198 protein-coding genes, 3 tRNA genes, 1 other RNA gene and 2 pseudogenes (2 of these 204 running past the window's edge) are annotated in these 225,013 nt (G+C 68.1%); 101 read left to right on the top strand and 103 right to left on the bottom strand.

Annotation, left to right across the window (positions count from 1 at the left end):
* The 3 genes from AC1DSA_RS08535 to ffs form a co-directional block, all read right to left on the bottom strand.
* On the bottom strand, positions 1-352 hold the start of the coding sequence (locus AC1DSA_RS08535; protein WP_477888014.1) for a hypothetical protein. Its footprint begins 590 nt before the window's first position; 352 of the gene's 942 nt are visible here — the first part of the coding sequence; it begins with the start codon at positions 350-352; its stop codon lies off the left edge, out of view.
* A 191-nt stretch (positions 353-543) separates the two neighbouring features.
* Complete coding sequence (locus tag AC1DSA_RS08530; protein ID WP_477888012.1) at positions 544-1,689, bottom strand: acyltransferase family protein; 1,146 nt, start codon at positions 1,687-1,689, stop codon at positions 544-546.
* A gap of 258 nt (positions 1,690-1,947) precedes the next feature.
* Positions 1,948-2,044, bottom strand: an RNA gene (ffs, locus tag AC1DSA_RS08525) — signal recognition particle sRNA small type.
* Between the two features lie 62 nt (positions 2,045-2,106).
* Between ffs and dnaX the strand changes: the two genes are divergently transcribed.
* The 7 genes from dnaX to AC1DSA_RS08490 all read left to right on the top strand — a co-directional run bounded on the left by dnaX (position 2,107) and on the right by AC1DSA_RS08490 (position 8,233).
* Positions 2,107-3,945 carry a DNA polymerase III subunit gamma/tau gene (gene dnaX / locus AC1DSA_RS08520; protein WP_477888010.1) on the top strand — a complete coding sequence of 613 codons (1,839 nt, stop codon included), beginning with the start codon at positions 2,107-2,109 and terminating at the stop codon, positions 3,943-3,945.
* A gap of 10 nt (positions 3,946-3,955) precedes the next feature.
* Positions 3,956-4,279 carry a YbaB/EbfC family nucleoid-associated protein gene (locus tag AC1DSA_RS08515; protein ID WP_477888008.1) on the top strand — a complete coding sequence of 108 codons (324 nt, stop codon included), beginning with the start codon at positions 3,956-3,958 and terminating at the stop codon, positions 4,277-4,279.
* A 4-nt stretch (positions 4,280-4,283) separates the two neighbouring features.
* Positions 4,284-4,877, top strand: coding sequence for a recombination mediator RecR (recR, locus tag AC1DSA_RS08510; protein WP_477888006.1), 594 nt, complete (start codon positions 4,284-4,286; stop codon positions 4,875-4,877).
* Positions 4,874-5,293, top strand: a complete 420-nt coding sequence (locus AC1DSA_RS08505; protein WP_477888004.1) for an MAPEG family protein — start codon at positions 4,874-4,876, stop codon at positions 5,291-5,293. The genes recR and AC1DSA_RS08505 overlap by 4 nt, the downstream gene beginning before the upstream one ends.
* Positions 5,294-5,455: 162 nt before the next feature.
* Positions 5,456-6,502: an ABC transporter substrate-binding protein gene (locus tag AC1DSA_RS08500; protein ID WP_477888002.1), complete on the top strand. Its 1,047-nt coding sequence runs from the start codon at positions 5,456-5,458 to the stop codon at positions 6,500-6,502.
* A gap of 8 nt (positions 6,503-6,510) precedes the next feature.
* On the top strand, positions 6,511-7,398 hold the full coding sequence (locus AC1DSA_RS08495) for an ABC transporter ATP-binding protein (RefSeq protein WP_477888000.1): 888 nt from the start codon (positions 6,511-6,513) through the stop codon (positions 7,396-7,398).
* Between the two features lies 1 nt (position 7,399).
* Positions 7,400-8,233 (top strand): ABC transporter permease, encoded by an 834-nt coding sequence (locus AC1DSA_RS08490; protein ID WP_477887998.1) that lies wholly within the window; start codon positions 7,400-7,402, stop codon positions 8,231-8,233.
* Between the two features lie 66 nt (positions 8,234-8,299).
* Here AC1DSA_RS08490 and AC1DSA_RS08485 read toward each other — a convergent pair whose 3' ends face one another.
* From AC1DSA_RS08485 to gloB, 4 genes are all read right to left on the bottom strand, one after another.
* Positions 8,300-8,710: a thrombospondin type 3 repeat-containing protein gene (locus tag AC1DSA_RS08485; protein WP_477887996.1), complete on the bottom strand. Its 411-nt coding sequence runs from the start codon at positions 8,708-8,710 to the stop codon at positions 8,300-8,302.
* Positions 8,711-8,868: 158 nt separating this feature from the next.
* Positions 8,869-9,327: a YXWGXW repeat-containing protein gene (locus AC1DSA_RS08480; RefSeq protein WP_477887994.1), complete on the bottom strand. Its 459-nt coding sequence runs from the start codon at positions 9,325-9,327 to the stop codon at positions 8,869-8,871.
* Positions 9,328-9,479: 152 nt separating this feature from the next.
* Positions 9,480-10,997 (bottom strand): transglycosylase SLT domain-containing protein, encoded by a 1,518-nt coding sequence (locus AC1DSA_RS08475; RefSeq protein ID WP_477887992.1) that lies wholly within the window; start codon positions 10,995-10,997, stop codon positions 9,480-9,482.
* The gene (gloB, locus tag AC1DSA_RS08470) at positions 10,994-11,770 is read right to left on the bottom strand and encodes a hydroxyacylglutathione hydrolase (protein ID WP_477887990.1); all 777 of its coding nucleotides are present in this window, start codon (positions 11,768-11,770) and stop codon (positions 10,994-10,996) included. The genes AC1DSA_RS08475 and gloB overlap by 4 nt, the downstream gene beginning before the upstream one ends.
* Between gloB and AC1DSA_RS08465 the strand changes: the two genes are divergently transcribed.
* The 6 genes from AC1DSA_RS08465 (at position 11,769) to AC1DSA_RS08440 (ending at position 19,064) form a co-directional block, all read left to right on the top strand.
* Positions 11,769-12,557 (top strand): class I SAM-dependent methyltransferase, encoded by a 789-nt coding sequence (locus AC1DSA_RS08465; protein ID WP_477887988.1) that lies wholly within the window; start codon positions 11,769-11,771, stop codon positions 12,555-12,557. The genes gloB and AC1DSA_RS08465 overlap by 2 nt on opposite strands.
* Entirely contained in the window at positions 12,554-13,000 is a 447-nt protein-coding gene (gene rnhA / locus AC1DSA_RS08460) for a ribonuclease HI (protein WP_477887986.1), read from the top strand. Before AC1DSA_RS08465 ends, rnhA begins: the two co-directional genes overlap by 4 nt.
* 165 nt (positions 13,001-13,165) lie before the next feature.
* Positions 13,166-14,497, top strand: coding sequence for an efflux RND transporter periplasmic adaptor subunit (locus AC1DSA_RS08455; RefSeq protein ID WP_477887984.1), 1,332 nt, complete (start codon positions 13,166-13,168; stop codon positions 14,495-14,497).
* 18 nt (positions 14,498-14,515) lie between these two features.
* Positions 14,516-17,653: an efflux RND transporter permease subunit gene (locus tag AC1DSA_RS08450; protein ID WP_477887982.1), complete on the top strand. Its 3,138-nt coding sequence runs from the start codon at positions 14,516-14,518 to the stop codon at positions 17,651-17,653.
* Between the two features lie 54 nt (positions 17,654-17,707).
* Positions 17,708-17,977, top strand: coding sequence for a MoaD/ThiS family protein (locus AC1DSA_RS08445; RefSeq protein WP_477887980.1), 270 nt, complete (start codon positions 17,708-17,710; stop codon positions 17,975-17,977).
* Position 17,978: 1 nt separating this feature from the next.
* Complete coding sequence (locus tag AC1DSA_RS08440; RefSeq protein ID WP_477887978.1) at positions 17,979-19,064, top strand: WD40/YVTN/BNR-like repeat-containing protein; 1,086 nt, start codon at positions 17,979-17,981, stop codon at positions 19,062-19,064.
* Here AC1DSA_RS08440 and moeA read toward each other — a convergent pair.
* The 3 genes from moeA to moaA all read right to left on the bottom strand — a co-directional run bounded on the left by moeA (position 19,061) and on the right by moaA (position 22,147).
* Complete coding sequence (moeA, locus tag AC1DSA_RS08435; RefSeq protein ID WP_477887976.1) at positions 19,061-20,329, bottom strand: molybdopterin molybdotransferase MoeA; 1,269 nt, start codon at positions 20,327-20,329, stop codon at positions 19,061-19,063. The two genes, AC1DSA_RS08440 and moeA, sit on opposite strands and share 4 nt — an antisense overlap.
* Complete coding sequence (mobA, locus tag AC1DSA_RS08430) at positions 20,326-20,940, bottom strand: molybdenum cofactor guanylyltransferase MobA (RefSeq protein ID WP_477887975.1); 615 nt, start codon at positions 20,938-20,940, stop codon at positions 20,326-20,328. Before mobA ends, moeA begins: the two co-directional genes overlap by 4 nt.
* Before the next feature lie 91 nt (positions 20,941-21,031).
* Positions 21,032-22,147 carry a GTP 3',8-cyclase MoaA gene (moaA, locus tag AC1DSA_RS08425; protein ID WP_477887973.1) on the bottom strand — a complete coding sequence of 372 codons (1,116 nt, stop codon included), beginning with the start codon at positions 22,145-22,147 and terminating at the stop codon, positions 21,032-21,034.
* Positions 22,148-22,382: 235 nt separating this feature from the next.
* Here moaA and AC1DSA_RS08420 point away from each other — a divergent pair, with 235 nt between their 5' ends.
* The 3 genes from AC1DSA_RS08420 to AC1DSA_RS08410 are packed head-to-tail and all read left to right on the top strand — an operon-like array spanning position 22,383 to position 24,920.
* The gene (locus tag AC1DSA_RS08420) at positions 22,383-23,132 is read left to right on the top strand and encodes a hypothetical protein (RefSeq protein WP_477887971.1); all 750 of its coding nucleotides are present in this window, start codon (positions 22,383-22,385) and stop codon (positions 23,130-23,132) included.
* Positions 23,119-24,300: a M48 family metalloprotease gene (locus AC1DSA_RS08415; RefSeq protein ID WP_477887969.1), complete on the top strand. Its 1,182-nt coding sequence runs from the start codon at positions 23,119-23,121 to the stop codon at positions 24,298-24,300. Before AC1DSA_RS08420 ends, AC1DSA_RS08415 begins: the two co-directional genes overlap by 14 nt.
* Positions 24,300-24,920: a hypothetical protein gene (locus AC1DSA_RS08410; protein WP_477887967.1), complete on the top strand. Its 621-nt coding sequence runs from the start codon at positions 24,300-24,302 to the stop codon at positions 24,918-24,920. The genes AC1DSA_RS08415 and AC1DSA_RS08410 overlap by 1 nt, the downstream gene beginning before the upstream one ends.
* A gap of 54 nt (positions 24,921-24,974) precedes the next feature.
* Here the strand turns inward: AC1DSA_RS08410 and AC1DSA_RS08405 are convergent, their stop codons facing one another.
* Together AC1DSA_RS08405 and AC1DSA_RS08400 are read right to left on the bottom strand one after the other, a co-directional pair.
* Entirely contained in the window at positions 24,975-26,408 is a 1,434-nt protein-coding gene (locus tag AC1DSA_RS08405; protein ID WP_477887965.1) for an aldehyde dehydrogenase family protein, read from the bottom strand.
* A 23-nt stretch (positions 26,409-26,431) separates the two neighbouring features.
* Positions 26,432-27,248, bottom strand: a pseudogene (locus AC1DSA_RS08400) (metal-dependent hydrolase).
* Between the two features lie 56 nt (positions 27,249-27,304).
* On the opposite strand from AC1DSA_RS08400, the gene AC1DSA_RS08395 reads away from it, so the two are divergent.
* Positions 27,305-27,877 (top strand): TetR/AcrR family transcriptional regulator, encoded by a 573-nt coding sequence (locus AC1DSA_RS08395; protein ID WP_477887963.1) that lies wholly within the window; start codon positions 27,305-27,307, stop codon positions 27,875-27,877.
* A gap of 45 nt (positions 27,878-27,922) precedes the next feature.
* On the opposite strand, the gene AC1DSA_RS08390 is transcribed toward AC1DSA_RS08395, so the two are convergent.
* A complete protein-coding gene (locus tag AC1DSA_RS08390) occupies positions 27,923-29,989 on the bottom strand; it encodes a sodium-translocating pyrophosphatase (protein ID WP_477887961.1) in 2,067 nt (688 codons plus the stop codon).
* A 226-nt stretch (positions 29,990-30,215) separates the two neighbouring features.
* Here AC1DSA_RS08390 and ppa point away from each other — a divergent pair, with 226 nt between their 5' ends.
* Positions 30,216-30,755 (top strand): inorganic diphosphatase, encoded by a 540-nt coding sequence (gene ppa / locus AC1DSA_RS08385; RefSeq protein WP_477887959.1) that lies wholly within the window; start codon positions 30,216-30,218, stop codon positions 30,753-30,755.
* Positions 30,756-30,797: 42 nt separating this feature from the next.
* On the opposite strand, the gene AC1DSA_RS08380 is transcribed toward ppa, so the two are convergent.
* A complete protein-coding gene (locus tag AC1DSA_RS08380; protein WP_477887957.1) occupies positions 30,798-31,952 on the bottom strand; it encodes a GNAT family N-acetyltransferase in 1,155 nt (384 codons plus the stop codon).
* Between AC1DSA_RS08380 and AC1DSA_RS08375 the strand changes: the two genes are divergently transcribed.
* On the top strand, positions 31,951-33,615 hold the full coding sequence (locus AC1DSA_RS08375) for an NAD+ synthase (protein ID WP_477887955.1): 1,665 nt from the start codon (positions 31,951-31,953) through the stop codon (positions 33,613-33,615). The two genes, AC1DSA_RS08380 and AC1DSA_RS08375, sit on opposite strands and share 2 nt — an antisense overlap.
* A 162-nt stretch (positions 33,616-33,777) precedes the next feature.
* Positions 33,778-34,116, top strand: coding sequence for a P-II family nitrogen regulator (locus AC1DSA_RS08370; protein WP_477887953.1), 339 nt, complete (start codon positions 33,778-33,780; stop codon positions 34,114-34,116).
* A 57-nt stretch (positions 34,117-34,173) separates the two neighbouring features.
* Here AC1DSA_RS08370 and AC1DSA_RS08365 read toward each other — a convergent pair whose 3' ends face one another.
* Genes AC1DSA_RS08365 through AC1DSA_RS08340 form a run of 6 tightly spaced genes read right to left on the bottom strand, consistent with a single transcriptional unit; the run spans position 34,174 to position 37,384 of the window.
* Entirely contained in the window at positions 34,174-34,761 is a 588-nt protein-coding gene (locus AC1DSA_RS08365; protein ID WP_477887951.1) for an LOG family protein, read from the bottom strand.
* The gene (locus AC1DSA_RS08360) at positions 34,758-35,165 is read right to left on the bottom strand and encodes a diacylglycerol kinase (RefSeq protein ID WP_477887949.1); all 408 of its coding nucleotides are present in this window, start codon (positions 35,163-35,165) and stop codon (positions 34,758-34,760) included. Before AC1DSA_RS08360 ends, AC1DSA_RS08365 begins: the two co-directional genes overlap by 4 nt.
* 15 nt (positions 35,166-35,180) lie before the next feature.
* Positions 35,181-35,678, bottom strand: a complete 498-nt coding sequence (locus tag AC1DSA_RS08355; protein WP_477887947.1) for an RDD family protein — start codon at positions 35,676-35,678, stop codon at positions 35,181-35,183.
* Complete coding sequence (locus AC1DSA_RS08350; protein ID WP_477887945.1) at positions 35,675-36,388, bottom strand: DUF3106 domain-containing protein; 714 nt, start codon at positions 36,386-36,388, stop codon at positions 35,675-35,677. The genes AC1DSA_RS08355 and AC1DSA_RS08350 overlap by 4 nt, the downstream gene beginning before the upstream one ends.
* Before the next feature lie 10 nt (positions 36,389-36,398).
* Positions 36,399-36,821, bottom strand: a complete 423-nt coding sequence (locus tag AC1DSA_RS08345) for a DUF3619 family protein (protein ID WP_477887943.1) — start codon at positions 36,819-36,821, stop codon at positions 36,399-36,401.
* Positions 36,818-37,384, bottom strand: coding sequence for an RNA polymerase sigma factor (locus tag AC1DSA_RS08340; protein WP_477887941.1), 567 nt, complete (start codon positions 37,382-37,384; stop codon positions 36,818-36,820). Before AC1DSA_RS08340 ends, AC1DSA_RS08345 begins: the two co-directional genes overlap by 4 nt.
* A 272-nt stretch (positions 37,385-37,656) precedes the next feature.
* Here AC1DSA_RS08340 and AC1DSA_RS08335 point away from each other — a divergent pair, with 272 nt between their 5' ends.
* From AC1DSA_RS08335 to pbpG, 7 genes are all read left to right on the top strand, one after another.
* A complete protein-coding gene (locus tag AC1DSA_RS08335; RefSeq protein ID WP_477887939.1) occupies positions 37,657-39,432 on the top strand; it encodes an acetolactate synthase 3 catalytic subunit in 1,776 nt (591 codons plus the stop codon).
* Positions 39,433-39,535: 103 nt separating this feature from the next.
* Positions 39,536-40,027: an acetolactate synthase small subunit gene (ilvN, locus tag AC1DSA_RS08330; protein ID WP_477887937.1), complete on the top strand. Its 492-nt coding sequence runs from the start codon at positions 39,536-39,538 to the stop codon at positions 40,025-40,027.
* A gap of 45 nt (positions 40,028-40,072) precedes the next feature.
* Entirely contained in the window at positions 40,073-41,089 is a 1,017-nt protein-coding gene (gene ilvC / locus AC1DSA_RS08325; protein WP_477887935.1) for a ketol-acid reductoisomerase, read from the top strand.
* An 81-nt stretch (positions 41,090-41,170) separates the two neighbouring features.
* Positions 41,171-41,983: a CDP-diacylglycerol--serine O-phosphatidyltransferase gene (gene pssA, locus AC1DSA_RS08320; RefSeq protein ID WP_477887933.1), complete on the top strand. Its 813-nt coding sequence runs from the start codon at positions 41,171-41,173 to the stop codon at positions 41,981-41,983.
* A gap of 203 nt (positions 41,984-42,186) precedes the next feature.
* Positions 42,187-43,878 carry a 2-isopropylmalate synthase gene (leuA, locus tag AC1DSA_RS08315; RefSeq protein WP_477888046.1) on the top strand — a complete coding sequence of 564 codons (1,692 nt, stop codon included), beginning with the start codon at positions 42,187-42,189 and terminating at the stop codon, positions 43,876-43,878.
* Positions 43,866-45,413 carry a 2-isopropylmalate synthase gene (locus AC1DSA_RS08310; RefSeq protein ID WP_477887931.1) on the top strand — a complete coding sequence of 516 codons (1,548 nt, stop codon included), beginning with the start codon at positions 43,866-43,868 and terminating at the stop codon, positions 45,411-45,413. Before leuA ends, AC1DSA_RS08310 begins: the two co-directional genes overlap by 13 nt.
* A gap of 161 nt (positions 45,414-45,574) precedes the next feature.
* Positions 45,575-46,618 carry a D-alanyl-D-alanine endopeptidase gene (gene pbpG / locus AC1DSA_RS08305; protein ID WP_477887929.1) on the top strand — a complete coding sequence of 348 codons (1,044 nt, stop codon included), beginning with the start codon at positions 45,575-45,577 and terminating at the stop codon, positions 46,616-46,618.
* A 67-nt stretch (positions 46,619-46,685) separates the two neighbouring features.
* On the opposite strand, the gene AC1DSA_RS08300 is transcribed toward pbpG, so the two are convergent.
* From AC1DSA_RS08300 to aat, 3 genes are all read right to left on the bottom strand, one after another.
* Complete coding sequence (locus AC1DSA_RS08300; RefSeq protein WP_477887927.1) at positions 46,686-47,483, bottom strand: IclR family transcriptional regulator; 798 nt, start codon at positions 47,481-47,483, stop codon at positions 46,686-46,688.
* A gap of 64 nt (positions 47,484-47,547) precedes the next feature.
* The gene (locus AC1DSA_RS08295) at positions 47,548-48,294 is read right to left on the bottom strand and encodes an arginyltransferase (RefSeq protein WP_477887925.1); all 747 of its coding nucleotides are present in this window, start codon (positions 48,292-48,294) and stop codon (positions 47,548-47,550) included.
* Positions 48,291-49,046 (bottom strand): leucyl/phenylalanyl-tRNA--protein transferase, encoded by a 756-nt coding sequence (gene aat / locus AC1DSA_RS08290; protein WP_477887923.1) that lies wholly within the window; start codon positions 49,044-49,046, stop codon positions 48,291-48,293. The genes AC1DSA_RS08295 and aat overlap by 4 nt, the downstream gene beginning before the upstream one ends.
* 526 nt (positions 49,047-49,572) lie before the next feature.
* Here aat and AC1DSA_RS08285 point away from each other — a divergent pair.
* Both AC1DSA_RS08285 and AC1DSA_RS08280 read left to right on the top strand, forming a co-directional pair.
* Positions 49,573-49,779 (top strand): hypothetical protein, encoded by a 207-nt coding sequence (locus tag AC1DSA_RS08285; protein ID WP_477887921.1) that lies wholly within the window; start codon positions 49,573-49,575, stop codon positions 49,777-49,779.
* Between the two features lie 121 nt (positions 49,780-49,900).
* Complete coding sequence (locus AC1DSA_RS08280; RefSeq protein ID WP_477887920.1) at positions 49,901-51,115, top strand: ABC transporter substrate-binding protein; 1,215 nt, start codon at positions 49,901-49,903, stop codon at positions 51,113-51,115.
* 1,383 nt (positions 51,116-52,498) lie between these two features.
* On the opposite strand, the gene AC1DSA_RS08275 is transcribed toward AC1DSA_RS08280, so the two are convergent.
* From AC1DSA_RS08275 to AC1DSA_RS08240, 8 genes are all read right to left on the bottom strand, one after another.
* Positions 52,499-52,574, bottom strand: a tRNA-Asn gene (locus AC1DSA_RS08275).
* Positions 52,575-52,641: 67 nt separating this feature from the next.
* Positions 52,642-53,757 carry an NAD(P)/FAD-dependent oxidoreductase gene (locus tag AC1DSA_RS08270; protein WP_477887918.1) on the bottom strand — a complete coding sequence of 372 codons (1,116 nt, stop codon included), beginning with the start codon at positions 53,755-53,757 and terminating at the stop codon, positions 52,642-52,644.
* A 6-nt stretch (positions 53,758-53,763) separates the two neighbouring features.
* A complete protein-coding gene (gene fdxA / locus AC1DSA_RS08265) occupies positions 53,764-54,093 on the bottom strand; it encodes a ferredoxin FdxA (RefSeq protein WP_477887916.1) in 330 nt (109 codons plus the stop codon).
* A 94-nt stretch (positions 54,094-54,187) separates the two neighbouring features.
* Complete coding sequence (locus tag AC1DSA_RS08260) at positions 54,188-55,465, bottom strand: sulfate adenylyltransferase subunit 1 (RefSeq protein ID WP_477887914.1); 1,278 nt, start codon at positions 55,463-55,465, stop codon at positions 54,188-54,190.
* A complete protein-coding gene (cysD, locus tag AC1DSA_RS08255) occupies positions 55,465-56,397 on the bottom strand; it encodes a sulfate adenylyltransferase subunit CysD (protein ID WP_477887912.1) in 933 nt (310 codons plus the stop codon). The genes AC1DSA_RS08260 and cysD overlap by 1 nt, the downstream gene beginning before the upstream one ends.
* Positions 56,394-57,134, bottom strand: a complete 741-nt coding sequence (locus tag AC1DSA_RS08250) for a phosphoadenylyl-sulfate reductase (protein WP_477887910.1) — start codon at positions 57,132-57,134, stop codon at positions 56,394-56,396. The genes cysD and AC1DSA_RS08250 overlap by 4 nt, the downstream gene beginning before the upstream one ends.
* A 1-nt stretch (position 57,135) precedes the next feature.
* Positions 57,136-57,513, bottom strand: a complete 378-nt coding sequence (locus AC1DSA_RS08245) for a DUF934 domain-containing protein (RefSeq protein WP_477887908.1) — start codon at positions 57,511-57,513, stop codon at positions 57,136-57,138.
* Positions 57,510-59,336, bottom strand: coding sequence for a nitrite/sulfite reductase (locus AC1DSA_RS08240; protein ID WP_477887906.1), 1,827 nt, complete (start codon positions 59,334-59,336; stop codon positions 57,510-57,512). Before AC1DSA_RS08240 ends, AC1DSA_RS08245 begins: the two co-directional genes overlap by 4 nt.
* 106 nt (positions 59,337-59,442) lie before the next feature.
* Between AC1DSA_RS08240 and AC1DSA_RS08235 the strand changes: the two genes are divergently transcribed.
* Positions 59,443-60,288, top strand: coding sequence for a response regulator (locus AC1DSA_RS08235; protein WP_477887904.1), 846 nt, complete (start codon positions 59,443-59,445; stop codon positions 60,286-60,288).
* On the opposite strand, the gene mnmC is transcribed toward AC1DSA_RS08235, so the two are convergent.
* Positions 60,257-62,095, bottom strand: coding sequence for a bifunctional tRNA (5-methylaminomethyl-2-thiouridine)(34)-methyltransferase MnmC2/FAD-dependent 5-carboxymethylaminomethyl-2-thiouridine(34) oxidoreductase MnmC1 (gene mnmC, locus AC1DSA_RS08230; RefSeq protein ID WP_477887902.1), 1,839 nt, complete (start codon positions 62,093-62,095; stop codon positions 60,257-60,259). The two genes, AC1DSA_RS08235 and mnmC, sit on opposite strands and share 32 nt — an antisense overlap.
* A gap of 4 nt (positions 62,096-62,099) precedes the next feature.
* Positions 62,100-62,372: an oxidative damage protection protein gene (locus tag AC1DSA_RS08225; RefSeq protein ID WP_477887900.1), complete on the bottom strand. Its 273-nt coding sequence runs from the start codon at positions 62,370-62,372 to the stop codon at positions 62,100-62,102.
* Between the two features lie 122 nt (positions 62,373-62,494).
* On the opposite strand from AC1DSA_RS08225, the gene AC1DSA_RS08220 reads away from it, so the two are divergent.
* A complete protein-coding gene (locus tag AC1DSA_RS08220; protein ID WP_477887899.1) occupies positions 62,495-63,529 on the top strand; it encodes a sulfate ABC transporter substrate-binding protein in 1,035 nt (344 codons plus the stop codon).
* 94 nt (positions 63,530-63,623) lie between these two features.
* Here AC1DSA_RS08220 and AC1DSA_RS08215 read toward each other — a convergent pair whose 3' ends face one another.
* Positions 63,624-64,274, bottom strand: a complete 651-nt coding sequence (locus AC1DSA_RS08215) for an FMN-dependent NADH-azoreductase (protein ID WP_477887897.1) — start codon at positions 64,272-64,274, stop codon at positions 63,624-63,626.
* Between the two features lie 116 nt (positions 64,275-64,390).
* Between AC1DSA_RS08215 and AC1DSA_RS08210 the strand changes: the two genes are divergently transcribed.
* Positions 64,391-65,308, top strand: coding sequence for a LysR substrate-binding domain-containing protein (locus AC1DSA_RS08210; RefSeq protein ID WP_477887895.1), 918 nt, complete (start codon positions 64,391-64,393; stop codon positions 65,306-65,308).
* On the opposite strand, the gene glgA is transcribed toward AC1DSA_RS08210, so the two are convergent.
* The 13 genes from glgA to AC1DSA_RS08145 form a co-directional block, all read right to left on the bottom strand.
* Positions 65,292-66,785, bottom strand: a complete 1,494-nt coding sequence (gene glgA, locus AC1DSA_RS08205) for a glycogen synthase GlgA (protein WP_477887893.1) — start codon at positions 66,783-66,785, stop codon at positions 65,292-65,294. The two genes, AC1DSA_RS08210 and glgA, sit on opposite strands and share 17 nt — an antisense overlap.
* Entirely contained in the window at positions 66,782-71,854 is a 5,073-nt protein-coding gene (locus tag AC1DSA_RS08200) for a malto-oligosyltrehalose synthase (protein ID WP_477887891.1), read from the bottom strand. Before AC1DSA_RS08200 ends, glgA begins: the two co-directional genes overlap by 4 nt.
* Before the next feature lie 13 nt (positions 71,855-71,867).
* Entirely contained in the window at positions 71,868-73,697 is a 1,830-nt protein-coding gene (treZ, locus tag AC1DSA_RS08195) for a malto-oligosyltrehalose trehalohydrolase (RefSeq protein ID WP_477887889.1), read from the bottom strand.
* Positions 73,694-75,874, bottom strand: coding sequence for a glycogen debranching protein GlgX (gene glgX / locus AC1DSA_RS08190; RefSeq protein ID WP_477887887.1), 2,181 nt, complete (start codon positions 75,872-75,874; stop codon positions 73,694-73,696). Before glgX ends, treZ begins: the two co-directional genes overlap by 4 nt.
* Entirely contained in the window at positions 75,871-77,166 is a 1,296-nt protein-coding gene (locus AC1DSA_RS08185; RefSeq protein ID WP_477887885.1) for a glucose-1-phosphate adenylyltransferase, read from the bottom strand. Before AC1DSA_RS08185 ends, glgX begins: the two co-directional genes overlap by 4 nt.
* Positions 77,153-79,105 carry a 1,4-alpha-glucan branching protein GlgB gene (gene glgB, locus AC1DSA_RS08180; RefSeq protein WP_477887883.1) on the bottom strand — a complete coding sequence of 651 codons (1,953 nt, stop codon included), beginning with the start codon at positions 79,103-79,105 and terminating at the stop codon, positions 77,153-77,155. The genes AC1DSA_RS08185 and glgB overlap by 14 nt, the downstream gene beginning before the upstream one ends.
* Positions 79,106-79,267: 162 nt before the next feature.
* Complete coding sequence (locus AC1DSA_RS08175) at positions 79,268-79,981, bottom strand: ABC transporter ATP-binding protein (protein ID WP_477887882.1); 714 nt, start codon at positions 79,979-79,981, stop codon at positions 79,268-79,270.
* Positions 79,974-80,726, bottom strand: a complete 753-nt coding sequence (locus tag AC1DSA_RS08170; protein WP_477887880.1) for an ABC transporter ATP-binding protein — start codon at positions 80,724-80,726, stop codon at positions 79,974-79,976. The genes AC1DSA_RS08175 and AC1DSA_RS08170 overlap by 8 nt, the downstream gene beginning before the upstream one ends.
* A complete protein-coding gene (locus AC1DSA_RS08165; protein ID WP_477887878.1) occupies positions 80,719-81,717 on the bottom strand; it encodes a branched-chain amino acid ABC transporter permease in 999 nt (332 codons plus the stop codon). Before AC1DSA_RS08165 ends, AC1DSA_RS08170 begins: the two co-directional genes overlap by 8 nt.
* Positions 81,718-81,745: 28 nt before the next feature.
* Positions 81,746-82,609: a branched-chain amino acid ABC transporter permease gene (locus AC1DSA_RS08160; RefSeq protein ID WP_477887876.1), complete on the bottom strand. Its 864-nt coding sequence runs from the start codon at positions 82,607-82,609 to the stop codon at positions 81,746-81,748.
* A gap of 117 nt (positions 82,610-82,726) precedes the next feature.
* Positions 82,727-83,914, bottom strand: coding sequence for an ABC transporter substrate-binding protein (locus AC1DSA_RS08155; protein WP_477887874.1), 1,188 nt, complete (start codon positions 83,912-83,914; stop codon positions 82,727-82,729).
* A 113-nt stretch (positions 83,915-84,027) separates the two neighbouring features.
* A complete protein-coding gene (locus AC1DSA_RS08150) occupies positions 84,028-85,599 on the bottom strand; it encodes a benzoate-CoA ligase family protein (protein WP_477887872.1) in 1,572 nt (523 codons plus the stop codon).
* Positions 85,600-85,738: 139 nt separating this feature from the next.
* Positions 85,739-86,221 carry a flavodoxin domain-containing protein gene (locus tag AC1DSA_RS08145; protein ID WP_477887870.1) on the bottom strand — a complete coding sequence of 161 codons (483 nt, stop codon included), beginning with the start codon at positions 86,219-86,221 and terminating at the stop codon, positions 85,739-85,741.
* A gap of 97 nt (positions 86,222-86,318) precedes the next feature.
* On the opposite strand from AC1DSA_RS08145, the gene AC1DSA_RS08140 reads away from it, so the two are divergent.
* From AC1DSA_RS08140 to boxB, 3 genes are all read left to right on the top strand, one after another.
* A complete protein-coding gene (locus AC1DSA_RS08140) occupies positions 86,319-87,239 on the top strand; it encodes a helix-turn-helix transcriptional regulator (RefSeq protein ID WP_477887868.1) in 921 nt (306 codons plus the stop codon).
* Positions 87,240-87,244: 5 nt separating this feature from the next.
* Positions 87,245-88,939, top strand: a complete 1,695-nt coding sequence (boxC, locus tag AC1DSA_RS08135; RefSeq protein ID WP_477887866.1) for a 2,3-epoxybenzoyl-CoA dihydrolase — start codon at positions 87,245-87,247, stop codon at positions 88,937-88,939.
* 111 nt (positions 88,940-89,050) lie between these two features.
* Positions 89,051-90,475, top strand: a complete 1,425-nt coding sequence (boxB, locus tag AC1DSA_RS08130; protein ID WP_477887864.1) for a benzoyl-CoA 2,3-epoxidase subunit BoxB — start codon at positions 89,051-89,053, stop codon at positions 90,473-90,475.
* On the opposite strand, the gene AC1DSA_RS08125 is transcribed toward boxB, so the two are convergent.
* Entirely contained in the window at positions 90,476-91,933 is a 1,458-nt protein-coding gene (locus AC1DSA_RS08125; RefSeq protein WP_477887862.1) for a TRAP transporter large permease subunit, read from the bottom strand.
* Positions 91,926-92,363 (bottom strand): C4-dicarboxylate ABC transporter substrate-binding protein, encoded by a 438-nt coding sequence (locus tag AC1DSA_RS08120; RefSeq protein WP_477887860.1) that lies wholly within the window; start codon positions 92,361-92,363, stop codon positions 91,926-91,928. The genes AC1DSA_RS08125 and AC1DSA_RS08120 overlap by 8 nt, the downstream gene beginning before the upstream one ends.
* A 102-nt stretch (positions 92,364-92,465) precedes the next feature.
* Between AC1DSA_RS08120 and AC1DSA_RS08115 the strand changes: the two genes are divergently transcribed.
* The 3 genes from AC1DSA_RS08115 to AC1DSA_RS08105 all read left to right on the top strand — a co-directional run bounded on the left by AC1DSA_RS08115 (position 92,466) and on the right by AC1DSA_RS08105 (position 94,249).
* Positions 92,466-92,542, top strand: a tRNA-Pro gene (locus AC1DSA_RS08115).
* Between the two features lie 261 nt (positions 92,543-92,803).
* Complete coding sequence (locus tag AC1DSA_RS08110; RefSeq protein WP_477887858.1) at positions 92,804-94,195, top strand: hypothetical protein; 1,392 nt, start codon at positions 92,804-92,806, stop codon at positions 94,193-94,195.
* Positions 94,173-94,249 (top strand) — tRNA-Arg (locus tag AC1DSA_RS08105). The genes AC1DSA_RS08110 and AC1DSA_RS08105 overlap by 23 nt, the downstream gene beginning before the upstream one ends.
* A 111-nt stretch (positions 94,250-94,360) precedes the next feature.
* Here AC1DSA_RS08105 and AC1DSA_RS08100 read toward each other — a convergent pair.
* The 7 genes from AC1DSA_RS08100 to AC1DSA_RS08070 form a co-directional block, all read right to left on the bottom strand.
* Complete coding sequence (locus tag AC1DSA_RS08100) at positions 94,361-94,648, bottom strand: hypothetical protein (RefSeq protein ID WP_477887856.1); 288 nt, start codon at positions 94,646-94,648, stop codon at positions 94,361-94,363.
* A 74-nt stretch (positions 94,649-94,722) separates the two neighbouring features.
* The gene (locus tag AC1DSA_RS08095) at positions 94,723-95,355 is read right to left on the bottom strand and encodes a response regulator transcription factor (protein WP_477887854.1); all 633 of its coding nucleotides are present in this window, start codon (positions 95,353-95,355) and stop codon (positions 94,723-94,725) included.
* A gap of 154 nt (positions 95,356-95,509) precedes the next feature.
* A complete protein-coding gene (locus AC1DSA_RS08090) occupies positions 95,510-95,794 on the bottom strand; it encodes a hypothetical protein (protein ID WP_477887853.1) in 285 nt (94 codons plus the stop codon).
* Positions 95,795-97,630 carry a TolC family outer membrane protein gene (locus tag AC1DSA_RS08085; protein ID WP_477887851.1) on the bottom strand — a complete coding sequence of 612 codons (1,836 nt, stop codon included), beginning with the start codon at positions 97,628-97,630 and terminating at the stop codon, positions 95,795-95,797.
* Positions 97,631-97,642: 12 nt separating this feature from the next.
* Positions 97,643-101,809 (bottom strand): retention module-containing protein, encoded by a 4,167-nt coding sequence (locus AC1DSA_RS08080; RefSeq protein ID WP_477887849.1) that lies wholly within the window; start codon positions 101,807-101,809, stop codon positions 97,643-97,645.
* A 69-nt stretch (positions 101,810-101,878) separates the two neighbouring features.
* On the bottom strand, positions 101,879-103,270 hold the full coding sequence (locus AC1DSA_RS08075; RefSeq protein ID WP_477887847.1) for an HlyD family type I secretion periplasmic adaptor subunit: 1,392 nt from the start codon (positions 103,268-103,270) through the stop codon (positions 101,879-101,881).
* Entirely contained in the window at positions 103,270-105,429 is a 2,160-nt protein-coding gene (locus AC1DSA_RS08070) for a type I secretion system permease/ATPase (protein ID WP_477887845.1), read from the bottom strand. Before AC1DSA_RS08070 ends, AC1DSA_RS08075 begins: the two co-directional genes overlap by 1 nt.
* A 250-nt stretch (positions 105,430-105,679) precedes the next feature.
* Between AC1DSA_RS08070 and AC1DSA_RS08065 the strand changes: the two genes are divergently transcribed.
* The 5 genes from AC1DSA_RS08065 (at position 105,680) to AC1DSA_RS08045 (ending at position 109,252) form a co-directional block, all read left to right on the top strand.
* Entirely contained in the window at positions 105,680-106,501 is an 822-nt protein-coding gene (locus tag AC1DSA_RS08065) for a transglutaminase-like cysteine peptidase (protein ID WP_477887843.1), read from the top strand.
* A gap of 179 nt (positions 106,502-106,680) precedes the next feature.
* Positions 106,681-106,998, top strand: coding sequence for a hypothetical protein (locus tag AC1DSA_RS08060; RefSeq protein WP_477887841.1), 318 nt, complete (start codon positions 106,681-106,683; stop codon positions 106,996-106,998).
* 101 nt (positions 106,999-107,099) lie between these two features.
* Complete coding sequence (locus AC1DSA_RS08055) at positions 107,100-107,903, top strand: hypothetical protein (protein WP_477887839.1); 804 nt, start codon at positions 107,100-107,102, stop codon at positions 107,901-107,903.
* Positions 107,904-108,203: 300 nt separating this feature from the next.
* Positions 108,204-108,725: a hypothetical protein gene (locus AC1DSA_RS08050; RefSeq protein WP_477887838.1), complete on the top strand. Its 522-nt coding sequence runs from the start codon at positions 108,204-108,206 to the stop codon at positions 108,723-108,725.
* Positions 108,726-108,958: 233 nt separating this feature from the next.
* Positions 108,959-109,252 (top strand): hypothetical protein, encoded by a 294-nt coding sequence (locus AC1DSA_RS08045; RefSeq protein ID WP_477887836.1) that lies wholly within the window; start codon positions 108,959-108,961, stop codon positions 109,250-109,252.
* A 51-nt stretch (positions 109,253-109,303) separates the two neighbouring features.
* Here the strand turns inward: AC1DSA_RS08045 and AC1DSA_RS08040 are convergent, their stop codons facing one another.
* A complete protein-coding gene (locus AC1DSA_RS08040; RefSeq protein WP_477887834.1) occupies positions 109,304-109,699 on the bottom strand; it encodes a response regulator in 396 nt (131 codons plus the stop codon).
* A gap of 177 nt (positions 109,700-109,876) precedes the next feature.
* Positions 109,877-111,031: an alpha/beta hydrolase gene (locus AC1DSA_RS08035; RefSeq protein WP_477887832.1), complete on the bottom strand. Its 1,155-nt coding sequence runs from the start codon at positions 111,029-111,031 to the stop codon at positions 109,877-109,879.
* Between the two features lie 214 nt (positions 111,032-111,245).
* Here AC1DSA_RS08035 and AC1DSA_RS08030 point away from each other — a divergent pair, with 214 nt between their 5' ends.
* Genes AC1DSA_RS08030 through rffA form a run of 11 tightly spaced genes read left to right on the top strand, consistent with a single transcriptional unit; the run spans position 111,246 to position 120,718 of the window.
* Positions 111,246-111,941, top strand: coding sequence for a WbqC family protein (locus AC1DSA_RS08030; protein WP_477887830.1), 696 nt, complete (start codon positions 111,246-111,248; stop codon positions 111,939-111,941).
* The gene (locus tag AC1DSA_RS08025; RefSeq protein WP_477887828.1) at positions 111,938-112,879 is read left to right on the top strand and encodes a glycosyltransferase family 2 protein; all 942 of its coding nucleotides are present in this window, start codon (positions 111,938-111,940) and stop codon (positions 112,877-112,879) included. Before AC1DSA_RS08030 ends, AC1DSA_RS08025 begins: the two co-directional genes overlap by 4 nt.
* Positions 112,876-113,691 (top strand): phytanoyl-CoA dioxygenase family protein, encoded by an 816-nt coding sequence (locus tag AC1DSA_RS08020; protein WP_477887826.1) that lies wholly within the window; start codon positions 112,876-112,878, stop codon positions 113,689-113,691. Before AC1DSA_RS08025 ends, AC1DSA_RS08020 begins: the two co-directional genes overlap by 4 nt.
* Complete coding sequence (locus AC1DSA_RS08015) at positions 113,688-114,473, top strand: class I SAM-dependent methyltransferase (protein ID WP_477887824.1); 786 nt, start codon at positions 113,688-113,690, stop codon at positions 114,471-114,473. Before AC1DSA_RS08020 ends, AC1DSA_RS08015 begins: the two co-directional genes overlap by 4 nt.
* The gene (locus AC1DSA_RS08010; RefSeq protein ID WP_477887822.1) at positions 114,470-115,105 is read left to right on the top strand and encodes a class I SAM-dependent methyltransferase; all 636 of its coding nucleotides are present in this window, start codon (positions 114,470-114,472) and stop codon (positions 115,103-115,105) included. Before AC1DSA_RS08015 ends, AC1DSA_RS08010 begins: the two co-directional genes overlap by 4 nt.
* Complete coding sequence (locus AC1DSA_RS08005) at positions 115,102-115,764, top strand: acetyltransferase (RefSeq protein ID WP_477887820.1); 663 nt, start codon at positions 115,102-115,104, stop codon at positions 115,762-115,764. The genes AC1DSA_RS08010 and AC1DSA_RS08005 overlap by 4 nt, the downstream gene beginning before the upstream one ends.
* Positions 115,761-116,681: a glycoside hydrolase family protein gene (locus tag AC1DSA_RS08000; protein WP_477887819.1), complete on the top strand. Its 921-nt coding sequence runs from the start codon at positions 115,761-115,763 to the stop codon at positions 116,679-116,681. The genes AC1DSA_RS08005 and AC1DSA_RS08000 overlap by 4 nt, the downstream gene beginning before the upstream one ends.
* A 34-nt stretch (positions 116,682-116,715) precedes the next feature.
* On the top strand, positions 116,716-117,087 hold the full coding sequence (locus tag AC1DSA_RS07995) for a GtrA family protein (RefSeq protein ID WP_477887817.1): 372 nt from the start codon (positions 116,716-116,718) through the stop codon (positions 117,085-117,087).
* A 7-nt stretch (positions 117,088-117,094) separates the two neighbouring features.
* Complete coding sequence (locus AC1DSA_RS07990; protein ID WP_477887815.1) at positions 117,095-117,994, top strand: methyltransferase domain-containing protein; 900 nt, start codon at positions 117,095-117,097, stop codon at positions 117,992-117,994.
* Positions 117,981-119,555, top strand: a complete 1,575-nt coding sequence (locus tag AC1DSA_RS07985) for a hypothetical protein (protein WP_477887813.1) — start codon at positions 117,981-117,983, stop codon at positions 119,553-119,555. The genes AC1DSA_RS07990 and AC1DSA_RS07985 overlap by 14 nt, the downstream gene beginning before the upstream one ends.
* Positions 119,556-119,560: 5 nt before the next feature.
* Positions 119,561-120,718, top strand: a complete 1,158-nt coding sequence (rffA, locus tag AC1DSA_RS07980; RefSeq protein ID WP_477887811.1) for a dTDP-4-amino-4,6-dideoxygalactose transaminase — start codon at positions 119,561-119,563, stop codon at positions 120,716-120,718.
* A 16-nt stretch (positions 120,719-120,734) separates the two neighbouring features.
* On the opposite strand, the gene AC1DSA_RS07975 is transcribed toward rffA, so the two are convergent.
* Positions 120,735-121,694, bottom strand: a complete 960-nt coding sequence (locus tag AC1DSA_RS07975) for a recombination-associated protein RdgC (RefSeq protein ID WP_477887809.1) — start codon at positions 121,692-121,694, stop codon at positions 120,735-120,737.
* Positions 121,695-121,769: 75 nt separating this feature from the next.
* Between AC1DSA_RS07975 and AC1DSA_RS07970 the strand changes: the two genes are divergently transcribed.
* Entirely contained in the window at positions 121,770-123,176 is a 1,407-nt protein-coding gene (locus tag AC1DSA_RS07970) for an MFS transporter (RefSeq protein ID WP_477887807.1), read from the top strand.
* Between the two features lie 3 nt (positions 123,177-123,179).
* Here AC1DSA_RS07970 and AC1DSA_RS07965 read toward each other — a convergent pair whose 3' ends face one another.
* Positions 123,180-123,878, bottom strand: coding sequence for a glutathione binding-like protein (locus AC1DSA_RS07965; RefSeq protein ID WP_477887805.1), 699 nt, complete (start codon positions 123,876-123,878; stop codon positions 123,180-123,182).
* Between the two features lie 57 nt (positions 123,879-123,935).
* Here AC1DSA_RS07965 and AC1DSA_RS07960 point away from each other — a divergent pair, with 57 nt between their 5' ends.
* Positions 123,936-124,619 carry a hypothetical protein gene (locus tag AC1DSA_RS07960; RefSeq protein ID WP_477887803.1) on the top strand — a complete coding sequence of 228 codons (684 nt, stop codon included), beginning with the start codon at positions 123,936-123,938 and terminating at the stop codon, positions 124,617-124,619.
* A 34-nt stretch (positions 124,620-124,653) separates the two neighbouring features.
* Here the strand turns inward: AC1DSA_RS07960 and AC1DSA_RS07955 are convergent, their stop codons facing one another.
* From AC1DSA_RS07955 to AC1DSA_RS07925, 7 genes are all read right to left on the bottom strand, one after another.
* Positions 124,654-125,928, bottom strand: coding sequence for an acyl-CoA dehydrogenase family protein (locus tag AC1DSA_RS07955; protein WP_477887801.1), 1,275 nt, complete (start codon positions 125,926-125,928; stop codon positions 124,654-124,656).
* Positions 125,929-125,955: 27 nt separating this feature from the next.
* Positions 125,956-127,059 (bottom strand): phosphotransferase family protein, encoded by a 1,104-nt coding sequence (locus AC1DSA_RS07950; protein WP_477887799.1) that lies wholly within the window; start codon positions 127,057-127,059, stop codon positions 125,956-125,958.
* Positions 127,056-127,781 carry a Crp/Fnr family transcriptional regulator gene (locus AC1DSA_RS07945; protein ID WP_477887797.1) on the bottom strand — a complete coding sequence of 242 codons (726 nt, stop codon included), beginning with the start codon at positions 127,779-127,781 and terminating at the stop codon, positions 127,056-127,058. Before AC1DSA_RS07945 ends, AC1DSA_RS07950 begins: the two co-directional genes overlap by 4 nt.
* Before the next feature lie 53 nt (positions 127,782-127,834).
* Entirely contained in the window at positions 127,835-128,614 is a 780-nt protein-coding gene (locus AC1DSA_RS07940) for an oxepin-CoA hydrolase, alternative type (protein ID WP_477887795.1), read from the bottom strand.
* A gap of 1 nt (position 128,615) precedes the next feature.
* Positions 128,616-130,136: a 3-hydroxyacyl-CoA dehydrogenase gene (locus AC1DSA_RS07935; protein ID WP_477887793.1), complete on the bottom strand. Its 1,521-nt coding sequence runs from the start codon at positions 130,134-130,136 to the stop codon at positions 128,616-128,618.
* 27 nt (positions 130,137-130,163) lie between these two features.
* Positions 130,164-131,309, bottom strand: a complete 1,146-nt coding sequence (locus tag AC1DSA_RS07930; protein WP_477888044.1) for an MFS transporter — start codon at positions 131,307-131,309, stop codon at positions 130,164-130,166.
* 92 nt (positions 131,310-131,401) lie between these two features.
* Positions 131,402-132,409 (bottom strand): D-2-hydroxyacid dehydrogenase family protein, encoded by a 1,008-nt coding sequence (locus AC1DSA_RS07925; protein ID WP_477887791.1) that lies wholly within the window; start codon positions 132,407-132,409, stop codon positions 131,402-131,404.
* A gap of 94 nt (positions 132,410-132,503) precedes the next feature.
* Here AC1DSA_RS07925 and AC1DSA_RS07920 point away from each other — a divergent pair, with 94 nt between their 5' ends.
* Positions 132,504-133,019: a DUF1993 domain-containing protein gene (locus tag AC1DSA_RS07920; protein WP_477887789.1), complete on the top strand. Its 516-nt coding sequence runs from the start codon at positions 132,504-132,506 to the stop codon at positions 133,017-133,019.
* On the opposite strand, the gene AC1DSA_RS07915 is transcribed toward AC1DSA_RS07920, so the two are convergent.
* Both AC1DSA_RS07915 and lexA read right to left on the bottom strand, forming a co-directional pair.
* Entirely contained in the window at positions 133,000-133,290 is a 291-nt protein-coding gene (locus AC1DSA_RS07915) for a hypothetical protein (protein WP_477887787.1), read from the bottom strand. The two genes, AC1DSA_RS07920 and AC1DSA_RS07915, sit on opposite strands and share 20 nt — an antisense overlap.
* A 110-nt stretch (positions 133,291-133,400) precedes the next feature.
* The gene (gene lexA / locus AC1DSA_RS07910) at positions 133,401-134,075 is read right to left on the bottom strand and encodes a transcriptional repressor LexA (RefSeq protein ID WP_477887785.1); all 675 of its coding nucleotides are present in this window, start codon (positions 134,073-134,075) and stop codon (positions 133,401-133,403) included.
* Positions 134,076-134,142: 67 nt separating this feature from the next.
* Between lexA and AC1DSA_RS07905 the strand changes: the two genes are divergently transcribed.
* Positions 134,143-135,078 carry an asparaginase gene (locus tag AC1DSA_RS07905; RefSeq protein ID WP_477887783.1) on the top strand — a complete coding sequence of 312 codons (936 nt, stop codon included), beginning with the start codon at positions 134,143-134,145 and terminating at the stop codon, positions 135,076-135,078.
* On the opposite strand, the gene adk is transcribed toward AC1DSA_RS07905, so the two are convergent.
* The 6 genes from adk to AC1DSA_RS07875 all read right to left on the bottom strand — a co-directional run bounded on the left by adk (position 135,075) and on the right by AC1DSA_RS07875 (position 138,877).
* A complete protein-coding gene (gene adk, locus AC1DSA_RS07900; RefSeq protein WP_477887781.1) occupies positions 135,075-135,734 on the bottom strand; it encodes an adenylate kinase in 660 nt (219 codons plus the stop codon). The two genes, AC1DSA_RS07905 and adk, sit on opposite strands and share 4 nt — an antisense overlap.
* Positions 135,735-135,879: 145 nt before the next feature.
* The gene (gene kdsB / locus AC1DSA_RS07895; RefSeq protein ID WP_477887779.1) at positions 135,880-136,638 is read right to left on the bottom strand and encodes a 3-deoxy-manno-octulosonate cytidylyltransferase; all 759 of its coding nucleotides are present in this window, start codon (positions 136,636-136,638) and stop codon (positions 135,880-135,882) included.
* An 8-nt stretch (positions 136,639-136,646) separates the two neighbouring features.
* Complete coding sequence (locus tag AC1DSA_RS07890; protein WP_477887778.1) at positions 136,647-136,853, bottom strand: Trm112 family protein; 207 nt, start codon at positions 136,851-136,853, stop codon at positions 136,647-136,649.
* Complete coding sequence (gene lpxK, locus AC1DSA_RS07885; RefSeq protein WP_477887776.1) at positions 136,792-137,823, bottom strand: tetraacyldisaccharide 4'-kinase; 1,032 nt, start codon at positions 137,821-137,823, stop codon at positions 136,792-136,794. Before lpxK ends, AC1DSA_RS07890 begins: the two co-directional genes overlap by 62 nt.
* Positions 137,820-138,248, bottom strand: a complete 429-nt coding sequence (locus AC1DSA_RS07880; protein WP_477887774.1) for an ExbD/TolR family protein — start codon at positions 138,246-138,248, stop codon at positions 137,820-137,822. The genes lpxK and AC1DSA_RS07880 overlap by 4 nt, the downstream gene beginning before the upstream one ends.
* The gene (locus AC1DSA_RS07875) at positions 138,245-138,877 is read right to left on the bottom strand and encodes a MotA/TolQ/ExbB proton channel family protein (RefSeq protein ID WP_477887772.1); all 633 of its coding nucleotides are present in this window, start codon (positions 138,875-138,877) and stop codon (positions 138,245-138,247) included. The genes AC1DSA_RS07880 and AC1DSA_RS07875 overlap by 4 nt, the downstream gene beginning before the upstream one ends.
* 368 nt (positions 138,878-139,245) lie before the next feature.
* Between AC1DSA_RS07875 and xseA the strand changes: the two genes are divergently transcribed.
* Complete coding sequence (xseA, locus tag AC1DSA_RS07870) at positions 139,246-140,553, top strand: exodeoxyribonuclease VII large subunit (RefSeq protein WP_477888042.1); 1,308 nt, start codon at positions 139,246-139,248, stop codon at positions 140,551-140,553.
* Positions 140,554-140,588: 35 nt separating this feature from the next.
* Positions 140,589-141,170 carry a superoxide dismutase gene (locus AC1DSA_RS07865; protein WP_477887770.1) on the top strand — a complete coding sequence of 194 codons (582 nt, stop codon included), beginning with the start codon at positions 140,589-140,591 and terminating at the stop codon, positions 141,168-141,170.
* 62 nt (positions 141,171-141,232) lie between these two features.
* Here the strand turns inward: AC1DSA_RS07865 and AC1DSA_RS07860 are convergent, their stop codons facing one another.
* From AC1DSA_RS07860 to AC1DSA_RS07850, 3 genes are all read right to left on the bottom strand, one after another.
* The gene (locus AC1DSA_RS07860; RefSeq protein ID WP_477887768.1) at positions 141,233-141,670 is read right to left on the bottom strand and encodes a DUF192 domain-containing protein; all 438 of its coding nucleotides are present in this window, start codon (positions 141,668-141,670) and stop codon (positions 141,233-141,235) included.
* Between the two features lie 69 nt (positions 141,671-141,739).
* Positions 141,740-141,988, bottom strand: coding sequence for a hypothetical protein (locus AC1DSA_RS07855; protein ID WP_477887766.1), 249 nt, complete (start codon positions 141,986-141,988; stop codon positions 141,740-141,742).
* 188 nt (positions 141,989-142,176) lie between these two features.
* The gene (locus tag AC1DSA_RS07850) at positions 142,177-142,482 is read right to left on the bottom strand and encodes a hypothetical protein (RefSeq protein WP_477887764.1); all 306 of its coding nucleotides are present in this window, start codon (positions 142,480-142,482) and stop codon (positions 142,177-142,179) included.
* A gap of 206 nt (positions 142,483-142,688) precedes the next feature.
* On the opposite strand from AC1DSA_RS07850, the gene icd reads away from it, so the two are divergent.
* The 9 genes from icd to AC1DSA_RS07805 all read left to right on the top strand — a co-directional run bounded on the left by icd (position 142,689) and on the right by AC1DSA_RS07805 (position 154,695).
* The gene (gene icd / locus AC1DSA_RS07845) at positions 142,689-143,942 is read left to right on the top strand and encodes an NADP-dependent isocitrate dehydrogenase (protein ID WP_477887762.1); all 1,254 of its coding nucleotides are present in this window, start codon (positions 142,689-142,691) and stop codon (positions 143,940-143,942) included.
* Positions 143,943-144,420: 478 nt separating this feature from the next.
* On the top strand, positions 144,421-146,715 hold the full coding sequence (locus AC1DSA_RS07840) for an NADP-dependent isocitrate dehydrogenase (RefSeq protein WP_477887760.1): 2,295 nt from the start codon (positions 144,421-144,423) through the stop codon (positions 146,713-146,715).
* Between the two features lie 20 nt (positions 146,716-146,735).
* Positions 146,736-149,279, top strand: a complete 2,544-nt coding sequence (locus AC1DSA_RS07835; protein WP_477887758.1) for a cation-translocating P-type ATPase — start codon at positions 146,736-146,738, stop codon at positions 149,277-149,279.
* Between the two features lie 79 nt (positions 149,280-149,358).
* Entirely contained in the window at positions 149,359-150,408 is a 1,050-nt protein-coding gene (ubiU, locus tag AC1DSA_RS07830; protein WP_477887756.1) for a ubiquinone anaerobic biosynthesis protein UbiU, read from the top strand.
* Positions 150,409-150,413: 5 nt separating this feature from the next.
* On the top strand, positions 150,414-151,310 hold the full coding sequence (gene ubiV / locus AC1DSA_RS07825) for a ubiquinone anaerobic biosynthesis protein UbiV (RefSeq protein WP_477887755.1): 897 nt from the start codon (positions 150,414-150,416) through the stop codon (positions 151,308-151,310).
* Positions 151,307-151,804: a ubiquinone anaerobic biosynthesis accessory factor UbiT gene (gene ubiT / locus AC1DSA_RS07820; protein ID WP_477887753.1), complete on the top strand. Its 498-nt coding sequence runs from the start codon at positions 151,307-151,309 to the stop codon at positions 151,802-151,804. The genes ubiV and ubiT overlap by 4 nt, the downstream gene beginning before the upstream one ends.
* Positions 151,795-152,391, top strand: coding sequence for a UbiX family flavin prenyltransferase (locus tag AC1DSA_RS07815; RefSeq protein WP_477887751.1), 597 nt, complete (start codon positions 151,795-151,797; stop codon positions 152,389-152,391). The genes ubiT and AC1DSA_RS07815 overlap by 10 nt, the downstream gene beginning before the upstream one ends.
* 1 nt (position 152,392) lies before the next feature.
* A complete protein-coding gene (gene ubiD / locus AC1DSA_RS07810; protein ID WP_477887749.1) occupies positions 152,393-153,877 on the top strand; it encodes a 4-hydroxy-3-polyprenylbenzoate decarboxylase in 1,485 nt (494 codons plus the stop codon).
* A 95-nt stretch (positions 153,878-153,972) separates the two neighbouring features.
* Positions 153,973-154,695: a glycine zipper 2TM domain-containing protein gene (locus AC1DSA_RS07805; protein ID WP_477887747.1), complete on the top strand. Its 723-nt coding sequence runs from the start codon at positions 153,973-153,975 to the stop codon at positions 154,693-154,695.
* A 203-nt stretch (positions 154,696-154,898) separates the two neighbouring features.
* Here AC1DSA_RS07805 and AC1DSA_RS07800 read toward each other — a convergent pair.
* Positions 154,899-155,096 (bottom strand): annotated as a pseudogene (locus tag AC1DSA_RS07800) (cold-shock protein); the annotation flags it as partial.
* 243 nt (positions 155,097-155,339) lie between these two features.
* On the opposite strand from AC1DSA_RS07800, the gene clpS reads away from it, so the two are divergent.
* The 4 genes from clpS (at position 155,340) to AC1DSA_RS07780 (ending at position 160,748) form a co-directional block, all read left to right on the top strand.
* Positions 155,340-155,699, top strand: coding sequence for an ATP-dependent Clp protease adapter ClpS (gene clpS / locus AC1DSA_RS07795; protein WP_477887745.1), 360 nt, complete (start codon positions 155,340-155,342; stop codon positions 155,697-155,699).
* 57 nt (positions 155,700-155,756) lie between these two features.
* On the top strand, positions 155,757-158,102 hold the full coding sequence (clpA, locus tag AC1DSA_RS07790; RefSeq protein ID WP_477887744.1) for an ATP-dependent Clp protease ATP-binding subunit ClpA: 2,346 nt from the start codon (positions 155,757-155,759) through the stop codon (positions 158,100-158,102).
* A 103-nt stretch (positions 158,103-158,205) separates the two neighbouring features.
* Positions 158,206-159,591: a DUF1800 domain-containing protein gene (locus tag AC1DSA_RS07785; protein WP_477887743.1), complete on the top strand. Its 1,386-nt coding sequence runs from the start codon at positions 158,206-158,208 to the stop codon at positions 159,589-159,591.
* 2 nt (positions 159,592-159,593) lie between these two features.
* On the top strand, positions 159,594-160,748 hold the full coding sequence (locus tag AC1DSA_RS07780; protein WP_477887742.1) for a DUF1501 domain-containing protein: 1,155 nt from the start codon (positions 159,594-159,596) through the stop codon (positions 160,746-160,748).
* On the opposite strand, the gene AC1DSA_RS07775 is transcribed toward AC1DSA_RS07780, so the two are convergent.
* The 5 genes from AC1DSA_RS07775 to AC1DSA_RS07755 all read right to left on the bottom strand — a co-directional run bounded on the left by AC1DSA_RS07775 (position 160,745) and on the right by AC1DSA_RS07755 (position 165,822).
* Positions 160,745-161,506 (bottom strand): TSUP family transporter, encoded by a 762-nt coding sequence (locus AC1DSA_RS07775; RefSeq protein WP_477887741.1) that lies wholly within the window; start codon positions 161,504-161,506, stop codon positions 160,745-160,747. The two genes, AC1DSA_RS07780 and AC1DSA_RS07775, sit on opposite strands and share 4 nt — an antisense overlap.
* On the bottom strand, positions 161,503-161,967 hold the full coding sequence (locus tag AC1DSA_RS07770) for an EVE domain-containing protein (protein WP_477887740.1): 465 nt from the start codon (positions 161,965-161,967) through the stop codon (positions 161,503-161,505). The genes AC1DSA_RS07775 and AC1DSA_RS07770 overlap by 4 nt, the downstream gene beginning before the upstream one ends.
* Positions 161,968-162,010: 43 nt before the next feature.
* Positions 162,011-163,423, bottom strand: a complete 1,413-nt coding sequence (locus tag AC1DSA_RS07765; protein WP_477887738.1) for a cytochrome P450 — start codon at positions 163,421-163,423, stop codon at positions 162,011-162,013.
* A 105-nt stretch (positions 163,424-163,528) separates the two neighbouring features.
* Positions 163,529-164,806, bottom strand: a complete 1,278-nt coding sequence (gene eno, locus AC1DSA_RS07760) for a phosphopyruvate hydratase (protein ID WP_477887736.1) — start codon at positions 164,804-164,806, stop codon at positions 163,529-163,531.
* Positions 164,803-165,822, bottom strand: coding sequence for a phosphotransferase family protein (locus tag AC1DSA_RS07755; protein WP_477887734.1), 1,020 nt, complete (start codon positions 165,820-165,822; stop codon positions 164,803-164,805). The genes eno and AC1DSA_RS07755 overlap by 4 nt, the downstream gene beginning before the upstream one ends.
* 91 nt (positions 165,823-165,913) lie before the next feature.
* On the opposite strand from AC1DSA_RS07755, the gene AC1DSA_RS07750 reads away from it, so the two are divergent.
* From AC1DSA_RS07750 to AC1DSA_RS07740, 3 genes are all read left to right on the top strand, one after another.
* The gene (locus AC1DSA_RS07750) at positions 165,914-166,810 is read left to right on the top strand and encodes a ketopantoate reductase family protein (protein WP_477888040.1); all 897 of its coding nucleotides are present in this window, start codon (positions 165,914-165,916) and stop codon (positions 166,808-166,810) included.
* Between the two features lie 116 nt (positions 166,811-166,926).
* The gene (locus tag AC1DSA_RS07745) at positions 166,927-167,808 is read left to right on the top strand and encodes an isocitrate lyase/PEP mutase family protein (RefSeq protein ID WP_477887732.1); all 882 of its coding nucleotides are present in this window, start codon (positions 166,927-166,929) and stop codon (positions 167,806-167,808) included.
* A 26-nt stretch (positions 167,809-167,834) separates the two neighbouring features.
* Positions 167,835-168,848, top strand: a complete 1,014-nt coding sequence (locus AC1DSA_RS07740) for a Bug family tripartite tricarboxylate transporter substrate binding protein (RefSeq protein ID WP_477887730.1) — start codon at positions 167,835-167,837, stop codon at positions 168,846-168,848.
* A 4-nt stretch (positions 168,849-168,852) separates the two neighbouring features.
* Here the strand turns inward: AC1DSA_RS07740 and AC1DSA_RS07735 are convergent, their stop codons facing one another.
* Entirely contained in the window at positions 168,853-169,611 is a 759-nt protein-coding gene (locus tag AC1DSA_RS07735; RefSeq protein ID WP_477887728.1) for an HAD family hydrolase, read from the bottom strand.
* Between the two features lie 203 nt (positions 169,612-169,814).
* Between AC1DSA_RS07735 and AC1DSA_RS07730 the strand changes: the two genes are divergently transcribed.
* The 4 genes from AC1DSA_RS07730 to AC1DSA_RS07715 all read left to right on the top strand — a co-directional run bounded on the left by AC1DSA_RS07730 (position 169,815) and on the right by AC1DSA_RS07715 (position 174,814).
* Entirely contained in the window at positions 169,815-172,466 is a 2,652-nt protein-coding gene (locus tag AC1DSA_RS07730) for a glycoside hydrolase family 19 protein (protein ID WP_477887726.1), read from the top strand.
* A gap of 179 nt (positions 172,467-172,645) precedes the next feature.
* Complete coding sequence (locus AC1DSA_RS07725; protein ID WP_477887724.1) at positions 172,646-173,137, top strand: hemerythrin domain-containing protein; 492 nt, start codon at positions 172,646-172,648, stop codon at positions 173,135-173,137.
* Positions 173,134-174,273 (top strand): glutathione-independent formaldehyde dehydrogenase, encoded by a 1,140-nt coding sequence (locus AC1DSA_RS07720; RefSeq protein ID WP_477887722.1) that lies wholly within the window; start codon positions 173,134-173,136, stop codon positions 174,271-174,273. Before AC1DSA_RS07725 ends, AC1DSA_RS07720 begins: the two co-directional genes overlap by 4 nt.
* 187 nt (positions 174,274-174,460) lie before the next feature.
* Entirely contained in the window at positions 174,461-174,814 is a 354-nt protein-coding gene (locus AC1DSA_RS07715; protein ID WP_477887720.1) for a collagen-like protein, read from the top strand.
* Between the two features lie 111 nt (positions 174,815-174,925).
* Here AC1DSA_RS07715 and AC1DSA_RS07710 read toward each other — a convergent pair whose 3' ends face one another.
* A complete protein-coding gene (locus tag AC1DSA_RS07710) occupies positions 174,926-175,177 on the bottom strand; it encodes a hypothetical protein (protein ID WP_477887718.1) in 252 nt (83 codons plus the stop codon).
* Between the two features lie 269 nt (positions 175,178-175,446).
* Between AC1DSA_RS07710 and AC1DSA_RS07705 the strand changes: the two genes are divergently transcribed.
* The 5 genes from AC1DSA_RS07705 to AC1DSA_RS07685 all read left to right on the top strand — a co-directional run bounded on the left by AC1DSA_RS07705 (position 175,447) and on the right by AC1DSA_RS07685 (position 182,784).
* Positions 175,447-177,108 (top strand): hypothetical protein, encoded by a 1,662-nt coding sequence (locus AC1DSA_RS07705; RefSeq protein ID WP_477887716.1) that lies wholly within the window; start codon positions 175,447-175,449, stop codon positions 177,106-177,108.
* A gap of 103 nt (positions 177,109-177,211) precedes the next feature.
* Positions 177,212-178,882, top strand: a complete 1,671-nt coding sequence (locus tag AC1DSA_RS07700; protein ID WP_477887714.1) for a hypothetical protein — start codon at positions 177,212-177,214, stop codon at positions 178,880-178,882.
* A gap of 183 nt (positions 178,883-179,065) precedes the next feature.
* Entirely contained in the window at positions 179,066-180,835 is a 1,770-nt protein-coding gene (locus tag AC1DSA_RS07695; RefSeq protein WP_477888038.1) for a DEAD/DEAH box helicase, read from the top strand.
* Between the two features lie 180 nt (positions 180,836-181,015).
* Positions 181,016-182,347, top strand: coding sequence for a DUF3696 domain-containing protein (locus tag AC1DSA_RS07690; RefSeq protein WP_477887712.1), 1,332 nt, complete (start codon positions 181,016-181,018; stop codon positions 182,345-182,347).
* Positions 182,344-182,784, top strand: a complete 441-nt coding sequence (locus tag AC1DSA_RS07685) for a hypothetical protein (RefSeq protein ID WP_477887710.1) — start codon at positions 182,344-182,346, stop codon at positions 182,782-182,784. Before AC1DSA_RS07690 ends, AC1DSA_RS07685 begins: the two co-directional genes overlap by 4 nt.
* Before the next feature lie 78 nt (positions 182,785-182,862).
* Here the strand turns inward: AC1DSA_RS07685 and AC1DSA_RS07680 are convergent, their stop codons facing one another.
* Positions 182,863-185,490 (bottom strand): ATP-binding protein, encoded by a 2,628-nt coding sequence (locus tag AC1DSA_RS07680; RefSeq protein ID WP_477887708.1) that lies wholly within the window; start codon positions 185,488-185,490, stop codon positions 182,863-182,865.
* A 194-nt stretch (positions 185,491-185,684) separates the two neighbouring features.
* On the opposite strand from AC1DSA_RS07680, the gene AC1DSA_RS07675 reads away from it, so the two are divergent.
* On the top strand, positions 185,685-187,031 hold the full coding sequence (locus AC1DSA_RS07675) for a hypothetical protein (protein ID WP_477887706.1): 1,347 nt from the start codon (positions 185,685-185,687) through the stop codon (positions 187,029-187,031).
* 43 nt (positions 187,032-187,074) lie between these two features.
* Here the strand turns inward: AC1DSA_RS07675 and AC1DSA_RS07670 are convergent, their stop codons facing one another.
* Positions 187,075-188,442, bottom strand: coding sequence for a class II 3-deoxy-7-phosphoheptulonate synthase (locus AC1DSA_RS07670; protein WP_477887704.1), 1,368 nt, complete (start codon positions 188,440-188,442; stop codon positions 187,075-187,077).
* Between the two features lie 309 nt (positions 188,443-188,751).
* Here AC1DSA_RS07670 and AC1DSA_RS07665 point away from each other — a divergent pair, with 309 nt between their 5' ends.
* The 11 genes from AC1DSA_RS07665 to lpdA all read left to right on the top strand — a co-directional run bounded on the left by AC1DSA_RS07665 (position 188,752) and on the right by lpdA (position 202,444).
* Positions 188,752-189,138, top strand: a complete 387-nt coding sequence (locus AC1DSA_RS07665; RefSeq protein ID WP_477887702.1) for a ComEA family DNA-binding protein — start codon at positions 188,752-188,754, stop codon at positions 189,136-189,138.
* Between the two features lie 212 nt (positions 189,139-189,350).
* Positions 189,351-191,954, top strand: a complete 2,604-nt coding sequence (locus AC1DSA_RS07660) for an OmcA/MtrC family decaheme c-type cytochrome (protein WP_477887700.1) — start codon at positions 189,351-189,353, stop codon at positions 191,952-191,954.
* A gap of 107 nt (positions 191,955-192,061) precedes the next feature.
* Complete coding sequence (locus AC1DSA_RS07655; protein WP_477887698.1) at positions 192,062-192,649, top strand: YdeI/OmpD-associated family protein; 588 nt, start codon at positions 192,062-192,064, stop codon at positions 192,647-192,649.
* A gap of 235 nt (positions 192,650-192,884) precedes the next feature.
* A complete protein-coding gene (locus tag AC1DSA_RS07650) occupies positions 192,885-193,868 on the top strand; it encodes a TAXI family TRAP transporter solute-binding subunit (protein WP_477887696.1) in 984 nt (327 codons plus the stop codon).
* Between the two features lie 23 nt (positions 193,869-193,891).
* On the top strand, positions 193,892-194,869 hold the full coding sequence (locus tag AC1DSA_RS07645) for a Bug family tripartite tricarboxylate transporter substrate binding protein (RefSeq protein ID WP_477887694.1): 978 nt from the start codon (positions 193,892-193,894) through the stop codon (positions 194,867-194,869).
* Between the two features lie 409 nt (positions 194,870-195,278).
* Positions 195,279-195,767: a lipocalin-like domain-containing protein gene (locus AC1DSA_RS07640; RefSeq protein ID WP_477887692.1), complete on the top strand. Its 489-nt coding sequence runs from the start codon at positions 195,279-195,281 to the stop codon at positions 195,765-195,767.
* Between the two features lie 112 nt (positions 195,768-195,879).
* A complete protein-coding gene (locus tag AC1DSA_RS07635; protein ID WP_477887690.1) occupies positions 195,880-197,217 on the top strand; it encodes a serine hydrolase in 1,338 nt (445 codons plus the stop codon).
* A gap of 206 nt (positions 197,218-197,423) precedes the next feature.
* Entirely contained in the window at positions 197,424-198,659 is a 1,236-nt protein-coding gene (locus AC1DSA_RS07630; protein WP_477887688.1) for a thiamine pyrophosphate-dependent enzyme, read from the top strand.
* A gap of 1 nt (position 198,660) precedes the next feature.
* Positions 198,661-199,722, top strand: a complete 1,062-nt coding sequence (locus AC1DSA_RS07625; RefSeq protein ID WP_477887686.1) for an alpha-ketoacid dehydrogenase subunit beta — start codon at positions 198,661-198,663, stop codon at positions 199,720-199,722.
* Positions 199,723-199,725: 3 nt separating this feature from the next.
* Positions 199,726-201,045 (top strand): dihydrolipoamide acetyltransferase family protein, encoded by a 1,320-nt coding sequence (locus AC1DSA_RS07620; RefSeq protein WP_477887684.1) that lies wholly within the window; start codon positions 199,726-199,728, stop codon positions 201,043-201,045.
* Positions 201,046-201,049: 4 nt separating this feature from the next.
* Entirely contained in the window at positions 201,050-202,444 is a 1,395-nt protein-coding gene (gene lpdA / locus AC1DSA_RS07615; RefSeq protein ID WP_477887682.1) for a dihydrolipoyl dehydrogenase, read from the top strand.
* A gap of 4 nt (positions 202,445-202,448) precedes the next feature.
* Here the strand turns inward: lpdA and AC1DSA_RS07610 are convergent, their stop codons facing one another.
* Both AC1DSA_RS07610 and AC1DSA_RS07605 read right to left on the bottom strand, forming a co-directional pair.
* Positions 202,449-204,389, bottom strand: a complete 1,941-nt coding sequence (locus tag AC1DSA_RS07610) for a M1 family metallopeptidase (protein ID WP_477887680.1) — start codon at positions 204,387-204,389, stop codon at positions 202,449-202,451.
* Positions 204,390-204,477: 88 nt separating this feature from the next.
* Positions 204,478-206,499: an AsmA family protein gene (locus AC1DSA_RS07605; RefSeq protein ID WP_477887678.1), complete on the bottom strand. Its 2,022-nt coding sequence runs from the start codon at positions 206,497-206,499 to the stop codon at positions 204,478-204,480.
* Between the two features lie 260 nt (positions 206,500-206,759).
* Here AC1DSA_RS07605 and AC1DSA_RS07600 point away from each other — a divergent pair, with 260 nt between their 5' ends.
* Both AC1DSA_RS07600 and AC1DSA_RS07595 read left to right on the top strand, forming a co-directional pair.
* The gene (locus AC1DSA_RS07600; RefSeq protein WP_477887676.1) at positions 206,760-207,416 is read left to right on the top strand and encodes an SOUL family heme-binding protein; all 657 of its coding nucleotides are present in this window, start codon (positions 206,760-206,762) and stop codon (positions 207,414-207,416) included.
* An 85-nt stretch (positions 207,417-207,501) separates the two neighbouring features.
* Positions 207,502-207,702 (top strand): hypothetical protein, encoded by a 201-nt coding sequence (locus AC1DSA_RS07595; protein WP_477887674.1) that lies wholly within the window; start codon positions 207,502-207,504, stop codon positions 207,700-207,702.
* Positions 207,703-207,769: 67 nt separating this feature from the next.
* Here AC1DSA_RS07595 and AC1DSA_RS07590 read toward each other — a convergent pair whose 3' ends face one another.
* From AC1DSA_RS07590 to AC1DSA_RS07530, 13 genes are all read right to left on the bottom strand, one after another.
* Complete coding sequence (locus AC1DSA_RS07590) at positions 207,770-209,425, bottom strand: FAD-dependent oxidoreductase (RefSeq protein WP_477887672.1); 1,656 nt, start codon at positions 209,423-209,425, stop codon at positions 207,770-207,772.
* A gap of 144 nt (positions 209,426-209,569) precedes the next feature.
* Positions 209,570-210,865: an amidohydrolase family protein gene (locus AC1DSA_RS07585; protein WP_477887670.1), complete on the bottom strand. Its 1,296-nt coding sequence runs from the start codon at positions 210,863-210,865 to the stop codon at positions 209,570-209,572.
* Between the two features lie 17 nt (positions 210,866-210,882).
* On the bottom strand, positions 210,883-211,410 hold the full coding sequence (locus AC1DSA_RS07580; protein WP_477887668.1) for a DsrE family protein: 528 nt from the start codon (positions 211,408-211,410) through the stop codon (positions 210,883-210,885).
* A gap of 54 nt (positions 211,411-211,464) precedes the next feature.
* Positions 211,465-212,388, bottom strand: a complete 924-nt coding sequence (locus tag AC1DSA_RS07575) for an ABC transporter permease (RefSeq protein WP_477887666.1) — start codon at positions 212,386-212,388, stop codon at positions 211,465-211,467.
* Positions 212,388-213,449, bottom strand: coding sequence for an ABC transporter permease (locus tag AC1DSA_RS07570; RefSeq protein WP_477887664.1), 1,062 nt, complete (start codon positions 213,447-213,449; stop codon positions 212,388-212,390). The genes AC1DSA_RS07575 and AC1DSA_RS07570 overlap by 1 nt, the downstream gene beginning before the upstream one ends.
* Positions 213,446-215,002 (bottom strand): ABC transporter ATP-binding protein, encoded by a 1,557-nt coding sequence (locus AC1DSA_RS07565; RefSeq protein WP_477888036.1) that lies wholly within the window; start codon positions 215,000-215,002, stop codon positions 213,446-213,448. The genes AC1DSA_RS07570 and AC1DSA_RS07565 overlap by 4 nt, the downstream gene beginning before the upstream one ends.
* 23 nt (positions 215,003-215,025) lie before the next feature.
* Positions 215,026-216,018, bottom strand: coding sequence for a BMP family protein (locus tag AC1DSA_RS07560; RefSeq protein ID WP_477887662.1), 993 nt, complete (start codon positions 216,016-216,018; stop codon positions 215,026-215,028).
* 62 nt (positions 216,019-216,080) lie between these two features.
* The gene (locus AC1DSA_RS07555) at positions 216,081-217,190 is read right to left on the bottom strand and encodes a HupE/UreJ family protein (protein ID WP_477887660.1); all 1,110 of its coding nucleotides are present in this window, start codon (positions 217,188-217,190) and stop codon (positions 216,081-216,083) included.
* Between the two features lie 134 nt (positions 217,191-217,324).
* Complete coding sequence (locus tag AC1DSA_RS07550; RefSeq protein WP_477887658.1) at positions 217,325-218,506, bottom strand: hypothetical protein; 1,182 nt, start codon at positions 218,504-218,506, stop codon at positions 217,325-217,327.
* Positions 218,507-218,516: 10 nt separating this feature from the next.
* Entirely contained in the window at positions 218,517-219,161 is a 645-nt protein-coding gene (upp, locus tag AC1DSA_RS07545) for a uracil phosphoribosyltransferase (RefSeq protein ID WP_477887656.1), read from the bottom strand.
* Between the two features lie 44 nt (positions 219,162-219,205).
* Positions 219,206-220,474 carry a URC4/urg3 family protein gene (locus tag AC1DSA_RS07540; protein WP_477887654.1) on the bottom strand — a complete coding sequence of 423 codons (1,269 nt, stop codon included), beginning with the start codon at positions 220,472-220,474 and terminating at the stop codon, positions 219,206-219,208.
* Entirely contained in the window at positions 220,471-221,718 is a 1,248-nt protein-coding gene (locus tag AC1DSA_RS07535) for a GTP cyclohydrolase II (protein ID WP_477887652.1), read from the bottom strand. The genes AC1DSA_RS07540 and AC1DSA_RS07535 overlap by 4 nt, the downstream gene beginning before the upstream one ends.
* A gap of 221 nt (positions 221,719-221,939) precedes the next feature.
* Positions 221,940-223,460, bottom strand: a complete 1,521-nt coding sequence (locus AC1DSA_RS07530) for a helicase HerA-like C-terminal domain-containing protein (protein WP_477887650.1) — start codon at positions 223,458-223,460, stop codon at positions 221,940-221,942.
* Between the two features lie 61 nt (positions 223,461-223,521).
* On the opposite strand from AC1DSA_RS07530, the gene AC1DSA_RS07525 reads away from it, so the two are divergent.
* Positions 223,522-224,247, top strand: a complete 726-nt coding sequence (locus AC1DSA_RS07525; RefSeq protein ID WP_477887648.1) for a YebC/PmpR family DNA-binding transcriptional regulator — start codon at positions 223,522-223,524, stop codon at positions 224,245-224,247.
* Positions 224,244-225,013, top strand: the 5' portion of a protein-coding gene (gene purD / locus AC1DSA_RS07520) for a phosphoribosylamine--glycine ligase (protein WP_477887646.1). It continues 514 nt past the right edge of the window; 770 of the gene's 1,284 nt are visible here — the first part of the coding sequence; the start codon lies at positions 224,244-224,246; the stop codon falls past the right edge of the window. Before AC1DSA_RS07525 ends, purD begins: the two co-directional genes overlap by 4 nt.

Here is a 225,013-nt window from a genome sequence, read left to right as displayed (position 1 = left end):
GTTGCACCGTGTCGCCAGTGGTGATGGGCAGGAAATTCTGTGGGTTCCGCGTGAGCGTCAGGGACCCGCCACCGCGGCACAGGCGCTCGTTCGTTGTCAGGATGGTGGTGGCGAAGAGCAGCACGTTGCTGGCGCGCGCCAGTGACAGGTTCGTCGCGCTGTCCAGGGCGTCGGCCGCAACCGCCGCCGCGTTCGCGCTGGTTATCGAAAACGGGCCCGGTGCCGATCCACCTGTGCCGCCGCTCGGACTGCCGCCGCCCCCGCATGCCGCGAGCAGCACGAAGGAGACGCAGCAAAGTGCAGTGCAGGTCCGCCGCGCGGCAGCACGCGGCGAGGAAGCGGCCGTGGTCATGAAGTCCTCCTGTCGATCGCTCTGGTCTGGCTCGACACTAGGACCAAGGGCGGGAGGAACGATTGCGGCACGTCAAACTGCGTGCGGTGAAGAACCGATGTTTCGGGGCGGCGCGACGTGTGCGGCTCGTGCAACGGCCCGGTCCCGGTTTGGCAATCCGATGCGAGTAACCAGCAGAGATTGCCATGTGCTTACCCAGCCATGGCAACGGCACGGTCTCGAGGGCCAAATTTGTTGAGCAATCTATCGCCGAGGGAAATCATGGGCCGCTCGACGAGGCGGTAGGTGATGGTAGAGAGCAGGACAGTTGTTGCGACCAAGAACGGGAAGAAGCCGCAGAAGAACGCAAATCCGTGAGGGGAGGATTTCAGGCCAAGCGGATCGATTACAGAGGCGGCCAGCGCCATCAGGCTACCGAGAATGGCGAAATGCCAGAGATAGGCGCTGAAGCTCACCATTCCCAAGTACCGAATCGGAGCATTGACCAGCCATTTTGCCGTCCCCTGTGCAAGGCAAAAAGCGAATACACCAAAGCACAGGCCATAGCACGTATAGGTGCTGACCATCACGCCGAATATCCGTAGTGGCTCGGGATACAGCGCCAGGCCCATCATTGCGACGAACGCTCCGATGAGCAGCAGCCTCAAGCTCCAAGCGGGCAAGATGCCTTTCACGTCGCGAAGAAGAAAGAAGACCAAGAAGCCGGCAGCGAATACCGGCAATTGGCTCGGCAGCCAGAGGTTCAGGAAGTTTGAGATCAAGTCATCCGAGATGCCCGGCCACAAGGCGAAACGCTCGACCCATAAAGCCTGGAGCGCTTTGTCTGCCAAGACGATTGCCAGGATCAATCCGATGGCCGCCGAAATCCATCCTCGAATGAAAAAAATCATCAGAGGAAATGCCAGGTAGAAGGTCATTTCGACCGCAATCGACCATCCGCCGTGAACCACGCTGTTGATGTATTCGGGGTGCCAGCCATTCATGAACAGGCTGCTCAATATGACGTGCTTGGCTTCAATTCCGTTCGGGGCAAAATACCGCGGGCCGAATCCGTCAAGCCACACAAAGAAGGCAGTCCCGATCCAGAACATCGGCGCAATACGAAACAACCGGCGGACATAGAACCGCCACGCTCCGTCGTTTCGCGACGTCCACGACATTGCCAAAGTGAGGGCGCTGGCAACGAAGAACAGTTGAACGCCCCTTGCGCCTTGATCAACGAGCGTTCGTGACGGCCCGGTCCATTCCACAGCGGCTTGAGATGCATGGACGGCCATGACCAGCAAGATTGCGTAGCCGCGTAATGCGTCGATGTATGCGTAGTGCGATGTTTTCATCTGACGGACTTGATGATTCAAGGCGGCTGTCATCCCACGCGGAACCCGGGGAGGGCGAGGTGAGCATTCCAATGGGAAGCGGCAAGCGGCCGACTGATGGTTCCCCCGTTGCCCCGCAGGCGAACGGGCCTTCCAGTCTTGCCCTGTCGCTTCTGCGCTGAAGCTCGCTGCAACTTGCCACAGCCAGGTGATGGCGCACGGGCACACAACTTCTCCAGAGCGAACAGGTTCTTGTCGCTACAGAGATCTGGGTATTAAGTTGACGAGCCTTACCCCCGGCACTGGCTCCACAGTTAGGGCTGCTTGGTTCCCCACCTGACCCGGTTGGCCGCTTCACCATGCGGGGAGGCCCGTCAGGGTGCATTGTAGGCGACCCGCAGGGCCGAGCTGCGTCGCGGGCCACTTAGAATCGCGCGGATGTCGTATCTCGTGCTCGCCCGGAAGTACCGGCCCCGTACCTTCAGCCAGATGGTGGGCCAGGAGCACGTGGTGCAGGCGCTGACGAACGCGCTGGAGCAGCAGCGGCTGCACCACGCCTACCTGTTCACCGGCACGCGGGGAGTGGGCAAGACCACCGTCTCGCGCATCCTCGCCAAGTCGCTGAACTGCCAGGGTGCGGACGGCCAGGGCGGGATCACCGCCGCGCCCTGCGGCGTTTGCCAGGCCTGCACGGACATCGACGCCGGCCGGTTTGTCGACTACACCGAGCTCGACGCCGCCTCCAATCGCGGGGTCGACGAGGTGCAGTCCCTGCTGGAACAGGCGGTGTACAAGCCGGTGCAGGGCCGCTTCAAGGTCTTCATGATCGACGAAGTGCACATGCTCACGGGCCACGCCTTCAACGCGATGCTGAAGACGCTGGAAGAGCCGCCGGAATACCTCAAGTTCGTGCTGGCCACCACCGATCCCCAGAAGGTGCCGGTGACGGTGCTCTCGCGCTGCCTGCAGTTCAACCTGCGGCCGATGGCGCCCGAGACGGTGCAGGAGCACCTCGCGCGCGTGCTGGAAGCCGAAGGCGTTCCGGCCGAGGCCCAGGCGCTGCGCCTGCTGGCCCGCTCGGCGCGCGGGTCCATGCGGGACGCGCTGTCCCTGACTGACCAGGCGATTGCGTTCGGCGCCGGCCAGCTGCAGGAAGCCTCCGTGCGCCTGATGCTGGGCAGCGTGGACCGCAGCCACGTGTTCCGGCTGGTCGAGGCGCTGGCCCAGAGTGACGGCAGGACGGTCGTCGAGACGTCGGAGGCGCTGCGCGTGCACGGACTCTCGGCCGCTGCCGCCCTGGAGGAAATGAGCATGGTGCTGCAGCGCATGGCCGTGCTGCAGGCGGTGCCCGACCCGGGCGTTGCCGCCGACGAGGAGGCAGCGACCATCGCGCGCCTTGCGGCGCTGATGCCGGCGGACGAGACGCAGCTCCTCTACAGCATCTGCCTCCATGGCCGCCAGGAACTGGGGCTCGCGCCCGACGAATACGCGGCGCTGACCATGGTCCTGCTGCGGCTGCTGGCCTTCAAGCCTTCCGCTCAAAAAAAAACTCTGAATGAAGCCGTCGCTGCCGCGCCGCGAGCGGCCGTGCCTGCGCAACCTCAGGGTCCGGCCTCGGCGGCCAGCGTGGCTGGTCCCGTGCCTCAGCAGCCTGCGGCTGTTGCCGTCCAGCCCGCGCCCGGAGTTCAGTCCAACGCGATCACGCCGGCGCAGCCACGTCCGGTGGCCCCGCCCGGCCACGTGCTGCCCGTGGTCGAGCCACGCCAGGCGCCGCCGCGCCCCGGCGCGCAGCCGCGCGGCGCCAGCGACGTCATGGGCGTACCGGTGCGGGTGCCGCCCGATCCGGTGCGCGAGGCAAGCTCCGCCGTTCCCACGGTGGTGGCCACTCCGGAGGGTGACTTCTGGCAGGCGACCGTCCAGCAGCTCGTCGAGCGCGAGGCGATCACCGCGCTCGTGCGCGAGCTGGCGCTGCAGGCGCAGCTGGTCGCCCGCGACGAGGGCCACTGGATGCTGCGGGTGGAGCGTGAATCGCTGAACCAGCCCGCGAGCCGGGAGCGCCTGCGCGGTGCCCTGCAGGCGGCCGGCCATGCCGTGGAGCTGTCGGTCGAGGTCGGCGCGATCACGGACAGCCCGGCGCGCCGCAATGCTGTCGCGGCCGCGCAGCGGCAGCAGGAAGCCGAACAGATCATCCTGAACGATCCGTTCGTCCAGCAGATGCAGCGGGACTTTGGGGCGAAAATCGTCCCCGGCAGCATCAAACCCATCGCAAAACACTAGAGAGACCACCATGTTCAACAAGGGACAGCTGGCCGGCCTGATGAAGCAGGCGCAGGCAATGCAGGACAACCTGAAGAAGGCACAGGAAGAGCTGGCCCTCATCGAGGTGAGCGGAGAATCCGGCGCCGGCCTCGTGAAGGTCGTGATGACCTGCAAGCACGACGTCAAGCGCGTCACCATCGACCCGAGCCTGCTCGCGGAAGACAAGGACATGCTCGAGGACCTCGTCGCCGCGGCGTTCAATGCCGCCGTGCGCAAGGCCGAGGAAACCTCGCAGGAGAAGATGGGCAAGCTGACCGCGGGCCTTCCCCCCGGCATGAAGCTGCCCTTCTAAGCGCTTGGCGGAACCTTCCCTTCAGGCGTTGATCGAGGCGCTCCGGCGCCTCCCTGGCGTGGGCGTGAAATCCGCCTCGCGCATGGCTTTCCACCTGCTGCAGCACGATCGCGAGGGCGCGCACCTGATCGCGCGCGCACTGGAACAGGCGGCCACGAACGTGCGCCACTGCAGCGAGTGCCACACCTTCACGCAGGACGAGGTCTGCGCCACCTGCCGCAGTCCGATGCGCGACCGCAGCAAGCTGTGCGTCGTCGAGACGCCGGCGGACCAGGCCGCGCTGGAGCGCACGCAGGCCTACAACGGCCTGTACTTCGTGCTGATGGGAAGACTCAGCCCGCTGGATGGCATCGGTCCCAAGGACATCGGACTGGAGAAGCTGTTCGGGCGCGCCACCAACGGCGAGGTCCAGGAGGTCATCCTCGCCACCAATTTCACGGCGGAAGGCGAGGCGACCGCGCACGTGATCGGCGAAGCATTGAAGCAAAGGGGCCTGAAGGTCACGCGCCTCGCGCGCGGCGTGCCGGCAGGCAGCGAACTCGAATATGTCGATTTGGGAACCATCGCGCACGCGCTGGTGGACAGGAGGACGAAATGAGCTTGAACTACGCCCGCTTCACGGTGGCGTACTGGTGCGTGCTGATCGCGGCGCTGCTGCCGTTTGCCTGCGCCTACCTCGCGAAGTACAAGGGCTTCGGCAAGTCGCGCAGCAAGGGCGGCTTCGACAACGTGGAACCGCGCGCCTGGCTCGCCGGCCAGCAGGGATTCAGCGCGCGCGCCAACGCCGCGCAGGCCAATACCTTCGAAGCGCTGCCGTTCTTCATCGGCGCGGTGATCATCGCCCACCAGCTCGGCGCACCCCAGGCGCGGGTGGACATCCTGGCGGTGCTCTTCGTCACGCTGCGCATCATCTACGTCGCCATGTACGTTGCCGGACTGGCGACGGCGCGCTCGGCGATCTGGGGGCTCGCCCTGCTGGCGAACATCGCGATCTTCCTGAGCGGCTGGCGCTGATGCATCGGCTGCCCCGGGGAAACCGCAGCAGCGAATTCCCTCACCCGCGGCAGTAGCCCCTTCACGTTACGTGAAAACCCGCACGGGGATCGTCCCGATGCGGCGATGCAGCACGGCGCCTAACCTTTCCTCATTCCCAGAAGAAGACAAGAGAGAGGTTGCATGTCGAGCCCATCACTGAACCGGCGGCGTTTCACGCTGCTGGCGGCCGCAGGTGCCGCTGCAGTCGCGGCGCCCTCCCTGCGCGCGCAGGGCAAGCCCGAGAAGAGCAAGGTGTCCATCGCCGTGGGGGGCAAGTCGGCGTTCTACTACCTGCCGCTGACCATCTCCGAACAGCTTGGCTACTTCAAGGCCGAAGGACTCGATGTCGAGATCTCGGACTTCGCGGGCGGTGCCAAGGCGCTCCAGGCGTTGGTGGGCGGGTCGGCCGACGTGGTGAGTGGTGCTTACGAGCACACCATCAACATGCAGTCGAAGAACCAGATGATCCAGTCGATCGTCCTGATGGGCCGCGCTCCGCAGATCGCGATGGGCGTGTCCACGAAGGCGATGCCCGGCTTCAAGGGAGTCGCCGACCTGCGCGGCAAGAGGATCGGCGTGTCGGCGCCGGGGTCCTCCACCAACATGGTCGCCAACCTCGTGCTCTCGCGCGCCGGCGTCAAGGCGAACGAAGTGAGCTACGTCGGCGTGGGCACCGCAGCGGGCGCGCTGACGGCGCTGCGTTCCGGCCAGATCGACGCCATCAGCAACACCGATCCGGTGATGACGATGCTGGAGCAGAAGGGCGACGTGCGCATCGTCACCGACACGCGCACGCTCAAGGGCACGCAGGACGTCTTCGGCGGGCCGATGCCCGCAGCGTGCTTCTACACGCACTCGGAGTTCGTGCGCAGCCATCCCAACACCTGCCAGGCCCTGGCCAACGCCATCGTGCACGGGCTCAAGTGGCTGCAGACGGCGGGTCCCAGCGACATCATCAAGACCGTGCCGGAAAGCTACCTGCTGGGCGACCGCGCCTTGTACCTCGCGTCCTTCAACAAGGTGCGCGAGGCCATTGCGCTGGACGGCCTGCTTCCGGAGGAGGGCAGCAAGACGGCGCTCAAGGCCCTGGCGAGCTTCGAGCCCTCGGTGAAGCCGGAGAAGATCGACCTCGGGAAGACCTTCACCAACGACTTCGCGCGGCGGGCCAAAGAGAAGTTCAAGGCCTGACGCTTCCGGTGCACGCCCTCGAGCTCCGGGACATCACCGTCACCTTCCGTTCGCGCGAGCAGAGCGAGTCGCGCTACACCGCCGTGGCGCAGACCACGCTGCACGTCGGCGCGGGCGAGTTCGTCTCCGTCGTCGGGCCCACGGGCTGCGGCAAGTCGACGCTGCTGAACGTGGGGGCCGGGCTGCTGGAACCTTCCGGCGGCGAAGTGCTGGTGTTCGGCGAAAGATTGCAGGGGATCAACCGCCGCGCCGGCTACATGTTCCAGGCCGACGCGCTGATGCCGTGGCGCAGCGCGCTCGACAACGTGATGGTGGGGCTGCAGTACCGCGGCGTTACGGATGCGCAGGCGCGCGCCGAGGCCGACGCCTGGCTCGCGCGGGTGGGCCTTTCCGGCTTCGGTGACCGCTATCCGCACCAGCTCTCCGGCGGCATGCGCAAGCGCACGGCGCTCGCGCAGACCCTCGCACTGGACCCCGACATCATCCTGATGGACGAACCCTTCAGTGCCCTGGACGTGCAGACACGGCAACTGATGGAAAACGAGGTGCTGGACCTGTGGGCGGGCGGCGAGGGTCGCCGGGACGCGACCGCCGCCGGCGCGGGTCTGCCCGCGGTGCCTGGACGCGAACCCGGTCCGCCAGGCCGGCGCAAGGCGGTTCTCTTCATCACGCACGACCTGGACGAGGCGATCGCCATGAGCGACCGGGTGATCGTGCTGTCCGCCGGACCGGCGACTCGCCCCATCGGCGAGTTCACGGTCGACCTGCCGCGGCCGCGCGACGTCGCCGAGGTCCGAAGCGACCCGCGCTTCGTGGCATTGCATTCCCGCATCTGGTCGGTGCTGCGCGAAGAAGTGCTCAAGGGCTACGCGCAGCAACTGGTGAAGGCGGATTGAGATGTCCCTGCGTCCGGGCGAACGCAACCTGCGCGCATGGCAGATCGGCGTCCTGGTGCTGGTGCTGCTGGCGTGGCATGTCCTGTCGCGCAACGACCAGACGGCCTTCTTCCTGGGCGAGCCGATCAAGGTGGCTGGGCGCATCTGGTCCTGGTTCGTGCCGGTGGCGGTGGCGCCGAACGCGCTGTTCGACGAAGGATTGCCGGGGCGGGCGGACATCTACATCCACCTGGGCGTCACGCTGCTGGAGACGGTGCTGGCGTTCGCCATCGGCACCGTGCTGGGTCTCGTCGTCGGGTTGTGGCTCGCGCTCGCCCCCACCGCCAGTGCGATCCTCGACCCCTACATCAAGGCGTTCAACTCCATGCCGCGGGTGATCCTGGCCCCCATCTTCGCGCTCTGGTTCGGACTCGGCATCTGGAGCAAGGTGGCGCTCGCGGTCACCCTGGTGTTCTTCATCGTGTTCTTCAACGTCTACCAGGGCGTGCGGGAAGTGAGCCCGGTCGTGCTCGCCAACGCGCGCATGCTCGGTGCCAGCCGCAAGCAGTTGCTGCGCACCGTGTACCTTCCCAGCGCCACCAGCTGGGTGTTCTCCAGCCTGCATACCTCGGTGGGCCTCGCCTTCGTGGGTGCGGTGGTGGGCGAATACCTGGGATCGGCGCGCGGCGTCGGCTACCTGATCCTCCAGGCGGAGGGAACCTTCGACGTCAACACTGTGTTCGCCGGCATCGTCGTGCTCACCGCGTTCGCGCTGGGGCTGGATTCGCTGGTGGGGCGCATCGAGCGGCGCCTGATGAAGTGGCAGCCGCGCCAGGGCGAAACGGAAAAGCTGTAGTCCCAAGACGAAACGGGGGGCCGCATGGCTCCCCGTCAGGTTCGCAGGGCTTTCCCCCGCGATCGCTCAGGAGCGGCGCGGATTGTTCGGGAAGCGATCATGGCGGTTCAGGACGCCGTCGCCGTCCATGTCACCGCGTGGCCCGGTGCGAGCCACGTGCGCGATCCGGTCCGGACGGCTCGGGTGCGGGTCGCGGGCGTTGGGGATGCCGTCGCCGTCGCGATCACGGTCGCTGCGGTCGGCGATGCCATCGTGGTCCATGTCATGCGCATGGCGCGCCACGTAGGTCCGGTTGAACACGTTCGGGTTCGGGTCGCTGCGGTTCGCGATGCCGTCGCCGTCGCGGTCGCCGTCCACGCGGTTCTGGATGCCGTCGCGATCCAGGTCACCGCGCGGGTTCAGCGTCCGGGCCTGGGCAGCAGCACCGAAGGCGAGCAGGGAAGCCGCCAGAGCGGCGAGAACAGTCTTGTTGTTCATGGGGATGCACCTCTGAAGTGAAAGTGCCTCCACTGTGCAGCCGGGCTGGACTCGGAGCCATCGGAGTGATCCTGTGAAGTGCGTCGTCCCAGTCCCTCGCCGAAAGTGCACATAAGAAAGGGGCCCGGCGGGGCCCCTTTTCATCGCGCGACGTTGCCTCAGCTGCGGCGGGCGTCGTACGGGAACGCGTCGCGCCGATTCGGCACGCCGTCGCCGTCGATGTCGCGGTCGTACTGGTTCGCGATGCCATCGCGGTCGAAGTCCCCATTGGGACCCATGCGGGCCTCACGGCGCGCCTGGCGCTCCGCGGCGTGACGTTCCCAGTTGTTGCCCACCAGGTACCAGCTGCCGTCCGCGCGCTGCACCCAGCGCGGCTCGCGGTACTCGTAGCCGGAGCGGTCGCGCATCCAGTTGCCTTCGATCCACGCGTATTCACCGCCACGCCACTCGTAGTGGCCCGGCGCCCAGACCCAGCCCGGACGAGCGGCAGGGGCGACTTCATGGCGCGGAGGCGGGGGGGCGGTCGACACGACGGCGCTGTACTGCGCCTGAGCGGCCGCTCCGAATCCCATGAGGGCCGCGGCGAACGCGGCGTCGAGAAGAGGCTTGTTGTGCATGGTCATTGCTCCTTTGGAACGAATGAACCACTGTCGCGCCTTCCGCCAGGAAGGGCCATCAGCCCGGGGCGGCAGACATCGTGGGAGTGCTCCTGCACGGCCTCCGGATGGCAACAGCCGGACACGGTGGCTTCACAACCACCCCGATTGGCTCAGCGCTTCTTCGCCTTGGCGGGGGCCTTCTTCGCGGTCTTGGCCGGGGTGCCGGTGGACACCTGCTTCACGTTCTTCGACGTCACGCGCACCTGCGCGCGGGCGACGTTGCGCACCGGCAGGTGCAGGACAACTTGCTGGCCGGCACGGAAGGACGCCGATGTCCCCACGTCGTTCCATTCGGCCACCTGCGCCGCGCTGAGCTTGTAGCGCGCGGCGATGCTGGCCACGGTGTCGCGCTTGCCCGCCTTGACCACCGTGCGGCGCGTCACGGCCTCCGGTGCGAGGCTCAGCTGTCCGTTGTCGGCCAGGTGGCTCGTCACGTCGCCTTGCGTGCTGCCCTTGCGCGGAACGATCAGCACCGAGCCGGCCTTGATCAACATCCGCGGGGGGATGCTGTTCACCGTGCGCAGTTCGTTCTCGTTCATGCCGACGCGCCGGGCCGCTTCGCTCGCGGTCATGGTGCTGGGCGCGCTCCAGGCCGTCCACGTGGCGAACTTGCCCTGGTCGTAGGCCTCGAAGTTGCGCTTGAAGACCGTCGCGTTGTCCCAGGGCAGCAGGATCTGCGGCGTGCCCGCCGCGAGGATCACGGGCCGGCTCAATTGCGGATTGAGCGCCTTGAAGTCGTCCAGCTGCACGTCGGCGAGTCGTGCCGCGAGCTCCACGTCCATGTCGCGGGTGAGCACGACGGACTGGAAGTACGGGTGGTTGTTGATCAGGGGCAGGTCGGCGCGGAACTGGTCCGGATTGGCGACGATGTTCTTCACCGCCTGCAGCTTCGGCACGTAGTTGCGCGTCTCGTTCGGCATGACGATCTCGGTGTACGAGGTGCCCCGGCCCGCGCGCTGGTTGCGCGCGATGGCGCGGCTCACGTTGCCTTCGCCCCAGTTGTAGGCGGCGAGCGCCAGGTGCCAATCCCCGAACATGCCATAGAGCTTCTGCAGGTAGTCCAGGGCAGCCCGGGTGGACGCCAGCACGTCGCGGCGGTCATCGCGGAAGACGTTCTGCTTCAGGTCGAAGTCCTTGCCCGTGGCGGGCATGAACTGCCACATGCCGGCCGCGCGCGCGCTGGACACTGCCTGCGGATTGAACGCGCTTTCGACGAAGGGCAGCAGCGCCAGTTCGGTGGGCATGTTGCGCCGCTCGAGTTCCTCGACGATGTGGAACAGGTACTTGCGCGACCGGTCCGTCATGCGCTGGATGTAATCCGGGCGCGACGCGTACCACTGCTCCTGCTGCCGCACGAGGTCGTTGTCCAGCGCCGGCATGGCATAGCCCCGGCGGATGCGCGACCACAGGTCGGGCGGCGGTTCCAGGGCGGTGACGGACTGCGAGCTGAGTTCGGAAGGCTCGATCGCCGAGAGCGGGCCCTGGGGGATCACGGCGGGACCGGGATCCCTGGCCTGGCTCCTGGGCGGCTCGCGACTTTCGACGCCGGCCTCGCCGGACGGGCCGGTGGTGGCGCAGCCGGCCAGGGCCAGGACGGTGGTCAGGGCGAGCAGCTTGTACTTCTTCATCGGAACTCGTTCTTCCATTGGCGCAGGGCCGCGAACACCGCGACCGGGTCTGCCGGGTCCGCCGCGGGGTCGCGACCCCGTGCGGCCTGCGCCACCGCCGGCTGGCGCGTGCGCAAGAAGGGATTGACACTGTTCTCCAACGCGATGGTGGAGGGCAGCGTGGGCTCGCCGAGCGAGCGCCTTTGCTCGCATTGTTGCCGGTAATGGATCAGCTGTGCATTGCCGGGTTCCACCGAAGTGGCAAATTTCAGGTTTCCGAGGGTGTATTCGTGCGTACAGCACACGCGGGTCGGTCCCGGCAGGGCCGCCAGCTTGTCCAGCGAATCCAGCATCTGCGCCGGCGTCCCCTCGAACAGCCGCCCGCACCCGCCCGAAAACAGCGTGTCGCCGCAGAAAAGGAGCGGCGTGCCTTCCACATCGCTGCAGTAATAGGCAATGTGGCCGGCGGTGTGCCCAGGCACGTCGAACACATGGAACCGCAGGCCCAGCACGTTCACCTCGTCGCCTTCGGCCAGGTGCGTGTAGGGCGGGGGGATCCGCTCGCGGGCCGGACCGAAGACGGGCGCACCGGTGGCCTCGCGCAACGCGTCGACGCCACCGATGTGATCCGGATGGTGATGGGTGACTAGAATCGCCGTCAGTTGCAGGCCCTGTTCGGCGAGAAACGCCTGCACCGGACCGGCATCGCCAGGGTCGACGACCAGCGCCCGCTGTCCGTCGTGCAGCAGCCAGAGATAGTTGTCCTGGAACGCAGGCAGCGGTATCAACTTCATGAGCGACCGGATTATAGGAATGCACCAGTGGTTCGAGACTCCGCCTGGCAGGTACCTGCTGGAGTGGGAGCGAGCCCAGGTCGAGCAGGCGGTCGCCGACATCTTCGGCTACCACGCGCTCCAGCTGGGCCTTCCCGAACTGGACACGCTGCAGGCGAACCGCATGCCGCACAAGTGGCTGGCCCTGTCCGAGGCGGAGGCCGCGCAGGGACTGCGCAAGCCCGACCTCGTGACCGATTTCAGCGCGCTCCCGTTCGAGGAGAACAGCCTGGACCTGGTGGTGCTGCCGCATTCCCTGGAACTCAACCTCGACCCGCACACCACGCTGCGGGAGGTCGAGCGCGTGCTGGTCCCCGAGGGCAAGGTGGTCATCTGCTGCCTCAACCCGGCCAGCCTGTGGGGACTGCGCCAGCGGCGCGCCAATATTTACCGGCGCCTCGGATTCGGCGAACTCTACCTTCCGGACGCGGGTGAATTCATCGGCTACTGGCGGCTGCGCGACTGGCTGCGCCTGCTGAGTTTCGAAGTCGAAACCAGCAGCTTCGGCTGCTACCGCCCGGCCTTCTCCAGCGAGAAGTGGCTGGAACGCTTCTCATGGATGGATGCGGTGGGCGAGCGCTCGTGGCCGATCTTCGGTGCCGCCTACTTCATCGTGGCGGTCAAGCGCGTGCGCGGCGTCAAGCTCATGGGGCCGGCGTGGAAGAAGGCCAAGCGCATGGCGGCCGCTCCGGTGCCGCTGGCCAATCGCAGCCGGCGCGGAACCCGCGAACTCACTCCCATCGAATGAACCAGGTCGAGATCTATACGGACGGGGCCTGCAAGGGCAATCCCGGCCCCGGCGGCTGGGGCGTGCTCCTGCGCTCCGGTGCCACGCAGAAAGAGCTGTACGGCGGCGAGCCCGCCACCACCAACAACCGCATGGAGCTGATGGCCGTGATCCAGGCGCTGGAGGCGCTCAAGCGCCCGTGCGCCGTCACCCTCTACCTCGACAGCCAGTACGTGCTCAAGGGCATCACGGAGTGGCTGCCAGGCTGGAAAGCCAAGGGCTGGAAGACGGCGAGCAAGCAACCGGTGAAAAACGCGGAACTGTGGCGGCGTCTGGATGATCTGCTGATGCAGGGCGGGCACGTGGTGGACTGGCGCTGGGTGCGTGGCCATAACGGGGACGCCGGCAACGAACGGGCCGATGCGCTGGCGAACCTCGGGGTGGCGAGCATCCAGCGCGGCTAGCAGCTCCCATGTAAAGGGCGGGTAAAAGCCACGCACATTGGCGGCGCCGCGGGCCTGTAAGGGGCACTGCGGATGCTCGACCGCACACCCCGCTGTTACATTGTGTGATTGGCCGGAGATGCCGGCAGCGCTGCGCGCACCAGTATTGTCCACGGATCAGCCTACATGCCATCGAAGTCCCTTTACAGCGTGGTTGCCGTCATCGGCATCGCTGCCGCATCCGGCGCTGCGTGGTGGTTCCAGCACCAGCCGCAGCGTTCCGCCCAGGAGCGCGAACCGGCAACGGCCGGCAACGCTGGCGCTTCGGCTGCCGCCCCCGCAGCCAGCGGCCCGGGGCGCGCGCCCGCCGTCGAAGTCGCCCGGGTCGAAAACCTGCGGATCACCGACGACGCCCAGGCCGTGGGCAACCTGCGTTCGCGCCAGAGCGTGATGCTGCGGCCCGAGGTCTCCGGCCGGGTCACCAAGATCAACTTCCGCGACGCCGAGCGCGTGCGTCGCGGGCAGCTGCTGGTGCAACTGGACGACCAGTTGCCCCAAGCCCAGGTGCAGCAGGCCGAGGCCGAACTGTCCATCGCGCGCGCGAACCACAAGCGCAACCAGGAGCTGGTGGAGCAAAAGTTCATCGCCCAGCGCGCGGTGGACGAAAGCGCGGCCAACCTCCAAGTGGCCGACGCCAAGCTGGCGCTGGCGCGCGCCACCCTCGCGCGCCTGAAGATCATCGCGCCGTTCGACGGCATTGCCGGCATCCGCAACGTCAGCGTGGGCGATTACCTCAAGGACGGCGCCGACATCGTGAACATCGAGGACCTCGATGCGATGTTCGTCGACTTCCGCCTCCCCGAGCGCTACCAGACCAAGATCCGTCCCGGCCAGACCGCGCAGATCGAAGTCGACGCCCTGCCGGGCCGCGGCTTCAGGGCGCTGGTGATGGCCGTCGATCCGCTGCTGGACACGAACGGCCGCTCCATCGGCGTGCGCGGCTGCATCGACAACCGCAGGCTCGACCTGCGCCCCGGCATGTTCGCGCGGGTGACCCCCGTGTTCGGGGTGCGCGAGGACGCACGCGTGATCCCCGAAGAGGCCATCGTGCCGCAGGGCGGCCGCCAGTTCGTCTACAAGCTGGTGGACGGGCCGGACCAGGACACCCGCATCGCCCAGCGCGTCGAGGTGAAAGTCGGCATCCGCCAGCCTGGCAAGGTGGAGATCATCGAAGGCCTCATGCCCGGTGACCTGGTGGTCACGGCCGGCCAGCAGCGCATCCAGAAGGACGGCATGGCTGTGCGCGTGCTGGACCTCGGCAAGGCCGGCGCAGGCAATGGCGCGTCCGTCGCGGGCGGTCCGCCAGCGACCGGGCGCCGGTTGGTACAGGCGGCGGAACCGCCGGAGGCCGGCAATCCCTGTGGCGCGGTCGCCGCCGCACCGCGCATGGCGCCCAGCCAGCGAGCCGTTCCGCCTGCTTCTCCAGCGCCCGGTCGCCGACCGCCGGCCGCCGGCTGAAGCCGCGAGGAGCCATCCATGCAACTGCCCGAAATTTCGATCCGGCGTCCGGTCTTCGCGACCGTGCTGTCGCTGCTGGTGCTGCTGGTCGGCGCGGTCAGCTTCATGCGCCTGTCGGTGCGCGAGTACCCGAAGATCGACGAGCCGGTGGTCACGGTCAGCGTCAAGTACGTCGGGGCATCCGCCGAGGTCATCGAGTCGCAGGTCACCAAGCCGCTGGAGGATTCCATCGCCGGCATCGATGCCGTCGACGTGATCACCTCGATCAGCCGGCCAGAACAGGCGCAGATCACCGTGCGGTTCCGCCTCGAGAAGGATGCCGATACCGCCGCGGCCGAGGTGCGCGACCGGACCTCGCGCGTGCGCAACCGGCTGCCGCAGGCGATCGAGGAGCCGGTGATCGCCAAGGTGGAGGCCGACGCCTTTCCGGTGATCTGGCTGGCCTTCACCAGCGACACGCTCAACCCGCTGCAGATCAACGACCTGGTCAACCGCATCGTCAAGCCGCGGCTGCAGACCGTGACCGGCGTGGCCGACGTGCGCATCTTCGGCGAACGCAAGTACGCGATGCGGGTGTGGCTCGATCCCGAGAAGCTGGCGGGCTACCGGTTGACCACGCAGGACGTGGAGGACGCGATCCGCCGCAGCAACCTCGAAGTGCCGGCCGGGCGCATCGAGTCGCAGCAGCGCGAGTTCAGCGTCACCTCGCAGACCGACCTGGTCCGGCCGGCCCAGTTCGACGAGATCGTGATCCGCAACGTCAACGGTTTCCCGGTGAAGATCCGCGACGTCGCGCGGGTGGAGGAAGGCGCTGCCGACGAGCGCAGCCGGGTGCGGCTGAACGGGCGGGCGGCCATTTCGGCCGGCGTGATCCGCAACGCCACGGCCAATCCGCTGACCTTGTCCCAGGGCGTGCGCGACATCATTCCCAAGCTCAAGCAGGACCTGCCGTCGGACGTCCAGATCGAGGTGGCGAACGACAACTCGCTGTTCATCGACCGCTCCGTCAAGAACGTGTACCACACGATCGGCGAGGCCATCGTGCTGGTCGCGCTGGTGATCTTCGTGTTCCTGCGCACGGTGCGCGCCTCGATCATCCCGATCGTGACCATCCCGGTCAGCCTGATCGGCGCCTTCGCGCTGATGGCGGCCTTCGGCTTCACCATCAACACCCTGACGCTGCTGGCGCTGGTGCTGGCCATCGGCCTGGTGGTGGACGACGCCATCGTGATGCTGGAGAACATCTTCCGGCACATCGAGGAGGGCCTGGATCCGTTCTCGGCCGCCATCAAGGGGGCCCGCGAGATCGGCTTCGCGATCATCTCGATGACGATGACCCTGGTGGCGGTCTACGCACCGCTGGCCTTCACGCCGGGCCGCACCGGCCGGCTGTTCGTCGAGTTCGCGCTGGCGCTGGCCGGCGCGGTGCTGGTCTCGGGCTTCGTGGCGCTGACGCTCACGCCCATGATGTGCTCCAAGCTGCTGCGGCACACCAACAAGCACACCTGGTTCGATGCCCACATGGAGAAGTGGCTCACCGGGCTGACCAGTCGCTACGAGCGCGCGCTGCGCTGGGTCGTCACGGCGCGCTTCGGCTCGGGCCGCGGCCGCACGGCACGCCTGCTGCAGGCGCGCTGGCTGGTCGTCGGCGTGATGATCGCCTGCGGCGCGGTGATCGCCTCGGTGTGGCCGACCATGAAGTCCGAGCTGTCGCCGCTGGAGGACCGCGGCACCATCCTGGCGAACATCAACGCCCCGGACGGCGCCACGCTGGACTACACCGATCGCTATGCCACGACGCTGGAGCGCATCGGCCAGCAATACCCGGAGTTCGACCGCATCTTCGCCAACCTGGGCAATCCGACGGTCTCGCAGGGCAGCGTGGTGTACCGGGCCATCGACTGGGAGAACCGCAAGCGCACGACGCTGGAAATCGCCCGCGAGATGGGACCGAAATTCAACGCCTTGCCGGGCGTCAGCGCCTTCCCCATCACGCCGCCGTCGCTGGGGCAGGGCTTCCGCGAGCGGCCGCTGAACTTCGTCATCCAGACGTCCGACAGCTACGAGAACCTGAACCGCGTCACGCGCCAGTTGCTCGACGAGATCGCCAAGAACCCCGGCATCCAGAGCGTGGACGTGGACCTGCGCCTGAACAAGCCCGAACTGCGCATCGACGTGGACCGGGCCAAGGCGGCCGACCTGGGCGTGAGCGTCGAGGTGGTGGCGCGTGCGCTCGAGACGATGCTGGGCGGCCGCCAGGTCACCCGCTACAAGCGCGATGCCGAGCAGTACGACGTGATCGTGCAGACCACCGCCACGGGCCGCACCACGCCGGAGAACATCGAGAACATCAACGTGCGCGGGCGCAACGACACCATGATCCCGCTTTCCACGCTGGTCAAGGCGCGCGAGAGCGTGAGCCCGCGCGAGCTCAACCACTTTGGCCAGCGGCGGGCGGTGGCCATCACCGCCAACCTGGCGCCCGAGTATTCGCTCGGGCAGGCGTTGCAGTTCATGGACCAGACTGCGGCCAAGGTGCTCAAGCCCGGCTACACGACGGACCTCAACGGCACCTCGCGCGAATTCAAGAATTCGCAGGGCGCGCTGGCCATCGTGTTCGTGCTCGCCCTGCTGTTCATTTTCCTCGTGCTGGCTGCCCAGTTCGAAAGCTTCGTCGACCCGCTGGTGATCATGCTGTCGGTCCCGCTGTCCATGGTGGGCGCGCTGCTGGCGCTGAAGTGGAGCGGAGGATCACTCAACGTGTACTCCCAGATCGGCCTGATCACGCTGGTGGGCCTGATCACCAAGCACGGCATCCTGATCGTCGAGTTCGCCAACCAGCTGCGCGAGCAGGGCCTGGAGATGGTGGACGCGCTGGTGAAGGCGGCCTCGCAACGCCTGCGACCGATCCTGATGACCACCGGGGCCATGGTGCTGGGCGCGGTGCCCCTGGCCACCTCGACGGGTGCGGGCGCCGAGAGCCGCATCCAGATCGGCTGGGTGATCGTGGGCGGGATGTCTCTGGGCACGCTGCTGACGATCTTCGTGGTGCCCACCATGTACACGCTGTTCGCGCGGCGGGAAGTCCCGGGCGCCAACAAGGCCGAGGCACGCGAGCACGGGCATCCTCCACCTGGCGAGCTGATCGCCAAATAGCGGCGTGCGGCTGGTTGACCGGCGGCACACCCCGGTGTGCAATGGCGCTCCGCCATGCCGATCGTCGAATTCGCACCCGCCTTGACGCGCCACGTGCCGTGCCCCCGGCAGGAGGTGCCCGCGGGCACGCTGGCCGCGACCCTCGATGCCGCGTTCGCCGCGGCGCCCGCCCTGCGCGCCTACGTGCTGGACGAGCAGGGCGCCGTGCGCAAGCACGTGGCCGTCTTCGTCAATGGCGACATGATCCCGGACCGCAGCGACCTCGCGCGCCCGCTGGCGGCGCAGGACCGCGTGCACGTGATCCAGGCGCTCACAGGAGGTTGACATGCAGCAGTTGCTGGTCGCGTCCCGCAAGGGCCTCTTCATCTTGGCGCCCGGCCGGCATGGCTGGGAGCTCGCGCGCCCGCATTTCCCCGGCGAACCGGTCACGCAGGTGGTGCGCGATCCGGCCGATGGCACTTTGTACGCGGCACTGCGCCTGGGGCACTTCGGCGTGAAGATCAAGCGCAGCAGCGACGGGGGTGTCCGCTGGGAGGACGTGGCGGCGCCCGCGTTTCCCGCCAAGCCCACCGACGGGCCGGGGAAGGACGATCCGACGCCGTGGACCGTGGACATGGTGTGGTGCCTCGAAGCCGCCGGTGGCCTCTTGTGGGCGGGCGCGTTGCCGGCCGGGCTGTTCGTCTCGCCGGACCGCGGCGAGAGTTGGCAACTCATTGACAGCCTCTGGCAGCGGCCGGAGCGTCGCGAGTGGTTCGGCGGCGGCTACGACCATGCCGGCATCCATTCCATCGTGATCGACCCGCGCGACCCGGGCCACCTCACCGTGGCGATCTCCTGCGGCGGCGCGTGGCAGACCCGTGATGGCGGCAAGGGCTGGACCCTGACCTCGGAAGGCTTCGATGCCGGGGCCTACATGCCGCCCGAACGCCGCTTCGACGGCAACATCCAGGACGTGCACCGCATCGCCGCCTGCGCGGCGCAGCCGGACGTCCTGTGGGCGCAGCATCACGGCGGAATCTACCGTTCCAGCGACGGCGGCCTGCGCTGGCAGGCGATCGCGGCGCCTGCGCCCAGCGGCTTCGGGTTCGCCGTCGCCGCGCATCCGCAGGACCCGCAGCGCGCGTGGTTCGTGCCGGCGCACTCGGACGCCCAGCGCATGCCGGTCGATGGGCAGATGGTGGTCAACGAGACGCGCGATGGCGGCCAGACCTTCCACCAGCTCGCCTATGGCCTGCCGCCGCGCGATGCGTACCACCTGGTGTACCGGCATGCGCTGGCCTGCACCGACGACGGCCGCGCCCTGGCGATGGGATCGACCACCGGCGGCCTCTGGTTCAGCACGGACGAGGGGGCGCAGTGGCACTGCCTGTCGCGCGACCTGCCGCCGATCGCCGCGGTGCGCTTCGCCTAGACCACGCCCTCGAACATCATCACGTCCACCTCGTCGCCCGGGGCGACGTTGCCCTGCGCGTGGTGCAGCACGATGAGGCCGTTGGCGTGGACCATGGAACTGAGCACGCCGGAACCCTGGTTGCCGGTGGTGCGGACGGCCAGCCCGCCGTCGGGGGTGCGGGTGACCGTGCCGCGCTGGTACTCGGTGCGGCCGGGCTTCTTGCGCATGGCCTCCGCGCTGCGCGCCCGGAGCAGCACGGGCTGCGTGGTCCGCGCCCCCATCATGCGCAGCAAGGCGGGACGCACGAATGCGAGGAAGGTGACCATCACGGCGACGGGATTGCCGGGCAGCCCGAAGAGCACGGCATCGCCGATGCGGCCCACCGCCATCGGCCGGCCCGGGCGCATGGCGATCTTCCAGAAAGCGACGTCGCCCAGCTGCTTCATCATCGCCTTGGTGTAGTCGGCCTCGCCGACGCTCACGCCGCCGCTGGTGATGATCGCGTCGGCGCGCCCCGCCGCGTCGCGGAACGCCCGTTCGAGCAGGGCCGGCTCGTCCCGCACCACGCCGAGGTCGATGACCTCGCAGCCCAGGCGCGTGAGCAGGCCGTGCACGGTGTAGCGGTTGCTGTCGTACACCGCGCCTTCGCGCGGCGGCTCGCCCAGGCTCAGGATCTCGTCGCCGGTGGAGAAGTAGGCGACCTTCAGGCGCCGGACCACCTCGACCCCGGCCATCCCCAGGCTGGCGACCAGGCCGCAGGCGGCCGGGGTGAGCCTTTCGCCGGCCGCCAGGGCAGGATGGCCCCGCATCAGGTCTTCGCCCTCGCAGCGGCGGTTGTCGCCGGCCTTCAACAGGCCCGCCGGGACTTCGACGCGCCCGTCCGGCAGCGTCTTCGTGAACTCCTGCGGCACCACGGTGTCGAGGCCGGCCGGCATGATGGCTCCGGTCATGATCTTCACGCACTGGTCGGCGCCGACCTGGCCTTGCCAGGCCTTGCCCGCCAGGGCGGTACCCACCACCTTCAGCTGCAGGACACCACGGGCAAGCAGCGCGCCGTCGAAGGCGTAGCCATCCATCGCCGAGTTGTCGTGCGGCGGAACGCTGAAGGGGGAGACGAGGTCCCGCACAAGCACGCGATCCAGGGCGTCGAACACTGCCACCTGTTCCGTTTCGCGCACGGGTGCCACCAGGCGCGCGAGGAATTCGCCGACGTCGTCCGCCGACAGCGCCTGCGGGTCGTAGCCCTGCAGTTGCGCCGCGATCTCCGCGATGGAGCGGGTCATGGCGACTGTTCGAGCCGGTGCAGCTCGGCGAGGGTGTTGGCGTTGAAGAAGGCTGATGCGTCGTCACCCTGCCGGTCGAACGGGACGACGACGGTGCGGTGCTGCCCGGTCCATGCGTCGATCTTGCGGCCGCCGCCGTGGGTGAAGCGCACCAGGCTTTCCATCAGCTCGCGCCTCAGCAGCGAGAACACCGGCTGGGCCCGGAACTGTCCGTCTTCCTCGCGCGCCGCCGCCATCGCGATCTCCGCGCCATCGCGTTCCATCGCTTCACCGAGGCGAGCGACGAGGTCCTGGGGGAACAGCGGTGTGTCGCAGGGAACCGTCAGCAGGTACTCGGTCTCGCAATGCTCCAGCCCGGTCAGGAAGCCGGCGAGGGGACCGGGATAGTCCGCGAGGCTGTCGGGCCAGACCGGCACGCCGAAAGATTCGTACGCGGAGAGATTGCGGTTGGCGTTGATCATCACCTCGCCCACCTGCGGCATCAGGCGCATGAGCGTGAACATCGCCATGGGCATGCCGCGGAAGTTCTGCAGCCCCTTGTCGGCGCCGCCCATGCGCGAGCCGCGGCCACCGGCGAGGATCACGCCGGTCACATCGTCCTTCTGGATCATGGCGCGATATTAGCCTCCGCCGGGCCGACCCCTAGAGGGCCAAGGCCCTTCGGAGGCCACGCTTGCGTCATGGGCAAGCGCGTGTCCCGGTTCAGCCGCCGATGTAGCTCATCTCGACGCGCCGTCCACCCGTGCCCGGGGCGGCGGCGAGCGTGCCGCGCAACTCGGAATAACGGTCGCTGCGGCCCTGCCAGATGTGGCCGATGGCCGAGGCGAGTTCCTCGTCGGAGGCGCTGCCTCGGACCAGCGCGCGCAGGTCGTAGCCGTTGGCCGCGAACAGGCACAGGTAGAGCTTGCCCTCGGTGGACAAACGCGCCCGGTTGCAGTCGCCGCAGAAGGCCTGCGTCACGCTGCTGATGAAGCCGACCTCGCCCGCGCCATCGGCATAGCCCCAGCGCTCGGCGGTCTCCCCGGCGGTCGTCGGGTCCAGCGGCACCAGCGGGAATTCGGAGGCGACGCGCGCGCGCACGTCGGCCGATGGCATCACTTCGTCCATGCGCCAGCCGTTGGTGACGCCCACGTCCATGTACTCGATGAAGCGCAGCACGATGCCCGTGCCACGGAAGTGGCGCGCCATCGGCAGGATCTCGTGCTCGTTGGTCCCGCGCTTGACGACCATGTTGACCTTCACCGGCCCGAGGCCCGCCTCGCGTGCAGCAGCGATGCCCTCCAGCACTTCTGCGACGGGAAAGTCGACGTCGTTCATGCGGCGGAACACCGCGTCGTCCAGGCCGTCCAGGCTCACGGTCACGCGCTGCAGCCCCGCGTCCTTGAGGGACCGGGCCTTGCGCGCGAGCAGCGAGCCGTTGGTGGTGAGGGTCAGCTCGGGCGGCGTGCCCTCCACGGTGCGCAGCTGCGCCAGCTGGGAGACCAGGATCTCGAGGTTCTTGCGCAGCAGCGGCTCGCCGCCGGTGAGCCGGATCTTGCGCACCCCGTGCGCCAGGAACTGGCGGGCCACGCGCGTGATCTCCTCGAAGCTCAGCAGGGAGGCATGCGGCAGGTACTGGTAGTCCTTGTCGAACACCTCCTTGGGCATGCAATAGCTGCAGCGGAAATTGCACCGGTCGGTGACGCTGATGCGCAGGTCGCGCAGGGGCCGGCCGAGCGTGTCCGCCAGCAGGCCGCTGGCCGCGACGGGCCGCGCTGGCAGGTCCGCCCGCAGCGCCGCCAGGCGCTGGTCGACGAGGGGAATCACGCGTTCAGCCATGGCGGAATTGTGGGGCCGGCCGGGGGCAACGCCAAATGACGGCGGTCAAGCCCCGGCTCGCCCGGGGATTCCCTGCCCATCAGCCCGTGAAAATTGATCGGCATGGCAGAGATTTACCCGGGTATCGCAGCCAGTACTGGACCCCGGCGCCCCCCTGCATACAGTTCGGTTCTCGCCGGCGCGGCCGCGGGCTCCCCGCGTCCCCGCCGCTTCCGGCCCGAGGCAGGAGTACCACATGCCCGCGCTCGCTTCGCGCACCACCCGAACCCTGCTGATCGCGACCCTCATCGCAGTCGGCCCCGCCGTGCAGGCCCAGGAGGCCTCGACGAAACAGCTCGCGCCGGGATTCACCGCCCGCGCGCCGGAGTCGCGCCTGGTGATCCTGCCCGCCGACATGGAGCTGTACTCCATCAGCGCCGGCGGCGTGGTGGAACCGCGCGAGGACTGGACGCAGTCGGCGCAGACGAATTTCATTGCCGCCCTGGCGGCCCAGAAGCAGCGGCTGGGTCCCCACGTGACACAGCTCGATGCCGCGCAGGGGGACGAATTCGCGGACATCACGACGCTGCACCGCGCCGTCGCCGATGCGATCTCCCTGCACCACATCCAGGGCGGGCTCATGGCGCTGCCCACGAAGGGAGAACGGCTGGACTGGTCGCTGGGCGACGCCGTGCGACCGATCAAGGAGCGCACCGGCGCCGACTACGCGCTGTTCACCTGGATGCGCGACAGCTACACCAGCAACGAGCGCAAGCTGGCGATGGTGGCCTTGGCCTTGCTCGGTGCCATCACCCTCGGTGGAGAACAGGTCGGCTACGCCTCGCTGGTGGACCTGAACACCGGCCGCGTGGTCTGGTTCAACAAACTCGACCGGATGTGGGGCGACCTGCGGGACGCCGGCGCCTCCGTCGAGACGGTGGAGGCGCTGCTCAGGGGCTTTCCTGGAGCCGCCGCCAGCGCGGAGGTGCCCCATGCAAAGCAGTGACACCGGCCGGCGCGGCTTTCTGCGGTCTGCCTGCCGCCATTGCCTCGGCCTTGGCGCGCTGGCAGGCCTGCCCGCGATCGCCCAGGACCTGTCCTCGGTCCGGGTTCCGCCGCGTTTCAAGCGTCCCGCCGCCGACACCGACGAAGGAGGCCTGTGGGGCCTGATGGACCGCGAGGAGGCTCGCCTGAAGCGCAGCCCCCTGACGATCCAGGACAAGGACCTGAGGGCCTACCTGTCCGACCTGGTCTGTCGCCTGAGCGAAGGCCACTGCGCGGACATCCGCGTCCATCCGGTGCGCGTGCCGAAGTTCAACGCCATGATGGCGCCCAACGGCATGATGCTGGTCTGGAGCGGGCTCATGCTGCGGGCGGAGAACGAGGCGCAGCTGGCGGCGGTCCTGGGCCACGAGCTGGGCCACTACCTGGAGCGTCACCAGGTCGAACAGTTGCGCGCCGCCAAGGACCGCGCGGTGCTGTCCACCCTGGTCGGCATGGTCGGTGGGGTCGGGTCGGTCCTGGGCCAGATCGGCCTGCTCGCGGACACGTTCGCCTTCTCCCGCGAGCACGAGGAGCGCGCCGACCGCATGGGCATGCGCCTGATGCGCCATGCGGGCTATGACGGCCGCGAGGCCGCCGTCGTCTGGGAGAACCTGCTTGCCGAACTGCGCATCACGGGCGGCAAGGACGCGGGCAAGCGGGGGGACATGTTCGAAACGCACCCGACCACGGCCGGCCGACGCGACCAGCTGTTGCAGCTGGCGGGCGACGCCGGCGGCATCACCGGCGAGCACCGCTACCGCAAGGTGATCGCCCCGCTGCGCCTGGGGTGGCTGCAGGACGAAGTGAAGCGCGGGCAGTACGAAGAGAGCCTCGTGTTGTTCGACCGGATGCTGGCGAAGGCGCCGGGGGACGCCGAGTTGCTCTATGCCCGTGGCGAGGTCCGCCGCCTGCGCGACGATGCGGGCGACCTGGAACTGGCCCGGTCCGACCTCGACGCGGCCAGCCGCGTGCCCAAGGCGCCGGCGGAAACCTTCCGCGCGCTGGGGCTGGTGCACAGGCAGCGCAACGACCGCGCGGCGGCAGCCCAGGCCTTCGAGACCTATCTGGCCCAGGCGCCCCAGGCTCCCGATGCCGCCATGGTGCGCAGCTACCTCGCGGAGCTGAAGTGATGCAGAAGATCCTTGGATTGCTGCTGGCGCTGCTGCTGGCCGCCTGCGCCAACGTCAGCCGAATGGAGGGCGAGCAGGTGGTCAACGACAGGCTCGCCGTCCACCTGACCGACGCGTGGAACAAGGTGAGCGATCCGTGGGACGTCGATCCCTACGACACCTGGACGCAAGAGGGCCTCCCGCTGGACCATCTGCGCCTGTGGGGCGGCGTGCGACCCGGGCAGCCGCTGATGACCCGGCCCGCCGTGTTCTCGCGCGCCGAGGATGCCAAGGACCGGCGCGTGCCCACCTTCCGCGTGGGGCTGCCGCCGGAACGGCTCGTGAGCCTGTTCGAAGAGCTTTATGCGACCGCGGGAACCGTGACCGTGACCAGGATGGAGCCGGCGATGTTCGCGGGCCAGAAGGGCGTGCGCTTCGAGTTCACGCTGGCACGCCGCTCGGACGACCTCGACATGCAGGGCGTGGGCTGGGTCGCCGTGCGGCAGGATGCCACCTGGGGCGAAGAGCTCTACGCCGCCACCTTCGTGGCGCCGCGGTTGTCCTTCTACCAGCGGCTGCTGCCGTTGGCGGAAGCCGTGGTGAAGAGCGCGCGCATCCGCAGTACACCCCCACGGTCCTGATCGAGGTCCCGCACCGGGAGACGGGCCGCCCCAAGGCGGCTCGCCCGTTTCAGCTCACCCGTGCTTGATGGCCACGGTCTTGAGCGTGGTGAACCCGTAGAGCGCCTCGAAGCCCTTCTCGCGGCCGTAGCCCGAGGACTTCACGCCTCCGAAGGGCAGTTCCACGCCGCCGCCGGCGCCGTAGTTGTTGATGAAGACCTGGCCGCTGCGCACCCGCTTGGCCATGCGAAGCATGCGGGACCCGTCGCGCGTCCAGATGCCGGCCACCAGCCCGAATTGCGTGCCGTTGGCGAGTTCCACCGCGTGGTCCTCGTCGCGGAAGCTCATGGCCGCGAGCACCGGGCCGAACACTTCTTCCTGCGCGAGGCGGTGCGAGAGGGGCACGTCGCGCAGCAGCGTGGGCGCCTGGTAGAAGCCGGACTCGGGCGCTTCGTCGACCACCGTGCCCTGCGCCACCACGGGGATCCCGGCATGCTGCGCGTCCGACAGGAAATCCCACACGCGCTGCTGCTGCGTCTGGCGGATCAACGGGCCCACGTCCAGGTCCATCGCCGCGGGACCCACGCGCAGCCGCGAGAAGGCCTCGCCGAGGCGTTCCAGCAGTGGTTCGTACAGGCTCTGCTCCACCAGCAGGCGCGAGCCGGCGGAGCAGGTCTGCCCGGCGTTCTGCACGATGGCGTTGATCACCACCGGCAGCACCTCGTCGACGTCGGCATCGGCAAAGACGATCTGCGGGCTCTTGCCGCCCAGCTCGAGGGTGACGGGGCAGTGCCGCTCGGCGGCCACCTGCTGGATCAGCGTGCCCACGCGCGGGCTGCCGGTGAAGCTGATGTGGTCGATGCCGGGATGGCGCGCCAGGGCATCGCCCACCTCATGGCCATAGCCGGTGACGATGTTGATGGCGCCGGCGGGGAATCCCACTTCGGCGGCGAGCTGGGCCACGCGGATCAGCGAAAGGCAGGCGTCCTCGGACGGTTTCACGACGGAGACGTTGCCGGCCGCCAGTGCGCCGCCGACGCTGCGCCCGAAGATCTGCATCGGGTAGTTCCAGGGAATGACGTGGCCCGTGACGCCGTGCGGCTCGCGCCAGGTCATCACCGTATAGCCTTCCTGGTAGGGCAGCGTCTCGCCGTGCAGCTTGTCGCAGGCGCCGGCGTAGAACTCGAAGTAGCGGGCCAGGGCCAGCGCGTCGGCACGCGCCTGCTTGGTCGGCTTGCCGCAATCGCGCTGCTCGATGGCGGCCAGTTCTTCGGCGCACTCGGACACCTTGAGCGACAGGCGCATCAGGAGCCGGCCTCGCTCGGCCGCGCTGAGCTTGCTCCAGGGTCCCTCGAAGCACTGGCGCGCGGCGCGGACGGCCGCGTCGATGTCTTCGGTGGTGCCGCGCTGGATGGTGTCGTAGGTCTGGCCGTCCGACGGGTCGATGACGGGCAGGGTGCGCTCCGCCGAGGAGCGCACCGCGGTGTTGCCGATGTAATGGAGTTGCATGGCGCAATTTTGCGCCAGAACCGTCAGCCCCCCACCGGGACGAACTGGTCGCCGTGCTCCGCCAGCCAGCGCCGCGACGCGGTCGCGTCCTGCTGGCTGGGGTGGAAGTCGCTGCGGAAGTACTCGCGCCAGGGCCGGTAGGTCAGGGTCACCAGCCCGCGCCGGCCGAAGAGGTAGCTCCAGCCGCTCTTCCAGGTGCTCCACTTCCAGAGCGTGCCGTCGCGGTGCAGGTTGTCGACCGTCTGCAACAGCGTGTCGTACAGGAAGAAGACGGTGACGCGCCACATCCACTTGACGCGCCATTCATGGCTGCCGCCGAGGGCCTGGTACAGGTCGAAGGCGGTGCTCTTGTGCTCCGACTCCTCGGCGCTGTGCCACAGCCACAGCGTGGCCAGGCGCGGGTCCTGGTCGCCCAGCAGGTCGGGGTTGTTCAGCATGAAGTCCGCCAGGATCGCGGTGAAGTGCTCGTTGGCCGCAGTGATGCCGAGCCAGTGGCGCGCGTGCAGGCCCTCCATCTGCAGCAGCCGCTTGCGCGCCCTTCCTTCCCATGCGTTGACCAGCCCCAGCTTCTCCAGGTGGGCGTTGTAGAGGGAGTGCAGGCGCCGATGCGTGGCCTCCTGGCCGACGAAGCCCTGGACCTCGGCGCGGAACTGCGCCTGCTGTTCGGTCGGCAGCGTGGCCAGGCCATTGCACCGAGTCGATGAAGAACTGCTCGCCCACGGGAAAGCTCATCGACAACGCATTGAACAGCGCGGTGCGGAAGGCATCGCCCCCGCACCAGTGGCGCGCGATCGGCTGTTCCATGTCCACGAGCAGGCGGCGGACGACGAGGTCGGTCATTTCGTTCCAAAGGATGAGATTGCGCACGCAGTGGTACGAGCTGGTACCATGTTCGCATGCAGGACTGGGCACTGTCAACCACGCAGGAGCACCGCGGGCGGCTGCTGCGCGGCATGGCGCAGTCCGTGGCGGAGAAGGGCTATGCCGACACGACAATCGCCGATGTCGTGCGCGAGGCCAGCGTGTCGCGCCGGACCTTCTACGAGCAGTTCGGCGACAAGGCCGAATGCTTCATCGCCCTGTACGAAGCCGCCAGCCGCAACGCGCTGAAGGTGCTGCGGGAGGCCATCGATCCGGCCCACGACTGGGAGGAGCAGGTCGAACGGGCGATTGGCGCCTACCTGCGATGCATGGCCGGCAACCCGCTGCTGATGCGCACCCTGTTCATCGAGATCCTGGGCCTGGGCCCGGAAGGCCTGGAGGCGCGCCGGCGCATGAACCAGGAGATCGCCGACTACATGCGCGCGGTGGTCGGTCCGGGCAAGGTGACCGCCGGGCTGGCCATGGCCGTCGTGGGCGGCATCCACGAACTGGTGCTGCAGGCAATCGAGGACGGCAAGGTGGACGAATTGCCCAAGCTGACCCGGACGGCCTGCGCGCTGGTCCGGGCCGTCGTGCAGCGCCCATGAAAAAGGCCCGCCGGAGCGGGCCTTGTCGTCGCGGGACTCGCGTCCTCAGGCGTGGAACTTCACCACCAGCGGCACGATCAGCAGCGCCACGATGTTGATGATCTTGATCAGCGGGTTGACTGCCGGGCCGGCCGTGTCCTTGTAGGGATCGCCGACGGTGTCGCCGGTGACGGCGGCCTTGTGCGCCTCGGAGCCCTTGCCGCCGTGGTGGCCGTCTTCGATGTACTTCTTCGCGTTGTCCCAGGCGCCGCCGCCCGTGCACATGGAAATGGCGACGAACAGGCCGGTCACGATGGTTCCCATCAGCAGGCCGCCCAGCGCTTTCGGGCCGAGGATGAGGCCGACCAGGACCGGCACCACCACCGGCAACAGCGACGGGATCATCATTTCCCTGATGGCCGCCTTGGTCAGCATGTCCACCGCCACGCCGTATTCCGGCTTGGCCGTGCCTTCCATGATGCCCTTGATCTCGCGGAACTGGCGGCGCACTTCGACGACGACGGAGCCCGCCGCGCGGCCGACCGCTTCCATGGCCATCGCGCCGAACAGGTAAGGGATCAGGCCGCCGATGAACAGGCCGACGATCACCATCGGGTCGGACAGGTCGAAGGTGATCTGGCGGCCGTAGCTCTCCAGCTTGTGCGTGTAGTCGGCGAAGAGCACCAGCGCGGCCAGGCCGGCGGAGCCGATCGCGTAGCCCTTGGTCACCGCCTTGGTCGTGTTGCCGACCGCATCGAGCGGGTCGGTGATGTCACGCACGGAGGAGGGCAGCTCCGCCATCTCGGCGATGCCACCGGCGTTGTCGGTGATCGGGCCGTACGCGTCCAGCGCCACCACGATGCCGGCCATGCTCAGCATGGAGGTCGCGGCGACGGCGATGCCGTACAGGCCGGCAAGCTGGTAGGCGGCGACGATCGCCATGCAGACGAACAGCACAGGCCAGGCCGTGGATCGCATCGACACGCCGAGGCCGGCGATGATGTTGGTGCCGTGCCCGGTGGTGGACGCCTCGGCGATGTGCTGCACCGGCGAGTACTGCGTCCCCGTGTAGAACTCGGTGATCCAGACCAGCGCGCCGGTCAGGATCAGGCCCACTGCGCAGGCGCCGAACAGGCGGATCTGCGAGCCGCTCGCGGTGATGGCGTTGTCCGGCATGATCCAGAGGGTCACCGCATAGAACGCGACCAGCGACAGCACGCCGGCGATCGCCAGGCCCTTGTACAGGGCGGGCATCACGTTCTTCATGCCCGGGGAGGCCTTGACGAAGAAGCAGCCGATGATGGAGGCGATGATCGAAACGCCACCCAGCGCCAGCGGGTAGAGCACCGCGTTGGTGGGTGCGGCGCTGACGAGCAGGGCGCCCAGCACCATCGTGGCGATCAGCGTCACCGCATAGGTCTCGAACAGGTCGGCGGCCATGCCGGCGCAGTCGCCCACGTTGTCACCCACGTTGTCGGCGATCACGGCCGGATTGCGCGGGTCGTCCTCGGGAATGCCCGCTTCGACCTTGCCCACCAGGTCCGCGCCCACGTCGGCGCCCTTGGTGAAGATGCCGCCGCCCAGTCGCGCGAAGATGGAAATCAGCGAGGAGCCGAAGGCGAAGCCGATCAGGGGATTGAGCAGGTCGGCCAGCTTGCGGTCCGGCGTCAGGTTGCCGTTGCCCACCAGGAACCAGTAGAACGCCGTCACGCCCAGCAGGCCCAGGCCCACCACCAGCATGCCGGTGATGGCGCCGCCGCGGAAGGCGACGTCCAGGGCCGGGCCGATGCCGCGGGTGGCGGCCTGCGCGGTGCGCACGTTGGCCCGCACCGAGACGTTCATGCCGATGAAGCCGCAGGCCCCCGACAGGACGGCGCCGATGATGAAGCCGGTCGCGGTGCGGGTGTCGAGGAACACGCCGATGAGGATCGCGAGGACCACGCCGACGATCGCGATCGTCTTGTACTGCCTTGCCAGGTAGGCCGCGGCACCGGTCTGGATCGCCGCGGCGATCTCCTGCATGCGCGCATTGCCCGCGTCCTGGGAAAGGATCCAGCTGCGGGCCCAGAAGCCGTACACCACGGCCGCGAGGCCGCAGACAAGCGCCAGGATCAGCGCCGAGTTGCCAGTCATTGAAGTTTCTCCTGTCGTTTCGCTTGAGTCTTTGCGAGGGCGCCAACGCTGCGGAGCCCCGCTGCGTTGCTTCCTCGTGGCTCCAGCTGCAGGAGACGATTGGCCAACCGGCGCACTCTATCAGCAAAGGCTTTACACAGAAACGACGTGTCAGCGAGACGGAGGCGTCATTGACTAAAATCAGGGTTTCTCCCGATCAGTCGACTCCACTCCGGTACAACAAAACATGTCCCTCGACCAAGTCTCCCCCGGCAAGAACGTTCCCGATGCCTTCAACGTGATCATCGAGATCCCGATGAACGCCGACCCCGTGAAGTACGAGGTGGACAAGGAGACGGGCGCGATCTTCGTGGACCGCTTCATGAGCACCGCGATGCATTACCCGACCAACTACGGGTACGTGCCCAAGACCATCAGCGGCGACGGCGACCCGGTCGATGTGCTGGTGGTCACGCCGGTGCCCCTGATCCCCGGGGTCGTGGTGACCTGCCGTCCCATCGGCATCCTGAAGATGGAAGACGAAGCCGGGCAGGACGCCAAGGTCCTGGCGGTTCCGATCGACAAGATCCTGTCGATCTACACGCAGTGGCAAAAGCCGGAAGACCTGAACCCGCTGCGCCTGAAGACCATCGCCCACTTCTTCGAGCACTACAAGGACCTGGAACCCGGCAAGTGGGTCAAGGTGCTGGGATGGGAAGGCCCGGAATCCGCCCGCCAGGAAGTGCTGGAAGGCATCGCGAACTACAACAAGCAGCACGGCGCCTGAGCCGGCGGCCCGTGTGTGAAAAAGCGGCCGCGGGCCGCTTTTTCATTGGTGGAAGGGCGAACGGGCTTCCAGGTGCTCCAGGTAGTTCTCGATGCCGCGGCCCTCGCGCCGCAGGAACTGCTCGACCGCGTCCGCGAAAGCCGGGTGCGCCAGCCAGTGCGCGCTGGTCGTCTTGACCGGCATCAGGGCGCGCGCCATCTTGTGCTCGCCCTGCGCTCCGCCTTCGAAACGCTGGTAGCCGTGGGCGATGCACCAGGCCAGGGGCTGGTAATAGCAGGCCTCGAAATGCAGGCAGTCCACGCGCTCGAGCGCGCCCCAATAGCGGCCGTACGCGGCCTGGTCGCCGATGGCGATCAGGCTGCTGGCGATGGGGCGACCCTTGCGCTCGGCAATGAACAGCAGCCAGTTGTCCGGCATGGTGCGCGCCATGCGCCGGAAGAAGTCGCGCGCCAGGTAGGGCGGGTTGCCGTGCTCGAGATAGGTGCGTTCGTAGCACCGGTAGAAGAAGTCCCAGTCAGCGTCGCTGATCGCCGCTCCCTCCGCGTGGCGGAACGTGACGCCGCCCTCGGCGACCTTGCGCCGCTCCTGGCGGATCTTCTTGCGCTTGTCCTGCGAAAGGCTGGCGAGGAAGGCGTCGAAGTCCGAATAACCGGCATTCATCCAGTGGAACTGCACGGTGTGGCGCAGCATCAATCCGGCGTCGGCGCAGGCGGCGATGTCCTCGTCGCTGCCGAACAGCAGGTGCAGGGACGACAGCTTCTTCTCCTTGCACCAGGCCAGCACGGCGCGCACCAGCGCCGCGCGCGACTCCACATCGCGGGCCAGCAGGCGAGGGCCGGGCACCGGTGTGAAAGGCACCGCGGCCAGCGCCTTCGGGTAGTAACGCAGGCCGTGCTGTTCGTACGCATTGGCCCAGGCCCAGTCGAACACGTACTCTCCATACGAGTGGCTCTTCAGGTATAGCGGGCAGGCGGCCGCGAGTTCGCCTTCGCGCCACAGCGTGACGAACTGCGGCGTCCAGCCCGTCCCGCGCACGGCGCTGCCGCTGTCGTGCAGGGCCGCGAGATATTCGTGGCGCATGAAGGGCGAGCCGCCCGCGCGTGCGAGCAATGCGTTCCACGCGCTTGCGTCGATGTCCGACGGGGCGTGCACCACGCGGGTAACATAATCGTTCGACAGGTCCGGCACCTTGCTCATGACACTCAAAATTTGTACGGCGCAGCTCAACGTCATCGTCGGTGACATGGCGGGCAACGCGCAAAAAATCATCGATGCCGCACGGACGGCCTACGGGCAGGGCGCGCGGCTCGTGCTCACCCCGGAGCTGTCGATCTGCGGCTACCCGGCGGAAGACCTGTTGCTGCGCCCCGCCTTCATCGCTGCCTGTGATGATGCCGTGAAAACGGTGGCCAGAGAGCTCGCGGTGTTGAAGGGGCTGCACGTGGTGGTCGGCCATCCGCGCGGCAGCGCCATCCGCGGCAAGTCGGTGCAAGTGCAGATGCGCTACAACGCCGCGAGCGTGCTGTGCGAAGGCAAGGTCATCGAGAGCTACGCCAAGCGGGAACTCCCCAATTACCAGGTCTTCGACGAGTACCGCTATTTCACGCGGGGCCAGGGCACCTGCGTCTTCCAGGTGGAGGACATCAACGTGGGCCTGCTGATCTGCGAGGACGCCTGGTTCGAGGAGCCCGCCCAGCTGGCGCGGGTTTCCGGTGCGCAACTGCTGGTGGTTCCCAACGCGTCGCCCATGCACGTGGGCAAGGTGACGGAGCGGATCACGCAGATGGGCGAGCGCGCCAAGGCGGTGGACCTGCCGCTGATCTACGCGCATCTTGTGGGGGGACAGGACGAGGTGATCTTCGACGGCGGCTCCTTCGCCGTGAACGCCGACGGTTCGCTGGCCGCGCGCGCGCCGGCGTTCTGCGAGGACCTGTTCTACGTGGAAGCGACACCGGGCCCGAATGCGGTGCGGCTGTCGGGGCCGATCGCCCCCGACCTGGGTGACGAAGAGGAGCTCTGGCACGCGCTCGTGATGGGCGTGCGCGACTACATCGGCAAGAACGGCTTTCCCAGCGTCCTGCTGGGACTGTCGGGAGGCATCGATTCCGCCCTGGTGCTGGCGGTCGCCGTGGACGCGCTCGGCGCCGACAAGGTGCGCGCCGTGATGATGCCGTCGCCCTACACGGCCGACATCTCCTGGATCGATGCCCGCGACATGTCCCGGCGGCTGGGCGTGCGCTACGACGAAATCTCGATCAAGCCGGAATTCGAGGCCTTCAAGCAATCGCTGGCGAAGGAGTTCGCCGGGCTGTCCGAAGACACGACCGAGGAGAACATCCAGGCGCGCATCCGAGGCGTCCTGCTGATGGCGTTGTCGAACAAGTTCGGCGGCATCGTACTGACCACCGGCAACAAGAGCGAGATGGCCACCGGCTACTGCACGCTGTACGGGGACATGGCAGGCGGTTTCGCCGTGATCAAGGATGTCCTCAAGACCACGGTGTTCAGGCTGGCGCGCTGGCGCAACGCGAACGACCCGTTCGGCAAGGGCATGAACCCGATCCCGGAGCGCATCATCACCCGGCCCCCCAGCGCCGAACTTCGGCCCGACCAGGTCGACCAGGACAGCCTGCCGCCCTACGAGATCCTCGATGCCATCCTCACGCGCTACATGGAGAACGACCAGGGCATCGAGGACATCGTCGCGGCAGGGTACGAGCGCGCGGTGGTCGAGCGGGTGGCGCGGCTGGTGCGCATCAACGAGTACAAGCGGCGGCAGGCGCCCGTGGGCATCCGCGTGACCCACCGCGGCTTCGGCAAGGATTGGCGCTATCCTATTACCGGCAAGTTCAGGGCTTGATCACCGGATAGGGGCGCAGTTGACCCATCGGGTGGCCGAGTCCCGGCGGGGAGAGCCGGCAAGGCCGGTGCCCCTGCGAGCAGGACTGCGCTGCGCGACGCTCCGTGCAGTCCCCGGAAGACGGATGCCGTGCGGCCTTACAACGAGATTGCTGGAGAAGCCATGAAACAGATCACCGCCATCGTCAAGCCCTTCAAGCTGGAAGAGGTCCGCGAGGGGCTGGCCGAGTGCGGCGTGACGGGCCTCACGGTCACCGAGGTCAAGGGCTTCGGCCGCCAGAAAGGGCACACGGAGCTCTATCGCGGCGCCGAGTACGTGGTCGACTTCCTTCCCAAGGTGAAGGTCGAAGTGGTCGTCAAGGACGACGACGTGGACCGCTGCGTCGACGCCATCGTCAAGGCCGCCCGCACCGGCAAGATCGGCGACGGCAAGATCTTCGTCACCACCGTCGAACGGATCGTGCGCATCCGCACCGGCGAGATCGACGAAAGCGCGGTCTAGTCCATCCGCCGAGCCATGCGGGGCGGTGGAAACCGCGCCGCGTCGGGGCTTTGGCCCCTAGATCTGCGAGACGTCCACGGGCCGGGCATCGAATCCAGCCGCCTGGACCAGTTGCGGCAACAGGCTCGCAGGCTCGCTGCCCACCGTGAGCAGTTCCATCTGGGCGGCGTTCATGAAGCCGTGGCGCACGCTTTGTTCCAGGAACTGCAGCAGCGGCCGGTAGTAGCCATCCTGGTCCAGCAAGGCCACCGGCTTGTGATGGAAGTTCAGCATCCGCCAGCTCCAGGCCTCGAAGAATTCCTCGAAGGTTCCGATGCCGCCCGGCAGCGCCAGGAAGGCGTCGGCCCGCTCGGCCATCATTGATTTGCGCTGGTGCATGTTGTCGACGATGTGCAGTTCCGTGCAATCGCGCTTGGCCCATTCCCGCTCCACCATGGAGCGCGGGATGATGCCCACGACACGCGCGCCATTGGCGAGCGCCGCATCCGCCAGGATGCCCATGAGGCCGTTGTTGCCGCCCCCGTACACCAGCTGGCCGCCATGCTGGCCGATCCAGTTCCCGACCTCGGCGGCTACCTGGGAAAAACGAGCGTCGGCGCCAGTGCGCGAGCCGCAATACACGCAGAGCGAGAACTTGGGAGTCATGGGAAGAAGAAATGCCAGAGGCCGGCGGCCCAGATGCCGCCCGCCAGGAGAAGTGAGAGGAACACCGCGGCGCTGCCCATGTCCTTCGCGCGCTTGGACAGGTCGTGGCGTTCGAGTCCGATGCGGTCGATGGCCGCCTCGATGCCGGTATTGAGCAGCTCCACCATCATCACCAGCAGCACCGAACCGGCCAGGAGGGCGACTTCCACCCAGTTCCGGCCGATCCAGAAGGCAAGCGGGACCATCGCGAATGACAGGCAGGCCTCCAGCCGGAAAGCTGCCTCTTCCCAGCCTGCGCGCAAGCCGGCCATCGAATAGCCGGTGGCGTGCCAGACCCGGTTGAATCCGGTGCGGCCCTTCTGGGGATTGACGACGTCCGGCAGGACTTCCTCGCGGCTGGTCATGCGGGCGATTGTCGCCTAGGCCTCGCCTGCGTCCACCAGCCGGGTTCCGGCCCATGCGTCGTGCCAGAACTGGCGCTGGGGATGCAACTGGCTGAGCAAGCACCACACGGCAACCCAGCCGGCGGCAATCCCGCCGAGTTGCGGAAGCGAGTAGCGGCCGGAGGTGTAGGCCGCAAGGGGCACCGAAAACCAGATGGAGCAGAACAGGTAGCGCAGCAAGGCGCGACCCTGCGTCAGGCGGCGGCCGTGGCGGTCGACGATGCGGATGCGCCAGGTCTTCATGGCCAGCGTCTGCCCGCGCGACCAGAGGTAGGAAAAGTAGATGGCGAACACCACGGCGAGGAAGCCCTGGAGCAGCCAGCGGCGCGGGTCCATTCCGCTGCGCATGTCGACGGTGACCGAAAACACCAGGGAGGCGACCAGCGCGATCGCGAACAGCAGGAAGGCTTCATAGAGCCAGGCCGCCATGCGGCGCCCCAGGCTGGGCGCGGCCAGGGAAACGTCGGCGCTCAAGGCTGCAGGGGGGCGAGCGGCTGGGGCAGCAGCGTGTTGTTGTCCACCTGCCCCGGGACGACGGCGATCTTGGCGGCGTCGTCCTGCTTCTTCGACTTCGGGATCTTGGCGAGCTTCTGCTGCGGCACCGGCTTGACCGCCGTGGCGGTGGGAGGCGGCGCCGGCTTGGCGGCGGCGCCGGCAGCGAGCTTGCTTTTCTCCTCAGGCGGCAAGGCTTGGTAGGCCTCCCATTTGGCTCGCTTGTCGGTGGGCGCGACCTTTTGCGCTTCCGCGTAATTGAGGCGGGCCAGGGTCCGCTGTTGCGGCGACAGCGCCGCCCACTCCGTCATGCGGCTATGGAGGAGCGCCTGTTCCGCCGGCTGCATGATGAAGAAGTTTTCCGACAGGGCGATCCACTTGCGCTTGTGGGCCTCGCCCAGTGAACGCCAGGTGACCGAAAGCGGCGCCAGCGCCGCCTGCTGCGCGGGTGTCAGGGTGGTCCAGGTGGGTAGCGCCTCGGCCCGGGGAGCCGGTGCGGTGCGCACCTGGTTGGCGCGAATCGGCGCCTGGGTCGACACCGAGGGCTTCGGGGACTGTGCCACCGTGGTGCGCGGCGGGACCGGAGCAGCGGGCGTGGGGGCGATCGGAGCCTCTGCAGCGCAGGCGAGGCCCACTGCCAGCCCTGCAGCGAGCAGGCCGGTGACCGTTGCATGGCTGCGGGGCGGCGTCATCTTGTCGTGTTCAGTCGCCGCCGCCAGCCTTCAGGAACTGGACGAAGCCGGGATCGGCGTACGCCGCCGGCGGCAGGTCGTCGGTGAGCAGGGCGGCGTCGACTTCCGCCAATTCGTTGGCGCGGCGCTCGGTCTGGACGGTATGGATCAGCACGAGGCCGGCGGCCAGCACCAGCAAGGGCAGCACGGACGCGATCCGGTGGATCCAGTTGCGGCCGCCAAGCGCGAGCGTGGCGCTGGCACCACGGCCAACCATGACAGGCGCAACTTCCGGTTGCTTGCGCACCTGCAATGCACGCACCCGGGCGGCGCGCAGGCGCTCGCCCACCTCGTACGCCATTGCGTCGGTGCCGGCGTCGAGGCGCATGGCGACGCGGCGGCCGAACTGGTCGGCCAGCGTCGAGGCGCGCAGTGGGTCGTGAGCGGTCGTCATAGTTGTATTCCCTTGGCCTTCAGTGCCTTGCTGAGGGCGGCCACCGCCCGGGAGCAGTGGGTCTTGACACTGCCTTCCGAGCAGCCCATGGCCGCCGCCGTCTCGGCCACGTCCATGTCCTCCCAGTAACGCATTAGAAACGCTTCGCGTTGACGGGCGGGAAGTTCCATGACCTCGGTTTCGATTTCACGCAAGATCTGAGCCCGTCGCGTCGCATCTTCAGCGCTTTCCACCTGCTGAGAGGGGTCGGCCGAGGAATAAGTTTCCAGGAGGTCGAAATCGCCGTCCTCCGAAGCGGACTCGAAGTCGCTCAGGTTGGAAAAGAGGGCGTTGCGGGTCTTCTGGCGGCGAAACCAGTCCAGGGTGCAGTTGGAAAGGATGCGCTGGAACAGCATCGGGAGCTCGTTCACCGGCTTGTCGGCGTAGTGCTCCGCCAGCTTCATCATGCTGTCCTGGACGATGTCCAGCGCCGATTCCTCCTCCCGCACGTGGTAGACCGTGCGCTTGAAGGCACGCTTTTCGACGCCCTGAAGGAAATCCGAGAGTTCGCGGTCTGTGGCCAAGAGTGCGGGGCGCCTGTGATGCGTTGTTCGGGTCGCGCGCAGGCCGCTGGAGCGACTGGGCAGCCGGAAATTATGGCATTGCGGCGGTCGGGCTCTTGGGGGCCGTCTGCTGCAGTGCGATAATGCGGCCTGCAAGTCAAAGGCAAACGAGTCCTGGTCCGGTGGTGCGAAGCGCCCGCCCATGGCCAGGTGCTCTAAGTCCCGACGCAGCTTCACGAGAGCGGGCGAAGGGGCACCCCAAGGTTCGTAGTTCGAAACCCGAAAGGTTGATCATGGAAATCTCCCGCACGGAGCTCAGCTCCGCGGCCGCCGCCACGGCAGGCCAGACCAACGAATTTCGCGGAGCCGAAATCCTCGTCAAGGCCCTCCAGGCCGAGAACGTGAAGTACGTCTGGGGTTACCCGGGTGGTGCGGTTCTGCACATCTACGACGCGTTCTACAAGCAGGACACCATCCAGCACGTGCTGGTGCGTCACGAGCAGGCGGCGGTGCATGCGGCCGACGGCTACTCCCGTGCCACCGGCGACGTCGGGGTCGCGCTGGTGACGTCCGGCCCTGGCGTCACCAACGCAGTCACCGGGATCGCCACCGCGTACATGGATTCCATCCCGATGGTGATCGTCACCGGCCAGGTGCCCACGGCCGCGATCGGCCTGGACGCCTTCCAGGAGTGCGACACGGTCGGCATCACCCGCCCCATCGTCAAGCACAACTTCCTGGTGAAGGACGTGCGCGACCTCGAGATGGTGATGAAGAAGGCCTTCCACATCGCCCGCAGCGGCCGCCCGGGCCCGGTGGTGGTGGACATCCCCAAGGACGTCTCCTTCAACAAGACGCCCTGGAACGGCTACGCCGAGAAGCTGGAGATGCGCTCCTACAACCCGGTGCGCAAGGGCCACAGCGGCCAGATCCGCAAGGCGCTGCAATTGCTGCTGGCGGCCAAGCGTCCCTACATCTATTCGGGCGGCGGCGTGGTCCTCGGCAACGCGAGCGAAGAGCTCCGCACGCTCGCCAACCTGCTTGGCTATCCCTGCACCAACACGTTGATGGGGCTGGGTGCCATCTCCGGCACGGATCCCAAGTTCCTGGGCATGCTGGGCATGCACGGCACGATCGAGGCCAACAACGCGATGCAGAACTGCGACGTGCTGCTGGCCGTGGGTGCGCGCTTCGACGACCGCGTGATCGGCAACCCCAAGCACTTCGCCTCCAGCGACCGCAAGATCATCCACATCGACGTGGATCCTTCCAGCATCTCCAAGCGGGTGAAGGTCGACATCCCGATCGTGGGCGACGTGAAGGAAGTGCTGGCCGAGCTGATCGCTCAGATCAGGGAATCCGGGCAGAAGCCCGATGCCGCTGCCCTGGGCGGCTGGTGGGAGACCATCGACGGCTGGCGCAAGAAGGACTGCCTGCGCTACGACCGCAACAACCGCGACGTCATCAAGCCGCAGCACGTGATCGAGACGCTCTGGAACATGACGAAGGACGTGGAGGCCTACGTCACTTCCGACGTCGGTCAGCACCAGATGTGGGCCGCGCAGTTCTACAAGTTCCCGGAGCCGCGTCGCTGGATCAATTCCGGCGGCCTCGGCACCATGGGCGTGGGCATTCCCTACGCCATGGGCATCAAGCTGGCGAAGCCGGACTCCGAGGTGTACTGCGTGACGGGCGAGGGCTCGGTGCAGATGTGCATCCAGGAACTCTCCACCTGCCTGCAATACAACACGCCGATCAAGATCCTGGCGCTGAACAACCGCTACCTGGGCATGGTGCGCCAGTGGCAGGAACTCGATTACGAGGGCCGCTACAGCCACAGCTACATGGACGCGCTGCCCAACTTCGTGAAGCTCGCCGAGGCCTATGGCCACGTGGGCATGCTGATCGAGCGTCCGGCGGATGTGGAGCCGGCCCTGCGCGAGGCGCGCAAGCTGAAGGACCGGACCGTGTTCATGGACTTCCGCACCGACCCGACCGAGAACGTCTGGCCGATGGTGAAGGCCGGGCAAGGCATCACCCAAATGCTCCTCGGAAGCGAGGACCTGTAAACCGACGCGGCGGGCCTGCCCGCCGCACTCCCGAAGAATCTATTGGCTGCCAAGCCTGCCGCTTACCGGCTGCAGGGGAGGGCGCCGAAAAGAGGAATCGCACATGAAGCACATCATTGCCGTGCTGCTCGAAAACGAGCCCGGCGCACTCTCTCGCGTGGTGGCCCTGTTCTCGGCGCGCGGCTACAACATCGAGTCGCTCACCGTGGCGCCGACGGAAGACCCGTCGCTGTCGCGCATGACGATCCAGACCACCGGCTCCGACGACGTGATCGAGCAGATCACCAAGCACCTGAACCGCCTGATCGAGGTGGTGAAGGTCGTCGACCTCACCGAAGGCAGCTACACCGAGCGTGAGCTCATGATGGTGAAGGTGCGGGCGGTGGGCAAGGAGCGCGAGGAGATGAAGCGCATGGCGGACATCTTCCGCGGGCGGGTCATCGACGTCACCGACAAGAGCTACACCATCGAACTCACGGGCGACCAGTCCAAGAATGACGCTTTCCTGCAGGCCATCGACCGCAGCGCCATTCTCGAGACGGTTCGCACCGGTGCCAGCGGTATCGGCCGCGGCGAGCGCATCCTGCGCCTCTGATCACCCCCCTCAACACACCCCGAAGACGGATTACTAGGAGAGACCATGAAGGTTTATTACGACAAGGACTGTGACCTCAGCCTGATCAAGGGCAAGACGGTCGCCATCATCGGCTACGGCTCGCAAGGCCATGCGCACGCGCAGAACCTGAACGACAGCGGCGTCAAGGTCATCGTCGGCCTGCGCAAGGGCGGGGCTTCCTGGCCCAAGGTCGAAAAGGCCGGCCTGAAGGTCGCCGAGGTTGCCGACGCCGTCAAGGCCGCCGACGTCGTGATGATCCTGCTGCCCGACGAGCAGATCGCCACCGTGTACAAGAACGACGTCGAGCCGAACATCAAGCAGGGTGCGTCGCTCGCCTTCGCGCACGGCTTCAACGTGCACTATGGGCAGGTCGTGCCGCGCGCCGACCTCGACGTCTGGATGGTCGCTCCCAAGGCTCCCGGCCACACCGTGCGCAACACCTACACCCAAGGCGGCGGCGTGCCCCACCTGGTGGCCGTGCATGCCGACAAGTCCGGCCGCGCTCGTGACCTGGCCTTGTCGTACGCGATGGCCAACGGCGGCGGCAAGGCCGGCATCATCGAAACCAACTTCCGTGAAGAGGCCGAGACCGACCTGTTCGGCGAGCAGGCCGTTCTGTGCGGCGGAACCGTCGAACTGATCAAGGCCGGCTACGAGACGCTGGTGGAAGCCGGCTACGCGCCCGAGATGGCCTACTTCGAGTGCCTGCACGAACTGAAGCTGATCGTGGACCTGATCTACGAAGGCGGCATCGCGAACATGAACTACTCGATCTCCAACAACGCGGAGTACGGCGAGTACGTCACGGGACCGCGCATCATCACCGACGAAACCAAGAAGGTGATGAAGCAGGTGCTCAAGGACATCCAGACCGGCGAATACGCCAAGAGCTTCATCATCGAGAACCGCGCCGGCGCCCCCACCCTGCAGTCGCGCCGCCGCCTGAACGCGGAGAGCTCGATCGAGGTGGTGGGCGAGCAGCTGCGCGCGATGATGCCCTGGATCAAGAAGAACAAGCTGGTGGACCAGACCCGCAACTGACGCACCTCGTGCGCCGTGCAAAGGCCGCCTCCGGGCGGCCTTTCTTGTTGGGCGCGCCGATCCTGCCTTTACACTTGCGCCATGCATGATGGACACGACGACGAGATGCCTGCCGAGGGAGTGGTGGTGCGCAAGCGCCGCAAGGGCATCTACATCCTGCCCAATCTCTTCACGCTGGCGGCCCTGTTCGGTGGCTTCTATGCCATCGTCATGGCCATGAACGGCCGCTTCGACCTGGCGGCCGCGGGCGTTTTCAGTGCGATGGTCCTGGACAGCCTCGACGGCCGCGTCGCGCGCATGACGAACACGCAGAGCGCTTTTGGCGAGCAGATGGATTCGCTGTCGGACATGGTGTCCTTCGGGGCGGCTCCGGCGCTCATCGCCTACGAGTGGGCGCTCAAGGGCCTGGGCCGCTGGGGCTGGATCGCGGCGTTCGTTTACTGCGCGTGCGCCGCCCTGCGGCTGGCCCGCTTCAACGTGAACACCGCCGTGGTCGACAAGCGTTATTTCCAGGGCCTGCCATCCCCGGCCGCGGCGGCACTGGTGGCCGGGTTCATCTGGCTGATGACCGACTATGGGGTGAAGCCCTACGACATCACCTGGATCATGTTCGCGGTGGCGCTGTACGCGGGACTGACGATGGTCACCAACGTGCCGTTCTACAGCTTCAAGGACGTCCAGATGAAGAAGAGCGTGCCCTTCGCCGTGATCGTCCTGATCGCGCTGGGCATCGCGGTGATCAACATCGACCCGCCGGTGGTGCTGTTCGCGATCTTCGTGATCTACGGCCTGTCGGGCTACGTCCTGTACTTCTGGCGCAAGGCGCGCGGCGAGCGCGCCAGCGTCATCAGCACGTCGACCGACGAGCCCGAGGAATCGGGGTTGCACCGATAGAAAACCCTCATGCGGCGGCCGCTCGGGCCTGTGCTAAAGTCCAAACCATGAACCGCATCGCGCTGGCCCTACTACTCATCCCCCACGGGCGGAGACGGTAGCGCGTGCGCAGAATTCCGGATCACGGCCCGTTTGCACCAGCAGCGGGCCGTTTTTCATTGGGGCTGCTGGTTCCACCACCCCAACGAGAGATCACCATGCCGATGTTGAAGAATCCCGCCAGCAAGTACCGGTCGTTCCAGCCGGTCCACTTGAAGGATCGCACTTGGCCGGACGCCGTGCTGACCAAGCCTCCCGTGTGGTGCAGCGTGGACCTGCGCGATGGCAACCAGTCGCTGATCGAACCCATGGACATCGCCCGCAAGCTGCGCATGTTCGAAACCCTCGTGGCGATCGGGTTCAAGGAGATCGAGGTGGGATTCCCCTCGGCCTCGCAGGTGGAGTTCGACTTCGTGCGCAAGCTGATCGACGATGACCTCATCCCGCGCGACGTGACCATCCAGGTGCTCACGCAGGCCCGCGAGGAATTGATCCGCCGCACCTTCGAGTCGCTCGAGGGCGCGCGCCGCGTCATCGTGCACCTGTACAACGCCACTGCGCCCGTGATGCGCAAGGTGGTGCTGGGCCTGGACGAGGACGGCATCGTGAACCTCGCCGCTGCGCAGGCGCGCCTGTTCCAGGAACTGGCGGCCCAGCGGCCGGCGACGGACTGGGTGTTCCAGTATTCGCCCGAGATGTTCTCCGGCACCGAGCTCACGTTCGCGAAGCGCGTCGTCGACGCGGTCACGGATGTCTGGCAGCCCATGCCCGCACGCAAGTGCATCGTCAACCTGCCGTCGACGGTGGAGCACTCGACGCCCAACATCTTCGCGGACATGATCGAGTGGATGCACCGCAACCTGGCGAGGCGTGACGGCATCGTGCTTTCGGTCCACCCGCACAACGACCGCGGCACGGGCACGGCGGCCGGCGAGTTCGCGGTGATGGCGGGGGCCGACCGGCTGGAAGGTTGCCTGTTCGGCAATGGTGAGCGCACCGGCAATCTCGATCTGGTAAACGTGGCGCTGAACCTCTACAGCCAAGGCGTGGACCCTGGCCTGGACTTCTCCGACATCGACGAGATCCGCAGAACGGTGGAGCACTGCAACCAGCTGCCCGTGCACCCGCGCCATCCGTACGTGGGCGACCTCGTTTACACGTCCTTCTCCGGGTCGCACCAGGACGCGATCAAGAAGGCGTTCGCTGCGCGCAACCCGGCGGACGTCTGGGACATGCCCTACCTGCCGCTCGATCCCAAGGACCTGGGCCGCAGCTACGAAGCGGTGATCCGGGTGAACAGCCAATCGGGCAAGGGCGGCATCTCCTACCTGCTCGAGTCGGAGTACGGCCTGGAATTGCCGCGGCGGCTGCAGATCGAATTCAGCCGGGTCGTGCAGGGCGTGATGGACGCGAGCGGCAAGGAATTGAGCGCGCGCGATCTCTGGGACCTTTTCGGCAAGGAATACTCCCTGGAACAGGGCAGTGTCGCGCACCAGGTGCTGGAGTCGGGCGGTGGCGCGACCGGCGAACTCGTGACTTTGGCAGCCGACCTTCGCATGGGCGAGCGCAGCATCACGGTGCGTGGCATCGGCAACGGCCCCATCGACGCCTTCGTTCAAGGGCTGGGCCAGGCAACCGGCGAAGCCATCCGCGTGCTCGACTACCATGAGCATGCGATCGCGTCCGGCGCCGATGCGCGCGCTGTTGCGTACCTGGAATTGCGTGTCGGCGATCGGACGCTGTTCGGTGTCGGCATGGACGCGAACATCGTGTCGGCGTCGCTCAAGGCCATCGTTTCGGGTCTTCAGCGCGCAGGCATCGCCAACGAACAAGAGGAATCCACATGGACCAACTGATCATCTTCGACACCACCTTGCGCGACGGCGAGCAGTCGCCCGGCGCATCCATGACGAAGGACGAGAAGCTCCGCATCGCGCGCCAGCTGGAGCGCCTGCGGGTGGATGTGATCGAGGCCGGATTTGCCGCCAGTTCCAACGGCGACTTCGAGGCGGTTCAGTCCATCGCCAACGCGATCAAGGACTCCACCATCTGCTCGCTGTCGCGTGCGAACGATCGCGACATCGCGCGGGCCGCGGAAGCGCTCAGGGGCGCCAACCGGGCGCGCATCCACACCTTCATCGCGACCTCGCCGCTGCACATGGAAAAGAAGCTGCGGATGACGCCCGAGCAGGTGCTGGAGCAGGCTAAGCAGTCGGTGCGCTTTGCCCGCAACCTGTGCGCGGACGTCGAGTTCTCGCCCGAGGATGGTTACCGCAGCCAAGTGGACTTCCTCTGCCGTGTGCTGGAGACGGTGATCAAGGAAGGCGCGACGACCATAAACGTGCCCGACACGGTGGGCTACGCAGTGCCCGAGCTCTACGGGCAGTTCATCAAGACGCTGCGCGAGCGCATCCCGAATTCGGACAAGGCGATTTGGTCCGTCCACTGCCACAACGACTTGGGCATGGCGGTGGCCAATTCACTGGCCGGCGTGAAGCTCGGGGGCGCGCGGCAGGTGGAGTGCACGATCAATGGACTGGGCGAGCGTGCCGGCAACTGCTCTCTGGAAGAAGTCGTGATGGCGGTGAAGACCCGGCGAGACTATTTCGGCCTCGACGTGAACATCGACACCAAGCACATCGTCGCCGCCAGCAGGATGGTGAGCCAGACGACAGGCTTCGTTGTGCAGCCGAACAAGGCGGTGGTCGGCGCCAATGCCTTCGCCCATGCCAGCGGCATCCACCAGGATGGAGTGCTCAAGGCGCGCGACACCTACGAGATCATGCGGGCGGAGGACGTGGGCTGGAGCGCCAACAAGATCGTGCTCGGCAAGCTGTCCGGCCGGAATGCATTCAAGCAGCGGCTGCAGGAGCTGGGCGTCGAGCTCGACAGCGAGGTGGAAATCAATGCCGCATTTGCGCGGTTCAAGGAACTGGCCGACCGCAAGAGCGAGATCTTCGACGAGGACATCCTGGCGCTCGTCAGCGATGAATCGGTGACCAAGGAAGAAGAGAGCTATCGCCTCGTTTCGCTGCGGCAACACAGCGAAACCGGCGAACGGCCGCACGCAACGGTCGTGTTTACCTCGGATGGCAAGGAGGTGCGAGGCGAATCGGACGGCAATGGACCCGTCGATGCCTCGCTAAAGGCCATCGAAACGCAAGTGAACAGCGGGGCGGAAATGGTGCTCTATTCCGTGAACGCCATCAGCGGCTCAACCGAGAGCCAGGGCGAGGTCACGGTCCGGTTGCAGAACTCCGGCCGCGTGGTCAATGGCGTGGGAGCCGATCCGGACATCGTTGTCGCGTCCGCCAAGGCTTACCTCAGCGCGTTGAACAAGCTGCGCAGCAAGGTGGAGCGCGTCGCGGCGCAAGGGGGTGGAAATGTTTAGGGTTAATCCGGATACTGAAGCTCAGCTGTGAGATTAGCCTTCTAAGTCATTGATTTTTGTAACTTTTGCGCCCGCCGGTACACGGCCGAAGTACACTTCGCGTTAGGGGTGCTGTAAGGACTGTCCTACACCCCAGGTCGTCGTTGCCAGGAGTACAGAACTTGAACCGTTTCGTCCACACCATCGCCCTGTCTGTTCTGGCCTTGGCATTGGCTCCCGCCGGCGTTCAGGCGGCGCAGGCGAAACGTGTGGTGAAGAAAGACGCCGAGGCCAGCGTCGTCAAGCGCGCGCGGGTCAGCAAGACGTATACGGTCGGCAAGCCGCAAATGGTTGCCAAACAGTCGCGCTCCGTCGTGCGATTGCCGGCGAAGCCCTCGTTTGGCCAGATGGCGGGCCTTCATTCCACCGAAGACGAACTCGACCTGAAGTCCAGCGTGGCACTGGTGATCGACCAGGACACCAGCGAGGTGCTCCTGCGCAAGAACGATTCCGCCGTCCTGCCGATCGCGTCCATCACCAAACTGATGACGGGCCTGGTCATCAGCGAGGCGAAGTTGCCGATGGACGAAACCATCACCATCAGCCAGGACGATGTCGACACCGAGAAAGGCAGCAGCTCGCGCCTTCGGGTGGGCACCACCCTGTCCCGTGGTGAGCTGATGCACCTGGCGCTCATGTCCAGTGAGAATCGGGCGGCGCACGCGTTGGGTCGCACCTATCCGGGTGGACTCAGCGCCTTCGTCGAAGCCATGAACCAGCGCGCGCAGCTGCTGGGCATGGGCGACACCAAGTACGTCGAGCCGACTGGCTTGTCCAGTCGCAACCAATCCAGCGCGCAGGATCTGGCTCGCCTCGTTGCCACCGCCTCGCAGGACAAGATGCTCAGCGAGCTGTCCACCTCGCCGGGCCACCAGGTCGAGATCGGGCGTCGCACTCTCCAGTTCAACAACACGAACCGGCTCGTCAAGAATCCGGCGTGGGATATCGGCCTGCAGAAGACTGGCTACATCTCGGAGGCCGGGCAGTGCCTGGTCATGCAAGCCAAGGTGGCGGGTCGCAAGCTGATCATGGTGTTCCTTGATTCCGCCGGCAAACTGAGCCGCATCGCGGACGCCGAACGCGTTCGCAAGTGGGTCGAGACCCATTCGCCCACCGGCGTGCCGATGCCGGCGGGGACGACGATGGTCCGACAGGTCAGCGGCTGAAACTTCCGTGCTCCCAGCCAAGGCCCCGTATGGGGCCTTGTTTTTTGGCGGAATCAGCTTTGGACAGTCAGGCCGCCAGCCTCTGGGTCGGCGGCTTGTAGCCCAGAGCGCTGGAAATCTCGTCGGCCGTGGTTTGCAGCTTTGCCAGCCAACTCTCGTCGAGCCGATCAGCGGGTGCGGATATGGACAGGCCTGCGATGAGCTTGGACTGGTCGTCGTAGATGCCCGCCGCCATGCACCGCACTCCCAGTTCCAGTTCTTCGTTGTCCCGGGCGATGCCGTACTGGCGCGCCTTGCCGAGTTCGCGCTCAAGCACAGGCAACTGGGTGATGCTGTTCTTGGTGTGGCCTGCCAGTCCGGTTCGGGTAGCGTAGGCGCGCACGCGTTGGGGGTCGTCGGCCGCCAGGAACAACTTGCCGGTCGAGGTCAGGTGCAACGGCGCCCTGCCGCCGATGGCTCGCACCACCTGCATGCCTGAACGCTCGCTGTAGGCGCGCTCGACGTAAACGATTTCATCGCCCTGGCGGACGCTCAGGTTGACCGGCTGCTGGATTTGCTTGTGCAGTTCCCGCATTGGCAACAGCGCCGCATCACGGACGTTCAGCCGTGCCTTCACCAGGTTGCCCAATTCCAGCAAGCGCATGCCGAGCCGATAACTGCCGGCCTCCGGTCGGTCCACGAAGCGGCCCGTCGCCAGGTCGTTCAGGATCCGGTGGGTGGTGGAAGGATGCAGGCCGGTCTTCTCGCTGATTTCCTTCAACGAGATGGCCTCCTCGCGGGACGCCAGCACGTCAATCAGCGCAAACATGCGCTCGATGACCTGGATGGTCGGAGTGGCGGCAGCCTGGGAGTCTTTTTGGCGCATAGGTCGGTACCTCAGCGCGCATTTTACCTTGTGAAAAGAGCCGGGGGAGCCGGGAGCGAAATCCTCAGGCTGGCTGCACTCCGGGCTGCCACTCGCCGTCCACGAGCACTTGGTGCGGGTGGAACCGGGACTTGTAGTTCATCTTCGGGCTTTCGTCGATCCAATACCCGAGGTAGACGTGCGGCAGCTTGAGTCGCTTGGCCTGATCGATCTGCCAGAGCACGCTGTAGGTGCCGTAGCTGGCGACAGGGTCCGGCTCGTAGAAGGTGTAGACAGCGGAAATCCCGTCGTTGAGCACGTCCAGGATGGACACCATGCGCAAGGGGCCCGAACTGCCGTCGGGAAGCCTTTCGCGGAATTCCACCAGCCGCGAGTTCACCCGGCTTTGCAGCAGGAACTGGGTGTATTGGTCGATGCTGTCGTGGTCCATTCCGCCGCCGGCGTGGCGTCCGGTCTGATAACGCAGGTAGAGGTGGTAGTGCTCAGGCACGAAGCAGAGCTTGAGCACGCGCGCCTGCAGGGCGCCATGCTGCCTCGATGCGCGCCGCTGGCTGCGGTTCGGCTGGAAATCGTCCACCAGCACGCGCAAAGGCACGCAGGCGCGGCAGCCATCGCAATAAGGGCGGTAGGTAAACATGCCGCTGCGGCGGAACCCGCTGGTCACCAGGTCGGAATAGGCGTCGTTGTGGATCAGGTGACTTGGGGTGGCCACCTGCGAGCGGGCCTGCTTGCCCGGCAGGTAACTGCACGGATACGGCGCCGTCGCGTAGAACTGCAGCGTCTGGAGCGGAAGATCCTTGAGATGCGTCACGCAGGTGTCGAATGCGGCAGGAGTGCGTTCCAGTATACGGGCTCGAATTGCCAATGGGCAGGCCGATGCGCAGCATGCGCGGCCACATGTTGCACAAATTCCGCTCTCGGAATCTCGCGCGCGCCGAGGGAGGCGAGGTGGCGTGTGTTCTGCTGGCAATCCACCATGCGCACCCGGGCATGACGGCACCAGGCCACGAGCGCTGCCAGTGCCATCTTGGAGGCGTCGGGTTCCCGCGTGAACATCGACTCACCGAACACGGCGCGTCCTAGCACGACGCAGTACAACCCGCCCACCAAGCGCCCATCGATCCAGGTTTCGACACTGTGGGCGAATCCCGCGCGGTGGAATGCCCGGTAGGCATCGACCATCGCGGGCACGATCCAAGTGCCCGATTGGCCAGGCCGTTGGCTGTTGGAGCAAGCAAGGATCACCGCGTCGAAGTCTCCATCGAACCGGATTTCGCAGCGCGGGTCGGCGACGAAGCGCCCGAGCGTCTTTCGCAGCGACCGGTGCAGCTTGAATTCGTCAGTGAACAGGACCATGCGCGGATCCGTGCTCCACCACAGGATCGGTTGGCCTTCACTGAACCAGGGGAAGATCCCGCTCGCATAGGCGCGCTGGAGGCTGTCCACGTCGAGCGCTCCGCCGGCGGCGAGGAGGCCGGGGGCTGGTTGCTTCTCGTCCCAGGCCTGGGAGGGATCGGGAAACGGGTCTCCGGGTTGGAGCCAGGGCAGGTGCATCCATTCCATTGTGCCGCCGCGGTGGCGGGCGCGAAGCACTGTCCAATGAACACTGTGGGAATCCGGGTTCCTTATGGCTTTCCACTTGGGTGGATAACTCCTGCGAGGCTGCGGGATGGATCAGAAGGCTTGCACCGGATCCATGGGAGGACGGGGCTGGCGTGAGCGGCAGCAGGACGACTACGCCTTGCAACGGCGCTTTCCGACACGGAGCGAGAGCGCGTGCTTCGAGCATGCGTACTCCCTTGCCGCAGGAACCGCCATGGAGAACGACCCACGCGAAGCATTTGCAGACGTGACGCCCCTGTGGCTCGCCCCGTCCCTAGCTACCGAAGCTCGCGAAAGCGTCCTGGGCGAGGCCGCTTGGTGGCTTGGAGGAGGTGCATCGCTGCTGATGTGGACTTTGTTTGCCTTGGCGTTGACTGCGTCCTAGCGCTTTCATTCGCGGGAGGCCCGCGTCCTGGTGCGAGGCGAAAAAAAAAGCAGTAACGCCAGACTGGCCGTGTGCGAAACTTGTTGGCCGAGTTTGGCCATGATGCGCGTCTCCCTCCCCCCCGAATCCACTCCACGTCTGCTGCCGGAAGGCCGACGCTGGGGTTTCGGTGCGCACAGCCTGGTCCCGTACATCACCTTCGGCCTGCAGGCTCGCCCGGGCGGCGACACGGAGCTGACTGCGTCCATCCGCAATCCCGTCTTCCCGGCCATGGACGAGGCTCTGCGTCCGTTGCGCCACCGGCACTGATTCCGAACTAGCTCGTTTGTTTTATTCCCCGGCGTGAAATGCTTCCGCCGGACGGCGGCTGTGCGCTTGCAACATCGGGTGGCGCAATGTAACGTGATGTTACTAATTCAAGGGGTGTTCCATGAAGCGTGCCACAGCTCTCGCCGCACTTGCCCTCGCGGCGCTCTCCATGCCCGCGCATGCGCAGGCCCCGAACCAGACCATTCGCATCGGGCTCATCTTCCCATTGACGGGCGGGTCGGCGGACATGGGAAACAGTGCAAGGGTCGGGGCGCAGGTTGCCATTGACGAGATCAACCAGGTGGGCGGCTACCTGGGCCGCAAGCTCGAACTGGTCATTCGTGACGACCAGGCGAACAACGATGTCGGCCTCAAGCACGCCCAGGAGTTGGTATTGACTGAAAAGGTCGCAGCGACGATCGGCTTCTGCAACTCCGGCGTCGCGATGAAGGCCCTCGATGTCTTCCAGACCAGCAAGCACCTGCTGATCGTGCCGTGCGCCACTGGTACCGCCATCACTGCGAAGTACCCCCCGGCGGACAGCTTCATCTTCCGCACTTCCGCCCGCGACCAGCTGCAGACGCAGTTCCTGATCGACGAGATCGCCAAGCGCGGTCTGGGCAAGGTCGCGTTGCTGGTGGACAGCTCCGGCTATGGGGATGCGGGCCTCAAGGATCTGGAAGCGGCGATTGCGCGAGCGGGACTCAAGTCGACTCTCACCCTGAGATTCAAGGTTGGTGTGCAGAACCTCGAAGACGAGATGCGCCAGCTCAAGGCATCGGGCGCCGACGCGCTGATCGGATGGACTGTCGGCCCCGAAGAGGGCGTGATCTCCGCCGCCCGCGCCGCGGTGAATTGGAACGTGCCGCAACTCGGTCCCTGGGGCCTCTCGCATGCATCGGCGTTCGCCACCTCGAAAGGCAAGGTCGATGGCGCGCTGATGGTGCAGACCGTTCTGCCGAACATCTTCCTGGAACGCAACAGCACCTTCCTGCGCAACTACACAAAACTCAGTAAGGAATCCCCCATAGGTTCGATGATGTCTGGGGCGCAGACCTACGACAGCGTCTATCTCCTGTTGCGCGCAATGTTCGATTCCAAGGGCGACCTGAGCGGACCGGCGCTGAAGAAAGCCCTGGAAAATCCTTCCGGCTCCTATCGCGGCGTGGTGACCACCTACGAGCGCGCCTTTTCGCCCACCGACCACGATGCGATCTCGGCCAACATGCTCTGGCTGGGAACCTGGCGCAACCAGGAGCGCGCGTACGCCTACAAGGAAGACGAGCGACGCGCGACGATCATCCGTCGCAAGGAATCTGCGGTCGTCCTGAAGTGAGGATGCTGGACTGCCGATCCAAAAAACGCAGTTCGGCAGCGACTGGGAGACGCGCTGGTAGCAGTTCGTGTTCGCGACGCCGTAGACGTGGACCGTCGTGCAGTTGACGGGCCCGGAGGCGTGAACATCTGCTGGAGATCAATGCATTCTGCTCAGGCTTCCGCTTCTTGCCGTGCTCCCTGGGGGGATGCACCAGCCTGCGGGTTCTTTACCAGTCGGATCCGCACGGCGTCACGCCACGGCCCGTGACGTGACGGAGTGCAAGAGCGCACGCTCTCGCCAGCGCTTAGCCCTTGCCGCGATGTAGTCACCATCTGCGACAGCGCGAAACGAGCGCTTCGCGAAATCGGTGGACCTACGGTCGGCCTTGCACGGACAACCCTTCCGGCCTGCGACTGGGCCGATCACTGTGCGACAGAGCATGCCATGCAATTTCTCATGTCCCTCGGTCCTTGAACAGAGTCCATAGAGAGTTGCATATATCACTTGGGCTTGGCGGCGAATACTCGTGTGCAGGATTCACTCACCAGCATGAAATTACTTGTGCACTGAGCTACGGGCTCACGCGCTGCGACGCAAGCGAGCAGCAAGCAGATGGGGGATCGAGTTCGTCTCGGCGGGCTTCCCGTCCCTTGCGAAACAGTCAAAGTTGTGACCGCAAATTGATACGGAAGCGCGCACCTTGCAGCACCACGGTCGTGGACCCCAAGCCTACACTCCGCGCCTGTTCGGGGGAGCGTACTGATCAGTCGAAGTGTCGCACTGTCGGCGGCCAATGATCATCTCGTACGAAATCGAGTGGGATCGGTGTCACCCATATTTGGAGGATTCAACCGTGAAAATTGCTTTCGTCACTTTGGTCATCGCGGTCACCGGATGCGCCAGTCAACCAGCATCCCCCCCGCCATCGTCGCAACCGTCAGACGTCCGTCCTATCGGGCAGAGCCAGTTGGCTCCAAGGGCAGCCGCCACATGCATCGCGCAGAAATGGGCGAACAGCACGCAGCAGGTCGTCTACATGCAGTACGTGTTCGCCAACGAGACCGCGTTCGATGTCTACGTGCCAGGCCAGCCGATACCAGGTGGATCGGCTGCCCTCGTGCGCCCGGCGCCGAGTGGGTCGGGTTCGGCGGTGGGATTCCGTGGCCCCGAGACCGCGGTTGGCGGTGCTGTCGGTGAGTGCCAGTCCTGACATTGAAGGAAAGGCAACCCGCATGAAGACGAAGCCGGGCCGGTATGGGACCCAAGTGAGCCCAATGGTCCGGCCGGAGCCTTGGCCAGAGCGAGACATCGATCGTGACAACTTTTCAGGGGCAAGCCCAAAAAGGAGATGCCCCGCTACCAACTTGATAGCGGGGCATCTGGAACCACGAGGGTTTGTGATGGCTCCCCGACCTGGGCTCGAACCAGGGACCTACGGATTAACAGTCCGGCGCTCTACCGACTGAGCTATCGGGGAACAAGCCTTAGATTATAGCGTGGCTTTTTCGCGGTTCCTGGAGCTCGGCTGAGCATTCAGGAACACGTCAGTCGAACACCGGCGTCTCTACGCCCAGCACCTTGTGCAGCTTGGGGCTGGTGGTCGTGTACTGCAGGTGGATCTTGCCCTTCTCGGGGAAGATGATCGGTGCGGCCCCGAAGGCGGCCAGAGCGCATTCGTGGAAGCCCGACAGGATCAGCTTCTTCTTGCCGGGATAGGTGTTGATGTCGCCCACTGCGAAGATGCCCGGCACGTTCGTCGAGAACTTCTCGGTGTCCACCTTCAGCTGCTTGCGCTCGATGTCCAGCCCCCATTCGGCGATCGGGCCGAGCTTGGGGGACAGGCCGAAGAACACCAGCAGGGTGTCGAGCGGGACGAGACGGGTCACGCCATCGGAACCGGTCACCTTGGCGCCGGTGAGCCGGCCGTCCTTCTCCTCGTAGCCCGTGATCTGGCCGACGATGAACTGCATCTCCATCTGCTCGCACAGCTCGTGCATGCGCGCCACGGACGAGGGCGCGGCGCGGAAGCCGTCGCGGCGGTGGAGCAGGATGACGCTCTCGGCTTTGTGCGGGTTGCCGTCGGCGTTGCCGGCGGTGAAGTTCAGCGCCCAGTCGAGCGCGGAATCGCCGCCGCCGACGATCACCAGGTTCTTGCCGGCGAAGTCGGCGGGGTTGCGCACGCGGTAGAACAGCTGCGTGCCGTCGAATTTGTCCAGACCGTCGACCTTGAGCGTGCGCGGCTCGAAAGCGCCCACGCCGGCTGCGATGAAGATGGTCTTGGTCAGGAAGCGCGTGCCCTTGGACGTTTCCACGAAGAAACGCCCGTCGTCCTGCTTCTGCACCACGCTCACGGTCTGGCCCAGGTGGAATGTGGCGCCGAAGGGCTCGATCTGCTTGAGCAGTGCGTCCGTCAGTTCCTTGCCCGTGCACACCGGAATGGCGGGGATGTCGTAGATCGGCTTGTCGGGATACAGCTCGATGGGCTGGCCGCCGGGGTAGGCGAGCGAGTCGATGACGTGCGCCTTGATTTCCAGCAGGCCCAGTTCGAACACCTGGAACAGGCCCACGGGTCCCGCGCCGACGATGACCGCGTCGGTCTCGATCGGGCCGTCATGCTCGGCGGCGGTCTTGATCACTTCTTGGTTCAGTTGAGGTTCCATGATCTCTTACTTGACCAGCTCGGACAATTTGCCCGGCTTGTCCTTCCATTCCTCCGCATCGGGAAGCGCGGGCTTGCGCTTGGTGATGCTCTTCCAGCCCGGCGCGTGCGACAGGTCGGCGTTCAGCTTGGTGAAGGCGACCTGGTCGGCGGGCACGTCCTCTTCCGCATAGATCGCGTTCACTGGGCACTCGGGAATGCAAACGGCGCAGTCGATGCATTCGTCCGGGTCGATCACGAGCATGTTCGGACCCTCGCGGAAGCAGTCCACGGGGCAGACATCCACGCAATCGGTGTACTTGCAGCGGATACAGGATTCGGTAACGACGTGGGTCATTGTTGTGCCGAGGGCGGGGGAAACCCTCTATTTTATGGATTTTGGTGCGGCCTTCCCCAAACGTGGCCTTGCGGCCCCCGGGATTTGCGTTTCGTCAACGAACCAGCACGGCCCCCGAGGTCTTGTGGCTCGCAGTGTCCACCAGCACCAGCGCGCCCATCGCCCGAGAGCGGGCATAGGGCAGGGTGGCCAGCGGCTCCTGCAGCGCCAGCTCCACGTGGCCGATGCCATTGGGTTCCAGGTGGTCGGCGTCCTCCTCCGCGAGCGAGTTCACGTCCAGCTTGTGGACGATCTTCTTCACCTTGGCCTTGACCCAGCGGTGGCCGTGCAGCGCCCAGTAGGTGCGGCCTGCCACCAGCGGTTCGTCGTCCATCCATGCAATCGTGGCGGAGATGTCGCGCGAAGGCGCAAAGGCCCCCGGCGCCAGCAGCCAGTCGCCGCGGGAGATATCCACTTCGCGGTCCAGGATGATGCCGGCGCTGTGGCGCGCAATCACCGAGCCGGGCTGGCGGGCGTGGTCCAGCACCTGCGCGACCCGGGCGGTCTGTCCGCTGGGAAGCACCGTCACTTCCTGTCCCGGCTCCACGGCGCCCGTGGCCACGCGGCCCCAGAACACGCGGCGGCCCTGGGAGGTGTCGGCGGACGACGAGAACTTCTCGACCCACTGCACGGGGAAGGCGAACGCTTCGGTCGTCTCCGCCGGCGTCACATCGAGCTGCTCCAGCAGGGCCAGCAAGGGAAGTCCCTGGTAGCCGCACCAGCCAGGCTTCGCGTCCACGACGTTGTGGCCCTTCAGCGCGGAGATCGGCACCACCGCACGGGCGTGGATGCCTGCGGCCTCGGTGAAGGTTTCCAGTGCCTCCCGGATGTTGTGGAAGGCCAGCGTCGCATCTTCCACCGCATCGAGCTTGTTCACGACGAACAGGATGGCCGGCACGCGCAGCAGGTTGGCCAGCAGGGTATGCCGGCGCGTCTGGGGCAGCAGCTCGAGGCCCGGGCTCTGCCACTTCAGCTTGGTGGCATCCACCAGCACCACCGCGGCGTCCGCGCTGGAGGCGGCCGTCACCATGTTGCGGGTGTACTGCTCGTGGCCGGGCGCATCGCCGATGATGAACTTGCGAGCCGGCGTGGCGAAGTAGCGGTAGGCCACGTCGATGGTGATGCCCTGTTCGCGCTCCGCCGACAGGCCGTCGGTCAGCAGCGCCAGGTCAGTTTCGCCGGAGTGCGAAACGGACGCCAGCTGGTCCTGCAGGACGGCGCGGCTGTCCACCAGCAGCCGGCCGATCAGCGTGCTCTTGCCGTCGTCGACCGAGCCGCAGGTGATGAATCGCAGCGCGGCGTCGTGGTCGGTGGCGATCGCGGTCGTCGTCATCAGAAATACCCGTCCTTCTTGCGCTTTTCCATGGATGCGTCGGAGGTCTTGTCGTCCATCCGCGTGGCGCCCCGCTCACTGACTTCGGCCGTCAGCGTTTCGGCGACGACGTCGCTCGCGTTCGCCGCCGGGCTTTCCACCGGGCAGGTGCAGGTGATGTCCCCCACGGTTCGGAAGCGCACGGTGCGGGTCACGACCTCTTCCCCGGCTTTCGGGGGCGTGATGTCCGTGACCGGCACCAGCAGGCCGCGGCGTTCGACCACCTGGCGCCGGTGCGCGTAGTACAGCGAGGGAAGCTCGATGTTCTCGCGCTCGATGTACTGCCAGACGTCCAGCTCGGTCCAGTTGGAAATGGGGAACACGCGGAAGTGTTCACCGGGCTGCAGCCGCGTGTTGAACAGGGTCCACAGCTCCGGCCGCTGGGCCTTGGGCTGCCACTGGCCGAAGCTGTCGCGGTGGGAAAAGATGCGCTCCTTGGCGCGGGCCTTCTCCTCGTCGCGCCGGGCGCCGCCGATCAGTGCGTCGAAGCGGAATTCCTCGATCGCCTCGAGCAGCGTCACCGACTGGTGCGCGTTGCGGCTCTCGTCGGGGCGCGACAGGCGCACCGTGCCGCGCTGCATCGAATCCTCGACGCTGCGCACGATCAGCTCGGCACCCAGCTGCTTCGCGCGGAAGTCGCGGAAGTCCGTCACCTCCCGGAAGTTGTGGCCGGTGTCGATCATCAGCAGCGGGTAGGGGATGCGTCCCGTGCCGAAGGCCTTTTCCGCGCACTTCAGCAGGACCAGCGAATCCTTGCCGCCGGAGAACAGCAGCGTGGGACGCTCGAAGGCGCCCGCCACTTCGCGCAGGACGAAGATCGCTTCCTCTTCCAGGGCATCGAGGTGGCGGTTGCTGATGAGGGACAGCAGCCGGGGTTCGGTACGGGCGTTCATGCGACCACTTTCTCTTCGTTGTTCTTCACGTGCAGTCCGCATTCCTTGGCGGCCTCGTCCTCCCACCACCAGCGGCCGGCGCGGAAGTCCTCGCCCAGGCTGATGGCGCGGGTGCAGGGCGCGCAGCCGATGCTGGGGAAGAACTGGTCGTGCAGCGGGTTGTAGTCGACCTGGTTGTGCTGGATGTAGTGCCAGACGTCGCCCCAGGTCCAGTTGGCCAGGGGGTTGATCTTGGTGCGGCCGTTCTTGGCGACCTCGCCGGCGTCGATCAGCGGCACTTCCGCGCGCGCAGAGGACTGCTCGCGGCGCAGCCCCGTGATCCAGGCCTTCTGGCCGGCCAAGGCGCGCTCCAGCGGCTCCAGCTTGCGAATGCCGCAGCAGGCTTTGCGCAATTCGATGCTGCGGTACATGGCCTCCTTGCCTTCCCGCGCGACGAACTGGACGACATGTTCCTGCACCGGCCGGTAGATCTCCACCGGCGCGCGCGACGTGGCCTGGGTGCGGGCCAGCAGGTCCAGCGTCTCCTGGTGCAGCGCGCCCGTCTCCAGCACGAACACCGGGATGTCCAGTTCCAGGCTGTTGATCAGGTGCGTGATGACCACGTCCTCGGCCCCGAGGCTGGACGCCTGTTTCAACGGTGCGAACTCGGAGGCGGCCTGGATCAGCAGCTTCTGCGTTTCGGCGAGCTTGGTCTCGTAGTCCCGGGAAGCGCGGGCGTGCAGCTCGATGGCGCCCATCTCAGCTCCGCGCGAACAGCGGCTGCGTGACCACCGCATCACCCTGGTAGAACGCGGCATAGCGGGCGAACTGGCGCTCGGCGTCGGCCGGGTCCTTGCCTTCCTTGAGCACCGCGCTGCTGAAGCCGACGCGGTACATCTGCACCAACTGGTCGATCAGCACGTCGCCGGTGGCACGGATGTCGCCGGTGAACCCGCGGCGCTGGCGCAGCAGGCGGGCCTGGGTGAAGGCCCGTCCGTCGGTGAACTTGGGGAAGTCGAGTTCGATGCGGTCCACGCCTTCGAGCGCGACCGAAAGCGCATCGGCGTCGTTCGCGAGCACCAGCACGTTGAGGTGGTCATCGGGCGCGACGGCGCCCGCGGGAAGGATCTGGATCATGCGGTTTCGCGCTCCACGAAGCGGGCGCCGTTGGCAGCGGCCTTGAACGGCTCGAGGCCGACGCGGCGCAGCGTGGTGATGAAGGATTCGGACTTGCCGTCGGGGGTGCCCTGGCGCACGCGGCGGTAGGTGTCCAGCACGGCTTCGATCACCACCGGCACTTCGGCGGCCGAGAAGGACGGGCCGACGACCTTGCCGGGCAGGGCCGGGCCGGACAGCTCCGTGCCGTCGCTGCCGCCCAGCGTCACCTGGTACCACTCCTTGCCGTCCTTGTCGACGCCGAGGATCCCGATGTGGCCGGCGTGGTGGTGGCCGCAGGAATTGATGCAGCCGGAGATGTTCAGGCGGATGTCGCCGAGGTCGAACTCCTCGTCGAGGTCCTGGTAGCGCTGCGTGATCGCTTCGGCGATGGGCAGGGAGCGCGCATTGGCCAGCGAGCAGAAGTCGCCGCCAGGGCAGGCGATCATGTCGGTCAGCAGGCCGATGTTGGGCTTGGCGAAGCCGGCCTTGCGCGCGGCCGCCCACAGCTCCGGCAGGTCGTCCTGGTGCACCCAGGGCAGCAGCAGGTTCTGTTCATGGGTCAGGCGCGCCTCGCCCGCGGAGAAGCGCTCGGCCAGGTCGGCGGCCGCCTCCATCTGTTCCGCCGTGGCATCCCCGGGCGCGTAGCCCAGGCGCTTGAACGACAGCGTGACGATGCGCAGTTCGGGGTTCCGGTGCGCCCGCACGTTGCGCTGCAGCCAGCGGCCGTACGACGGGTCCGCCTCGGCATCCGCCTTGACGATGGCGTGCACCTGCGCGGCGGCGCCCTTGCGGCTGTTCGGCTTGATCGTCGGCTCGACGAACGAGGCCGCGACGCGGTCGTATTCGGCCTGCGTCAGCGTGTGCGGGCCGCCATCGTGTTCGACGATGGCGCGAAATTCCTCTTCCACCTTGTCGATGTAGCGCTGGCCTTCGGCCTTCACGAGGATCTTGATGCGCGCCTTCCACAGGTTGTCGCGGCGGCCGTATTCGTTGTAGACGCGGATGCAGGCCTCGATGTAGTTCAGCAGGTGCTGCCAGGGCAGGAACTCGCGCACCACCGTGCCGATGATGGGCGTGCGGCCCATGCCACCGCCCACCTGCACGCCGAAACCCAGTTCGCCGGCCTCGTTCTTCACCAGTTGCAGCCCGATGTCGTACCAGCCCAGCGCCGCGCGGTCTTCCACCGTGCCGTTGAGGGCGACCTTGAACTTGCGGGGCAGGAAGGCGAACTCGGGGTGGAGCGTGCTCCACTGGCGCAGGATCTCCGCGAAGGGTCGCGGATCGGCGACTTCGTCGACGGCAACACCGGCCAATTCGTCGGTGGTGATGTTGCGGATGGTGTTGCCGCTGGTCTGGATACCGTGCATGTTGACGCTGGCCAGCAGCTCCATCACGTCGGCAGCCTTGGTGATCGGGATCCAGTTGAACTGCACGTTGGTGCGCGTGGTGAAGTGGCCGTAGCCGTACTTCAGCCGGGTCACGACCGGGGTGCCGCCGGGCACCGGGACTTCACCGAGTGCCAGTTGCTTGGCCTGGGCCTCGCGCAGCAGCTCGGCATCGGGCTGGTCGTACTCCCTCGCGACCTGGGCCAACGCCCGCAGCTGGTGGCCGGAGATGTCGCCATAGGGCACGGCGATGCGCAGCATCGGCGCGTAGCGCTGGATGTACCAGCCGTTCTGCAGCCGCAACGGGCGCAGTTCCTCGTCGCTCAGCTTGCCGGCCTGCCAACGCTCCAGCTGGTCCCGGAACTGGGCAGCGCGGGCGTGGACGAACTGGCGGTCGAATTCTGTGTATTGGTACATGGAACGGCATGGCGGCCCCATGGGACAAGGGCCGGAGCCGGGACTTTAGGCAAGGCCTTTATGGATCCAAACTATTTTTTAATTCGGGTCTTATGCGGATAAGCTTATGCAGCAGGAGGCAGGCGACCTCCCGGGGCATTCCGGCGCCAGGCTGGATAAGCACCCGGACGGCGCACTGATCACCGTACAAACGTTGGGGCAGGGACGCACGGGCATGGCGCAACGCATCTACATCAAGGTGGTGGGTTTCTCCGATGAGGAGCGGCACGCGCTCAACACCGTTTTCCGGCTCTCCGAGCAGTGCCGGACCATGTACCAGTTGTGGACCACGACGGCTGCGGAACCGGCCAAGGCCGCGCTGCTGGACGGGCAGAGCTGGGAAGCCCGCGTCGAGGCCGAGTCGCCGCTGCACCGCGAACTGCGTTTGCTGTGGGTGGGCGCGAACCCGCCGGCCAGCATCTGGCGCGCTTTTCCCCGTCCGATCCACTGGCCGGACATCATCGAAGGCCTGGATGCGTTGTTCTCGCCCAACGAGTCCGTCGACGTGGCATTGGGGGAAACACCCGAGTCCGCCATGTCCAGCAAGCACGCGCTGATCGTGAGCGCGGACCGCCAGGAGCGGCTCTACCTGCGGGCCCGCCTGGCGCTGGCCCGCCTGACCCATGCGGATGAAGCCGAAACCGGAAACCACGCCGTCGAGCTTGCCCGGGGCAAGAAGTACGACCTCGCCCTCGTCGACTCCAGCCTGGACGACATGGACGCCTGGGCCCTGTTGCGCAGCCTCAAAGGCGGCCGCAACCCGGTGCGGCACATCGCGCTGACCAAAGCGGCGCGGTCGGTCTCGGAGCGCATGCGCGCCTGGGCCGGCGGAGCGGCCCTGCTGGAGAACCCGCCCGACGCCGAGCGCCTTGACGCCTGGCTCAGCCGGATCGAGCTGGGACCTGCCGGCTGAGATCCAGCGCCTGCGCCAGGCGCTCTTCCATCGGCAGCGGCTCGCGGTGCAGGCGCGCCGCCATCAGCTCGGCGCACAGTGCAGCAAAGGTGAGACCGCGGGATCCCATTGCCGTGCTGAGCCACAGGCCCGGCGCCAGTGAACCCAGCAGCGGCCGCCGGTCGCGCGAGGCACAACGCACGCCGCTCCAGCTCTGGATCTCCCGCCGCTCGAATGCGCCCTCCATCACCTGGGCGGACCGGGGCATCACGGAACGCACCCGCTCGAGGTTGGCCTCGTTGTCCTCCCGGCGCAGCGATTCATCGGTGTCGCCGCGGCCATAGGTCGACCCGGTGATCCACGCATCGCGGTCCACCAGCGGCACGCGCGGCAGGAAATGACCTTGTCCGTTGACCGGAAAGGGCGGTAACGCCCCTGCATCGTCGCCGTGGGGCGCCCAGGTCACCTGGCCGCGCACGGGTTGCAGTTGCACCTGTCCGTCCAGCAACGCCGTGCTGCCCAGTGCGGCCGCGACCACGACCAGCGCGGCGCGACCCAGTTCGGCTCCGGCGGCGTCGCGCAGCACCCAGGACGGGCCATCGCGCTCGATGCGCGCCACCCGCTTGCCACCGCAGAAGCGCACGCCGCCCTCGCGCAGCCAAAGGCGCACCAGCGCGGCGGGCTCGATCCAGCCGGCGTTCTCGTGCCACCACGCCGCCTGCTCCTCCGCGATGCCAGCGGCGCGCTTTTGCGTCGTCGTCGCTTCGCGGCTCCACGTGGCCAGGGCGTCACCGAGATCCGGCAGCGCCCGGTGGTCGTCGCCACGCCATTCGAGCACGCCGGTGCGGTCCCACTCCAGCCCGCGCGCGAGACGCTGCGCCTCCTGCAATGTGATGCGCACGCCGGCGCGCGACAGGCGCGACAGCAGGCTGTCGTCGGGGGACTGGTGCGGCGCCAGCAAGCCGGCGGGCAGGTCCGAGGCGCCCGTGGCCGGCCCGGCCGCGATGTCGAACACGCGGACGGACCAGCCGCGCCGCGCAAGGCTCGCCGCCGCCGCCGCACCTGACAGGCCCGCGCCGATGACGATGCAGTCGCCCGCAACGGTGGCCTGGCCCTCGTCCAGGCCCCGCACGTTCCAGGTCGGCGCATACCGGCCCGCGAGACATTCGCGCTTGGGGGGCAGGCCGTCGCGCTTGTCGACCTGCCACCCGCAGGACTGCAGGTCGCGCCGCACGTGGCCGGCCACGCTCCAGGTGGCCAGGCTCGCGTCCCGCCGGCACAGCCTTGTGACGCCCTTGAGCGTGTCCAGGCTCCACATTTCGGGATTGCGGTCCGGATGGAATCCGTCCAGGAACACGCTGTCGGCGCGAAAGGACTGCTCGCGCAGCATGGGCGCGATGTCGCCGACGCACAGCGTCAGCAGCACGTGCCCGTCCTCGAAGGCAAAGCGGTGGAAGCCCGGAAGCAGTCCCTGCCAGCGCTCGGCCAGCAGCTGCGCCAACGGCTGCAGCGCGGGATAGGTGGTCGCGCCGCGCAGCAGGTCCTCCAGCGTGACCGGCCAGGCTTCGATCGCCGCGTAATGGAGCAGCCGCGGGCGCTGCGGATCGCTGCGCCACGCATGCCAGGTCGCGAGGAAATTCAGGCCCAGCCCGAAGCCGGTCTCCAGCACCCGCCACTGCGGCTGTCCGGCCCAGGCCGAAGGCAGTCCGCATCCTTGCAGGAAGACGTGCTGCGCCTGTTCCAGCCCGCCCGCGGCGGTGCGGTAGATGTCCGCGAAGCGCGGGCTGCGCGGCGTGCCGTCGTCGTCCCAGGCGACGACTTCGCTCATGCGCTCAGGCCGTGGGCGGGACGTAGCCGGCGGCCTGGTCGGCGCCGCTGCCGAAGAAGTGGTTTTCCATCTGGCGCTTCAAGTACTCGCGGGCGCGCTGGTCGGCCAGGTTCAGGCGGTTCTCGTTCACCAGCATGGTCTGCTGCTTGAGCCATTGCTGCCAGGCTTCCTTGCTCACGCTTTCGTAGATGCGTTTGCCGAGTTCGCCGGGATAGGGCGGGAAATCGAGGCCCTCGGCTTCGCGGCCGAGCTTGATGCATTGGACGGTGCGTGCCATCACGCCTCCTAGGATGAATGGTGTGGGATGAGCTTATGCGGATAAGGAACTGACAACTCTGTCGTTCGCTTTGCAGCCGCCGGCTTCCAGAATCCGCCCATCCAACAACAAGGACGGATCCCATGAGCCTTCGCCGCGACTTTATCAAGATTCCCCTGGCCCTCTCCGCGGCCGCCGCCCTCAGCCTGACCGGCCTGCCTTCCATCGCGCAGCCGCTGCAGGTGCTCAACGTCTCCTACGACCCCACGCGCGAGCTCTACGTGGAGTTCAACCAGGCCTTCGCGAAGTACTGGAAGGGCAAGACCGGCCAGGACATCGCGGTGAAGCAGTCGCATGGCGGCAGCGGCAAGCAGGCGCGCTCCGTGATCGACGGCCTCGACGCGGACGTCGTGACGCTGGGACTGGGCGGGGACGTCGACGCGCTCGTGCGCAATGGCGGCTGGGTGAAGCCGGACTGGCAAAAGCGCCTGCCGCACAACGCGGCACCGTACACCTCGACCATCGTGCTGGTGGTGCGGCACGGCAACCCGAAGGGCATCAAGGACTGGGACGACCTGGTCAAGCCCGGCGTGAGCGTGATCACGCCCAATCCCAAGACCTCGGGCGGTGCGCGCTGGAATTACCTGGCCGCCTGGGAGTTCGGCAAGCGCAAGTACGGCGGGGAGGCGCAGGCCAAGGACTTCGTGGCCAAGCTCTACGCCAACGTGCCCGTGCTGGACACGGGCGCGCGCGGTTCGTCGATTACCTTTGCGCAGCGCAACCAGGGCGACGTGTTCATTTCCTGGGAGAACGAGGCCTACCTGCTGGAAAAGGAATTCGGCAACAAGGTCGACGTGGTGTATCCCTCGCTGTCCATCCTGGCGGAGCCGCCGGTGGCCGTGGTCGACCGCAACGTCGACCGCAAGGGCACCCGTGCCGTGGCCGAGGAGTACCTGAAATTCCTTTACACGGAAGAGGGCCAGGACATCATCGGCAAGAACTTCTACCGGCCGGCGATTTCGCAGAAGGCCCAGGCGAAGTACGCGAAGCAGTTCCCCAAGCTGAATCTGTTCACCATCGACGACGCTTTCGGCGGCTGGACCAAGGCCGACGGCGTGCACTTCGCCGACGGCGGCAGCTTCGACCAGATCTACACGCGGAAAATGGGCGGCCGCTGACACGACGGTCCGCGACGACGCCCATCAGGGGTCGCGGGTGAACGACTCGAGCCGCTGAGCGTCATCCCGGGCGCGGCCCGGGATGACGCGTCCGTCATGCGCGGATTGCGGCCTGGCCTTCGTTGGCGGCTTCGCCGGTGTGCGCCTGGATGTCCGCCTCGGCCGCAGCGGTGGCGCTCGCCTTGGCCGCGTCGCCCATGGCCACGCCCTCGGCGCGCACGAAGCGCACGTCGGTGATGCCCACGAAGCCGAACACCGCCTTCAGGTAGCTCTCCTGGTGGTCCAGGAAGGCCAGGGCCGGATTGCCGGAGTACGCGCCGCCGCGGGTGGAGACGACGATCACCGTCTTGCCGCCGGCCAGGCCCACGGGGCCCGTATCCGTGTACTTGAAGGTGCGGCCGGCCTGCGCGATGCGGTCGATCCAGGCCTTCAGCTGGCTCGGGATCGAGAAGTTGTACATCGGCGCGCCCACCACGACCACGTCGGCCGCCAGGAATTGCGTGAGCAGCTTTTCGGTCCGTGCGTTCTCGCGCTTCTGCGCTTCGGTCAGGCTGCCGGCGTCCAGGCCGAGACGGAATCCCAGCGAATCCATGTCCAGGTGCGAAGGCGCGTCGGCGGCCAGGTCCAGGTACTCGACCGTGGTGCCGGGACGGGTTGCCTGCCACTGGGCCACGGTGCGGCGGGTCAGGTCGCGCGAAACGGACTGGGTGCCCATGGGGCTGGAATCGATGTGAAGCAGTTTCATTCGGTCTCTCCTGTCGGTGGGGCTGCGGTGCAGCATGGGAAAGATTGTGCTGGCGCATCGATCGATTGATAAGACGGCAATTTCGGGATAGATTGTCCTGTTCATAGGACGATCCCATGCAAGACCTCAACGACATGCTCTTCTTTGCCGAGGTGGTGGACCGGGGCGGCTTCGCGGCGGCCGGCCGGGTCCTCAACGTCCCCAAATCGAAACTGTCGCGCCGCGTCGCCGACCTCGAAGCACGGCTGGGCGTGCGCCTGCTCCAGCGGACCACGCGCAAGCTGTCCCCGACCCAGGCCGGCGAGATCTACCACCGCTACTGCGTGGCGATGCGCGAGCAGGCCGAGGCGGCCGACGAGGCTGTGGCGCACGTCCAGAGCGAACCGCGCGGCACGGTGCGCGTCACCTGCCCGGTGACGCTGGCGCAGACCACGATCGGCCCGGTGCTGCCCCGCTTCCTGGCGGCGAACCCGCAGGTGCGCATCGACATGCGGGTGAGCAACCGCGTGATCGACCTCGTGCAGGAAGGCGTGGACGTCGCGCTGCGCGTGCGCTCGAACCTGGACGACAGCGGCAGCCTGATCGTCAAGAACCTGGGAGAAACGCGGGGCGTGCTGGTCGCCAGCCCCCAGCTCCTGCAACGCTTCGGCGCGCCGCAGGACATCGAGTCGCTGCGCCACCTGCCCACGGTGGCGATGTCGTCCGCCGACGGCCAGGCGAGCTGGATGCTGGTCGGTCCCAAGAACGCGGAGTTCGAGTTCCACCACCATCCGGTGCTCGCCGCGGACGACCTGATGGTGCTCCGGCACGCGGTGGTGCAGGGGACCGGCATGTGCATCCTGCCCGACTACCTGTGCAGCGAGGAAGTGCGCCGGGGCGAGCTGGTGCCCGTGCTGCGCGGCTGGGCGCCGCGGGTGGCCATGGTGCTGGCGGTGTACCCGTCGCGGCGCGGCATGGTGCCGGCCGTGCGCCGGCTGCTCGATTTCCTGGGCGAGAACGTGGTGGGCGAACGCGTCGTCAGCGCGCCGGGCTGAGCGGGCCGGCGGCGTCGCTGCGCGCCTGGAGCAGCGCGCGCTGGTAGACCTCCAGGTACTCCAGCGCGCTGTCTTCCCATCCGAAGTGACGCGCCATGCCGTTGGCCTGGATGCGGCGCCAGGCCGCGGGCTCGCGCCACAGGCGCTGCGCGCGCTCCAGCGCCTGTTCCAGCCCGGCCGGATCGCAGGCGCTCATGACGAACCCCGTGCCGTGGTCCGGGTCCGCGACCGCGTCGGTCACGGAATCGAGCAGGCCGCCCACTGGCGCGACGATTGGGGGCGTGCCATACGCCTGGCTGTACATCTGGTTGAGGCCGCAGGGCTCGAAGCGCGAGGGCATCAGGAACACATCCGCCCCGGCTTCCACCAGGTGGGCGAGACCTTCGTCGAAGCCGAGCGTCACCGCCACCTGGCGCGGATGCTTCTGCGCCGCGTCCTTCAGCGCCTGCTGCAGTCCCGGGTCCCCCTGGCCCAGCACGACCAGTTGCGCGCCCGCGCTCAGCAACCGCGGCAGCGCCCCCAGCACCAGGTCGATGCCCTTTTGCGGCGTGAGCCGGCTCACCACCGCGAACAGCATCGGCCGGCGGTCCTGCGGCAGCCCCACGCGCTCCTGCAGCGCGGCCTTGCACAAGGCCTTGCCCTCCAGCCGCTCGCGCGTGTAGTGCGAGGGCAGCAAGGGGTCCTTCTCCGGATCCCATTGCCGGGTGTCGATGCCGTTGAGGATGCCGCGCAGCCGCGACGCGCGCGCACGCAGGATGCCGTCGAAGCCGATGCCATGTTCGCGGGTCTGGATCTCGCGGGCGTAGGTGGGACTCACGGTGGTGATCGCGTCGGCGAACTGGATGCCGCCCTTCAGCATCGACAGCTGCCCCCAGAACTCCACGCCGTCCATGCCGCGCCAGGGATGCGGCACGTCCAGCACGTCGGCGCTGGCCATCGGGAACACGCCCTGGAACGCCAGGTTGTGGATGGTGAGCACGCTCGCGGCCGTCGGTTCCTGCGGCGCGACCAGGCGCGACTGGGCGAGGTACAGCGGCGCCAGGCCGCAGGGCCAGTCGTTCGCGTGCACCACGTCCGCGCTCCAGCCCTTCAGCGGCGAATGCACGGTGCCCAGCTGCGCGGCGACGCGCGCCAGCAGCCCGAAGCGCAGCGCGTTGTCGTGGTAGTCGCGCCCGCTCGTGTCCACGTAAGGGCCGCCCGGACGCTGGTAGAGGTGCGGACAGGCCAGCAACAGCAGGGTGACGCCGTTGGGGATCTTCACCGGCACCAGCTGCGCGGCCGGCCAGGGGCCCCAGGGCGGCAGGTCCACGCCGTCGCCGATCTCTCCCGCGACCTTCATGCCGCGGTAGGCGGGCAGCAGCAGGTGCACGTCATGGCCCAGGCCGGCGAGCGTGGCCGGCAGCGCGGCGCTGACGTCGCCCAGCCCGCCCGTTTTCACGTAGGGCGTGCATTCGGGCGTGGCGAACAGGATCTTCATGGAGCGGCCTCCGCTTGCGCCACGAGCACGGCGAAGGGCAGTCCGCCGGCGCCTTCGAACAGCGCCTGCAGGTCGACGGCCGCCTGCTCCTCGTCGCCGGACAGGGCGACCTCTTCGCCGGTGAGCCAGTTGCGCCATCGGCCGAAGCGGCGCAGGCCGCCCTCGGCCGTGCAGCGCAGCGACGTGCCCTGCCACAGGGCCGGCGACCACGCCGCCGGGTCGCCGCCGCAAAGGGTGCAGGTGAGGCGCGCGGTGACCACCAGCACGGCCTCGCGTTCATGGATGCGCGCGAAGGCGACGGCGTGGTCGGCGGCGACGCCTTCCACCGCGACCGGCAGGTAAGCCGCTTCGCGGAACAGCCTGCCGTGTTCGCGGCGCAGTTGCAGCAGCCGCCAGGTGACCAGCTGCTTGATGCGGCCATCGGCGGCGTCGCGGTTCAGCGCGTGCCACTGCTGGGGCATCGGCCAGCCCTGGCGGTACAGCGCCTGCAGGCCTTCCAGCGTGTGGGCGAGCGCGGGGTAGTCGACGGGGCGGCGGTTGTCCGGGTCCACCAGGCTGAAGTTCCACTGCTCGCAGCCCTGGTACAGGTCGGGCACGCCGGGCACCGTGAACTTGAGCACCAGCTGCGCCAGGCTGTTGTGGAAGCCGAAGGGCGCGATGCGGGCCGTGAACTTCTGCAATTCGTCCGCGAAGGGACTCGCGTCCACGCGCAGCACGCCATCCACGTAGCGCTCGACGGCGTCCTCGTAGTCGCTGTCCGGGCAGACCCAGGTGGTCTGCTGCTTGGCTTCGCGGATCGCCTTGCGCATGAAGGCCTGCACCCGCTGGCGCAGGTCCTCGCGTTCCGCGTCGCCGGGCGGCTCCGCGGGCCACAGGCCCACGAGCGTCTGGTACAGCATCCAGAGGTCGTTGTTCTGAGGCCAGGTGGCCTTGGCCGTGCGCGTGAGGTACAGGTGTGCCCATCCGGACAGGCGCAGCAGGCAGTCCTCCCACTGGGCCGGCAGCTCGGACAGCACGTTGATCCGCGCACGCAGGTCCTCGCCGCGCTTGCTGTCGTGCGTGGACGTCGCGAGCAGGCAATGCGGCCGGTGCCGCTGGCGGGTGAGGTTGGCGAAGTGGAAGGCCGAGACCGACACGCCGAAGCTGCGCGGGTCGCCGCCCACCTCGTTGAGCGACAGCAGCGGGATGTAGCGGTAGAAGGCCGTGTCCTCCATCGCCTTGGCCGTCACCGGCGCGGTGAACTGCTGCCAGCGCGCCAGGAAGCGCCGGCGGCCTTCGGCGGGCAGGTTCGCGGCTTCGCCTTCGCCCAGCAGCACCTCGCGCAGGTGCGCGAGCACGGTGGCCTCGGACTTGCCGAGGCGCCGCTCCGCCGCGGTGATCGCCCAGTCGATGTGGCGCCGGTCCATGGCGCTCGCGGACTCGTCGCTGCGCAGGTAGGTGCGGTAGACCGGGAACGCGGCGGCCACCTCGGCCATCGCCCAGCGCAGGCGGTTGCGGGTGAAGTCGCAACGCCGGCGGTTGCCGCGCGTGAGCCGGTGCAGGCTGTGCGCGAGCCAGTTCAGCTCGGAATACAGCGAGGTCTCGATGATCAGCTTCTTGCACTGGTACAGCACTTCGTCGAACTCGGTCACGTCCCCGGTGAAGGCCTGGTAGGCGGCCAGCAGGGCGTTCTCGTTGGCCGGAGCTACGAACAGGCCGTTGACCAGGCTGCCGAAGCGGTAGCCCGTGTCGCCGTGCACCGGCCAGTCCTCCGGCAGTGATTCGTGCTCGGCGAGGATCTTCTCCACCACCAGGTACAGCGCGCGCGGCTGCTGGCCGCCGGCTTCCGCCTGCGCGGCATGGCGCGACTGCAGCTGCACGAAGTAAGCCTGCGGATCGCTCAACCCGTCCGGGTGGTCGATGCGCAGGCCCGAGAGCAGCCCTTCCTGCAGCCACTGCAGCACCTTGCGGTGCGTGGCCGCGAACACCTCGGGCCGCTCCATGCGCAGGCCCGCGAGCGTGTTGACGTCGAAGAAGCGGCGGTAGTTGACGTCGTCGCTGGCCACGCGCCAGTCGGCCAGCCGATAGGCCTGCGCCGCGATCAGCTGCTCCAGCGCACCGAAGCTCGCGGCATCGCCCGGCTGGCCGTTGAGCCGCTGCACGCAGGCTTCGATCCAGCGCGCCAGCCATTCGTTGCGCGCCGCGAGCCGGGCCAGCTGCCGCTTGTACACGGTGGTGTCGCGCACCCGCGCGCGGCGTGCATCCTCGTGCGGGTCGTCGCGCGCGGGCAGGCGGCCCACCGCGTCCAGCAGCGCCGACACCACCGCATGGCTGTCGCCCTCGCTGTCGTCGCGCACCGGCGGCGCCGGCAGGGCGGACAGGATCGCCGGATAGCTGGCGGGGTCGATGGGGAAGCGGTGGTCCCAATAGCGCAGGCCGAACTCGCCCGTGTCCTCGTCGAAGTGCAGCCGGATCTCGCCCGCTTCCAGCACCTTGCCGAAGTGGTCGCCCAGCACCGGCAGCAGGACGCGGCCCGCCATCTCGGGCTGCGCCGGCGCCCACTCGATGTCGAAGGTTTCGGCGTGCGAGGACGCCCGGCCATGTTCCAGCACGTCCAGCCACCACGCGTTGTCGGCTTCCAGCACGCCCATGTGGTTGGGCACGATGTCCAGGATCTGCCCCATGCCGTTGCGGCGCAGCGCCTGGCACAGGCGGGCATGCGCGGCCTCGTCGCCCACCTCCGGGTTCAGCTGGCCGTGGTCGATGATGTCGTAGCCGTGCGTGCTGCCCGGACGCGCGCGCAGGTAGGGCGAGCTGTACAGGTGGCTGACGCCCAGCGCCTTCAGGTACGGCACGGCCCGGGTGACGTCCTCGAAGGTGCAGGCCGCGTGGAACTGCACGCGGTAGGTGCCGCCGGGCACGCTGGCGGTCTCCAGCGCCGGCAGTTCCAGCGGCCCGCCCTCCATGGGCGTGGGGCCGCTGCGTTCCGCGCGCAGCACGGCGGCAAGCGAGCCCCAGCGTGCGTCGCTGCCCAGTCCCTCCACCGTCACCGACAGCTTGCGGCGCCAGTTGGGGAAGCGGTCCTCCGTGGTGCCGGGCACGTTGACCTGCAGCAGCTGGCCGGTGACGTCCTCCAGCTGCACGCCGACCAGCCAGCAGGGCGTGCGCGCCAGCAGGGCGTACACCGCGTCCACCAGGGCCGGCGTCGCATCGGGCAGCGAAGTCGGCTGCACGCTGGCGCCATCGGGCAGCCGGTCCTCGTGCTGAAGCGCCAGCAGCAGGCGCGCGCGGTCCTGCGAGCGGCCGATCACCTGCTGCTCGTGCGCGGAAGGTTCCGGGTACAGCGACAGCTTCGCGGCCAGCTCGATGTCTTCGCCCAGCCAGAAGCCGCGCAGCGTCGGCAGGTCGTGGGTGCTGACCACGGCCAGCGCCTTGGGCTGCCATTGCGCGGGCCGGCGGAAGCCGCCGTCGTCGTCGCGCTCGAACAGCAGCGGCTTGTACGACAGCAGGTTGCGCTCGCGCATGGCCTCGCGCATGCGCGGCGCGACATTGCCCAGGTCCTCGCCGATCACCATGCACTGGTGGCGCTGGCTCTCCAGCGCGAGCACCGCCAGCAGGTCCTCCAGCGGGTACTCCACGTAGGTGCCGCCCTCCGGCCCGGTCCAGAACAGGCGCATCAGTGCCATCACGTGGTCCAGGCGCAGCGCACCGCAGTGGCGCATGTTGGCGCGCAGCGTGTCGATGAAGGGCTGGTAGCGCGCTTCCCGCAGCCGCTGCGGGCTCCAGGGCGGCAGTCCCCAGTCCTGCCCGCCCGGCGCGAGGGGATCCGGCGGCGCGCCGGCATGCATGCCCAGCGCGAACAGTTCATGCTCCACCCAGGTCTCGGCGCCGCCACCGTTGACGCCCACCGCCAGGTCGCAGTACAGGCCGATGCCCATGCCGCGGGTGCGCGCGAAGCGCTGGCACGACTCCAGCTGCACTTCGGCCAGCCACTGCAGCCAGAAGCGGTAGCGGATGTCCGAGGCGTGCGCCTGCCGGAACGCCTGCACTTCGGGCCCTTCGCGGTCGCGGTAGGCCTGCGGCCAGGCCGGCCAGCCCCAGACCTTGGGATCCCGCGCGAACAGGTGGTCCTGCAAGGCTTCGAACAGGGCGTGCGGCCCGATCGTGTGCTCCCGCTCGCGCATGTAGGCCAGGAAGTGCGCGCCGCGCGAGCGGTCCTTGTCCAGCTCGTTGCGCTCGAAGTCGCGCCACAGGATGCGCAGCACCTCCTCCTTCGCGGCGGCCACGCCGTCGTAGTCGACCATCTCGGCTTCGCACAGCGCATGCAGCCGTTCCTGGAACGCCTCGGACTGCAGTTTCTGCACTGCCTCCTCGCAGCCGCTCAGCTCCACCAGCGTCTGCACGTCCAGGTAGATAGGGTTGAGCGCCTTGCGGCTAGACGGGCTGTACGGGCTTGCCGCTTCGGGGCGGTGCGGGAAGAGGGCGTGAAGCGGGCTCAGGCCGATGAAGGAGGCGCCCTGGTGCGCCGCGGCATCGCACAAGCGGCGCAGGTCGCCAAAATCGCCGATGCCCCAGTTGCGCGCCGAGCGCAGCGCGTACAGCTGGATGGTGCAACCCCACCAGCGCTCGCCCTGCTGCAGCGCCGCGGGCACATGGGCCTGGCGCGGCGCGACGATGACCCGGCAGTGTTCGTGCGGCGGCGCGCCGTCCACGCGAAGCCGGTAGTAGCCTGCGGCGAGACCCGCGGGCAGCGCGATCGCGGCCTGCTGGAAGCTGCGCTGGAGCTCGCCGGTGGCGAGTTCCCGGCCACCGTCCTCCGCGGCCAGGTGCCAACCCGCGGGCGCCGCGTCATGACTGGTCCAGCGCACCAGCGCTTCGTGGCCTTCCGTCACCACCTGCACGGGCGGCAGGCCCAGGTACTGGGGCTTCGGTTCGCGGCCATCGCCGCGCATCGCGTCCACGGCCCGCTGCAGCACCTTCTCGGACACGGTCTCTTCCTTGCCCCAGAAGCCGTGGTAGCGGTCGGCCACGCCCAACCGGCGGGCCTGCTCCGCCAGGGAGATGGGGGCGTGGTCGGCGGGCGCGTTCATGGTCGGGCGGCGCTCACAGCGTGATCTCCTCGCCGAGCGTCCAGCGCGCACTGTAGGCCGGCCAGGTGCCGCCCGGCGTGCCTTCGGGCCGGCGATGGCTGAACACCGGTTCGGCTTCCACCGGGCCCGGGTGCTGGGGCTCGACCAGAACCGCCTCGGCGCCGAGATTGAGCTCCAGGCCCAGCATCCGGCCGTCCTCGTAGCGCCATTGCACCGCCAGGGCGTGCGGGCCGACGCGCTGCGCCGAGTGCCGGCCGGTGAGCAGCAGGGGCTGGCGTGGCGTGATCCAGCGGCGGCGCGCGGCCAGCGCGGCGCGCACCTGGTCACGCCAGGCCAGGCCGTCCGCCGCTCGCGCGGCAGCCGGTTCGGGCCGGCTCGCCGCAAAGGTGGTTTCGCTGCACGGGTCGGGCAGGTCGTTGCCGGGGCCGTGGCCGAACTCGCGCTGCCGCCCTGCGCGCACGGCATCGCGCAGATCGCCCTGCCAGTCGGCGAAATACAGGAAGGGCTCGCGCGCGCCCCATTCCTCGCCGAAGAACAGCATGGGGATCGCCGGCGTGAGCAGGGCCAGCAGGGTCGGCAGCATGGCGGCCGCTTCCGGCACCAGCGCCCGCAAGCGTTCGCCGCGGGCGCGATTGCCCACCTGGTCGTGGTTGTGCGCGAAGTTGACCAGCGTCGACAGCGCCTGCGGCGGAGCGGGGGCCACCACCTTGCGGGCGCCGCCCTCCCTGCGTTCGGCGCCTTCGAACACCATGCCGTGCGTGAAGGCACGCGCCAGCAGGTCCATCGGCGAATCGCCGTAGTCGTGGTAATAGCGGTGCGTCTCGCCCGTCAGCACCACGTGCAGGACGTGATGGAAGTCGTCGTTCCACTGGGCGTCGAAACGGCCCGGCTTCGGCGCGACGGCGAGCAACCGGTGGTCGTTGTCCTCGTTCTCGAGCACCAGGTGAACGTGGCGCCCGGCGCTGGCGGCGCGCACGCGCTGCGAGAGTTCCTCCAGCAGGTGCACGGCGCCGTCGTCCTGGATTGCATGCACCGCGTCGAGGCGCAGGCCGTCGAAGCGGTACTCCTGCACCCAGTACAGGGCGTTCTGCAGGAAGAATTCGCGCACGAGGCGACTGTCCGGCCCGTCGAAGTTCAGCGCCGGACCCCAGGGGCTGTCGTGCGTCTGCGAGAAGAAGCCCGGCGCATAGGCATGGAGGTAGTTGCCGTCGGGCCCGAAGTGGTTGTAGACCACGTCGAGGAAGACCATCAAACCCAGCCGGTGGGCCTGTTGCACGAAGCGCTTGAGGTCCTCGGGCGTGCCGTAGGCATCGTGCGGAGCGAAGGGCAGCACGCCGTCATAGCCCCAGCCGAAGCGGCCGGGGAAGTCGGCGACCGGCATCAGCTCCACCGCGGTGATGCCGGTGTCCGCGAGTTCCTGCAGGCGCGCGGCCGCCGCGGCAAAGGTGCCTTCGCGCGTGAAGCAGCCGACGTGCAGTTCGTACAGGACCACCTCGTTCCAGGGCCGGCCGTGCCAGTCCTCGTCCCAGGCGAAGGCACCGGGGTCGACGACCCGGCTCGGCCCGTGCGGCCCTTCCGGGTTGTGGCGCGAGGCGGGATCGGGCACCCGAAGCGCGCCGTCGATGCGCCAGCGGTACAGGCTGCCCACGCCCGCCTGCGGCACGGTGCATTCCCACCAGCCGTCAGCGTCGCGCTGCGCGCCGTGCAGTTCGGGTTCGCCGATGGCCTGCTCCAGGGCGACTTCCGCCTGGCGCGCCGCGGGCGCCCACAGGCGGAAGCGCACGCCGCCGCCCTCGCGCAGGCGTGCGCCGAAGGGCATGTCGTGAAGATGCCGCGCGCTCATTCCCCCGGCTCCTGCGTCAGCAGCGCCATGGAACGCGCCAGCAGCTGCAGCTTGGCCGGCGACCCGAAGCTGCGTGCCCCCGCCTCTTCGAAGTGGCCTTCGGCGGTGTAGATGCGCAGCGCCCATTCCCCCGTGTGGCCGGCCACGACGGGCAGCGTGAAGGTGGCGTCTTCGGCCGTGGCGTTGAACACCAGCAGCACCGAGCGGTTGCGCGTACCTTCCTCGTTCGCGGGCGCAAAGCGGGCGTCGAGCACCGCCGCCACGCAGCGCACGGCGGGGTTGCGCCATTCCTCCGAGGTCATTTCCAGGCCCCAGACGCTGTACCAGACGATGTCGCGCCGGCTGTCCTCGTCGGGCTGGCCGGTCAGCCAGGCATCGCGCCGCAGCACGGGCAGTTCCCGCCGCAGCCGCAGCAGGGCCTGCGTGAAGGGCAGCAGCGGGTCGCCTCGCCTCGCGTCCGACCAGTCGAACCAGCTGACCGCGTTGTCCTGGCAGTAGGCGTTGTTGTTGCCGCCCTGCGTGCGGCTCATCTCGTCGCCGCCCAGCAGCAAGGGCACGCCGCGCGAGCAGAAGAGGGTGGTGAGGAAGTTGCGCTTCTGGCGTTCACGCAGGGCGAGGACCGCCGGGTCCTCGGTCGCGCCCTCGACGCCGCAGTTCCAGCTGCGGTTGTGGCTCTCGCCATCGCGGTTGTCCTCGGCGTTGGCCTCGTTGTGCTTGTCGTTGAAGCTCACCAGGTCGTTGAGCGTGAAGCCGTCGTGCACGGTCACCAGGTTGACGCTGGCGCGCGGGCCGCGCCGCGACGGCCCGAAGATGTCATGCGAGCCGCACAGCGCCGCCGCGAAGTCGCCGAGGCTGCCCTCGATGCCGCGCCAGTAGTCGCGCACGCGGTCGCGGTACTGGCCGTTCCATTCGCTCCAGCCCTGGGGGAAGCCGCCCAGCTGGTAGCCGTGGTCGCCCAGGTCCCAGGGCTCGGCGATCAGCTTCGCGCGCCGCAGCACCGGGTCCTGCGCCACCGCGGACAGGAATGGCCCGCGATGGTCGAAGGCGCCCTGGCCGTTGCGCGTGACCGCGGGCGCCAGGTCGAAGCGGAAGCCGTCGACGTGCATCTCCTCCACCCAGTAGCGCAGGCTGTCCATCACCAGGCGCAGCATCGCCGGGTGGCTGGCATTGAGCGTGTTGCCGGTGCCGGTGAAATCCAGGTAGTGCCGGTGGTCCTCGGTCAGCCGGTAGTAGCTGCGGTTGTCGATGCCCTTGAAGCACAGCGTGGGGCCGAGGTGGTTGCCCTCGCAGCTGTGGTTGTAGACCACGTCGAGGATTACCTCCAGGCCCGCCGCGTGCAGCGTCTTCACCATCTGCCGGAACTCGTTGACGTCGCCGTGGGCGAGGTAGCGCGCGTCGGGCGCGAAGAAGCCGATGCTGTTGTAGCCCCAGTAGTTGGCCAGGCCCAGGTCGACCAGGCGGCGTTCGTCGTTGAAGGCGTGCACCGGCAGCAGTTCCACCGCCGTGACGCCCAGCGCCTTCAGGTGCGCGATGGCCGGCTCGCTGGCCAGGCCGAGGAAGGTGCCGCGCAGAAGCTCCGGCACCTCGGGCATCTGCCGGGTGAAGCCGCGCACGTGCACCTCGTAGAACACGCTCTGCTCCATCGGCGTGGCCAGATGCCGGTCGCCCTGCCAGTCGAAGTGCGGGTCCACGACGACGCACTTGGCGGCCTGGGCGGCGTTGTCCTGCGGATCGACCTGCAGGTCGCGCCGGTCCTGGCCGAGGGGGTAGGCGTATTGCCAGGGCGCGCCGCGCAGCGGCCGGTCCAGCGCTTTCGCGTACGGGTCCAGCAGCAGCTTGTTCCCGTTGCAGCGCCAGCCCTGCAGCGGATCGTAGGGGCCGTGCACGCGCAGGCCGTAGCGGGTGCCGGGGCCGATGCCCGGCACGAAGCCATGCCAGATGTCGTCGGTGCGGGCGGACAGCGGGATGCGCCGCTCCGGGTCCGTCCCGCCGGCGCCGAACAGGCAGAGCTCGACGCGCTCGGCGCCGCTGGCGAAGACGGCGAAGTTCACGCCGCCCTCGCGCGGCGTCGCCCCCAGGGGCCAGGCGTTGCCGGGAAGGCAGCCCGCCGGACCGGCCGCCGCCGGTTGGATGCTGATGCGGTGCGGGAGGGGATCGTCGACGGCTTGCGCCGTCATGCGTGGACCTCCATGCGCGGCGCCATCCCGCCGCTGCGCGCGGGTTGCTCGATGGGGGCGCGCAGGGGCGAGGCGGGACGTGCCGGGAAGGCGCCCGCGGGCACCACCACGATGCCCGAAGGCGTCACGTGGAAGCGCCTGCTGTCCTGCTCCAGGTCGAAGCCGATGCGCTCGTCCGGCGGGATGTCGTTGTCCTGGTCGATGATCGCGCGCCGCACCTGCGCACCGCGGCCGATTCGCGAACGCTCCATGACGATGCAGTGCTCCAGCCGCGCGCCCCGCTCCACCTGCACCGAGCGGCGCAGCATCGCGTGGTCGAGGGTCGCGCCGTCGACGATGCTGCCCGAGCCCACCACGGAGCGGTTGATCACGCCGTTTTCGATCTGCGCGGACTCGGCCTGGTCCGGGCTGGCATAGATCGGCCACTGGCGGTTGGTCATGCGGAATCGCGGCTGCGCGCCCAGGGTGTCGAAGTGCGCATGGTAGTAGGCATCGATGGTGCCCACGTCGCGCCAGTAGGCGTGCTCCTCGTAGGGCTCGGTGCCGGGGATCTCGTTGGTGGCGAAGTCGTAGGCCACCAGCTTGTGCGTCTTCACCATGGACGGCAGGATGTGCTTGCCGAAGTCGGTCTCGCCGTCGTCGTGCATGCGTTTGAGCTGGCGCAGCAGCACGTCGGTGTTGAAGACGTAGTTGCCCATGGACGCGAGCGCATGGGTCCGGCTGCCCGGCATCGGCCGCGCCACCTTCGGTTTCTCCCGGAAATCGACGATGCGGTGGCTGTCGTCCACGTCCACGATGCCGAACTGGTCGCACTCGCCCAGCGCCACCGGCAGCGTCGCCACCGTCGCGTGCGCGTTGGCCTTCACGTGGCAGTCGATCATCTGCCGCACGTCCATGCGGTAGATGTGGTCGGCACCGAACACCGCGACGACGTCCGGCTGCATGCTCTCGATCAGGTGGATGTTCTGGTAGACCGCGTCGGCCGTGCCCTGGAACCAGGCCGGGCCGTGCTGCATCTGCGGCGGAACGACGGTGATGAAGTGCTGCGGGATGAAGCGCGCCATGGTCCAGGACTGCCGCACGTGCTCGATCAGCGCCTGCGACTTGTACTGCACCAGCAGGTAGATCGAATAGATCTCCGAGTTCACCAGGTTGGACAGCACGAAATCGACGATGCGGTGCTTGCCGTTGAAGGGAACCGCCGGCTTGCATCGGTTGGCGGTCAATGGGTGCAGGCGCGAGCCTTCCCCGCCGGCCATCACGAAGGCCAGGACGTTTCTAGTGGCGGGCATGGACATCTCCGGGGGTCGGGGCCATCGTTGGGAGGGGTCGATTGGACAGGACGACGGTGCCCAGCGGCGGCACCGTGACGAGGGCGCTGGCCGGCCAGCCGCCCAGCGGATGGGCCGTGGCCTGCACGCGCCCGAGGTTGCCGACGCCGCTGCCGCCGTAGAAGGGGGCGTCGCTGTTGAGGAGCTCGTGCCAGGTGCCCGCCTCGGGCATCGCGACGCGCAGCGCGGTGCGGGGTTCCGGGGTCATGTTGCACAGGGCGACCACCAGGGCATCGTCCGGGCCGCCGCGCCGCAGGAAGGTGAGGATCGTGGGCTCGTGGCCCTCGCACGGCAGCCAGCTGAAGCCCTGGCTGTCGAAGTCGTGCAGGTGCAGCGCCGGCGTGTTGCGGTAGGCGGCATTGAGGTCGGACACCCAGCGCGCCAGCCCCGCGTGGTAGGGCCGGGCCCACAAGTGCCAGTCCAGCGTGCGTTCGTGGTGCCATTCCTCGGGCTGACCGAACTCGCCGCCCATGAACAGCAGCTTCTTGCCGGGATGCGCCCACATCAGGCCGAACAGGTTGCGCAGGCCGGCGAAGCGCTGCCACTCGTCGCCGGGCTGGCGCGCCAGCAGGCTGCCCTTGCCGTACACCACCTCGTCGTGCGACAGCGGCAGGATGAAGTTCTCGTGGAACGCGTAGACGGCGGAAAAACGGATGTCGTCGCCATGCCAGCGCCGGTAGAAGTGCGGCCGCGACACGTAGCGCAGCGTGTCGTTCATCCAGCCCATGTTCCACTTCATGCCGAAGCCCAGGCCGCCCCAGTCGACCGGTCGCGAGACCGCGGGCCAGGCGGTGGACTCCTCCGCGATCATGTGCACGTCCGGGAACTGTCCGTACACGGAGGTGTTGAGGTCCTGCAGGAAGGCCACCGCCTCGTGGTTCTGGTTGCCGCCGTGCGCGTTGGGAATCCATTCGCCGTGGCGCCGGCCGTAGTCCAGGTACAGCATGGAGGCGACCGCGTCCACGCGCAGGCCGTCGAAGTGGTACTTCTCCAGCCAGAAGATCGCGTTGCTGATCAGGAAGTCCCGGACCTCGTAGCGCCCGTAGTTGAAGATCAGGCTGTTCCACTCGGGGTGGAAGCCCAGGCGCGGGTCCTCGTGTTCGTACAGGTGCGTGCCGTCGAAGCGCGCGAGCGCATGTGGGTCGGCCGGGAAGTGCGAGGGCACCCAGTCCAGGAAGACGCCGATGCCCTGCTGGTGCAGAGTGTCGACGAAGACCATCAGGTCCTGCGGGGTGCCGTAGCGCGAGCACGCGGCGTAGTAGCCGGTGGTCTGGTAGCCCCAGGAGCCGTAGAACGGGTGCTCGGTGATCGGCATCAGCTCCACGTGCGTGAAGCCCAGGTTGTGGCAATGCACGGCCAGGCGTTGCGCAATGTCGCGGTAATTGAGGAAGCGCCCGTCCTCCTCGCGCTGCCAGGACCCCAGGTGCACTTCGTAGATGGAGATCGGCGATCGGTGCGACTGGCGCTGCGCGCGGCTGCGCATCCACTCGGCGTCGCCCCATTCGTGCGCCAGGTCCCAGATCTGCGAGGCGGTGCCCGGCGGATGTTCCATGCGGAAGGCATAGGGGTCCGCCTTGTCCATCCAGTGGCCCCAGGCGTCCTGGATGCGGTACTTGTAGCAATGGCCCGGGCGCGCGCCCTGGACGACGCCGCTCCAGCGTCCAGTGCCGTCGTCCTGCCGCTCCAGCGGATCGCACTGCCAATGGTTGAAGGTGCCGATGACGCCGACCGCGCGCGCATTCGGCGCCCACACGGTGAACCGGGTTCCGCCTTCCACCGCGTGCGCCCCCATGACTTCGAACTGGCGGTGGTGGTGGTGGCTGGCGCGGCGCATTTCCGGCGTCTCCGCCCGCGGTTGCACCGGCGCGCTCTTCTCCTCGTCGGTCAATTTGGGCTTCATGGCCTGCGTCGTTGTCAGCCGGCCATTGTGGCGGCGCGCCGCCGAGGCATGTGAAGGAAGCGCAGATCAAGCGGCGTAGGTGCGAACCTACAGTCGCACAGGACTCCGGCGTTCAGGAATGCGTAGTCGCCGCACCGACGCCGGGCTGGCGCAAAGGCAGCGCTATACGCCCAGGAACTGGTCGAGCCGGTGGGGCTGCGACCGCAGCTCGTCCGAACTGCCTTCGAACACCACTTCGCCCTTGACCAGGATGACGTTGCGGTCGGTGACTTGCGTCACCTGCTTCCACGCCTTGTCGACGATGACGCTCGAGATGCCGCTCTCGCGGATCAGCCCGCAGATGCGCCAGATCTCGCGCGCGATCAGCGGCGCGAGGCCTTCCGTGGCCTCGTCGAGGATGAGCACGTCGGGATTGGTCATCAGCGCACGGCCGATCGTCAGCATCTGCTGCTCGCCGCCCGACAGCTGCTGGCCGCCGTGGGCCAGGCGTTCCTGCAGGCGGGGAAATGTGTCGAGCACCCGCTCGAACGTCCAGTCGCGCTGGCCGGCCGTACCGGGGCGCGCGGCCATCACCAGGTTTTCCTTGACGCTCAGGTTGCCGAAGATGCCGCGGCCCTCGGGCACATAGGCGATGCCGAGCTGGGCGACCTCGTACGAGGGCCGGCCCACCATGTCGCGGCCCTTCACCTCGACAGTCCCCTCGCGCGGCTTGACCAGGCCCATCAGGCTCTTGAGCAGCGTGCTCTTGCCCATGCCGTTGCGGCCCATCAGGCCGATGGTCTCGCCGCGGTCCACATGGAAGTCCACGCCGCGCAGGATGTGGCTCGCGCCGTAGTACGTGTGCAGACCGCGCGCCGCGATGAGGCGCTCAGCCATGGTCTTCTCCCAGGTAGGCCGACTGCACGTTGGCATCGGCGCGCACCTGCGCCGGCGTGCCGGTGGCGATCACCTGGCCGTTGACCATCACGGTGAGGTGGTCCGCCAGCGTGAACACCGCGTCCATGTCGTGCTCCACCAGCATCATCGCGTGCGCGTCCTTCAGGCGCAGCAGCAGTTGGACCATGCGCTCGGCCTCGGCGGTGCCCATGCCGGCGAGCGGCTCGTCCAGCAGCAGCACCTGGGGGTCGGTGGCGAGGGTCATCGCGATTTCGAGCTGGCGCTGCTCGCCGTGGCTGGCGGCGCCGGCGACGTGGTCGCGGCGGGCCTGCAGGCCGGCGAGTTCCAGCGCGCGCTCGGCGCGTTCATTGGCCGGCGCGACGGCCGATGCCTGTCGCAGCCAGCCCGCCGCATGCGGCGTGCGCGACTGCGCGGCCAGCCGGATGTTCTCCCACACGGTGAAGGGCCGGAAGATGTTCGTCTTCTGGTAGCTGCGGCCCAGGCCCGCGCGCGAGATGCGCTCCGGGTTCCAGCCGGTGACGTCGCGGCCCGCCAGCGTGACCTCGCCCGCCGTGGGCACGAGGTCGCCGGAGAGCAGGTTGGTCAGCGTCGACTTGCCGGCGCCGTTGGGGCCGATCACCGCGTGGATGCGGCCGCGCCAGAGCTCCAGCGTCACGTCGTTGACGGCGGCCAGGCCGCCGAAGCGCTTGGTGAGCTTGCGCGCGGACAGCAGGACGTCAGGCATCCGGCTTCTCCTTGCGCCGCAGCACGCGCTCCAGCAGGCCCAGCAGGCCGCGCGGCGCGAACACCACCACCAGCACCATGAACAGGCCGATCCACAGCTGCCAGTGCTTGCCGGTGTCGAAGCGGCCGATGGCGGGCAGGTCCTTGAAGGCGTGCAGCAGGTATTCGAAGGCGAAGGCCCCGACGATTGCGCCCGCGAAGTTGCCCATGCCGCCGAGGATGACCATCATGATGGCGTGCGCGCTCATGTGGAACCCCATGAGTTCCGGGTTCACGTAGCCGGTCTGTGCGCCCCACAGGTAGCCGGCCAGGCCGGCCAGCCCGCCGGCGAGCGTGAAGGCCGCGAGCTTGTAGCCGAAAGTGCCGAAGCCCATCGCGCGCATGCGGTGCTCGTTGACGCGGATGCCGGCCAGCGCGCGACCGAAAGGGCTGAACAGCAGGCGCCGCAGGAAGGCGTACACCAGCACCAGCATCGCCAGCGTGAAGTAGTAGAAGACCCGCTTGTTCTCCAGGTCGAACACGCCGGCCGACGGCTTGAAGTTGATGTAGATGCCGTCCGAGCCGCCCAGCGCCTTGTTGTCGAAGAACAGGAAGAACACCATCTGCGCGAACGCCATGGTGACCATGATGAAGTAGATGCCGTGGGTGCGGACCACGAAAAAGCCGATCACCAGGGCGCCGAGCGCCGAGGCGGCCACCGCCGCGGGCAGCGTCCACCACAGGCTCACCGCCTCGCCCTGCGGCGTCAGGAAGGCGAGCGCATAGCCGGCCAGGCCGAAGTAGGCCGCGTGCCCGAGCGAAACCAGGCCGGTGACGCCCTGCAGCAGGTCCAGGCTCATCGCGAAGATCGCCAGGATCATCATGCGCGCGGCCATCTGCGCGTAGAACTCGGTGGCCACGAAGGGGAAGGCGAGCAGGGCGACGATGCCCAGCGCCAGCGCGACCTGCAGGCCGCGCGGAAGCCGCTCCAGATGGACCGAGGTGGCGCTCATGGGGCGACCTTGCCCAGGCGGGTCGCGCTCATTGCTTGAACAGCCCTTCCGGCTTCCACAGCAGCACCGCCGCCATCAGCATGTACACGAGCATGCCGGCCACCTGCGGCAGCAGCACCTTGCCGAAGGTGTCCACCAGGCCCACCAGCAGCGCCGAAATGAGTGCACCGCGCACCGACCCGATGCCGCCGATCACCACCACCACGAAGCACATGATCAGCACCTGCGAGCCCATGTTGGGGTACACGCTGGAGATGGGCGACGCGATCATGCCGGCGATGGTGGCCAGTCCCACGCCCAGCGCGAACACCACCGCGTGGATCAACTTGACGTTGACGCCCAGTGCCTCGGTCATCTCGTGGTTGAAGGCGCCGGCGCGGATCTTCATGCCCAGGCGCGTCTTCGAGATCAGCAGGTACAGGCCGATCGCCAGCGCGATGCACAGCCCCGACATGAACAGGCGATAGACCGGGTACGACAGGTTGTCCGTGAGCGGGATGGACGCCGACAGCACCTGCGGGATGGGCACGCCATGCACGTCGTCGCCCCACAGGATGGAGCGCATCTCCTCGAAGATGTAGATCAGGCCGAAGGTCAGGAGCACCTGGTCCAGGTGATCGCGGTGGTAGAAGTGGCGGAACAGCACCTTCTCCAGCACCAGCCCGAACAGCACCGACAGCACGGTGCCCAGCACGATGGCCAGCGCCAGGCTGCCGGTCTTGGCCGCCAGCGACCAGGCAAGGTAGGCGCCCAGCATGTAGAAGCTGCCGTGCGCGAGGTTGACCACGCCCATGATCCCGAAGATCAGCGTCAGGCCGGCGGCGAGCATGAACAGCAGCAGTCCGTACTGCACGCTGTTGAGGAGCTGGATCAGGAAGTTGGCGAAGTCCATGGAGTCCGGGGCAGGCAAGCAGCTGTCGTGCCGGCTTGCACCCGGCATCCCTCACGACGTGCCCCGATCGGTGCCGGGCGGGCCCGGCACGACAGGTCGCTCACCACTGCAGCGCGATCAGCCCAGCTTGCAGCCCGCGCCCGAATCCTCCAGCGCCTTGGCCGCGATGCCGATCACCTTGTTGTCCTTGTTCTCGACACGGCGCAGGTAGATGTCCTGGATCGGATTGTGGGCCTTGCTCATGCTCCACTTGCCGCGCGGGCTGTCGATCACCTGCGTCTCCAGCGCCTTGTACAGCGCCTGCTTGTTGCCCATGTCGCCCTTGACGGCGGCCAGGCCCTGCGCCAGCAGCAGGCCGGTGTCGTAACCCTGCACCGCATATACGTCCGGCTGCATCTTGAAGCCCGAGGCATAGGCCGTGCGGAACTGCTTGTTGCGCGGCGTGTCGAGCGAGTCCGCGTAGTGCATCGTGGTCATGATGCCTTCGGCGGCCGGGCCGGCGGCGTCCAGCACGCCCTCGGTCAGGAAGCCGGAGCCCCACAGCGGGATCTTGTCCTTCAGGCCCGCGGCGGCGTAGTCGCGGATGAACTTGGCGGCGCCGCCGCCGGCGAAGAAGCAGGCCACCGCGTCGGGCCGCAGCGAGGCGATCTCGGTGAGCAGCGCCTGGAATTCGACGTTGGGGAAGGGCAGGCCCAGTTCCTTGACGATGGTGCCGCCGGCCTTGGTGTAGCTGTCCCTGAAGCCCTCGAAGGCCTCGTCGCCCGCGGCGTACTTCCACGTGATCCACACCGTGCGCTTCAGGCCCTTGTCCATCATGGGCTTGCCCAGCGCCAGCGTCGGCTGGCTGTTGGTGAAGGACGTGCGGAACACGTTGGGCGCGCACAGCCCGCGCGTGGCCGCGTGCACGCCGGCGTTGGGGATCAGGTTGAGCACACCCGACTCGCGCGCAACGCGCTGGATGCCCATCTGCACGCCGGAGTGCACCGTGCCGATCAGCACGTCGACCTTGTCGCGCTGCACCAGCCGGTTGGCGTTCTCCACGCCCTTGGACGGCTCGGATTCGTCGTCCACCTTGAACCACTCGATCTCGCGCCCGCCCAGCTTGCCGCCCTTTTCGCTGATCGCCATGCGCACGCCGTTCTCGATCGCCACGCCGAGCTGCGCGAACGTGCCCGTGTAGGGCAGCATGAAGCCGACGCGGATCTTGCTGGACTGGGCGCGCACGATCTCGGGCAGCAGCAACCCGGTGGACGCCGCGCCGATGAGGGCGGCGCCGCGGGAGAGGACGAGACGGCGGTGGGTCATGGATGCTCCTTCGTTGGGTCGGCCGCGGCTGTTCGCGCGGCCGGGTCTTTTGATCGTTGAGGCCTGAAGGAATTGTGACCGCAGGCAGCCGGCCCGCGTCCCATGGCTTTCCCTCAGCCTGCAGACGCGCGCAGCTTGAAGCGCTGGATCTTGCCGGTCGCCGTCTTCGGCAGTTCGGGCAGGAAGGCGATCCAGCGCGGGTACTTGTAGGGCGCGAGCTTGCTCTTCACGTGGCCCTGCAGGTCCTCCGCCGTGGCGTGCTGGCCCGACTTGAGCACGACATAGGCCTTGGGCTTGACCAGGCCGTCCTGGTCCGCGACGCCGATCACCGCCGCCTCGAGCACGGCCGCATGCGTCATCAGGCAGGCCTCCACCTCGAAGGGGGACACGTAGATGCCGCCGACCTTGAGCATGTCGTCGCTGCGTCCGCCATAGGTGTAGTAGCCGTCGGCGTCGCGGGTGTACTTGTCGCCGCTTCGCGTCCATTCGCCGGCGAAGGTGTTCTTGGTCTTGGCGCGGTTGTTCCAGTACATGATCGCGGCGCTCGGCCCGCTGATCTGCAGTTCGCCGATTTCTCCAGGGCCGCACTCGCGGCCGTCGTCGCCGATGATGCGCAGCTGGTACCCGGGCACCGGCTGGCCGGTGGTGCCGTAGCGCACCTTGCCGGGGCGGTTGGACATGAAGATGTGGAGCATCTCGGTGGAGCCGATGCCGTCCAGGATCTCGCAGCCATAGTCGGCGGTCCAGCGCTGGCCGATCTCCGCCGGCAGCGCTTCGCCGGCGCTGGCGCACACGCGCAGCGCGATCTCGCTCTTCTTCGGCCGGTTCGCGTCGGCCAGCAGCGCCGCGTACAGCGTGGGCACGCCGTAGAAGATCGACGGCTTGTACTCCTTCAGGATGCGGAACACGTCGGCCGGCGCGGGGCGCGAGGGCAGCAGCACCGTGGTGGCGCCCACGCTGAGGGGGAAGGTGAGGGCGTTGCCCAGGCCGTAGGCGAAGAACAGCTTGGCCGCCGAGTACACGATGTCGTCCTCGCGGATGCCCAGGATCGCGCGGCCATAGAGTTCCGCGGTCTGCACCAGGTGGCTGTGCAGGTGCACCGTGCCCTTGGGCGTGCCGGTGGAACCGCTGGAATAGAGCCAGAAGCAGATGTCGTCGCTGCAGGTGCCCGCGATCTCCGCGTCCGGCTGGCCGGAAGCGATGAGGTGGGCGACCGAGCGCTCGCCTTCATCGCCGGCGACGAACAGGTGCTGCAGCGTGGAGATCTGGCCGACCAGGGGCTCGAAGGTCGGCAACAGCGGCTTGGAGACGAACAAGGCTTGCGCGCGCGAGTCGCGCAGCATGAAATCGAAGTCCTTCGTGGTGAGCAGCGTGTTCGCCGCGATGGGCACCACCCCGGCCAGGATGCAGCCCAGGAACACCACCGGCCACTCCAGCGTGTCGAGCATCGCCAGCATCACGCGGGTCTCGGGGGCGAACCCCTGCTGGCGCAGCGCATGGGCGAAGCGGTGGGCATGTTCCTCCAGTTGCCCGAAGGTCAGTCGCGTTCCGCTTGAAGCATCGATGTAGGCGACCTTGCCGGAGCGCGAGGCATTGCGCCGCAGCAGGTCGTGCGCCGCGTTGTAGTCGCGCGGGATCTCGACGCGGGGCGGGCTGGCGCTGTGGTCGGCGTGGCTCAGGTGCATGGCTTGTGTCTCTCGCTCTTTTCGCATTTCCTTCGTAGGCTGTGGGTGAGCGCGAAGCCGAACCCCAGCGCTTCGCGCATCGCTGGGGTTCCCGACGTCACCCCAGCCTACGACTCTGCTTCACCCCTACGAAGAGGGCTCACGCCGCGCTCTTTTCCTTCTGCATCGCCGGGATCGCTTCCTTCTCCAGCCATTCGCGGCACCAGGCGGTGCCCACTTCCTCGGGCATGGTCCCCGCGCTCGCGTCGTGGCACCACACCTCGCCGATGCGCTGGGCGCCCAGCCCCTGCAGGCGTTCGTCGAACTTCTTGCCGCCGAAGCAGAAGGTCTGCGCATAGGTGCGGTCGCCCAGGGCGATCACGCCGTAGCGCACGTGGCCCAGGAACTTGGGCTGGGTGTCCAGCGAGTCGTAGAGCGCCCGCGCGTTGTCCGGCACGTCGCCGGAGCCGTAGGTGGAGCTGCAAATGAGATAGAGCGCCTCTTCGTCGAACACGGAGATGTCCTGGCCGTCCATCATCACGATCTCGATCGTGTCCACCAGATCTTCGCAGTCCATCTGGATCGCCTGCGCCACGTAGTCGGCCGTGCTGGTCATGGTGCCGACGAGGATCTTGAGCTTCATGGGAGTCCGATCACATGCAGTAAACTGCTTGACAGTGGATTTAGACGCAGTATACTGCAATATTGATCCAGCGCAAGATTCCTGTCGAAAAACGCCGATGCAGCCCATGACCGAACCCGATTTTCGCGCCACGCTCGCCGACCTTGGCGCCCGGGTGCGCGCCTGGCGGGCGCGCCGGGGCATGACCCGCAAGCAGCTGGCTGCCGATTCCGGTCTGTCCGAACGCTTCCTGGCCGACGTCGAAACCGGCAAGGGCAACGTCTCCATCAATTCGCTGGAAGCCGCCGCCGACGCGCTGAACATCACGATCCTGGACCTGCTGCAGGACGCGCCGCGTCCGGCGCTGGCGCGCCTGCACGGGCTGCTCGCGCGGCTCGACGACGCCCAGCTGGACCAGGCCTACGCCCTGCTGGGCGCCTCCTTCGGCAACGCCCAGGCCCAGGGGCGGGAGCAACGCATCGCCCTGGTGGGCCTGCGCGGCGCCGGCAAGACCACGCTCGGCGCGCAGCTGGCGGCGGCGCGGGGCGTGCCCTTCGTCGAACTGGACCGCGAGATCGAGCGCGAGGCCGGCACCAGCATGAACGAGATCCTGCTGCTGCACGGGCAGGCGGGCTACCGCCGCTACGAGCGCCGCGCGCTGCTGCGCATCGCCGAAGAGCATGCCGACGGGGTGGTGATGACCACGGGCGGCAGCATCGTCAGCGAGCGCGACACCTTCGACCTGCTGCAAAGCCACTTCTATTGCGTGTGGGTGAAGGCCAGCCCGGAAGAGCACATGAGCCGCGTGGTCGCCCAGGGCGACATGCGGCCCTTCAACGCCGGCGACGCGGCGGGGATGCCGCGCGGCGCCATGAGCGGCGCGCTGGAGGACATCCGCCGCATCCTCGCCAGCCGCGAGGCCCTCTATGCGCGCTCCGATGCGGTGGTCGACACCGCTGCGCGCAGCGTCAAGCAGTCCTTGAAAGACCTGGAGCGGGCCGTGCCCGCACCCCAGTCCCTAGCCCTGGAGACACGATGAATGCCATGACCGAACCCCTGCTGTTCAAGCAGGTGCTGGACGGGGTCGAGCGCGAGCTGGTGAGCTTTTCCACGCACCCCTCGCGCTACCGCCACTGGAGCCTGGACGTCGCGGGCGACGTCGCCCACCTGAAGCTGGACATCGACGAGGACGGGGGCATCAAGCCGGGCTACAAGCTCAAGCTCAACTCCTACGACCTGGGCGTCGACATCGAGCTGCACGACGCGCTCAACCGCATCCGCTTCGAGCACCCCGGCGTCAAGGTGGTGGTGTTCGAGAGCGGCAAGGACCGCATCTGGTGTTCCGGCGCCAACATCTACATGCTGGGCCTGTCCACGCATGCGTGGAAGGTGAACTTCTGCAAGTTCACCAACGAGACCCGCAATGGCCTGGAGGATTCCTCGCGCCATGAAGGGCTGAAGTCGATCGCTGCCGTCACGGGCGCCTGCGCCGGCGGCGGCTACGAACTGGCCCTGGCCTGCGACCGCATCGTGATGGTGGACGACCGCTCCTCCACCGTGAGCCTGCCGGAAGTGCCGCTGCTGGGCGTGCTGCCCGGCACCGGCGGCCTCACGCGCGTGACGGACAAGCGCAAGGTGCGTCGCGACCTGGCGGACATCTTCTGCACCACCAGCGAAGGCGTGCGGGCCGACCGCGCCAAGGACTGGAAACTGGTCGACGAGCATGCCAAGCCGCAGGCCTTCGGCGCGCTGGTGGACAAGGAGGTGGCCGTGCTGCGTGGCCAGTCCACCCGCAACGGCCCGGAGCAGGGCATCGAGCTGACGCCGCTGGACCCAAGGATCGACGGGCAGGGCTACCACTACGGCCTGGTGGACGTGCAGATCGATCGTGCGGCCCGCGTCGCCAGGATCACGGTGCAGGCACCGGCCGCCGCCATCGCGTCCACGCCCGAGACGATCGGCGCCGCCGGCGTGAGCTGGTGGCCGCTGCAGCTGGCCCGCGAGCTGGACGACGCCATCCTGAACCTGCGCGCCAACGAACTGGAGATCGGCACCTGGGTGATCCAGACCCGTGGCGATGCCAACCTGGTGATGCGCGCCGATGCCGTGCTGGAGGAGCTGAAAGACCACTGGCTGGTGCGCGAGACCACCGGCCTGCTGCGCCGAGCGCTGGCCCGGCTCGACGTCACGAGCCGCTCCCTGATCGCGCTGGTGGACCAGGGCTCGGCGTTCGCCGGCACGCTGTACGAGCTGGCCCTGGCCTGCGACCGCGTCTACATGCTGGACCTGGCCGACGCACCCGACGCCGCGCCCGCGCTTCGCCTGAACGCCGCCAACTTCGGCCGCTATCCGGAGGTCAACGGCCTTACGCGCCTGCAGACCCGTTTTTGCGAGGACGCGCAGACCATCGCGCAGCTGCAGGGCCTGCAGGACAGCCCGCTGCGCGCCGACCAGGCGCTGGGGCTGGGCCTGGTCACGCTGACCCCCGACGACATCGACTGGGACGACGAGATCCGCCTGATGCTGGAGGAGCGGGCCTCGCTGTCGCCCGATGCGCTGACCGGCATGGAAGCCTCGCTGCGATTCCCCGGCAAGGAAACGATGGAGACCCGCGTGTTCGGCCGGCTTTCGGCCTGGCAGAACTGGATCTTCATCCGGCCGAATGCAGTGGGCGAGGACGGCGCTCTGAAGCTGTTCGGCAGCGGCAAGAAGCCGAAGTTCGATTGGAAGCGCGTCTGACGACGCATCGCTGGGGTTCGCCTGCGGGCTCACCCCAGCCTACGGGCACCCGAATTTTTAGGCTGGCGGTGTGCGCGAAGCCGAACCCCAGCAAGTGACACGAGGAACACCATGAGCACGATCGACCTGCAGGCCAAGATTCCCAACAACGTCAACCTCGCGGACAACCGCCAGCTGCAGCGCGCGCTGGAGCACTGGCAGCCCGCCTTCCTCCGCTGGTGGGACGAGATGGGCCCCAGCGACTTCAAGGCCAACGACGTCTACCTGCGCACCGCCGTCGGTGTCGACGCTTCCGGCTGGGCGCAGTACGGCTACACGCCGATGCCGGACTACCGCTGGGGCATCTTCCTGGCGGACCGGCAGGAGAACCGCAAGATCGGCTTCGGCGACTTCATGGGCCAGGACGCCTGGCAGGAGGTGCCCGGCGAATTCCGCTCCGCGTTCCGGCGCCTGATCGTCACGCAGGGCGACACCGAGCCGGCGTCGGTGGAACAGCAGCGCCTGCTGGGCCACACCGCGCCGTCGCTCTACGACCTGCGCAACCTGTTCCAGGTGAACGTGGAGGAGGGCCGCCACCTCTGGGCGATGGTCTACCTGCTGCACGCCTACTTCGGCCGCGACGGCCGCGAGGAGGCCGAGGAGCTGCTGGAGCGCCATTCCGGCGACGCCGACAAGCCGCGCATCCTGGGCACCTTCAACGAGCCCATGGACAACTGGCTGTCCTTCTTCATGTTCACCTACTTCACGGACCGCGACGGCAAGTTCCAGCTGAAGTCCTTCGCCGAAAGCGCGTTCGATCCGCTGGCGCGCACCTGCCAGTTCATGCTGACCGAAGAGGCTCACCACATGTTCGTGGGCGAGACCGGCGTCGGCCGCGTCATCAAGCGCACGCTGGAAGTGATGAAGGAGCTGGACACGGACGATGCGAAGAAGATCCGCAACGCCGGCGCCATCGACCTGCCGACCATCCAGAAGTTCATGAACTTCTGGTTCACCAGCTCGCTGGACCTGTTCGGCTCGGAGTCCTCCTCCAACGCCGCCAACTACTTCAGCAACGGCCTGAAGGGCCGGCCCGACGAGGCGAAGTTCGCCGACCACGTGGAGTCGGACACCTCCATGACCATCCACGTGCCGGACGGCCGGGGCGGCGTGAAGGACGAATCGATCCTGGTGCGCAACGGCATCAACGAGATCACGCGTCTGGAGTACGCCAAGGACTGCAACGTCGGCGTGACGCGCTGGAACATGCTGGTGAAGAAGAACGGCGTGCCGTTCGAGTTCAAGCTGCCGTCCACGCGCTTTCGCCGCAGCGTGGGCGCGTGGGCGGGCCTGCACACCGATCCCCAGGGCAACGCGATCACCGCCGCCGAATTCGAGGCGAGGAAGACCGAGTGGCTGCCGACCGAGGAGGACATCCGCTTCGTCAAGAGCCTGATGCAGCGCGTGACCGAGCCCGGCAAGATGGCCGCGTGGATCGCGCCGCCGGACCGCGGCATCAATGCGCAGCCGGTCGCGTACGAGTACGTGAAGCTTTGATCAGGGCTTGACCGGCACGGCCGGAACGTCCTGCGTGGGCCCGTCTTCCTCCGCGGAAGGCGGGCCCATGTCACGCATGCGCCCCTTGAGGTCTTCTTCCGATTCCTTCTGCGCCGGAACGGTGGCCGCGGGTCCGTCGAGCTGGTGGACCAGCGCGGGAAATGCGAACACCGCGCCGCCGACCAGCAGCTGCACGGCAAGGTAAGGCGCCACCGCGCGCAGCAGCGCGCCACGCGGCAGCACGGGCGATCCGGCCGCCGAACGTGCCATCAGCACCGCGTAGCCCAGCGGCGGAAGCAGGAAGCCGGCTTGCAGCACGAGGAGCAACAGCACCGCGGCCTGCTGCGCGTCGCCCAGCTGCAGCACCAGCACCGGCGCCACCACCGGGACGATCACGAAGATCAGCTCGAAGGCATCCAGGATCCAGGCGCAGGCCGCGACCAGGGCCAGCAGCAGCAGCGGGGACGCATGCGCGGCGAGGGCGGCCTGGGCGAGCCACGGGCCCGTGCCGAACAGGCTGAACACCAGGCTGAAAGTGGTCGCGCCCACCAGCAGGGCGAACAGCGCGCCGCTGAGCGCCAGCGTGTCCTCGAGCACGGCCCGCCAACCTGCCCCATCCAGCGCACGGGACGCGGCGGCCAGCAGCGCAAGCACGCACCCACCGGTGGCCGCGGCCTCGACGGCGAGCAACCGGCCGGTGAAGACGCCTGCCAGCAGCGCGAGCACGCCCAGGATCGCGGAGCCGCCCAGCAGGAGCTCCCGGCGCGCCAGCGGCGGGATGTCCTGCCGTTGCTGCGAGCGTCCCTGCCGCCATGCCACCGCGCCCCACACCAGCAGCACGGCGATGGCGGGCAGCAGGGCCGCATGCAGCACGTCCTGCGTGTTGACGATGCGTTGCCCCGCGAAGGCGGCGGCAGCCAGGTTGCTCGCCTCCGTGTGGGCGCGCAGCATCGCGTCGCCCAGCAGCAGCAGCACCAGCGAGGGCGGCACCACGACGCCGATGGTGGCCGCCGAAGCGACCAGCGCGAGTGCGCGAGCCGGTGGCATGCCGGCCAGCCGCGGCGCGACCAGGCGCGAGAGCAGCGCCGAACTGGACGCCACCGATCCGTTCATGGGCGCCACCAGCGCACCGGTGCCGAGCGCCGCCAATGCCGCTCCGGCGCCGGTGCCACGGAGCGCGCGCGCGAGGCAGCGAAACAGGGCATCGGCCACCGGCAGGCGCTGCAGCAGCACCCCGATGAACACGTACAGCGGCATCGCCTGCAGCAGGTCGTGTTCCAGCAGGTTCACCGTGCGCGGGTAGAGCGATCCCAGCACGCTGGAGTCGAAGAGGTTGGAGAGGACACCGAGCCCCGCGGAGGCGCTGGCCACACCGACCAGGAGCACCCACACGGGCAGCCCCGTGCTCGCGATCAGGACCGCGAGCACCGCCAGCATCCAGAGGCCCGCGCTAGGCATCCGCGCTTTCGCCGCGCACCGCGGCAGCCAGCGCATGCAGCAGGACCAGCAGCACCATCAGCCAGGCTGCGGCCTTCACCAGGAAGTAGCCGGGGTTGAGCGTCTCTGGGAAGCGTTCCATGCTGCGCACGGCCGCCCAGATCGGGCGGCTGGTGGACCCCAGCATGAACAGGCACCAGGGCAGCAGGCAGGCAGCGATGAGGACGGGCCGAAGCCGCGGCCAGCGCGGGGTGCCGGCCACCAAGTGGCTGCCGGTGCGGCTCGCGTGGGTCACGCCGAAAGCCATCGCCAGCGCGAACAGGACTTGCGCCGCATCGTTCGCCTCGCGCGAGCCGGCCTGCACCAGGTCGCGCAGCGGCCATTGCGCCCAGAGCAGGACGGTCAAGGGCAGCAACAGGAGGGCGGCGGCGCGGAAGAGCTGGCGGACCATGGCGCAGTGTAGAGGGCGGGCGCCTGGAGGCGTGGTGAGCTTCTGCCCAAGCCCGCCGGACGCGCAGGAGGTCACGCCCATGGCCGCGTAGAATGCGCCGGTCGGAGCGTAGCGCAGTCTGGTAGCGCATCTGGTTTGGGACCAGAGGGTCGTAGGTTCGAATCCTATCGCTCCGACCACGATTTCCTGGGAGGCCGGGGCCCCGCCGTTCATGGCGATGGCACGTTCGGCCTGGCCTGGGTGGCGAGCCTGCGGAGACCCATGTCGCAACCAACGACAACGCGATCCATCGCCATGTCGGCGGCGCCGGCCGCTCCGGCACGGTCGTGCCAGGGAGTGGCGGCGACGTTCAGGCTCGAAGCAGCCCGGCGACCCGATCGCGAAAGCGCCAGCATCACCCGCCATGGGATGGGACTCGACGCCGCGGTGTCTGCCTGAACATGGGACGCGCCACGCTGTTCGAAGAGCACGCCTCGGTGCTGCCGCACTGGGTGGGCAACGGCCTGCGCGACGCGACCGTGGTCTGCCTGGACGCGCAGCTCGACCTGCGCTACATCGCTCCGGACCGCATCGCGCGGCTGCAGGCCTGCCGCACGCCGGCGGAGATGCGCAAGCTGGAGAGTCCGCACCCGCTGAGCCCCTGCCGCGACTTCTGCCATGGCATCGAGGACTTCCTCTATGCCGCGGCGCAGCTGGGCATCGTGCGGCGGCTGGTGTGGGTGGCGCCCCCGCACGCGCTGGTGGACCTGGCCGCCACGCTGCGTGCCATGCGCCAGATGGAGGGCGTGACCCCGGAGCAACTCGATTCGATGCGGCGCGTGCCCGGCGGCTGGATCGAAGGTCAGCTGCTCGGCCTGGAGATCGCGGTGGTGGAGTGGCAGCAACTTGCCGACCTGCCGCTGGATGGGCCGATCGCGGTCGACATCGACGCCGGCTATTTCGTCCGCATGCCGCAGGCCCGCGTCTGGGCGCGGCCGCGCGTGATCATCACCGCCCTGCAGGAGCGGTTGGGCCGTGGGCTGGAACTGACGATTTCGCGCTCGGTCGGCAGCGGCTTCATGCCCCTGCGCTACCGTTTCCTGGCGCTCCACCTCGCGACGCTGTGGGCCGGGCACCAGGAGGAAGCGCGGCACTGGCAGCGACTGCTGGAGCTGCAGACGCAGCCGATGGCGCAGGAGGAGCGCATTGCCGGCCTGCGGGCGCTGCGCTCCCTGCGGCCCGCTTGCGCGGCCACCAGCCACGCCTTGGCGCAGGTGGTCACCGGCGGCGACGAGCGCGAGCTGTTGCGCGAGAAGGCCGCGCTGCTCGACCCGCATTACGCCGACGACGTGGTGCGCCGCATCGGCGCCCTGTGGGCCCGCGACCACGGCCTGGACCTGGCGACCGTCGTGCGACTGCACGGCGAACTCGCCGCGGCGGAGGACCTGTCGGAGCGCATGGGGACCGCCTGGGTGGCGCTGGGCCTGATGTATGCGGAGTTCGGCCGCAGCGCGGACGCCATCGCCTGCGACGCGCGTTCCCGGCGCCGCGGCGACGAAGGCCATCCGGACCTGGCGCTGGAGATCGGCCGCCTGGAGATGGGCGCCGGCCGGACCGAAGCCGCGCTGCCGTGGCTGGAACGGGCCGCCGTCGATGACGAGACGCGGGTCGCCGCCTGGCTCCACCTGTCCGTGTGCGCCTCGCGCCGGGGCGCGCTGCAGGAGGCGTGCAACTGGGCCCGGGCGGCCACCGAGGCCGCGCCTGCGTGGCCCGAGCCCGTGAGCTGGCTGCAAGGGCTGAAGGGAAAGCCGGGGTACGATGACGCCTCGTCTGCCGGTAGCTCATCTGGATAGAGCAGCTGCCTTCTAAGCAGCAGGTAGGGGGTTCGAGTCCCTCCCGGCAGGCCACCTGAGCCCTCCGCGACTCCCTCCAGGCTCCATCGGGGTTGAAGCGCGACGATGGATGTCGAAGCGGCCCGATTTCCAATCTGCGTGGCCCGTACGCGAGGCCGCAAGAACTCAGCCGGTCGAGTTCCGGTCGAGCGGCACGGAAAATTTCGCGAGCGTGCCTAGGAGCTCTTTCAACTCTGCCAGCGTCATGTCGCCGCGAACCGTCTTCAGGAGAGCGTCGTAGGGCTCCATCCCGGCTTGGGCCGTATGCGCAAGGTACTCGGCGATGAACAGCCCGGCCGTCGCTAGCGTCAGTTGCATCTGCACGGCCTTCTTTCTCTCTTCCGGCAGCGCTGCTGCTCCATCAGCGAGCCAGGTGAGAACGTCCAGTGCGTCACGGAGTCTGCGCGAGTTCACGGGAGACAATTTCCACCAAGTCTGGAGGTTTGAGTGGGTTTACGAGGCTGCTTTGCTGGACGGGTGCCGGTCACTCAAGCGGACAACAGCCGGGGCTGCTCAGAGAGGACGGCCTGCAAATGGGTCCTCCCCGTGACGCCCAGCTTTGCGTAGATCTCGGTGAGATGGTTGCGCAGGGTGTGCTCGCTCATGTGAAGCATGTCAGCAACCACCTTGCCCGGTGCGCTCGGGTTGGCTGCAATGATCTCGACGACCTTAAGCTGCTTGCGCGTGAGTGCTTCGGCGGGGCTGGGGACGGTTGCGCGAGTACCGGTGTTCTGAACCGGAGCTTCGGCTGGAGGCTGAGGCCGCCACGACCGCGCTCCCGCCGTGTCCATGATGGCGCGGAGAAAGCTTCCCGGGGATTGGTGGGTATCCACCCAGGTCTGGGCGGCGCCCTGGGGTTGCGTTTCGCCCCCCGATGCCAGAGCAAGGATCTTGACCCGCGCTCGCTCGTACAACGCGCTGATGTCCTCGGGTGAGCAATCATTGCCGTCGACGACGACGAGGTCGGGGTACTGGCTCTCGATCTCGTCCGCGGCGTCCAGCAACGAGCAGGCAGAGCCGGACAGCTCGATTTGCGGCGCTGCCGAAAGCAGCCGTTCCAGGCCCCAGCGCAGCAGCGCCGGTGCGACCAGGAACACGCGAATGGGTGATGCTTCTCTCATGCGGTTCTCCCGTAACAGCTAGAAACAAGAGTAAATATGAAACAAGAAGAAACAGCTATCGCCCATTGGGATGATGAAGGGGTCGGGGATGAGGTCGGGCGGAGAAAAGCGGAACTATTGCACGGAGAGGCCGCGACCCGTGTTCACCGCTTTCTTAAGCAGTGCCCGGAGCACCCCGACCCGGATTCACCGGCTTCACCCGAAGCAGTTCGCCCAACTCGGGCCAGATCATTTCGCCGCGCACGGTCTTGAGCAGCGCGTCATAAGGTTCCGCATTCGCGTCCTGCGCGTGGTGAAGGTATTCGGCGAGATAGAGGCCGGTGATCACGAGGGTGACCTGCATCCTGAGTGCCTGCGCCTTCTCTTCGGGTAGGTCGCCGGCGCGGTCGCCCTGCCAGGACAGGACGTTCAGTGCATCACTGATCCTGCGGCTGTCCATTCATTTCTTGCCAGGTTGTGCGCCGCTCTGCGTGATCTGGACCTCCACGCGGCGGTTTCGCGCGCGACCTTCCTCGGTGGCGTTGTCCGCGATGGGTTGCGTCTTGCCCCGGCCTTCCGTGCGAATGCGCGCCGCATCCATGCCCCGGCCAATCAGGTAAGCGCGCACGGAGTCCGCACGTCGCAAGGAGAGCCGCTCGTTGTAGAGATCCGGACCCACCGAGTCGGTGTGTCCGATGACCAGCACCAGTTCGACATTCGCTGCCTTGATGCGGTCGTAGAGATCGTCGATGGCGCGACGACCCTCCGCCTTCAGCTCGAACTGGTCGAAGTCGAACAGTGCGTCCGCGGAAAGGTTGACGCGAGCGGGTGGCGCAGGGGTCCGTACCACCACGGGTGGGGGCGGCGGCACGATGACTTCCGCCTTGATCTTTTCAAGGGTGTCGATCGAGATCGCCTCCAGCGGGCAGATGTCAGCCGGGTTCAGGCTGCCTCGGTCCTGGCCAGCGGCCACGGCATCGGGCATGTCGGGTCGCGAAACCTCGAGCGACCGCAGTAGCTTGCCCATGGTGGCCAGGGCTCGGGCCTGCGCCGTGACCTGGTCGTAGTGCGCCTTGTAGAAAGCCCGTTCGGCCTCGAAGAACTCGTTCTGGCTGTCCAGCAGATCCAGCAGCGTGCGTTGGCCGAGGTTGTATTGCTGGCGATAGACCACGTGCGTTCTCTCGGCGGCGAGGCGGTGCCGATCCAGTCTGGTGAGCTGCTCCGTCAGCGCGCGGACATCGCTGTACGCGATGGACAGGGTCTGGCGCGTGTCCCGGCACACCTTCTCCAGCTGATCCCGCGCTTCGAGGTGGCGATTGATGGCCTGCCGTTCGCGCGCCACATCGGAGCCGCCGCGAAAGAGGTTGTAGGTGAGAACGACTTCGACGCCGTCGACGCGCGTGCGGCCGACCGGAGGCTGCACCACCGTCTGGTTCCGGTCGCCGCCCGCGAAGGCGCGTACGTCCACTCGCGGCAGGTAGGCCGCCTTGGAGGACTCGATCGCACGTTGAAAGGACCGCATGTTCTCGTACGCGGCATTCAGGGCGGGATTGGCGGCGAGGCCCTCGTTGAGTGCCGCCACCCCGTAGCTGGGAACGGCGCCGATCTGGACCCGCGGCGGCAGGTAGGGAAGCTGCTCGGGTGGACGGGTTCCCACGATGCGCAAGTAGCGCGCGCTGACGTCGTGGAGGTTGCTGAGCTCCGTCAGGAGGTTGGACTCTGCAAGCGCGAGCCGTCCGGCCGCCTGTTCTGCATCGACGCCGCGGCCGACTCCGGAGTTCACGCGTTCCTGCACGAGATCCGCCGTCTGCTTGTGCACCACGTAGTTCCGCTTTGCGCTTTCCACGAGCTCGCGGTAGCGCACCACGTCTGCGTACGCCCGCACCGCCTCGAGGGCGGCATTTTCGGAGGCGTCCAGCAGTTCGTAATACCGCGTCAGCTTGGCGTATCCGAGCCGCTGGACTTCGTTGATCGTGAAGAGACCGTCGAACAGGGTTTGGGTGAGCGACAGCTGCGCGCCGTTCGTGCTGTAGCTGCCGTTGTCGACCAGGGGGGAGCGACGGTCTTCACGGCCTGCGCTCGCGCTCACGTCCACGCGCGGGAAATAGCCGCCGCGTGCAACGTTCCTTTCCTGATCCGCGGCCAGGAATGCGTGCCAGCGGGCCTGGACCTCGGGGTTCGTGGTGACGGCCTGCCGCGCCGCCTGCACCAGGGGAAATGGCAGCTGTTGTGCCTGGGCTTCCGCAACTGCCATGGCGAGCAATGCCGCGGCCAGGAAAGTGATCTTGCCGTTCATAGAGTGCTCCCTTCACGCGCTGTTCTTCAAATTCGCCTGCTCGAGCATCTGCTGAATGATCTGCAGGTCGCTGCTCCCGCCTGCCAGTCCCAGCGAGGCGCTGACCTGCGCCAGGCTCATGTTGCTGAATGTGATCGTCGCGGTGGGCGAGAAGACGCCACCGTCCGGATCGACCTGCAGCACGGCCTGGCCATTGACCTCGGTGAAATGCAAATAGGCATCGAGGCTCTGCGCCGCGGCAAGGTCGGTTCCGCTGGCTTCACCTTGGATGAGGTCACGGAAATCGAGGACGTCTCCGCCGACGCCGAAGGTGAAATCCTTGATCTGGTCGGCGGCCGGGACGGCTGCAGTTCCCTGGTCTGCGAGATGCCAGACGAAGGTGTCGCTTTCTGCGTCCGGGAGCGTGGTACCGGATCCGCCCACCAGCACGTCGTTGCCTGCGCCCCCGACGAGGGTGTCTTTCCCGGAGCCACCCACGAGAAGATCTGCGCCGGCGCGGCCCTCGAGCCAGTCGTTGCCGCCGGAGCCCCGCAGTTCATTGCTGCCCACCGTCCCGAAGAGTGTGTCGGCACCGGCGGAGCCAACGACGTTCTCGATCCCGGCGAGGCGATCGCTGCCGTCGCCGATGGCCGTCCCGCTCGCGAGATCGACGCTGACCGCCGCCGAAGCATCGGCGAAGATGGCTGTGTCAGTCCCGTCCCCGCCCTGCAGGAGGTCGTCGCCGGACCCGCCGACCAGGATGTCGTCGCCGGTGCTGCCAGTGAGCCAGTCGTTGCCGCCGAGTCCCACGAGAGTCGAGGGTTGCGCAGGCGCTGCAATGAGCCTGTTGTCGCTTTCATCGCCCAGCTGGATGGCGTGGTCGTCCGGGCTCAGGCGAACCTGGAGGCCATCGGTCATCCGGCTCGCGTCGTTGTCACCGTCCACCAGTCCTAGGTCGAATGCCAGCGTCACCGGCGCGCCCGGCTCGAAGCGAGAGGCACCGTAGCCGCCCAAGGCGAACGAACTGCCGCTCGCGTACGCATACTCGACGGTCGTAAACCCGTCTTCGGTGAAGATGGCGACGGTGTCGTTGTCGCGCAGCCCGGTGATCGTCACGGAACCGTCGGCGAGAAAGTCGACGAGCTGCCCGCCCACGGCAGCGTCCGCCGCATAGGCGACCCCGTTGACCACCACCTTCGTGATCTGTTCGGATGCAGCGGTCGCCTCCGCCTCGTAGTCGCCCACGACGTTGTCTTCGCCGGGAGTTGCATCGGACCAGTCTGCATCGTCATGCGCACGGAAATTGACACCCGTGGTCGCGTTCGAACCAGACAAGGTCAATGTCACCGAAGCGCCGTTCACCAGCACGTGCTCGTCGAAGCCGTGATTGGCGCTGGAAACGTAATTGGTCGCCGTCGTATGGCCGCTCACATTGGTGACGAAGTCGACGCGAATGGCTTCGCCTTCGCCGACGTTCTGTCCTCCGCCTCCACCTGATGCGCCGCTCTCGTTGGCGGTGCCGTTGATGCGCGTGGCACCTGCCGAGGGCGTCAGCAACACGTCCGGGAGGTTCTGGCCGGACACGTCACGGTAGTACACGTAGTTGGTGTTGCCTCCCTCGAAAGCCCAGGAGCCGAGTTCGGTGTTGAAGCTGCCCACCGCTCCATCGATTTTGCGCAGCAGGGTGAAGTCGTAGCTGGCCGAGGCCGGGGATGCGTCCAGGGTGACCACGAAGGCACCGGTCGCGGCGCGGTCGGCCCACGCCGCGTCGTACGTGCTTCCGGCAAGGGTCGATCCGATCAGGATCGCTCCATCGGCCGATACGTACTGATAGATCACCTGACTGTTTGTCGAGTAGCCGCTGGCGCTCCCGTTCGCCTCCAGGAAGCGCACCGTGCCAGAGGCGTCCGCTCCGACGTTGTCGAGGATCTGTCCGTCGCTGTCCAAGGGAACATTTGCAACGGAGCCAGTGCTCCCGGTCACGTTCACTACATAGGCAGTGCTTGGCTGGATGATGCCGGGCACGTCGTCGTCGAAGCGRATGTTGCCGCCCAGGTCGAGCGAGACGGTGGCGCTGGCGCTGTCGTGGTCGAAGTCGGTGATGGTGGCGGTGGCGCTGAGGGTGATCAGGCCGGGGGCCAGGGTGATGCTGCTGGTGTCGTTGCTGGCGTCCAGGTCCTCGGGCAGGTGGTCGACGGCGGCGTACTGCGTGAGGGTCACCGAGCCGGAGTTGTCCACGCTGATGCGAAACACGGCGCCACCCGAGGTGTTGCCCACGACGTCGGCGCCGTCCAGGGCCAGGGCAACGGCCCGCCCGCCGCTGGTGAGGCCGGAGGCGGAGCCGAGCACGGCCAGGCTGTAGCCGCCCAGCGTGGTGGTGGCAGCCGGGACATCGGCGCCGGCCGAGGCGGACACGGCMGCGGCAAAGGCGGCAGCAAAGCTGGCCGTGGCCGTATCGCTGGCCACACCGATGGTCTGGCYGTCCTGCGTGGCCAGGACGATTGCGGCGTCGGCCACGGCTTCCACGGTGATGCCGGGCACGTCGTCGCGAAAGCCGATTGCCGTGCCGATGTCGACGGATTGAAAGTCTCGAACCGCGTCCCCGTCTCCATCTGTCAGCACGGCGCTCGCGGTCAAGACGATGCTGCCTGTCGCAAGCCGCACGATGTCCGTATCGTTGCTGGCGTCCAGGTCCTCAGGCAAGTGGTCGATGGCGGCGTACTGCGTGAGGGTCACCGAGCCGGAGTTGTCCACGCTGATTCGGAACACGGCGCCAGCCGAGGTGCTGCCCACCACGTCGGCGCCGTCCAGGGCGAGGGTGACGGCCAGCCCGCCACTGGTGAGGCCGCTGGCGGCTGCGCCCGGACCAATGGCCATCGCATAAGTTACGCCCAGCGTGTTCCCAGCAGAATCTGCGCCGGGATCGGCTGCGATCGAGAACAACCCGGCGAAGGAAGCAGCGGCCTGGGAAAAGGCGGCCCCGGGCGAATGCGCGTCCGTGGACGTGATCGAGGGCAACGTCGCCGCGGCCGTGAGCGTCACGTCCAGGACTGGCCCGTCATCGGCAAACAGGATCCTGTCCCCAATGGGATGGGTCACGGTGGCCGTGTCGCCGTCGGCGTCCGCGACGGTCAGGCGCAAGGAGAGTCCACCGGCAAGACTCACAGCTTCATCGACATTGCCGGGATCGAAATGCGACAGCGAGACGGCCTGGATCACGTTGAGCTCGCCGTCGGCAGTCACGGCAATGGTGAATGCGACCGTGTCGGCGATTCCGTCGCCGTCGCTGTCGTAGACGCCGATGACCTCGCTCCCTGCCGCGCCGTGCTCCATCCTGATGACGGATCCGTCGGTGGTGCGAAGGCCCGTGTCGGCGCGATCGATGACAAGCTCCATCTGCACGCTTGCAGCCGGACCATCGCGTCCGGCATCGATGGCTACGATCGCGATGGATGCAGTGCGGCTGGCGCCAAGGTCCGTGGTCTCGTCGATCAGGAGGGACTGCGTTGCGGTCAAGCTCGCATGGGGGCGGTCATCCGCGGCCACCGGTGGCTCTTGCGGTTCTTGCGGTGGCTGCGGTGGCTGCGGGTTTTGCGGGTTTTGCGGGTTTTGCGGGTTTTGCGGAGGCCGCGGCACTTGCCCGGGCTGAGGTGCAGTTGTCTCGGCACCCGTCGGCGCGGCGACTACGGAGCTGTCCGTTGCCTGGGGAGTGCTGATCGGCTCGTGGCGCATCTCGGTGCTTGCCGGTGCGCGAAATGAGAATTCGTAGTTCAGCGGCTCGACGCCTTCTACGATGCGCGGCAGGCGGACAAAGGAATTTCCACCGTCATTGCCGCCGGTCGCTGCCGACAGGCCCGCCGCGGCTTCGTCGAGTGCTTCGCTCAGGTCGGCACCTGATTCGATCGCCTGGATGACGGCTCGAATGGCTGCGGGCGTAGTGACCGTCGACTGGGTCATTTCGCCGGACGACGGCTGCGGATCCAGCAGTTGTTCGTCCATGCGGACGTTCTGCGCCGGCGCGATCATCAGCAGGGAACCGTCCATCATCAGCAACTGCACGACCACGTCGCCAGTCGTGCGAACGCTTTCGCCTTGTCGAAGCGCATCGCCGACATGGAGCATGCGCGTGTTGCCGCTGGCATCCATGGCAGTGACGGTGCCGTTTCCCCTGATGGCGACAAGCGTGGCGAATGGGGTCATGGGTGGTCTCGTGCGTGATTGCGTGGGTCCAGTTGTCCAATCAGGTGGGGGTGAGGTCGGGCGTGCCGTTCATCTTTCCCTCAGCGCGTTGGCCTTGGCGCGCAGGACGGGCTTCATGAGGTAGGAGAGGACGGTCTTCTTTCCAGTCAGGATGTCCACCTGCGCCACCATGCCGGGAATGATCGGCAGGTTGCCGGCGAGTCCGGGCGCCCTGGTACGCAGGCGGATGACGTAGTAAGCGTTTCCCTTGGCATCGCTCACGGTGTCTGCTCCGATGGCCATCAGTTCGGCGGGGAGGCCACCGTAGATGGCGTAGTCGTAGGCAGTGAACTTGACCGTCGCATCCTGCCCGGGGTGCAGGAAAGCAATGTCCTTGGGATGAATCTGGGCTTCCAGGATGAGAGCGTCGTCGAGGGGAACGATCTCCACCACTTCCTTGCCGGGCTGCACGACGGCGCCCACGGTGTTCACCAGAAGCCGCTTGACCGTGCCCCGGACCGGCGAGCGGATCTCGGCATGCTTCACGCGGTCTTCCAGGGCCAGTCCACCTTGGGCCATGGACAACAGCTTCCCCATGGTTTCCGAGAGCTCGGCGCTCATTTCGTTGCGACTGGCGAGCTGCACCTCCTCGATTCGACGTTGTGCCTCGGCGATGGCCGCCTGCACGCGCAAGGCCTGGGCACCCAGCTGTTCCCGGTCGCCACGCAGGCGGGCGACCTCGCGCTCGAGCCGGAGAACGTCGATTTCGGAGACTGCTCCACTGGTGATCATGGGTCTGGTGGCGTCGAGCTCCTTGAGCGTCAACTCCAGCGTGCGCTCGGCTTGCTGGCGGCGGGCTCGCACCTCGTTCAGCTCCTGCACACGCTGATTGAGCTGGTTCTGGCTGATCGAAATCTGGGCGCGCAGTCCCTCGAGCCTGGACTCGTAGAGACGGCGTTCCTGGGCAACGATATCGGGTGCTTCCTTCTGGAGTTCCGCGGTCGGGCGGAAAGGCTCGCCGCGGGTGAGGGCCTCAAGGCGCAGTGCCTTTGCGCTCAAGGCCAGGCGGACGTTGCGGCTCTCCATCATGGTGGAAACGAAACGGGTGGGATCCACGCGCAGCAGCGACTCGCCTGCCTGGACTTCCTGCCCCTCCTTCACCAGCAGCGCCTCGACCACGCCACCGTCGACGCTCTGCACGACCTGCAGCTGGCGGCTCGGCACGACGCGTGCCTCGCCGCGCGTGACTTCGTCGATCGGGGCCAGGGCCGCCCAGGCGAGCACGAGCACGAAAATGACCGCGGCGCCACGCACGATCAGGCGAGCGCGAGGCGGATCCTGTTGCAGCAGCGCCCATTCCGTATCGTGGTTCCAGCGGTCTGCCGCTGCGGAGTCGCCCGACGGCGCCCCTAGGGGAGCGCGGAGCTGGGCAGACATCAGCCGCGCAAAGGGAGCCAGCAGTTTGTCGAAGGACCCGGCCATCACGCAGCCTTTCCGACCTGGCCCTGTCGGAGCGCGACGATGACCTGGTTGCGGGGGCCGTCGGCGACCACCTGCCCGCCGTCGATCACGATGAACCGGTCCGCCAGCTCCAACATCGAATTCCGGTGGCTGACGATCACCGTGGTGAGGCCCTGCGCATAGGCGCCGAGTCTTTGTTTGACCGCCGCCTCGGTCGAGTGATCCATCGAGGACGTCGGCTCGTCGAGCAGGAGGATGGCCGGATCGTTCGCGAGTGCCCGCGCCAGCGCAACGCCTTGTCGCTGGCCTCCCGACAGCGACTCGCCCCGTTCGCCGACGGCCATGTCGAAGCCGGCAGGGTGCTTGTTGACCATGTCTGCGATGCCCGCCACGCCAGCGCAGCGAACGAGGCACTCATCGTTGGCGTGCGGAGCGCCCAAGGCAATGTTGTCGCGCAGGGTGCCGTGGAAGAGCGTGACCTTCTGCTCCACGTAGCCCACCTGGCGGCGCAGTTCGGCAGGGTCGATCTGGCGGATGTCGATGCCATCCACCAGGATCGCGCCGGAAGTGGGCTTGTAGAGGCCGAGAATCAGGCGTTGCAGGGTGCTCTTGCCGCTGCCGACGCGGCCGATGATCGCGACGCGTTCGCCCGGAGCGATGCGCAGGTTGACGTTGCGCAGGGCAGGGCGATCTTCACCCGGATACGTGAAGCTCACATCCCGGAATTCGATCGCACCGGCAAGTCGACCGCGGCCGAGGAATCGCTTGCCCTCCGGACGTTCGACTTCCTTTTCCATCAGCGCGTCGAGCGAGGCAAGCGCCGTGGCCGCGGTCTGATACTGCATCAGCAAACCCGCGGCAGCCCCGACCGGCGCGATGGCACGGCTTGCAAGCATGGTGCAGGCCATCAGCGCGCCGACGGAGAGCGACTGCTCGCCGATCATGTACACGCCCAGCACGACGATGACCATGTTCAGTCCTTGCTGGACAAAACCGGAGGCGCTGTTCACGCTGGTTGCCACCAGGCGGAGTTCGCTGCCGGCACGTGCGAGCAGCAGGGTGCTTTGTTCCCACTTCCGCTGGACCGGTGCCTCCGCGCCGATCGCTTTCAGCGTTTCAAGGCCGACGAGAGCCTCGACCAGGATGGCGTTGCGCTCCGCTCCGGCACGGTACATGGTCTCCGACAGCCGGCGCATGCGGCGTCGCGCCAGCAGCGCGTAGAGAAAGAGGAGGCTCGCCGCAAGCAGCAGGGGTAGCAGCAACGGCCACGCGATCCAGGCGATGACGCCCATGAAGACGATTCCGAACGGCACATCGATCAGCACCGTGATCGAGGCGGAACCGATGAAGTCGCGGACCGACTCGAAGGAGCGCAGGCTGGCCGCCAGCACCCCGGCGGAGGAGGGCCGGTGTTCCAGGCGAGTTCCGAGAATTTTCTCCAGGATTCGCGCAGACAACTTGATGTCACAGCGCGCTCCGGCGACGTCGATGAACCAGCCGCGCAGGGTCCGCAGCAGAAGGTCACCCACCAGCATGATGGACAGGCCGGCCGTCAGCACCCAAAGCGTGTCCATGGCATGGTTCGGGACGACCCGGTCGTAGACGTTCATCACGAATAGCGGGAGCCCCAGCGCGAACACGTTGGCCATCAGCGCCGCGAGCAGGACGTCGCGGTAGACGGAGCGGCTCTCCGCGATGACACCCCAGAACCAGTGGCGCTTGGGCGCGGTGCCTGGATTCGGAGTGCGCGTGTCGAGTTGCTCGGTAGGGCGCAGGTAGGCAAGCACACCCTGGTATTCGGCTGACACCTGCGCCAGGGGAACCCACACGGGGCCGGCCTCCAGTTCCGGATAGATGACGCGGACGCTCTGTCGATCGGGATCAACAGCAAGCAGCACGCACGCGCGCTCCGCTCGCATCATGACGATGGCCGGCAACAGCGCTTCCCTTGCTGACGCCAGGTCTTGCCGTACCAGCCGGCAGTCGAGGTTGGCCCGGCGCGACGCGCGAGAAAGCAGGCTGGGCGAGAGTCGTCCGTTCTCCGTGGGCAAGCCCGACATCAATGCGTCGCGCGTGGCTTGAATTCCGTGTGTGCGGGCCACGATCATCAGGCACGAGAGCAACGCGTCGCCGACGTCCGGAATGGGATCGAGGGTGGCGGAATGCACATTCGGGGACATGGGTGCCTCTTCCAACGGGTTGTGTCGTTGTGCGACGTGAGTGAATGTACGAACCCCTCGCGCCAGCCGCCTCAGAGAGGCCTGTTCATTTCCTGGGTGAAATCTCCCGGGTCTGGACACCCTGGCGGCCTCGAGGCTCCTCGGTCCCCGCGCCCCTTCGTCCCGACAGAAATCCCTCCTGTCACCGTCAGCGTTGCGGAACGGCCGCCGCTGAAGAACCATGGCTTCTCTTGAGGAAACAGGGGCGTCCATGCCTGAATTGGCAGAGTTCAAGGCACTTCGGAAACCGGGCAGACCGTTGGCGCTTGACGTCCAGGAGGCGCCAAGGCGGTTGCGGACTTCCCTTGCCAAAATGCGGCCGGCGCAGTTCATGACCGCTTGCGTCGTCGCCTGCCTGGCACCTGCATCGACTTCGGCGCAGACCGCCTACGGCGTGCCCTCGGCCGCCGTTGCAGCTCGCCCCGTGCCGGCTATCCGCAGTATCGTCTCGGATTGGACGCGGATGCTGGCTGCCATCCACTCCTTGTCGGACCGCGACAAGGTTGCCGCCGTTCAGAATTTCTTTGCCCACGCCCTTCTGTTTGGCAGCGACGAGACTGTTTGGGGCCGCAAGGAGTATTGGGCGACGCCCGCCGAATTCATGGGCCGGGGGCGCGGTGACTGCGAGGATTTCGCGATCGCGAAGTACGTCAGCCTCCGCATGGTCGGTGTGCCCGCAGACCAGCTCCGCCTGTTGTACGTCCACGCGCAGGTGGGCGGCGGCAAGCCCGCACCACACATGGTTCTGGGCTTCTACCCCGGCGTTGGCGAAGAACCTCTCATCCTCGACAACATGGTGGACAGCATCCGGCCATTGTCCGCCCGAGCGGACTTGGCCGTCGTGTACAGCTTCAACACCCGCAATCTCTGGATCGGCGTGGCCCAGGAGCCCTCCGCCTCGCCCACTGCGCGCATCTCCCGCTGGCGCGATCTCCTCTTTCGGATGCGGCAGGAAGGTTCCCTTGCCGCTTGGTCGCCATCGCAGATGGCAGAGGCAACGGTCTGGGCGGCGCATTCGCGATCTGAACACTGACACCGGGAGGCGCCCGATCCGGCGCATGCTTCCTGGGTAGAAGGGGACGAAGGTACCAATGGTCTGGGACACTTCGGCCATGCGCGCTCACTAAGACTCTTCTAGAGTTCCTCTGCATGAGGAACGCAGTCAATCGCCATCACGCATTGCACTCCCGCTCACCCAGGGAGGAAGCTCGCTTGGAGCTGGTCGCCCTTGCCGCAGAGGTGGCGACGGTCGCTGCCCGCTCGCGCGAGCGGCGTATCCAAACAATCAATGAGGAAGACCTTGAGAAGAGGTGCTGCGCTCTCGAGGAAACCGCCGCGCGGTGGTTATGGGTTGGCACCGACTTCGAGCAACTTTCCGACATCGAAATCGCCGATGCGGTCAAAGAGCTGCGGATGAGTCAACGCGAAGCCGTCCGATTGATGGATTTCGAGGCCGAGGCGGAAGTGCGCCATTCTGTCAAGGAACTGAAGCGACTCCTGAACGCATTCGTCTCAAGGATGGCTGCGTAGCCACATGCCTCTGGGCGGTTTTGCGGACTGGCGAACCCTCAGGATCCGCGACTGCTCGTGGCACGGTTTAGATAGAGCCAAACAATTTAACTTTCAGGCACATGTCCCAGGCGCCCGATTCTCAGTTGATTGAGGCTCAGTTCCTCGCTGCGATCCGTGCGGACGATATCGACGCCCTGAACAGATTAGTTCTCCGTCATGGCACGGAGATCGACCTCGTGTATGAATATGCGGGGCGCACCACGCAGGTGGAAGTCCAGGGCTCCCCGCTTGCAGTGGCCGCTTGCCTGAAGAAGGACCTGCTTGCCGCTTTCCTGGTCCGCAAGGGGGCGAACCACGGCTATGCCCTTCACATCTGCAGGACGGCGACCTTTACGCACGCGCAGTCGGTGGTTCCCATGCAACTGGCTGCCCATTTCGGCTTGCCCAGGCTGTGCAGCGCCTTGATGGATGCTGGGTGCGTCGACTGGCTGGAGCATAACTACAGCGAGGATTCCGACGCGGGATACAGCGAAACGGATCCGTTGCTGTTGACTTTATTGTCCAATCAACACGGAATGAACCTCATCGAAACGGGGGGTGTCTTTCGCGGCACATTCGGAAGCCGATTCATCGAAGTGGTCGGCCGCCCTGGAGACTTTCAGGTCATCGTTGACCACGAGCTGCAGAGACAGAGCCTCGCAAGCATCAAAGGGGCACTGGAGTGGCTCTGGGAGAGCTGGGGGCTGGCCGAGTTGACGGAGCACTCGACATTTCGCAACGGTGCTCACCATCACGCGCGGCGAAATGAAATGTACTCCGCGAACAGCGCAGGTTGCGCAAGTGAGCCCGGCTCAAAAGCGAAAGCCCTGGAAGGTCGGCCGACCAGACAGGGCTTTCTCACCACGACGTTGAATCCTGGCTAGGAAGAAATTTATCGAGCCAGGCGCGACCCGTGTATTTGTCGCTGACAAGCGTCGACCCAAGCGCGACAGAAGGTTCCGCATTCGAAGGACCGCGGCATCGACGCGGCGGTGTCATCTGGCAATGACGGAGTTGCTGTGGGCCCGGAAGAAGCCGAAAGAATTCGCCGAACCTCTGCGGCGAGTTAGCGCATTGGCTCCAAAGCATCCATTTCGATCCTGAGTCGGGACGCCGAGTGAGGTGGGCCGTTAGATTTTGCTTCCCCCTACACCACTGGAGTCCGAAGAATGAGAATGAGATCGTTGGCTGCAACCTGCGCGCTGGCGGGATTGGCAGTTGGAAACCTCGCGCACGCGTCGGTCGTGCCGATCGAACAGAGCATCACGCTGACCAACCCGACCGGGTCGCTGGTCTACAACATCGCCACCAATGGCCAGGCGAACGTCGGCACGACCAGCTACTACGAGCTGATCGTGGATTCCTCGTGGGCCACGCAGCCGACCAAGTTCACCACCTTCTCGACCGAGCCCCTGGGCACCAACGCCTCGTACTCGCTGTTCACCGACACGAACTCGGGCACGCTGGCCGGCAACACCGGTGCGCTGCTGACCAGCTGGACGCAGCAGGACGTTCCGGGCAACAACCTGGTGCCGTTCTTCAGCTACCTGCTCACGGCCGGGCAGTACGTCCTGCAGATCAACACCCTGCCGGGCCAGATGAACGTCTCGACGAACATTGCCGCCGTGCCGCTGCCGGGGGCGCTCTGGCTGTTCGGCTCCGCGCTGCTCGCCTTCCTGGGAGTCTCGAGCCGCCGCAAGCTCTGAGCGAAGGGAAGCGAGGAAAGGGTGGAGGGGCGCACGGTGTGCGCCCCTTCTGTTTGGGGCCGGCGCCGCAGGGCCGACGCTCACCTGGATGGGCTCGATCGGGCTCTATCGCCACGGCACGGGCGTCGCCAGAATGGGGCCAGCCGTCAGCGACTTTCCTTCTGGTTACATCAAGGGGGGAGCTTCGAGCCGTGTGGCCCCATCGACTGTCCTTCGCGTCCTATCATCGATCGATGTTGGGGGAAGACCTGCGCGCGAAGCAGCCCGCGCCTGTCGATGCCGAGCGCGACGGGCCGCCCGGTCCTGCGCAGCCGAACGGCGTGGACCCGATCGAGACCCGGCAATTCAGGTCGGGCGAACTGCCCGCGCATGAACTGCGCCGCAAGATCGAATGGCTGGGCCTTCCCTACTTCGAAAGCCGGCCGTTCCCCTGGCTGGTGGCGGTGTTCAGCGTGACAGGACCCGCCAGCCAGCTCGACGAGCTGCGTTCGCGCCTCGAGGCGGCTGCCTGGAACTGGTGGGAATAGGGCCGCTGCACGGAATCCGCCGCGCGCATGCGGCCCAGGGACAGGAGTGGTTCAGGCCGCGGGGGAGGCTGGCTGCGAACCCGGCCGCATGCCGGCCAGCCAGGCCGTGAAAGCGCCCGATTCGGCCTTGTCGAACACCGCATCGGCGCCGAGGTTCAGGCAGTGCTGGCGCACGCCCGGCGACACGTAGCCGCTGAAGACGGCGACCTGGCCGGTGGCCGAAGTACGCCTTGCATGCTGCAGCACCCCCATGCCCGAGCCCTGCGCCAGGACGAGGTCGATGATGGCCACGTCCCATCCTCCGACGTTTTCTTCCAGCCAGAGCCGCGCCTCGGCCTCCGTCGATTCGATCCGCACGACCTGCAGGCCACCGACGAAGGAGAACAGCTCCGTCATCAGGACATGGATGCTCTTCAGGTCTTCCACCAGGAACACGCGCAACGACATTGATCCGTCCTCTCGGTCCAGGCCAGCCCGTTCCATGGCCAGGCGGCGCATCGGCCGCTGGCTTGAATGAAGTCGAGGGCCATTGCGCCATGAAGAGGCGCGCGATGCCGCAGGACGAAGCCGGCATCGCGTGTGCGCGGGCGCCGAGGCAGCGCGCCCGTCGTGCGGGTTGCGGCTTCAGTACCCCATGCGCAGCATGCCCTGGCTGGTGCCGCTCACCTTGCCCTCGCGCAGCCAGTCGACGGTGGCCTGGAACAGCAGGCGGCGGTTCTTCTCCCACATGGCGTTGTGCGAGGAACAGGCGAGGTCGACGAACACCTTGCTGTCGCCGCCCCAGTCCTCGTACAGCTCGCGCACGCGCTGAGGGTCGACCTGCTTGTCGTGCTCGCCGGCGATCATCAGGAAAGGCACGCGCACGCGGGAAACGGTCGCCTTGTTGAAGCCCCAGGTGGGCACCGAAGGCGCGCGGCGCACGCCCGGTCCCCACTTGGCCCCCACGGGATCCGATTCGAGCATCTCGTCGAACAGGTCCTTCGCCGCAGCGGGTTCGTACTGGCCGGAGCAGCCGACCTGCCGGTCCCAGTTGGCCAGGAAGTCGGAGCGCGACTGCACGGTCACCGTCCCGTCGATGCGCGGCAGCGGCCTCGGCTCCTCGGATGCGGAGTTGCGCGTGTACGCCGGCGCCAGGACGGCGATGCGGTCGACCTTCTCCGGATGAAGCGCGGTGTAGCCGGCGATGCGCGGGCCGCCTTGCGACCAGCCGACGAAGGACACGCGCTCGACGCCGCGCAAGGCACGGACGAAATCGACGGCGGCGTCGATGTCCTTCCAGTCCGAGCCCATGGTGGTGATCGCGGTGGCCTGCGAGGGCTCGCACGGCGCGGGGATGACGCCCGGGACGAAGCGCGCCTGCTGCTGCCTGGCCACGTTGCAGGCGTCGGCCATCGCGGCCGGCCGGGTCGAACGGCCGTAGCCGGTCATGTCCACGGCGAACACGTCGAAGCCGGCCTGCGCCACGGCCGCGAGCCAGCTGTAGTCAGGACGCCGCGAGTCGAAGGAGACCTCGGCCGGGGTTCCCGCCCCGTGCACGAACAGCACGACGGGCCGCGCTCCCCGCGCGACGGTCGCGCCCGGCGCCAGTTCGCGCAGGTAGATCTGGACCTCCTGGCCGGCGATCGCGGGCGCGGTGGAGGTCACGCGGACGCGATGTTCCGTCGCGACCAGCCCCGCGGGCGGGGTCGGCGAAGAAGAGGCACAGGCACCGGCGAGGCAGGCCGCGGCAAGGCAGGCGGGGAGGCAAAGGCGCACGGGGATCTCCTGGGATGGGCGCATGGAGCTTTCCGCCGGCCCGTGCGCATGTCATCGGTACAAACGTGCACGCCATAAGTCTGCAGGGAAGGGCGGCCGGCCAGTCACGGGCTCCAGGGGAGCCGCCTCACTGCCGTGCGGTAAGATCTCGCCGCTCCCTGACCGCGAACGGGCTTTGCCCCGCGGGCGGCGGCACGCGGAAGCCCGGCGGAGCTCGCCCCCCACGCAGCCCGTCCACATGAAAAGAGTCGCAATCCTCCAGTCGAACTACATCCCTTGGAAGGGCTACTTCGACATGATCGCCGCGGTCGACGAGTTCATCCTGTACGACGACATGCAGTACACGCGGCGCGACTGGCGCAACCGCAACCAGGTCAAGACGCCGCAGGGCGTGCAGTGGCTCACGGTGCCGGTGGAGGTCAAGGGCAAGTACCACCAGACGATCCGGGAGACCCGCATCGTCGGCACCGACTGGGCCCTCGATCACTGGAAGACGCTCAGCCAGAACTACCGCCGAAGCGCGCACTTCGACGAGATCGCGCGCTGGCTCGAGCCGCTGTACCTGGAGTGCGAAGAGCAGGGGCTGTCCCAGCTGAACCGGCGGTTCATCGAGGCCATCTGCGGCTACCTGGGAATCCGCACGCGCATCACCAATTCCTGGGACTACACCCTGGCCGATGGCAAGACGGAACGGCTGGCGAGCCTGTGCCAGCAGGCCGGTGCGACCGAATACGTGTCCGGCCCCGCGGCCCGCGACTACGTGGACCCGTCCGTGTTCGAGCGCGCGAACATCGAACTGACCTGGTTCGACTATGCGGGCTATCCGGAATACCCGCAGCTGTGGGGCCCGTTCACGCACTACGTGACCATCCTCGACCTGCTGTTCAACTGCGGTCCCTCCGCATCGCACTCCATGAGGTACGTGCCGCGATGAAGCTCTCCGTCGTCGCCACCCTCTACCAGTCGGCGCCCTACCTGCAGGAGTTCCACCGCCGCGTCACGGAGGTCGCGCGCGCGTTCGCCGGCGACAGCTACGAGATCATCCTCGTCAACGACGGCTCGCCCGACGACAGCCTGCAGCGCGCCCTGGAACTGATCGCCAGCGACACTCACCTGGTGCTGGTGGACCTGTCGCGCAACTTCGGTCATCACAAGGCCATGATGACCGGGCTGGCGGCCTCCAGCGGCGACGAGGTCTTCCTGATCGACAGCGACCTCGAGGAGGAACCCGAGTGGCTGCCCGAGTTCGAGCGGCAGTTGCGGGAGGAGCGCGCCGACGTGGTGTACGGCGTGCAGGCGCAGCGCCGGGGAGGATGGCTGGAACGCGTGAGCGGCCGCCTGTTCTACCGCCTGTTCCGGCTGCTCACGGGCATCGCGCAGCCGGACGACATCGTCACGGCGCGGCTGATGACGCGCCGCTATGTCGACGCGCTGCTGATGCACCAGGAACGCGAGCTGAACATCGGCGGGCTGTGGGTGGAGACCGGTTTCCGCCAGTCGCGCCAGGTCGTGCGCAAGCACGCGACCAGTCCGACGACCTACACGTTCGCCAAGAAGTTCGGGCACCTGGTCACGGCCGTGACCTCGTTCAGCAGCCTGCCCCTGGTCTTCACCTTCTATTCCGGCCTCATCATTTCATTGACGGCGGCGGCGTACATCGTCCTGCTGGTGCTGCGGTACTTCTTCATCGCGATGCCGCCCGATGGCTACACCTCCATCGTTGCGTCCATCTGGCTGTTCTCGGGCCTGATCATTCTGTTCCTGGGCGTCCAGGGCATCTACATCTCCAAGATCTTCACCGAAGTGAAGCAGCGTCCCTACACGATCGTCCGGCAGATCTATCGCGGCTCGGACGCGGGAGGCTCGGCATGAGCGCGGCATCGGTCCCGGCCTCCAGCTACGGCATCCTGCGGCGGGACGTCGCCGCGTCCGCGGCCGACGAAGCGGCCGAGCAGGTGCGGCGGCTCGGATACGCCCGGTTCGACCCGGGCTACACGGCGGAGGAACTGGCGGCGATCTCGGCGGCCTTCGATGCCGCGCGCCGGGGCTACGTCGAACGGTGGACCGAGGAGCGGCTGCGCCCGCTGGACGAACTCAACACCCTGCGCGCGCTGTGCACGCACGGCGGTCCGCTCTTCGTGCAACTGGCGTCCCACCCGATGCTGCTGGCGGTGCTGGAGCGGCTCATCGCCGGGCGGTTCGTGCTGAACCAGCAGAACGGCATCATCAATCCGCCGGCGCAGGACTACAACCAGGGGGCCTGGCACCGGGACCTGCCGTACCAGCACTTCGTCTCCAGCAGCCCCCTGGCCATCAACGCCCTGTTCTGCGTCGACGATTTCACCAGCGACAACGGCGCCACGTTCGTCCTGCCGGCCTCGCACCAGGCGGCGGCCTTCCCTTCGGAGGGTTTTGTCCAAAGCAGCGCCGTGCAGGTCGAGGCCCGTGCGGGGGAATTCATCCTGCTGGACTGCATGACCTTCCATGCGGGCGGCTTCAACCGGACCGACCGGCCCCGCCGCGCGGTCAACCACGTGTACACGATCCCGTTCTTCAAGCAGCAGATCAAGCTGCCCGGGATCCTCGACGAGCAGCAGCTGTCGCCCGAGCAGAAGAGCCTGTTCGGGTTCGATTACCAGGAGCCGGCCTCCATCGGTGCCTACCTGGAGTCGCGCGTCCGATGAATGCGCTGCCACCCGGCACCGTGCTGCAGCTGATGTACCTGCAAGAGCGCTTGCAGCGGATGCGGCCGGGCCGGTTCATCGAGGTCGGCCCGGGCCAGGGCGAGGTCACCCGCCTGCTGCTGGACCTGGGCTGGTCCGGCGAGTCCCTGGACCTCGAGCCGCTCACGATCGCCGCCTTGCAGGAGCGGTTCGCGCCGGAAATAGCGGCCGGCCGGTATCGCGCCGCCTGCGAGGACGTGCTGGCGCTTCCCGAGGACGCACGCCACGCGGACCTGGTCATCTCGTGCATGGTCATGGAGCACATGGACGACGCGGCCGAGCCGCGCTTCATGCGCAAGGCCGCCAGCCTGCTGGCTCCGGGAGGCCGGATGATCGGCCTGGTGCCCGCGTCCCCGGCGCACTGGGGAATCGAGGACGACATCGCGGGCCACTGCAGGCGCTACACGCGCGAGGCCCTGCAGCGGCTGGCCGAGGCAACCGGCTGGCAGGTCGAGCATCTGTCCGGACTCACCTATCCCATGTCGAACCTGCTGCTGCCGGTGTCCAACCGCCTCGTTCGCCGCAGCGAGGATGACAAGCTGCAGCTGTCCGCGCTGGAGAGGACCCGGCTGTCGGGCCGGCGCAGCGTGAAGTACAAGACCTACCTGCCTTCCTTCCTGGGCGTGATCTCGAACCGCTACACCCTGGCTCCGCTGCACTGGCTGCAGAAGGCGTGCGGCGCCGCGCGCTCGGCCCTGGTCCTGTATTTCGAGGCGAGTCCGGGCCGGAGGACCCCTTCATGAGCAGCGGACCGAAGGACCTGATCGGCCAGGTGGCCGACTACTACCAGGACAAGCTGGCGCAGCACGGCGAGACCGCCCAGGGCGTGGACTGGAACGGCGAGGCGAGCCAGGTCCTGCGCTTCGAGCAGTTGTCGCGGGTGATCGACGCGGGCGAGGGTTTCTCGGTGAACGACCTGGGATGCGGCTGGGGCGCCTACTTCGCGTATCTCGCCGAACGCCACGCCGACTTCCGCTACGTGGGCATCGACGTGGCCGAAGCGATGGTGCAGGCGGCCACGCGCCGCTTCGCCGGCGATGCCCGGGCCCGTTTCGTGCACGGCAGCGTGCCGCCGGAGCCGGCGGACTATACGGTCGCCAGCGGCATCTTCAATGTCCGCCTGGACCGTCCGGACGACCAGTGGCGCGCGTACCTGCACGACACCCTCGACGTGCTCGACCGGAGCAGCCGCCGCGGATTCGCGTTCAACTGCCTGACCTCCTACTCCGATGCCGACAAGATGCGCGCGCACCTCTACTACGCCGATCCCTGCGCGCTGTTCGACCTGTGCAAGCGCCGTTACTCGCGCCAGGTGGCCCTGTTGCATGATTACGGTCTCTACGAGTTCACCATCCTGGTGAGGAAGCAGCCGTGAGCAAGCCCCTCGTGATCTTCGGCACCGGCGACATCGCCGAACTGGCCCACTTCTATTTCACCCGCGCCCAGCGGACGGTCGCCGCCTTCACCGTCGACGGCGCCTACGTGAAGGAGCCGTCGTTCCGCGGTCTCCCGGTCGTTCCGTTCGAGGAGGTGCAGGCCGCCCATCCGCCGGCCGCGTTCGACCTGTTCGTGGCGGTCAGCTATGCCAAGCTGAATGCCGTGCGCAAGGAGAAGTACCTGGCCGCGCTCGCCATGGGGTACCAGCTGGCCAGCTACGTCAGCGACAAGGCCACCGTCCTCAACGAAGGCCGCATCGGCGCGAACTGCTTCATCCTCGAGGACAACACCATCCAGCCGTTCGCCACCATCGGCAACAATGTGACGCTCTGGAGCGGCAACCACATCGGCCACCACTCCACCATCGCCGACCACTGCTTCCTGGCATCGCACGTGGTGGTCTCCGGCGGCGTGGAGATTGGCGAGCAATGCTTCGTCGGCGTCAACGTGACCCTGCGCGACCACGTGCGCATCGGCGCACGCTGCGTGCTCGGCGCGGGCGCACTGCTGCTGCAGGACGCCGAACCCGAGGGCGTCTACATGGGCACGGGCACCGAGCGGTCGCGCGTCCCCAGTTCGAGGCTGCGCGGAATTTGAAGCCCCGCTGGACGAAACTGGGGCGCGTCTACGCGCCGCCCGAGCATGGCCGGCATCCCAAGCTCGCCACGCATGCGGCCAACCCCCTGCCAGTGCACCTGGAAGGCGATGTCTACCGCGTGTTCTACAGCGGGCGCGATGCGCAGAAGCGGTCCTCTATCGGGGCCGTGGACATCGACATCGTCCGTCGCAGCGTGGTCCGCGACCACCACGAGCCGGTCTTCCTGCACGGGCCGCCCGGGTCCTTCTTCGCCGACGGCGTGAGCATCGGCAACTGCTATCGCGTCGGCTCGCGCCGCTACATGCTGTTCATGGGCTGGCAGGCGCCCGCCGGCGGCCAGTGGCGGGGGGACATCGGCGGACTGGAAGTGCTGCCGGACCTGGGCTTGGTGCTGGCCGGCGATGCCCCCTGGCTTGGCGCCGACGGCACCGATCCGATCAGCCTGTCCTATCCCTGGGTGAGCGAGCGGCCGGGTGGCGGCTATGACATGTGGTACGGCTCCACGCGCAGCTGGGATGCCGGCAACGGCGAGATGCTGCACGTCCTGAACCACGCCACGTCCGACGACGGACGCGCGTGGATGCGGCACGGGCTCGCGGTGCCATACGAGATCGGCCGCGCCCAGGCGTTCTCGCGGCCGACGGTCGCGCGCGCGGACGATGGCCGTGCGCTCATGTGGTTCTCCTACCGTGGTGGCAAGGGCGAGACGTACCGCATCGGGCATGCCGTGGACGACGGCGCCGGCTGGCGCCTGGCCCTGGAGGACGCGGGCATCGACGTCTCCCCGGACGGCTGGGACGCCGAGATGATCGAGTACCCCTTCGTGTTCGACCACGGCGGCGAGCGTTACATGCTTTACAACGGCAACGGCTATGGGCGAAGCGGATTCGGCCTGGCGGTCCTCGAGCATGCGTGAGGGCACGACACCGGCCGGGCGCCGTGGGGAGCTGTTGCGGTTCATCGTCGTCGGGGTGGCCAGCAACGCGGTGGGATATGGTGTCTACCTGCTGATCACCTGGCTGGGCGTGCCGCCGAAGGCCGCGATGTCGCTGATGTACGCCATCGGCGTGGGCACGGGGTTCGTGGGCAACTGGCGGTACACGTTCGCGAGCCGCACCGGCTTCCGGCACGCCGCGCCGCGCTACCTGGCCGCCCACCTGCTCGGCTACCTCGTCAACCTCGGGATCCACTTCCTGGGCGATCGGCTCGGCCTGCCGCACCAGCTTTCGCAGGCGGTGGGCATCTGCGTGGTCGCCGTGCTGCTGTTCGTGCTGTTCCGGCAGTTCGTCTTCACCGGGCCGCCGAGCCCGGCCTACCGCTGAAAAACCGATGCGCATCTGTGTCGACTGTCATGCGCGCTACGCGACTTCGCTGGAGCGCTGCCCGGACTGCGGGTTCGCGCCGCCGCGGATCGAAAGGTTCCTGGCGTTCGCCCCCGAACTCGCGCATGCCGGCGGCGGCTTCGACGCCAGCTTCTTCCCGGTGCTGGCCGGGCTGGAGGAAGGCAACTTCTGGTTCCGGGCGCGCAACCAGCTGATCCTGTCGGCTTTGAGGACCGCATGCGGCGATCGCATGGCTTCGTACCTCGAGCTCGGTTGCGGCACCGGCTTCGTCCTGGAGGCCATCCACCGCCAGTTCCCGCAGGCCGCGTTGACCGCCAGCGAGGTGTTCATCACCGGCCTGGCGTGCGCGGCGCGCCGCGTCCCGGCGGCGACGTTGGTGCAGATGGATGCCCGCAACATCCCGTTCGAAGAGGAATTCGACGCGGTCGGAGCGTTCGACGTGGTGGAGCACATCGCCGAGGACGCGATCGTCCTGCGACAGGCCTGGCAGGCGCTGAAGCCCGGCGGCTCGCTGGTGCTGACGGTGCCGCAGCACCCGTGGCTGTGGAGCGCCGCCGACACCTACGCCTCGCACGTGCGCCGCTACACGGCCGCCGGGCTGCATGCAGTGGTGCGCGGCGCCGGTTTCGAGATCCTGCGCTCGACCTCCTTCACGACCTTGCTCCTGCCGGCGATGGTCGCCTCGCGCTGGCGGTGGCGTGCCGGCACGACCTACGACCCGATGGCTGAATTCCGGATCTCTCCCGCCCTGAACCGCGCGCTGGAGCGCGTGCTCGACCTGGAGCGCAAGGCCATCGAGGCCGGCCTCAACTTGCCCGTGGGCGGTTCGCGTCTGCTGGTGGCGCGGAAACCGGCGACCGGGGAGGGCGAGCGTGCAGCGCACTGAGGAAGAGCGGATCCGTACCGCGCGCTGGCCCGGCCTGTCGGCGTGGCTGCTGCCGGCCGCGGTCTGGCTGCTGGTCGTGGCGTGGCGCCCCGCCGTGCTGGGCTTCTACCACGACGACTGGGCCACCTTGCGGCCGATGTCGGCCGACCTGGTCGCGAAGTTCATGACCGAGCAGGCCTCCCGGCCCGTCTACGGCCTGATCATGTCGGCCGCGCGCATGGCCCTGCCGGCCGAACCGCTGGCCTACCAGGTCCTGCTGGCGCTGCTGATCGCCGCATCCGCGCTGTCCATGGGGCTCCTCGGCCGCCGCATCGCGGTGCTCGCCGGCGCGGCGCCGGGTCCCGCGCGCTGGGCTGGTGCCGTCGTGGCGGCCACGTGGATCGCACTGCCCTGGACCATGGGCGTATCGGTCTGGCCCACTCCCTTTCCCGCGCAGGTGAGCGTCGTGGCGTTCTGCGCCATCGCGCTGGCGGTCCTGAGCGACGTGCCGCTGCGAAGCAAGCTGCTCACGGCGCTGCCGATCTTCCTGGGAGCCTCCCTGATCTCGGAGCTGTTCTGGCTCAGCTTCCTGCCGGTGTTGCTCATCCTGCTGGCGACCGGTTCCCGCTGGATCGACCGCGACAGGATCCGGCAGGCCGTGGTCCTGGGCATCGGCTTCGTCGCCGTGCAGGGGCTGCTCGTGCTGCAGAACCGTCTCTGGGTGCTGCTGGGCATCGGCATCAACCGCTCCTTCAACGCGGCGTGGCCCGACACGGCGTGGCTCAGCCTGTCGCTGGTGCCTTCGGAGTTCGCGAAGGCCGTGCTCTTCCCCGGGGCCGCATGGGCGCTGCTGGCGGGCATGCTGGGCGTGGCCGTGGTCGGTGCGGCGCTGGCCGGGCGCCTGCGATTCGTCGCGGTCACGCTGCTGGCGATGGCGGCCGGGATGCTGCTGTCCCTGCTGCTGTTCGCGCTGGCCGGCTACCGGGTCGAATCGCTCGGCGTCTTTTCCCGGACCACGACGGTCATCAGCGTCTGGCTGTGCCTCCTGCCCGCGCTGGTGGTGGCCGGGGCTGCCGGCCGCCTCGCCGCGCTGCGCGGCGCCAGCGTGCTCCTGATGCTGCCGCTCGTGGCGCTGCTGGCGGTGTCGACGGTGCGGAACACCGAAGCCTGGATCACAAGCTGGCGCTTCGAGCAGGCGCTCCTGGACAGCCTGCCGGTCGAACGACTGCGGCAGGCCAAGCCGGGCGCGTTCCTGCTGATCGATGCCCAGAAGCCGGAAGGCGCGGTCGAGGGCCTCGAAGCTTTCTGGGACACGTCCGGTGCGGTCTACCTCCGCCATCCCGAGTTGCGCGGCGTCTTCACGCCGCTGGCGTACCGCTACATGGCGACGGCGGCGGACGTGGGCAAGAAGCTGACGACCTGGACCGGGACGGAAGTGGTGCAGGCCTGGTGCCACTCGCCGGGCACGCCTCTGTGGTCGCTGCCTGCCAGCGCCGAAGTCTACGTATGGAGCTATCCTGCCCGTCAGCTGGTGCGCCTGGACGCGCCGGCGACCCTGGGATGCAAGCCGGCAGCGAAATGAGGACGATGATGGAAAGAAAGATTCCGTTCAACCAGCCGTACATGACCGGCAAGGAGCTGTTCTACATCTCCCGGGCCCACTTCAACGGGACGCTGGCAGGCGACGGTCCCTTCACCAAGCAGTGTCACGCCTGGCTGGAGCGCAAGACCGGCAGCGCCAAGGCCCTGCTCACGCATTCCTGCACGGCGGCGCTGGAGATGGCCGCGCTGCTGCTGGACATCCAGCCGGGCGATGAAGTGATCATGCCCTCGTACACCTTCGTCTCGACGGCGAATGCCTTCGTGCTGCGGGGCGGCGTGCCGGTGTTCGTGGACATCCGCGAGGACACCCTCAACCTGGACGAGCGCAGGATCGAGCAGGCTATCACGCCGCGGACGCGGGCCATCGTTCCGGTGCACTACGCCGGCGTGGCCTGCGAGATGGACACGATCATGGGATTGGCGAAGACGCACCGTCTCAGCGTGGTGGAAGACGCGGCCCAGGGCGTCATGTCGACATACAAGGGACGCCCGCTCGGCGGCATCGGCCACCTGGGCGCCTACAGCTTTCACGAAACCAAGAACGTCATTTCCGGCGAAGGCGGCGCCTTGCTGGTGAACGACGCCGCAAAGGCGCAGCGGGCGGAGATCATCCGCGAGAAGGGCACCGACCGCGGCCGCTTCTTCCGGGGCGAAGTGGACAAGTACACGTGGCAGGAAGCGGGCTCCTCCTTCCTGCCGGGCGAACTGATCGCCGCCTTCCTGTGGGCGCAGCTGGAGGAAGCCGAACGGATCACCGAGCAGCGCCAGGCGGCCTGGCAGCACTACCACGACCTGCTGGCGGACGCCGAGGCGAAGGGCCGGCTGCGGCGGCCGCGGGTGCCGCCGGAATGCACGCACAACGCCCACATGTACTACGTGCTGCTGGCGCCGGGGACCGACCGCCACGGCGTGCTGCAGCGGATGAAGGACGACGGGATCAACGCCGTCTTCCATTACGTCCCGCTGCATTCGTCGCCGGGTGGCCTGCGCTACGGGCGCGCCGCCGGTTCGCTCGAACGGACCGACGACCTGTCGGAGCGCCTGATCCGGCTGCCGCTCTTCCTGGGCATCACGCCGACGGCACAGGCGATGGTGGTCGACAGCCTGCTGCAGGCCATCGCCAGGGAATCCGGGCGAAGCTGAAGGCGGGCGGGCGGAATCAGGCCGCCAGCGCTTCCTCCGCCTGCATGCCCGGCGCCATCTCGCCCCCCAGCGCCTCGAGCAGCTCGGGAATCAGCTGCGACAGTTCGCCCGTCAGGATCGCGGCATTGGCGTCGAAGTTGTCGTCGTTCTTGCCCTTCGCGTCCTCGGATTCCTTCAGCACCACGTCCAGCATCTTCAGCTTGCGGATCTGGCCGGCTTCGCTCAGCACGAAGGACACGCGGTCGTTCCAGGTCATGGCCAGCTGCGTGGGCACCTTGCCGGCCGCGATGTGCTGCGCGATCTCGTCGATGTCCAGCGTGTGGCGCGCGTAGCGCACCGACGACTTCTGCTCGTCGGCCGTCTTCAGCTCGCAGTCGCGGTCCACCGTGAAGTGCCACGGCGACTCGCGGGTGGCCAGCCAGTGCGCCATCGATGCGGCCGGCGAGGTCTGCGTGTGCACCAGCTGCAGGTCGAGCGACGGCGAGCCGCCGGGGACTTCCAGCAGCGCGGCCAGCAGCGAGGACACGATGCGGTCGGCCGCGCCGAGGCTGGCGGCGTCCACCACCAGCATGCGGCTCTTCGGGTCGAGCCAGAGCAGGGTGGTGGTGCGCTTGCTGAAGGCGCGCGGCAGCAGGTCCAGCAGCACTTCCTCCTTGAATTCCCTCTTCAGCTTGGAGGGCACGCGTTCGTTGCCGGTTTCCTGCTGGTAACGCTCGATCTTCTCGTCGACCGCCGCCTTCACGGCGGAGGACGGCACCGCGCGCTTTTCGCTGCACAGCTTCAGGATCAGCTGGCCGCCCACGACTTCGGCGAGCACCTTGCTCTTGTTGCCGCGCGGCGGCACCCAGCCGGTGGATTCGGCCTGCGTGGGGCCGCAGGGGACGAAGCGTGCCTTGTGAAGGACGCGCTCGAGGGCGTCGGGGTCGGGCAGGACGAAGTCCTCGGCGATGCGGAAGAAACAGGCGCTCTTGAACATGGGGGTCGGCGATGCTTTCGTCAGGCGGGCAAAAGGCAGGGATTCTAGTCGGCGGGTAGACTGCCGCCGGTGCACATGCGGACGGAAGCGAGGGGAGAACAGGCGGCGGCGCGCGACGGCCTGCCGGTGCCCCAGCGGTACGGGGCGATGGCGGCCATCATCCTGGGCATCGCGCTGTCGGTCCTGGACAGCACCATCCTCAACCTCGCGCTGCCCGACATCACGCGCCACTTCGGCGCGTCGCCGTCCGCGGCGGTGTGGGTGATCAACGCCTACCAGCTCGCCATCCTTTCGCTGCTGCTGCCGTGCGCGCACCTGGGCGAGCGCGTGGGCTACCGGCGCGTGTACATCGTGGGACTGGCCGTGTTCACGCTCGCATCGCTGGCCTGCGTGCTGGCGCCATCGCTGCTGGCGCTCGCGCTCGCGCGCGCGGTGCAGGGCCTGGGCGCCGCGGGGATGATGGCCGTGAACGCCGCACTGGTGCGCTTGACCTATCCGTCGAACGTGCTCGGTCGCGGCATCGCACTGAATTCGGTGGTGGTCGCGACGGCCTCCGTGGCCGGCCCCAGCATCGCGGCCGTGGTGCTGTCCATCGCATCGTGGCCCTGGCTGTTCCTGATCCAGCTGCCGCTGGGCATCGGGGTGCTGGTGCTGGCGCACCGGGCCTTGCCGCACAACACGGCGTCGCCGTCGAACGCGCGACTGGAGTTGGTCGACGTGCTGCTGAACATGGCGATGTTTTCGCTGGTGTTCCTGGCCGCCGATGCCTTCGGGGCGCGCCGCGGCGCGGCGCCCGATGGGCAGCGGATCGCGGTCGCCCTGGGCTTGCTGCTGGCGGGCGTGGCGGTCGGCTGGATCTACCTGCGGCGGCAATGGCGGCAGCCGGCGCCGCTGTTCCCGGTGGACCTGCTGCGCATCCCGATCTTCGCGCTGTCCATGTGCACCTCGGTGACCGCCTTCGCCGCGCAGACGCTGGCCTTCATCGCGCTGCCCTTCCTGCTGCTGGAAGGGCAGGGCCGCGGCCACTTCGAGGCCGGACTGCTGATCACCGCGTGGCCGGCGGCGATCGTGCTGACGGCGCCGTTCGCGGGCCGCATGATCCACCGCGTTCCAGGCGGGCTGCTGGGGGGCATCGGCCTCGCCTTGCTGGCCACGGGGCTCGCGCTGTGCGCCGTGCTGCCCGATGCGCCGGCCGCCTGGCGGATCGCAGCGCCGCTGGCGCTGTGCGGTATCGGGTTCGGCCTGTTCCAGTCGCCCAACAACCACACGATCGTCACCACTGCGCCGCTGCGCCGCGCGGGTGCCGCGAGCGGCATGCTGGGCACCGCGCGGCTGACGGGCCAGTCGCTCGGCGCGGTGCTGCTCGGATTGATCTTCAGCGTGGCCGGGGTGCGCGAAGGTGGACCCGCGATCGCGCTGGGCCTGGCGGCCGCACTGGCGGGCGCATCGGCGGTGTTCAGCCTGCTGCGCCTGCGCGCGTGACGCTCAGCGCCGCTGGTACTGGGTGGCGCCGAACAGGACCTCGCGCGCCTTGTCGTCGGTGATCGGCTTGCGCAGGTCCGCCAGCACCTTCACGCCCCGCTGCACCGCCGGCCGCGCCGCGATGGTGTCGAACCAGCGCTGCAGCTGCGGGTACTCCTCCATCACCACGCCCTGGTTCTGCCAGCTGCGCAGCCAGGGGAAGGTGGCGATGTCCGCGATCGAATACTCGGCGCCGCCCAGCCATTCGCTTTGCGCGAGGCGCTTGTCGATCACGCCATAGAGGCGGCGCGCCTCGTTGGAGTAGCGGTCGATCGCGTAGGGAATCTTTTCGGGCGCGTACATGCGGAAGTGGTGCGCCTGTCCCAGCATCGGGCCGACGCCGCCCATCTGGAACATCAGCCACTGCAGCACTTCGTACTTCGCGCGGTCGCCGGCCGGCAGGAAGCGGCCCGTCTTCGCGGCGAGGTACACAAGGATGGCGCCGGACTCGAACAGCGAGATCGGCGCGCCGTCCGGGCCGTGCGGATCGACCAGCGCGGGGATCTTGTTGTTGGGACTGATCGCCAGGAAGTCGGGCCGGAACTGCTCGCCCGCTCCGATGTTGACGGGGATCGCCTCATACGAAAGGCCACATTCCTCCAGCATCACATGGACTTTGTGCCCATTCGGTGTGGGCCAGGAATACACCTTGATCTTCTCCACGTTGTAACCTCCTGTTTCACTCCATAATGCCGGCACTTTAGGCCAATCCGACCGCGCATGTTCGACAGCATCAAGAAGGCCTTTCACCGACGGGCCGCAGCGCACGACGACAACGCGTCATCGCACTCGCGCCACGGGCCGGTGTCCGAATGGGCCGCATCGCGCGGCATGACCTTTTCGGGCGGCACGCTGGGCAGCACGATGGCGATGCAGGGGAAGGTCGGAGGCCGCAACTGGCGCATGGAGCTCGGACGGCCTTCGCGCGATTACGTCGCCGGGGAAGAACTGCGGGCGCGCGCCGAACTGGGCGTGTACGACGACGTCGGCGCGATGATCATCAACCGGCCGCTCAAGGATGCCCTGGAGCGCCGGGCCTACAGCATGATCACGGACACCCTGCAGACCACGGCCGATCCCCGCCTGCCGGAAGAGATGCGCTGGCTGGCCATGTACGACGAGATCGGCTGGGAGGGCCCGCCCGCGGCCTTCTGGGATCGCTACGCCGTGCTGTCGGACAAGCGCGAAAACGCGCTCGCCTGGGTCGACGACGCGCTCGTTTCGCTGCTGATGGACTGGCCCGATCCGCAACCGCTGGCGACCGTGCCCTTCATGGTCGTGCTGCAGCGGAGCAAGTGCTACATGCGCATGCAGTTCATGCCCGCGGGCACCCGCACGCTCGACCACGCCAGCGACGTGTTCGTGGCGGCTTGCGAGAGCGCGCTGGACGCCTTCAGGAAATGAGCGAGCCGCCCATGCGGGCGGCCCCTGCTTCCCCTCACGCGCCGCGCGTGACGGCCGGCTCCGCGTCCTTGCCGTAGGCGCCGTACTTGCCCAGCTCCCACTTGGCGATGGCATTGCGGTGCACCTCGTCCGGGCCGTCGGCGAAGCGCAGGGTGCGCGCGTTGGCATAGGCCTGCGCGAGCGGGAAGGCGCCGGAGACGCCGCCGCCGCCGTGCACCTGCATCGCCCAGTCGATCACCTGGCAGGCCATGCTCGGAGCCACCACCTTGATCATCGCGATCTCGGTCTTGGCGGCCTTGTTGCCGGCCACGTCCATCATCCAGGCGGCCTTGAGCGTGAGCAGGCGCGCCATGTCGATCTTGCAGCGCGCCTCGGCGATGCGCTCCTGCGTCACGGTCTGCTGGGCGACGGTCTTGCCGAAGGCGACGCGCGAGGACGCGCGGCGGCACATCAGTTCCAGGGCGCGCTCGGCCAGGCCGATCAGGCGCATGCAGTGGTGGATGCGGCCCGGGCCGAGGCGGCCCTGCGCAATCTCGAAGCCGCGGCCTTCACCCAGCAGGATGTTGCCGGCCGGCACCTTGACGTTCTCGAAGTACATCTCGGCGTGGCCGTGCGGTGCGTCGTCGTAGCCGAACACGTCCAGCGGCCGCACGATGCGGATGCCGGGCGAGTCCGCCGGGATCACGATCATGCTCTGCTGCGAATGGCGCGGCGCGTCCGGGTCGGTCTTCCCCATCGTGATGTAGACCTTGCAGCGCGGATCGGGCGCGCCGGAGATCCACCACTTGTGGCCGTTGACGATGTAGTGGTCGCCCTGGCGCTCGATGCGCGTCTGGATGTTGGTGGCGTCAGACGATGCGACCTCCGGCTCCGTCATAGCGAAGGCCGAACGGATCTCCCCTTCCAGCAGGGGCTTGAGCCAGCGCGCCTTGATCTCGTCGGAGCCGTAGCGGGCGATCGTTTCCATGTTGCCCGTGTCGGGCGCGGAGCAGTTGAACACCTCGGACGACCATGGCACGCGCCCCATGATCTCGGCCAGCGGCGCGTATTCCAGGTTCGTGAGGCCGGCCCCCTTGTAGCCGGAGGCCTGCGCGGTGTCCACGGGCAGGAACAGGTTCCACAGGCCGGCCGGGCGCGCCTTCTTCTTCAGGTCCTCGATGATGGGGATGGGTGACCAGCGCTTGCCCGCATCGGTGTTCTCCTGCAGCTGCTTCTTGTACGTGCCCTCGTTCGGGTAGATGTGCTCGTCCATGAACTTCTGCAGGCGCGCCTGGAGTTCCTTGGTCTTGGCGGGGTAGTCGAAGTCCATGTGCTATCTCTCCTCGGTGAAACGGGATCAGGCCTTTTGCGCGAAGGACCACGCGAGTTCCGCCATCGGCCGCGCGCCGGCGGCCGAGGCCACGGCCTGCGCGCTCGATGCGGTGCCGGCCTCCACCCGCTTGGCGATGCCCTGCAGGATGGCGGCGATGCGGAACAGGTTGTAGGCCAGGTAGAAATTCCAGTCGGCCTTCAGTTCGTCGACCGTGGCCAGGCCGGTGCGCTCGCAGTAGCGGCGCATGTAATCCTCTTCGGCCGGGATGCCGAGCGCGGCGAGGTCCAGCCCGCCGATGCCGCGGCCCGGGTGCGGGATGTGCCAGGCCATGCAGTGGTAGCTGAAGTCCGCCAGCGGATGGCCCAGCGTGGACAGCTCCCAGTCCAGCACGGCGACGATGCGCGGCTCGGTGGCGTGGAACATCACGTTGTCCAGGCGGTAGTCGCCGTGCACGATCGAGACCTTGGACTCGTCGCGCGCCGCCGGCGGGATGTGCGCCGGCAGCCATTCGACCAGCTTTTCCATGTCCGGGATCGGCTGGCTCATGGGGCCGGCGCCGTCGGCGGAGGCCTTGTACTGCTTGCTCCAGCGGCCGATCTGGCGGTCGAAGTAGTTGCCCGGCTTGCCGTAGCCCGCCAGGCCGCGCTCGGCGAACTTCACGGTGTGCAGTGCCGCGATGACGCGGTTCATTTCGTCGTAGATCTCGCCGCGCTGCGCCGGCGTCATCTCCGGCAGCGCCTGGTCCCACAGCACGCGGCCTTCCATGCACTCCATGATGTAGAAGGCGCGCCCGATCACGGACTCGTCCTCGCACAGGCCGTACATGCGCGGCACCGGCACGCCGGTGCCGTGGAGGCCGCTCATGACGGCGAACTCGCGCTCGATGGCGTGCGCCGAGGGCAGCAGCTTGGCGACGGGCGCGGGCTTGGACCGCATCACGTAGTTGCGCCCGGGCGTGAGCAGCTTGTAGGTGGGATTGGACTGGCCGCCCTTGAACATCTCCACAGTCACCGGGCCGCGGAAGCCTTCGATGTTCTTTTCCAGCCAGGCCGTGAGCGCGGCCACGTCGAAGGCGTGCTGGTCGGACACCGCGCGGGTGCCGACGAAATGCTCATAAGTGTCGGTCATCGCTCGGTGTCCGATTCGATGATGCGCATGAGGGCGTCGCGGTTGCGCACGACCAGCCCGCCCGGCTCGATGCGGATCACTTCCTCGCGCTCCATCTGCTTGAGTTCCTGGTTGACGCGCTGGCGCGAGGCGCCCAGCAGCTGCGCCAGTTCCTCCTGCGCCAGGTGCAGTCCGATGCGCACCTCGCCGCCGTCGGCCAGCGACGGGACGCCGTAGCTGCGCACCAGGTGCGCCAGCTGCTTGGCCAGGCGTGCGCGCAGCGGCAGCGTGTTCAGGTCCTCGACCAGGCCGAACAGCGTGCGGATGCGGCGGGCGTGCAGGCGCAGCAGCGCCTCGTACAGCTCGACGTGCTGGGACAGGATCTTCTGCACGTCGGCGCGCGAGACCATCATCATGGTGGTGTCCCCGTGCGCATAGGCGTCGTGCGTGCGGCGTTCGCCGTCGAACATTGCGACGTCACCGAACCAGATCCCCGGCTCGACGTAGGTCAGCGTGACCTGCTTGCCCGTGATGGAGGTGGAGCTCACCCGCACCGCGCCGCGCGCCACGCCGCTCCATGACTCGGCCGGATCGCCGCGCGCGCAGATCAGCTCGCCGTCCTTGTAGCGTTTGACGTAGGCACATCGGAGGATGTCGTGGCGAAGCGAGGGCGAAAGGGAAGAAAACCAGCGGCCGTTGTTGATCGCTGCGCGTTCTTCAATGGTAAGAATGGGGTCGTCCATGGTCTGTCTTGTGAGCGACTGGCGCTCGGCGCGATTGTCGCGTGCGGGACCCTTCAGGAGTAGCGGGGTTTCTGCTTGGTGAGGAAGGCCTGGATGCCGATGCCGCCGTTGGCATGGTGCAGGTTGCGCACGAAGTGGTCGCTTTCGCTGGCGAGCTGCTGCGTCAGGGTGGCGGTGGCCGCGTCGTTCACCAGTTCCTTGATGCTGGCCAGGGCATTGGGCGCGCGCTCGTTCAGGCGTCCTGCCAGGGCCAGTGCCTCATCCAGCGCGCCGCCGGCGGTCACGACACGGTTGACGATGCCCAGCTGGTGCAGCCGGGCCGGCGCGATGCGTTCGCCGCCCATCAGCAGTTCGCTGACGAGCTGGCGGGGCAGGGCGCGCGCCAGGCTCCAGGTGCCGCCGCCATCGGGCGACAGCGCAACGCTGCTGTAGGCCATCACGAACACCGCATCGTCGGCCGCGACGATGAAGTCGCAGGCCAGTGCCAGCGAGAAGCCGGCGCCGGCGGCGGCGCCTTCCACCGCCGCGATCACCGGCTTGGGAAAGGTGCGGATCGCATCGATCCAGCCATGCAGCCCCTCGATCGACTGCGCCTGGACCTCCCGGGGCCGCTGCCGGTTGTCGAGCAGGCGCTGCAGGTTTCCGCCCGCGCAGAACGTGGTTCCCGCCCCCGTGATCACCACGCTGCCGATCTCGGGATTGCTGTCGGCCGCGTTGAGCGCCTCGACACCGGCCGCGTAGATCTCCGGCCCAAGCGCATTGCGGTGCTCGGGGTTGCTGATGGTCAGCACCATCGTGCGGCCGTGGCTGGCGCTTTGCAGTTCGGCGGCCATGTCAGGCCTCTTCCTGCAGCAGCGACAGGCCGATGGCGCCGCGCCGGCGCAACCAGGGGCTGGGGCGGTAGCGCGGGTCGCCATACACGGTCTGCATGTTGAACAGCACTTCCAGCACGTTGGTGGGCCCCCAGCGGTCGCCCATCGCCAGCGGGCCGATCGGATAGCCCAGGCCCAGCGTGACGGCCGTCTCCAGGTCCTTGGGCGAGCAGATGCGCTGCTGGCAGATGTCGGCGGCGATGTTGACGATGGTGGCCACCACGCGCTGCGTGACGAAGCCGGCCGAGTCGCGGATCACGCTGACCGGCTTGCCGTCGCGCGCGAACAGGGCGTGCGCCGCATCGCGCATGTCGGCGCGCGTGGCGGGATTGGTGGCGAGCACGCGCCGCTTGGTGGCGCTGTCCTCCACCAGCAGGTCGATGCCGATCGTGCGCGCCGGATCGAGCCGTTCGACCACGGCCACCGTGGTGACGTCGAAGCCGAGCGGCGCCACCAGCGTCAGCGCCTGCGCGGAAGGCGACTGGCCGGTCTCCACCTTGGCACCGAGATCCTTGAGCAGCTGGAGCAGCTCGGAACGGCGCGCCGCGCGCGTGGAGACCCACACGGGCGGGAACTCGTCGACCTTCGGGGCAGCGGGTTCGGCCGGCACCTGCGCCTTGCCCTCGACGTAGCGGTAGAAGCCTTCGCCGGTCTTGCGTCCCAGCACGTTGCCGGCGACGCGCTGCGCCGCGATGACGCTGGGGCGGTAGCGCGGCTCGTCGTAGTACTGGCGGAAGATGGACTCCATCACCGGATGCGAGACGTCGAGGCCGGTCAGGTCCATCAGCTCGAACGGCCCCAGCCTGAAGCCCACCTGGTCGCGCAGGATGCGGTCGATGGTGGCGAAATCGGCCACGCCTTCGCCCGCGATGCGCAGCGCCTCGGTGTTGTAGCCGCGGCCGGCGTGGTTGACGATGAAGCCCGGCGTGTCCTGGGCCTGCACCGGCGTGTGGCCCATCTGCCGCGCATAGGCGGTGAGGCCTTCGCACACCGCGGGATCGGTCTTGATCCCGGCGATCACTTCCACCACCTTCATCAGCGGCACCGGATTGAAGAAGTGGTAGCCCGCCACGCGCTGCGGCCGCTGCAGCTTGGCCGCGATGGCGGTGACGGACAGCGAGGAGGTGTTGGAGGCGAGCACGGCATCGGCGCCGACGATGACCTCCAGTTGCGCGAACAGCGACTGCTTCACGTCGAGCCGCTCGACCACCGCCTCGATCACGAGGTCGCAGTCGGCAAGGTCGCCCAGGCTGGCGGCGCTGCGCAGCCGCTCCTTGGCGGCCTGCACGGCGCCGGCGTCCATGCGCCCCTTCTCCTGCAGCCGGTCCCACTGCGCGCCCAGTTCCTGGATGGCGCGCTCGACCGCGGCCGGCTGGGTGTCGTACAGCCGCACGACACTGCCTGCCTGCGCGGCGATCTGCGCGATGCCGCGTCCCATGGCGCCAGATCCGGCGACGCCGACCGTCTTGAAACGTGTCTCCATCGGGCCATTATCGGGGCCCGGCGGGACTCACACTCCGCGGCGGGTGTAGTGGGTCGCCAGGGCGCTGGCGGCCATGGCGGCCAGCAGGCCGAGGACGCCGGCCCAGGGCAGCGAATCCATGCCGCCGCGCGTGATGAGCCAGCCGCCGCTGGCCGCGCCGATCGCCTGGCCCGCGTACATGGCGGACGAATTGAGCGCCACCGACGCAGCCGCCAGCGGCGGCGCGATGCCCACCAGCCGGGCCTGCTGCGCCGAGTTGGAGGAGAAGCAGCCCAGCGCCCACGGAATGCTCACCAGCGCCGCCAGCCACAGCGTGGTGCCCAGCGGGAACAGCGCGAGGCTGATCGCCATGAGCACGATGCCCACCATCACCGAGCGCGGCGCGCCGACGCGGTCGATGTAGCGCGACATCACCATGTTGCCCACCAGGCCGAAGGCGCCGAACCACATGAAGTACAGGCTGAGCGCACCGGGCGTGATGTCCAGCCTCTGCTTGAAGTAGGGCGCGAAATAGGAGAACTGCACGAACTGGCCCGCGGCGTACAGCACGGTCACGGCCACGGTCGTCATGAGCGCCCGGGACCGGAAGGTTTCCTTCCAGGCTGCCGCCGACAGCGCCGGCGGCTTCACGCCATCGGGCATGGAGCGCCAAACCCAGGCCGCGGCGACGACGCTGAGCAGGGCCACCACGCCGAACGCGCTGCGCCAGCCCAGCGTGCCGCCGACGAACGCGGCGATCGGCATGCCCAGCACCGAGGCCACGGACCAGCCGAGGAAGATGAAGGTGATCGCGCGTCCGCGCTGTTCGGGCGGCACCAGCAGGCCCACGCAGGCCGCGGCCTGCGGCGTGAAGATGGCGGGAGCCAGCAGGGCCAGCACCCGCAGCGGCAGCAGGAGCGCGAAGCCGGGCGCGAGGGCGCAGGCCAGGTGCAGCAGCGCGTACCAGAGCATGGACAGGGCCAGCAGGCGCCGGCGGTCCCATCCCGCCACCAGGGCGGCGCACAGGGGCGCGCCCAGGGCCATCAGCACGGCGCCGGCCGTGATCAGCTGGCCGGCGGTGGCCACCGAAATCGCCAGCGAACTGCTGATGTCGTTGAGGGTCCCCGGCACCGTCATCACGCCGGTGCCGATCACGAAGTTGCCGAACAGCAGCGGCCACAGCACGGACGGCATGGCCGGACGGTCCGTGGCGGCGAGGGCGGTGGTGGTCGACAAGGGCGGGGTCCCTCCGGATGGCGGCGCATCATCCGCCATTTGGGAAGACCCTAGCGGCGTACCTGCAAGGCGCCGGGGTTCACGATGTTCGTGGGCGTGCCCTTGATGTAGTTGACGACGTTGTCGAAGGCGGCGCCGAAGTACAGCTCGTAGCTTTCCTGCTCGACGTAGCCGATGTGCGGCGTGCAGATGCAGTTTTCCAGCCGCAGCAGGGCATGGCCCTGCAGGATGGGTTCGCTCTCGAACACGTCGATCGCCGCCATGCCGGGGCGGCCGCGGTTCAGTGCGGCGATGAGCCCCTCGGGCTCAATCAGTTCGGCCCGCGAGGTGTTCACGATCATCGCCGTCGGCTTCATCCGGTTGAGGTCCTCCAGCTTGACGACGCCGAAGGTCTCCTCGTTCAGGCGCAGGTGCAGGCTGAGCACATCGCTTTCGGTGAAGAGCGCCTCGCGGCTGGGCGCGGCCAGCAGGCCGTCGCTGAGCGCCTTGGCGCGCGACTCGGGACTGCCCCACACCTGCACGCGCATGCCGAAGGCCTTGCCGTAGCCGGCGACCAGCTGGCCGATCTTGCCGTAGCCCCAGATGCCCAGTGTCTTGCCGCGCAGCACCATGCCGACGCCGAAGTTGGGCGGCATGGAGCCCGACTTCATCCCGGACTGCTGCCAGGCGCCGTGCTTGAGGCTGCTGATGTACTGCGGCAGGCGGCGCATGGCCGTCATGATCAGCGCCCAGGTCAGTTCCGCCGGGGCGATGGGCGAGCCCACGCCTTCGGCCACGGCGATGCCGCGCTCGGTGCAGGCTTCGATGTCGACGTGCGCGCCGACCCGGCCGGTCTGGGAGATGAGCTTCAGGCGCGGCAGCTTTTCCACCAGCTGGCGGGTGATGTGGGTGCGTTCGCGGATCAGGACGATCACGTCGGCATCCCGCAGGCGCACGGAAAGTTGGCCGATGCCCTTGACGGTGTTAGTGAAGACTTTGGCCGGATAGGCTTCCAGCTTGGACGCGCACTGCAGCTTGCGGACCGCGTCCTGGTAATCGTCGAGGATCACGATGTTCATCCCCGCGATTGTGCCTCGGCGCATGCCCGGCCGTCGGCGGGGCTGTTGCCGGGGCGCTAGCATCGCGGGTTCACCCCCACAAGGAGACTCTCGAATGGCGATGTCGATGTACACGGCCAGCGTGCCGTTGTTCCAGCACATGCTGCGCAACCTGATCCACATCCTGGACAAGGGCGGGGCCAACGCGCAGGCGCGCAAGATCGATCCCGCAGTGCTGGCGGCCGCCCGCCTGGCGCCGGACATGCTGCCCTTCACCCGCCAGATCCTGATCGCCTGCGACGGCGCCAAGAACGGCGTGGCGCGCATCTCGGGCGTGGAGGCCCCGAAGTTCGAGGACAACGAGGCGACCTTCCCGGAGCTGAAGGCCCGCGTGCAGAAAACGCTGGACTTCCTGGCCACCGTGCCCGCCGCCAAGGTGGACGGCACCGAGGACAGGGAGATCACCTTCCCGGTCGGCCGCGACACCACCCGGACGATGAAGGCCCAGGCCTACCTGACGACCTGGGTGCTGCCCAACTTCTTCTTCCACGTCACGACTGCTTACGACATCCTGCGCCACAACGGCGTGGACCTGGGCAAGACCGACTACCTCACGGGCGGGCAGCGCTGACGGATTCCTGGGCGGCGAGGCGTTCGAGCTCCGCGCAGACGTCCGCCAGCCGCCCGGAGATGACCATGCGCCCCGCCACCGCGCGCGGCGCGCTCGGCTCCAGCACGCGCACGACGCGCAACGGCATGGCCGGGCGCGATGCCGCCATGCGCTGAACGGGCGCTGGCACCGCAACGCGGGGCACGGGTGCGGGACGCGGGGCGAGCCAGGCGGCGAAGGCCTGCAGGCGCGCGAACAGGTTGGCCAGGGGAAAGAGGAATGCGGTTGCCATGTGACAGCTCCTGTCGGAAAGACACAGGCAGGATTGGTTGGACATGCGGCGGCCGCAGGGTGATGGCGACCGCTCGCCATACGCCTGCCACCTGCGGAAGCCGCGGGGATTTACATCAGCATGGTGTTGCGGATCAGGCCGACGGCCACGCCCTCGACCTCGAAGGGCTCGCCCGGTTCCACCACGATCGTGGGGTAGTCCGGGTTTTCCGCGTGCAGTTCGATCAGGTGCTTGTTGCGCCGGAAGCGCTTGACCGTCACGTCCTCGCCCAGGCGCGCGACGATGATCTGGCCGTTCTTCGCGTCCTTGGTGGCCTGGACCGCGAGCAGGTCGCCGTCCATGATGCCGGCGTCGCGCATCGACATGCCACGCACCTTGAGCAGGTAGTCGGGCCGCCGCTGGAACAGCCCGCTTTCGACGTAGTAGGTCTGGTCGACGTGTTCCTGCGCCAGGATCGGCGAGCCGGCGGCCACGCGACCGATGAGGGGCAGTGCCAGCTGCGCCAGCCCCTGCAGCGGCAACTGGAACTGCTTGACGCGTGATTCGTGGATGGAGCGCAGGGCCTCGCTCTGCAGGCGGATGCCGCGCGAGGTGCCGCTGACGAGTTCGATGACGCCCTTGCGCGCCAGCGCCTGCAGGTGCTCTTCTGCCGCGTTCGCGGACTTGAAGCCGAGCTCGGCCGCGATCTCCGCGCGGGTGGGCGGCGCGCCGGTGCGCGCGATGGCGCTCTGGATCAGGTCCAGAATCTGTTGCTGGCGGGCTGTCAGCTTCGGTGTGTCCATCATGGGGCGGGCTCCGGCTGGTTACTGTGTTGATATCCAGTATCTGTATTTTTAAACAGTTTGGACGGGAATGCAAGTGAGTCGCAGAAGAATCGTCGTCCTGGGCACCGGCGGCACCATCGCCGGCCGTGCCGCCTCCGCCGCGGACAACCTCGGGTACCGCGCGGGCGAGGTGGGTGTGCAGGACCTGCTGGCGGGCCTGCCGGCGGCAGCGGACGTGGAACTGCACGCCGAGCAGGTGGCGCAGCTCGATAGCAAGAACATGGACTTCGCCACCTGGTGCAAGCTGGCGCAGCGCTGCATGCATTGGCTCGCGCAGCCCGAGGTCGCGGGCATCGTCGTCACGCACGGCACGGACACCATGGAGGAAACCGCCTTCTTCCTGCAGTCGGTGCTGGCGCCGGCGAAGCCGGTGGTGCTGACCGGCGCGATGCGCCCGGCGACGTCCTCGGCGCCGGACGGCCCGCAGAATCTCACGGACGCGATCGCCGTGGCGGCCTCACCGCTGGCGCAAGGCGTGTGCGTCGTGTTTGCGGGCGCGCTGCACGGCGCCGCGGACGTGCAGAAGGTGCACGGCTACCGGCTGGATGCGTTCTCCTGCGGCGACGCCGGCGCGCTGGGCTACGTGGAAGAAGGCCGGCTGCGCATGTTGCGCGCGTGGCCGCAGGGGCCTGCGCTGCGCGATGCCGCATCGCTTCCGCAGCCCGAGGCGTGGCCCAGGGTCGAGATCGTCATGAGCCATGCGGGCGCCGGCGGCGCGATCGTGCGGGCCCTCGCGGCGGATGGCGTGAAAGGCCTGGTCGTAGCCGCCACCGGCAACGGCACCGTGCACCATGCGCTGGAAGACGCGCTGCTGCAGGCGCAGCAGCAAGGTGTCGTGGTGCTGCGCAGTTCGCGCTGCGCGCAGGGCCGGGTACTGCCGCACGCGGGCGACCGCCTGCCTTCGGCCGACGGACTGTCGCCCGTGAAGGCCCGGATCGCCCTTCTGCTGGAGTTGATGCGCTAGCAGTCCGCGAGGGCTTGCAGCGCGCGCTCGGTGATCTGGTCGACCTCGCCCATGCCGTCGATCTTGCGGACCTGCGGCGCGTTCTTCGGGTCGGCCTTGGACCAGGCGGCGTAGTAGTCCACCAGCGGACGCGTCTGGGCGGCGTACACCTCCAGGCGCTTGAGCACGGTGTCTTCCTTGTCGTCGTCGCGCTGGATCAGCGGCTCGCCGGTCACGTCGTCCTTGCCGTCCACCTTGGGCGGATTGAACTTGACGTGATAGGTGCGGCCCGAGGCCGGATGCGCGCGGCGTCCGCTCATGCGTTCGACGATCGCCTGGAAGGGCACGTCGATCTCCAGCACGCAGTCGATCTTCACGGCGGCCTTCCTCAGCGCCTCCGCCTGCGGCAGGGTGCGCGGGAAGCCGTCGAACAGGAAGCCCTTGGCACAGTCGGGCTGCGTGATGCGTTCCCGCACGAGCCCGATGATGATGTCGTCGCTGACCAGCGCGCCCGAGTCCATGACCTTCTTGGCTGCCAGGCCCAGCGGCGTGCCGGCCTTCACCGCCGCGCGCAGCATGTCGCCGGTGGAGATCTGCGGGATGCCGTACTTCTGGCAGAGAAAGGTGGCCTGCGTTCCTTTGCCGGCGCCTGGCGCGCCCAACAGGATCAGTCTCATGGGGGAGTCCTCGGATGGTTTCGAATCGTCCGGCACTGCGGGCCGGCGTTTCGCCACGCCTTCGCGCCTGTTGGCTCGGAGGATAGCATGCACCCTCCTGCGCGGAACTTACGCGCAGGGCTGGAAAGTCGTGACCGCGGCGGCCTTATTTGCCAGCGAAAAGGCGGCGCACGCGCTCCAGGTCCTCGGGCGTGTCGACGCCCGCGCCCGGGGCGCTGGCGGTCACGTGCACCGCGATCCGGTGGCCGTGCCACAAGGCGCGCAACTGCTCCAGCGCCTCGCATGATTCCATCGGCGCCTGCGGCATGCCGGGGAAAGCGCGCAGGAAGCCGGCGCGGTAGCCATAGATGCCCACGTGGCGCAGCGGCGCCGGGTCCGGCAGGGCCTGCACGCCTTGCGCGAAACCGTCGCGCCACCAGGGAATGGGCGCGCGGCTGAAGTAGAGCGCCAGGCCATCCGCCTGCAGTGCGACCTTCACGACGTTGGGATTGATGAAGTCGGCGACGCTCCCGATGGGGTGCGCGGCCGTGCTCATGCTGGCCTCGCGGCGGTCTTCCAGCAGCGCGGCCACGGCGTCGACCAGCGCGGGATCGATCAGCGGCTCGTCGCCCTGCACGTTGACGACCACGTCGTCGCCCGCCAGGCCCAGGAGCTCGCACGCTTCGGCGAGCCGGTCGCTGCCGGAAGGGTGGTCGGGCCGGGTCAGCACGGCACGCACCCCGTGGCGGCTGCAGGCGTCGGCGATGCGCGCGCTGTCGGCCGCAACGACCACCTGGGCGGCGGACGACTGTTCGGCACGCTGCGCCACGCGCACGACCATGGGCAGGCCGGCGATGTCGGCCAGCGGCTTATCGGGCAGGCGGGTGGAGGCGAGCCGCGCGGGGATGAGGACGGTGAAGCCCACGGCGCGCGCTAAACCAGCGGGGTGCGCGGGGGCAGGCGCTCGAGCTCTTCGTCGCTCAGCGTGCGGGCCTCTTCCTCGAGCAGAAGCGGGATGCCGTCACGCACGGGATAGGCGAGGCGGGCACTGCGCGACAGCAGCTCCTGGCGCTCGCGGTCAAAGTCCAGCGGCCCCTTGGTCACGGGGCATACGAGCAGCTCGATCAGGCGGGGATCCATGCGGCGATGATAGCCGCGCGGAAAGCCGCCGATCGAACTCCTGCCAGAACGCGGCAGGCACCGAAAGCTGCAGCGGCACGGCCCAGGCGTCCGGCCGCAGGCGCCACAGCTTCACCGCATCTTTCTCGGTGCACACCAGCGGCCCGGCGGGCAGGGTGTCGCCCTCGGTGAAGGCGTGGTGGTCCGGCAGCGCATGCGTGCCGGCCAAGGTGAAGCCCGCGTCACGCAGCATCGAGAAGAAGGCTTCGGGATTGGCGATGCCAGCGAGCGCATGGACCGGCTGTTGCCGCAGTTCGGCCAGGGTGCGGCGCACGCCGTCGGCGCGGATGGCCTCCGTTGCGAGCGCGCGCCGCAACGGGTGGCCACCCAGCTGCGGCAGCTGCTCCGGCCGCAGCACCAGGTCCACGGGCCGGGGCCACGGTTCGCGCAAGGGACCGGCGGGCAGCAGCCAGCCGTTGCCGACGCCGCGGGCGTCGAACACGCAGATCTCCAGGTCGCGTTCCAGCGCGTGGTGCTGCAGGCCGTCGTCACTGACGAGCACCTGGGTCTGGGGATGCGCCTGGAGCAGCGCGCGTCCCGCGTCGGCTCGCCGCGGCGCGACGAACACCGGGACGCCGGACTTCTGCTTCAGCAGCAGCGGCTCATCGCCGACCGAAGCCGGGTCGTCCTGCGCATGCACCTCGACGCAAGCCTCGCCCGAGCGGCCGTAGCCGCGCGAAACGACCCCGGCGGCGATGCCGCGCGCGCGCAGGTGTTCCAGGATGGCCAGCACCACCGGCGTCTTGCCGGCGCCACCCGCGATGACGTTGCCGACCACCACGACCGGCACCGCCAGCCGTTCACGCCGGCGCAGGCCGCGCGCATGGAGCGTGCGATCGAGCGCAGCGAGCGCGCGGTAGACGAGGGACAGGGGAGCCAGCAGCCACGCGGCCGGGCCGCGGTGCAGCCAGGCGCGCTGCAGCGCGTTCACTTGCTCCCGGCCTGGGTGGACGACTGGGTGGCGAAGGTGATCTGCGACAGCCCGATGCGGCGCGCCGCCTCCATCACCGTGATCACCGACTGGTGGGTGGCCGTGGCGTCGGCGCTGATGATGACGACGGAGTCCTTGCCGGCCTTCGCCGCGTCCGTCAGCGCCTCGGCCAGCGCTTCCGGCGTGCGGCCGCGCACCGGGTGCTTGTTGACCATGTAGCGGCCGTCGCTGGACACGGCGACGACGACTTCCTTCGGGTAGTCGCGCTGCGCCTCGGTGTCCGCCACGGGCAGCTTCAGCTGCATCTCGGTGAACTTGCTGTACGTGGTGGTCAGCATCAGGAAGATCAGCACGACCAGCAGCACGTCGATGAACGGGATCAGGTTGATCTCCGGCTCGTCCTTGGGACGCGGGCGGAAGTTCATGCGCGACGCAGGTTGTTCAGGTGGCGCGCAAAACGCTCCGCGGCCAGTTCGAGCGTCAGCAGGTACTCGTCGACCCGGGCGCGGAAGTAGCGCCAGAAGATCAGCGCGGGGATGGCGACGATCAGCCCGAACGCGGTGTTGTACAGCGCGACCGAGATGCCGTGCGCCAGCTGCGCGGGGTTGCCGCCGGTGGCGCCGCCGGCCGCGCTCTGCGAACCGAAGATCTCGATCATGCCGATCACGGTGCCCAGCAGGCCGAGCAGCGGAGCGGCCGACGCGATGGTGGCCAGCGCGTTCAGGTACCGCTCCAGGCGGTGGGCGACAGTGCGGCCCGTGCTCTCCATGTTGGCGCGGAGGTCGGCCTCCGTGCAGCGGGGGTCCGAGTTCAGCGCGCGAAACCCGCTGGCGAGCACCTCGCCCAGTGCCGAGTTCTGCTCGAGCTGGCGGACCACGTCGGGCGCGGGCACCGAGACCCTGGACACGGCCAGGGCCTCATCGAGCAGGCGGGGCGGCGCGATCTTGGCGGTCTTGAGGCTCAGGAAGCGCTCGATGACCAGGGCGAGGGCGAGGATGGAGCAGGCAACCAGTGGCCAGATCGGCCAGCCTGCGGCTTGTATGATCGAAAGCAAGGGGTACTCCGCCGGGGAACTCTCTACGACTGCCGAAGGCGTTTTGCTGCGCCTCTCGTGCGGCGGATTATGGCGGTCTTTCGCCTGTAGGAATCCCTCGCCGCATCCGTAGGACTTGTCTACGTGGCCGTAGGACGACACTCACAAATCTTGTGGATAACTTTGTTGAGAAATCCCCCTGCATCCCGCGGCGACCCGCGCCAATGCTCAGTTGTGACAAAACGATGACGAAATGAGCAGGAATTTCTCTTTTGAAATCAATGACTTGCTCGGAAAAATCAGCGTCCGCGCGGGTTTCCGTGTTGGCATGCCAGTTCGTTGCACGCTGTGGATGAATTTCCATCGGGTTTACCCTGGGGGTGGGTGATTTGCTGACGGACGGAGAGGCAACGGCGGCTTCGGCGCGCCGGATCTGGTCGGTCGGCGCGCTGTGCCGCGCCATCGCCGACGCGCTCGAGGCGCGCTTCAATCCGGTCGCGGTGCGCGGCGAGATCTCCGGTTTCTCGCGTGCGGCCAGCGGCCACTGCTACTTCTCGCTGAAGGACGCGCAGGGCCAGGTGCGCTGCGCCATGTTCCGGCGCGCCGCGGGGCTCCTCGACTTCGCGCCCCGGGACGGCGAACTGGTCGAGGTGACCGGGCGTCTCGGCGTGTACGAGCCGCGGGGCGACCTGCAACTGATCGTCGAGAGCATGCGCCGCGCGGGGCAGGGTGCGCTGTTCGAACAGTTCCTGCGCCTGAAGGCGAAGCTGGAAGCCGAAGGCCTGTTCGACGGCGCGCGCAAGCGGGACCTGCCGCTGCTGCCGCGCGGCATCGGCATCGTCACTTCGCTCGGCGCCGCTGCCTTGCATGACGTGGTGACTTGCCTTCGGCGACGTGCCCCGCACGTGCCGGTGGTCCTGGCACCGGCATCGGTCCAGGGCAGCCAGGCGCCGGGCGAACTGGTCGACGCATTGGGGGCGATGTACCGACTGGCCGAGCAGGGCAAGGTCGACGTGATCCTGCTCGTGCGCGGCGGCGGCTCGCTCGAAGACCTGTGGGCTTTCAATGACGAACAGCTGGCGCGAACCATCGTGGCGAGTCCGGTGCCGCTGGTGAGCGGCGTCGGCCACGAGACCGACTTCACCATCGCCGACTTCTGCGCCGACGTGCGCGCGCCCACGCCGACCGCCGCGGCCGAACTGGCCGCGCAGCCGCAGGAGACGTGGCTGGCTGCGCTGGGACTGATGCATGAGCGGCTGCGCGAAGCGGCATGGCGCCGCATCGACCGGGCGAGCCAGCGGCTCGACCAGGGAGCGGCGCACCTGGGCCGTCCTTCGGCGCGCACCGCCCAGCAGCACCTGCGCATCGAGCGGCAGGCACAGCGGCTGCGCTTCGCCGTCGCCGCGCGCGTGCGCAACGGCCACGACGGATGGACGCAGGCGCAAGCGACGCTGGGCACGGCCCTCACTCAGCGCCTGGAACGCGGCACGCGCCAGTGCGAACGGCTTGCGCTGAGGTTGCAGTTGCTCGATCCGCGACTCGTGCTGCAGCGGGGCTACGCCCTGCTCACCGATGCCGCGTCGGGGCATCCCATCACCAGCGCGCACCAGCTGCATGCGCAACAGGACGTGCGAGCCGCCCTTGCCGATGGCGAGGTTGATCTGCGCGTGCTGCCCGGCCGTGCGATTCGTCCCTAGAATCGCTCGTCCAACCCCACACCACGAGGAAGAAGATGGAACACGTCCTGCCCCCCCTGCCGTACCCGATCGATTCGCTGGCCCCGCACTATTCGCGCGAGACGCTCGAGTACCACCACGGCAAGCACCACAACGCGTACGTTGTGAACCTCAACAACCTGCAGAAGGGCACCGAGTTCGAGAACATGCCGCTGGAGGACATCATCAAGAAGTCCTCGGGCGCCATCTACAACAACTCCGCCCAGGTGTGGAACCACACCTTCTTCTGGAACTGCATGAAGCCCAGCGGCGGCGGCGAACCCACCGGTGCGCTCGCCCAGGCGATCACCGGCAAGTGGGGCAGCTACCAGGCCTTCAAGGAAGCGTTCGTCAAGTCGGCCGTGGGCAACTTCGGCTCCGGCTGGACCTGGCTGGTGAAGAAGCCGGACGGCTCCGTCGACATCGTCAACACCGGTGCCGCCGGCACGCCGCTCACCACCGCCGACAAGGCGCTGCTGACCGTGGACGTGTGGGAACACGCGTACTACATCGATTACCGCAACCTGCGCCCCAAGTTTGTCGAGACCTTCCTCGACAAGCTGGTGAACTGGGACTTCGCGTCCAAGAACTTCGCGTAACCAGACAAAACAAGGGCCCTGACGGGCCCTTGTCCTTGGGCGGCGCCGCTTGCGGCGTCGTTTCACTGAAAGGGCGGTCCGGCGAGCTTCTGCCCGGGCTTGATGCCCTTCTTCGAGAACCATCCCGTGTTCATCTCCAGCACGTAGCGCACGGGCCGCGCGGAGCAGTGGGAGTCCAGGGTCTGCGGCTTCATCTCGTCGATGTTGACGATGGTGCCGTCGTCGGCGACGAAGGCCACGGACAGCGGCAACAGCGTGTTCTTCATCCAGAAGCACTGCTGCGACGGACCCTCGAACACGAAGAGCATGCCTTCGTGCTGGGGCATCTCCTTGCGGTGCATCAGGCCGGTGGCTCGCTGGTCGGGCGTGGTGGCCACCTGCGCGTCGATGACGTGCATGCCGGACGCCAGCTTCACGCGGGGCAGGTTCATCTGCGGCTCTTCCTGCGCGAAGGCGGCGCAGGCCAGCAGGGCGGCGGCGAAGGCGAATGACTTCTTCATGGCGCTATTGTGGGTGCTCCAAGAAAAATGCCCGCGCTGAGGCGGGCATCTGTCGACAAGGCGAAGAACTTAGTTCTTGTCCTTCTTGGCGGCCGGGTCGGCGGCAGCCTTGTCGGTGGTCTTCTTGGTCGAAGTCTTCTTGGTCGAAGTCTTCTTGGTGGACGCCTTCTTCTCGGCCTTCGCGTCAGGCTTGGCTTCGGTCTTGGTCTCGGCCTTGGCACCGGACGCGCCAGCCATCGGGGCGCCAGCGTGGGAGGCGGCGAAAGCGGTGGAAACGGCGAAGAGGGAGGCGACCAGGGCGGCCAGCAGCTTGCTCATGGGAAAGGTCCTTTCGGGATTGTTCGGGATTCAAGACCTCCCGGAACAGCCGGGCGGCCCATCCGTAACGGCGGCTCGTTCCCGGCGGTTGACACGTCGTTGCGTCAGGGAAAGTAAGGAGGGGAAAGCAGGCGCCCACGAAAAAGCCGCCCGAAGGCGGCTTTGGAGGAAATCAGGAAGCAGTCGGATTACGACTTCTTCTCTTCCTTCTTCACTTCTTCCTTCTTGGTGGAAGCCTTCTTGTCGGCCTTCGCGGTGGCCTTCTTGTCGGCCTTGGCGGCGGCCTTCTCGTCCTTCTTCTCGGTCTTGGCGGCGGCCTTGTCTTCCTTCTTCGCTTCTTCCTTCTTCACTTCGGCCTTGGCCGGAGCAGCCTTCACTTCGGCCTTGGCCGGAGCAGCCGGGGCGGCGGGCGTCGCCGGGGTGGCGGGCGTGGCTTGGGCGAACACGGCGGCGGAGAACAGACCGGCAACCAGGGCGGCGAGGAGCTTGCTCATGGAAATTTCCTTCAGATCGATCGTTATGAAAAGCCCGACGGGAATGTCAGACCCTTCGGAAACGTGGCAAAGGCTCAGCTGGTTGACACGCGGGGCCGCGGCCTGTTGAAAGGGGCGCGACAGTTTGAGGGCTAGAATTTGCAGGTTTGCCGCCGGGTCGCCCGGCGGTGCGCACACCCCATCCCTCCCCGGAGACGTTTCCCCCCATGTACCAGCACATCAAGGTGCCCGCCCAGGGCCAGAAGATCACTGTCAATGCCGACATGTCCCTGAACGTGCCGGACCAGCCGATCGTTCCGTACATCGAGGGCGACGGCACGGGCGTCGACATCACGCCCGTGATGCTGAAGGTGGTGGATGCCGCGGTGGAGAAAGCCTACGGCGGCAAGAAGAAGATCCACTGGATGGAGATCTTCGCCGGCGAGAAGGCCACCAAGGTCTACGGCCCCGACGTGTGGCTGCCCGACGAGACCCTCAAGGTCGCGCGCGAGTACGTGGTGTCCATCAAGGGCCCGCTGACGACGCCGGTCGGTGGCGGCATCCGTTCGCTGAACGTCGCCTTGCGCCAGGAACTGGACCTGTACGTCTGCCTGCGCCCCATCCAGTACTTCAAGGGCGTGCCCTCGCCGCTGAAGGAGCCGGAGAAGACCAACATGGTCATCTTCCGCGAGAACTCCGAGGACATCTACGCCGGCATCGAGTACGAAGCCAACACCGACAAGGCCAGGAAGGTCATCGATTTCCTGATCAAGGAAATGGGCGTCAAGAAGATCCGTTTCCCCGGCACGTCCGCCATCGGCATCAAGCCGGTGTCCGTCGAGGGCACCGAGCGCCTGGTGCGCAAGGCGCTGCAGTATGCGATCGACAACGACAAGCCCAGCGTGACCATCGTGCACAAGGGCAACATCATGAAGTTCACGGAAGGCGGCTTCCGTGACTGGTCCTACGCGTTGGCGAAGAAGGAATTCGGCGCGGTCGAGATCGACGGCGGACCGTGGTGCAAGTTCAAGAACCCGAAGACGGGCAAGGACATCATCGTCAAGGACGTGATCGCCGACGCCTTCCTGCAGCAGATCCTGCTGCGCCCCGCCGAATACAGCGTGGTGGCCACGCTCAACCTGAACGGCGACTACGTGTCCGACGCGCTCGCCGCGCAGGTCGGCGGCATCGGCATCGCCCCTGGCGCGAACCTGAGCGACTCGGTCGCCATGTTCGAAGCCACCCACGGCACGGCGCCCAAGTACGCGGGCAAGGACTACGTGAACCCGGGTTCCGAGATCCTGTCGGCCGAGATGATGCTGCGCCACATGGGCTGGACCCAGGCCGCGGACCTGATCATCAGCTCGCTCGAGAAATCGATCCTGTCGAAGAAGGTCACCTACGACTTCGCCCGCCTCATGGACGGCGCCACGCAGGTCAGCTGCTCGGGCTTTGGTCGGGTGATGATCGAGAACATGTGACGGGTCGCCGTTTCACGCCCGGCTCCCAGTGGGCCGGGCCAGGACGGGACTGTCCGCCTCTGCGAATGTCCCCCGGCCCGGCCTGAGGGCCGCGCCTCCTCCTTTGTTTCGCCGAGTCGAACAGTCCCGTCTCGGCCCTGCGACGTGCGTGCATGAACGAGCCCGGCTTGCGGGGCCCCCTCCATGCGTGCCTGTTCCGTGGTCTCCCTCGCGTGGTTCCGCTGCGAACGTGCGCCACCCAACCTCGGCTGCCGATGACGGAGTGAAGAAGCAAAGCGCGCCCTTCGCGGCGCGGTGCAGGATCGGGATGGGACTGTCCGACTCAGCGAAATAAAGGAGGAGGCGTGGGCTTGCCCGCGCCGGGGGACATTCGCAGAGGCGGACAGTCCCATCCCGATCCGGCCCAAGGGGCAGCAGGTCTCGACGACGGTGGCCCTGCGTACCTTGGCAGGGATCCCGTAAGGTTCCACAGCCTAAAATGCTGGCTCGCATCGTGGCGCTCGCCGACTTCATCCACCTTCTTGAGAGACATCCCTTGGCTGCCGACCGTTCCAAGATCATCTACACGCTCACCGACGAAGCTCCTTACCTGGCGACGCACTCGTTCCTGCCCATCGTGCGGACCTTCGCCGCGGCGGCGGGCATCGAGGTGGTGGAGAGCGACATCTCCGTGGCCCATCGGATCCTGGGCGAGTTCCCGGATTTCCTGACCGATTCGCAAAAGGTGAACAACACCCTCGCGGAACTGGGCGAGAAGACGCTGCAGCCCGATGCCAACATCATCAAGCTCCCCAACATCAGCGCTTCGCAGAACCAGCTGCTGGCCGCGGTGCGCGAGCTGCGCGCCCGGGGCTACATGGTTCCCGAGTTCCCCGAGAACCCGAAGACGGACGAAGAGAAGGCGATCCGCCAGCGCTACGCCAAGGTGCTGGGATCGGCCGTGAACCCAGTGCTGCGCGAGGGCAACTCCGACCGCCGCGCGCCCAGGGCGGTCAAGGAATACGCCCGCAAGAACCCGCACAGCATGGCCGAGTGGAGCCCCGCCTCGCGCACCCACGTCTCGCACATGTTCCACGGCGACTTCTACCACGGCGAGAAGTCGATGACGCTCGAGAAGGCGCGTGACGTCAAGATGGAGCTGGTCACGAAGTCGGGCAAGACCATCGTGCTCAAGCCCAAGGTCTCCCTGCTCGCGGGCGAGATCATCGACTCCATGTTCATGAGCAAGAAGGCGCTGCTGGCGTTCTACGAACAGCAGATCGAGGACGCGCACAAGACCGGGGTGATGTTCTCGCTGCACGTGAAGGCCACCATGATGAAGGTGTCGCACCCCATCGTGTTCGGCCACTGCGTGCGCCTGTTCTACAAGGAAGCCTTCGAGAAGCACGGCAAGCTGTTCGACGAGCTGGGCGTGAACGTCAACAACGGCATGGCCAACCTGTACGACAAGATCGCGACGCTGCCGCAGTCGCAGCAGGACGAGATCAAGCGCGACCTGCACGCCTGCCAGGAACACCGCCCCGAGCTGGCGATGGTGGACTCCGCCAAGGGCATCACCAACTTCCACTCGCCCAACGACATCATCGTCGACGCCTCGATGCCGGCCATGATCCGCCAGGGCGGCAAGATGTATGGCGCCGACGGCCGCCTGAAGGACGTGAAGGCGGTGATGCCCGAGTCGACTTTCGCCCGCATCTACCAGGAGATCATCAACTTCTGCAAGTGGCACGGCAACTTCGATCCGCGCACCATGGGCACCGTGCCCAACGTGGGCCTGATGGCGCAGCAGGCCGAGGAATACGGCTCGCACGACAAGACCTACGAGATCCCGGAGGACGGCGTTGCCAACATCACCGACCTGGCCACCGGCGAAGTGTTGCTGACGCAGGACGTGGAGCAGGGCGACATCTGGCGCATGTGCCAGGTCAAGGACGCGGCGATCCGCGACTGGGTCAAGCTGGCCGTGACGCGCGCCCGCAATTCCGGCATGCCCACCGTGTTCTGGCTGGACCCGTACCGCCCGCACGAGAACGAGCTGATCAAGAAGGTCCGCACCTACCTGAAGGACCACGACACCAAGGGCCTGGACATCCAGATCATGAGCCAGGTGCGCGCCATGCGATTCACGCTGGAGCGCGTGATCCGCGGCCTGGACACCATCAGCGTCACCGGGAACATCCTGCGCGATTACCTGACCGACCTGTTCCCCATCATGGAGCTGGGCACCAGCGCCAAGATGCTGTCGATCGTGCCCCTGATGGCCGGCGGCGGCATGTACGAGACCGGCGCGGGCGGCTCGGCCCCCAAGCACGTGCAGCAGCTGGTGGAGGAGAACCACCTGCGCTGGGATTCGCTGGGCGAATTCCTGGCGCTGGCGGTCAGCCTGGAGGATGAAGGCATCAAGACCGGCAACGCCAAGGCGAAGGTGCTCGCCATGGCGCTGGACGCCGCCACCGGCAAGCTGCTGGAGAACAACAAGAACCCCTCGCCCAAGACCGGCCAGCTGGACAATCGCGGCAGCCAGTTCTACCTGACCCTGTACTGGGCCCAGGCGCTGGCGGCGCAGAAGGACGACGCCGAGCTGGCGGCGCGCTTCGCTCCCCTGGCCAAGTCGCTGGCGGCCAACGAGCAGAAGATCGTCGACGAGCTCAATGCGGTGCAGGGCAAGCCGGCGGACATCGGCGGCTACTACTTCCCGGACCGCAAGAAGGTCAGCGCCGTGATGCGGCCCAGCGAGACCTTCAACGCCGCGTTGGCGGCCGCGCAGGGCTGAACCGAAGACAGGCCTGTACGGTGCCGGCCGCCGAGCCGACCGACCCCACCCGGGGCCTCCAGGAGGCCGAGGCGCGCAGGCGTCTCGGCCTTTCTGGTTTCAACGAGCTGCCCGCCGCCGCCCGACGCGGTGCACTGGGGCTGCTGCGCGACGTGCTCGCCGAGCCGATGTTCCTGCTGCTGGTGGCCTGCGGCGGGATCTACCTGGCGCTGGGCGACGTGCACGAAGCGCTGATGCTGCTGGGATTCGTGCTCGTCGTCGTGGCCATGACCTACGTGCAGCGGCGCCGCTCCGAACGCTCCCTGGAGGCGCTGCGCGACCTGTCGAGTCCGCGGGCGCTGGTGGTGCGCGACGGCGCGCCGCGGCGCATCCCCGGCCGCGAAGTGGTGGCCGGCGACGTGGTGCTGCTGTCGGAAGGCGATCGCGTCCCCGCGGACCTGCTGCTGGTGGAGGCCTCGAATGTCTCCGTCGACGAGTCGCTGCTCACGGGGGAATCCGCGCCGGTCACCCGGCACGCTGCACGGGAGGGAGCCGGGAGCGACGAGGAAGCGCTGGTGTTTGCCGGCACGCTGGTCACGCAGGGCACGGCGCGCGGCATCGTGCGGGCCACCGGCGCGCGCAGTGCGCTCGGCCGCATCGGCGCGTCGCTGGGTGCCATCACGGCCGAGCCGACGCCGGTGCAGAAGGAGATGCTGCGGATCGTTCGCTGGATCGCGGCCGCGGGGCTCGCCGTGGCCGCGGCCCTGGTGCTGGTGCACGGGCTGTCCCGCGGGGACTGGCTCGACGCGGTGCTCGCCGGCCTCACGTTCGCGATGGCCATCCTGCCGGAGGAACTGCCGGTGGTGCTCACCATCTTCCTCGGGCTCGGCGCCTGGCGGCTGGCGCGCGAGAAGGTGCTCACGCGCAGCATGCCGGCCGTGGAACTGCTGGGCGCGACCACGGTGCTGTGCGTGGACAAGACCGGCACCCTGACGCAGAACCGCATGGCGGTGCGCCGGCTGTGGGTCGACGGCGACGTGCAGGCGCTGCAGGAGGGCGCGCCGCCGGGCCTGCCGGAGGCCTTCCACCCGGTGCTCGAATACGGCGTGCTCGCCAGCCGGCGGCGGCCCTTCGATCCGATGGAAGTCGCCATCGCGCAGGCGGGCCGGCTTCACCTGGCGGGCACCGAGCACCTGCACGCGGACTGGGCGCTGGTGGACGATTACCCGCTGTCGCGCGCGATGCTGGCGATGTCGCGGGTCTGGCAATCGCCCGACCGGCAGGAGCGAATGGTGGCCGCGAAGGGCGCCCCGGAAGCCATCGTGGACCTGTGCCACCTGCCGGCCGCGCAGGCGCAGCGGATCATGGAAGCGGTGACGGCCCTGGCGCGCGACGGGCTGCGGGTGCTGGGCGTGGCACGCGCGATCTTTCCCGGAGCCGCGATGCCGGAGGTCCAGCACGACTTCGATTTCGAGTTCGTCGGCCTGCTGGGGCTGGAGGACCCGGTGCGTCCCGACGCCCGCGCCGCGGTTTCGGAGTGCCGCGCGGCCGGCATCCGCGTCGTGATGATCACCGGTGACCATCCGCAGACGGCACTGTCCATTGCCCGCCAGGCGGGGCTTGCCGCGACCGATGGGTACCTCACGGGCGCCGACCTCGACACGCTGGACGACGCCGCGCTGGCTGCGCGCCTGGCCGGCACGCACGTGTTCTGCCGGGTCCGGCCCGAGCAGAAGCTGCGCCTGGTGCAGGCGTTCCGTGCCCGAGGCGACGTGGTCGCCATGACGGGCGACGGCGTGAACGACGCGCCCGCGCTCAAGGCGGCCCACATCGGCGTGGCCATGGGCGCGCGCGGCACCGACGTGGCGCGCGAAGCCGCGGACCTGGTGCTCCTGAACGACGACTTCGCCTCGCTCGTGACGGCGGTGCGCCACGGCCGGCGCGTGTTCGCCAACCTGCGCAAGGCCATCGCCTTCGTGATCGCGGCGCACGTGCCGATCGTCGGCCTGTCCGTCCTGCCGGTGCTGCTGGGATGGCCGCTGATCCTGCTGCCGGTCCACATCGTGTTCCTGCAGCTGATCATCGATCCGGCGTGCTCCATCGTGTTCGAGGCGGAGCCGCCGGAGGCCGACGCCATGCAGGTCCCGCCGCGCGCGCCGCGTTCGCACCTCTTCGATGCGCAGGTGCTGCTGCGCGGCCTGCTCCAGGGCGCGGGGCTGCTGGTGCTGGTGCTCCTGGCCTACCTGTTCGCGAGCCGGTTGGCGTCCCACGACGTCGCGCGTGCCGTGGCGTTCTCGGTCCTGGTCCTGAGCAACCTGGCGCTGATCCAGGCAAACCGCGCCTGGGGCCTGCGCAGCCATGGCCGTGCGGGCAACCCCGCCTTCGCGTGGATCGCGCTGGGCACGGGCGCGCTGCTGGCCCTGGTGCTGACGGTGCCGCCGGTGGCGGCGCTGTTCGCGTTCGCGATCCCGGCGCCGCGCCTGCTCGCCGTCGCCGCCGGCCTGGCCGTGCTGGCGCTGTTCTGGTGCGAGGGCGTGAAGCGCTGGCCGGTCCGGCACGCGGGAGGACACGGCCCGAAAGCTTGACGCGGGTCAGAACTCCCTGCGGGGAGCGCGCGTATCGTTCGCAGCATGCCTGCCCCCTAGCGCAGGGCCCAAGCGATCCATGCACGCTTCCGCTGTACCGGCCACCGAGCCGGCGACTTCCGCACCCTCCCTCGAACTCGTGTGTCCCGCCGGCAGCCTGCCCGCGCTGAAGGCGGCCGTCGACGGCGGCGCCGACTGCGTCTACATGGGCATGCGCGACGCCACCAACGCGCGCAATTTCGCCGGGCTGAATTTCGACCGGGCCGCCATCGAGAACGGCATCCGCTACGCGCACGCCCGCGGCGCCAAGGTGCTGATGGCCATCAACACCTATCCGCAGGCCGGCAATCCCGGCCCCTGGCGCTCCAGCATCGACCAGGCCGCGGAGATGGACATCGATGCCGTGATCGTGGCCGACCCCGGGCTGATGCAGTACGCCTCGCGCAAGCATCCGAAGCTGCGGCTGCACCTGTCCGTGCAGGGCTCGGCGACCAACTACGAGGCGATCAACTTCTACCGCGAGCAGTTCGGCATCCAGCGCGCGGTGCTGCCGCGCGTGCTGTCGCTGGAGCAGGTCAAGCAGCTGGTGCAGCGCACGCCGGTGGAGATCGAGGTGTTCGGTTTCGGCAGCCTGTGCGTGATGGTGGAGGGCCGCTGCGCGCTGTCGTCCTACGTCACCGGCGAATCCCCCAACACGCACGGCGTCTGCTCGCCCCCGAAGGCGGTGCGCTGGCAGGACACGCCCGAGGGCCTGGAAGCCCGCCTGGGCGGCGTGCTGATCGACCGCTACGCCCCCGGCGAGAACGCGGGCTACCCGACGCTGTGCAAGGGCCGCTTCGACGTCGCCGACGACAAGGCGTTCTACGCCATCGAGGAACCCACCAGCCTGAACACGCTGGACCTGCTGCCGCAGCTGGTGAAGATCGGCGTGCGCGCGGTGAAGATCGAAGGCCGCCAGCGCAGTCCCGCCTACGTGGCGCAGGTGACCCGGATCTGGCGCGAAGCCATCGACCAATGCCTGGCGCTGGGCCATCGCTACACCGTGAAAACCGGCTGGATGGCCGGCCTCGACCAGGTGGCCGAGGGCCAGCAGCACACGCTGGGCGCCTACCACCGGGCCTGGAAATGAAGACCATGAAGCTCTCCCTCGGCCCCCTGCAGTACTACTGGCCGCGCGACGCCGTGCTGGCGTTCTATGCCGCGATCGCGGACACGCCGGTGGACATCGTCTATTTCGGCGAGGCCGTCTGCTCGCGGCGCCGCGAGATGCGGCTGCAGGACTGGCTCGATGTCGCCCACATGCTGCGGACCGCCGGCAAGGAAGTGGTGCTGTCCACCCAGGTGCTGCTGGAATCCGGCGCGGACGTGGCCACGATGCACAAGATCGCCGCCAACGGTGAGTTCACCGTGGAGGCCAACGAGATGGGCGCGGTGCACTGCCTGGCGGGCAAGGTCCCGTTCGTGGCGGGGCCTCACCTGAATCTCTACAACGCGGATGCGCTGCGCTGGATGGCCGAACTGGGCGCCACGCGCTGGGTGATGCCCACGGAGATGAAGCGCGACGACCTGATGCTGCTGCAGCTCGAACGCCCGTCCGGCCTGGAGACCGAAGTGTTCGCGCTGGGCCGGATGCCGCTGGCCTTCTCGGCGCGCTGCTTCACGGCGCGCCACCTGAACCTGCCCAAGGACGACTGCGGCTTCAGCTGCATCGCCCATCCCGATGGCCAGACACTGCGCACCCGCGACGGCGAACCCTTCCTGGTGCTCAACGGCATCCAGACGCAGTCGGCCCGCGTGTACAGCCTGCTGCAGGAGACCGAGGACCTCGCGGCGCGTGGCGTCGACGTGCTGCGCCTGAGCCCGCAGTCGCAGAACATGGGCGACGTGATCGCGCTGTTCCATGCCGCGCGCACCGGCGGGCTCAGCGTGGAGGAAGCCGATGCCGGCCTGCGGGCCCTGCTGCCCGGCGCGGAATGCAACGGCTACTGGCATGGCCGCCCGGGCCTCGAGCGCGTGGAGGTGGCCGCGTGAAGGCGCCGACCTTGCGCGGCCTGCCCGAGTGCCCGCCCGCGGTGGCCTCGGTACTGGCGCGGCTGCCCGCCTATCCGGGCTCGCTGCTGCTGGCCACCGCGCTCAACGCCGGCCTCGCGCCGCACCTGCCCGCGGACGTGTCGGCCCTCATGACGCGCCGCAAGTTCCGCATCCACGTGCGCGATGCGCGCCTCGCCTTCGATTTCACCTGGACCGGCGCGCGCTTCGCGCCGCTGCCCCGGCAGGCGCAGACCGACCTGACCATCACGGCCACCGGGCCGGATTTCCTGCGCATGGCCCGCCGCGAGGAGGACCCCGACACGCTGTTCTTCAGCCGCCGGTTGACCATGGAAGGCGACACGGAGCTGGGCCTCGTCGTGAAGAACACGCTGGACGCGCTGGAGCTGCCGGTGCTGGAACACCTGAGCCGCTTCGGGCGCAAGCCCGCCCCGGAAGCCCGGCACACGCGGCGGGGCGCCGGGCCATGGACCTGAGCGACGCCGCGGGCCGACAGCGCATCGTCGTCGCGATCTCCGGTGCGAGCGGCGCCTGCTACGGCGTGCGCTTGCTGCAAGCCCTGCGCGAAGCACCCGGGTTCGAGTCGCACCTGGTGGTGTCGCCGGCCGGCTGGCGCAACCTGGGCCACGAACTCGCGATGACGCCCGCCGACCTGCGGCCGCTGGCCGACCACGTGCACGACGTGGTCGACGTCGGCGCCATCATCGCCAGCGGCAGCTTCCGCGCCGCCGGCATGGCGGTGGCCCCGTGCTCGATGCGCACGCTGGCGGCGATCGCCAACGGGATGGGCGACAACCTCATCACGCGCGCCGCCGACGTGATGCTCAAGGAGCGCCGCCGCCTCGTGCTGATGGTGCGCGAGGCGCCGCTGCACCTGGGCCACCTGCGCAACATGGTCGCCGTCACCGAAATGGGCGGCGTCGTCTGCCCGCCGGTGCCCGCGTTCTATTTGCGGCCGAAGACCGTGCAGGACATCGTCGACCAGGCCGTCGCGCGGGTGCTCGACCTGCTGGATGTGCCGCATGCGCTGTCGGCCCGCTGGGCCGGCGAGGCGCCGCGCTGACATGGGCTACCGCGACCTGCGCGAGTTCATGGCGCAGCTGGAGCAGGACGGTGAACTGCGCCGCGTGCGCCAGCCGGTGTCGCCGCATCTCGAGATGACCGCCATCGCCGATCGCGTGCTCCGCGCCGCGGGACCGGCCCTGCTGTTCGAGCAGCCAACGGGCCATCGCATCCCGGTGCTGGCCAACCTGTTCGGCACGCCGCGGCGCGTCGCCCGCGCCATGGGCGTGGCCGACCTGAAGGGCGTGCGTCCCTTCGGCGAACTGCTCGCGCGCCTGAAGGAGCCCGAGCCGCCGCGGGGTTTTCGCGAGATGCTCGGCATGGGCGAGCTTCTGAAGCGCCTGTGGCACATGGCGCCGCGCGAGCTGTCCAGTGCCCCTTGCCAGGAGCAGGTGCTGGAAGGCGCGGACGTGGACCTCGGGGCGCTGCCGGTGCAGCACTGCTGGCCCGGCGACGTCGCGCCCCTCATCACCTGGGGCCTGACCATCACGCAGGGGCCGAACAAGCCGCGCCAGAACCTGGGCATCTACCGGCAGCAGGTGCTGTCGCGCAACCAGGTCATCATGCGCTGGCTGCCGCACCGGGGCGGCGCGCTGGACTTCCGCGAGCACGGCATCGCGCATCCGGGCACGCCTTACCCGGTGGCCGTGGCGCTGGGCGCGGATCCGGCGACGCTGCTGGGTGCGGTGACGCCGGTGCCGGACTCGCTGTCCGAGTACCAGTTCGCCGGCCTGCTGCGCGGCAGCCGGACCGAAGTCGTTCCCGCGGTCGGCGTGCCGCTGCGCGTGCCGGCCTCCGCCGAGATCGTGCTGGAGGGCCACATCCGTCCCGATGCGGCGCACCCCACCGGCTTCGCGCATGCCCTGGAAGGCCCCTACGGCGACCACACCGGCTACTACAACGAGCAGGCGTCCTTCCCGGTGCTGACCGTGGAGCGCATCACCATGCGGCGCGATCCGGTCTACCACTCCACCTACACCGGCAAGCCGCCGGACGAGCCGGCCGTGCTGGGGCTGGCGATGAACGAGCTGTTCATTCCGCTGCTGCAGCGGCAGTTCCCGGAGATCGTCGACTTCTACCTGCCGCCCGAGGCCTGCAGCTACCGCATGGCGGTGGTGAGCATCCGCAAGGCCTACCCGGGCCATGCCCGGCGCGTGATGATGGGCGTGTGGAGCCACCTGCGCCAGTTCATGTACACCAAGTTCGTGCTCGTGGTGGACGACGACATCGACGTGCGCGACTGGCGCGAGGTGATGTGGGCGCTGTCCACGCGCATGGACCCGGCCCGCGACACGATGACCATCGAGAACACGCCCATCGACTACCTGGACTTTGCTTCCCCGGTGGCCGGTCTCGGGAGCAAGATGGGCATGGACGCCACCAACAAGTGGCCCGGCGAGACGCAGCGCGAGTGGGGCAGGGCCATCACCATGGAGCCCGCGGTCGCGGCGCGGGTGCAACGGCTCTGTGAAGAGCTGGGGTGCTGATCCCGGGGCAGGGGGCTGCCATCTGTTACACCGTCCGGTCAACGCCGGCCCCGCGGCTACCGTTGGCAGGTCATCACCCGAGAAAGCCCGACCGCATGCGACGCACCACCATCCTCCTTGCCGCCCTGGCCGCCGTCCTCGCGGCACCGCTCGCGCGCGCCGACGATGACGACCACGGCCGCGGACACGGCCACGGCCACGGCAAGCACAAGGAGGAATTCTGGGACGGCAACTGCAAGGTGACCCGCGAGTGGAAGAAGGACGGCGAGTACAAGGAAAAGCGCAAGTGCAAGGGGCCTGAGCGCGTGGTCGTGGTGCCGGCGCCCGTCGCGCCGGTCCAGCCCGTGTACGCGCATCCGCCCTGGATGGACCGGCAGGAGGGCCAGTACGTCTACCGGCCGCAGTACCGGCCGGCCCCGGTGGCGGGCACCTACCGCTGCAACAGTGCGACCGTCGGCCGCGTGCTTGGCGGCATCGTCGGCGGCACCCTGGGCAACCAGATCGGCAAGGGCGACGGCCGCACCCTGGCCACCATCGGCGGCGCCGTGGCGGGCGTGCTGATCGGCGGCGAGGTGGGAACGCGCATGGACGCTCAGAACCAGGCCTGCGTGGGCGAGGTGCTGGAGGTGGCGCCCGTCAACTCCCGCGTGCAATGGGTGGAAGGACCGGCGAACTACGTGGTCGTCCCCGGGCAGGTGCAGTACGTGCAGGGGTCCTATTGCCGGCCGTACCGGCTGGAGGTGAAGACCGAACACGGCGTGCAGCGCACCCGCGGCACGGCATGCCGGCGGCCGGACGGCGTCTGGATCGCCCATTGACGCCCACGAAAAAGCCGCCCTCGGGCGGCTTTTTGCTGGGGCCGATGGTCAGCGCGTCGCCGCCCCCGGCCTTACTTGCTGGCGTGGTCGTTGCCGCCGCCGCCGTGGACGGCCGCCGCATGGAACTGCGGTGCGCGCACCTTGGGCTGGCGCGGAGGTCGATCCACCGGCTCGGGGGCCTGCGTCTGGATCGCCCCCGGCTGCGCCTGGATGTTCTGGGCGAGCTGGCCCTTGGGTCCTTGCTGGATGTCGAAGCTCACGCGGGATCCCTGCTTGAGCGTCTTGAAGCCGTCCATGGTGATCGCCGAGAAATGGGCGAACACGTCCGACCCGCCTCCATCCGGTTCGATGAAGCCGAACCCCTTGGCATCGTTGAACCACTTGACAGTTCCGGTCGCCATGATTGCGCGCCCCTCGCTTTTGTTCCCTCAGAGGCGAAAGAGTGTCCTTGAAGACCGTCCAGCTGTCAATATTTTCACTTAGTTGAGCGCAAGTGCCCGTCATTCAATGGTTTCTGCTCGGCCGCACGCGAAGATGCGCGAACAATGTTCCGCGCCCGAATCCATGTCGCTTGAATGTGACGGGACCGTCACCAATTCACCTTGGGTCGGCGGGTGCGATTTCCGGTCGATAGAATGATTTTCATGGCCAGTCAGACACCTCTTCCTCCTCCGGCCGGTCCCGTCATCCGGCCCGCGGACGACGACGGCGGCTCGGTGGTGGCAGAGCGGAAACTCCAGAAGACCAAACCCCCGCAGATGTACCAGGTCGTCATGCTCAATGACGACTACACGCCCATGGAATTCGTGGTGGTGGTGATTCAGGAATTTTTCAACAAGGATCGCGAGACGGCTACACAGATCATGCTGAAGATCCATCTGGACGGGAAAGGCATCTGCGGCGTCTATTCGAGGGACGTCGCGGCCACGAAGGTCCAGCAGGTCCAGGAGGCGGCCCGCCAGGCGGGACACCCCCTTCAATGTTTGAGTGAACCGGTCGATTGAGCCGGGACTCAGAGGAAGAGGTAAGAACGTTTTGAACGACAGGCAGAAGGAAATCTCATGATTGCCCAGGAATTGGAAGTCAGCCTCCACATGGCCTTCGTGGAAGCGCGTCAGCAGCGCCACGAGTTCATCACCGTGGAGCACCTGTTGCTGGCCCTGCTGGACAATCCCAGCGCGGCCGAAGTGCTGCGCGCTTGCAGTGCCAACATCGACGACCTGCGCAAGTCGCTGGCCAACTTCATCAAGGACAACACGCCCCAGGTCGCGGGCACGGACGACGTCGACACCCAGCCCACGCTGGGTTTCCAGCGCGTCATCCAGCGCGCGATCATGCACGTGCAGTCCACCGGCAACGGCAAGAAGGAAGTCACCGGCGCCAACGTGCTGGTCGCCATCTTCGGCGAGAAGGACTCGCACGCCGTGTACTACCTGCACCAGCAGGGCGTGACGCGCCTGGACGTGGTGAACTACATCGCGCACGGCATCAAGAAGAGCGATCCGCCGGAGCCCTCCAAGGGCGGCGAGAACTCGTCTTCCGAGGGCGAAGAGGGCGGCGAGAAGAACGAGAAGGCCTCGCCTCTCGAGCAGTTCACGCTCAACCTGAACCAGTCGGCCAGGGACGGCAAGATCGACCCGCTGATCGGCCGCGAGTACGAAGTCGAGCGCGTGATCCAGATCCTGTGCCGCCGCCGCAAGAACAACCCGCTGCTGGTGGGTGAGGCCGGCGTGGGCAAGACCGCCATCGCCGAGGGCCTCGCCTGGCGCATCGTGCAGAAGGAAGTGCCGGAGATCCTCGCGGATTCCACCGTGTACTCCCTCGACATGGGCGCGCTGCTGGCAGGCACCAAGTACCGCGGCGACTTCGAACAGCGCCTCAAGGGCGTGCTGCGTTCGCTGAAGGACAAGCCCAACGCGATCCTGTTCATCGACGAGATCCACACCCTGATCGGCGCCGGCGCGGCGTCGGGCGGCACGCTGGACGCGTCCAACCTGCTGAAGCCGGCGCTCTCCAGCGGCGCGCTCAAGTGCATCGGCGCGACCACGTTCACCGAGTACCGCGGCATCTTCGAGAAGGACGCGGCCCTGTCGCGGCGCTTCCAGAAGGTCGACGTGGTCGAGCCGACGGTGGAGCAGACGGTGGAGATCCTCAAGGGCCTGAAGTCCCGCTTCGAGGAGCACCACAGCGTGAAGTACGCGGCCGCCGCCCTGCAGGCCGCCGCGGAACTGAGCGCCAAGTACATCAACGACCGGCACCTTCCGGACAAGGCCATTGACGTGATCGACGAGGCCGGCGCGGCCCAGCGCATCCTGCCGGTGGGCAAGCGCAAGAAGACCATCTCCAAGGCGGAAGTCGAGGAGATCGTGGCCAAGATCGCGCGCATTCCGCCCGCCTCGGTGTCGAACGACGACCGCAGCAAGCTGCAGACCCTGGAACGCGACCTGAAGAGCGTGGTGTTCGGCCAGGACAAGGCGCTCGACATCCTGGCGGCCTCGGTCAAGATGGCGCGCTCCGGTCTCGGCCGCGGCGACAAGCCCATCGGCGCCTTCCTGTTCTCCGGCCCCACCGGCGTCGGCAAGACCGAAGCGGCGAAGCAGCTGGCCTACATCATGGGCATCGACCTGATCCGCTTCGACATGTCCGAGTACATGGAGCGGCACGCGGTGTCGCGCCTGATCGGTGCGCCTCCCGGCTATGTCGGCTTCGACCAGGGCGGCCTGCTCACCGAAGCCATTACCAAGAAGCCGCACGCGGTGCTGCTGCTCGACGAAATCGAGAAGGCGCACCCGGACATCTTCAACGTGCTGCTGCAGGTGATGGACCACGGCACGCTGACCGACAACAACGGGCGCAAGGCCGACTTCCGCAACGTGATCATCATCATGACCACCAACGCGGGCGCCGAGACCATGAACAAGGCGGTGATCGGATTCACCACCGAGCGCAGCCCGGGCGACGAGATGGCCGACATCAAGCGGCTATTCACCCCCGAGTTCCGCAACCGCCTGGACGCCACGGTCAGCTTCAAGCCGCTCGACGAGCAGATCATCCTGCGCGTGGTCGACAAGTTCCTGCTCCAGCTGGAGCAGCAGCTCGCCGAGAAGCGCGTGGAGGTGACCTTCACCGACGTGCTGCGCAAGTACCTGGCCAAGAAGGGCTTCGACCCGCTGATGGGCGCCCGCCCGATGCAGCGCCTGATCCAGGACACGATCCGCCGGGCGCTGGCCGACGAACTGCTGTTCGGCAGGCTCACGGAGGGCGGCCGCCTCACGGTCGACATGGACGTGAAGACCGACGAGAAGGGCACCGAGACCGCGGACGTGAAGCTGGACATCCAGCCGCTGCCGCGCAAGGAAGGCAAGGCCAAGCCCGAGCCGGAGGAAATCTCCACCGACGGGCAGTAAGCCGGCCCGCCACGAAGAAGCCGCCTCCGGGCGGCTTTTTCGTTTACACGCGCGAAACGGCCGGGACAACGCAAACGCCCGCTGCCGGTGTCCAATGCGGTCCATGAGCGCCGCCGCCATCGCACTGAACCGCTTCGGCCTGGGCGCGCGTCCGGAGGACGCGCCGCCCGCGGATCCGCAGCGCTGGCTGCTGTCCCAGTTCGAGCGCTACGACCCGCTGCCTGCGCCCTGGCGCGCGCAGGAGCGTACGCCGGGCGCAGTGCAGGCGCTGCTCGCGGGGCAGCGCGCCGTGCGCGAGGCCGCTGCCGGCGGGCAGCAGGCCGCGCGGCAGGCGTACCGGCGCGACGCGCGCGAGGCCTACCTCGGTGCGGTCGGCGCTCGCACAGGCAGCGCGCTCGGCACGCCGGCGCCCTTCGTGGAGCACCTGGTGCATTTCTGGGCCAACCACTTCGCGGTGTCCGTGGACAAGCTGCCGGTGCTGGGCCTCGCCGGCGCGCTGGAGGCCGATGCCATCCGGCCCCAGGTGCTGGGCCGCTTCGAGGACATGCTGCTGGCCGTCACGCGCCATCCGGCGATGCTGCTGTACCTGGACCAGGCGCAATCGATCGGCCCGCAGAGCGTCGTGGCGCTGCGCGCGGCGGAACGGCAGCAGCCGCGCCGGCGCGGGCTCAACGAGAACCTGGCGCGCGAGATCCTGGAGCTGCACACGCTGGGCGTGCGCAGCGGCTACACGCAGGACGACGTCACCGAGTTCGCGCGGGCGCTCACCGGCTGGACGCTGCCCGGCCTGCCCGGCCTGCCCGCTGGCGAAGGCGCGGACGCCGCAGGCGGCGCCTTCGCTTATCGCGCGGTGCTGCACGAGCCCGGGAGCCGTACCGTCCTGGGCCGCGTGTATGCGCAGGCGGGAGAAGAACAGGCCCGCGCCATCCTGCACGACCTCGCGACCGCGCCGGCCACGGCCAGGCACATCGCCACCAAGCTGGCGCGCCACTTCGTGGCCGACGATCCGCCAGCCTCCCTGGTGCAAGGCCTCGCCGGGGCTTTCCAGCGCAGCGGGGGCGAACTGCCGACCGTCTACCGGGCGCTGGTTGCCGCGCGCGAAAGCTGGGAGCCCGCCGCCTCCAAGTTCAAGACGCCGTGGGAGTGGGCGGTCTCCAGCCTGCGCGCGCTCGGGCGCAACGAGGTGCCGCCGCTACAGGCCGCCGCCCTGATGAACCAGCTCGGCCAGCCGGTGTGGCGCCCCGGTTCGCCGGCCGGCTACGACGATGTCGCCGCGACCTGGGCCGCGCCGGACGCGCTGCTGCGCCGGGTTGAAGCGGCGCAGCGGATCGCCGCGCAGGCCGGCGACGCGGTCGATGCCCGCAGCCTGGCGCCCCGCGTGCTGCCCGGCCGGCTGGGCGAGTCGACCGTGAGCGCCATCGCGCGCGCCGACAGCCCGGCCAGCGGCCTCGCGCTGCTTTTGGTCTCGCCTGAATTCCTGCGGAGGTAAGCATGACCCTCGCGCGCCGCCACTTCCTCGCCGGTGCCGGTGCCTTGTTCGCGGCGCCGCGCATCCTGTTCGCGCAGGCCGCCACTGAGCGCCGCTTCGTCTTCATCCTGCAGCGCGGCGCCGCCGACGGATTGAACACGGTGGTGCCGGTGGCCGATCCGGCCTATGCGGCGCTGCGCGGGCCCCTGGCGATCGACGCCGTCGGCGCCACCCGGCTCGATGGCAGCTTCGCGCTGCATCCCGCGCTGAAGGAATTCGCTGCCCTGCATGCGCAGGGCCAGGCGCTGTTCGTGCACGCGGTGGCGTCCCCCTACCGCGAGCGCTCCCACTTCGACGGCCAGAACGTGCTGGAAAGCGGCGGGACCGCGCCCTACCAGCTGAAGGACGGCTGGATGAACCGGCTGGTCGCGCTGCTGCCCCGGCACGGCAAGGGCGCGATCGCGCTGGCGCCGACCGTGCCGCTGGCCTTGCGCGGCGCCGCGGAGGTCACTTCGTATGCGCCGTCGGCCTTGCCGCCGGCGGGCGACGACCTGCTGCAGCGCGTGCAGCAGCTGTATGCCGGCGACGCGCAGCTGCACGCGCTGTGGTCGGCCGCCATGGATGCGCGCGGCATGGCGGGAGCGAAGGAAAGCGGCGGCGGCAACCGGCAGGACCCGGCGGCGGTGGGCCGGATGGCGGCGGGCTTCCTCGCGCAGCCGCAAGGCCCGCGCATCGCGATGATCGAGACCGGCGGCTGGGACACGCACAGCGCGCAGAACGCGCGCCTCGCAGCCCAGTTGCGATCGCTGGACACTCTGGTGGGCTCGCTGAAGGAAGGGCTGGGTGCGGCGTGGCAGGACACGGTGGTGCTGGTGGCGACCGAGTTCGGACGCACCGCGGCGGCCAACGGAACCGGCGGCACCGACCACGGCACGGGCTCCGCGGCCTTGCTGGCCGGCGGCGCGGTGCAGGGCGGCCGCGTGATCGCCGACTGGCCGGGGCTGACCGCTTCCGCGCTGCACGAAGGACGCGACCTGCGGCCGACGCTGGGGCTGGATGCGCTGATCGCCGGCAGCGCGGCCGAATGCTTCGGCCTGGACAACGAGCGCGTCGCCCGGACGCTGTTCCCGCGCGGCACGGGCGCCGGCAAGGCGCTGCCGCGCCTGGTGCGCGCCTAGGCCAGCAAGGCGTGCACGGCGGGCACGACCAGGCCCACGCCCGTGATCACCAGCAGCGCGCAGACGATCATCAGCACGGTCTCGCGCCGCCATGCCGGCGGATGCCGCCGCAGCCACCAGGTGATGCCCATCACCACCGGCACCGACAGGGCGCACATCAGCAGCGAACGCGCGCTGAACTGGCCGGACGGGACCACCATGGCCAGCCGGATCAGCGAGCCCGCGGCGAGCGTCGCCACCAGCGTGTCACGCACGGTGTCCAGGTCGAGCGGCTGCCGGTAGTACTGGTACACCAGCGGCGGACCGGAGGCGGAGAACAGCCCGCCCAGCACGCCCGACACGAGCCCGAAGCCACGGAAGGACCAGCGCGACGAACGCTGCGCCAGCGGCTGCGTGCGCACCAGCACCACGACGGCGCAGGCGATCACCACGACGCCCAGCAACAGCCGCAGCAGCACCACCACGTTGGCGCTCAGCCAGGCCATCAGCGCGACGCCGACGCCGTAGCCGAACACGCTGCCGGTGATCGTGGTGCGCAAGATCGTCCAGTCCAGCGACTCACGCGTTCCGCGCAGGGCGATCGCGGCGCTGGCCAGCGACAGCACGGTCGCCACGTTTGCCACGTCGGGCAGGGCGGCCAGTTCGAACAGGCTGGTCAATCCCAGCAGGATGAGCGCGAGCGCGAAGCCGGTGATGCGCTGCGCGAAGGTGGCGACGGCGACGCACAGCAGGAAGGCGGCCAGCTGCCAGCCGCTCATGCGGCGGCTAGCAGCTTGACGATGCGCTTCCAGTGCTTCGGCTCCACCGGCGTGATGGACAGGCGATTGCCCTTGCGCAGCACCACCAGGTCCTGCAGCTGCGGATCGGCACGCAGTTCGGGCAGCGTGAGGTTGCGCGTCTTCTTCAGCACCTGCACGTCCACCAGCACCCAGCGCGGCTCGTCCGGCTTGGACGCCGGGTCGTGGTAGGGAGACTTGCGGTCGAACTGCGTCGGATCGGGGTAGGGCGTCGAGGCCACGCGCGCGATGCCGACGATGCCGGGCTCGGCGCAGCTCGAGTGGTAGAACAGCACGCCGTCGTCGACGCGCATGCCGTCGCGCATGAAATTGCGGGCCTGGTAGTTGCGCACGCCGGTCCAGGGGACCGTCGACTTGGGAGCGGCCAGGGCGTCGTCCACCGACACCTCCTCGGGCTCCGACTTCATCAGCCAGTAGTTCATGGCGGGCGATTATCGAACGCGCGGCGCGCGTTGTCCGCCGCTTTCAGCGCGGGCTCAGGCGCATGACCAGGGGTGTGGGCGCCATGGTGAAGGCCAGGCGCTCCCGCACCGCGCCGCCGTCGGCTGCTTCGACGCTGTCGAGGCGGAAGCCGCCCAGCAGCGTGGCCACCGCCATCTTCATCTCCAGCAGGGCGAGATAGCGCCCCGGACACATGCGCGGCCCCGCGCCGAAGGGCATGGCGATGCGCTTGGCGCTGCCGGCCTCCTCGCGCAGCCAGCGGTCCGGGTCGAAGGCCTCGGGACGCTCGAAGTGGCGCGCGTCGCTGGTGCCGGCGCGCATGAGGAAGATGCACAGCGTGCCCTTGGGGATCGCGATGCCGCCCAGCACGGTGTCGCGCTCGGCCTGTTGCGGCAGGATGGGGGCGACCGGCTTCAGGCGCATGGTCTCGTGGCTGCAGGCCTCGACGAAGGGCAGCGCGTCGAGCTGGTCCAGCCGGGTCACCACCCGGTTCTCGCCCAGGGCACGGCGCACTTCGGCGGTGGCGCGCTCCAGCGCCCAGGGGTGCCGCGCCAGCAGCACCATCATCCAGGCCAGCGTGTTGGCGGTCGTGTCCTCGCCCGCCAGCAGCATGGTCGCGACGTTGGCGGCGACGTCCTCGTCGGTCAGCGCATTGCCGGGCCGGTCGCGCGAGGCGATCATCGCCTCGATCAGGTTGCTGGGCTCCTCGCGCAGGGACGGGTTCGCGTCCATGCGTTCGCGCGCCGCGGCGACGAAGCCCTGCACGGCCGTGCGGAAGGCGTCCAGGTGGTGGTCGAGCGCGCGGTCCGCCGGCAGCTTGACGTGGCGCCAGTAGGGAAAGGGCGCCAGCGTCCGGCGGAACAGCGCCGGAAAGATCTTTTCCATGTGGTGCTGGATCACGTCCTCCTCGCCTTCCAGCGTGTTGATGTCGGCGCCGAAGGCCAGCCCCGCGATGACGTCGACCGTGTAGCGCATGAGGTCGCCCTGCACGTCGATCACTTCACCCTGCCGCGCGGCGTGCTCCCAGCGGCGGGACAGGCGCCTCGCCACCTGGATGAGCGCGGGCACGTAGCGCTTGATGTGCCCGGGATCGAAGGCCGCCATCACCATGGGGCGCTGCCGGCGCCACTTCTCGCCATTGGAGGCGAACAGTCCTCCGAACCCCATCTCGGTGGCCGTGCTGGACACCCGCTCGGTGCGGCTGAATGTGCCCGGCCGGTCGCGCAGCGCCTCGGCCGCCACCTGCGGATCGCCCATCACGACGAACTGGCGCGTCCAGATGCGCACGCGGTAGGCATCGCCGTATTGCCGCCGCCATTCCTCCAGCTGCTCGTGGAAATGCGGCAGGCTGATCTGGTGCGCGTTGCCGACCAGGGGCAGCCCGGACGGACCGGGGAGGTCGGCAATGCGCGTGGCGACGGCGGCGGCTGCAGTCATGGAGTCTCCCTTCGCTGAACCGGGCAGCTTACGTTCGGCCCGGCCCGCGCGCCAGTGCGCGGGACCGTCCGCGACGCCTTCTCCCCCAATCGGGAGAGGGCCGGCTCAGCGCCGGGGCGCGAGTGCGGCGCGGCCCGCGAAGCCCGCGGGTGCACCCGGGCGGGACTCCAGGCGGATGCCCTCGTTCCACTTGGCCATGCGCTCGGAGCGGGCGAACGAGCCCACCTTCAGCTGCCCCGCGTTCCAGCCGGTGGCCAGGTGCACGATGGCCACGTCCTCCGTCTCGCCGGAGCGGGCCGAGACGATGGTCGCGTAGCCCAGCGCGAGGGCAGCGTCCAGGGCTGCCTTCGTCTCGGTGACCGTGCCGGCCTGGTTCGGCTTGATGAGCACGCAGTTGCAGGCGCCCAGCTGCGCCCCGGCACGCACCCGCTCGGCGCTGGTCACGAAGTAGTCGTCGCCCACCACCTGCACGCGCCCGCCCACCGCCTTGGTGAAGGCGACCAGTCCGGCCTCGTCGTCCTCCGCCAGCGGGTCCTCGATCGACACGATGGGATAGCTTTCGATCCAGCGCAGCAGCCGCTCGCAGAGGCCGTCGCTGTCCAGCTCCTGCTGGTCCAGCGCAAGGCGGTAGCGGCCCCCGCGGCCGAACTCGGAGGCGGCGATGTCCAGCGCGATGGCGACGTCCTCGCCCGGCGTGTAGCCGGCCTTCACGATGGCGTGCACCAGCGTGTCCAGCGCTTCCTCGTTGCGGGTGAAGTTCGGCCACCACCCGCCCTCGTCAGCCACGCCGGCCAGCGCACCGCGGCTGGCCATGATCTCGCCGGCGGCGCGGTACACCTCGGCGGTCATCTCCATCGCCTGCGCGAACGAGGTGGCGCCGGTGGCGATCACCATGAAGTCCTGCACGTCCACCCGGCGGCCCGCGTGCGCGCCACCCCCGAAGACCTGGATCTGCGGCAGGGGCAGCTGCACCGGGCGTCCCTGCGCCAGGTAGCGCCACAGCGGCTCGCGCGCCTGCGCCGCGGCGGCGTGCAACACGGCCAGCGAGGTCGCGACCAGCGCGTTGCCACCAAGGCGTGACTTGTTGGGCGTGCCATCCAGTGCGATCAGCAAGTGGTCGATGCCTTCCTGGTCCGCCGCGTCGCGTCCCACCAGCGCCGGCGCGATCTCGCGCTCGATCGCGCGCAGTGCCTGCTGCACGTCGAGTCCCCGGAAGCGCTGGCCGCCATCGCGCAGCTCCACCGCCTCGCGCGTGCCGCGGGAGGCGCCCGCCGGTGCCATGCCGATGCCGGAGCTGCCATCGGCGTTGATCACTTCCACTTCGACGGTGGGGCGGCCGCGCGAGTCCCAGATGCGGCGCGCTTGCAGGCTTTGGATGGTCATGCGGAAAAGGAAAAGTGGCGCGCCCAGCGCGCGGCGAGGGTGGTGAGCGAAGGGGTCGGGTCCTGCAGCAGTGCGATGCTGGCGCGGCGCACGGACTCCCGCGTGGGTTCATCGAGGTACTCGACCGGCGACTTGCCGTCCACCCGCGCGAGCGTGAGCCCGGGCAGCAGGGTGGCGACGCGCGCTTCGAGCTGCGCCGCGTCTTCCCAACTCACGTGCGGCCAGTAGGCCTGCAGGAAGGCGTCGAAGCTGGCGAGCAGCGATGCTGCGTGTGCGGGCAGGTGCGCCGACTTCAGCAGGAAATGGTTCAGGCAGAAGGCCAGGTCGAAGGCCGGATCGCCGAACCAGGCGCACTCGGCATCCAGCAGCACGGGACCGTCCGGTCCCAGCAGGATGTTCTTGGGACTCACGTCGCCGTGCACCAGCACCCGGCGCGTGGCGGCGGTGCGCTGGACCGTCTCGAGCAGTCCCTCGGCGAGCGCGGGGTGCACCCGCGCCGTCTCCACCAGGTAGGGCTCCAGCCGGATCGCGTAGAAGTTGTCGTCGGTGGCGAAGCGGGCGGCGATCGCTGCATCGTCCGCCGTCGCGGCATGGATGCGGCCCAGCACGTCGCCCACGGTGCCGGCCAGCGCCGGGTCCACGCGGCCCGCCAGCAGCTCGGACTTCCAGTTGCGGTACTCGGGCCCCAGGAAAGGCATCACGAAGCTCTTGGTGGCCGTGTCCTCGCCCAGCACGCGCGGCACGTGGCCCGGCACGATGCGGTCCACGGTGCGCAGGTAACCGACCTCGGAGAACACCCGTTCCACCGGCACCTTCCATTCCTTGGCCACCTTCAGCTGCGGCAGCGCCTGCTTGACGCAGTAGCGGCCGCTGCGCAGGTCCACGCGGTAGATGCCGGAGGAGACGCCGCCGGTGAGGGCCGTCGCGTGGACCGCCTCGTCCGCTTGCGCCAGGCCCAGCGACAGGAAGATGCGGCGCATCGCCGCCGCGTCCTGCGAGAGATCCACGTACGCCATGGGGGCGGAGTATGACAGCCGCACCGGGGGCGTTTCCGCTGGTTTAGCATGCCGGCTCGCAACCAGGAGCTGGCTCATGGATGGACAGAAGCTGAAGGTCGCCGTGATGGGCGCCGGCGCGGTCGGCTGCTATTTCGGCGGCATGCTCGCGCGCGCCGGCCACGACGTGACCTTCATCACGCGGCCGCAGCACGTCGAGTCGATCTGGCGCGACGGCCTGCGCATGGAGACCCGGACCTTCGACGAGCAGGTGCGGCTGAACGCGGTCACCGAAGCGAGCGGCGCGCAGGATGCGGACCTCGTGCTGTTCAGCGTCAAGTCGATGGCGACGGAGGAAGCGGGCCGTTCCCTCGCGCCCTTCCTGCGGCCGGACGCCCTGGTGCTGTGCCTGCAGAACGGCGTGGACAACGCGGACCGGCTGCGCTCCGTGCTGCCGCGGCACGCGGTGGCCGCGGCAGTCGTGTACGTCGCCACCGAAATGGCCGGCCCCGGCCACTTGCGGCACCACGGCAGAGGCGAGCTGGTGATCGAGCCGGCGGCCGGCAGCGAGCCCGCGGCCCATGCGCTGCGCGGGGCGGGCGTGCCGACCGAGATCTCGGACAACGTGCGCGGCGCGCTGTGGCTCAAGCTGATCCTCAACTGCGCCTACAACGCCGTGTCCGCGATCGCCCAGCGGCCCTATGGCGAGAACGTGCGGGGCGAGGGCATCTGGGACGTCATGCGCGACGTGGTCGACGAATGCCTGGCCGTGGCCCAGGCCGACGGCGTGACCGTATCGGCCGATGCGCACGCCGCCGCCCGCAAGCTGGTGGAGAGCATGCCGGCGCAGTACTCGTCCACCGCGCAGGACCTCGCGCGCGGCAAGCCGACCGAGATCGACTTCCTCAACGGCTACGTCGTGCGGCGCGGCGAGGCGCTGGGCATCGCGACGCCCGCCAATCGCGTGCTGTGGGCGCTGGTGAAGCTGATCGAGTCCAGACCGCGTTGAGGGGCGGACCCGGATTCGCGCCTGCGGGCAGCAGCGACGCCCACGGCCTCCAGGGACCCCTAGTCGAGGACGCCCCCGTACACTCGCACGGCGCTTCAACTCATGGCACGTCCATCATGGATCCTTCCCAAGCTTCCCGCGTTTCCCTCGCGCAGCGCCTGCGCCAGCCCGGCCTGGTCGTGGCGCCGGGGGTCTACGACATGGTGTCACTGCGCCTGGCCGACAGCTTCGGCTTCGACGCGCTCTACATGACGGGCTTCGGCACGGTGGCCAGCCACCTGGGGCTGCCCGACGCAGGCATCGCGACCTACACCGACATGGTCCAGCGGGTGCGCACCATGGCCTCCATGGCGACGGCGCCCCTGATCGCCGATGGCGACACCGGCTACGGCGGCCTGCTGAACGTGGCCCACACGGTGCGCGGCTACGAGGCGGCGGGCGCGGCGGCGATCCAGCTGGAAGACCAGGAGTTCCCGAAGAAATGCGGGCACACGCCGGGCCGGCGCGTCGTGCCCATGGCGGACATGGTGCGCAAGATCCGGGTCGCCGTCGAAGCGCGCAGCGACAAGGACTTCCTCATCATCGCCCGCACCGACGCCCGCACCGCGCTGGGCCTGGACGAAGCCCTGCGCCGCGCCGAGGCCTACGCCGAAGCCGGCGCCGACGTGCTGTTCGTCGAATCGCCCGAGTCGGTCGAAGAGATGCAACGCATCGGCCGCACCCTGGACCGGCCGCTGGTGGCCAACATGGTCGAGGGCGGCCGCACCCCGGTGCTGTCGCAGGCGGACCTGGAGGCGATCGGCTACAAGATCGCCATCTTCCCGGTGACCGCGCTGCTCGCTGCCACCGAGGCCATGCGCGCCGCCTATGCCCAGATCCGCCGGCACGGCTCGTCAGCGGGCCTTGCCGCGCCGCTGATGCCCTTTGGCGACCTGACCAGGCTGATGGGGTTCGAAGAGGTCTGGGACTTCGACCGCCGGCACGCCGAAACACCCTGAACAAACGACAACGGAGACAAGCAAGCATGATCCCCAACACTCCCTTCCTCCCGCGCACGACGCGCAGGCGATGGATCGCCGCGACCACGCTGGCCGCGGCCACGCTCGCCCTCGGCACGGCGCCGGCACTGGCGCAGGACGCCTGGCCCGTCAAGCCGATCCGGCTGGTCGTGCCCTTCACGCCGGGCGGCGTGACAGACACCAGTGCGCGCGTGGTCGCGGAGTTCCTGGGACGCCGGCTCGGGCAGCAGGTCATCGTCGACAACAAGCCGGGCGCTTCCGGCAACATTGGCATGGCGCTGGCGAAGGACGCCCCCGCGGACGGCTACACCCTCGTGCTGGGCTTCGACGGGACGATGGTGATCAACCCCCATGTGTTCGCCAAGCTTCCCTTCGACACGCTCAAGGACTTCACCCCCATCGGCAAGATCGGCAACGCGACGCTGATCCTGGTGGCCTACCCGAATGCACCGGTCAAGTCGGTGGCCGACCTCGTCAGCGTCTCCAAGTCCACGCCCGGCGGGCTGTCCTTCGGCACCTCCGGTACCGGGGGAACGCCCCACATCGCGGGCGAGCTGCTCAAGATGCGCACCGGCGCCAACCTCGTCCACGTGCCTTACAAGGGCGGCGGGCAGGCCCTGACCGACGTGATCGGCGGCAACATTCCCCTGGTCTACACGGCCGTGGCCGGCGCGCATGGCTTCGTCAAGAGCGGCAAGGTGCGCGCCCTGGCCGTGTCCAGCGCCACGCGCTCCCCGGCGCTGCCGGAGGTGCCGACCTTCGCCGAGGCGGGCGTCCCCGATTTCGTGGTCGACTCCTGGGTTGGCCTGCTGGCGCCGGCGGGCCTGCCGCCGGCCATTGCCACGCGCCTGAATGCCGAACTGAATGCCGTGCTCGCCGACCCGGAGGCGCGCGACAAGCTGCGCACGCTGGGCATCGAGGCCACGCCCGGCAGCGCGGCCCAGTTCCGCGACGAGATGGCGCGCGACCTGGCCCGCTACGGCGCGGTGGTGAAGGCCGCCGGCATCAAGATCGAGTAAAGCGCTATTCCGTCGGCGTCGGGCTTGCCGTCTTGCCCAGGGCATCCTCGGCCGGATGCAGCACCGCCAGCAGGTCCGAGGTGGTGCGCAGGATGAGGTCGACGCCCGCCTCGCGCAGTTCGCGCTCGGTGCCGAAGCCGCACAGCACGCCCACCGTCTGCGCGCCGGCCGCAACGCCGGTGCGCACGTCGATGGTGGTGTCGCCGATCATCAGGCACTGCGACGGGTCCACGCCCATCTTCTCGGCGCCGTAGAACAGCGGCTCCGGGTGCGGCTTCATGCGGCGCGTGGTCTGCGAGCCGATCACCGCCGTGAACAGCTCACGCACGCCGTAGTGCTCCAGGAAACGCTCCACGCGCGGCGCGCCGCCGGTGGAGATGGTGACCATGGGGTAGTGCCCGGCCAGCTTCTGCAGCATCTCCTGCACGCCCGCCACCATGTCGTGCGGCACCTCGTCCAGCGCTTCCGGATTGCGTGTGTGTGCGGGATCGGCCTGGCGCTGCTTCATGGCCCGCAGCCGCGTGCGCAGCCGCGTCAGCGGAACGTCCAGCCCGAGCTGGTCCAGCATCGCGTACGCACCGTGCACCGGCGTCTCCAGGCCCATCACCACCTGGCGCGCCGCGCGCTCGCCGCGCCGGCCGCTGACGCCCGGCACCCGGGCGAGCAGGGCGGCCAGTTGCGCGACCAGGCGGTCGTCGGTGTCGGCGATGGTGCCGTCGACGTCGAAGCAGAGGGCACGGATGCGGGCAAGGTCCAGGGGCATCGAAGGCAAGGGGATGAATCTGCCCCGAGCATAGAAGAACCGTCGCGTGCGCGGTGCCGCCATCACTGTCGAGCACGCGTGCCGCGCAGGCGCGGAGCGCAGCGCTGCGTTAGTCATTCTGCTTAGCCAAATTGGCGGATGTCGCCCGCAAGGGTCGGCGACTAAGGTCCCCGCGACGGCTGCTTTCAGCCACGGAGGCCCCCATGCTGGACGAACGTTCCCTGGAACAGATCATGCGCAACGCTTCGCGTGCGCGCCTGCAGCAATTCACCCCGGCCTTGCTGGAGGCGATGAAGCGCTTCGACATCGACGACAACCTGCGGCGCGCCGCGGCCTTCGTCGCGCAGCTGGCCCACGAATCGGGCGAGTTCCGCTTCATGGAGGAAATCTGGGGTCCCACGGCCGCGCAGGATCGCTACGAACCGCAGAGCGACCTGGCCAAGCGGCTGGGCAACACCGAAGCAGGGGACGGCAAGCGCTACAAGGGTCGCGGGCCGATCCAGGTGACCGGCCGCGCCAACTACCGCAAGTACGGCGAGCTGCTGGGCCTGGACCTGGTGGCGCAGCCCGAGCTGGCGGCGACGCCGGAGACGGGCTTCGCGGTCGCGGGACTCTTCTGGCAGCGCAACGGGCTCAATGCGCTGGCCGACCAGGGCGACTTCAAGGAAATCACGCGCCGCATCAACGGCGGCTTCAACGGCCTGGCCGAGCGCCAGAAGTTCTACGACCGCGCCCTGGCCGTGCTGGCGTCGCAGTTCCCGGCGATGGCGCCGCCCTCCAGTGCGCCGGTGCAGGAGCCGTGGCACCCGTTCGAGCGCGGCATGGAGCACGCGGGCCGGGAGATCAAGCCGCGGGCCGTGGCCAAGCCGGTGGACCGCACGCTCGACGCGCGGCCGGACACCACCGACTTCCGCGACACCATGTACGTGCCGACGCTGACCGAGGTGCCGACGCACATCCCGCTGGGCGACTACCTCGACTACGACGTGCCCATCCTCGACCAGGGCCGCGAAGGCGCGTGCACCGGCTACGGCCTGGCCACGGTGGCCAATTACCTGCAGCTGCGGCGCCGGGTGATTCCCGACAAGGTGCCGGTCAGCCCGCGCATGCTCTACACCATGGCGCGCCGCTACGACGAGTGGCCGGGCGAGGACTACGAAGGCTCCAGCGCGCGCGGCGCCATGAAGGGCTGGCACAAGCACGGCGTCTGCCGCGAGGAGCTCTATCCCTCCGCCGGCAAGGACGACGGCAAGGGGCTCACCGAGATGCGGACCTCGGAGGCGCGCAAGCGGCCGCTGGGCGCCTACTTCCGCGTCAACCACAAGGACCTGGTGGCCATGCACTCGGCCATCGCCGAAGTTGGCGTGCTGTATGCGACGAGCATGGTGCACGACGGCTGGCAGCAGGTGGGCGGCGACGGCGTCATCCGCTTTTCGGAGCGCATCATCGGCGGCCACGCGTTCGCCATCGTGGCCTATGACGACGAGGGCTTCTGGCTGCAGAACTCCTGGGGCCCGACCTGGGGCGCGGGCGGCTTCGCGCGCGTCAGCTACGACGACTGGCTGCGCAACGGCACCGACGTGTGGGTCGCGCGCCTGGGCGCGCCGGTGACGCTGCGCACCGCGGAAGGTACCGCCACCGCGCACTCGGCGGCGGCCGGCGAGTCGATCGCATATTCCTTCGCGGACCTGCGGCCGCACATCGTCAGCGTGGGCAACAACGGCGAGCTGCGCGCCGGCGGCGATTACGGCACCACGCCGCAGGGCCTGCAGCACATCTTCGACGAGGACATCCCGCGCGTCACCCGCGGCTGGAAGAAGCCGCGCATCCTGCTGTACGCCCACGGCGGCCTGGTCGGCGAAGAGGCGGCCGTGCAGCGCCTGGCCGAATACCGCCCGCACCTGCTGGAGAGGGAGGTCTATCCGCTGGCCTTCATCTGGCGCACCGACTACTGGACGACGGTCAAGAACATCCTGCAGGACGCGGTGCGCCGCCGCCGCCCGGAAGGCGCGCTCGACGCCGCCAAGGACTTCATGCTCGATCGCCTGGACGACGCGCTGGAGCCGCTGGCGCGCGCGCTGACCGGCAAGCGCGCCTGGGACGAGATGAAGGAGAACGCGCTGGCGGCCAGCAAGGCCGGCGGCGCCGCCGACCTGGTGGTCGACCACGTGCAGAAGCTGCATGCCTCGGGCGCGGAGGTGCACCTGGTGGGCCACAGCGCGGGCGCCATCCTGCTGGGCCCCGTGGCCACGGCGCTCGCCGGCGCGGGCGTGCCCATCGCCAGCTGCAGCCTGTGGGCGCCCGCCTGCACGATGGCGCTGTTCAACAAGCACTACCGGCCGGCGATCGAGAAGAAGCTGATCGGCCGCTTCGGCCTCTACGTGCTCAACGACAAGACCGAGCGCGACGACAACTGCGCCAAGATCTACAACAAGTCGCTGCTGTACCTGGTGTCCGATGCGTTCGAGGACAAGATCCGCATCCCGAGCGCCTTGCCGGGCGTGCTGCCGGACTTCCGCGAGGGGGTTCCCCTGCTGGGCCTGGAAAAGTGCCTGGGCCCCAAGGAGCGCGCGCTGTTCGACGGCACGCAGCACCAGCTGGTGATCGCCCCGAACCAGGCCGACCCCGCCACCGGCCCCGCGTCACAGGCGCGCGCCCACGGCGCCTTCGACGACGACCCGGCCACCGTGATGTCCACCTTCCTGCGCGTGCTGGGCGAGGTGCAGCCCCAGCAGGCACCCGCGCCGATCCAGGTGCGGCCGGAGATCGCGCCGATCAAGTTCCGCAAGAGTTCCGGCTCGCTGCGGGACCGGCGGCAGAACATCGATGCGATGACCTCGGTGCGCAGCGACTAGGTGCTGGTGCCTCGGCCGCAGGGCCCAGGCTGCCTGCTGAGGCTCGCGCCGGCGCGCGCGCGCACCCGCGCGCCGCGTCGCCTTGCTTCCTACAAACGACGCCGCGCGGTGCCGACGTTCCGGCGGCCCGTGCGTCCTAGAGTGTCCCGTGCGCTTCCGTCGCGCGACTAGAGGACCCCATGACCGAACCCATTGCCTACGAAAACGCCATCGACCTGCTCGATGCGGACCACAAGATGGTCAAGCAACTCTTCATCAACTACGACGCGCTGTGCGAAGACGGTGCGCCACCCAGGGACCGGCAGGCCCTGGCCGCGAAGATCTGCCAGGAGATCAGCATCCACGCCCAGGTCGAGGAAGAGATCTTCTATCCTGAGGTGCGCAAGGCCACCGGCGACGACCCGTTGATGGACGAGGCGCTGCACGAGCATGCGCAGGCCAAGGAGACCATCGCCAAGATCGAGGCCATGAAGGCCGGCGACAAGAAGCTCGACGAGACGGTAAAGAAGCTGGCCAAGCTCATCGACGAACACGTGCTGGAGGAGCGCGAGCAGATCTTCCTGAAGGCCCAGTACTCCGACCTGGACCTGCGCGGCCTGGCGGTGGCGCTGGCCAAGCGCAAGTTGCAGCTGAAGAAGAAGGCCACCGCGCCGGTAAAGGAGCCCGCATGAAAGCCCTCGTCTACAAGGGACCCCGCGACGTCCAGGTGGTGACCATGCCGGACGCGAAGATCGAACGGCCCACCGACGTGCTGGTCCGGATCACCAGCACCAACATCTGCGGCTCGGACCTGCACATGTACGAAGGCCGAACCGACATGGAGCCGGGCCGCATCCTCGGCCACGAGAACCTGGGCGAAGTGATCGAGGTCGGAAGCGCGGTGGACCGCATCAAGGTGGGCGACCGCGTCTGCCTGCCCTTCAACGTGGGCTGCGGCTTCTGCGAGAACTGCGAGCAGGGCCTGAGCGGCTTCTGCCTGACCTGCAACCCCGGCAATGCGGGCGCCGCCTACGGCTTTGCCGGCATGGGCCCGTACAGCGGCGGGCAGGCCGAGTTGCTGCGCGTGCCCTACGGCGACTACAACTGCCTGGTGCTGCCGCGCGACGCGGCGGAAAAAGAGAACGACTACGTGATGCTGGCCGACATCTTTCCCACCGGCTACCACGCGACCGAGCTCGCGGGCGTGAAGCCCGGCGAGACGGTGGTCATCTACGGCGCCGGGCCGGTCGGGCTGATGGCGGCGTATTCGTCCCTCATCAAGGGCGCGGCGCTGGTGATGGTGGTCGACACCCACAAGGACCGCTTGGCGCTGGCCGAGAAGATGGGCGCGGTGGCCATCGACAACACCGAGGACGCGGGCGTCGAGAAGATCCTGGAGCTCACCGGCGGCAAGGGCGCCGACCGCGGCTGCGAGTGCGTGGGCTACCAGTGCTGCGGCATGCACAAGCAGGAGGTGCCCAACCTCACCATGAACAACCTGGTGAAGACCGTCAAGGCGGCGGGCCGCATCGGCGTGGTCGGCGTCTTCGTGCCGGAGGATCCCAATGCCGAGGACCGGCTGGAAAAGCGCGGCCAGATGGCCTTCGACTTCGGCCAGTTCTGGTTCAAGGGCCAGAGCATGGGCACGGGGCAGGCCAACGTGAAGGCCTACAACCGGTTCCTGAGCCGCCTGATCGAACACGACAAGGCCAAGCCCTCCATGATCGTGTCGCACGAGTTGCCGCTGGCCAAGGCGCCGGAGGCCTACGAGAACTTCGACCAGCGCAAGAACGGCTGGACCAAGGTGGTGCTGAAGCCGGGGAAGTGACCGAAGGCCTGCACACGGCCGTAGCGCTGCTGTAGGCCAAAGTCCCCAATCGCGCCAACGGTCCGCGGAACGTACGGCACCGCACAGTGCCGCAGGCCGTGCAAGCGCAGGCTTGCACGGCTGAACTGCGCCTCATGCAAATCCCTGCCAGGGGGTAAGCGGTTTTCGCTCGATGGCAGGACTTCCCATGAAATTCGCAGCAACCCTTTCGATCGCCGCCCTGGCGGCAATCACCTTGGCCGCATGCCAGCGCGAGCCCGCGGTCGTCGCACCCGCTCCCGCCGCGGCACCCGCCGTCGTCGTGGTTCCCGGCCCGCCCGGACCCGCAGGCGCCACCGGTGCTTCAGGCCAGACCGGCTCCACCGGCTTGACCGGTGACACGGGGGCCACCGGCTTCACCGGGAGCACCGGCGCCATGGGCAACACGGGCACGACGGGCCTGACCGGCAACACCGGCGCGACCGGAAGCACCGGCGACACGGGCGCGACCGGCCAGCGCGGCAAGACGGGCGACAACATCGTGGTCGTGCCCGCGCGCTGATGCACGCAGGCCAGGCAAGGATGGCAGCCGCCCCGTCGGCGCAACGGGCGGGCTGTTCGTCCGGCGCGGCGCAAGCAGCCCAAGAGCTGCGGCCGCGCGGGACCTTGTGCGTCAGGAGGCGGCCGGCCCGGTCTCCTTGACGCACTTCTTCACGTTGCTGTTCTTCGCAGCGCCCGCCAGCTTCTTCTCGGTGGCGGCCAGCTCGCACTTGGTCTTGGCGTCGGTCTCGCATTTCTTCACGAACGATTTCTGGGCAGCACCGGCCAGTTTCTTCTCCTTGGCGGCAGCCATGCAGGCGGAATCCTCCGCGTGGGCGACGGTGGCGGCGAATGCGATCAGGGCGAGTGCGGCAAGCTTCTTCATGGTGTATTTCTCCAGGGAGGGGCGCGAAGGTGCGCAAGGGAATTCTTGCACAGCACCGCTACAGCAAAGTGCCGTGGACGCGGCCGTTTACACGCCGCGGTGACGACACGCGGGCCAAGGTCGAGCAGTGCCGCATTCCGCAGCCGCAGGTTCGCAACTACCTCCACGCGGCATGCGAGCCGACTTGCGGTGTGGCGATGGTTCCTACAGGCCTGCGTGGGCCACGCAACAGATAGTTGCGTCCCAACCTTTCGGGAAGTCCGCACGCCATGCGCCCGTCCGCGCGCCTTCGTCGATCGCTTCTCCTGCTGGCCGCCTGCCTGCTGCCCCCGCTCGCCCTGGCGGAAAAGCAGACGGTGTGCACCATCACGATCAACTCGGCCGACGAACAGCAGACCTTCCGCCGCTACCTTCCCGCGGACAAGTACCGCTTCGTGGAACTCGTCGAGCGCAACCGCCCCGAATGGCTCGCGTCCGCTTGTGAGGCCAAGGTGTCCTGCGACGTGCTGGTGATCTCCGGTCACCACGGCGAAGGCAACGTGTTCTTTTCCGATTCCCTGACGAAGCAGGAATTCCTGCCGATCGAGGAGCTCGAGCGCGTGTCCTGCTCGGGCTCCTGTCCCAGCCTGTTCGCGAACCTGAAGGAGGTCTACCTCTTCGGTTGCAACACGCTGAACCCGCAGCCGCAGCACACCATCTCGGGCGAGGTGGCGCGCAGCTACCTGCGGGAAGGCAAGTCCGGCGAGGAGGCGTCGCGGCTGGCGCGGCTGCTGGGCCAGCAGCGCGGGGAGAGCAGCCGCGACCGCATGCGGGTGCTCTTCAAGGACGTGCCGGTGGTCTACGGCTTTTCCGGCGTGGCGCCGCTCGGCCCGGTCGCGGGCTCCGTGCTGAACCGGTACTTCCAGGGCTCCGGGATTTCGGAGGTGGGCAAGGGCCGGCCGAGCAGCGGCTTGCTGCGGCAGTTTTCCAGCCACGGCATGGTGGCCGCCCGCGGGATCTCCGCCGGAGACCCGTTGTCCGCCTTGCGGCAGGACGTCTGCATGTTCGCGGACGACCGGATGGCGCCCGCGCAGAGGCTCGCCGCCATCCAGGGGTTGCTGCAAAGGCCCGTGGCCGAATCCCGATTGCTGCTCGACCGCATCGAGCGCTTCACCGACCGACTGACCGCCAGCGAGCGGGCACAGCCCGAGGTCGCACAGGCGTTGGAGCGCATCGCCAACGACAAGGCGTCCCGCGACCGTTACCTGGCCTTCGCGCGCGACGCCGACCAGGCCGTGACCCGCGCGCGCATGATCGACGTCGCGCAGGACCTGGGCTGGCTTTCCGGTTCGCAACGGCGCGAGGAGATCGTGAAGATGTTCGGCGACGTGCTGGCCCGCAAGAACGTGGCCGGGCCGGACGTGGACCTCGCGTGTGCACTCAACAAGAACGGCGACCTCGATGGCGCGCTGGACGGCATCGCCGCGCAAGCGCGCGGGGGCGGCATCGGCCAGACCGCCGTCCTGGCTTGCATGGGCAGTGCGGAAGCGCGCGAGCGCGTGCTGGAGGCGCTGGTGAGCCCATCGGACGCGGACGTGCGCATCGCGCAGGCCTACCTGCGCTACCGCCCCATCGCGGATGCGAACGAGCTGCGCGTCACCACGCGCGCCATCGCCCGCATGAGCGCACCGGAGGCGCAGGCCCGCGCGCTCGACGTGCTGGCCCGCCACTACCTCTCCGATCACGAAACCGTGCAGACGCTGGAGCAGCTGTTCGCGAAGACGCGCTCGTGGCCGGTGCAGAACGCCATCGCCGGCGTGCTGATCCGTGCCGACCGCAAGTCGATCGCCTCGCCCGAGCTGCTGCGCACGCTGCGTGAAAACCGCCTGAAGCCGTCTCCGGGCGACAACATGGTCGACGCCCTGATCCAGCGACTGCAGGAATCTTCCTGAGCTTCGCCTGCTTTTCGTTGCTGCGCGCGCGCATGCCTGGCTGAGCCGTACCGCTGTGGAATACTCGCCCTGCGCGGCGCAGAGTTGCAGCAGGTCACGCTCCATGCCCCTTCCCATTCCGATCTCCAGAGCCCTGGTGCTGGCCGGCGTCGTGCTGGCGGCCAGCGCCTCTTTCGGCGCGAGCGCCGCGCCCAGGACCGTGTGCACGATCACGGTCAACTCGCCCGACGAGAAAGAGACCTTCCGGCGCCATCTGCCGCCCGGTGACTACCGCTTCGTCGAACTGGTCGAGCGCGGACGCAAGGACTGGCTGGCGTCCGCGTGCGAGCAGAAGGTCTCGTGCGACGCCCTGATCATCTCCGGCCACTTCGACGGCGGGGAAGAGTTCTACACCGACCGCCATGACACCAGCGAGTACCTGACCGTCGCCGAGATGGAGAAGGCGTCCTGCAGCGACTCGTGCCCCGGCGTGTTCGCGCACCTGAAGGAGGTCTACCTGTTCGGCTGCAACACCCTGCAGCCGGAGCCCAAGCAGGTGGCGTCCGGCGAGATCGTGCGCGCGCTGATGCGCTCGGGCCATTCGCAGCCCGATGCGGCGCGCCTCTCGGCCCTGCTGGGGGAACGCTACGCCCGCAGCAACCGGGACCGCATGCGGCAGATCTTCAAGGACGTGCCCGTCCTCTACGGCTTCTCGTCGAAGGCGCCGCTGGGGCGCTACGCCGGTCCGCTGCTCGATCGCTATTTCCAGACGGCCCCGGCGGGCGAGGTCGGCAGCGGCCAGGTGAGCGCGAAGCTGCTCAGCCTGTTCGCTCCCAGTTCGATGACGGTGACGCCCGGCCTGCGCGATGCGGACACTCAGGCGAGCGCGCGCGCCGAGTCCTGCCGCTTCGTGGACGAGCGCTTGGCCCCCGAGCAGAAGGTCGCCTTCTTCCACGAGATGCTGCAGCGGGACATGGCGCAGGTGCGCCTGGTCCTGCAGGACCTGGAGCAATTCACCAGTTCCATGAGCCCGGCGCAGCGCCGCGAGGGCAAGACCGCCGCGGCGTTCGCGAAGATCGCCAGCGACAAGGCCGCGCGTGATCGCTTCCTCACCTTCACGCGAGATGCCGACGAGCCTGGCGTGCGCACGCGGATGCTGGCGCTGGCGAAGAACATCGGCTGGCTCACCCCTGCCGAGGAGCAGGCCGAATTCGTGCGCATGCTGTCGGACCGCATGGCCGCCGGCCTGGTGGGCCGCGAAGAAGTGGACCTGGCCTGCGCGCGCGGCCGCGAAGGCGCCGACGACGCCATGTGGCGCCCGCTCCTTGGCGGAGCGCTGAAGTACGGCAAGGTGGCCCCGGCCGCCACGCTGGCCTGCCTGGGCAGCGTCGAGGCCCGCGCGCGCGTCGTGCGCACGGTGGCCAGCGACAACGCCGACGAGATCGCGGTGGCGCAAACCTACCTGCGCCACCGGCCGTTGTCGGACGCAACGGAAGTGCGCGTGCTTGCGAACGCGATCGCGCGCATGCCCGCGTCCGCCGCACAGGTGCGCGCGCTCGACACGCTGGCGCAGCAACGCGTGTCCGATCCTGAAAGCCTGCGTGCGATCGCCGGCCTGTTCCCGCAGGCGCGCTCGCTCGAAGTACAGCGCGCGATCGCCGGCATCCTGATCCGCGCCGACCACCGCGTACTGGGGCAGGCGGAGCTGGCGCGATCGCTGAAGCAGCAGCGCCTGAAGTCGCCGGACGGCGAGGACGTGATCGACGCGTTGATTCGGGTGCTGCAGGCGGGGTAGTCACCCCCTTTGCGGCTGCGAGGGACTCCGCTTGCTACAGCGCTGTAGCACGAAGGGTTGCATTCAAGCGCCCTACGAAAACCGACACTTGTCACAACTTGTTCCCTCGCGGATCATGCGCAGCAGGGGGAAGAACAAGCAGTGGCCACATTGATACCGGCCCTGGGCTCGTGCGCGGCGCGCATGACCCCGGGCGAGAGGCGCCTGGCGGAGCGCCTGGAGCACAAGCTCGATGACGATTACCTGCTCTGGTACGACGTGCCCGTGGGACCGAAGCAGACCCATCCCGACTTCGTCGTCATCCATCCGCGCCGCGGCCTGCTGATCCTGGAGGTCAAGGACTGGCGGCTGGACACCATTCGCAGTGCCACGCGCGAGCGCTTCGAGATCGCGCCGGACGGCCAGCTCAAGGTCGTCATCAATCCCGTGATGCAGGCCAGGCACTGCGCCATCCAGGTGGTGAACGCGCTGGAGCGCGACCCGCAGCTGGTGCAGCCTGATGGCCCGCACAAGGGCAAGCTGGCCTTTCCGTGGGGCCACGGCGTCGTCTTCAGCAACATCACCCGCCAGCAGTTCGAGCAGGCCGGCCTGGGCGAGGCCATTCCGCCGCACCTCGTGATCTGCAAGGACGAGATGCTGGAGAGCGTGGATGCCGAGGCCTTGCAGCAGCGGCTGTGGGAGATGTTCCCGCACGCCTTCGGCAGCCAGACGATGACGCTGCCGCAGCTGGATCGCGTGCGCTGGATCATGTTCCCGGAAGTGCGCGTTCCCGGGCCGGGGCAGGGGGCGCTGTTCGACGAAGCCTCCGAAGACCTGCCGGACATCATGCGCGTGATGGACATCCAGCAGGAGCAGCTGGCGCGCAGCCTTGGGGAGGGCCACCGCGTGATCCACGGCGTGGCCGGTTCGGGCAAGACCATGATCCTGGGCTACCGCGCCGAGCACCTGGCCAAGCTGCCTTCGCCCAAGCCGGTGCTCGTGCTTTGCTACAACGAGCCGCTGGCGGTGAAGCTGGATGCGATGTTCCAGGCCAAGGGACTGGCCGACCGCGTGCACGCCCGCAACTTCCACAAGTGGTGCCGCCAGCAGCTGAAGGCTTACGGGCAACCGATCCCGCCGCAGGGCAACGGCATGTTCGACCGGATGGTGGACAACGTCATCCATGCCGTGGACCGCCAGCAGATTCCCGCCGGCCAGTACCAGGCCGTGCTGATCGACGAGGGCCACGACTTCAAGCCGGAGTGGTTCAAGCTGGTCACGCAGATGGTGGACCCGGAGACCAACAGCCTGCTGGTGCTGTACGACAGCGCGCAGAACATCTACGGCCAGGGCAAGAGCCATCGCAAGTTCAGCTTCAAGAGCGTGGGCATCCAGGCCGCGGGCCGCACCACCATCCTGAAGATCAACTATCGCAACACCAAGCAGATCCTGCAGACCGCCAACCTGGTGGCCGCCGAATTCCTGCAGCCCGACGCGCAGGACGAGGACGGCACGCCGCTGGTGCAGCCCGTGAGCTGCGGCCGCGAAGGCCCGGCGCCCCTGATCGTGCGGCTTCCGAGCCTGCGCGACGAAGCCCTGAAGATCGCCGACCTGCTGGCCGCCGCCCACCAGGAAGGCCACGCCTGGGGCGACATGGCCATCCTGTGCCGCCGCCATTCCGTGATGTTCGAGTGCGCCGGCGTGCTGCGCGCCCGCGGGCTGCCGCACCAGGTGCGCGAGCGCTCCGGCGACTTCGCGCCGCTTGCGAACAGCATCAAGGTGATGACGATGCATGCGAGCAAAGGGCTGGAGTTCCCCGTTGTCGCGGTGCCTGGCGTGGGGCAGATGCCGGAGGAGGGGGAGGAGGTGGGGGATGAGGCGAGGTTGTTTTATGTGGCGGCGACTAGGGCGACGCAGAGGTTGGTTGTGACGCTAAGCGGAATCAGTCAATTTGGTTTCGCCCTGAGCGAGTGATACCTGAATCAAACTCGGCAAGAGTAAGTGGTTTCCACGCGATTATGAAACGACCATCCGACGGCAAGGCGTGCACCGGTTCATGATCGTTCTAAGCCTTGAACGTCAGTTGGCTTGGAATGCGGACTACGCTGAGTACGTTACTATCGGCGACATCATGTTTCATGAAATGGGAGGCCCATGAGGGTTTCACTCACGAACGTACGCGGTTTCGAGGGGACGCACCACGTTCGTCTGCGGCCAATAACTGTCTTGATTGGCGAGAACAGCTCGGGGAAGACTACTCTTCTTGCCGGGATTCATGCGGCGCTGAACCCTCAATTTCCGACCGCGGAGAACTTGTTCAATCGACCGCCGTTTGACTTGGGCAGCTTCGACACGATTGCCACCTACCGCGGGGGTAAGTACGGTCGGGCGACATCCTTCGGACTGGGGTGGGAGTTGGGCGATGCCGCGCAGCCGAAGACGCTGTCTGCCACGTTTCGCAGCGCGGATGGGACGCCGCGCATGGACAGCTTTATCGCGTACTTCATGGGTAACGAGGTCCGTGGCAGCATGGCTCCTTCAGGCGATATTGAGATCGAACTCGTTTTCAGGAATTTCGGGCTAACTAGGCACTCTCCAAGCGGAACGGGACGCGCGCCGCTGCGAGCCAAGTTCAAAGTAGCGAGGCAGCCGCTACAGGCAAAGAGTTTCCGTCTCGATAACTTGTTTGCCTACTACGTGGACTCTTTGAGGTCGAAGTCAGATCAAGGCGTGAAGATCACCGCTGATGTGGGACGCACATTAGACGTGCTTCAGGAGATGTTCGGCCCACGACACCTGAGCGTGCCTCACGTCACTGCTCTTTCTCCGTTGAGAACAAGACCTAGGCGGACCTACGACGAGCTAAATGATGAGTTCAAGCCTGAGGGTGACCACGTGCCGCTCATACTGGCTCGATTGCTTGCGGCGCGACAGAAAGAGCCGGGGCCAGAAATAGCGGCGCTGATGAAGTACGGGCAAGCGTCGGGGCTGTTCGAGAAAATCGACGTTAAACGCCTGGGCAAGCAACCTAGCGACCCCTTCCAGGTTCGAATAAAGATGAAGGGCCCAGACGCCAACGTGGTTGATGTGGGGTATGGCGTAAGCCAGGCGCTACCTATCGTGATGGAATCCATCACAGCGCCCGACCGGGAGATGCTACTGATTCAGCAGCCAGAGGTGCACCTCCATCCGAAAGCGCAAGCGGCTTTAGGAACTTTTTTCGCTGAATTGGTAGCCAGTTCAAAGAAGCAGTTCGTCATCGAAACTCATAGTGATTATCTGGTTGATCGGATAAGAATTGCGGTCGCAGATAAGCTAATTAAGCCAGATCAGGTTCAGTTGCTGTATCTAGAGCGCCAAGGACTGGACATCAAGATTCATCAGATGGAATTGGACGAGTATGGAAATATCAGTAACGCCCCTGCTGGCTATCGAAAATTCTTCCTTCAGGAAGAACTAAAACTGATGAGCCGAGCATCGGCATGAGCATCATCGTGGATGCGAACTGCGCGTTAGAAGTCCTTAGTCCGACTCCGAGCGATGACTTCCAGCCGGTATTCGAAACCATCATGGAAAAGGGCGGGCGACTCGCATATGGCGGCTCGAAACTTAGGAAGGAATATCAGGCACTCTCGACTGTCTGGAAGTTCATCGTCGCATTGGACAGGGCGGGAAAGGCAAACGCTTACCCGGACGCTGAGATCGACGCTCTACAGCAAGCTTTCACGTCCAGTGGAGCGCTCAAATCGGATGACCCACACATCATCGCCTTGGCGCAGGTGTCGGGCGCGCGACTGCTCTGCTCGCGGGACAAAGCCCTCCATCAAGACTTCCTTGCAAAGGAATTGATCGACAAACCCCGTGGCCGGATTTACCAGAATTCCAAGCATGCAAAGCTTTTGCGGGCGCATTGCCAAAAATGATTCCCGAATCATCACTCCCCCGGTGCGAACAATGCCGGCGTCATTCTGAGTGACGTTCCAGTGAAGTGAGGGCACGATTTACCCAGCTCTCTCCACCAACCCCTTCACCCTCCCCACCAACTCCCCCATCGCGAACGGCTTCGTCACCACCTCCATCCCCTCGTCCAGCAGTCCGTTGCCCACCGCCGCACTCTCGGCATAGCCGGTGATGAACAGCACCTTCAGGCCAGGGCGTGACACGCGGCCCGCGTCGGCCACCTGCCTGCCGTTCAGGCCGCCCGGTAGGCCCACGTCGGTCAGCAGCAGGTCGATGCGCGCATCCGATTGCAGCCAGCGCAGGCCGGCCTGGCCGTCGGCCGCGGTCAGCAAGCGGTAGCCGGCGCTTTCCAGTTCCTCGGTCACCAGCGTGCGGATGGTGGGTTCGTCCTCGATCAGCAGGATCACTTCGCCCGACGCCTGCGCATCGACCGCATGGCCGGTGCGCGTGTCCGGCAGATGTTCGGCGGCGCCGTGGTGGCGGGGCAGGACCAGGTGCATGGTGGTGCCGCGGCCCGGCTCGGACTCGATGCGCACCTGGCCGCAGGACTGGCGCACGAAGCCGTAGATCATCGACAGGCCCAGGCCCGTGCCCTGGCCCAGCGGCTTGGTGGTGAAGAAGGGGTCGAAGGCGCGCCCCATCACCTCCGGCGTCATGCCCGCGCCGGTGTCGGTCACGCTCACCTGCACGTACTCGCCAGCCGGCACGTCCAGGGCGGCGGCGGTGCGTTCGTCCAGCACCTCGTTGCGGGACTGGATCGTCAGGCGGCCGCCGTGCGGCGCCATGGCGTCGCGGGCGTTGATGCACAGGTTCAGCAGCGCGTTCTCCAGCTGCGAGGCATCCACCCGCACCACCCAAAGGTCGGGCGTGCCGTCCGTGTGCAGGTCCACCGACGGGCCCACCGTGCGGCGCAGCAGCTCCGCCAGGCCGGCCACCAGCTGGTTCACGTCCAGCGCCTTGGGGTCCAGCGTCTGCCGGCGCGAAAAGGCCAGCAGGCGCTGCGTCAGCGCGGCGGCGCGCTGCACCGAACGCAGCCCCATGTCGATGTAGCGCTTGTTTTCAATCTGCCCCTGGGCCAGGCGCTTTTCGATCACCTGCAGGCTGCCGCCCATGGCGGCCAGCAGGTTGTTGAAGTCGTGGGCGATGCCGCCGGTGAGCTGGCCGATGGCCTCCATCTTCTGCGACTGGCGCAGCGCCGCCTCGGTGGCCATCAGCTCGCGCGTGCGCGCCTGCACCTTCTGCTCCAGCGTCTCGTTGGCCTCGCGCAGGCGGGCCTGGCTGTCGCGCAGTTCGGCCATGCCGCGCGCGCGCTCGGTGGCGGTGCGGGTGCGCTCGGCCACGTCGCGGATGAAGGCGTGCTCGTCGGCCGTCCACGCGCGCACCTCGCCATGGTTCACGTACAGCAGGGCCACCAGCCGCCCGCGCTCGACCACCGGCACGTTGACGAAGGAGCGGGCATGCTTTTCCTCCAGCGCCGCGGCCGCCTCCTTCGTGCGCGGGTCCAGCCGCACGTCGACGATGGTGGTGAACTCGTTGGCCTTCAGGCCTTCGATGAAGGAGCCGTAGTCGCGCAGGCGAATCACGCCGACCAGCGTTTCGACGCCGGGCGCGGTCCAGTCGCGCAGCACGTGCAGGGTTTCCGCGTCGGGGTCGATGCCGGCGTAACCGACACGGCTCACCTCCAGGGTGCGGCCCAGGATCTCGGCGGCCGCATAGCCGATGTCCACCGGGTCTTCCAGCTGGCGGAACCGGTCGGTCAGCTCCGCCACCGCCTCGCGCCGGTGCTGCGCGGCCACCCGGTCGGTGACGTCCACGCCTTCGATGAAGATGCCGGTGACCGTCCCCGCCGGGTCTCGGATCGGCTGGAACACGTAGTCGACGTAGCGGTCCGTCACGGGGCCGCCCGGCTGCAGCTGCATGGCGTACCTGGCGCCGTATTCCGCGAAGGCCTGGCCGCTGGCATAAACCTGGTCCATCAGCGCCACATAGCCTTGCTGCGCCGCGTCCGGCAGCGCCTCGGCCACGGTGCGGCCCAGCAGGTCGCGGTGCCCCACCAGCTTCATGTAGTTGGGGTTGGCCAGTTCGTAGCGGTGCGTGGGTCCCTGGATCATGGCCATGAAGCTGGGCGACTGCTCGAACAGGCGCGCCAGCCGCTCGCGCTCGCTGTCCTTGAAGCGCTCGGCCTGCACCTTGGCAGTCGTTTCCAGCACGATGGCCATCACGCCGCAGGGGCGGCCGGCTTCGTCGAGCAGGGGAGAATAGTCCAGGTCCATCCACACCTGCTCGCCCGGGCCATGCCGGTGCAGGGTCAGCTCCTGGTCGCGGAACTTGAGGGTGCCGCCGGCCAGGCCGACCTTCATCACGTGGTCGTTGAAGTCGGCGACTTCGGGCCAGCCCTCGCGCACCGCCGAGCCCAGCAGGCGGGGATGCCGCTCGCCGGCGAAGACGGAATAGGCGTCGTTGTAGATCATCACGCCGGGCTCGCCCCACAGCATGACGATGGGCACCTGCGAGCGCAGCATCAGCGCCGTGGTCGCCTTGACGTGCGACGGCCAGTTGGCCACGGGGCCGAGCGCCGTGCGGGACCAGTCGAAAGCGGCGATCAGGCGGGCGAGTTCGCCGCCGCCGGCCAGGAAGGGGAAGGGTGCGTCGACGGGGTTGCGGGTCATGCAGCGGGACCGGAAAAAGGGCGAAAGCCCCAGCGGCCGCGCCAGTGGAGAATCCTACCGTCGGGCCCCGCACTTTTGGCTCAGTTCAGGACGCGGATGTGCGTAGGCCCATCGGCAGCTCGACCGTAGCAGCGGGTCATTTGAAACTGCCGGTGCCCTCTCCTAAAGTGCCGGGGGCACGCAAGGAGGTCACCATGCGCAGCCTGCCCGGACTCGCGACGGCCCTCATCCTCGCCGCCTTCGTCACCGCCAGCCCCGCGCAGGAGCTGCGAATCGGGACCAGCTTCGTGGGCAGCACCTACGGCGTCGACAGCGGCGTGTTCCCTCCCGACACCAACGGCGCGGTCGGAAAGAGGCACATCGTCGAACTTCTCAACGGCCACCATGCGGCCTATCGCAAGAACGACGGTTCGCGGGTCGCGTCCTCCTCGCTGGAGCAGTTCTGGATCGACGGGGGCGTCGCGCCCCGCGGCTTCGTGATCGATTCGCGCGTGCTGTTCGATCCGGCTGCGAATCGCTGGTACGCGTCCTCCTTGTCGATCAACTTCGGCAATGGCCCGGACGATCTGCTGTTCGCGGTGTCCAAGGACGACGACCCGACGCAGGGCTGGTCCGCGTTCAGCGTCCCGTTTGCCGGGCCTGTCGGAACCTTCGGGGACTTCCCCACGCTCGGCTTCAACAGCGACGGCATCTTCGTCTTCACCAACGGTTCGGTGCTGGTGGTTCCCAAGGCGGACGTGCTGGGGTCCCAGCCGACGCTGGCGCGCGCCAGCCTGGTCCAGAGCCGGGACCTGCTGACACCCGCAGGCGGGAAGATCCAGCCGGCCGTGAATCTCGACAATTCGGCCGCCGCGCTGCTGTTGGGCACCTGGGACGTCGAGGGCTCGGTCATGCGGATCTGGCGCCTGTCGGGAGGATCGATCACGCCCGTGCTCGTGCCGGACGCAGTCTTCGTGAACCTTGCGTTCTATCCCCTGCCGGGACCGGCAGGAGCGCTCCAACCCGAGTCGGGCATCGGGATCTTTCCGAGTTCGCCGTTCCTCGCCACCAGCGTCGTGCTGCGCAACGGGCTGCTCTGGGGCGTGCAGACGGTCGCGAACCTGGGACGCGCCGCGCTGCGCTGGTTCGTCATCGATCCGGCGACGAACACACGGCTGCAGGAAGGCCTGATCTCTGACGGGACCCATGATTTCTTCATGGGGTCGCTCGCGGTGAATGGCTGCGGCGATGTCGTCATCGGCTTCAACCGGTCGGGCACCGACCAGTTCGTGAGCGTGTACGCGGTGGCGGGAACGACCCAAGGCAACGTGACCACGTTCGGTGAACCCATCCTGCTGCGGGCAGGCGTGGCCCGGTACGAGCTCACGGGCGGAGCGACGGCCGCGCGTTGGGGCGACTACAGCGCCACCGTCGCGGACCCGCAGCACGTGGGGACCTTCTGGACCTTCCAGGAGTGGCCTTCAGCGCTGAACGTCTGGTCCACGCAGGTCACCGAGCTGCGGCTGCACCGTGGCGGCGGCGGTGGGTCGTGCCGAAGCTAGCCGCACCGGCGCAACACCTTCCGGCACCCGGACGACCGAAAGCTCAACCCGACCGCAAGCGGCGCGTCTTCAGCACGTCGGCGATCAGGAAGGCCAGCTCCAGGCTCTGCGAGCCGTTCAGCCGCGGGTCGCAGGCGCTGCGATAGCGCGAGGCCAGGCCTTCGTCGGTCAGGGCCTGCGCCCCGCCGCGGCACTCCGTGACGTCCTGGCCGGTCATCTCGAAGTGCAGCCCGCCGGCGTAGGTGCCTTCCTGTGCGTGCACCGCGAAGAAGCCGCGCACCTCGTCCAGGATGCGCTGGAAGTCGCGGGTCTTGTAGCCGTTGGAGGCGGTGACGGTGTTGCCGTGCATGGGGTCGCAGCACCAGACTGGCGTGCGTCCCGCATCGCGCACGGCGCGCACCAGCGGCGGCAGCCGCTCGGCGACCTTGTCGCTGCCCATCCGGCTGATCAGCACGACGCGCCCCGGCTGCTGCTGGGGGTCGAGCACGTCGAGCAGGCGCAGCACGTCGTCCGTACTGGCCGTGGGGCCCAGCTTCACGCCCAGCACGTTCTCCAGGCCGCGCAGGTACTCGACGTGCGCGCCGTCCAGAGCGCGCGTGCGCTCGCCCAGCCACAGCATGTGGGCCGAGCCGCCGTACCAGCCTTGCGCGCGCTCGCCGCGGCGCGTCAGCGCCTCCTCGTAGTGCAGGTGCAGCGCCTCGTGCGAGGTGTAGAACTCCACCGCATGCAGCTGCGGCGCCTGCGCGGCGTTGAAGCCGCAGGCTTCCATGAAAGCCAGCGACTGCGTGATGCGGTCGGCCAGCTCCTCGAAGCGTTCGCCCTGCGGGCTGGAGCGCACGAAATCGGCAGTCCAGCGGTGCACCTCGCGCAGGTCCGCGAAGCCGCCCTGCGCCAGCGCGCGCAGCAGGTTCAGTGTGCCGGCGGAATGGGAATAGGCGGTCAGCAGCCGCTGCGGATCCGGCTGCCGCGCCTGCGGCGTGAAAGCGCCGTCGTTGATGATGTCGCCCCGGTAGGAAGGCAGCGTGAGGCCGTCGACGGTCTCGGTGTCGGACGACCGTGGCTTGGCGAACTGGCCGGCGATGCGGCCGACCTTCACGACCGGGCAGGCCGCGGCATACGTCAGCACGACGGCCATCTGCAGGATGACGCGGAAGGTGGACTCCACCGGGCCGGCACCGAAGTCGTCGAAACTTTCCGCGCAATCGCCGCCCTGCAGCAGGAAGGCCTCGCCGCGCGCCACGGCAGCGAGCCGTTCGCGCAGTTGCGCGATCTCGCCGGGGAAGATCAGTGCCGGCCAGGCGGCCAGTCTTTGCTCCGCCTCGGCGAGCGCCCGGGCATCGGCGTAGAGGGGCAGTTGCCGCGCCGGCCGGTCGCGCCAGGAGGCAGGCGTCCAGGGTGGGGTCGTTGGCATGGCGGGGACCTCCGATGCCGCATTGGAACGCCGTTGGCGTGAAGCGCACCGCCTCGCTGCGTCCCGGCAGACCCCGCGGCACGACCCGTTCCACGCGAGCGACATCGTCGTTCGGCAGCTTCCGTGCGGCGATGCGTGAAACCAATTGGACCAAAGTCCAATAGCCGTGCTTGAGCAGGCTCCCCATAGTTTCTTGCCCGGATCGGTGAAGTCTCGTCAATGCAGCCGAGGAACTCCCGGACGGCGGGGTGACAGTCGGTTGGAGCGCCCATGCGGCGCCGCAAGGTTGAGGGACCTGGAAACTGCCCAATGAGAGACCGCCGCACCGAAACAGTTCTGATCGGCCTGGTCCTGTGCCTGGCCGCGTCCCTGACGCAGTGCGTCGATGCGTCGTCGCGGCCCATGGCCGGCCCGGCCAGCTCAGTCCAGGGCGAGAAGCCGCTGGCAAAGAAGGACGGGGCGGCCGAGCGCGCTGTCGAACCGCTGGACATCAACAGTGCCACCAAGGCAGAACTCAAGACGCTGCCTGGCATCGGCGATGCGGAGGCGGCCAGGATCATTGCGGGCCGGCCCTACCTGTCGAAAGCCCACCTGCAGACCCACGACATCATTTCACCCATGCAGTACCAAGCCCTGCGCGAGCTCGTCGTCGCCAGGCAGAAGGACGCGAAGTTCCTGAAGTCCGCCAGCAAGTGAGTAGAACTATCCACCGAGGAGGTAGCATGCGTCTCCTGTTCGATGCTTCGCAGAAGCTGCCACGCCTTGCCATCGTCGTCGCAACCGCAGCCTTGTTGCTCCTGAATGGCTGCTCGGGCGGAGGCGACGACGCGCCCCCCGCCGAAACTCAGCCGGTACCTGGTCCTCTCCCGCCTGCGCTGATTCCCGCGAGCGTGGTGGACGCTTCCCTGATGAGCGCGGGGCAGTTCGCCGCCCTTCAATTCAATGCGACGATCACGAGCGCGGTCGTCGCCGGCGCGCCGGTCGTCAATTTCACGGTCACCGACCAGGACGGCAGAGGCATCAGCGGGCTGGGGCTCGCCACCAAGGCGTCGACGGCGACCGTGCCGCGCTACCAGAACCTCGCCTTCACCATGGCCAAGCTGATCCAGGACCCCCTGCTCGGGGGAGGCGGGCCAAGCAGGTGGATCAGCTACATCGTGACGACCGTGCCGACCACGACTGTTGCCGCGACAGCCCAGCGTCCCAACACCGAGAGCAACGGCAAGCTGGTCGACAATCGCAATGGAACGTACTCCTACACCTTCTTCCGGGACATCACGCAGGTGAAGGCGCAAGTCGACGGCCTGAAGCTCACCGGCCTCAATGTGGCGGCCGACCTGGGCGACTTGAGCTTCCAGCCGAACGTCATCCACCGGGTCGTGTTGCAGATTTCCGGCGCCGCCCCGGGCACCGGCACCAACACCCCCAACGAGGTGCAAACGACCCCGGCCGTGCCGATCAGGAATCCGAACAACGCGGTCTTCGACTTCATTCCGGCGACCAACCAGCCGGTTCCGGTGACGGACCCGTTGCACCGCCTGATCGTCGACAAGCTGAGCTGCAACGAATGCCACGGCAAGCTCGGCGGTATCCCCGGCAGCGAGAGCCAGACCTTCCACGCCGGCAGCCGCTACGACCCGCGCTTCTGCGTCACCTGCCACACCGACCAGCGCAAGTATGGACGGGCGCATGCGACTTCGGTGAACAACGTGTTCACCGGCGACACCTCCGTTGCCGACGGCGTGACGTTTGGAAATTTCCCGAACCTGATCCATCGCATCCACAAGGGCGAGTTGCTGGTCAAGCAGGGCTACAACTACGCCGGCGTGCTGCCCAATGAAACCAAGTTCCCGCAGGACATCCGCAATTGCACCAAGTGCCACGACGGCACGGATCCCAAGGTCGCTCCGCAGGCCACCAACTTCAAGAACGTGCCCAGCCGCTTGGCTTGTGGCGCCTGCCACGACGGCATCGACTTCGCCACCGGCCTGGGCGTGACCAACGCCGCGTTCAACCAGGCCAAGATCAGCGGCACGACGGCGGCGGCCACCGGCCACCTCGGCGGCGCGCAGAGTGACGACGCGAATTGCAACTCTTGCCACGACGCGACCTCGATCGAGAAGGTCTACCACCTGCCGATCACGCCGCCGAATCCGGCCAATGCGCTCGCCGTCACGGGCGGCAACAGCAACACCAACGCCGCGTGGATTGCCTCCAAGGCCAGCAACCTGCCACCCGGCGCGATCAAGGTGACCTACGACGTCGTCAGCGTTTCGCGCAATGTGGCCAGGCGCCCGGTGATCGTGTTCAAGGTGCTGCAAAACGGCATTCCGGTGCCGATCACCCCGTTCGGCAGCGGCGCCACCGAGATGTGGCCCGGCTTCATGGGCTCGCCCAGCGCCACCTTCGCGTTCGCCGTGCCGCAGGACAACGTGACGGCGCCGACCGACTTCAATGCGTCGGCTTCGGGCTACCTGAGAAGCATCTGGAACGGAACGGCCACCGGCACCGGCGCGGGAACCTTGGTCGGCCCTGACGCCGACGGCAACTACACCGTGACCCTCACGGGCGTCACCGTTCCCGACAACGCGAAGATGCTGACGGGCGGCATCGGCTACAGCTACAGCCTGAAGACCACCATGCCGCTGACGCAGACCAACCTGGTGGACACCTCGCTCCTGGATCCGAACCGAACTCCGCGCTTTGGCCTCAGTCCCGCCACGGCGACCGACCTGACGGCTGGGATGCCGAACTTGCAGGGCGGCCTGGTCGTCATCGCCCCGGACGTGCAGAAGGTCGGCGTCGGCTACACGGGTCGCCGCGCCATCGTGGAAGACAAGCGCTGCAACTCGTGCCACGAGGAACTGGGCGTCTTCACGACCGAATCCTTCCACGGAGCCCAGCGCAACGACGGCTCGACCTGCGCGTGGTGCCACACCCCCAACAGGACCAGCAGCGGCTGGATTGCGGATTCGACCGCGTTCATTCACGCGATCCATGCCGGCGACAAGCGCACGAAGCCCTTTACCTGGCACGCAAGCGCCGTCGGCGAGTCTTTCGCGGACATCAAGTTCCCGGGCATCCTGAACCGGTGCGAAACCTGCCATTTGCCCGGGACCTACGACTTCAGCAACAGTGACTCGGCGGCGCAGGCAGGCAATCGCCTGTTCCGGACGGCGGCCACGGGCACGGTCGTGACCAGCACTTCGACCGATCTGCAGAAGTTCTCGACTTCGCCGTACGTCACCACCGGCACCAACTATGGCAGCGGCTTCAGCTTCAACGCCGCCACGGGGGCGGCGACCCAGGCGGCCGCGACCACCCTGGTCAGTTCGCCCACGACGGCGGCCTGCTTCGGTTGCCACGACTCGACCACGGCGCAATCTCACATGACGGGGAACGGCGGCGCGATCTATGAACCGCGCTCCACGGCGCTTGCCAAGGTGGAGCCATGCCTGGCTTGCCATGCGCCTGGCAGTTTTGTCGACATCAAGCTGGTGCATTCGAAGTAGCCGGCGGGACCCTCGCAAGCCGGCGAGCTTGCGAGGGTTTCGGCCGTTTCGGTGGTTCCCGCACGGATGCTGAGCGCCAGTTTCGGTGCCGGACCTAAACTGACGCGATGCACAAGGCAGCCGCGCCAACCCAGGAAGCACTTCGTTTTGCCACGCAGCGCGCATTCGAGACCTGGATGGGAAAGAACCATGCGTCTTCCGATGGCGCCTGGCTGTTGATCTCCAAGGCAGGCGCGGAGAAGCCGACCATCACTTACCCACAAGCAGTGGAGGTGGCGCTTTGCCATGGGTGGATCGACGGCCAGAAGAAGCCGTTCGACGAACGACACTGGCTCCAGCGCTTCACGCCCAGGCGGGCCCGCAGTCTGTGGTCGAAGACGAATCGCGCAAGAGCGGAGGCGTTGATCCAGGCCGGTCGGATGCAGCCCCATGGAATGGCGGAAGTCGCCCGGGCAAGAGCCGACGGCCGATGGGACGCCGCCTACGATGGCGCGCGAACGGCAGAGGTGCCGCCGGATCTGGAGCGGGCACTGGCCGAACGACCCGAAGCTCGTCGTTTCTTCGGCGAACTGGACGGCGCGAACCGTTATGCGGTCCTGTGGCGGGTGCAGACTGCCAAGAAACCGGAGACGCGTGCCAGGCGGATCGCCCTGCTGGTGGAGATGCTGGCCCGAGGCGACAAGATCCACGGATGAATGCGCGAGCGTGCCTCGAGCGTTCTTCCTGGCGTCCGACACTCCGCGAGTTCTTCTATCGCGGCCACCTCAAGACTGTGGGGATTGGAGGGCCGCGCCAATCGGGGATAGCTCCCCTCGGGCGCCTGCCAAGGAGCGATGAGAATCCACTGGCTGTGACCACGGCTGCTGCGGGTCGGACACTGCGGCCGGCAGTCAGGCATCTCTCCACTTTCCTGAAGAAAGGCTCTAGGACATGACAGCTCAACGCCAAGCGATCGGCACGAAGGGCAGCCGGCTTGACCTGACCATGGTGGGCGATTGGGGCACCGCCAACTTCCACACCATCTGGGGCTGGGTTTCGGCCCACCTGCGTTGGCGCTCCGCGCCATTGTCCAAGTTCAACATCCGGACCGGCAGCGCTTATCGTGACAGCGTCGAGCTGGTCGGCATGGGGGAGGCCGACCTCTCGGTGACCACACCGATCCACGCCGGGGTGAGGTGGGCGCGCGAGGGCAGGCACTTCTATGCCGGACGTGCATTTCCCAACCTGCGCACGCTCGGCCACCTGCCGCAAGACGACCGGCTGACCCTCGCCGTGCGCGCAGACACCGGCGTCCGGTCCTTTGCGGACATCCGCGAGAACAAGCCTGCGCTGCACATTGCCATGCCGCCGCGGCAGGACGACTGCCTGTGCAGCTATGTGATCGACCTGATCTTCAGGGCGCATGGCATCGAACCGTCGGACATCGTCGAATGGGGAGGCTCGTACTTCGAGCACGAAAATCCCCGCGCCACGCTGAAGATGGCGCAGTCCGGCCGCTGCAACGCCGTGTTCAACGAGGCGATCATGGTCTCCAACTGGAGCGAGCTGGTCAGCCAGTACCCGATGAACTTCATCCCGATCGAACCCGAAGCGATGCGCGTGCTCACCGAAGACTACGGCTTGCGCGCAGCCGTGATCGAGAAGGGGCGGCTGCGCAATGAGCAGGACGTGCCCTGTCTCGATTGGTCCAACTGGGGCATCCTGTGCCGCGACGACATGCCTGACGAGGTGGCCTACCGCGTGACCGCAGTGCTGGTCGAAGAGCGTGCGGAGTTCGAAGCCCGCTTTCGCCACATTCCCGTGCACCAGAGTCCGCTGACCTATCCCATCGACCCCAAGCGCATGCCGCACGGCGTGGATGCACCCCTGCATCCCGGGGCGGAACGCTACTACCGGGAACACGGCTACCTCTGACGCAATCCATCAGGAGACGAACCATGGGGCAACCTGCCAACTTCATCCGGCGCCGCACCTTGCTCGCCGCGACGGCCTGCGTCGCCGTGCCTCTTGCGCGCGCGCAAACCTATCCTGCGCGCACCGTGAGCATCATCGTTCCGTTCGGCCCGGGCAACGCCTACGACCTGATGGCACGCTACCTGTCCGACCGGCTCCGGGACGCGCTGGGGCAGCCTTTCATCGTGGACGCGAAACAGGGCGCGCTGGGCAGCGTCGCTGCTTCGTACGTGGCGCGGTCGCAGCCGGATGGCTACACGCTTCTGTTCGGGGCGAATTCGACGCATGCCGCGAACATCCACCTGTTCAAGAAGATCCCCTACGACCCCGTCGCCGACTTTGCGCCGATCACGACGCTGGCCACCATCCCCCAGGTGCTGGTGGTGTCGCCCACGCTCAACGTGAACACCCTGGCTGAACTCATCGCCCTGGCGAAGAAGCAGCCGGGCAAGCTCAATTACGGAAGCTCCAGCGCCACCGGGCGCGTGGCGTCCGAGGCGTTCCGGCAGATGGCCGGCATCGACGCCGTGCATGTGCCGTACAAGACGTCTTCGCAGGCGATCACCGACCTGGTGGGCGGGCAACTGCACTTCCTGGTGACCGATGCCGGCCTCGGTATTGCGCAGTGGCAGGGCGGGAAGGTGAAGGCCCTGGGCGTCACTTCGCAGCAGCGTGTGCCGGCTGTTCCGGAACTTCCGACCATTGCCGAAGCGGGCCTGCCCGGTTACGAGTTCACCGCGTGGCTGGCGCTGTTCGCTCCAGCGAAGACCCCGCAGGCGATCGTCGGCAAGCTGGCCGACGCTGTCAACGCGATCGTCCGCAGCCCCGGCATGCAGGACTACCTGGCCAAGATGTACGCGCTGCCGTTCCCGGGCACGCCGGAATCGCTGACAGCGCTCATCGATCGCGACTCGGCGCGCTGGGGCCAGTTGATCAAGGCCGCGGGGATCGTGCCGGAGTGAACTTGGGACGCGTGAGATTGCTGTGGGATCCAGGAGCCGTGGCCCGCACTGCCCCCGACGGATCCTGTCCCGCCAGCATCTGATGCGGGCGCATCCATCTTCGACTCCGGATGGCCTGGAAGAACCCGCCACGTGCGTGCATGAAAGCTCCACATTCAGCGGCGTCTCGCAGCTGGAGCCTGATCGCTCATTCGCGGTGGCGCACGTTGTCGTCGCTGGTTATTGTTGAGCTGGCGTCGCGCGTTCTATCGGCGTAACCCAGCATTGAATGAGGGCCAAACGTTTGCGAATGTCACACCTTGGTGTTAGGGTGGCCGCCGATTTTCCAGTGGATCGCATCGCGGAGATCTGGGCAAACCGCAGGCTCTATCTAGGTGTGGCGTGTTTCCATTCACCGTAGGAGATTCAAATGAAGCGCTTCATCGCTACCTTGTTGTTTCTCGCATCGTTCTCCGTTGTGAATGCGTTTGCCCAGAAAGCCTCGCTCAAGGAGCAGATCGTTGGAACTTGGATTCACGTTTCGACCACTGTCACTGCGCCGGATGGCAAGAAGACGGATCGGCCGGGCAAAGGTGTCGTCATCTATGCTCCGGACGGTTATTTCACCTTCGTGAATGTTGCGAACGATCTTCCCAAGCTGGCAGCCAACAACCGAGATAAGGCGACGGTGGAAGAAGCCAAGGCAGTCGTCGCGGGCTCGATAGCCTACTACGGCACCTACACGGTTGATGAAGGGACGAAAACCATCGTCCCTCAAGTTGAAGGATCGACGTTTGCCAATATGGTTGGGACCGATCAAAGCCGAATCGTTACGTCGATCACGGCGGATGAAATGCGCTTCACGAATCCAAAGGCGCCAGCGGGCGTACTGGAAATCGTGTGGCGACGAGCCAAATGAGATTCGAACGTCAGCGGACGGTCGCGCCAGTGCATGCAGTTTCGGCGACCCCGCGCCTTCGATCGAATGCACGGGAGTGACGGCTTCCACCCCGATCGGATAGATTGGCGTCATGCATTGGGCGCTGCCGCTCCTGTCCGCGATGATGTGCCTGTCGGCGTGGGGAGTGACGTTCGCGCAATCGCCCCCGGCGGCCCGCGATGCGGGGCAGCTGGCCGAGGCCGCCCTGGGCCAACTGCCGGGGGTCGTGTCCGTCGGCGTGCTGCGCGAGGGAAAGATCCAGGTCGCGGTGCGCCGTCGCGAGCGCCTGGGGCAGCCGGTGGAAAAGGTCGACGGTCCGGCCCTCGGCGCGGAACCCATCTTCGAGATCGGCTCGGTCAGCAAGGTGTTCACGGGGCTGCTGGTGGCGCAGCGCGTGGACCGTGGCGAACTACGGCTCGACGACACGATCGGACAGTTGCTGCAGGGCTCCGTGGCATTCCGCTACGAGACGGCGTCCAGGATCGACGTACGGCAGCTCCTGACGCACACCTCGTGCTTGCGGCGCTGGCCCGCGGGCTTCACGGCGGAGCGCACGCTCGATCAGGCTTCGGAATATGGACAGGCAAGGGCCCGGGCAGACCTGACCGATCTCGTGCTCAGCCGCACGCCGCCGTGCGAGACGAGGTACAGCAACGTCGGCTATGCCATCCTGGGCGAGGTCCTGGCGCAGCGATCGCAGCGCCCTTGGGATTCGCTGCTGCTGGAGGGCATCGCGCAACCACTGGCTCTGCGCGACACGCGTGTCCACCTGTCACCGGAACAGCAGGCGCGCCTGGCGCCGCCCTGGAACGGCGGCCTGCGATCGCAGGCCTGGACCTCGGGGGTTTTTGCGTCGGCCGGCGGGCTGCACTCGACCGCAACGGACCTGCTGGTGTTCAGCCAGGCGTTGCTGCAGGGGCGCGGGGGGCCACTTGGAGCAAGCGCGGAACGCCTCGTCACCGATCTGGCTGCTTTCGGCGAGGACGGAACGCGAATCGGCTACGGAATCCTGATGCCGAAGGCGCCGGCGCGCACCTGGGGGCACAACGGAGAAACACGCGCCTACGGCACGGAATGGGTCGTCTGGCCGGACACGAAGGAGGCGGTGGTCATCCTCGCGTCGAACAAGGCCGCGCCCACGCGGACGATTCGTCGTGAGCTGGTCGCGCAGACGTGGTCCGGGCCCATCCAGGAAGTCGTCTATACACGTGGTGAGTTCCGCGGCACCTTCGAAGAAGACGGTGGGCGCCGCCTCTATGCGCGCGTCAAACTTGCGCCGGGGATGAAGCTGCCATTTTCCACCCTGACCTTTCGAGTGCGCGACCCGAAGCTGGTCGCCGGTATTGCATCGGGGGCAGCGGTGGAGTTTCGCGCCGAGCCGGTTGACGGGGAGAACACGATCACGGCGTTGCGGATTCCTTCGTCCTAGCGCAACCGCGCGCCTTCTCCCCGGTGCTTCGTGGTCGTGGCCCTTGCCGTCGGTCTTGGGCGGGCGCCATCGGCGTGCGGAGCATCTCCTCGACCTTTGCGGCGCCGGCGTCGAAACCCAGCTGGTGCAGGATCTTGCGGAAGAGTCCCCGCTGCCGTGATGCGCCCTGCACAATGAGGTGCGACGACCTCGCGCGGAGACATGCCATGAGTCCACGACAGGCCTTGCGGTTGCACGTGCCGGAGCCCTCGGGGCGCCCCGGCTGTCCCACCGATTTCTCCTACCTGCACCTGTCCGAAGCGGGCGCCGTGCGGAGGCCGCCGGTGGACACCCCGCACTTCGACACGGCCGACCTGGCCTACGACCTGGTGCGCGTGCTCGACCGCGACGGCCGCGCCGTCGGCCCGTGGGTGCCGGAGGTCGCGCCCGCCCAACTGCGCAAGGGGCTGCGGGCGATGATGAAGACCCGCATCTTCGACGCCCGCATGCTGGTGGCGCAACGCCAGAAGAAGATCTCCTTCTACATGCAGGCGCTGGGCGAGGAGGCGGTCGCGGTGGCCCATGCGCAGGCGCTGGAGCCGGGCGACATGTGCTTTCCCACCTATCGCCAGCAGGGCCTGCTGCTGTCCCGCGACGACATTTCGATGGCCGAGCTGATGTGCCAGCTCATGAGCAACCAGGGCGATGTGTTGAAGGGCCGCCAGCTGCCGGTGATGTACTCGTACAAGCGCGCGGGCTTCTTCTCGATTTCGGGCAACCTGGCCACCCAGTTCATCCAGTCCGTGGGCTGGGCGATGGCCTCGGCCATCCAGGGCGACACGCGCATCGCCTCCGGCTGGATCGGCGACGGCGCCACTGCGGAAGCGGACTTCCACACCGCGCTGACCTTCGCCCACGTGTACCGCGCGCCGGTGATCCTCAACGTGGTGAACAACCAGTGGGCCATCTCCACCTTCCAGGCCATCGCCGGCGGCGAGTCCACCACCTTCGCCGCGCGCGGCGTCGGCTCGGGCATCGCCTCGCTGCGCGTGGACGGCAACGACTTCCTCGCGGTGCTGGCCGCATCGCGCTGGGCCGCCGAGCGCGCGCGCTCCAACCTGGGCCCTTCGCTGATCGAGTGGGTGACCTACCGCGCCGGCCCGCACTCCACCTCCGACGATCCCACCAAGTACCGGCCCGCCGACGACTGGGAGCGCTTCCCGCTGGGCGATCCGATCCAGCGCCTGAAGCAGCACCTGGTGCAGCTGGGCGCCTGGTCGGAGCAGGAGCACCAGCAGGTGCAGCTGGAGCTGGAGGCCGAGGTGGCGGCGGCGCAGAAGGAAGCGGAGAGTCACGGGACGCTGCTGGACGGCCACATCCCCAGCGCCGCCAGCATGTTCGAGGACGTCTACGCCGAGATGCCCGCGCACCTGCGCCGGCAGCGGCAGGAACTGGGGGTCTGACATGCTGGCCAGGACCCGCGATGCAAAGGTCGACGGCGCCGCCGGCGAGGTGCGCCAGATGACGATGATCCAGGCGCTGCGCTCCGCCCTGGACGTGATGATGGAACGCGACAACAAGGTCGTGGTGTTCGGCCAGGACGTCGGCTACTTCGGCGGCGTGTTCCGCGTCACCGAAGGCCTGCAGGCCAAGTACGGCGCGTCGCGCTGCTTCGATGCGCCGATCAACGAGGGCGGCATCGTCGGCGCCGCCGTGGGCATGGCGGCCTATGGCCTCAGGCCCGTGGCCGAGATCCAGTTCGCGGACTACTTCTATCCCGCCTCCGACCAGATCGTGTCGGAAGCCGCGCGCCTGCGGCATCGCTCCGCCGGCGACTTCACCTGCCCGCTGACCATCCGCATGCCGTGCGGCGGCGGCATCTACGGCGGCCAGACCCACAGCCAGAGCCCGGAGGCGCTGTTCACGCACGTGTGCGGCCTGCGCACCGTGATGCCCAGCAACCCCTACGACGCCAAGGGCCTGCTGATCGCCGCCATCGAGTGCGAGGACCCGGTGATCTTCCTGGAGCCCAAGCGCCTGTACAACGGACCCTTCGACGGCCACCACGAGCGCCCGGTGGTGCCCTGGTCCAGGCATGCGCTGGGCAACGTGCCCGCGGGGTACTACCAGGTGCCGCTGGAGTCGGCGGCGGTGTTCCGCCCCGGCGCACAGCTGACGGTGCTGACCTACGGCACCATGGTCTGGGTGTCGCAGTGCGCGGCCGAGGAGAGCGGCATCGACGCCGAGATCATCGACCTGCGCTCGCTGTGGCCGATGGACCTGGACACGGTGCTCGCTTCGGTGCGCAAGACCGGGCGCTGCGTCGTGGTGCACGAGGCCACGCGCACCAGCGGCTTCGGCGCCGAGCTGTCGGCGCTGGTGCAGGAGCATTGCTTCTACCACTTGGAAGCGCCGGTGGAGCGCGTCGCGGGCTGGGACACGCCCTATCCGCATGCGAGCGAATGGGCCTACTTCCCCGGACCCGACCGCGTCGCGGCCGCCTTCCGCCGCGCGATGGAGACCTGAACCATGGGCATGTACACGATCAAGATGCCCGACATCGGCGAGGGCATCGCCGAGGTGGAGCTGGTGGCCTGGCGCGTGCAACCGGGCGAGGCGGTGAAAGAGGACCAGATCCTCGCCGACGTGATGACCGACAAGGCCACGGTGGAGATTCCCTCGCCGGTGGCCGGCAAGGTCGCCGCGCTGGGCGGCGAGCCGGGGCAGGTGATGGCGGTGGGGTCGGAGCTGATCCGGCTGGAAGTCGAAGGCGAGGGGAACGTGAAGGCGGGTGCGGGGCCCAGCGCGGCAGAGGCGGCGGTGATCACGCCGGCGGCGGTGGAGCGCCGTGCGAATCCGCCGGCGCCGGTCATGGCGCGGGGACAGGAGCGCCCCCAACCCAGCCCTTCCCCGGAGGGGGAGCGGGCCAAGGCGCAGCCGCCGCGCGCAACTCCAGCGCCCCTGCGTGCGCCGGGAGACAAGCCGATCGCGTCGCCCGCGGTGCGCCGCCGCGCCTGGGAGCTGGGCATCGCGCTGCAGTTCGTGCACGGCAGCGGCCCGGCCGGGCGCATCGTGCACGAGGACCTGGAGGTCTATCTTGCCTCGCGCGGCGAGGCACCCGCCCTGCGTTCCACCGGGCTGCGCCAGCGCCAGGGCGAGGAGGCCATTCCCATCACGGGCCTGCGCCGGCGCATCGCCCAGAAGATGCAGGAGGCCAAGCGGCGCATCCCGCACTTCAGCTATGTCGAGGAGATCGACGTCACCGAGCTGGAGGCGCTGCGCGTGGCGCTGAACCAGCGCTTCGCCGCCGACCGCGGCAAGCTCACGCTGCTGCCCTTCATCGCGCGGGCCGTGGTGCTTGCGCTCGCGGACTTCCCGCAGATCAACGCGCGCTTCGACGACGACGCCGGCGTGGTCACGCGCTACCGGCCGGTGCACCTGGGCATCGCCACGCAGACCGACGCCGGCCTGGCCGTGCCCGTGCTGCGGCACGCCGAGGCGCAGGACCTGTGGGGCCTGGCCGGCGAGATCGCGCGGCTGGCCGAGCTCACGCGCAACGGCAAGGCCGCGCGCGAGGACCTTTCCGGGTCCACTCTCACCCTCACCAGCCTGGGGCCGCTGGGCGGCATCGTCACCACGCCGGTGATCAACCATCCGGAGGTGGCGATCGTGGGCGTCAACCGCATCGTCGAGCGGCCGATGTTCCGCGGCGGCGCGGTCGTCGCGCGCCAGCTGATGAACCTGTCGTCCTCCTTCGACCATCGCGTGGTCGATGGCATGGACGCGGCGCGCTTCATCCAGGCCGTGCGCGCATTGCTGGAGCAGCCCGCACTGCTGCTGTTGGAGTGAAGGCATGAAGAACCGCAACACGACATTGCTGGTGATCGGCGGCGGCCCGGGCGGCTACGTGGCCGCGATCCGCGCCGCGCAGCTGGGCGTGCCCACCGTGCTGGTGGAGCAGGACCGCCTGGGCGGCACCTGCCTGAACATCGGCTGCATCCCGTCCAAGGCGCTGATCCACGCGGCCGACGCCTTCGCGCGCACCGCGGCTTGTGCGGGCGATTCGCCCATGGGCATCCGGGTGCAGTCCGCGCGCATCGACCTGGCGCAGACACAGCGCTGGAAGGACGGCATCGTGGCCAGGCTCACCGGCGGAGTGGGCGCGCTGCTGCGCAAGGCCGGCGTGCAGGTGCTGCAGGGCCGCGCAAGCATCGTCGACGGCAAGACCGTGGACGTCGCGGTGGCGGACGAGCCGGTGCGCATCCAGTGCGAGCACCTGCTGCTGGCCACCGGCTCGCAGCCGGTGGAGCTGCCGGACCTGCCCTGGGGCGGCCCGGTGATCGGCTCCACCGAAGCGCTCGCATTGGCCCGCGTACCGCGCCACCTGGTGGTGGTGGGCGCCGGCTACATCGGGCTGGAGCTGGGCATCGCCTGGCGCAAGCTGGGCGCCGAGGTGGCGGTCGTGGAGGCCACGGGGCGCGTGCTGCCGGCCTACGACGAGGAGCTGACGCGCCCGGTGCTGGCCAGCCTGCGCCGCCTGGGCATCACGCTGCACCTGGAGTGCACGGCGGTGGGGCTCACGGGGCCGGGCGACGGGTTGCGCATCCGCAGCAGCAACGCCGACGAATACGTGCTGCCAGCCGAACAGGTGCTGGTGGCCGCGGGCCGGCGGCCCCACACCACCGGCTTCAACCTGGAGTCGCTCGGGCTGGACATGAACGGCCGCGCGCTGAAGGTGGACGCGCAGTGCCGCACGTCGATGCGCAACGTGTGGGCCATCGGCGACCTCACCGGCGAACCGATGCTGGCCCACCGCGCGATGGCGCAGGGCGAGGCGGTGGCGGAACTGGTGGCCGGCCACCGGCGCCGCTTCGAGCCCGTGGCGATCCCCGCGGTCTGCTTCACCGACCCCGAGGTGGTGGTGGCCGGCCTGTCGCCCGGCGAGGCCGCGGCCGGGGGCCAGGAGGCGCTGTCCGCGCAGTTCCCGTTCGCTGCCAACGGGCGCGCGCTGAGCATGGAAGGCGGCGAGGGCTTCGTGCGCGTGGTCGCGCGCAAGGACAACCACCAGATCCTGGGCTGGCAGGCGGTGGGCCCGGGCGTGTCCGAACTGGCGGCCGTGTTCAGCCACTCGCTGGAAATGGGCGAGCGGCTGGAGGACGTGGCCGGCATCATCCACGCACATCCCACGCTGGGCGAGGCGGTGCAGGAGGCCGCGCTGCGGGCGCTGGGCCGCGCGCTGCACGTGTAAGGGCTCATCGCAGCGCGAGCCAGGGCTCCTGTGCCGGCCAGGCGCCCTGCGCGATCACGCGCCCTTCCTGGAACGCGAGCCAGCTCTGGCGGCCGTAATGCGGCAGCGCGCGCTGCATTGCCGCCAGCGCCGCCGGCGAATCGGCGACCACGAACACGAGGGGCTTGCCGCTCGGCGCGCGTACGGCCCAGGTGCGCGCCGTGCCCTGCCGAAGCACCTCCGGGACTTCGCCCACGCCCAGCCGCGCGAGCAGCCTGGCGACGCTGTCGCGGTCCCCGGCAACGAAGGCCGGCACCTCCGGTGCCGACAGCAACGCTTCCGCCGGCACCGCGTCCGCCTTGGCATCGAGCACGCGCTGCGCGAGCGCCGTCGCCGCGTTCGCCCACTCGTCCCCGCTTGCGGCAACATGCAGCTGCGCCCGCGGCGCGATGAAGGTTTCGCGCAGGATGGGCGGCACGCTGGCGGGGTCCAGCCGGCGCCACAACCGCAGCTCCGGATCGAGCTGGATCGCCACTGCGTCGGCCATGCCCTGCGCCGCCAGGTCGATGCGCGTCTCGCGCTCGCGCACGCGCACACTGAGGTCGCGGGTCGCGCCCGTGGCCAGCTGCACGCGCAGCGGCACCAGCAGGTCGAAGGCTTCGCCTTGCTGCAGAACGTGCACGCCGCCGCGCTCGGCCGCCAGCGTGACGGCAGGCGAGGCGGCCCGGCGCGTCCACTGCGCGAAGAAGGCAGCCAGGTCGCGGCCGCTGGCGCGGGAGAAGGCCTGCTCCAGGTCCTTCCAGCCCGCCGTGCGGAAGCGCTGGGACTGCCAGAACGCGCGCAGCCCCTGATCCAAGGCGTCCGGCCCGATCTCGTCGCGCAGCATGAAGAACAGCATCGCGGGCTTGGCATAGCCGATCACCGAGGAGATGCCGTGGTGGCGCGTGACGAAGCCCGCCAGCGCGGTCTCGTCGGCGGGCGCGATCGCCATCAGGTCGCGCAGCCACTCCAGCCGCATGGCACGCGCCGCGTCCGCGCCCGCGTCCTCGCGGTACGCGTAGTCGGCCTGGAAGGTCGTGAGGCCTTCCGACCAGTTGCCGCTGCCCCAGTCGGGCACCACGCCGTTGCCCCACCAGTTGTGCAGCACCTCGTGGCCCAGCGAAGTCGCGCGGATGAAGGGCAGCCGCAGCACCTCGCGCCCCAGGTAGGTCAGGCTGGGAATGCCCAGGCCGTGGGGCAGGGGGCTGGACACGACGCTGAAATCGCCGAAGGGATAGGCGCCGATCGCGCGGCTGTAGCGCTGCAGGTACCGGGCACTGTCTTGCAGGTAGCCCGGCGCGAGATCGGCCAGCTCCGGGTGGAACCAGGTGCGCACCGTCACCGCGGTTCCATCCCCCAGCGCCGCCGCCTGCTGCGCCACCTGGTAGGGGCCGGCCAGCAGCCAGATCCCTTCCGCTGGATGTGGATAGGCGTAATCCGCGGTCCACCGTCCCTGCGCCTCGCCCTCGCGCAGTTGCCGGCCAGGTACCAGGCCCTTCTGGCCGGCAGGCAGCTTCAGCTTGACCGTGTAGGTGAAGCCGGTGCCGGGGTCCGGGTACCAGCGTGCCTCCGGGGCGAGATAGCTGCCCTCGGCGGCCGCATAGAAGGAGGCCGGGTTGGCGGACATTTGCGGGCCGGCCGGCAGCGGCGGCAAGGTGCCGGCGTACTCGATGAGGAAGCGGCGCTCGCCGCGCGCCGGCGCAAGGCGCGCGACATCGGCTGGAGCGAGCGCGACGCCGTCGACCGTCACGCGCGAAATGGCCAGGCGCGGATGCAGCGCGATGTTTGGCGGCCGTTCGCTGGTGAGGCGCGCGCTGGCCTGCAAGCGGCGGCTGACGGGGTCGAGCTCGACCTCCAGGTCCAGGTGGGGTGTGGCGGCCTGCGCCGCTCCGGCGGCGAGCAGAAGGACCAGCAGGGGAAGCCTCATCGTGCGCACATTGTCGCCACGGCCGGGCGGGGCCGGCCAGCCTTCGCCATGCCGGCGTCCGGCCCGCGTCGGCGCACTGCAGCTCCCTTCACTTTTCTGCCCTGCCGGGGACCGACAGGCAGGCAGCGATTGCCTTCTTCGATTCATCGTCGCCAAGATCGATCAATGGAATGATCCCCGCGAGCGGGTTGACCGTCGCGAGCACGACTGCGGCCCCGATGCGGCGCAACACCGATTTCTTCTCGATGGAGATCTTCGGCGCGTTGAGCCGGCCGTCGATATGCAGCGGTGCGCGCAATGAAACGGGGCTGGCGTCCTTCGGGGACACGCTGGACACGAGATGCATCTCCTCGGTTGCGAGCGACACCGAGCCGGTGAGCCACAGCGTCGAATCCGGTGTGTCGACCAGCATCACGGTCGGCACCACCTGGCCCTGGTTGATCGCGAGGTCCGCGGCCGCGCACGTCACGGGCAGCAAGCTGTCGCCCCGGACGCGCACACCAAGTGCCTGCGCGATGTCGAGGCCGGCGGCTTCGACGGCCAGGTGCGAGATCCCGCCGCCGGTCCAGTGAACGATCGCGCGCCCGTTGGCGGATCCGAGCAGTTCGGCGCTCGAGCGGCCACGGCCGGAGATGTCGATCCTGGCGCCGAGCCTGCCGGTCACGTACGGGGCCACGATCGGGGCGCGCTGCGGGCGCGGCTGCTCGATCCACTGCTCGATCAGCAGTCCGGTTCCGGTGAGATGCGCCTCCCAGAGGGCGATCGGTCCACGGCCGTCGAGCCGGATGTTGCCGCGAATGTGACCCTGGGCAAGACGCGCCTCGAGCTGGTCGATGGTGAGCACACCGTCCTGCAGGCGGATGCGGGAGAGCAGCGGCTCGATCGCCCGCAGCCGTTGCGTGCCGAAATCGGCGCGCTCGATCGAAACCGAGATGTCGGCGTTCATCGCGCGCAGCGACGGCAGGTCGAACTCGCGTTTCGGCAGCACTCCGCCGGCCTGGTTCCTCGCCGCCGGTGCGTTCGGGGTCGACGTGCCGACCGCCGGGCCGAGATCGCGCAGGGCGAGCATCGGGCCGCCAAGCCTGCCGGTGAGCACGGGCAGCCTGCCGGGCTCGGCGTCGAAGGTGAAGTCGCCATTCAGTTCGCTGACACCGATCGTCGCGCGCTGGACGATGGTGTGCCAGCGGCTTCCGACCCGCTCGATCGTGCCCTGCATGGAGAAGGCGTGCGTGGTCGGCAGGGTGACGCCCAGCGGCTCGCCGACGGCGGCCAGCGAAGTGCCGATGAGCTCGTAGCGGCCGTCGAGTCCGAGTTCACCGAAGGGTTCCGAGACGCCACCGTCGAACGCCAGCCGCGCCGGGCCGATCTGCAAGCGAAGTTCGACGGGCCGCTGCGCGGGCCGCGCTCCATCACGGGCCGTGCCGGCTCGCAGCGTGACGTGCAAGGGCAATCGGTGGAACGTGCCATCCGCGCGGCCGCGGAAGGCGGGCGGGGCGCCGGCACGCGGCGCAGCCGACGCTGGCAATTTCGCGCCGGTCTGCGCATCGCTTTCGCTGGCGAGGCCGAATTCGGCCGTCGCTCGCAGCTCCAGGAGCGCGTCGGCGACGGTCGCCCGGCCCTCGCGCACGGCGAGCTCGCGAAAGCGCACTCCGCTGAATCGGGGAGGCTCGCCGGTTGGCTGGCGCTCGCCAAACTGCCAGCTGGCGGCCCCGTCCGCCCGGCGCTCGATCGCGAGCACGAGCGAATCGGCTTCGAGGACATCGACGTGCAGCGGCGCGCCGCCGCGCAACGCGAACAGGTCGCCGTAGCGCAGCTTGAGGGTCGCATTGCGCGCGACCAGCATCGGCCCCAGCCGGCTCCACTCCGGGTTGTCGACCTGGACGCTCGCCGCTTCCAGCCGGATGCCCCCAAGGAGGTGCAGCCGCAGGCCGTCTTCAAAGCTGATCCGGCGCTGCAGCCGGTCGCCGAGCCAACGCGCGGCCGGATCGGCGAGGAAGGGCCAGCCGCTGGCTTCGCACGCTGCGAGGACGATCGCCAGTGTTGCGATGAGGGTCCCGATCACCCAACGCTTCGGGTGGCGGCGAAGTTGCGGCAGCAGGGTTGCGCTCACTGATCACTCGGCCGGGCGCTCATGCAACGGGAGGTCGTGGAGGCTTGTGGCCTGTGCTGCGCCCTGCAGCGCCAAGGCGGTGCCCTCAGTCCAGCGCCAAGGGCGCCGCTTCCTTCCGTCGTCGTTCGCTTCTGCGAGGCCTCCGCATGGTTACTCCTCGACTATAGGCGACGCTGCCGTGCGCGCCATTGGACCTTGGTGCATGCAGTGGCGGGAGCCGCTTTCCGTTCACAATGGTGTTCAGCGAGGAGAACGAAACGATGCAGCGCCCCTGCGAGCACGGCCGCCTCGGGCTGCCCTGCGCAGCCCTGATCAACATCCTCTGCTCCCTGTGCCTGCTCTTGCCGACACCCGCCATGGCCATCGAAGAACCCAGCTACGACGTCGTGCAGCGGCTCGATGGCGCCGAAGTGCGTCAGTACGCGCCCTACGTGGTGGCGCAGGTGTCGGTGGCGGGCGAAGCGCGGGAAGCAGGCAACCAGGCCTTCCGCATCCTGGCCGGCTACATCTTCGGCAAGAACAAGGGGGAGCGGAAGTTCGAGATGACCGCACCCGTCACGCAGACTGAAGTGCCGGTCAAGCTGGAGATGACGGCGCCCGTCACCCAGACGCCGGCACCGGGTGGCTACCTCGTGCAGTTCGTGCTGCCCAGGGGCGTCACTCTGGCTTCCGCGCCCGAGCCGCTGGATCCGCGGGTCCAGCTGCGCGAGGTGCCAGCCGCGCGCGTGGCGGTGATCCGCTACTCCGGGTTCTGGTCACAGGCGAACTACGACGAGCACCTGGCCAAGCTCCGGGAGGCCCTGCGCGCGGCGGGACTGCCTTGGACCGGAGAGCCGACGCTCTCGCGCTATGACCCACCCTTCACGCCCTGGTTCCTGCGCCGCAACGAGATCTGGCTGGCGGTCGCGGGCCCATGACGGGTGGGCCGCTGTGCACCGTGATGTCATGCTCGGCAGCACGGAAGGAACGACAATGCCGTCCCATTCCGTCTTGGAGACGCGCATGTCACTCCCGATTGATCCAGCGTTGGCTGGTGCGGCGGCCACCATCGCCGCCGCGGTCATTGGCCGCCTCCCGGATGGAACCGAGGTGAGCACCACTGCGATCAGTGCGGCCTATCTGCAGGCCCTGGAAGCCATCGACGACGCGATGGAAAAGTACAGGTCAGGGAATTGGAGAGAACATTCGAGAGCTCGGACCTGATCGCCACCGTGCCGGCGCTACGCTGCTCCACGCGTAGCGAAGGCCCGAACGGGCACAGCGCGTCGTGTCATCGGGGCCGGAGCGCCAGGTACTGGTGCGTGAAGGCGATGGCCATGCTGCCTTCGCCCACAGCGGCTGCGACCCGCTTGACCGGGCTCAGGCGCACATCGCCGCAGGCGAAGATGCCGGGGACGCTGGTCTCCAGCAGGTAGGGGTCGCGGCCGCTCTCGCTCCACGCGCCCGCCTTCAGCAAGTCGGTGCCGGTCAGCACGTAGCCGCGCGCATCCCGCGCGATCTGCGGCGGCAGCCACTCCGTCTGCGCGTCCGCCCCGATGAAGACGAACAGGCCGGCGCATTCCTCCTGCCGCACGGTGCCCTGGGCGCGGTCGGCGATGTCGATCGAGGTGAGGCGATCCGTCCCGTGCACGCCCAGCACCTCGGAATGCAGTGCCGCGGCAATGTTGGGCTTGTGCCGCAGCTGCTCGATCAGGTAGCGGGACATGCTCTTCTCGAGGGAGTCGCCACGCACCACCAGGGTCACCTTGCGTGCGTGGTTGGCGAAGAACAGCGCGGCCTGTCCCGCGGAATTGCCGGCGCCGATCAGGTGGATGTCCATGCCCTGCGCCGAACCGGCCTCGCTGCGCGCCGCGCCGTAGTACACGCCCTTGCCGATCAGCCGGTCGACGCCCTCGATGGCCAGGCGCCGCCAGCTGACGCCGGTGGCGAGGATGATGGTGCGCGCGCGCAGCGCCTCGCCGCCGTCGAGGTGGACCCAGCGTCCCGCCGGGTCGATTCGCTCGATGCAGCGGGTGACGAGGATCTCGGCGCCCAGGCGGCGCGCCTGCTGCAGGGCACGGCTGGCGAGCTCGTCGCCGGACACCCCATTGGGAAAGCCCAGGTAGTTCTCGATGCGCGAGGACGTTCCCGCCTGCCCGCCGGGAGCTTCCTGTTCCACGACCAGCGTCGAGAGTCCTTCCGATGCCCCGTAGACCGCGGCGGCGAGGCCTGCCGGGCCGCCGCCGACGATGATGGTGTCGTACTCGTTGCGGGTCGCCTGGATCTGCAGGCCCAGCCGGCGCGCCAGCTCGCGCGGTTTCGGCCGCATCAGCACGGAGCCATCGTCGAGGCACACCGCCGGCATGTCCTCGTCGCGCAGTGCCGGCCCTCGCCATTGCTGCGCGTAATCGGGCTGGTCGGGCGAGACCCAGTCGAAGGGCACCTGGTTGCGCGCCAAAAAGCGGCGCAGCTCGTGGCAGCTGGTGTCGAACCGCTGGCTGCACAGCGTAGCGCGTGCCCGCGGCGGCTTCGCGGCCAGGCCCTGCAGGCCGCCCATGCGCTCGCGTGCCTTGGCCGCGACCGCCTCCGCGATCTGCGGGCAAGCGGCCGCCAGCGCGTGGTACTGCCGCGGATCGACGCGCAGCACCCGCGTCGGCTGCGTGGCCCGCGCCCCGCCCAGGAACGGCGTCCCGAGCGTGATCGGCACTTCGCCGTGGAGTTCGCCGGGTTGTCGCTTGCCCAGGACCGTGGGCAGGCCGTCGACCAGCCGCACGATCTCGAGCTGGCCCGAAAGCACGATGTACAGCGCGCGCTCGTCGCCTTCGTGCACGGCGTAGTCACCCGCTTCCAGGTGAATGTCGGGAGAGGTGCGTGCCAGCGATTCGAGGTCGGCAACCGGCACGCCCGCCAGCAGGGGGACTTGCGCAAGTTCGTGGGCTGTCAGCATGCGGCTTCCTCATCGAGCGACTGTGCGGCACGCTAGCCTACCGGGTATGCCGGCTTCCGCAAAGGAAAAGGACCTGGCCTCGCGGCCCGGTGCGACCGTCGAAGAGATTTCGGCGCCTTGCAAGGCCGTTGAAAGGCGGACGGATCAGCGACCGCGCTCTGTCGCCGAACGATCGAACGAGATCCTTGTCGGCCGACCATCTCCAAGTGCAGTTCGGGCCACCAGTTCCGCTGTCTCGGAGAGGAGTCGACCTTTTCTCCAGACTTTCAGCCGGTTCGACCGAAGCCGGATCGCGTCCATCGCATCCCGCGCCTGCAGCAGCACGAAGCTGGCATCGCAGCCCGGCTCCAGGCCGTAGCCTTGCAGGTGCATGACCTTGGCTGCGTTCACCGTCACCGCGTCGAAGCAGGCGCGGATGCCTGGCTGGCTCGTCATCTGCGCCACGTGCAATCCCATGTGCGCCACCTCCAGCATGTCCGCCGACCCCATTCCGTACCAGGGGTCCATCACGCAGTCATGCCCGAAGGCGACGTTCACGCCGGCGGCCATCAGCTCCGGCACGCGCGTCATGCCGCGCCGCTTGGGGTAGGTGTCGTGCCGGCCCTGCAGCGTGATGTTGATCAGCGGGTTGGCGACCACGCTCACGCCGCTCTGCGCGATCAGCGGGATCAGCTTGGAGACGTAGTAGTTGTCCATGCTATGCATGGAGGTGCAGTGCGAGCCGTTCACGCGCCCCTGCAGTCCGAGGCGCTGGGTCTCGAAGGCCAGCGTCTCGATGTGCCGCGACATCGGGTCGTCCGTCTCGTCGCAATGCATGTCCACCAGCTTGCCGCGCTCGGCGGCGATCTCGCACAACAGCTTCACGCTCTCGGCGCCGTGGGCCATGGTGCGCTCGAAGTGCGGGATGCCGCCCACGATGTCCACGCCCAGGTCCAGCGAGCGCTTCAGGGTGTCGACTCCGCTGGGGGTGCGCAGCACGCCGTCCTGTGGAAAGGCGACCAGCTGCAGGTCGATGTACGAGGCGACGCGCTTCTTCACCTCCAGCATCGCTTCGACCGGCAGCAGCGAGGGATCGCTGGTGTCCACGTGGCTGCGGATCGCGAGCAGGCCGCGCGCCACGGCCCAGTCGCAGTACGACAGCGCGCGGTCGATCAGGTCCTCGGCCTTCAACAGCGGCTTGAGCTCGCCCCACAGCGCGATGCCTTCCAGCAGCGTGCCGCTCTCGTTGACGCGCGGCAGCCCGTAGCTGAGCGTCGCGTCCATGTGGAAGTGCGGATCGCAGAAGGGCGGCGACAGCAGGTAGCCGCCGGCGTCGACCATTTCATGCGCGGGCGCCTGCAGGCCGGGCGTGACTTCGGTGATGCGGCCCCCCTGCACGGCCACCGACATGCCGGTGCGGCCGTCGGGCAGGGTGGCGTTGGAGATCAGTAGGTCGAGCATGGCGGCGGCGTTCCGGCTTACTGCAGCTCGGGGTGCTGCTTCACCACTTCCTCGCGCGTCAGGCGCGGAAACCATTCGGCGTACATGTAGCTGTAGCCCTCGTTCTGCCATTTGGCGATGTCGATCACGGCGGCCGGCGCCACGGTGGTCACGTCGTAGAAATCCTCGGGCTTGTAGCCGCGCGAACGGGCGGCATTGGAGCAGATGCGGATCGTGACCCCGGCCTCGGCCAGTGCCTTCAGCTCCTCGTACACGCCGGGGTAGGCGGCGCGATTGTGGCGGGAAAAGGCATGCAGCTCGTTGCCGTGCGCCACGATCACGATGTGCGAGTTCTTCGCGTCGCCGTACTGCTTCAGCGCGGCCAGGTGGTTCTTGACGTAGCCGAAGGCGCCCATGGCATCGAGCGGCTTGGCGAAGTTGAAGTCGTACAGCGCTTTCTGCGCCTTGTACGGTGTCGGGTCGAACTTCGAGGGGTCGTTCGGGCCGGCCACTGCGGTGGCGCACAGCGTGGCGAGGAACAGGAAGAGGGCGTAGAGGTGTCTCATGCTTCGGTCTTTCTTGTGAGCGCGGATGCGCCACGCGTTTCTACCACGCCGGTTTCAGCGTTCTCCCTTGCGGTACGGCTTCATCAGCGCCTGGGGATACGCGGCGCGGCGGGCCACCAGCACCAGCGCCAGGATGGACAGCGCATAGGGCAGCATCAGGTAGACCTGGTAGGGCAGCGCGGCGTCGCCGGACTGCTGCAGCCGCAGCTGCAGCGCATCGAAGAAGGCGAACAGCAGCGCGCCCAGCAGCGCCTTGCCGGGCCGCCAGCTGGCGAACACCACCAGCGCCACGCAGATCCAGCCGCGGCCGTTGACCATGTTGAAGAAGAAGGCATCGAAGGCCGACAGTGTGAGGAAGGCGCCGGCCACCCCCATCAGCGCCGAGCCCGCCATCACGGCCGCGCTGCGCGCCACCAGCACGGAGATGCCCTGGCTCTCCGCGGCCTGCGGGTTCTCGCCCACCATGCGCAGGGCCAGGCCCGCCGGCGTGCGGTACAGGAACCACGCGATCGCCGGCACCAGCAGCAGCGCGAGCAGCGTGAGCGGCGTCTGCGCCGACAGGATGGGAATGCCCAACCCCTCCATCGGGGCGAACGGCTTCACCGTCGGCGGCGTGTTCACTTTCGGAAAGCTCACGCGGTAGGCGAAGGCGCTGAGCGCGGTGGCCAGCAGCGTGATGCCCAGCCCGGAGACGTGCTGCGACAGCGCGAGTCCCACGGTGAGGAAAGCATGCAGCGCCCCGAACACGGCGCCGGTCGCCGCCGCCACGGCCACGCCGGCCCACAGCGGCAGGCCCGAGTACACGGCCAGCCAGCCGGTGAAGGCGCCCGCGACCATGATCCCCTCGATGCCCAGGTTGAGCACGCCGGCCCGCTCGCACAGCAGCACGCCCAGCGTGCCGAAGATCAGCGGCGTGGCGATGCGCAGCACCGCGATCCACAGCGCGGGGTTGGCGAGCAGGTCGAAGGTTTCGGCCATCACTTCCACCGCACGCGGTATTGCGCCAGCAGGGTCGCGACCAGCACGGACACCAGCGAGGCCGCGACGATCACGTCGGCGATGTAGGTCGGCACGCCGATCACGCGGCTCATGCTGTCGGCGCCGACCAGCACGCCGGCGACGAACACCGCCGCGGCCAGCAGCGCCAGCGGGTGCAGGCCGGCCAGCATCGCGATCACGATGCCGCTGTAGCCGTAGCCCGGGGACATGTCCAGCGTGACGTAGCCGGTGCGGCCCGCGACCTCGATCGCGCCGGCCAGGCCGGCCAGCGCGCCGGAGAGCAGGGCGACGCTCACCGTCGTGCGCAGCGGCGGCACGCCGGCAAAGGCGGCGGCCCGGGGGTTGGCGCCGAGGGCGCGCACGTCGAACCCGAAGACCGTGGACTTGAACACGCCCCACAGCAGCACCGCGAGCGCCACGGCGGCGAGCAGGCCGGTGTGCACGCGCGTGCCGGGCACCAGCTTGCCCAGTTCCAGCTCGGGCTGCAGCGCCACGCTCTGCGGCCAGCCCATGGCGGAGGGGTCTTTCATCGGCCCGTCCAGCAGCGCCGAGACGCCCAGCAGCACGATGAAATTGAGCAGCAGGGTGGTGACGACCTCGTCCACACCCAGGCGCGCCTTCAGCAGCGCGGGCCCGAGCAGCAGCAGCGCACCGGCGGCGGCAGCGGCCAGCATCATCAGCGGCAGCAGCAGCGCGGGCGGCAGCGCGAAGCCGCTGCCGCCATGCAGCCCGCCCACCGCCACGGCTGCGAGCGCGCCGGCATACAGCTGGCCCTCGCCGCCGATGTTGAACAGGCGGGCGCGGAAGGCGACGGCCGCCGCGAGACCGGTGAGGATCAGGGGCGTGGCCCGGGTCAGCGTCTCGGTCCAGGCGAACACCGAGCCGAAGCCTCCGCGCAGCAGCGCGCCCCAGGTGGGTGCCACGGGAGCGCCGGCCCACAGCACCAGCAGGCTGGAGACCAGCAGGGTGAACGCGACCGCGCCCACGGGCGCCACGGCCAACGCCAGCGCCGGGACGGTGGTGCGGCGTTCCAGCCTCATGGGGTGCCCCCACCCCAACCCWCCCCCGGGAGGGGAGGGAGGGAGACATCGCTCTTGGGGAGGCCCATGGCTGCACCTTCCGCGGGGAGGTGAGGGAGAGAGGCGCCGGCCATGGCGAGGCCGATGGCCTCGCGGGTCCACTCCCCAGCGGGCAGCGCAGGCGTGAGCTCGCCCGCGTGCATCACGGCGATGCGGTCGCCCAGCGCCATCACCTCGTCGAGGTCGTCGGAGATGAGCAGCACCGCCGCGCCCGCGTCGCGCGCGGCCAGCAGTTGCTCCTGCACGTAGGCCACCGCGCCGACGTCCAGGCCCCAGGTCGGCTGGTGCGCGACGATCAGCCGCGGCGTGCCCCCGCCCGGCGCCAGCAGGGCGCGTCCCAGGATCAGCTTCTGCATGTTGCCGCCGGACAGCGCGCGGGCCGGCGCATCGAGGCCGGCGCCGCGCACGTCGAAGGCCTGCTCGATGGCGCGCGCATGGGCCCGCGCGGCCTGCCGGCGGATGAAGGGTCCGCGCTGGAAGGAGCGCGAGCGCAGCCGCTCCGACACCGCGTTCTCCCACACCGGCAGGTCGCCGATCACGCCGGTGCCGTGCCGGTCCTCCGGGATGCGGGCGATGCCGTCGCTGGGCAGCGTCACGCGGCCGGAGCGCGCGGCGCGCATGCCGCACAGCAGTTCGGCCAGCGCCAGCTGCCCGTTGCCGGACACGCCGGCGATCGCGGTGATCTCGCCGCCGCGCAGCTGCAGCGACAGGTCCCGCAGCCGCTCGCGGCCGTCGCCCGCCTGCACGTGCTCCAGCGCCGCCACCACGGGACGCTCGCGCACGGCGCTGGCCCGGCCCTGCGGCAGCACGACGTCCTGGCCCACCATCCAGCGCGCCAGTTCGGCGGCGCTGGTGGAAGCGGCCTGCGCCTCGGCCACCACGCGGCCGCCGCGCAGCACCACCACCCGGTCGGCCACGCGCAGCACCTCGGCGAGCTTGTGGCTGATGAAGATCACCGAGAGTCCCTGCGCGACCATGTCGGCCAGCGTGGCGAACAGCGACTCGCTTTCCTGCGGCGTCAGCACCGCGGTCGGTTCGTCGAGGATCAGGATGCGCGCACCGCGGTACAGCGCCTTGAGGATCTCCACCCGCTGGCGTTCGCCCACCGAGAGGCTGGCCACGGGCGCGTCCGGTTGCACCGGCAGGCCGAAGCGCTGCGCCACTTCCAGCAGCCGGGCGCGCGCGGCCGAACGCCGGCTGAAGGGCTGCCATAGCGGCTCGGTGCCGAGCATCACGTTGTCGAGGACGCTCAGGTTGTCGGCCAGCGTGAAGTGCTGGTGCACCATGCCGATGCCGGCGGCCAGCGCGGCGCGCGGCTGTCCCAGAGGCAGCTCGCGGCCCTGCACCTCGATGCGCCCGGCATCGGGCGTGTAGTGCCCGAACAGGATGGACACCAGCGTGGACTTGCCGGCGCCGTTCTCGCCCAGCAGCGCCAGCACCTCGCCGGCGCCCAGCGCGAGCGAGATGCCGTCGTTGGCGAGCAGCGGGCCAAAGCGCTTGGTGATCCCCGTCATCCGCAGCACGGGGGCCGCGGCGCTCACTTGGCGGTGGACTTGGGCTGGCTGTCGTCCACCTTGACGGAGAACTTGCCGTCCTGGATCGCCTTCTCCCTGGCCTTGACCTTGGCGACGATGTCGGCCGGCACCTTCTTCTCGAAGCTGCCCAGGGGCGCCAGCTCGGAGCCCTTGAACTTCATGGTCGAGTAGGGGCCGTAGTCCTCGGCGGCGAACTTGCCGTCCTTGACCTTCTTCAGCGCGACGTCGATGGTCGGCTCCATGTTCCACAGCGCGGAGGCGACCACCGTGTCGGGGTACTTGTCCTGCGTGTTGATCACGTTGCCCACGGCCAGCTTGCCGCGCTCCTTGGCCGCGTCGGAGACGCCGAAGCGCTCGGCGTACAGCAGGTCGGCGCCCTTGTCGATCATCGCGAAGGCCGCTTCCTTGGCCTTGGGCGGGTCGAACCAGCTGTTGATGAAGGTGACGGTGAATTCGACCTTGGGATTGGTCTCCTTCGCGCCGGCCATGAAGGCGTGCATCAGCCGGTTCACCTCGGGGATGGGGAAGCCGCCGACCATGCCGATCTTGTTGGACCTGGTCATGCCGCCGGCGATCATGCCGCTGAGGTAGGCCGGCTCCTGGATGTAGTTGTCGAACACGCTGAAGTTGGGCGCCTGCGGCTTGCCGGAGGAACCCATCAGGAAAGCGGTCTTGGGGAAGTCCTTGGCCACCTTGCGGGCGGCGGCTTCCACCGCGAAGGATTCGCCCACGATCAGCTGGTTGCCGGCGGTGGCGTACTCGCGCATCACCCGTTCGTAGTCGGCATTGGCGACGTTCTCGCTCGCCTTGTATTCGATCTCGCCGCGGCCCTCGGCGGCCTTGAGCGCCTTGTGGATGCGGCTGACCCATTGCTGCTCGAAGGGCACGGTGTAGACGGCGGCGACCTTCAGCTTGGCCTGCGCGAGCGCGAAGCCCGGGCTGGCGGCGGCAAGCACGGCGGCGAGGGCCAGCAGGTGGCGGCGGGTGCGGATCATCGTTTCTTCTCCTGGGTTGTGGGGGCGGCAGGGTGCAAGCGTCGTGCCAGCGGTGACCGGCGTCAAGAGGGGGCGAGGTCGAAGGCGCGCTGGATGAACCACCAGGAGGCCAGCGCGGCCACGCACAGCGAGCCCAAACGCAGCACGCCGATGCGGTAGAAAGTCGTCGCCCGCAGCGCGAAGGCCAGCGGCAGGAAGGCGGCGACGATCGCCAGCTGCCCCAGCTCCACGCCGACGTTGAAGCCCACCAGCGCCAGCGCCAGCGCTCCCTGCGGCAGGCCCAGGTCGGCCAGCACGGAGGCGAAGCCGAAGCCGTGCACCAGCCCGAACACGAAGGCCATGACCCAGCGGCGCTTGTCGATGGTGCCGCGCAGGTTGTTCAGCGCCGCGACCACCACCGAGGCCGCGATGACGGATTCGACGATGCGGGAGGGCATGCTGACGAACCCGAGCACCGCGAGGCTCAGGGTGATCGAGTGGGCCAGGGTGAAGGCGGTCACGACCTTGAGCACCTCCACGCTGGCGCGCTTCAGGCTGGGCGTGGGCGTCCACCCGTTCGGCTGGCGCACCAGCACGGCCGGCAGCAGCAGCGCCACCAGGAACAGGATGTGGTCGAAGCCGATCCAGATGTGCCAGATGCCCTCCAGCACGTACTGGCGCAGGGTCTCCCAGGCGCTGGGCGCCGCCAGCCGCAGTTGCTGGCGGGCGGAGTCGGCGGCGAACACCAGCGCCTGCGGCTGCTGCGCGCCGGCCGGCGTCCACTGCACCAGTCCGCGGTGCGTCGGGTCGACGTCGAACAGCATCGCGTACGTGACCTGCACCGTGTCGGCGAGCCGGGCGCAGCGCGCGTGCAGCGTGAGCACCGCATAGGTGCCGTCGCTGTGCTTGTCCAGCATCAGCGGGCCGGCCGACGCGAGCGGGCAGGCCTCGCCCTGCGAGGAGAAGGCGAGCTTGGCGATGGCGAGCTTCTCGATGTCGGCGCTGCGCTGGCGCACCTCGCCCCAGGACAGCTCGCCGTTGCCGTCGCGATCGAGCTGCAGCACGTAGTCGAGATCGCGCAGGGCGATGTCCCAGCGCACCGCGATGCCGTCGGCCTCGCCGCGCAGGGTGAGGTAGCTGTCGCTGGGCTTGTGGGCCCAGGCGGGGGTGCAGAGCAATGCGAGGAGCAGCACGTAGGCTGGCGGTGAGCCCGTAGGCGAACCCCAGCGCTTTGCGCACCGCTGGGGTTCGGCTGGCGCGCTCACCACCAGCCTACGAAGGCGGCCGAACACGCGCACGAAAAGTGCGCACGCGAGCAGCCGGGCGATCATCGCGCGCCCCCCAGCTTCTGCGCCAGTGCCTGGATGTGCGGATCCTCGTAGCCCGTCGTCGTGAGCCAGTCCAGCACCGGCTGCGCCGCGGCCGGCTGCTTCGCCGCCAGCGCAGCCCGCAGCAGCATCTCCGCATCGCGCGGCTCCTTCTGCTGGGTGTAATTGCTCTTCGCGTAGGCGAGCGCGCGGGCCGGATCGTTCTCCAGTTCCAGCGACCAACGCGCCGCTTCCTGTTCATGCAGGCGGTCGCCGCGCCGCGCGGCGGCCTCGAAGCGGTCGCGCAACTGCGAAGACCAGTCGGCTGCGCGCGGATCGCCTGCCGCGCGCCCGGCGATGGCCAGGCGCAGCAGCAGGATGTCCGAGCGCTCCCAGCCGGCCAGCAGCTGCAGCACTTCGCGCGGGCGCTCGCGCTCGAGCAGGAAATCGGCGAAGGAGCCCAGCAGGAACTGGTCGGTGAGGCCCTGGGCCAGCGCGACGCGGTAATGCCGCTCGGCATCGCCCCAGCGCTGCAGGCGCACGGCCATCTCGGCCAGCCGGGTCTGCGCCCACAGCATCAGGCCGGGCGGCACCTCGCGCTCGGCGGCGACCGCCTTGGACAGCAGGTCGTAGGCGGGAATGAGCTGGCCCGTGGTGCCGCGCACGTAGGCCGTGCAGCCCTGCGCGAACAGCGGCGGGGCGATCTTTGCGAGCCGGTCGCACTCGGCGGCGGCCAGTGCGTACTGCGCCTGCACCATGTAGATGGCGGCGCGCCAGGCGACGGGGTCGACCGCGTCCGGCGCCAGGTCGCTGGCCCGCTTCAGGCTGGCGAGCGCGCCGTCGAAGTCGTGGCCGTACTGCTGCAGCAGCCCGCGCACCAGCCAGTAGCGGGTGTTGCCGCCCGCCGACTTTTCCAGCGGGCCGATGGTGGACATCGCATAGCCCACGTAGCGCGGGTCGCCCTGCGCCATGGCCAGCTCGAAGTAGCGCTCGCCGATGTCCAGCCGCAGCGCGGGATCGTCTGGCCGCGACGCGAGCTGCCGACGCAGCGATTCGACGGTGCGCAGCGCCGGGTCGCTGGCGACGGGCAGGCGTTCCACCACCTCGGCGTCGCTGGCCGGCGTGAAGGGCGCGGCCGACGCCGCGGCGACCGCCAGGCACAGGGCCGCCCACGCTGCGCGAGCGCATCGCTGGTACTTCATCCGGGAAACCTTACTTGGTGCCGAACATGCGGTCGCCGGCGTCGCCCAGGCCCGGCAGGATGTAGCCGTGGTCGTTGAGCTCGCGGTCGATCGCCGCCGTGTAGATCGGCACGTCGGGATGCGCCTTCTGCAGGGCCGCCACGCCTTCGGGGCAGGTCAGCAGGCAGACGAACTTGATCGACTTGGGGTTGAGTTCCTTCAGGCGCTCCACCGCGGCGATGGCGGAGTTGCCAGTGGCCAGCATCGGGTCCACCACGATCACGTCGCGGTTCTCCATGTTCTGCGGCATCTTGAAGTAGTACTCCACCGCCGTCAGCGTCTTGGGATCGCGGTACAGGCCGATGTGGCCGACGCGCGCACCCGGCACCACGCTGAGCATGCCGTCCAGGATGCCGGTGCCCGCGCGCAGGATGGAGACGAACACCAGCTTCTTGCCGTCGATGACCCGGGTGCGCGTCTTCTCCAGCGGCGTCTCGACCTCCACCTCCGACATCGCGACGTCGCGCGTGATCTCGTAGGCCATCAGCATGGACAGCTCGTTGAGCAGGCGCCGGAAGCTGTTGGTGCTGGCCTCCTTGTTGCGCATCAGGGAGAGCTTGTGCTGCACCAGCGGGTGGTCGATGACGTGGACGTTGTTGTTGGTGTTGGTGGCCATGGGGTTTCCGTCTTTCAATGCCTGCGATGGTACGGGCTGCGCCTTCAGAACACGGTGCCGTCGCTCGTGACCGTCAGCGGCGGCAGCCCGCCTCGGTGGCGCTGCGCGAGCTCGCGTCCGGCCGCCCAGGTGCCGCCTTCCAGCACGCAGGCGAGCGGCAAGCGGTGTTCGTCCAGGTGCAGCAAGTTCCGGACCTCCACCGCCAGTTCGTCCATCAGGGCCACGGTCAGGCCGCGCCATTCGACGATCAGCTCGTCCCCCGGCGCCCAGGTCGCGGCGACCACCGTGGGGTCGCGCAGGCCCAGCACGCCGGTGTCCAGCAGCAGTCCGCCGTTGCGGTACTCGGGCAGCGCCGTCAGCGCCTCGACGCCGCGCACCTGCACGCCGGCCCAGGTGAAGGGCTCCAGCAGCGAATAGGTGAGCCATTGCGACAGCTTGTGGAACGGCACCCAGCCGTCGCTGGCGCCTTCGCCGCGCACCGCCTCGTGGCGCCAGCAGTCGCCCAGCGGGATCGTGCCGAGCGCATTGCCGGAGGGCCAGATGCCGGAGCAGGACATCAGCAGCTGCGACAGGATGTCGTGCGCCGCCACGTCCGCCGTGCGCGGCACGTCCGGCCCCGCCGGCGAGATGAGCGTGTCGAACAGTCCGGCGGGGCGGCCGTGCTCGCCGAACACCTCGGGCTGTTCCGCCATGACTTCGCCCAGGCGGTGCAGCAGCACGGTGCGGCCTTCCAGGCCCACCAGCGGGTTGTTGTCGCGCACCTGGAAGGCGGAGGCCAGGTGGTCCGCGGACAGGCCGCGCAGGCCGGCCGAATCCACCTGCCAGGGATGGTCCCGGTCGCTGGAGAACAGGCCCGCGGTGAAGGCGTGGAAGCTGGCCACGGCCAGTCCCTCCGAGCGGGTGAAGACCTCTTCCGTGGCCGGCTCCGCGTAGCTCCAGTCGGGGCCCGCGCCCGCGTCCAGCAGCACGCTGATGAAGGTGAGGTCGATCAGCGCGTGCGAGCGCGCCGTGCGGGGCAGGGCGGCCATCAGCCGCTCCAGTTCGCCCCGGCGGTCGATGCCGCCCGCTTCCAGGTGGCGCCAGCGTCCGTGGATCGGGATCGCTCCCTTCGGGTAGCGGGTGCGGGTGATGTCCGCCACCGCGCGCGCCGCGGTGGCCAGCGCGCCTGGCTCCACCGTGAACCAGCGGGAGTCGCCGGCGCGGGCGCGCGCCAACAGCTGGCCGCAGCGTTCGCGGATCGTGCGGGTGGTGCGCAGCGTGGCGGCCGCAGCCTCGGCCGCGGGCCCGCTCACCGGCGGGGTCGCCAGGCTCATAGCGCACGTCCCTTCGTCTGCTTGAGCGCATCGGCGTCCGGCACGGCACCCGGCGTGAAATAGCCGGCCGCCTTCTTGGCGTCCATCTCGACGCGGGCATCGGCCGGGATCAGCGACTCGGGAATGTCCACGCGCTCGCCCACCTCGATGCCGGAGTTGGTGATGGCGTCGTACTTCATGTTGGACATGGAGACCAGGCGGTGGATCTTCTTCACGCCCAGCCAGTGCAGCACGTCGGGCATCAGTTCCTGGAAGCGCATGTCCTGCACGCCGGCCACGCATTCGGTGCGGGCGAAGTACTGGTCGGCGGTGTCGCCGCCGACCTGGCGCTTGCGGGCGTTGTAGACCAGGAACTTGGTCACCTCGCCGAGCGCGCGGCCTTCCTTGCGCGAATAGGAGACCAGGCCGACGCCGCCGCGCTGCGCGCCCTGAATGCACTCCTCGATGGCGTGGGTGAGGTAGGGCCGGCAGGTGCAGATGTCGGAGCCGAACACGTCGGAGCCGTTGCATTCGTCGTGCACGCGCGCGGTGAGCTCCACGGCGGGGTTCGCCAGGTCGCGCGGTTCGCCGAAGATGTACACGGTCTGGCCGCCGATGGGGGGCAGGAAGACTTCGAGGTCGCTGCGCGTGACCAGCTCGGGGTACATGCCGCCGGTTTCCTCGAACAGCACCCGGCGCAGGTCGGCTTCGCTGCAGCCGAAGCGCTTGGCCACGCCGGGCAGCCACCAGACCGGCTCGATCGCCGCCTTGGTCACCATCGCGGCGCCGCCCTCGGTGAGGAACTTGCCGTCCGGCTTGAGCCGTCCCGACTGCAGCGCCTCGATCACCTCCGGCAGGATCACGTGCGCCTTGGTGATCGCGATGGTTGGCCGGATGTCGTAGCCGGCGGCCAATTCGCTTGCGAACACCTGCGCGACCTGCGCGCCCCAGGGGTCCAGGCTCACGATCTTGCCGGCGTCGCCCCACTGCGGGTAGGGCCCGATCTCGTCCGTGGGCGAGGTGTTGGTGAGGTCCGCCTTGTGCTCGCGCTTGAGCGCGCCGGAAGCGACGGCCAGCGCGCGGTACACGCTGTAGGAGCCGCTGTGCGTGCCGATCACGTTGCGGTGGGCCCGCTTGGTGGTCGTGCCCACGATGGGCCCGCGCTCTTCCGGCGTCGGCGCGCCCCAAAGAAGAGGCAGCGCGCCAAAGCCGCCTGCGTGGGACGTCAGCCGGATGTGGCGGGGCGCGGGTGTGTCAGTGGACATGGGCGAAGGCAAAGCCAAAAGCCCACTCTAGCAAAGCTGCGGGCGATTGGTTCGTTGCATTTCGCGGCCGGGACGCGCAACGGCGGCGGCCAGGGCGATGCCTTCGTAGGCTGGCGGTGAGCGGCGAAGCCCGAACCCCAGCGATCGCAAGCAACGCTGGGGTTCGGCTTCGCGCTCACCCCAGCCTACGAAGATCACCGCCAGCCTACAGGTGGCAAGAACTACTTCCGCTTCCCACCCAGGATGCTGCCCAGCACGCCGCGCGCGATCTCCCGGCCCACGTTGCTGCCGATGGTGCGGATGGCCGACTTGGCGAAGCTTTCCACCATGCCTTCGTGCCGGCCGCCGCGCGGCCCGGTCGAGCCGAACAACACGTCCGAGAGGCCGCCCAGCGCGCCACCGCTCGCGGTGGTGGCACCGGCCGTGCCGCCCGTGCTGCCGGCGGCGCCGGCTTGTGCCGCTTCGGTGGCCCGGCCCTTGAGCTTCTCGTAGGCGGACTCGCGGTCTTCGGTCTTTTCGTAGACGCCGGCCACCACCGAACTGGCCATCAGCGCCTTGCGCTGCTCCGGCGTGATGATGCCGATCTGGCTGCCCGGCGGGATGACGTACAGGCGCTCGGTCAGGCTGGGCCGGCCCTTGGCGTCCAGGAAGCTCACCAGCGCCTCGCCCACGGCCAGTTCGGTGATTGCCGCCTCGATGTCCAGGCCGGGCTTCGGCCGCATCGTCTCCGCCGTGGCCTTCACGGCCTTCTGGTCGCGCGGGGTGAAGGCGCGCAATGCGTGCTGGACGCGGTTGCCCAGCTGGGCCAGCACCGAATCGGGAATGTCCAGCGGGTTCTGCGTCACGAAATACACGCCCACGCCCTTGGAGCGGACCAGCCGCACGACCAGCTCGATGCGCTCGACCAGCACCTTGGGCGCTTCGTCGAACAGCAGGTGGGCTTCGTCGAAGAAGAACACCAGCTTGGGCTGTTCCGGGTCGCCGATCTCGGGCAGCACCTCGAACAGCTCCGACAGCATCCACAGCAGGAAGGTCGAGTACAGGCGCGGCGAGTTCAGCAGCTTGTCCGCGGCCAGGATGTTGACCACGCCCTGTCCCTTGTCGTCGGTCTGCAGCAGGTCGGCGATGTTGAGCATGGGCTCGCCGAAGAACTTGTCGCCGCCCTGCGACTCGATCTGCAGCAGGCCGCGCTGGATGGCGCCGATGCTGGCGGCGCTGATGTTGCCGTACTCGGTGGTGAACTGCTTGGCGTTGTCGCCCACGTGCTGCAGCATGGCGCGCAGGTCCTTCAGGTCCAGCAGCAGCATCCCGTTGGCGTCGGCGATCTTGAAGACGATCTGCAGCACGCCGGCCTGGGTTTCGTTCAGGTTGAGCATGCGACCGATCAGCAGCGGCCCCATGTCGGTGATGGTGGCGCGCACCGGGTGGCCCTGTTCGCCGAACACGTCCCACAGCGTGGTGGGGCAGGCGAGCGGCTTGGGCTCGGGCAGGCCGCGCTCCTTGATGGCCGCCGCCAGCTTGCCTTCCAGCTTGCCCGGCTGGCTGATGCCGGTCAGGTCGCCCTTGATGTCGGCCAGGAACACCGGCACGCCGATCTGGCTGAAGCTTTCCGCCAGCTTCTGCAGGGTGACGGTCTTTCCCGTGCCGGTGGCGCCGGTCACGAGACCGTGCCGGTTGGCCATCGCGGGCAGCAGGAAGGCCTCGGTCTTGCCCTGTTGGGCGATCAGCATCGGTTCGGCCATGGTGCAAAAAGTAGAATGAGGGTTGGCGGTAGGTTAACGCAGAAGTCAACAAGGAAGATTCGTGGCCGGTCACAGCAAATGGGCGAACATCCAGCACCGCAAGGGTCGCCAGGACGAGAAGCGGGGCAAGGTGTGGACCCGGGTCATCCGTGAAATCATGGTCGCGGCACGCCAGGGCGGCGGCGACCTGTCGGCCAACCCGCGCCTGCGGCTGGCCGTGGACAAGGCCAAGGCGGCCAACATGCCCGCCGACACCATCAAGCGCAACATCGACAAGGCCACCGGCAACCTCGAGGGCGTGAGCTACGAGGAGATCCGCTACGAGGGCTACGGCATCGGCGGCGCGGCGATCATTGTCGACACCATGACCGACAACAAGGTCCGCACGGTGGCCGAGGTGCGGCACGTGTTCAGCAAGTACGGCGGCAACATGGGCACCGAAGGCTCGGTGGCCTTCCAGTTCAAGCACTGCGGCCAGCTGATCCTGGCGCCCGGCACCAGCGAGGACAAGGTGATGGAAGTCGCGCTGGAAGCCGGCGCCGAGGACGTCATCAGCGACGAGGACGGCGCCATCGAGGTGATCACCGCTCCCGGCGACTTCGAAGCCGTGAAGAACGCGCTGGAGGCCGCCGGCCTGAAGGCGGAAATCGCCGAGGTGACGATGCGGCCCGAGAACACCATCCCGCTGGCGGGCGAGGACGCCGCCCGCATGCAGAAAATCGTCGACATGCTGGAAGATCTGGACGACATCCAGAACGTCTTCCACAACGCTGAAATCCAAGAATGAAGGTCCTGGTCATCGGCGGCGGCGGCCGCGAACATGCGCTGGCCTGGAAGCTGGCGCAGTCCCCCAAGGTGCAGGCGGTCTACGTCGCGCCCGGCAACGGCGGAACGGCGCTCGATCCGAGGCTGGAGAACGTGCCGATCACGGACCTGCGCCAGCTGCGGGACTGGGCGCTCAACCAGAAGATCGCGCTGACGGTGGTCGGCCCCGAGGCGCCGCTGGCGGCCGGCGTGGTCGACGACTTCCGCGCGCACGGGCTGCGCATCTTCGGCCCCACGCAGGCGGCGGCGCAGCTGGAAAGCTCCAAGGCCTTCTCCAAGGCCTTCATGGTGCGCCACAAGATCCCGACGGCCGAATACGAGACCTTCAGCGACGCCGCGCAGGCGCATGCCTACGTGGACCGCAAGGGCGCGCCCATCGTGGTCAAGGCCGACGGCCTGGCCGCGGGCAAGGGCGTGGTGGTGGCCATGGACGCAGCCGAGGCGCACGCAGCGATCGACTTCATGCTGCTGGACAACAAGCTGGGCGTGTCCCACAACGCCGGCGGCGCGCGCGTGGTGATCGAGGAATTCCTGCAGGGCGAGGAAGCCAGCTTCATCGTGCTGTGCGATGGCAAGAACGTCACCGCACTGGCCACCAGCCAGGACCACAAGCGGCTGCAGGACGGCGACCAGGGCCCCAACACGGGCGGCATGGGCGCCTATTCGCCGGCGCCGGTGGTCACGCCCGACGTGCATGCGCGCGCGATGCGAGAAATCATCCTGCCGAC

Source organism: Ramlibacter sp. P4_H7 (assembly GCF_056400765.1).
Note: the sequence above shows the minus strand (reverse complement) of the source record. Positions and strands in the feature narration are given on the sequence as shown.

What these genes read in the sequence shown, in the direction of transcription:
- AC1DSA_RS07860 (WP_477887768.1), bottom strand. Translation starts at nt 141,670, where the DNA reads ATGAAGAAGTCATTCGCCTTCGCCGCCGCCCTGCTGGCCTGCGCCGCC.
- AC1DSA_RS08065 (WP_477887843.1), top strand. Translation starts at nt 105,680, where the DNA reads ATGCCTGAATTGGCAGAGTTCAAGGCACTTCGGAAACCGGGCAGACCG.
- AC1DSA_RS07740 (WP_477887730.1), top strand. Translation starts at nt 167,835, where the DNA reads ATGATCCCCAACACTCCCTTCCTCCCGCGCACGACGCGCAGGCGATGG.
- moeA (WP_477887976.1), bottom strand. Translation starts at nt 20,329, where the DNA reads ATGACCCGCTCCATCGCGGAGATCGCGGCGCAACTGCAGGGCTACGAC.
- AC1DSA_RS07785 (WP_477887743.1), top strand. Translation starts at nt 158,206, where the DNA reads ATGAGCGCCGCCGCCATCGCACTGAACCGCTTCGGCCTGGGCGCGCGT.
- AC1DSA_RS08475 (WP_477887992.1), bottom strand. Translation starts at nt 10,997, where the DNA reads ATGAAGAAGTACAAGCTGCTCGCCCTGACCACCGTCCTGGCCCTGGCC.
- AC1DSA_RS07930 (WP_477888044.1), bottom strand. Translation starts at nt 131,309, where the DNA reads ATGCCGTCCGTGCTGTGGCCGCTGCTGTTCGGCAACTTCGTGATCGGC.
- AC1DSA_RS07620 (WP_477887684.1), top strand. Translation starts at nt 199,726, where the DNA reads ATGGGCATGTACACGATCAAGATGCCCGACATCGGCGAGGGCATCGCC.
- AC1DSA_RS08360 (WP_477887949.1), bottom strand. Translation starts at nt 35,165, where the DNA reads ATGACCAGCCGCGAGGAAGTCCTGCCGGACGTCGTCAATCCCCAGAAG.
- AC1DSA_RS08220 (WP_477887899.1), top strand. Translation starts at nt 62,495, where the DNA reads ATGAGCCTTCGCCGCGACTTTATCAAGATTCCCCTGGCCCTCTCCGCG.
- glgA (WP_477887893.1), bottom strand. Translation starts at nt 66,785, where the DNA reads ATGAAGATCCTGTTCGCCACGCCCGAATGCACGCCCTACGTGAAAACG.
- moaA (WP_477887973.1), bottom strand. Translation starts at nt 22,147, where the DNA reads ATGGCTGAACGCGTGATTCCCCTCGTCGACCAGCGCCTGGCGGCGCTG.
- AC1DSA_RS08395 (WP_477887963.1), top strand. Translation starts at nt 27,305, where the DNA reads ATGCAGGACTGGGCACTGTCAACCACGCAGGAGCACCGCGGGCGGCTG.
- AC1DSA_RS07570 (WP_477887664.1), bottom strand. Translation starts at nt 213,449, where the DNA reads ATGAGGCTGGAACGCCGCACCACCGTCCCGGCGCTGGCGTTGGCCGTG.
- AC1DSA_RS08025 (WP_477887828.1), top strand. Translation starts at nt 111,938, where the DNA reads ATGAAGCTCTCCGTCGTCGCCACCCTCTACCAGTCGGCGCCCTACCTG.
- clpA (WP_477887744.1), top strand. Translation starts at nt 155,757, where the DNA reads ATGATTGCCCAGGAATTGGAAGTCAGCCTCCACATGGCCTTCGTGGAA.
- AC1DSA_RS08280 (WP_477887920.1), top strand. Translation starts at nt 49,901, where the DNA reads ATGAAGCGTGCCACAGCTCTCGCCGCACTTGCCCTCGCGGCGCTCTCC.
- AC1DSA_RS08095 (WP_477887854.1), bottom strand. Translation starts at nt 95,355, where the DNA reads ATGAGAGAAGCATCACCCATTCGCGTGTTCCTGGTCGCACCGGCGCTG.
- mnmC (WP_477887902.1), bottom strand. Translation starts at nt 62,095, where the DNA reads ATGAGCGAAGTCGTCGCCTGGGACGACGACGGCACGCCGCGCAGCCCG.
- AC1DSA_RS08120 (WP_477887860.1), bottom strand. Translation starts at nt 92,363, where the DNA reads ATGGTCCGCCAGCTCTTCCGCGCCGCCGCCCTCCTGTTGCTGCCCTTG.
- AC1DSA_RS08070 (WP_477887845.1), bottom strand. Translation starts at nt 105,429, where the DNA reads ATGTCCCCGAATGTGCATTCCGCCACCCTCGATCCCATTCCGGACGTC.
- gloB (WP_477887990.1), bottom strand. Translation starts at nt 11,770, where the DNA reads ATGAAGTTGATACCGCTGCCTGCGTTCCAGGACAACTATCTCTGGCTG.
- AC1DSA_RS08185 (WP_477887885.1), bottom strand. Translation starts at nt 77,166, where the DNA reads ATGCCCGCCACTAGAAACGTCCTGGCCTTCGTGATGGCCGGCGGGGAA.
- AC1DSA_RS07775 (WP_477887741.1), bottom strand. Translation starts at nt 161,506, where the DNA reads ATGAGCGGCTGGCAGCTGGCCGCCTTCCTGCTGTGCGTCGCCGTCGCC.
- glgX (WP_477887887.1), bottom strand. Translation starts at nt 75,874, where the DNA reads ATGACGGCGCAAGCCGTCGACGATCCCCTCCCGCACCGCATCAGCATC.
- AC1DSA_RS07955 (WP_477887801.1), bottom strand. Translation starts at nt 125,928, where the DNA reads ATGGACTTCGACTACCCCGCCAAGACCAAGGAACTCCAGGCGCGCCTG.
- AC1DSA_RS07540 (WP_477887654.1), bottom strand. Translation starts at nt 220,474, where the DNA reads ATGAGCCTGGCGACCCCGCCGGTGAGCGGGCCCGCGGCCGAGGCTGCG.
- AC1DSA_RS08490 (WP_477887998.1), top strand. Translation starts at nt 7,400, where the DNA reads ATGTCCCTGCGTCCGGGCGAACGCAACCTGCGCGCATGGCAGATCGGC.
- AC1DSA_RS08300 (WP_477887927.1), bottom strand. Translation starts at nt 47,483, where the DNA reads ATGCGCCAAAAAGACTCCCAGGCTGCCGCCACTCCGACCATCCAGGTC.
- AC1DSA_RS08030 (WP_477887830.1), top strand. Translation starts at nt 111,246, where the DNA reads ATGAAAAGAGTCGCAATCCTCCAGTCGAACTACATCCCTTGGAAGGGC.
- AC1DSA_RS07560 (WP_477887662.1), bottom strand. Translation starts at nt 216,018, where the DNA reads ATGATCCGCACCCGCCGCCACCTGCTGGCCCTCGCCGCCGTGCTTGCC.
- AC1DSA_RS08145 (WP_477887870.1), bottom strand. Translation starts at nt 86,221, where the DNA reads ATGAAGCTCAAGATCCTCGTCGGCACCATGACCAGCACGGCCGACTAC.
- AC1DSA_RS07685 (WP_477887710.1), top strand. Translation starts at nt 182,344, where the DNA reads ATGAGCATCATCGTGGATGCGAACTGCGCGTTAGAAGTCCTTAGTCCG.
- boxC (WP_477887866.1), top strand. Translation starts at nt 87,245, where the DNA reads ATGACCGAACCCCTGCTGTTCAAGCAGGTGCTGGACGGGGTCGAGCGC.
- AC1DSA_RS07915 (WP_477887787.1), bottom strand. Translation starts at nt 133,290, where the DNA reads ATGGCAACCGCATTCCTCTTTCCCCTGGCCAACCTGTTCGCGCGCCTG.
- glgB (WP_477887883.1), bottom strand. Translation starts at nt 79,105, where the DNA reads ATGAAGCCCAAATTGACCGACGAGGAGAAGAGCGCGCCGGTGCAACCG.
- AC1DSA_RS07815 (WP_477887751.1), top strand. Translation starts at nt 151,795, where the DNA reads ATGGACCTGAGCGACGCCGCGGGCCGACAGCGCATCGTCGTCGCGATC.
- AC1DSA_RS08455 (WP_477887984.1), top strand. Translation starts at nt 13,166, where the DNA reads ATGCCATCGAAGTCCCTTTACAGCGTGGTTGCCGTCATCGGCATCGCT.
- AC1DSA_RS07770 (WP_477887740.1), bottom strand. Translation starts at nt 161,967, where the DNA reads ATGAACTACTGGCTGATGAAGTCGGAGCCCGAGGAGGTGTCGGTGGAC.
- AC1DSA_RS08250 (WP_477887910.1), bottom strand. Translation starts at nt 57,134, where the DNA reads ATGGGCGCCATCGAGCTGCACGCCCGCGCTTCCCGGGACTACGAGACC.
- ubiV (WP_477887755.1), top strand. Translation starts at nt 150,414, where the DNA reads ATGAAGCTCTCCCTCGGCCCCCTGCAGTACTACTGGCCGCGCGACGCC.
- AC1DSA_RS08235 (WP_477887904.1), top strand. Translation starts at nt 59,443, where the DNA reads ATGCAGCAGGAGGCAGGCGACCTCCCGGGGCATTCCGGCGCCAGGCTG.
- clpS (WP_477887745.1), top strand. Translation starts at nt 155,340, where the DNA reads ATGGCCAGTCAGACACCTCTTCCTCCTCCGGCCGGTCCCGTCATCCGG.
- AC1DSA_RS08445 (WP_477887980.1), top strand. Translation starts at nt 17,708, where the DNA reads ATGCCGATCGTCGAATTCGCACCCGCCTTGACGCGCCACGTGCCGTGC.
- AC1DSA_RS07705 (WP_477887716.1), top strand. Translation starts at nt 175,447, where the DNA reads ATGCGCCCGTCCGCGCGCCTTCGTCGATCGCTTCTCCTGCTGGCCGCC.
- AC1DSA_RS08375 (WP_477887955.1), top strand. Translation starts at nt 31,951, where the DNA reads ATGACACTCAAAATTTGTACGGCGCAGCTCAACGTCATCGTCGGTGAC.
- AC1DSA_RS07715 (WP_477887720.1), top strand. Translation starts at nt 174,461, where the DNA reads ATGAAATTCGCAGCAACCCTTTCGATCGCCGCCCTGGCGGCAATCACC.
- AC1DSA_RS08410 (WP_477887967.1), top strand. Translation starts at nt 24,300, where the DNA reads ATGCAGAAGATCCTTGGATTGCTGCTGGCGCTGCTGCTGGCCGCCTGC.
- ppa (WP_477887959.1), top strand. Translation starts at nt 30,216, where the DNA reads ATGTCCCTCGACCAAGTCTCCCCCGGCAAGAACGTTCCCGATGCCTTC.
- AC1DSA_RS07850 (WP_477887764.1), bottom strand. Translation starts at nt 142,482, where the DNA reads ATGAGCAAGCTCCTCGCCGCCCTGGTTGCCGGTCTGTTCTCCGCCGCC.
- AC1DSA_RS08270 (WP_477887918.1), bottom strand. Translation starts at nt 53,757, where the DNA reads ATGGAACCTCAACTGAACCAAGAAGTGATCAAGACCGCCGCCGAGCAT.
- AC1DSA_RS07530 (WP_477887650.1), bottom strand. Translation starts at nt 223,460, where the DNA reads ATGGCCGAACCGATGCTGATCGCCCAACAGGGCAAGACCGAGGCCTTC.
- AC1DSA_RS08245 (WP_477887908.1), bottom strand. Translation starts at nt 57,513, where the DNA reads ATGATCCAGATCCTTCCCGCGGGCGCCGTCGCGCCCGATGACCACCTC.
- AC1DSA_RS08415 (WP_477887969.1), top strand. Translation starts at nt 23,119, where the DNA reads ATGCAAAGCAGTGACACCGGCCGGCGCGGCTTTCTGCGGTCTGCCTGC.
- AC1DSA_RS08045 (WP_477887836.1), top strand. Translation starts at nt 108,959, where the DNA reads ATGTTGGGGGAAGACCTGCGCGCGAAGCAGCCCGCGCCTGTCGATGCC.
- AC1DSA_RS08210 (WP_477887895.1), top strand. Translation starts at nt 64,391, where the DNA reads ATGCAAGACCTCAACGACATGCTCTTCTTTGCCGAGGTGGTGGACCGG.
- AC1DSA_RS08390 (WP_477887961.1), bottom strand. Translation starts at nt 29,989, where the DNA reads ATGACTGGCAACTCGGCGCTGATCCTGGCGCTTGTCTGCGGCCTCGCG.
- AC1DSA_RS07935 (WP_477887793.1), bottom strand. Translation starts at nt 130,136, where the DNA reads ATGGAGACACGTTTCAAGACGGTCGGCGTCGCCGGATCTGGCGCCATG.
- AC1DSA_RS07905 (WP_477887783.1), top strand. Translation starts at nt 134,143, where the DNA reads ATGCAAGTGAGTCGCAGAAGAATCGTCGTCCTGGGCACCGGCGGCACC.
- ubiD (WP_477887749.1), top strand. Translation starts at nt 152,393, where the DNA reads ATGGGCTACCGCGACCTGCGCGAGTTCATGGCGCAGCTGGAGCAGGAC.
- AC1DSA_RS07675 (WP_477887706.1), top strand. Translation starts at nt 185,685, where the DNA reads ATGCGCAGCCTGCCCGGACTCGCGACGGCCCTCATCCTCGCCGCCTTC.
- AC1DSA_RS07600 (WP_477887676.1), top strand. Translation starts at nt 206,760, where the DNA reads ATGCAGCGCCCCTGCGAGCACGGCCGCCTCGGGCTGCCCTGCGCAGCC.
- AC1DSA_RS08405 (WP_477887965.1), bottom strand. Translation starts at nt 26,408, where the DNA reads ATGCAACTCCATTACATCGGCAACACCGCGGTGCGCTCCTCGGCGGAG.
- AC1DSA_RS07940 (WP_477887795.1), bottom strand. Translation starts at nt 128,614, where the DNA reads ATGGCCGCCGAACTGCAAAGCGCCAGCCACGGCCGCACGATGGTGCTG.
- AC1DSA_RS07920 (WP_477887789.1), top strand. Translation starts at nt 132,504, where the DNA reads ATGGCGATGTCGATGTACACGGCCAGCGTGCCGTTGTTCCAGCACATG.
- AC1DSA_RS07625 (WP_477887686.1), top strand. Translation starts at nt 198,661, where the DNA reads ATGCTGGCCAGGACCCGCGATGCAAAGGTCGACGGCGCCGCCGGCGAG.
- AC1DSA_RS08015 (WP_477887824.1), top strand. Translation starts at nt 113,688, where the DNA reads ATGAATGCGCTGCCACCCGGCACCGTGCTGCAGCTGATGTACCTGCAA.
- AC1DSA_RS08175 (WP_477887882.1), bottom strand. Translation starts at nt 79,981, where the DNA reads ATGGCTGAGCGCCTCATCGCGGCGCGCGGTCTGCACACGTACTACGGC.
- AC1DSA_RS07645 (WP_477887694.1), top strand. Translation starts at nt 193,892, where the DNA reads ATGGGGCAACCTGCCAACTTCATCCGGCGCCGCACCTTGCTCGCCGCG.
- AC1DSA_RS08040 (WP_477887834.1), bottom strand. Translation starts at nt 109,699, where the DNA reads ATGTCGTTGCGCGTGTTCCTGGTGGAAGACCTGAAGAGCATCCATGTC.
- mobA (WP_477887975.1), bottom strand. Translation starts at nt 20,940, where the DNA reads ATGATCCAGAAGGACGATGTGACCGGCGTGATCCTCGCCGGTGGCCGC.
- AC1DSA_RS07630 (WP_477887688.1), top strand. Translation starts at nt 197,424, where the DNA reads ATGAGTCCACGACAGGCCTTGCGGTTGCACGTGCCGGAGCCCTCGGGG.
- AC1DSA_RS08160 (WP_477887876.1), bottom strand. Translation starts at nt 82,609, where the DNA reads ATGGACTTCGCCAACTTCCTGATCCAGCTCCTCAACAGCGTGCAGTAC.
- AC1DSA_RS08150 (WP_477887872.1), bottom strand. Translation starts at nt 85,599, where the DNA reads ATGCACCTGAGCCACGCCGACCACAGCGCCAGCCCGCCCCGCGTCGAG.
- AC1DSA_RS07610 (WP_477887680.1), bottom strand. Translation starts at nt 204,389, where the DNA reads ATGAGGCTTCCCCTGCTGGTCCTTCTGCTCGCCGCCGGAGCGGCGCAG.
- AC1DSA_RS07840 (WP_477887760.1), top strand. Translation starts at nt 144,421, where the DNA reads ATGCTGGCTCGCATCGTGGCGCTCGCCGACTTCATCCACCTTCTTGAG.
- AC1DSA_RS08420 (WP_477887971.1), top strand. Translation starts at nt 22,383, where the DNA reads ATGCCCGCGCTCGCTTCGCGCACCACCCGAACCCTGCTGATCGCGACC.
- AC1DSA_RS07580 (WP_477887668.1), bottom strand. Translation starts at nt 211,410, where the DNA reads ATGAGACACCTCTACGCCCTCTTCCTGTTCCTCGCCACGCTGTGCGCC.
- AC1DSA_RS07780 (WP_477887742.1), top strand. Translation starts at nt 159,594, where the DNA reads ATGACCCTCGCGCGCCGCCACTTCCTCGCCGGTGCCGGTGCCTTGTTC.
- AC1DSA_RS07660 (WP_477887700.1), top strand. Translation starts at nt 189,351, where the DNA reads ATGAGCGCGGGGCAGTTCGCCGCCCTTCAATTCAATGCGACGATCACG.
- eno (WP_477887736.1), bottom strand. Translation starts at nt 164,806, where the DNA reads ATGACCATCCAAAGCCTGCAAGCGCGCCGCATCTGGGACTCGCGCGGC.
- AC1DSA_RS07725 (WP_477887724.1), top strand. Translation starts at nt 172,646, where the DNA reads ATGACCGAACCCATTGCCTACGAAAACGCCATCGACCTGCTCGATGCG.
- ubiU (WP_477887756.1), top strand. Translation starts at nt 149,359, where the DNA reads ATGCACGCTTCCGCTGTACCGGCCACCGAGCCGGCGACTTCCGCACCC.
- AC1DSA_RS08335 (WP_477887939.1), top strand. Translation starts at nt 37,657, where the DNA reads ATGGAAATCTCCCGCACGGAGCTCAGCTCCGCGGCCGCCGCCACGGCA.
- AC1DSA_RS08055 (WP_477887839.1), top strand. Translation starts at nt 107,100, where the DNA reads ATGTCCCAGGCGCCCGATTCTCAGTTGATTGAGGCTCAGTTCCTCGCT.
- AC1DSA_RS08485 (WP_477887996.1), bottom strand. Translation starts at nt 8,710, where the DNA reads ATGAACAACAAGACTGTTCTCGCCGCTCTGGCGGCTTCCCTGCTCGCC.
- lpdA (WP_477887682.1), top strand. Translation starts at nt 201,050, where the DNA reads ATGAAGAACCGCAACACGACATTGCTGGTGATCGGCGGCGGCCCGGGC.
- AC1DSA_RS08110 (WP_477887858.1), top strand. Translation starts at nt 92,804, where the DNA reads ATGGGACGCGCCACGCTGTTCGAAGAGCACGCCTCGGTGCTGCCGCAC.
- AC1DSA_RS07670 (WP_477887704.1), bottom strand. Translation starts at nt 188,442, where the DNA reads ATGCCAACGACCCCACCCTGGACGCCTGCCTCCTGGCGCGACCGGCCG.
- AC1DSA_RS08500 (WP_477888002.1), top strand. Translation starts at nt 5,456, where the DNA reads ATGTCGAGCCCATCACTGAACCGGCGGCGTTTCACGCTGCTGGCGGCC.
- AC1DSA_RS07990 (WP_477887815.1), top strand. Translation starts at nt 117,095, where the DNA reads ATGCGCATCTGTGTCGACTGTCATGCGCGCTACGCGACTTCGCTGGAG.
- AC1DSA_RS07695 (WP_477888038.1), top strand. Translation starts at nt 179,066, where the DNA reads ATGACCCCGGGCGAGAGGCGCCTGGCGGAGCGCCTGGAGCACAAGCTC.
- AC1DSA_RS07745 (WP_477887732.1), top strand. Translation starts at nt 166,927, where the DNA reads ATGGATCCTTCCCAAGCTTCCCGCGTTTCCCTCGCGCAGCGCCTGCGC.
- AC1DSA_RS08075 (WP_477887847.1), bottom strand. Translation starts at nt 103,270, where the DNA reads ATGGCCGGGTCCTTCGACAAACTGCTGGCTCCCTTTGCGCGGCTGATG.
- AC1DSA_RS07865 (WP_477887770.1), top strand. Translation starts at nt 140,589, where the DNA reads ATGGAACACGTCCTGCCCCCCCTGCCGTACCCGATCGATTCGCTGGCC.
- AC1DSA_RS07710 (WP_477887718.1), bottom strand. Translation starts at nt 175,177, where the DNA reads ATGAAGAAGCTTGCCGCACTCGCCCTGATCGCATTCGCCGCCACCGTC.
- AC1DSA_RS08285 (WP_477887921.1), top strand. Translation starts at nt 49,573, where the DNA reads ATGCGCGTCTCCCTCCCCCCCGAATCCACTCCACGTCTGCTGCCGGAA.
- AC1DSA_RS07650 (WP_477887696.1), top strand. Translation starts at nt 192,885, where the DNA reads ATGACAGCTCAACGCCAAGCGATCGGCACGAAGGGCAGCCGGCTTGAC.
- AC1DSA_RS08020 (WP_477887826.1), top strand. Translation starts at nt 112,876, where the DNA reads ATGAGCGCGGCATCGGTCCCGGCCTCCAGCTACGGCATCCTGCGGCGG.
- AC1DSA_RS07855 (WP_477887766.1), bottom strand. Translation starts at nt 141,988, where the DNA reads ATGAGCAAGCTGCTGGCCGCCCTGGTCGCCTCCCTCTTCGCCGTTTCC.
- AC1DSA_RS08225 (WP_477887900.1), bottom strand. Translation starts at nt 62,372, where the DNA reads ATGGCACGCACCGTCCAATGCATCAAGCTCGGCCGCGAAGCCGAGGGC.
- AC1DSA_RS07950 (WP_477887799.1), bottom strand. Translation starts at nt 127,059, where the DNA reads ATGACCGACACTTATGAGCATTTCGTCGGCACCCGCGCGGTGTCCGAC.
- AC1DSA_RS08085 (WP_477887851.1), bottom strand. Translation starts at nt 97,630, where the DNA reads ATGAACGGCAAGATCACTTTCCTGGCCGCGGCATTGCTCGCCATGGCA.
- AC1DSA_RS08125 (WP_477887862.1), bottom strand. Translation starts at nt 91,933, where the DNA reads ATGCCTAGCGCGGGCCTCTGGATGCTGGCGGTGCTCGCGGTCCTGATC.
- AC1DSA_RS07550 (WP_477887658.1), bottom strand. Translation starts at nt 218,506, where the DNA reads ATGAAGTACCAGCGATGCGCTCGCGCAGCGTGGGCGGCCCTGTGCCTG.
- AC1DSA_RS08260 (WP_477887914.1), bottom strand. Translation starts at nt 55,465, where the DNA reads ATGACGACGACCGCGATCGCCACCGACCACGACGCCGCGCTGCGATTC.
- AC1DSA_RS08350 (WP_477887945.1), bottom strand. Translation starts at nt 36,388, where the DNA reads ATGACGCCGCCCCGCAGCCATGCAACGGTCACCGGCCTGCTCGCTGCA.
- AC1DSA_RS08215 (WP_477887897.1), bottom strand. Translation starts at nt 64,274, where the DNA reads ATGAAACTGCTTCACATCGATTCCAGCCCCATGGGCACCCAGTCCGTT.
- AC1DSA_RS07925 (WP_477887791.1), bottom strand. Translation starts at nt 132,409, where the DNA reads ATGAACATCGTGATCCTCGACGATTACCAGGACGCGGTCCGCAAGCTG.
- AC1DSA_RS08370 (WP_477887953.1), top strand. Translation starts at nt 33,778, where the DNA reads ATGAAACAGATCACCGCCATCGTCAAGCCCTTCAAGCTGGAAGAGGTC.
- AC1DSA_RS07805 (WP_477887747.1), top strand. Translation starts at nt 153,973, where the DNA reads ATGCGACGCACCACCATCCTCCTTGCCGCCCTGGCCGCCGTCCTCGCG.
- AC1DSA_RS08200 (WP_477887891.1), bottom strand. Translation starts at nt 71,854, where the DNA reads ATGAACGCGCCCGCCGACCACGCCCCCATCTCCCTGGCGGAGCAGGCC.
- dnaX (WP_477888010.1), top strand. Translation starts at nt 2,107, where the DNA reads ATGTCGTATCTCGTGCTCGCCCGGAAGTACCGGCCCCGTACCTTCAGC.
- AC1DSA_RS07665 (WP_477887702.1), top strand. Translation starts at nt 188,752, where the DNA reads ATGAGAGACCGCCGCACCGAAACAGTTCTGATCGGCCTGGTCCTGTGC.
- AC1DSA_RS07960 (WP_477887803.1), top strand. Translation starts at nt 123,936, where the DNA reads ATGTTCGACAGCATCAAGAAGGCCTTTCACCGACGGGCCGCAGCGCAC.
- leuA (WP_477888046.1), top strand. Translation starts at nt 42,187, where the DNA reads ATGTTGAAGAATCCCGCCAGCAAGTACCGGTCGTTCCAGCCGGTCCAC.
- upp (WP_477887656.1), bottom strand. Translation starts at nt 219,161, where the DNA reads ATGGCCACCAACACCAACAACAACGTCCACGTCATCGACCACCCGCTG.
- rffA (WP_477887811.1), top strand. Translation starts at nt 119,561, where the DNA reads ATGATGGAAAGAAAGATTCCGTTCAACCAGCCGTACATGACCGGCAAG.
- treZ (WP_477887889.1), bottom strand. Translation starts at nt 73,697, where the DNA reads ATGAGCGCGCGGCATCTTCACGACATGCCCTTCGGCGCACGCCTGCGC.
- AC1DSA_RS07735 (WP_477887728.1), bottom strand. Translation starts at nt 169,611, where the DNA reads ATGCCCCTGGACCTTGCCCGCATCCGTGCCCTCTGCTTCGACGTCGAC.
- icd (WP_477887762.1), top strand. Translation starts at nt 142,689, where the DNA reads ATGTACCAGCACATCAAGGTGCCCGCCCAGGGCCAGAAGATCACTGTC.
- AC1DSA_RS07635 (WP_477887690.1), top strand. Translation starts at nt 195,880, where the DNA reads ATGCATTGGGCGCTGCCGCTCCTGTCCGCGATGATGTGCCTGTCGGCG.
- ilvC (WP_477887935.1), top strand. Translation starts at nt 40,073, where the DNA reads ATGAAGGTTTATTACGACAAGGACTGTGACCTCAGCCTGATCAAGGGC.
- AC1DSA_RS08530 (WP_477888012.1), bottom strand. Translation starts at nt 1,689, where the DNA reads ATGAAAACATCGCACTACGCATACATCGACGCATTACGCGGCTACGCA.
- lexA (WP_477887785.1), bottom strand. Translation starts at nt 134,075, where the DNA reads ATGATGGACACACCGAAGCTGACAGCCCGCCAGCAACAGATTCTGGAC.
- ilvN (WP_477887937.1), top strand. Translation starts at nt 39,536, where the DNA reads ATGAAGCACATCATTGCCGTGCTGCTCGAAAACGAGCCCGGCGCACTC.
- boxB (WP_477887864.1), top strand. Translation starts at nt 89,051, where the DNA reads ATGAGCACGATCGACCTGCAGGCCAAGATTCCCAACAACGTCAACCTC.
- AC1DSA_RS08035 (WP_477887832.1), bottom strand. Translation starts at nt 111,031, where the DNA reads ATGCGCCCATCCCAGGAGATCCCCGTGCGCCTTTGCCTCCCCGCCTGC.
- AC1DSA_RS07590 (WP_477887672.1), bottom strand. Translation starts at nt 209,425, where the DNA reads ATGCTGACAGCCCACGAACTTGCGCAAGTCCCCCTGCTGGCGGGCGTG.
- AC1DSA_RS08450 (WP_477887982.1), top strand. Translation starts at nt 14,516, where the DNA reads ATGCAACTGCCCGAAATTTCGATCCGGCGTCCGGTCTTCGCGACCGTG.
- aat (WP_477887923.1), bottom strand. Translation starts at nt 49,046, where the DNA reads ATGGAATGGATGCACCTGCCCTGGCTCCAACCCGGAGACCCGTTTCCC.
- AC1DSA_RS07755 (WP_477887734.1), bottom strand. Translation starts at nt 165,822, where the DNA reads ATGGCGTACGTGGATCTCTCGCAGGACGCGGCGGCGATGCGCCGCATC.
- cysD (WP_477887912.1), bottom strand. Translation starts at nt 56,397, where the DNA reads ATGAACGCCCGTACCGAACCCCGGCTGCTGTCCCTCATCAGCAACCGC.
- AC1DSA_RS08365 (WP_477887951.1), bottom strand. Translation starts at nt 34,761, where the DNA reads ATGACTCCCAAGTTCTCGCTCTGCGTGTATTGCGGCTCGCGCACTGGC.
- AC1DSA_RS07765 (WP_477887738.1), bottom strand. Translation starts at nt 163,423, where the DNA reads ATGACTGCAGCCGCCGCCGTCGCCACGCGCATTGCCGACCTCCCCGGT.
- AC1DSA_RS08515 (WP_477888008.1), top strand. Translation starts at nt 3,956, where the DNA reads ATGTTCAACAAGGGACAGCTGGCCGGCCTGATGAAGCAGGCGCAGGCA.
- AC1DSA_RS07640 (WP_477887692.1), top strand. Translation starts at nt 195,279, where the DNA reads ATGAAGCGCTTCATCGCTACCTTGTTGTTTCTCGCATCGTTCTCCGTT.
- AC1DSA_RS08465 (WP_477887988.1), top strand. Translation starts at nt 11,769, where the DNA reads ATGAGCGACCGGATTATAGGAATGCACCAGTGGTTCGAGACTCCGCCT.
- AC1DSA_RS07585 (WP_477887670.1), bottom strand. Translation starts at nt 210,865, where the DNA reads ATGCTCGACCTACTGATCTCCAACGCCACCCTGCCCGACGGCCGCACC.
- pssA (WP_477887933.1), top strand. Translation starts at nt 41,171, where the DNA reads ATGCATGATGGACACGACGACGAGATGCCTGCCGAGGGAGTGGTGGTG.
- AC1DSA_RS07655 (WP_477887698.1), top strand. Translation starts at nt 192,062, where the DNA reads ATGCACAAGGCAGCCGCGCCAACCCAGGAAGCACTTCGTTTTGCCACG.
- AC1DSA_RS07730 (WP_477887726.1), top strand. Translation starts at nt 169,815, where the DNA reads ATGCTGGACGAACGTTCCCTGGAACAGATCATGCGCAACGCTTCGCGT.
- AC1DSA_RS07595 (WP_477887674.1), top strand. Translation starts at nt 207,502, where the DNA reads ATGTCACTCCCGATTGATCCAGCGTTGGCTGGTGCGGCGGCCACCATC.
- AC1DSA_RS07690 (WP_477887712.1), top strand. Translation starts at nt 181,016, where the DNA reads ATGAGGGTTTCACTCACGAACGTACGCGGTTTCGAGGGGACGCACCAC.
- AC1DSA_RS07720 (WP_477887722.1), top strand. Translation starts at nt 173,134, where the DNA reads ATGAAAGCCCTCGTCTACAAGGGACCCCGCGACGTCCAGGTGGTGACC.
- AC1DSA_RS07890 (WP_477887778.1), bottom strand. Translation starts at nt 136,853, where the DNA reads ATGGATCCCCGCCTGATCGAGCTGCTCGTATGCCCCGTGACCAAGGGG.
- AC1DSA_RS08140 (WP_477887868.1), top strand. Translation starts at nt 86,319, where the DNA reads ATGCAGCCCATGACCGAACCCGATTTTCGCGCCACGCTCGCCGACCTT.
- AC1DSA_RS08165 (WP_477887878.1), bottom strand. Translation starts at nt 81,717, where the DNA reads ATGAGCGCCACCTCGGTCCATCTGGAGCGGCTTCCGCGCGGCCTGCAG.
- AC1DSA_RS07880 (WP_477887774.1), bottom strand. Translation starts at nt 138,248, where the DNA reads ATGAACTTCCGCCCGCGTCCCAAGGACGAGCCGGAGATCAACCTGATC.
- rnhA (WP_477887986.1), top strand. Translation starts at nt 12,554, where the DNA reads ATGAACCAGGTCGAGATCTATACGGACGGGGCCTGCAAGGGCAATCCC.
- AC1DSA_RS08010 (WP_477887822.1), top strand. Translation starts at nt 114,470, where the DNA reads ATGAGCAGCGGACCGAAGGACCTGATCGGCCAGGTGGCCGACTACTAC.
- AC1DSA_RS08090 (WP_477887853.1), bottom strand. Translation starts at nt 95,794, where the DNA reads ATGGACAGCCGCAGGATCAGTGATGCACTGAACGTCCTGTCCTGGCAG.
- adk (WP_477887781.1), bottom strand. Translation starts at nt 135,734, where the DNA reads ATGAGACTGATCCTGTTGGGCGCGCCAGGCGCCGGCAAAGGAACGCAG.
- AC1DSA_RS08310 (WP_477887931.1), top strand. Translation starts at nt 43,866, where the DNA reads ATGGACCAACTGATCATCTTCGACACCACCTTGCGCGACGGCGAGCAG.
- AC1DSA_RS08345 (WP_477887943.1), bottom strand. Translation starts at nt 36,821, where the DNA reads ATGACGACCGCTCACGACCCACTGCGCGCCTCGACGCTGGCCGACCAG.
- AC1DSA_RS07575 (WP_477887666.1), bottom strand. Translation starts at nt 212,388, where the DNA reads ATGGCCGAAACCTTCGACCTGCTCGCCAACCCCGCGCTGTGGATCGCG.
- AC1DSA_RS07945 (WP_477887797.1), bottom strand. Translation starts at nt 127,781, where the DNA reads ATGGACGACCCCATTCTTACCATTGAAGAACGCGCAGCGATCAACAAC.
- AC1DSA_RS08480 (WP_477887994.1), bottom strand. Translation starts at nt 9,327, where the DNA reads ATGCACAACAAGCCTCTTCTCGACGCCGCGTTCGCCGCGGCCCTCATG.
- AC1DSA_RS08440 (WP_477887978.1), top strand. Translation starts at nt 17,979, where the DNA reads ATGCAGCAGTTGCTGGTCGCGTCCCGCAAGGGCCTCTTCATCTTGGCG.
- AC1DSA_RS07680 (WP_477887708.1), bottom strand. Translation starts at nt 185,490, where the DNA reads ATGACCCGCAACCCCGTCGACGCACCCTTCCCCTTCCTGGCCGGCGGC.
- AC1DSA_RS07975 (WP_477887809.1), bottom strand. Translation starts at nt 121,694, where the DNA reads ATGTTCAAGAGCGCCTGTTTCTTCCGCATCGCCGAGGACTTCGTCCTG.
- AC1DSA_RS08380 (WP_477887957.1), bottom strand. Translation starts at nt 31,952, where the DNA reads ATGAGCAAGGTGCCGGACCTGTCGAACGATTATGTTACCCGCGTGGTG.
- AC1DSA_RS08240 (WP_477887906.1), bottom strand. Translation starts at nt 59,336, where the DNA reads ATGTACCAATACACAGAATTCGACCGCCAGTTCGTCCACGCCCGCGCT.
- AC1DSA_RS07700 (WP_477887714.1), top strand. Translation starts at nt 177,212, where the DNA reads ATGCCCCTTCCCATTCCGATCTCCAGAGCCCTGGTGCTGGCCGGCGTC.
- AC1DSA_RS08170 (WP_477887880.1), bottom strand. Translation starts at nt 80,726, where the DNA reads ATGCCTGACGTCCTGCTGTCCGCGCGCAAGCTCACCAAGCGCTTCGGC.
- fdxA (WP_477887916.1), bottom strand. Translation starts at nt 54,093, where the DNA reads ATGACCCACGTCGTTACCGAATCCTGTATCCGCTGCAAGTACACCGAT.
- AC1DSA_RS07970 (WP_477887807.1), top strand. Translation starts at nt 121,770, where the DNA reads ATGCGGACGGAAGCGAGGGGAGAACAGGCGGCGGCGCGCGACGGCCTG.
- AC1DSA_RS07535 (WP_477887652.1), bottom strand. Translation starts at nt 221,718, where the DNA reads ATGTCCACTGACACACCCGCGCCCCGCCACATCCGGCTGACGTCCCAC.
- AC1DSA_RS08505 (WP_477888004.1), top strand. Translation starts at nt 4,874, where the DNA reads ATGAGCTTGAACTACGCCCGCTTCACGGTGGCGTACTGGTGCGTGCTG.
- AC1DSA_RS08155 (WP_477887874.1), bottom strand. Translation starts at nt 83,914, where the DNA reads ATGACCCACCGCCGTCTCGTCCTCTCCCGCGGCGCCGCCCTCATCGGC.